The sequence below is a fragment of the Burkholderia sp. HI2714 genome (assembly GCF_002223085.1).
Taxonomy (GTDB): Bacteria; Pseudomonadota; Gammaproteobacteria; order Burkholderiales; family Burkholderiaceae; genus Burkholderia; species Burkholderia lata_D.
In genome coordinates this window covers 1-186,495 of sequence record NZ_NKFM01000027.1, presented here as the reverse complement: position 1 = coordinate 186,495, position 186,495 = coordinate 1, and the positions used below count along the sequence as shown (strand labels likewise).

Below are 186,495 nucleotides of genomic sequence, written 5' to 3'. Positions count from 1 at the left end.
CGCTGGAGCGCGCGGGCTGGACGCCGGGCGACCTGGACCTGATGGAGATCAACGAGGCGTTCGCGGCGCAGGCGCTGGCGGTGCACAAGCAGATGGGCTGGGACACGTCGAAGGTGAACGTGAACGGCGGGGCGATCGCGATCGGCCACCCGATCGGCGCGTCGGGCTGCCGGATCCTGGTGACGCTGCTGCACGAAATGGCCAAGCGCGATGCGAAGCGCGGGCTGGCGTCGCTGTGTATCGGCGGCGGGATGGGTGTCGCGCTCGCGGTCGAGCGCGCCTGAGCAGGGTCTGACGAATCGTTCCGTGTGCGGCGCCAGCCAGCGCCGCACACGGGCGAAGCGGTTTTCGCGCACGACAAGCAGTCAACAACAAGCGCGAGGTGCCGGTGCGCGCCGTGCCCGCGATGCGGGCGGCTGCGCATCGAAGCGGTGGGGCGGCAGCCTGAGCGACGCCGCCGCTCCGCCTTGATCGATTACTTTTTTGTCGGTAATTAATAGGATGACTAAGCGAATTGCAGTTGTGACTGGTGGAATGGGCGGCCTCGGCGAAGCGATCAGCATCAGGTTGAACGACGCGGGCCACCGGGTAGTCGTCACGTATTCGCCGAACAATACCGGCGCGGACCGCTGGCTGACCGAGATGCACGCGGCCGGCCGCGAGTTTCACGCGTACCCGGTGGACGTGGCCGATCACGATTCGTGCCAGCAATGCATCGAGAAGATCACGCGGGACGTCGGCCCGGTCGACATTCTCGTGAACAATGCGGGCATCACGCGCGACATGACGCTGCGCAAGCTCGACAAGGTCAACTGGGATGCGGTGATCCGCACCAACCTCGATTCCGTGTTCAACATGACGAAGCCGGTCTGTGAAAGCATGGTCGAGCGCGGTTGGGGTCGCATCGTCAACATCTCGTCGGTGAACGGCTCGAAGGGTTCGGTCGGCCAGACCAACTACGCGGCCGCGAAGGCCGGCATGCACGGTTTCACGAAATCGCTCGCGCTCGAGATCGCGCGCAAGGGCGTGACGGTGAACACGGTGTCGCCGGGCTACCTCGCGACGAAGATGGTCACGGCGATCCCGCAGGACATTCTCGATTCGAAGATCCTCCCGCAGATTCCGGCGGGCCGGCTCGGCAAGCCCGAGGAAGTCGCCGCGCTGGTGGCTTACCTGTGCTCGGAGGAGGCCGGTTTCGTGACGGGCTCCAACATCGCGATCAACGGCGGCCAGCACATGCATTGACGTGTGGCGGCCCGCACGGCGTTCGCGCGCGAGCGGGTCGCGTTCCCCACTATCCCGTGCCGGAGCGGCGGCAGGCGCGCCGTTTCGGCCTCGCATTCCGGAGAACGCATGGGCGACACCTGGATGGGACTCGTGATCGGCGGCTCGGCGCTGGCCGTCGCGCTGACGATGGCGATCTCGCTCTACTGGCTCGAGCGGCGCCGCGCGCGGCTGCTGCGGAACTTCGATCATCGCGATTGCTCGCTCGTCGCGTACGGCAGGTGCTTCGCACGCGTGCGGACCCGGCCGGCACGCCGCCTGCGCGGCGCGCGTTGACAGCGGCGGCATTGCGGCAGTGACGCGTCAGGATTGACGAGCGGTCACGCATCGCGCGCACGCCTCCGGCGATGCGCGCGATGCCCGTGATCAATCGCTCTTTTCGCTCTTTCCACCCGACTCGCCCGAGTCGTTCTTGTGGAAGATCCGCTTCGTCGTGCGCTTGGTGGCATCCCAACCTTCGCGCGATGCGTGTGCGACCCCGTGCCCGACCGCCTTCGCGGCGCTCGCGGTCGCGTGGCCGAAGCTGCGGGCCGCCTCGCCGGTCTTGTGCGCGGCTTCCTTCGAATCGCGCTTGATGTCCTGCTTCACTTCCGACATGTCCGCGTGCGCGATCGGGCTGATCAGCGCCAGAACGAGCGCGGTGCCAATGAACTGACGAACTTTCACGACCTGGTTTCCTTCTCTTGAGTAAGCGGCTTCATCGAGGATTCGCATCGCCGGCCGGTGCCGGGCCTGGGCGAAACGCGCCGGCCGCCGACGCGTCGAGCATCACCGCGGCGCGGCCGGACAGCAGCACGCGATCGCCGCAGCGCAGCGCGAAGCCGTACAGCACCGAGCGGGCGTCGCCGCTCACGCGTTCCGCTTCGACGACGAGCGGCTGCGCAAACGTGTCGAGCCGGTCGACGAACGCGTCGACGTTGCGCACGCTCGCCAGATAGCCGACGCGTGGGCGCGCTTCGTGCGCACCGAGCAGCGCGCCGTGCACGGCCATCGCCTGCGCCGCGTATTCGATGCCGCAGACGGACGCGAGCCGGCCGTATGCGCGCAGCGGGTTGTGCGGATCGCGGTGGCTCGTCGCGGTACAGCGGATGCAGGCGGCATCCCACGCATCGACCGTATCCAGCAGGCACATCGCGCCGTCGTGCGGAATGTGCGCGGCGATCCACGCGTGATCGAGCGGCGGCGCGAGCGGGATCGTCGCAGTCATCACGCGCGCACCGTGAACGTGTCCGGCATCGCGACGTCGACCTGCACGCGTGTATCGGCCAGGTAGTCGAGCACGACGCGCGTCGAACGCCGCGCGGCGATGGCGTCGAGCAGCGGCAGTACGCGCGCGGCCGGATTGCCGGCGCGCAGTGCGTCGAGTTCGGTGTGCGCGAGTGGCGTGGCGGGTGCGTCGGCCAGCTGCACGTCGATGCGGGCGAGCGCGCGTTCGCTTGCTTCGGGCGCGAGCACGAGTGCCACGCCGAATGCGTCGCCGATCGGTCGCACCGTACGCAGCGGTTCCGGATAGTCGGTGTCGTACGCGATCAGCAGCGTCGGCACGCGATCGACGACGACCTGGCACAGGCTCTCGAGCAGGCCCGCGGCGAAGCTGCCGTCGTGCGCGCACAGCACGTTCGACGTCGCCATCGCGCGGGTCGCGATGCTCCAGTAGCCGGCCGGCGCGTTGTGCACGGAGTTGTGGAAGCGCGTCGGCGACAGCTGGCGATCATCGCCGGCCAGCGTCTCGCAGATCGCGTGGCAATTCTGCCCGTCGCCGCCCGAGGCGCTGAACACGGTCGCGAGCGTCGCGGCGTCGCGTCCGCTCGCGGCCACCGCTTCGTGGCCGGCCGCGAGCGCCGCGCGCACGACGGGGCCGGTGCGGCGCAGCTCGGCCGACGGCAGGCCGGCCGGGGGAGGCAGCTCGGTGCGGGCAGGCGCATACGGTACGCGGCCCGAGAGCACGTCGGCCGCGTGCGGCCAGTCGTTCAATCCGGGCCCGATGAGGCCGATGCTTTCGATGAAGGCGGTGAGTGTCATGGCGGGCCTCAACGGCGGGCGTGGTCGGCGCGGCCGAGGATCAGGCTGCAATTCGTGCCGCCAAAGCCGAACGAATTGGACAGGACGGCGCGCACGCGTGTATCGCGGCTCGCGAGCACGTAGTCGGCGGCGAGTGCCGGGTCGGGCTGCGTCGTGTTGACGCCGGCCGGCACGAACTGCTCGCGCAGCGCGAGCGCGGCGACGACAGCCTCGAGCGCACCCGCCGCGCCGAGCGTATGGCCGGTCGCGCCCTTCGTCGAGCTGCAAGGCGTACTGGCGAACAGCGCGCCGATCGCACGGCTTTCGGCCGCGTCGTTGCTCGGCGTCGCGGTGCCGTGCAGGTTCACGTAGTCGATATCGTTCGCACCGAGGCCGGCGGCGGTGAGCGCCTGCTCGATCGCGACGCGTGCGCCGAGCCCGTCCGGATGGGGCGACGACATGTGATGCGCGTCGCTCGATTCGCCGATGCCGAGCAGCAGGATCGCGTGGGCGTCGAGTGCGGCGGGCGGGTCGGGCATGCGTTCGACGAGCGCGAACGCGGCGGCCTCGCCGATCGAGATGCCGTCGCGCGCGACGTCGAACGGCCGGCACGGCTGGCGCGACAGCAGTTCGAGCGAATTGAAGCCGTACAGCGTCGTCAGGCACAGCGAATCGACGCCGCCGACGACGGCCGCGTCGATCAGGCCCGCCTCGATCATGCGGCGCGCGGAGCCGAACACTTTCGCGCCGGACGAGCAGGCGGACGAGATCGCCATCGCCGGCCCGCGCAGCGCGAAAAACGCGCGCACGAACGCGGCCGGCGAATACGGGTTGTGCGTCTGCGCGTAGCGGAAGTCGGCGGGCAGCGCGCCGCTCGCCGGATCGCGGCGCTGGTATGCGTGTTCGGTTTCGAGGATGCCGGCCGTGCTCGTGCCGATGAACACGCCGACGCGTGCCGCTCCATAGCGCGCGACGGCCGCCGCGACGCGTGCGTCGAAGCCGTCCTGCGTCAGGCCGAGCTGCGCGAGGCGGTTGTTGCGGCATTCGAAGTCGGCGAGATCAGCCCGCACGGGCTGCGCATCGACGCCGTCCACCGCGCCGATCCACGTGTCGAGATCCGCACGTTCGAAGTCGCAGGGCTGGAGCCCGCCGCGCGCGTCGCGCAGCGCATCGAGGGTCGCATCGAGGCCGCGGCCGATGCAACTGGTGGCGGTGAAGTGCGAGAGCAGGAGAGGTTTCACGAGGGTCGCATCCGGTGGCCGGAACGGGCGCCGCAGCAGGGCTGGCAGGCGCGCCGTTCGAGGTCAGATTTTATCAAACGGGGGTGCCGAACCGGCCGGCTCGCCCGGCCCGCCGGGCGGTTCCGGCGCGAGCGCCGCGCGCAGCGTGGTCCAGTGCAATTGCGCGTCGGCGGCCGCGCGCAGTACCGCGTGCAGCACGTCGAGCACGACCGGTTCGCCGCGCGCATCGCGCGCCGCGTGGCCGTCGTGCACGAGCAGGATGTCGCGCGCCGCGAGGCCGTGCAGCAGGCGGCGCGTGACGGTTGCTGCATCGTGTGCGCGCGTGTCGAAGCCGCGCCGCGTCCAGCTCGCGAGCTGCAGGCCGAGTTCGCACAGCACCGGCTCGAGAAACGGGTTGCGCAGGCCGGCAGGCGCACGGAAGAACAGCGGGCGCGTGCCGGCGATCTCGGTCAGTGTCTGCTGCGCGGCCGCGATCTCGCGCCGCAGCGCGGCGGGCCCCGACAGCGAGAACGTGTGGCGGTGCCGATGGCTGTGGTTCTCGATCGCATGACCGCGCGCGACGATCGCCTCGATCCAGCGCGGATGACGGCGCGCGAGATCGCCGATGCAGAAGAACGTCGCGCGCGCGTCGTAACGGTCGAGCAGGTCGAGCACGCGCGGCGTGACGTCCGGGTCCGGGCCGTCGTCGATCGTCAGTGCGATGCGGCGGCCCGCGTTGGCCGGCAGGCGCGTCCAGTTCGGGCCGAGCAATGTGCTGCGCGGCCACAGGCCGGCGGCGGTCAGCGCGAGATGCGACGCGACCACGCCACCGACCGCCCACGGCCACGCGGCCGGCTGCGCGACGACGGCGGCCGCCGCGCCCGCATGCAATGCGGCCGTGCCCGCGATCAGCGGCGTCGGCTTCCAGCGGCGCGTATCGCCGGGCTGCCGCGACGGAACGGACGACGGCGCGTTCATGCGCGGCTTCCTCGATGACGGTTGATGGCCGCAGCCTCGGCCGGACGCGGCGCGAGAATCGCGGCGAATGCGAGCGTGAGCATCGCGCCCGGGCCGACGGTCAGCCCGAAGGTTTCGAGCAACGGCACGCGTGACAGCGCCAGCAGCCCGAAGCCGGCGACCGTCGCGAGGTTCGCGATCAGCAGCGACACGAGCGTGTACGGCGTGACGGGCTGCGCGTCGTCGCGCTTGCAGAAGAACAGCGCGTAGTTCGAGCCGACCGCGACGATCAGCAGCATCCCGACGAGATGCAGGATCGTCAGCTGCACGCCGGCGAGCGCGAAGCCGGCCGTCACGACCAGCACGGCCGCAACGAGCGGCGCGAGCGTGCGCATGACACGGCGCGGCGAGCGCAGCGCGATCAGCAGCAGCACGGCGATCGCGGCGAAGCCCGCGAGCGACAGCCGGATGTCCTCGTGCACATAGCTCACGTACAGGCGATCGGCTTCGGCCTTCATGTCGACGAACAGCGCATCGGGCACGCCCGCGCGGGCGACGGCTTCGCGAATCGGCGTGGCATCGAGGCTCGATGCCGGTTGCGCGGCGCGGGCGGCGTCCGGCGCGCGCAGCGGCAGCATCGCGCTCCAGCGGCCGTCGCGTTCGGTCAGCAGCGCGTCGACGGCGAGCGCCATCGACGTGCCGCGCAAGTCCGCGCGCGTCAGCAGCGGGGCGTGGCGCGCGGCCTCGACGTCGGCGATGAACGGCGTGAACAGGTCGGGTTTGACCGCGATCGGCTGGTTCGCGACCGCATCGTGCATCCGCGCGGCGAGCACACCGCCATCCGGCAGGCTCGCCTGGCGTGCGCGCTGTGCGGCATCGCTCGGCAGGTAGCGCGCGGGGTTTTCGAAACCGGCGAGCGCGCCACGGTCGACCAGCGGCTGCAATTGCGCGGCCGCCTTCTCGGCGCCTTCGAGCGCGGCCTGTTCGGTCGATGCGGAAATCACGACGAGATAGCGCACATCGGGTGCGCCGACATCGGCGCGCAGCCGCGCATCGAGCGCCTGCGCGTGCGCCGGCACCGGGCTGAGCGCGGCGAGCTCGCGGCTCCACAGGCCGTCGCGATGCAGCACGAGCGTCGCGCCCGCGGCGATCACCAGCACGGCGAGCGGACAGCGCAGCCGCGGCGCGGCGTCGGCCGCACGCGCGAGCACGGCGCCGACACGCGACACGTCGCGGATCGCGACATGCTCGCCGCGCAGGTGCGGCAGCACGAAGCGCGTGACGAGCGCGGCGGCCGTCAGCCCGACGATCGAATACAGCCCGAGCTGCACGAGGCCGGGGAATCCGGAGAACAGCATCGACGCGAACCCGCACACGGACGTCAGCACGCCGAGCCGGATCGTCGGCCAGTACGCGGCGACCCATGCGCGCGTCGCGTCGGCCGGGCGTGCCGTGCCGCGCGTGCCGGCCTGCGCCGACTGCACGAACAGGTAGATCGAATAGTCGACGGCTTCGCCGATCAATGTCGTGCCGAAGCCGAGCGTCAGCCCATGGACCGTGCCGAACGCGAGGCTGACCGCCGCGATTCCTGCAGCGACGCCCGTCAGCACCGGCAGCAAGCCGAGCGCGAGCGTGCGCGGCGAACGGTACAGCGTCAGCAGCAGCGCGACGATCAGCACGACGCTCGCCGTCGACAGCCGTTCGACGTCGTGCCGGATCGTGTCGCGCGTGTCGACCGAGAACACGCCGGGGCCCGTCATCGCGAGCGTGGCCGCGGCGGCGTTCGGCACGGCCTGCTGCGCGGCGGCGAACGCGCGGCGCACGGAGTCGATCGCGCGGGCCTGCGCGTCGGTATCGGAACCGGCGGCGGCCGTCTGCACGACGAGCACCGCGCGGGTGCCGTCGCGCGACGCCCACACGCCGTCACGGCTCGCCGGTTCGGCCGCGCTGTCGAGCGGGTCGATGAGCGTGGCGACTTCGCCGGTCGGATCGCGCGGCAGCATCGCCTTGGCCACGAGGCCGGCCGACGAGCTCAGCAGGTCGAGGCTGTCGCCGAGCGCCTGATGCAGGCCGGCGGCGCTGAAGCGCTGCGGCGTGACGGCCGGGCTCAACAGGTAGCGATGATCGAAGATGAGCTGGCGGTCGCGCGCGTCGTTCGCGGCTTCGCCGTTGTGAACGGCCGCGAATTGCGGATCGGTGCGCAGCGCACCGGCGACGCGTCGCGACAGCGCGGCGCGCGTCGTGGCATCGCCGCCGTCGATCGCGACGAGGATCAGACGCGACACGACGCCGTCGCGCAACTGGTCGACGAGCACGCGCTGCCCGGCGCTCGGCGCGCTGGGCAGGAACGCGGACAGGTCGGCCGTGAAGTGCGCGCGCCCGATCGCGACGCCGCACGCGATGAGCGCGAGCAGCCACACGAGCACCGCGCGCTGCCGCAGCGCGTGCAGGCGGCGCGCGACCGGTGACGCGAGGGGGCGGGTGCGTTCGTCCATCAGTTCGGGTTCGCCGGAACGGGCTGCAGCCGCATCACCGAACGGTCGCCGTCGGCCTGCCGGATCGCGACGCTGCGCAACACGTCGCGCGTGCCGTCGAGCGTGATCGTGCTGACGACCTTCAGCATCCGCGAGTCGAGCGGCGTGAGCGTCAGCGTCCAGTCGTCGCCGCGCCCGGCGAGCGCGACCTTGTACACCTGTTCGAGCGCGAAGCGGTTGCCGGCGAGCGTCGCGCGGATGCTGTCGATGAACGCGCCGAGTTCCGGATAGCGTGCGAGCGCGAGCGTGAACTTGCGGTTGTTGCGCTCGACGGTGAGCATGTCGCCGTCGACGACGAGGTGTTCGGGCTTCGGGCTCAGCGTGTGCTTCTCGAGATGGTCAGGCGCGACGAACACGAGTTCGCCCGACGATTCGACCGGCTGCGTCGCGATCGACAGGGTCTTCGTCTCGGTGAACGTCGCGCGCCCCGACTTGTGTTGCGCAAGCGTCGACATCAGCCGGTCGAGGTTCCACGCCGGTGCCGTGTCGGCTGCCTGCGCGGGCCCGGCCGTCAGCGCGAACGCGGTGGTGGTCGCCGCGACGGCGACGGTCAGCGCGCGGACGGCGCGACGCAGCGCGGACGGAAGCGTGGGCAGGCAGCGGCGAACGGCGGTCATGCGTCGGAATCCCTCGTGGCGGACAGGCCGGCACCGGCGCGCGCCGCGTCGCTGCGTGCGGTCACGGTCACGGTCGCGGCATCGCTGCCTTGCCAGAAATCGAAATAGTTGAACCAGTTGTACGGTGCCGCGCGGCAGTATTGGTCGAGCAGCGCGACGTAGCGCGCGAGTGCCGCGTCGACGGCCGCCGCGCGTGCGTCGCGCCGCACGTCGGAGAAATCGGCGAGCGTCTCGAAGTGCACATCGTAGCGGTTGCCGTCGCGATAGAGGCCCGTCATGAAGATCACCGGCCGCTTCAACATCGCGGCCATGTAGAGCGGCCCGAGCGGGAACGCGGCCGGCGCGCCGAGCAACGGCAGCCGGCGCAGCGACGCGGCCGCGTCGTCGAGCAGCGTGCGGTCGGCGAGCATGCCGACCATGCAGTTCGCGTCGAGGCGCTCGCGCACCTTCAGCATCGAGTCGACCTGCCCGAGCGGAATCACTTCCGGCTGCGCGGCGGGATTCACCGCGGCGAGCGTCGCGTTGATCTTGCGCGCGTTCTTCTCGTACATCGTCACGACGACGCGCAGGTCCGGGTGCGTGCGGCCGATCGCGCGCACGACCTCGAAGCTGCCGAGGTGCGCGCCCATCAGGAACGCGCCGCGTCCGCCCGCGAGCGCGTCGTCGACGAGCGTTTCACCGTGCAGCCGGATGTCGAACAGGTCGAAGCGTCCGTTCATCAGGTAGATGCGGTCGTGGATCGTTGCCGCGAACGTGAACACGTGCCGGTACACGTCGCGCCAGCGCGCGGGGCGGCCGAGCACGCGGCGCAGGTAGTCGCGCGACGCTGCGCACGCGACCGGCGAGAACAGCACGAAATACGTCGCGATCAGGTGCAGCACGACGCGCGCGCGCTGCCGGCCGAAGCGCAGCGAGATCCACGTCATCACGCGCAGCAAGCCCGCGTTGCTGCGCTCCTGGCGTTCGGCCCACGCGGTGCGCTTCATGGTTGCGCGCCATCCTGCGCGGCCGGCGGTGCGGACAGCACGCCGCTCGCGACCTCGCGCGCCCCGGCGCGCAGCGTGAAGCGGATCGCACCGCTCGCTGCGGCGTCGTAAGCGAGATCGAGCGGTTCGCCGGGTGCGACCGGGCTCAGGAATTTCGCGGGCCCGAGCCGCCACGTGTGCAGCGGGCGGTCCAGCGCCGCACCGATCGCGTGGATCGCGTGATCGAGCAGCACGACGCCCGGCACGACCGGATGGCCGGGGAAGTGGCCGGGCAGCGCCGGGTGATCGGCGGGGATCGTGAACCCGAGCGCGGGCGCAGGCGCGCCGGCCGGGTCGCGCACGGGCGTCGGCGCGGCCGAAGCACGCGCATGTTGCGCAACGAGCGCGGCGAGCACGTCGCGCGGCAGCTTGCCCGTTTCGTTGCGCGGCAGCGCGTCGACGAACACGAGCGGGCGCGGCATGAACGCGGGATCGATCCGCTCGCGCAGCGCGCGCTGCAGATCGGTGGCCGCGAGCGTCGGCGCGACGACCAGCGCGACGAGGCGCGTGACCGGTTCGAGGCCCGCGCCGGCGTGGGCGGGCGCGGCTTCGTCGGGCATGAAGAACACGCCGTCGATCACCTGCGGAATCGCATTGAGCTGATGGTTCAGGTACGCGAGCGACGTGCGCTTGCCGGCGATGTTGACGAGGTCGGCCTTGCGGCCGTGCAGCAGGAACCGGCCGTCGCCGAGCAGTTCGAGCGCATCGCCCATCGGCACGGGCGCTTCGACGTGCCCGCCCGACACCCAGATCGTCGGCTCGCCGTCGTCGCTTTCCGGTTCGTCGCGCGCGTCGAGCCGGATGCCCGGGAACAACGTCCAGGTCGCGCCTTGCGACGTGCGGCGGGTCGCGATCTGGCCGGTCTCGGTGCTGCCGTAGATCTCGACGAGCGGCGCGTCGAGCGCGGCCTCGGCTTCGCACGCGAGCTTTTCCGACAGCGGCGCGGTGGCCGACAGCACGAGCGCGGCAGGCGGCAGCGCATGGCCGGCCGCCAGCAGCGCACGCAGGTGGATCGGCGACGTGACGAGCACGCGCGGCTGCGGGATCGCGTCGAGTTCGTCACGAATGTCGACCGGGTAGAACGGCTGGCGGTTGCTGAACGCGAGGCCGGCGATCAGCGCGAGCAGCACCGTCGACTCGAAGCCGTACATGTGCTGCGCGGGCACCGTGCCGATCAGCGTGGCCGCACGGCCGTCGAGCAGCCCGAGGCGGTCGGCCGCCGCGCGCACGCAGCCGACCAGGAAGCCCCAGGTCTTGCGGTGCGGCACCGGCGCGCCGGTCGAGCCGGACGTGAACACGTAGGCCATGATTCGCGCCGCGTCGATCTGCGGCACGACGAACGGCGCATCGCTCGCGGGCTCGCCGGGGGCGGCATCGGGGTACGCGAAGCGCGGCAGGTCGATCGTGCAGTCGGGCGCGTCGTGCAGGCAGAACGCGTCGGGCGCGAACGATGCGAGCTGGCGGACCATTTCGGGCGTGTGCGTCGACGGCAGCAGGCTGATCTTGCCGGCAACGAGCGCCGCGCACAGGCTGACCGCGAAGCGGTAACGGTCGCGGCACACGTTGAACACGTGGCCGCCGGGTGGCAGTGTGGCGGCCACGCGCGCGACGTCGGCGACGAACGCGCGCACGGTGACGGGCGCGCCGTCGCGCCAGGCGATCGTCTGGTCCGGCGACGAATGGAAAACCAGCGGGTGAGTCGGCATAAATCGGTCAAAACGGGAGCGAAGGCCGGCGCGTCGCGCCGGCCGTGAATTCATCGTGACGGCTGCGATGCGTGCGTCGTCGCGCGATACGCGCGCACCGCATCGACCATGCGCGGCCGCGGTTCGTGCGGTAGTGCGAAACGCCGGCACGCATGCTCGGCGGCGAACATCACGGCGACGAGCGGCAGCGACAGGTAGTTCGCGAACGTCGACCACGTGACGATCGGCGCGGTCGCGAACAGCAGCGTCGACACGGCGGCGATCGCGACGAAGAACAGCGTCCACGCGAGCGTGATCTGCCGTGTGTAGCGCGCGACGGCCGGCGTGATCGCGCCGTGGATCATCGTCGCGAAGCGCGTGCACAGCGGCACCTGGCCGGCCGCGAGCGTGCGGCCGAACAGCAGCGCCATCGCGAGGTTGAAACTCGCGTGTTCCAGATACAGGCCCCATTCGAAATGCCGGGCGAGCGGCACGCGCGCGACCCATAGCGCGGCGGCGGCAAGCAGCCACGCCGGCACGAGCCACGCCCGATGCGGCGAGCGCAGCGCCGCGCCGAATGCGAGCAGCAGCGGCGGCACGAGCGCCATCGCGAGGCCGAAGCCGTGCGCGCCGGGCGTCGCGGCCGCGTAGTGCGCGCCGGCCTGGTACGCCGCGACGGCGCCGACCGCGGCGATGCCGCGCGCGACGGGCAGCAGCCGGCTCATCGGCGGCCTCCGCACACGCGGCGCGCGAACGCGTGCCCGGCGGCCGGGCGGCAGCGGACGGACGGGCGAACCGGAACGGAGCGGAAGGAAGGGCGCGGCATGACTGGCGACATCGGGCGGATCGTGGCCGGACGCGGTGGTCGGGCCGTCAAACATCATATGAATGGCAGCCGGGACGCGGGTCCGGGCCGGTGGTCGGGCACGCTCATTTTAGGGCCGCGGCACCGCTGTTCGGGGCGGGCGCGAACGGGTTTTGTAACCGATTGTATGGCGCCGGACGAACGGTTTCGCGGGGTCGGTCCATTTCCATCCGAAGCGGCTCAAGCGTCTCGTGCATTCGGGTCCCGAAACGGGCCGCGGAGCCGGCTCGCCAGTCTGTAACCATTGGCGGTATACGGCCCGATACCCGTTCGTCTAGAATCCGCGTAACTTTTACAAACGATCCCCAAATAAAGCAGGCGGGGAAGCCGGCAGACGCCGGAGGGACGGAGATTCGCACGCGCCGGGCGTGCATGGCGATTGCCGTTTCCGGGCACCTTCCGCTGCCACGGGCCGCCTGCCCGCACGCATGATGAACGCACTGGAACAAGAGCTCGCCACGCTGATCATCGGCGAATTGAATCTCGAAGACGTCACGCTCGACACCGTGACGGCCGAGACCCCGCTGTATGGAGAGGGTTTCGGGCTCGACTCCATCGACATCCTGGAAATCGCCCTGCTGATCTCGAAGAAATACGGTTTCGAGCTGCGTTCGGACAATCCGGACAACCAGAAGATCTTTGCGACGCTCGGTGCACTGGCTGCGTACGTCGCCGCGCACCGCGCGAAGTGACGGCGTCCGCGCACGGGCGCGACGCGCAGATGAGGACGGCAGGCGGCCGCGATCGGCAGACGATACGCGGCCGCGTCGATCGAGGTGGAACGCGATGAACGGAGCAATTCGATGCGCTCGCTCGTGACGGGCGGCAGCGGCGCACTCGGGCAGGCGATCTGCACGGCGCTCGCGCAGGCCGGCCATGAAGTGTGGGTCCATGCGAACCGCCATCTCGCGCAGGCGGAGGCCGTCGCGCAGCAGATCGTCGCGGCCGGCGGCACCGCGCACGCGATCGCGTTCGACGTGACCGACGCCGATGCGACGCTCGCCGCGCTGAAGCCGTTCATCGACGATGCGCCGGTGCAGATCCTCGTCAACAACGCAGGCATTCACGACGATGCGCCGATGGCCGGCATGTCGCGACAACAGTGGCACAGCGTGCTCGACGTGACGCTCAACGGCTTCTTCAACGTCACGCAGCCGCTGCTGTTGCCGATGATCCGCACGCGGCGCGGCCGGATCGTCAACATCGCGTCGGTGGCCGGCGTGACCGGCAATCGCGGGCAGGTCAACTACGCGGCCGCGAAGGCGGGGCTGATCGGTGCGACGAAGTCGCTGTCGCTGGAGCTCGCGTCGCGCGGCATCACCGTGAACGCGGTCGCGCCCGGCATCATCGAATCGCCGATGGCCGAGCACGCGTTTCCCGCCGAACGCATCAAGCAGCTCGTGCCCGCGCAGCGCGCGGGCCGGCCCGACGAAGTCGCGGCGATGGTCGCGTACCTGGTGTCCGACGCCGCGGCCTATGTGACGGGACAGGTGCTGTCCGTCAACGGCGGGCTCGCCTGACGAAGCGCGCAGCGTCGGCGTGACGTAACGCAACGCGGCGCAGGCCGCGATGTTGCGCGGCCTGCGCCGCATAGTGAGGAAATCGAAGTGTCCGTGCATCCAGTCGACGCCGAACGGCGCCCGTGTTCCCTGTCGTCCTCTGCCGCGCCCGTCGTGCGCGGACAGACGGCGGCCGGGCCGGCCGCATCGCGATCGTGCGAAGAAGCGCTCGCGCAAGGCGGCGGCCGCGCACTGCGGCTCGTCCGGATGAGCCATGCGCGGCTCGCCGCGTTGCTGCACGATGCGCGTGGTCGTGGCGATGGATTCGAGCGCGCGTTTCCCGGCGCGTTGGGTGCGGTGTGCATTGGCGCGGGCACGGCATCGCACGCCGAATCACGAGCGGACGCGGCCGCACGGATGCTGGCCGATGTCGTGCCCGACCTGCCGGTCGCACCGGTGCCGATGACGCTGCTCGGCGCCGGCATCGCGCCGGACGACGCCGTCTGCGAAATCTGGCAATGCCATGCGCGCGACCTGCGCAGCGAACGGCGCGGCGCGCTGCACTATCGGTACAGCGAAACGGCGGGCCTCGTGTTCGGTAGCATCCTCGTGCACGAAGAAGCACATGAGGCGAACGAGTCGCACGACAGCGGCACCCCGCTCGAACGCGCGACCCACGACGCGTACCGCACGCTGTTCGACGTGCTCGATTCGATCGGCATGCCGCATCCGCTGCGCATCTGGAATACCGTGCCGGCGATCAATGCCGTGCAGTTCGGGATCGAGCGCTATCGTCAGTTCAATATCGGCCGCCAGCACGCGTTCGATGCGTGCCGCCGCGCACTGACGGGCGGCGTGCCGGCCGCATGCGCGCTCGGCTCGGTCGTGCCGTTCGCGGGCGATGCATCGCCGGGCGCGCCGCTCGCGATTCATTTCCTCGCGAGCCGCACGCCGGCCGATCCGGTCGAGAACCCGCGCCAGGTCAGCGCGTATCACTATCCGGCGGAGTACGGCCCGCGGGCGCCGACGTTCGCGCGCGCCGCCGCCTGGTCGGACGGCGATGCCGCGCCGGTGCTGTTCGTGTCGGGCACCGCGAGCATCGTCGGCCACCGCACCGTGCATCACGGCGACGTCGTCGCGCAAACGCGCGAGACGGTCGCGAACCTCGCGGCCGTGCTCGAGCAGGCCGCGCGCCAGGGGCACGGCCCGTTCTCGCTCGCCGACCTGAGCTATCGCGTCTACGTGCGCGACGCTGGCGACGCCGCGGCGCTGGCCGCGATCGAGCACGTGCTGCGCGAGGCGGCCGGCCCCGGCGTGCGGCCGCTCGTCGTTCATGCGGACGTGTGCCGCGACGACCTGCTGGTCGAGATCGAGGCCAGCGCGGGTCACGAGGAGGCATGGTTGTCATGAAGCGGGAAAACCTCACGATCGAGCAACCGGCCCCGCACGCGGGAGACGTCGACGAAGCCTGCCGACGGTCGCCGGCAAGTCATAAACTTTTGTCAGGATCCCCGTCTTCGCAATCGGCCGTTTCCATGTCCAAGCTGCACGCCTCGTCCACCCATCTCGTCCTGATTCCGAGCTACAACCCGGGCGCCAAGGTCGACACGACCGTGCGCAATGCCCGCGCGCAGTGGAATCCGGTGTGGGTCGTCGTCGACGGCAGCACCGACGGCAGCGCCGAACGGCTGCAGGCGATGGCCGAGCGCGACCCGGGGTTGCGCGTGATCGTGCTGCCGGAGAACCGCGGCAAGGGCGCCGCGGTGCTCGCCGGGCTCGACGCGGCGGCCGCGAGCGGCTTCACGCATGTGTTGACGATGGATTCCGACGGCCAGCATCCGGCCGACCTGATTCCCGCGTTCATGGCCGCGTCGCAGGCCGCGCCCGATACGATGGTGCTGGGCGTGCCGAAGTTCGACGCGAGTGCGCCGCAGTTGCGCGTGCAGGGCCGCCGTCTGTCGAACGCGTGGGCCGACCTCGAGACGCTGTGGGCCGGGATCGGCGATTCGCTGTACGGGTTTCGCGTGTATCCGGTCGCGCCGCTGGCCGCGATCATGCGCCGCCAGCCGTGGATGCGCGGCTTCGACTTCGATCCCGAGGCGGCCGTGCGGCTGTGCTGGGCCGGCGTGCGGCCGATCCGCATCGACGCGCCGGTGCGCTATTTCGGCCGGCACGAGGGCGGCGTCTCGCACTTCCATTACGGGCGCGACAACGCGCTGCTCGCGTGGATGCACCTGCGCCTGTTCACCGGTTTCGCGTTGCGGCTGCCGATGCTGGTCGCGCGGCGGCTGACGCGACGCCGCGACCAGACGGCCTGAGCCCGCCCGTTTCCCCTTCCGGTCGTCGCCCGGCTGCGGCGATTGCTCCGTTTTCCGTCGTCAATTCCGTGCCGACGCGCCGATTCGTTCCCGTTCGTTGAGTAATCAACGTGTCATATGATGTAAACATCTGGTAATTTTCTGCCGGATTATGCAAAATCGCCGCTCCCAAATACAACTATCGAGGGATTCCGGGATGCAACTCAAGAAAGCGGTGGCAGCGTGTGGCGTGGCGTTTCTGTTGAGCGCGTGCGGCGGGGTACAGAGCCTTGACGCGAACAGCCTGACGTCGGCGGGGACCAGCCTGTACAAGGCAGCGACGCTGTCGGACAGCGACATCGCCGCACTGTCGAACGACTCGTGCAAGGCGAGCGATGCCGAATCGAAGATCGCGCCGGCGAACAGCGCGTACGCGAAGCGCCTGACGAAAGTGATGAAGGGCTTCGGCGACATGACGCTGAATGGCCAGAAGATCAACTACAAGGTCTACATGACCAAGGACGTCAACGCGTGGGCGATGGGCAACGGCTGCGTGCGCGTGTACAGCGGCCTGATGGACCAGATGAACGACGACGAGCTGCGCGGCGTGATCGGCCATGAAATGGGCCACGTTGCACTGGGTCACTCGAAGAAGGCGATGCAGACGGCCTACGCGGTCAGCGCGGCGCGCACCGCGGCCGGCGCGGCATCGCCGGGCGTGGCGGCACTGACGAGCTCGCAGCTCGGCGACATCACCGAGAAGTTCATCAACGCGCAGTTCTCGCAGACGCAGGAAAGCGCGGCCGACGACTACTCGTTCGACCTGATGAAGCAGAAGGGCATGAACCAGAAGGGCCTCGTCACCGCATTCCAGAAGCTCGCAAAGCTGGACGGAGGCAAGAGCTCGATGATGGATTCGCACCCGTCGTCGGCGAGCCGCGCGCAGCACATCGAGGATCGCATCGCGAAGGGCAGCTGATCGCGCAACGGGGCGCCTGCCGAAGCGGGCGATCCAGCGGCGACATGAAAAACCCCACGCTCTTCCGGGCGTGGGGTTTTGTTTTTGGGGCGGGCGCCGCTTACGGCACCATCCCCGGCAGCACGTACGCCTGCGCGAGCGTGATCAGCCCGACGATCACCGCGAACAGCAGGCTGTGCCGCACCGTGAAGCGGAACAGCTCCGATTCCTTGCCGACGAGGCCCGTCGCCGCGCAGGCGACCGCGATCGACTGCGGCGAGATCATCTTCGCGGTCACGCCGCCCGTCGTGTTCGCGGCCACCGCGAGCGTCTCGGGCACGCCGAGCTGATGGGCCGTGGCCTGCTGCAGCGAGCAGAACAGCGCATTCGACGACGTGTCCGAGCCCGTCAGGAACACGCCGAGCCAGCCGAGGAACGGCGAGAAGAACGGGAACGCGGCGCCGGTCGCGGCCAGCATCAGCGCGAGCGTCGACGACATCCCCGAATAGTTCGCGACGAACGCGAACGCGAGCACGAGGCCGATCGACAGGATCGGGCGCGTCAGCTCCTTCAGCGTCTCGCCGAACGTGACGAGTGCGTCGCGCGGCTTCATCCGCAGCAGCGCCATCGAGATCAGCGCGGTCACGAGGATCGCGCTGCCCACCGCCGACACGAGATCGATCTTCAGCACCGCGTCGAGCGCCTTCGGCGTCGCGGCGATCGGCGCGGTTTTCACGACGAGCTGGTCGAGTCCCGCCACATGGAACTTCAGCACGGTCGACGCGAGTGCGCCGTGCGCGGCAAACAGCGCCTTGAACGGCGCGATGCTCCATACGGTGACGACGGCCGTCAGGATCAGGAACGGCGACCACGCGCGCACGGTCTGCGCGAGCGTGTACGGCGACGCCTGCCGGCTCGTGCCGGTGCCGAAGCCGCTGCGTGAGCCGGCACCGCCGAAGCCCGCGAGCGCGGCGCCGCCGCCCGACGCGACGAGGCCGCCGGCCGTCTGCTTCGCGGTGCGCGGCTGCCAGACCTTTAGGAACGCGGCGAGCGCGACGAGGCTCACGAGCGACGACGTGATGTCCGGCAGCTCGGGCCCGATGTGGTTCGACGTGAAGTATTGCGTCACCGCGAAGCTGCCGCCCGCGACGAGCGCGGCCGGCCACGTCTGCCGCACGCCGCGCAGCCCGTCCATCATGAACACGAGCCAGAACGGCACCGCGAGCGACAGCAGCGGCAGCTGGCGGCCGGCCATCGCGCCGATATGGAACGGGTCGATGCCCGTCACCTGCCCGGCGACGATGATCGGAATGCCCATCGCACCGAACGCGACCGGCGCGGTGTTTGCAATCAGGCACAGTCCTGCCGCGTGCAGCGGCTTGAAGCCGAGGCCGACGAGCAGCGCGGCGGTGATCGCGACGGGCGCGCCGAAGCCGGCCGCGCCTTCGAGGAATGCGCCGAACGAAAAGCCGATCAGCAGCATCTGCAGGCGCTGGTCGTCGGTGATCGACAGCACGGACGCGCGAATGATGTCGAACTGACCGGTCTTCACGACGATCTTGTACAGGAACACGGCCGCGACGATGATCCACGCGATCGGCCAGATGCCGTACGCGAAGCCGAAGCCGGCCGCCGCGAGCGCCTGCGGCACGGGCATTCCGTACGCGAGGATCGCGACGCCGAGCGACAGCAGCAGCGTGATCGCGGCGGCGACGTGGCCCTTGAGCCGCAGCGCGGCCAGCGCGACGAAAAAGAAGATGATCGGGATTGCGGCGACGAACGCCGACAGCCCGAGGCTGCCGAGCGGGGTGTAGATCTGATGCCAGGCCTGCATGGATGTCTCCTCCATAGGTTTTTGTCGATACGGCTTGAGAAACGAAACGGCTATTCGGGCTGGCCGCGTGCGCGCAGCAAGTCGGACAGGCTGCGCGGCGCCGGTTCGAGCGGCGTGCGGTGCTGCGTCCAGCCCATCTGTTTTGCCGGCGTCAGCGCACGCAGCCGCGTCGCGGTCCAGCGGAACGCGCGGTACGCACGTGGATGCGCAAACGCACCCGACCAGAAGCGCCACACGAGGTCTTCCGCGCGGTTGTAGTTCGCGCCCTGGCCGCGCAGCGGATGCGCGACGGGTTCGTCGGGCTTGCGGTTCGCCTCGGTGCGCAGCCGCACGAGCAGCTGGGGGATCGGAATCCGCACCGGGCACACCTCGCCGCAGGCGCCGCACAGCGTCGATGCGGTCGGCAGGTCGGCCGTCGCGTCGAGGCCGAGCAGGTGCGGCGAGATGATCTTGCCGATCGGGCCCGGGTAGGTCGTGCCGTATGCGTGGCCGCCGATGCGCGTATAGACGGGGCAGTGGTTCATGCACGCGCCGCAGCGGATGCACTGCAGCGTCGCGCGCAGCTGCTCGTCCGCGTAGGCCTGCGTGCGCCCGTTGTCGAGCAGCACGAGATGCAGCTCGCGCGGACCGTCGCGTTCGCCGTCGCGGCGCGGGCCCGAGATCAGGTTGAAGTAGGTCGTGATCGCCTGGCCGGTGGCCGAGCGCGTGAGCAGGCTCGACAGCGGCACGATGTGCTCGAGTTTCTCGACGACCTTCTCGATCCCCATGATCGCGACGTGCGTGTCGGGTACCGTCGTCGACAGGCGGCCGTTGCCTTCGTTCTCGACCAGCCACAGCGTGCCCGTGTCGGCCGCCGCGAAGTTCACGCCGGACAGGCCGATGTCCGCCTCGGCGAACGCGCGGCGCAGCGCGCGCCGGCCGGTCTGGATCAGCTCGTCGACGTCCTCGGTGTAGCGCGTGCCGGGGATGTGCTCTTCGAACAGCTCGGCGATGTCGCCGCGCGTCTTGTGGATCGCGGGCATCACGATATGCGACGGCTTCTCGCCCGCGAGCTGCACGATGAATTCGCCCATGTCGGATTCGATGCAGTCGACGCCGTGCTCCGCGAGGGAGTGGTTCAGCTCGATTTCCTCGCTCGCCATCGACTTGCCCTTGATCACGCGGCGCGCCTTCTTCGCCTGCGCGATGCCGAGCACGATCGCGTTCGCATCGGCGGCCGTCTCGGCCCAGTGCACGTGCACGCCGGCTTCGGTGAGCTTCGTCTCCAGCCGTTCGAGCAACACGGGCAACTGCGCGAGCGCGTGTTGCCGCACCGCTTCGCCGAGGTCGCGCAGCTGCTGCAGCTCGGTGTCGTCGGGGAACTGCGTGGCGCGCTTGCCCTGCAGGAAGTCCATCGCGCCACGAAAGCTCTTGCGCAGCGCGGGATCGTCGAGCGCGGCATGCGCGCGGGTCTTGAAGTCGCCGGGGGCGACGAATTGCAGTGTGTGGTCGCTCATTGCGGGAAGTCCTCGCGGGCGGTGGCGGCCGGGCCGGCGGCTGCCGTATCGGTGACGATCACGACCCACAGGCGGCGCGGGCCGTGCGCACCATAGGCGAGCGTCTGCTGGATGTCGGAGGTCTTCGACGGGCCCGATACCAGCACGAGGTTGGTCGGCATGCCGGCCTGCCAGCGCTCCGCGTGTACTGCCGCGTGCAGGTCGGGATGCAGCGTGCTCGCGTGGACGAGCGCGACGTGCAGCGGCGGCACCAGCGACACCATGCGCGGTGTGCCGGCATCGGGTGCGAGCACGACGGTGCCGGTGGCCGCGATGCCCGAGCGCGCAACGGTGAAGCCCGCGTCGATCGTGTCGAACAGTTCGGTCTTCCACGCGTCGATCGGCCGGTCGAACGGCACCGGCGCGACCGTGTCGGGCAAAGCGCGGGCGAGCGCCGCGGATTCGGCGCGGGCCGGGTCGAGCAGCAGGCGGCGCACGCCGGCCTCGGCGAGCCGCGCGGCGAGCTGCGCGGGCCATTCGTCGCCGGTCGCGCACCAGACGTCTGCGTGCGACGCGGTGAGCGCGGCCTGCATCGTGAGGGCAAGCGTGTGCGGATCGTGTCCGGTTCCGGTCAGCGCGCGGCGCGTGTCGTAATGCGTATCGATGCGCGCGTCGAGCGCGGGGGCGGCCTCGGCGGCGACACCCGGAGCGGCGGCGCGCAGCCGCTGGAGGATTGCGTCGCGCGCGCTCATCGCTTGTCTCCGCGCAGCGATGCGGCGCCGGACGTGCGCCGCCACAGGAAGCTGGCGAGGTGTTCGACGGGCAGCGGCGCGCCGGATTGGTTGGCCGCGTGGCCGATGTTCAGCAGGCAGCCGCAGTCGGCGGACACGAGCCGGTCGCAGCCCGTCGCGCAGGCCGACGCGACCTTGTCGCGTACCATCGCGCCGGAGATGTCGGGATGCTTTAGCGAGAACGTGCCGCCGAAGCCGCAGCATTCGGATTCGCGTTCGTGTTCGATGCGCGTCACGCCCGGCAGCGCGTCGACGAGCGCGACGCCGTGCACGCGTGTGCCCATCTCGCGCCGCGCCGCGCACGACGTGTGCAGCACCACGCGCTCGTCGGCGCCGGCCGGCGCGGCGAGCGCATCGAGCCGCACGTCGAGCACGTGTACGAGGAATTCGGTGAGTTCGTAGGTCCGTTCCGCGATCGCGCGGGCCTTGGGGCCGTGGACGAGATCGTCGGCGAACAGCGCCGGCCAATGGTGCCGGATCATCCCGCCGCACGAGCCGGACGGCACGATCACGGGCCACGGTTCGGCGAACAGGTCGAGCTGCGCGGCCGCGACGCGGCGCGCCTCGTCGGGGTTGCCGCTGCTATAGGCCGGCTGCCCGCAGCAGCTCTGGCCGCGCGGATAGTGGACGGTCAGGCCTTCGCGTTCCAGCAGGCGGACCGCGTCGAGCCCGGCTTCGGGGACGAACAGGTCGACCAGGCAGGTCGCGAACAGATAGACGTGCACGGGGACGGCGGCGGGGTACTGCCTTGGATTCATGTCTCGCTCCAGAAGCGACGGCCCGGCATGCGGATGCGGGACGACGATTTCGCTGCATAATTCCCGCGACGGCGCCGCAGCTCAAATTGGTTGGGCCAATCGGCGCGGCGGGCATTTCGCAGGGAGACGCGACGATGGCAGCGATGACGGCACGGGGCCGGACCGAAGTGGTGATGCGCAAGATCGAGACGGCGCTGCTCGACGGCACCTGGCCGGCCGGCGCGCGCCTGCCGGCCGAGCGCGTGCTCGCGCAGGAATACGGCGTCGCACGCAATACGGTGCGCGAGGCGACCCAGCGGCTCGTCGCGCGCGGGCTGCTGCAGAGCCGGCGCGGCGCGGGCGTCTACGTGACGGACCAGTTGCGTGCCGGTATCGCGTCGCCGTGGGGCCAGCTGGTCGCCGATCACCCGGCGCTGCGCGACGACATCCTCGAGTTCCGCCGCGTGCTCGAAGGCGCCACCGCGTATTTCGCCGCGCTGCGCGCCGATGCGAACGACCGGCGCCGGATCCGTGCGCTGCTGCGCGAGCTCGAAACCGCGCACGCGAACGGCGCAGCGGCAGTCGAAGCCGCGACCGACGCGAAGCTGCACGAGGCGATTGCGCTCGCGTCGCACAACACGATGTTCCTGCACCTGCATACGAGCGTGATCGGGATGCTGCGCGAGCACATCTCGATCAACGTGGCGGGCATGACGACGCACGACGAGCAGGCGTCCGAGCTGCTGTTGCTGCAGCACCGCGTCGTGTGCGACGCGATCTGCGCGCAACGGCCCGAGGAGGCGCGCACCGCGATGCAGACGCATATCGACTATGTGCGCAGCCATTTCGAGCGCAGTGGCGATGGCGCCTGAGATTGGTTGGACCACCTTGGCGCGTGGCCCATCCCGCGGCCGCTTCCGGCGCGGCGGGGCATCGATGCCCGGCAGTCGGCGGCACGCCGGCGGTTCGAAGCGGCCGGCGCCGCCCCGCGCGATTGACCGGTTCATCGGGCGCCCACTAGAATCGGCCGGAACCGCGCGCCAGCCGCGCGCCGCGGCGCATGCGGGCCTTTTGTTCCGCCAGTCGAGGAAGTTTCCGTGTTCACCTCTTTGATCCGGCGCGCACCGGCCGCGCTGTCGTGGCGCGCCGCATGCCGCCAGGCCCGCGCGCTGGTCGTCTGCGCGCTGCTGCCGCTCGCCGCGTGCGCGACGCATCCGCCCGCCACCTCGCTCGATCGCCCCGTCTCCCACGCGTTGTCGGCCGATACCGCGACACCGTTGCGCGATGCGCTAGCCGCGCCGGAAGCCGCGCATCCGGGGCAGTCGGGCTTCCGGCTGCTGGCCGATGGCGCCACCGCGCTGCAGATGCGCATCGCGCTCGCGCGGGCGGCGACGAAGACGCTCGACATGCAGTACTACATCGCGACCGAGGACACGACCGGCAAGCTGCTGCTCGCCGCGGCGCTGTACGCGGCCGATCGCGGCGTGCGCGTGCGGATGCTGGTCGACGACCTGAACTTCCACGATATCGACCGCGTGATGGCCGCGCTCAACACGCACCAGAACATCGAGATCCGCGTGTTCAACCCGTTCGGCGCATCGCAGCGCGGCATGGTCGAGCGCACGGCCAACTTCTTCACGCGGATCGACAGCTTCACGCGCCGGATGCACAACAAGGCGATGATCGCGGACAACCAGCTCGCGATCGTCGGCGGCCGCAATCTCGGCGACGAATACTTCAGTGCGAGCCCGACACTGCAGTTCCGCGATCTCGACGTGCTGGCGGCCGGCCCCGTGACGAGCGACATCTCGAAGAGCTTCGACGAATACTGGGCGAGCGCGAGCAGCTACCCGCTGCGCGTGCTGAATCAGCAGACGTTCGATCCGAAGGATCTCGACACGATGCGCGACGAGCTGCGCGATCACTGGCGCAAGAACGCCGATCCGTACAACGCGAAGCCGCTGAACGCGACGCCGCTTGCCCGGCAGATCGCGCGCGACGAACTCGAACTCGTATGGGCGCCGGCCGAATTCAAGGTCGATGCGCCGACCAAGATCGCGCGGCCGACCGACACGTACGTGAGCCCGCCGATGCAGCGCCTGGCCGAGCTGATGCGCGGCGCACAGAAGGAATTCCTCGCGTTTTCGCCGTACTTCGTGCCGCACGACGCCGGCGTGAAGATCCTAGGGGATACGGCCGCGCGCGGCGTGCGCGTCGCGATCGTGACGAACTCGCTCGCGGCGACCGACGCGGTCGCGGTGCAGGCCGGCTATGCGCCGTATCGCGTGCCGTTGCTGCAGCGCGGCGTCGAGCTGTACGAATTCAAGTCGCAGCCGGACCAGCAGCCCGCGCGACTGTTCGGTTCGCGCTCGCGCGCGAGCCTGCATGCGAAGGCGTACGTGATCGACCGGCAAATCCTCGTGATCGGCTCGCTGAACCTCGACCCGCGCTCCGCGCACCTGAACACCGAGCTCGCGCTCGTGATCCACAGCCCGGTGCTCGCGCAGCAGGCCGCGGCGATCTTCGCGCGTGTGACGCAGCCGGACGAAAGCTACCGCGTCACGCTCGCGAAGCGGACCGACGGCAGCCCGCCCGCGCTCGAATGGACGGGCACCGAAGGCGGTCAGGCCGCCACCTATCACGTCGACCCGCATGCGGGGCTGCTGCGCAACGTGATGACGGGCATCTTCACGCTGCTGCCGGTCGACGACCAGTTGTAAGGGCGGCAACGGCCCCGGCAAAACCCGCGATACCGGTGCGCAGGGAAAGATGATAAGGTTGTGCGCGCAACGATATATGAATCGTGAAGGGCGCCGCCGGGCCGCTCGCACAATGCGGGTCGGAACGGCGCCGGCAGACGATGGACGATGCGCACCGCCGCTCGCCGTGGCCGCGCGCCGTCGCAACCGGAGTTCCCCCATGCAACGTGTCCCGAACCAGCCGTTCACGCGCCCCGCGCGCTTCTCCGAAGCCGAATGGCAGGCGCGCGTGCAGCTCGCGGCCGCTTACCGCATCTTCGATCATCTCGGCTGGACCGAGCTGATCTACAACCATATCTCGCTGCGCGTGCCAGGCGAGGACGGTCATTTCCTGATCAATCCGTTCGGGCTCCATTACCGCGAGGTGTGCGCGTCGAACCTCGTGAAGATCGACATCGACGGCAACGTGATCGGTCATTCCGACTGGCCGATCAACCCGGCCGGCTTCACGTTCCACAGCGCGATCCATGCGGCGCTGCCCGATGCGCACTGCGTGATGCACGTGCATACGACGCCGACGATGGCCGTGTGCTGTTCGCGCGACGGGCTGTCGTTCTCCAATTTCTATTCGGCGCAGCTGTACGGGAAGATCGCGTATCACGACTTCGAGGGCATCACCGTGCATCTCGAAGAGGGGCGGCGCATCGTCGAAAGTGCAGGCGGGCGGCCGGTGCTGCTGTTGCGCAACCATGGGCCCGTGACGATCGGCGCAACGCTTGCGCAGACGTTCTCGCTGATGTGGCTGCTCAATCGTGCATGTGAGGTGCAGGTCGCCACGCATGCGATCGGCGACGCGCTGCCGATCGCGCCGCCGGTGCTCGAAGGGTGCGTGCGCGATTCGCTGAATTTCGATCCGAAGCATGGCGCGGGGCAGGACGCGTTCGACGCGCTGCAGCGGATCGTCGATCGCATCGATCCGGGCTATCGCGCGTGACGTGAAGCGGGGCTGTCGCTTCGTCATGCCTGATACGGCATGAACTGGATCCGACGGCGGCGTGCGCAAAAAAAACGCGGCCGGGCGGCCGCGTGAATACTCGCAGACTCCTTCGGACGAAGGAAACAAGCAACTGTGAGACGAAGTGTAGCGAAAGGCCGCGCGCCGATTCAGTCATCCGGCTGCAAAGGTCCATTCCAGGTTGATGCAGACTGATGCGTCGTGCGCCGCGCGAGCGGGCCGGCCGGGCGCGGTGCGGCGATTCGCTGCATGGCCGTTCGGTGGACTCCCGGACCGGCGGCGATCGACTACCATCCTATCTGGCGCCCCCGCTCGGGCGGCGTACAACGTCGTACAAGGAGAGTCCATGCTCAAGCTGCGTTTGCTCCAGGTCGCGTTACTCGCGGGCGTGCTGGCCGCCGGCAGCGCCGCCGCCGAAACGGTGCGCCTGTCCGCCAATCTCCAGCCGTCGAGTGAAGTGCCGCCCACGGCGACCAAGGGCTCGGGCGACGTCGAGGCCACCTACGACACGGCCACGCATATGCTGCAGTGGAAGGTCTCTTACGAACACCTCACGGGGCCGGCCACCGCCGCGCACTTCCACGGGCCGGCGCCGGTCGGCCAGAACGCGGGCGTGCAGGTGCCGATTCCGAAGGAGGAACTGGCGAGCCCGATCAAGGGCTCGAAGGAACTCACCGACGCGCAGGTCACCGACCTGATGGGCGGCAAGTGGTACTTCAACGTCCACACGAAGGAACACCCGGCCGGCGAGATCCGCGGCCAGGTGATGCCGGCGAACTGAGCGCCGGCGTTTGATGTAGAGGCACCTGTCGAGCGGTGCGGGAGCGATCGCACGTACCATCGTCACACTGTGATTACGGAGTGCGTCCGATGAGTTGGCAAAGCAAGTTCGCCTGCTGGCTGCTGCGCTGGCAGTTCCGGCCCGAGACCACGCGCGAGGTGCTCGATCCCGCCCGCGCACGGCGCTTTACCGACTTGCGGATGGTCGTGCCGCGCCGTGCGCCGTCGGGCTACCGGCTGCGCCAGTGCTATGGCCCGGGCGACGCGCCGCTGCGCGGCGAGTGGCTCGAACGCACCGACTCGGTTGCGGGCCGCGGGCCTGGCCGCACGCTGCTGTACTTCCACGGCGGCGGCTACTACTTCTGTTCGACGAAGACCCACCGTCCGCTCGTGTTCGGCCTGACGAAGCGCGCGGGCGTGCGCGCGTTCTCGCTCGACTACCGGCTGGCGCCCGAGAACCGCTTCCCGGCCGCGCTCGACGATGCGCTGGCCGCGTACCGGCAACTGCTGGCGCTCGGCACACCGCCCGAGTCGATCGTGCTCGGCGGCGATTCGGCGGGCGGCGGCGTCGCGCTCGCGACGCTCGTCGCGCTGCGCGACCGCGGCGAGCCGCTGCCGGCCGGCGCGATCCTGTTCTCGCCGTGGACCGACCTGGCCGCCACCGGCGCGACGCTGCGCACGAACGACGGCGCCGATCCGATGTTCGCGGGCGCGGCGCTGCCGAAGGCCGCGAAGCTGTACCTCGGTGACGAGCCGGGCACGAATCCGTACGCATCGCCGCTCTATGCGGATTTCGCGGGCTTGCCGCCGCTGTATATCCAGGTCGGCAGCACCGAGGTGCTGCTCGACGATTCGCGCCGCGTCGCCGAGAAGGCAAAGGCGGCCGGGGTCGCGGTGGAGATCGAGGTGTGGCCGGACATGCCGCACGTGTGGCAGCTGTACGCGCCGATGGTGCCGGAAGCGCGTGACGCGCTCGACCGCGCGGCCGCGTTCCTGCGCCGCGTCGCGGTCGAACGCGCGGTTCAGCGCGCCGGCGAGGCGTCGATCGCCTGATAGGCGGCCTTGACGGCCACCGAGCCGTACTTGCGCTCGAGCCGGCGCACGGTGAAGTGGCCGTGCGCCATCTGCTGGAAGTGGTCGATGAACAGCGTATTGACGGTCGCGCCGAGCACGGCGCCGATCGCCGGAATCGACTTCGCGGCCATCTGCTCGGTCACCTGCACCGAGAAGCGCGACGCCACCGTCTGCACGAGCTTGAACACGGCCGCCGAGCTGTGCGCGGCGATACCCTTCGTCGTGATGTCCGACGAGGCCTTCGAGATCGCCTGCGCGAGCGCGCCGCGCAGCACGAAATAGCCGAGATCGGCGTCCTCTTCCTGCTTGTCCGGGTTGCCGCCCATGCCGAGCACGGCCAGGCATTGCAGCTGCGTATCGACCGAGCCCAGGTCTTCACCCTCGCTGCGCGCGATGTCGCACACCGAGCGGAAGATCAGCGTCGTCGTCACCGGCAGCTCGACCGGCAGCGCGAGAAAGCCGAACGCGCCGCCCGCCGCGCCGGTCGTCGCAACCGCGAGCTTGTGCAGCAGGTTGCTCGGCTTGTCGGGTTCGGCGTCCGGCCCGGGCGGCTTGCCGAGCGTGCGCAGCGCGATGTTCAGGCACTTGCGCAGCGCGAGCTGCGTCGCGTCGTTGATCTTGCCGGTCGCGAAATCCGGCAGCCGGGCGATCATTTTCTCGACCGGCGCGCCGAGCATGCCCGTCAGCTTCATCGTCAGCGACGGGCTTTCCAGCACCTGCTTCGCGCGCCACAGCGCGTCCCGATCCTCCTGAGACAGCGGGGTCGCGGGGGTGATTGAAATCGGTTCCATCTTTCTCCTTGGCGGTCTGGTTCGGTTTGACCGTCGCCGGCCTAGATTACTCCGGCATGCTAGAATTTTGAGATTGTTTGACTCGTCAAAAGTTGCGCCAACAAAAAAATGGCCGTCCATACTGCCGCCCACCATTCGAGCGGGCAAGTCCTGCCGTTCCGTGAATCGCTGCTGGCGATGATCGGGATCTCATTTGTCACCATGCTGGTCGCGCTCGACCAGACCGTCGTCGGCACCGCGTTGCCGACCATCGTCGCCGAGCTTCGCGGTTTCGACCTGTACGCGTGGGTTGCGACCTCGTACCTGCTCAGTTCCGTGATCACGGTGCCGATCTTCGGCCGGCTCGGCGACTATTACGGCCGCAAGCCGTTCGTCATCGCGTCGATCGTCGTGTTCACCGGCGCGTCCGTGCTGTGCGGGATGGCGAACGACATGCTGATGCTCGTGCTCGCGCGCGGGCTGCAGGGGATCGGCGGCGGGATGCTGGTCGGCACCGCGTTCGCGTGCATTCCCGACCTGTTTCCCGATTCCGTCGTGCGGCTGCGCTGGCAGGTGCTGATGAGCTCCGCGTTCGGCATCGCGAACGCGGTCGGCCCGTCGCTCGGCGGCGTGCTGACCCAGTCGTTCGGCTGGCGTTCGGTGTTCTACGTGAACCTGCCGGTCGGCCTGCTGTCGCTGCTGTTCGTGTGGCGCTACCTGCCGCACCTGCGCCACGTCGAGCACGATCGCAAGATGCGGCTCGACTGGCCGGGCGCGCTGCTGATCGCGCTGTCGCTCGGCGCGCTGCAGCTGTTCGTCGAATGGCTGCCGAAGTACGGCGTCGCGAGCTGGGCGTCGCTGCTGCTCGTCGTCGCGGTCGCGGCCGGTTTCGGCCTGTGGCGCTGGGAGAAGGGTTGCGCGCAGCCGATCTTGCCGTTCGACATGTTCGGCAACCGCGCGCTGTCGGCGCTCTTCGTGCTGGCGATCCTCGCCGGCTTCTCGATGTTCTCGCTGCTGTTCTACGCGCCGCTGCTGTTCCAGGGCGGGTTCGGGATGTCGCCGAAGGAGGCGGGGCTCGTGATCACGCCGCTCGTCGTGTTCATCACGATCGGCAGCATCATGAACGGCCGGGTCGTCACGCGTATCCGCAACCCGAACGCGATGCTGCACGTCGGCTTCGTGCTGTTCGCGATCACCTGCGCGGGCATCGTCGTGTCGACGCATACGACGCCGAAGTGGGTGCTGATGGCGCTGATGGTCGCGGGCGGCATCGGGCTCGGCTTCGTGCTGCCGAACCTCACCGTGTTCGCGCAGCAGACGGCCGGCCGCGAGCACCTCGGCATCGCGACCGCGCTGCTGCAGTCGCTGCGGATGGTCGGCGGGATGATCGGCACCGCGCTGACCGGCACGCTCGTCAACCAGATGTATTCGGGCGGCGTGCGCGAGGCGCTGTCGGCCGACCACGCGATGCAGTGGCATGCGCAGCTCGCCGATCCGCAGATCCTGATCGATCGCGCCGCGCAGGGCGGCCTGGTCGCGGAGCTGACGCGTGCCGGGCATAATGGCGCGCTGCTGCTCGAAGCGGCCCGCGAATCGCTCGTCAGCGCGATTCACCTGGGCGTCGCGATGGCAGCCGTCATCGCCGTGGTGTCGGTGTGGCAGTGCCGCCGCGTGCCGCCGATCGCGCTGCGGCGCAAGATCGAACCGCATGTCGCGGCCGACTGAACGATTGAACGAGTAGAACTGAGCGCATGGAAGAACAGGACCGCGTCGCGATCTTGCAGCAATTCGGACGCACGTATCGCGCGTTCATGACCGCGTTCGAGGCGCAGGTCGGGCAGCCGATGCCGCGCTGGCGCATCATGGTCGCGTTGCACACGATGGGCGGGCATGCGTCGCAGAAGAAGCTCGTCGAAGTGCTGCGCGTCGATCCGGGCGCGCTCACGCGCCAGTTGAAGTCGCTCGACGCGCTCGGCTGGATCCAGCGTGAATCCGACGCACGCGACAATCGCGTGACCAACGTGACGCTGACGGACGACGGCCGCGCCGCATTCGACGCATGCCTGCCGCGCCGCAAGGCGTTTCTGGATCAGACGATGGCGCAACTGCCGGACGACGTGCTGAATGCACTGTCGGCCGCGCTGGCGATGCTGGAGTCGCGGATCGCGGACGTCGGCTCGACGCCGGCCGCGCGCTGAAGCGCAGGGCAGGGCGGCGCGAACTCGCCGCCGGCCCGGCCCTTCATCTCATCTCAATTCACTTCAGGTTCAAAGCTCGATGCGCGTGCCCAGCAGCGCGAGGAACTGCGCGAGCCAGGCCGGATGCGCGGGCCACGCGGGCGCGGTGACGAACGGCGCGTCGGTCACGGCCGCGTCGACCGGGATGTCCGCGTATTCGCCGCCCGCGAGCTTCACTTCGGGCGCGCACGCCGGGTAGGCCGAGATGCGCTTGCCGCGGATCACGTCGGCCGCCGCGAGCAGTTGCGCCGCGTGGCAGATCGCGGCGATCGGCTTGCCGGCTTCGGCAAACTCGCGCACGAGCGAGATCACCTTCGGATCGAGTCGCAGGTATTCGGGCGCGCGGCCGCCCGCGATCGCGAGCGCGTCGTAGCGCGATGCGTCGACGTCGTCGAACGCCGCGTTCAGCGTGAACTGGTGGCCGGGCTTCTCGGTGTAGGTCTGGTCGCCCTCGAAATCATGGATCGCAGTCTTGATCTTGTCGCCCGCGCGCTTGCCCGGGCAGACTGCATCGACGTGGTGGCCGACGGCCTGCAGCGCCTGGAACGGCACCATCGTTTCGTAGTCTTCGGCGAAATCGCCGGTCAGGAACAGGATCTTCTTCGCGGCCATGGCTTTCTCCAGTGGAGCTGCGTTGAGGGCCCGCGCGACAGGCAAGTGCAACGCCCGCCTGGGGCCCCGAGGACGAAAGCGCAGTGTACTCCGGCCGCTTGAAGCGCGCGTGACGGCCGCCCCGCGCGAGCGGCGGGGCGGTTGTGCACGATGTGCGCGACGGGCGTCAGAAGAAGGTTTCGACGACTTCCGTCACATTGAACTGCGGATCGAGCACGAGCACCTGGCGCCACTTGTCGAACGTCAGGCACGGGTGCGAGATGTCGAACGCGACCATGTCACCCACTTTCACGTCCGCGCCCGGCGGGATCTGCAGGTACGCGTGCTGGTCCATCATCCCGGTGACGGCCCAGCCTTCGGCGGCGGCGACGTCGCGCGGCGCGGTGTCGCGGCCCGGGCGGAAGTGGCGCGCCGGCTCGGGCAGCCCCGCGTCGAACGCCGCGTCGCGCTTGCCGAGCGCGACGATCGCGCGATCCGCCTCCGGCACCGACTGCACGTAGGCCCACAGCTGCAGCGCGGGCAGCAGCCCTTCGCCCATCGTGCGTGCGATCGGGTTGCGCGCGAACACGTCGGTCTGCGCCTTCTTGTAGATGCCGACATCGTGCGTCAGGTAGCAGCCCGGACGCAGCACGACTTCCGCGAAGCCGGCGTTCGACGCCTTCGCGAATTCCTCCGCGACCACGTCGTACCACGCCGAACCGGCGCCGGACAGGATCGCCGGCGTACGCGCGAAGCGGCCTGCTTCGGCCAGCTCGCGCGTGAGCGCGACCGCTTCCTGCAGGAACGTGCGGATCTCGCCTTCCTCCTTCAGCACGCCTTCGTAGAGTTCGATACCGGCCAGCTTCAGCGTGTCCGGATAGCGCGCGATCGCGGCGAGCACGGCCTCGCGTTGCGCGGCATCGCGCACGCCCGCGCGGCCGCCCGGCACGCCGAGTTCGAGCAGCACGTTCAGCGGCTTCTTCAGCGCACCGAAGAAGCGGCCGAGCTGGTCGACGCTTTCCGCCGAATCGACGAGACAGAAGAATTCGAAGTCGGGATCGGACAGCAGCCCGGCGATGATCGTCATGTTCTGGCGGCCGACCAGCTGGTTCGCGAGCAGCACGCGCCGCACGCCGCCGTGATACGCGGCCTGCGTCTGGTGCGCGGTCGCGAGCGTGATGCCCCACGCGCCGGCGTCGAGCTGGCGGCGGAACAGTTGCGGCGCCATCGTCGTCTTGCCGTGCGGCGCAAACTTGACGCCGTACTTCTGGACGAAGGCCTGCATCCAGTTCAGGTTGTGTTCGATGCGGTCCTCGTAAAGCACGGCGGCCGGCAGGCTGACGTCTTCCGCAAGCAGGTTCCACTCGAGGCGGCCTGCGTCGCCGAGCGGCACGCTCGCGCTCGGCAGATTGCCGAGGCCCTTGCCGAACGGATCAATCGTCGCTTCCTGATAGTTTGTAACTTTCATGTCATCCCGCTCCATCATCACTATGCATTGCATTGAAGTTGACACGCCGATGGTACAGAAAGTAGCATCGGCGCGGTGATGTTATTTAGTAACATCGAGCTTCGCACCCTCGAGCTTCGCCCCCTTTTTGCAGATGAATACGCCCGCCACCCCGTCCGCCCCGCTCGCAGCCGAGCTTCATCCGGCGCAGGCCGTTCAGCCGGTGCTCGACATCGTCGCGCGGATCGCCGAATGTGCGCCCGAGCTGCGCGAAGCCGAGCGCAAGGTCGCGGCCTTCATCCTCGCCGACCTGGCGCGCGCCGCGCATGCCAGCATCGGCGCGCTTGCACGCGACGCGGAGGTCAGCGTCGCGACGGTCACGCGTTTCGCGAAAGCGGTCGGCTGCCGCGACGTGCGCGAACTGAAGGTGCTCGTCGCGCAGGCGGCGGCCGTCGGCCAGCGCTTTCTGGTGCCGTCCGACGACGCGCCGGCCGATGACACGAGCCCCGCGTCGATGGTCTACGACGAGATCCGCGTCGCGCTCGCGCACAACCATCAGTTGCTGCGCAATACGTCGTTCGAGGCAGCCGCCGACCTGCTCGCCGCCGCGAAGATGACCTACGTGTACGGGCAGGGTGGCGGCTCGACCGCGCTCGCCGACGAGCTGCGCTTCCGGCTGGTGCGCTTCGGCCGGCCGGTCGCGAGCTACCAGGACAGCGTGCTGCAGCGGATGGTGGCCGCGACGCTGTCGCGCGACACCGTCGTCGTCGCGCTGTCGGTGAGCGGCCGCGTGCCCGAGCTGCTCGAGAGCTGCCGGCTCGCGAAGCGCTACGGCGCGAAGCTGATCGCGATCACCGCGCCGGCGTCGCCGCTCGCGAAGCTGGCCGACCACCTGATCCCGGTCGTCGCGTTCGAAACCGATTTCATTTACAAGCCGTCGACATCGCGCTACGCGATGATGATGGCGATCGACGTGCTCGTCACCGGAGTCGCATTGCGGCTCGGCGATGCGGGCCGAGAATCGCTGCGTCGCATCAAGCACGCGCTCGATGCGCATCGCGGCGGCGGAGACCGTCAACCGGTAGGAGACTGACCATGCATTCGCATCCCGAAGCCGCCGATACGCTGATCGTCGGCGCGCAGCTTTACGACGGTACCGGCGCGCCGCCCGTCACGCGCGACGTCGCGATCCGCAACGGCCTGATCGCGGCGATCGGCAACCTGTCGAACTGGCTTGCCGAGAACGTCATCGATGCGAACGGCCGCGCGCTCGCGCCGGGCTTCGTCGACGTGCACACGCACGACGACACGCACGTGATCCGCGCACCGGAGATGATCCCGAAGATCTCGCAGGGCGTGACGACCGTGATCGTCGGCAACTGCGGGATCAGCGCGTCGCCGGTGACGCTCGCGGGCGATCCGCCCGATCCGATGAACCTGCTCGGCGAGCGCGGTGCGTTCCAGTACCCGACCTTCGCCGACTACGTCGCGGCCGTGAACGGCGCGCGTCCGGCCGTGAACGTCGCGGCGCTCGTCGGCCACACGGCGCTGCGCAACAACCAGATGGACCGCCTCGACCGCGCGGCGACCGACGGCGAGATCGCCGGCATGCGCGCGCAACTCGAGGAGGCGCTCGCGAACGGCGCGCTCGGCCTGTCGTCGGGTCTCGCATACGGCTCCGCGTTCGCGGCGCCGGCCGAGGAAGTGATGGCGCTCGCCGAGCCGCTCGCACATGCGGGCGCGCTGTACACCACGCACATGCGCACCGAGTTCGACGCGATCCTCGATGCGATGGAAGAGGCGTACCAGGTGGGCCGCCATGCACGCGTGCCGGTCGTGATTTCGCACCTGAAGTGCGCGGGCCCGTCGAACTGGGGGCGCAGCACCGAAGTGCTCGCGTCGCTCGAGGGCGCGCGCCGCTACCAGCCGGTCGGCTGCGACTGCTATCCGTACAGCCGCAGCTCGTCGACGCTCGACCTGAAGCAGGTGACGGGCGACATCGACATCACGATCACGTGGTCCGAGCCGCACCCGGAAGTGGCGGGCAAGCTGCTGAAGGCGATCGCGGCCGAGTGGGGCGTGACCGAGCAGGAGGCCGCGCAGCGCATCCGCCCGGCGGGCGCCGTGTACCACAACATGTCCGAGGACGACGTGCGCCGGATCCTGTCGCATCCCGCGACGATGGTCGGCTCCGACGGCCTGCCGAACGATCCGCTGCCGCACCCGCGGCTGTGGGGCGCGTTCCCGCGCGTGCTCGGCCACTACGTGCGCGACACGAACCTGCTGCCGCTCGAAGAGGCGATCCGCAAGATGACGTCGCTGTCCGCGCGCCGCTACGGGATCGCACGGCGCGGCGAGGTGCACGTGGGCTACCACGCGGATCTCGTGTTGTTCGATCCGGCGAGCGTGATCGATGCCGCGACGTTCGAGAAGCCGCAGCAGCCCGCGCACGGGATCGATGCCGTGTGGGTGAACGGCGTGCTCACTTATGAAAACGGCCAGCCGACCGGCGAGCGCGCCGGCGGCTTCGTCGCCCGCGGCGAGCGCATGCCGGCGAGTGCCGACGCCGCGTTCTGAACGCGGTGGTTGTCCGATCTGCCGCGCGCGCCGTCGTCGGTGCGCGCATCCGTAACCGAAACAAGGAGTGAAACGATGAAGCGATATGGCGTAGGCGAAGCGAAGGGCGCGGGCGGCCAGGTGATGCCGTTCGCACGCGCGGTCGAAGCCGACGGCTGGCTGTACGTGTCGGGCCAGACGCCGATGGTGAACGGCGAGGTCGTCGAAGGCGGCATCGTCACGCAGTCGAAGCAGACGATCGAGAACGTGATCGCGATCCTGAAGGAAGCCGGCTACGGCCTCGAGCACGTCGTGCGCTGCGGCGTGTGGCTCGACGACGCGCGCGATTTCGCGTCGTTCAACAAGGTGTTCATTTCGTACTTCGGTGAGCATCCGCCGGCACGCGCGTGCGTGCAGTCGAGCATGGTCATCGACTGCAAGGTCGAGGTCGACTGCATCGCGTACAAGGCGCCGGCGAAGTAACGCCGCCACGGCGAGCCGCTACGCAACGGGCCCGGTGCATTCACGTGCGCCGGGCCCGTTTTTTCATGTGCGGGGTACGGGTCGACCGGTGGGGCTGTGTTCCCGAGGCCGCAACCGTCGCAACGCATCCCGTCCGTTCATGTAAGGTGCCGCATGACCATACGGGGAGGATGTGCATGGAATGGGCCGCGCTGGTGCCGGAGCTGATTTGCTCGGACCTTGCCGGAAGCATTCGCTTCTATCGCGACGTGCTCGGATTCCGGATTCGCTTCGAGCGTCCGGAAGACGGGTTCGCCTATCTCGAGATCGGGGGCGCTCAGCTGATGCTCGAGCAGCACAGCCCGGAGGGCTGGTTGACCGGCCCGCTGGAACCGCCGTTCGGGCGCGGGATCAATTTTCAGATCGAGGTCGAGGCGCTCGATCCGATCCTCGACAGGATTCGCGCCGCGGGCGTGACGCTGTTCGTCGAGCCGCGCACGTCCTGGTATCGGGAGGGCGAGATCGAGCATGGCCAGGTCGAGATGCTGGTGCAGGATCCCGACGGCTATCTGTTGCGTTTGGTGGAGCTTCTTCCGGAGCGGCCGGTGAAAGGTTGACCGTGGGCCGGCCGCGTTTCTCCGCGCAATGAAAAACGGCCCGGTCGGGCCGTTTTATCAGGGGGTACCGCCGCGCGTTGCCAACTGCGAACCGCGGCCCCCCGCCGCCGTCACTGCCGCGCGTTGCGCGCGTTGTCCGGCATCGGCTGGTTGTAGTTGGTGCGGAACGGGTTGATGTCGAGCCCGCCACGACGCGTATAGCGTGCGTACACCGCGAGCTTCACCGGTTTGCACGCGTGCAGGATGTCGAGGAAGATCCGCTCGACGCACTGCTCGTGAAAGCCCGTGTGATTGCGGAACGAGATGATGTAGCGCAGCAGGCCCGCGTGATCGATCTGCGGCCCGACGTAGTGGATCTGCACGCTGCCCCAGTCGGGCTGGCCGGTGACCGGGCAGTTCGAGCGCAGCAGGTCGGACACGAGCGTCTCCTCGACCGGCGCTTCGTCTTCAGCGGCCGACAGCAGCGACGGATCGGGTTCGTACACGTCGGTGTCGAGGTCGAGCCGGTCGAGCGACAGCCCGTCGAGCTCGTCCATCTCGAGCTTGCCGAAATCGTGCGGCGACACGAGCTGCACGGACACGGTCGCGCCGCACGCGGCCGACACGTCGCGCTTCAGCGCGTCGCGCACCGCGTCGACCGAATCGAACTTCGTCTGCGCGAACGAGCCGAGATACAGCTTGAACGACTTCGATTCGACGATGTTCGGCGATTCGGCCGGCACGTAGAACGTCGCGACCGCGATCTGCGGCTTGCCGCGCGCGTTGAGCCACGACAGTTCGTACGCGTTCCAGATGTCGGTGCCGAAGAACGGCAGCGCCGACGTGATGCCGAGCTGCTCGCGCGCGCCGGCGCGCGGGATCGGGAACAGCAGCGACGCGTCGTACTGGGCGGCGTAGACGGTGGCCTTGCCGAGCGGGGAATGTTCGGGATTCATGCGTGACGCCTTTACGACAGGAAGAGGCGGTAAGCCGGGTTGGCGCTCTCCTCGACATACGGATAGCCGAGTGCCGCGAGGAAGCGTTCGAATTCGGCGTGATCGGCCTGCGGCACCTGCAGCCCCACGAGGATCGAGCTGTAGTCCGCGCCCTGGTTACGATAGTGGAACAGGCTGATGTTCCAGTCCGGCGCCATCGACGACAGGAACTTCATCAGCGCGCCCGGCCGCTCCGGGAATTCGAAGCGGAACAGGCGCTCGTCGAGCGCGAGCGGCGAACGGCCGCCCACCATGTAGCGGATGTGTTCCTTCGACAGCTCGTCATGCGTCAGGTCGACGCTCTTGAAGCCGTGCGATTCGAAGTTCGCGGCGATCTCGGCCGATTCGCCGCGGCGCTTGATCTGCACGCCGACGAAGATGTGTGCGGCCTGCGCATCGGCGATCCGGTAGTTGAACTCGGTGACGTTGCGGTCGCCGACGAGCGAGCAGAAGCGCTTGAAGCTGCCGCGCTCCTCGGGGATCGTGACCGCGAACACGGCTTCGCGCGCTTCACCCACTTCCGCGCGCTCGGCGACGAAGCGCATCCGGTCGAAGTTCATGTTCGCGCCGGACGTGACCGCGACGAGCGTCTGGTTCTCGATGCCTTCGCGTTCCGCATAGAGCTTCGCGCCCGCGACCGCGAGCGCGCCGGACGGTTCGAGCACGCTGCGCGTATCTTGAAAGACGTCCTTGATCGCTGCGCACAGTGCGTCGGTGTTCACCGTCACGACGCCGTCGAGGTATTCGCTGCAGAGCCGGAAGGTTTCCTCGCCGACCAGCTTCACGGCGGTGCCGTCCGCGAACAGGCCGACCTCGCTCAGCTCGACGCGCTTGCCGGCTTCCAGCGACTGCGCCATCGCGCACGAATCCTCGGCCTGCACGCCGATCACCTTGATCTCCGGGCGCACCGCCTTCACGTAGGCCGCGACGCCGGACGCGAGCCCGCCGCCGCCGATCGGCACGAAGATCGCGTGGATCGGGCCCTGGTGCTGGCGCAAGATTTCCATCGCGATCGTGCCCTGGCCGGCGATCACGTACGGATCGTCGAACGGGTGGACGAACGTGAGGCCGCGCTCTTCCTGCACCTTGACCGCGTGTGCATACGCGTCGCTGTACGACTCCCCGGCCTGGATCACCTCGACGCTCGGGCCGCCGTGCGCGCGCACCGCATCGACCTTCACCTGCGGCGTCGTGACCGGCACGACGATCACGGCCTTGACGCCCATCCGCGCCGCCGAGAACGCGACACCCTGCGCGTGGTTGCCGGCCGACGCCGTAATCACGCCGCGCGCGAGTGCTTCCGACGGAATGTGCGCCATCTTGTTGTACGCGCCGCGCAGCTTGAACGAGAACACCGGCTGGTTGTCCTCGCGCTTCAGGTAGACCGCATTGCGCAGCCGGGCCGACAGGTTGCGGGCGGATTCGAGTTCCGTCTCGATCGCGACGTCGTAGACGCGCGCGGTGAGGATTTTCTTCAGGTAATCGTGGGATGCCATGGGCGCTCGCGTGCAGTGCGGAAGCAGACGGTAAAGGATCAATGATAGCGCCAAGGGTCTGCCTGCACGCAAGCGGCATGCCGAGCGGGTGCTCGCGGGGCCGTGCGGGCGGGGCGTCGGCGAGCGCGCGCTGCCTTTTTTACCGGCTTAACCGCGCGGTTACCGACCGGACGGACGGCGAATGATCGCATGAAATCGCGCCGAGCCAGGCCTGGCGCGGCTCGCGGGGATAGCCCCACGACCTGTCCGACGTGTCACGCATGGCCCGATCATGGGTTAGAATTCCGTTTTGAATCAAGGATCGGAAGATGCAGAGGCACCCTCGGATCGCACCGTTGAAGCCGACGCCGCGCGCAGCCTGCCCCGCGGCCGAACGGCATGCGCGCCGCGCGCGATCGTGCTGATCGTTCCGAGTGCCGCCAGGCCCTGTCGCCGGCCAGGAGGGGCGAGTCGCCCGCTCCGGCCCCATGAAGGACAGCCGCGCGCCTGGTAACAGAACAGATTTCCCCAAGATTGCGCCCACGCGCTTGCCGACGCCCGTGCACGGTGTATCGGCCCTCCGAGTCGTCCGAACATGAACGCACCACAAGTTTTCGATCCGCATGGCGCGGCCGCTGCCGTCGCCTCCGACCCCGCGCCCCGCTTGCGCGAGATTCCCTACAACTACACGTCCTTCTCGGATCGCGAGATCGTGATCCGCCTGCTCGGCGAAGAGGCGTGGTCGGTGCTCGACGAACTGCGCGCCGAGCGCCGTACGGGCCGCTCGGCACGGATGCTGTATGAAGTGCTCGGCGACATCTGGGTCGTGCGCCGCAACCCGTACCTGCAGGACGACCTGCTCGACAACCCGAAGCGCCGCGCGCTGCTGATCGAGGCGCTGAACCACCGCCTCACCGAAATCGGCAAGCGCCGCAGCGCGGACCTCACCGAGCACCGCGACGACGCGGGCCGTGAGCGTGCCTCGCGCGTCGAGATGCTCGAAACCGCCGCACAGCGCGCGGTCAACGAGTTCGCCGACGAATTCGAGAAGATGGCCGACCTGCGCCGCCGCGCGACCAAGGCACTCGGCCGCTGCACGCAGAAGGACAACATCCGTTTCGACGGGCTGTCGCGCGTGTCGCACGTGACCGACGCGACCGACTGGCGTGTCGAATACCCGTTCGTCGTGCTGACCCCCGATAGCGAAGCCGAGATCGCCGGCCTCATCAAGGCCTGCTTCGAGCTCGGCCTGACCGTGATCCCGCGCGGCGGCGGCACCGGCTACACGGGCGGCGCGGTGCCGCTCACGCCGTTCTCCGCCGTCATCAACACCGAAAAGCTCGAGCAACTCGGCGCGGTCGAGCTGACCGAGCTGCCGGGCGTCGCGCACAAGGTGCCGACGATCTTCTCCGGCGCGGGTGTCGTCACGCGCCGCGTGACCGAGGCGGCGGAAGCGGCCGGCTACGTGTTCGCGGTCGATCCGACCTCGCTCGACGCATCGTGCATCGGCGGCAACGTCGCGATGAACGCGGGCGGCAAGAAGGCCGTGCTGTGGGGCACCGCGCTCGACAACCTGGCCTGGTGGCGGATGGTCGACCCGGACGGCAACTGGCTCGAAGTCACGCGCCACGAGCACAACCAGGGCAAGATCCACGACATCGCGGTCGCGCGCTTCGAGCTGAAGTGGTTCGACGGCGCCTACGCGCCGGGCGAGAAGCTGCTGAAGAGCGAGATGCTCGAGATCGAAGGCCGCCGGTTCCGCAAGGAAGGGCTCGGCAAGGACGTGACCGACAAGTTCCTCGCCGGCCTGCCGGGCGTGCAGAAGGAAGGCTGCGACGGGCTCATCACGTCCGCGCGCTGGGTGCTGCACAAGATGCCCGCGCACACGCGCACCGTCTGCCTCGAATTCTTCGGCCAGGCGCGCGAGGCGATCCCGAGCATCGTCGAGATCAAGGATTACCTGTTCGAAACGTCGAAGCAGGGCGGCGCGATCCTCGCGGGCCTCGAGCACCTCGACGAGCGCTACCTGCGCGCGGTCGGCTACGCGACCAAGAGCAAGCGCAATTCATTCCCCAAGATGGTGCTGATCGGCGACATCGTCGGTGACGATGCCGATGCGGTCGCGCACGCCACGTCCGAAGTGATCCGGATGGCGAACGGCAAGAGCGGCGAAGGCTTCGTCGCGGTCAGCGCGGAGGCGCGCAAGCGCTTCTGGCTCGACCGCAGCCGCACGGCCGCGATCGCGAAGCACACGAACGCGTTCAAGATCAACGAAGACGTCGTGATCCCGCTGAACCGGATGGGTGAGTACACCGACGGCATCGAGCGGATCAACATCGAGCTGTCGCTGAAGAACAAGCTGCAACTCGTCGACGCGCTGGAAGCGTTTTTCCGTGCCGGCAACCTGCCGCTCGGCAAGACCGACGACGCGAACGAGATCCCGAGCGCCGAACTGCTCGAAGACCGGGTCCAGCAGGCGCTGGAGCTGCTCAAGCGCGTGCGTGCCCGCTGGGAATTCGTGCGCGACCGGCTCGACCAGCCGCTGCGCGAGGCGCAGCACTACCTCGTGCAGCTCGGCTACGAGGCGCTTGCCGAGAAGTTCGCCGATCGCGCGGACGATCAGCCGGGCGCGACCGTGTTCCACGTCACGCAGGACCGCACGGTCCGCATCTCGTGGAAGCAGGAAATCCGCGCCGAGCTGCGCGCGATCTTCAACGGCGGCGCGTTCAAGCAGATCCTCGACGAGGCGCAGGCGATCCACAAGCAGGTGCTGCGCGGCCGCGTGTTCGTCGCGCTGCACATGCACGCGGGCGACGGCAACGTCCACACCAACCTGCCGGTCAACTCCGACAACTACGAGATGCTGCAGGACGCCCACGCGGCGGTCGCACGCATCATGACGCTCGCGCGTTCGCTCGACGGCGTGATTTCCGGCGAGCACGGCATCGGCATCACGAAGCTCGAGTTCCTGACCGACGACGAGATCGCCGAATTCCGCGCGTACAAGCAGCGCGTCGACCCGAACGGCCGCTTCAACAAGGGCAAGCTGCTCGAAGGCGCCGATCTGCGCAACGCCTATACGCCGAGCTTCGGGCTGATGGGGTACGAGTCGCTGATCATGAAGCAGTCCGACATCGGCGCGATTGCCGATTCGGTGAAGGACTGCCTGCGCTGCGGCAAGTGCAAGCCGGTGTGCGCGACCCACGTGCCGCGCGCGAACCTGCTGTACAGCCCGCGCAACAAGATCCTTGCAACCTCGCTGCTGGTCGAGGCGTTCCTGTACGAGGAACAGACGCGCCGCGGCGTGTCGATCAAGCACTGGGACGAGTTCAACGACGTGGCCGACCACTGCACCGTGTGCCACAAGTGCGCGACGCCGTGCCCGGTGAAGATCGACTTCGGCGACGTCACGATGAACATGCGCAACCTGTTGCGCAAGATGGGCAAGAAGAAGTTCAACGCAGGCAATGCGGCGGGCATGTTCTTCCTGAACGCGACCAACCCGCAGACGATCAACGTTGCGCGCAGCGTGATGATGGGCGCCGGCTACAAGGTGCAGCGCTTCGCGAACGACATGCTGAAGAAGGTCGTGACGAAGCAGACGCAGCACCCGCCCGCGACGGTCGGCAAGCCGCCCGTGGTCGAGCAGGTGATCCACTTCGTCAACAAGAAGATGCCGGGCAACCTGCCGAAGAAGACGGCGCGCGCGCTGCTCGACATCGAGGACAACAAGATCGTGCCGATCATCCGCAATCCGAAGTCGACCACCGTCGATTCGGAAGCGGTGTTCTACTTCCCGGGCTGCGGCTCCGAGCGCCTGTTCTCGCAGGTCGGCCTCGCGACGCAGGCGATGCTGTGGGAAGCCGGCGTGCAGACGGTGTTGCCGCCGGGCTACCTGTGCTGCGGCTATCCGCAGCGCGGCTCGGGCCAGTACGACAAGGCGGAGAAGATCGTCACCGACAACCGCGTGCTGTTCCACCGGGTCGCGAACACGCTGAACTACCTCGACATCAAGACGGTGGTCGTGTCGTGCGGCACCTGCTACGACCAGCTCGCCGGCTACGAATTCGACAAGATCTTCCCGGGCTGCCGGATCATCGACATCCACGAGTTCCTGCTCGAGAAGGGGATGAAGCTCGATGGCGTGACGGGCACGCGCTACATGTATCACGACCCGTGCCACACGCCGATCAAGACGATGGACCCGGTGAAGCTCGTCAACGAGCTGATGGGCGCCGAGAAGGACGGCTACAAGATCGAGAAGAACGATCGCTGCTGCGGCGAATCGGGCACGCTCGCGGTCACGCGCCCGGACATTTCGACGCAGGTCCGCTTCCGCAAGGAAGAGGAGATCCGCAAGGGGGCCGCGAAGCTGCGCAGCATCCCGGTCGTGGCCGGCAACGCGTCCGGGTCGGCTGCAGCGGCCGCCGCGGCCGCGAACGGCCCGGACGTGAAGATCCTGACGAGCTGCCCGTCGTGCCTGCAGGGCCTGTCGCGCTACAGCGAGGACGCGAACCTCGAAGCCGACTACATCGTGGTCGAAATCGCGCGCCAGGTGCTCGGCGAGAACTGGATGGCCGATTATGTCGCACGTGCGAACAATGGCGGGATCGAGCGCGTGCTGGTCTAATGCGGGCATGACGACCGCCCGACCGGGCCAGGAATGAGCGGGCGCCGGCGCAGCAATGCCGGCGCCCGTCCACATGGGAGCGACGATGGAATGCGTGTTTTGCCGTGAAGACGGCGGCGAAGTGCTCTGGCAGGACGATGCGGTGCGTGTCGTCCTCGCGACGGGCGAGCACGAGTACCCGGGCTTCTGCCGGGTGATCTGGGGCGCGCACGTGGCCGAATTCTCCGATCTCGGCGAACCCGAGCGGGCACACCTGATGCGCGTGGTCTATGCGGTCGAGCGGGCCGTGCGCCGCGTGATGCAGCCGAACAAGGTGAATCTCGCGAGCCTCGGCAACATGGTGCCGCACGTGCACTGGCACGTGATCCCGCGCTTTTCCAACGACGCACACTTCCCGCAGCCCGTCTGGGCGCCGCGCCAGCGCAGCATGTCCGAGGCGCTGTTGCGCTCGCGCGCAGCGCAGGCCTCGCTGCTGCACAATGCGGTGCGCGAGGAAATTCAACGCATGACCGATTCGAGGCAGCCATGAGCGGTTTGACTTCCACGACGCCGATTCCGTCCGGCGTCGTCGTGCACGCGGTATCGCGCGTGCTCGAATTGCAGTACCCGAACGGCGAGAATTACCGGATTCCGTTCGAGCTGATGCGCGTCTATTCGCCGTCGGCCGAGGTGCGCGGCCACGGGCCCGGCCAGGAGACGCTGCAGACGGGCAAGCGCGAAGTGACGATCACCGCGCTCGAGGGTGTCGGCAACTACGCGCTGCAGCCGACGTTCTCCGACGGCCATTCGACCGGCATCTACTCGTGGGACCTGCTGTACGAGCTGGCCACGCAGCAGGATGCGCTGTGGCGCGATTATTTCGACAAACTGCAGGCGGCGGGCGTCGAGCGCGACGCCCCGATGCCGGCGGCGAACGCGTCGCACGGCCACTGCCACTGAAATTCGACGGCGCCCGCTCGGCGCCGTCTTGCCATTTACTGAGGATCAACGCGATGAGCAAAACCCACTTCGGCTTCGAAAGCGTCGAGGAAAACGAAAAAGCGAAGAAAGTGGCGGGTGTGTTCCATTCGGTTGCGAGCAACTACGATCTGATGAACGACCTGATGTCGGCGGGCATGCACCGCGCGTGGAAGGCGTTCACGATCGCGCAGGCGAACGTGCGCCCCGGCTTCAAGGTGCTCGACCTTGCGGCCGGCACCGGCGACCTGACCCGGTCGTTCGCGAAGGCGGCCGGGCCGACCGGCGAGGTCTGGCATACGGACATCAACGAATCGATGCTGCGCGTCGGCCGCGACCGGCTGCTCGACAAGGGCATCGTGACGCCGTCGCTGCTGTGCGACGCCGAGAAAATTCCCTTTCCGGACAACTACTTCGATGTGGTGACGGTCGCGTTCGGGCTGCGCAACATGACGCACAAGGATGCCGCGCTGGCCGAGATGCGCCGCGTGACGAAGCCCGGCGGCCGCGTGATGGTGCTGGAATTCTCGAAAGTCTGGGATCCGCTGAAAAAAGCGTACGATCTGTATTCTTTCAAAGTATTACCGTGGCTTGGCGACAAGTTCGCGAAAGATGCTGAAAGTTACCGGTATCTTGCCGAATCTATTCGGATGCACCCCGACCAGGACACGCTGAAGACGATGATGGAACAAGCGGGCCTCGATGCCGTCAAATATTACAATTTGTCAGGTGGCGTGGTAGCTTTACACATGGGAGCCAAGTATTAAGGGGCTCTTTCCATACATTTGTCTTACATCCGGAGAAACTGATGTTCGAATCGCGTTCGTTGTTCAACCGTAGCAAGCCGTCGAAGCCGTGGGCTCGACGGGTCGGCACGCTGCTGATGGTCGGCCTGCTCACGGCCGGCACGTTCGCATCGCTCGACGCCGAAGCCAAGCGCATGGGCGGTGGGCGCAGCATCGGCCGCCAGAACTCCTCCGTCACGCAGCGCCAGGCCACGCCGCCCGCACAGCAGCCGATGCAGCAGGCCGCGCCGTCGCAGGCGCAGCGTGCGAATCCGGCCGCACCCGCGCCGGCCGCACAGCCCAACCGCTCGCGCTGGCTCGGGCCGATCGCCGGCCTCGCGGCCGGTCTCGGTATCGCGGCGCTGCTGTCGCACTTCGGCCTGGGCGGCGCATTCGCGAGCATGATGGCGAACGTCATCGTGATCGCGCTGCTCGCGGCGATCGGCATCTGGCTGATCCGCAAGTTCATGAACCGCCGTCGTCCGCAGGAGCCGGCTTACTCGGTCGGCGGCTCGGCGTCGTCGTCGGGCGGCTACTCGCAAAGCCCGTCGTTCCAGCAGGGCGGCACCGGCAGCAACTACTCGGGTAGCGGCAGCAGCTACGCGAACGAAGCGCAAGGCGTGTTCGGCGGCGGTGCCGCGGCCACCGGCGCGGCAGCCGCTGCTGCGGCAGCACCGCTCCAGGTGCCGGCCGGCTTCGACACCGAAGCGTTCCTGCGCAGCTCGAAGGTTTACTTCGTGCGCCTGCAGGCCGCGTGGGACCAGGGCAACCTCGCCGACATCCGCGAGTTCACGACGCCGGAAATGTTCGCCGAGATCAAGATCGACCTCGATTCGCGCGGCAACGAGTCGAACCAGACCGACGTCGTGCAGCTCGACGCGGAACTGGTCGCGATCGAGGATCGCGGCATCGAGCAGTCGGCGAGCGTGCGCTTCCACGGCCTGATCCGCGAATCGGCGAACGCGTCGGCCGCGCCGTTCGACGAGGTGTGGAACCTGTCGAAGTCGGGCAGTCAGGGCTGGCTGCTCGCGGGCATCCAGCAGATCAACACGCACTGAGCGTGACCGGCGGCCCGCGCCGCCGGCACCCGGGCAACGGCCGCCGCACTGCGACCGCTTGCCGCCCGGGTGTGCGGTCAGGCACGGTCTGCCGACGATCCGACGTTACAATAGAAACCCGCGTGGGCGCCCGGCCTGCGCGGGTTTTTTCTTTCCCAGCCCGATGACCTTTGCCGCCAAGCCTTTTGCTGCTGCTGTCAATCACCTGCTCGCCCGCGAATCGTGGGCGCGCGACCGCCTGATTCCCTATTCGGGCAAGACTGCCCGGATCGACGTGCCCCCGGTTACGCTGACGCTGCTGGTGCAGCCCGACGGCTATCTGTCGGCCGTCGACGCGCACGATGCGCAACAGGTCGACGTGTCGATCGCGCTTGCCGGCGACACGGTCGCCGCGTTCCTGCAGGGCGGCCAGGCGGCCGTGATGAAGCACGTGAAGATCGAGGGCGACGCGGAGTTCGCCACGCAGATCGCGAAGCTGGCCGAGCACCTGCGCTGGGAACCTGAGGAAGATCTCGCGAAGCTGGTCGGCGACGCGGCGGCATACCGGATCGCGACGGTCGTGCGCGACGCCGGCGCGCGCGCGCGACGCACCGGCCGCAACGTGCTCGATTCCGTCGCCGAATACTGGCTCGACGAGAACCCGCAAGTCGTCCGGCGCGCGTCGCTCGGCGGCTTCGATGCCGAACTGGCGCGCGCACGCGATGCGCTCGCACGGGTCGAAAAGCGGGTCGAGCGACTCGAACAAAAAATCGGCGCGCGCACGGGTTCCGGCCCGCGCGGCGCGCACTGAGGGGCCGCAGGGCATGCGCATTTTCCGTTTCATCAAGATTGTCTACACCGTCATCCGCTTTGGCCTCGACGAAGTGATGCTGTCCCGGATCGACGACCGGCGCGTGAAGCTGCTGTTGCGGATCACGACGATCGGCCGCCGCTATTCGGATCCGCCCGCCGTGCGGCTGCGTCACGCGCTCGAAAGCCTTGGCCCGATCTTCGTGAAGTTCGGCCAGGTGCTGTCGACGCGCCGCGACCTGCTGTCGGTCGATTTCGCGAACGAACTCGCGAAGCTGCAGGACCAGGTACCGCCGTTCGACTCGGCGGTCGCGATCGGGATCATCGAGAAGTCGCTCGGTGCGCCGGTCGACGAGCTGTTCGACGAATTCGAGCGCGAGCCGGTCGCGAGCGCGTCGATCGCGCAGGTGCATTTCGCGAAGCTCAAGCAGGGCGTGCACGCGGGCAAGGCCGTCGCCGTCAAGGTGCTGCGCCCGAACATGCTGTCCGTGATCGATTCCGACCTCGCGCTGATGCGCGACATCGCGATCTGGACCGAGCGCATGTGGGCCGACGGCCGGCGCCTGAAGCCGCGCGAGGTCGTCGCCGAATTCGACAAGTACCTGCACGACGAGCTCGACCTGATGCGCGAGGCCGCCAACGGCAGCCAGCTGCGCCGCAACTTCGCGGGCCTCGACCTGCTGCTCGTGCCCGAAATGTTCTGGGATTTCTCGACGTCGCAGGTGCTCGTGATGGAGCGCATGACCGGCGTGCCGATCAGCCAGGTCGAGACGCTGCGTTCGGCCGGCGTCGACATCAAGAAGCTCGCGCGCGAAGGCGTCGAGATCTTCTTCACGCAGGTGTTCCGCGACGGCTTCTTCCACGCGGACATGCACCCGGGCAACATCCAGGTGAGTCTCGATCCGAATACGTTCGGCCGCTACGTCGCGCTCGATTTCGGGATCGTCGGCGCGCTGTCCGATTTCGACAAGAACTACCTCGCGCAGAACTTCCTCGCGTTCTTCAAGCGCGACTACCACCGCGTCGCGACGCTCCACCTCGAATCGGGCTGGGTGCCGCCCGAAACGCGCGTCGAGGAACTCGAAAGCGCGATCCGCGCGGTGTGCGAGCCGTATTTCGACCGCGCGCTGAAGGACATCTCGCTCGGCCAGGTGCTGATGCGCCTGTTCTCGACGTCGCGCCGCTTCAACGTCGAGATCCAGCCGCAGCTCGTGCTGCTGCAGAAGACGATGCTGAACGTCGAGGGCCTCGGCCGCTCGCTCGACCCCGAGCTCGACCTGTGGAAGACCGCGAAGCCGTATCTCGAGCGCTGGATGACCGAGCAGATCGGCCTGCGCGGCTGGTACGAGCGCTTCAAGGTCGAGGCGCCGCAGTGGAGCAAGACGCTGCCGCAACTGCCGCGCCTGATCCATCACGCGATGGCCGCACGCCATGACGCGCCGCGTGCCGCGAGCGAAGAGCTGATGCGTCAGATCCTCGTCGAGCAGAAGCGGACGAACCGGCTGATGCAGGCGTTGCTGATCTTCGGCCTCGCCGTCGGCGTCGGGGCGCTCGTCGCGCGTGTGCTGCTGGCGCTCGCGTACGGCACATGACCGAAAGGAGCAGCGCGATGTCCGACCCGAAGCAACCCGCTACACCGTCAGCCGCCGATTTCACGACGCGCGATCCCGGCAACGCATCGTTCTGGGACGAGCGTTTCGAGCGTGGCGTGACGCCGTGGGAATTCGGCGGTGTGCCCGAGGGCTTCAGTGTGTTCGCGCATCGGCTCGAGCCGTGCGCGGTGCTGATTCCCGGCTGCGGCAGTGCGCAGGAAGCCGGGTGGCTGGCCGAAGCCGGCTGGCCCGTGCGTGCGATCGATTTCGCCGCGCAGGCGGTGGCTGCCGCGAAGGCGCAGCTCGGTGCGCACGCGGGTGTCGTCGAGCAGGCCGATTTCTTTGCGTACCGGCCGCCGTTCGACGTGCAGTGGGTGTACGAGCGCGCGTTCCTGTGCGCGCTGCCGCCGGCCATGCGTGCCGGCTATGCGACGCGCATGGCCGAGTTGCTGCCTGCTGACGGATTGCTGGCCGGCTATTTCTTCCTGACGGCGAAACCGAAGGGGCCGCCGTTCGGAATCGAGTGTGCCGAACTCGATGCGCTGCTCACGCCGCACTTCGAACTGGTCGAGGATTTGCCCGTGACCGATTCGCTCGCGGTGTTCGAAGGACACGAGCGCTGGCTCACGTGGCGTCGCCGCTGATGCGCGAGTGTCGCGGCCATTGCCGGAGCGCGGCAGGGTTTCGGCTATAATTCAAGGTTTTGCAAGCTGTTTCCAGTTTCCGCGGGAAAAATATCATGCCGATCTACGCCTATCGATGCGAAGCGTGTGGTTTCGCGAAGGACGTGCTCCAGAAGATGAGCGACGCGCCGCTGTCGCAGTGCCCGGAATGCGGGAAGGATGCATTTCGCAAGCAGGTCACTGCCGCGGGCTTCCAGCTGAAGGGTTCGGGTTGGTATGTCACCGATTTCCGTGGCGGTTCGGGCGGCACCAGCGCGCCGGCGACGGCGTCGGGCGACGCGGCCCCGGCTGCGGCAACGGAAGCCGCGCCCGCCGCGGCTGCGCCGGCTGCTTCGAGCAGTTCCGAAAGCACGACGACGAGCGCAGCGCCCGCCCCGGCTGCAGCGCCCGCCGCCAGCAGTTGACCGTCGCGGCCCGGCCGGGCTGCGACCAACCCGCGCCGCCGGCGCGGTTCATTGACGGCAGATGATGAAAAAGACGACCCTGAAATCGGTGTTTCTGACCGGCCTGCTGGTTCTCGTCCCGCTCGCGATCACGCTGTGGGTGCTTGGTCTCATCATCGGCACGATGGACCAGACACTGCTCCTGTTGCCCGAATCGTGGCAGCCCGAGCGGATGCTCGGCTTCCATCTGCCGGGGATCGGCGCGGTGCTGACGCTCGCGTTCATCTTCGTCGTCGGGCTGGCCACGCAGAACTTCATCGGCCAGAAGCTCGTCACGTGGTGGAACGCCGTGGTGCGTCACATCCCGGTCGTCGGGCCGATCTACACGAGCGTCAAGCAGGTGTCGGACACGCTGCTGTCGAGCAGCGGCAACGCGTTCCGCAAGGCGCTGCTGATCGAATACCCGCGTCGCGGCTCGTATACGATCGCGTTTCTGACCGGCACGCCGGGCGGCGACGTGCTCAATCATCTGACGGAAGAATACGTGAGCGTCTATATCCCGACGACGCCGAACCCGACGTCGGGTTTCTTCCTGATGCTGCCGAAGAGCGAAGTCATCGAACTCGACATGTCGGTCGATGCCGCGCTCAAGTACATCGTCTCGATGGGCGTGGTGGCGCCCCCGGCGCCGGCTCCGGCGCCTGCACGCCGCCCCGTCGAGCCGCCGCTGTAAGTAAAGAATCATCGCCCGGGCCGCGCGTTGCGGCGCCCGTTGATCAAACCGAACGAAAGCAAACATCATGTCGATGCGTACTGAATACTGCGGTCTCGTGACCGAACACCTGCTGGGCCAAACCGTGTCGCTGTGCGGCTGGGTGCAGCGCCGCCGCGATCACGGCGGTGTGATCTTCATCGACCTGCGCGATCGTGAAGGCCTCGTGCAGGTGGTGTGCGACCCGGATCGCGCGGAAATGTTCGCGACCGCCGAAGGCGTGCGCAACGAGTTCTGCGTGCAGATCAAGGGCCTCGTGCGCAACCGTCCGGAAGGCACGGTCAACGCCGGCCTGAAGAGCGGCAAGATCGAAGTGCTGTGCCACGAACTGAACGTGCTGAACGCGTCGGTCACGCCGCCGTTCCAGCTCGACGACGACAACCTGTCGGAAACGACGCGTCTGACGCACCGCGTGCTCGACCTGCGTCGCCCGCAGATGCAGCACAACCTGCGCCTGCGCTACCGCGTGGCGATCGAAGCGCGCAAGTACCTCGACGAGCAGGGCTTCATCGACATCGAAACGCCGATGCTGACGAAGAGCACGCCGGAAGGCGCGCGCGACTACCTCGTGCCGTCGCGCGTGAACGCGGGCCAGTTCTTCGCACTGCCGCAGTCGCCGCAGCTGTTCAAGCAGCTGCTGATGGTCGCGAACTTCGACCGTTACTACCAGATCACCAAGTGCTTCCGCGACGAAGACCTCCGTGCCGACCGTCAGCCGGAATTCACGCAGATCGACTGCGAAACGTCGTTCCTCGGCGAGCAGGAAATCCGTGACCTGTTCGAAGACATGATCCGTCACATCTTCAAGACGACGATCGACGTCGAGCTCGACGCGAAATTCCCGGTGATGCCGTACTCGGAAGCGATGGCGCGTTTCGGTTCGGACAAGCCGGACCTGCGCGTGCAGCTCGAATTCACCGAGCTCACCGACGCGATGAAGGACGTCGACTTCAAGGTGTTCAGCACGCCGGCCAACGCGAAGGGCCGTGTCGCGGCACTGCGCGTGCCGAAGGGCGGCGAGCTGTCGCGTGGCGACATCGACGGCTACACTGAATTCGTGCGCATCTACGGCGCGAAGGGCCTCGCATGGATCAAGGTCAACGAGAAGGCGAAGGGCCGTGACGGCCTGCAGAGCCCGATCGTCAAGAACCTGCACGACGCATCGATCGCGGCGATCCTCGAGCGCACCGGCGCGGAAGACGGCGACATCATCTTCTTCGCGGCCGACCGCGCGAAGGTCGTCAACGACAGCCTCGGCGCGCTGCGCCTGAAGATCGGCCATTCGGAATTCGGCAAGGCGAGCGGCCTCGTCCAGGCGGGCTGGAAGCCGCTGTGGGTCGTCGACTTCCCGATGTTCGAATACGACGACGAAGATGCACGCTACGTCGCGGCTCACCACCCGTTCACGAGCCCGAAGGACGAGCACCTCGAGTACCTCGAGACGGATCCGGGCCGTTGCCTCGCGAAGGCCTACGACATGGTGCTGAACGGCTGGGAAATCGGCGGCGGCTCGGTGCGTATCCACCGCGAGGAAGTGCAGAGCAAGGTGTTCCGCGCGCTGAAGATCGGTGCTGAAGAAGCACAGCTCAAGTTCGGCTTCCTGCTGGACGCGCTGCAGTACGGCGCGCCGCCGCACGGCGGTATCGCATTCGGTCTCGACCGCATCGTCACGATGATGGCCGGCGCCGATTCGATCCGCGACGTGATCGCGTTCCCGAAGACGCAGCGTGCGCAGGATCTGCTCACGCAAGCGCCGAGCCCGGTCGACGAGCGTCAGCTGCGCGAACTGCATATCCGTCTGCGTCAGCCGGAACAGCCGAAGGCGTAACGCGCTTCGTACCCGGTCGTGTGTGCGTTCGCGCGCACACGACGCCCATGAAAAAGGCGCAGCGATGCGCCTTTTTCGTTTTTTGCGGTACAGTCGCAGCACTTGCCGCCCGTTCGGAGCATTTGCCCGGCGCGCGGCCCTGTGCTGCATGAAACAAAGATGACGAAGCCGCCGAAAATCCCCGAATCCGTTCTTGTCGTGATCTACACGCCCGACCTCGATGTGCTCGTGATCAAGCGTGCCGACCAGCCCGATTTCTGGCAATCGGTGACCGGCTCGAAGGACGCGCTCGACGAGCCGCTCGCGGTCACCGCCGCGCGCGAAGTGATCGAAGAGACCGGCATCGCAGTCGGCACGCCGGGCGTGCCGGCCAGTGCGCTCGTCGACTGGCGCCACAAGATCGAATACACGATCTATCCGCAATACCTGCACCGCTATGCGCCGGGTGTCACGCGCAACGTCGAGCACTGGTTCGGCCTGTGCGTGCCGCATCGCGTCGACGTGACGCTGTCGCCGCGCGAGCATGTCGACCATGCGTGGCTGCCGTTCCGCGAGGCGGCCGCGCGCTGTTTCTCGCCGTCGAACGCCGAGGCGATCCTGCAACTGCCCGCGCGCGTGGCACTGTCGCGCGCGCCGCACGGCTCGTCCGCATGACGGCGGAAGCCCGCAAGCGCTTCGCGCAATTGCGGCAGATGTTCCTGCAGGAACGCGGTTCCGCGTCGCGGCTCGCGTTTACGGCCGGCAACACGGTGCGGCTGTGCGAAACCGGCGGCGAATTCTTCCACGCGCTGATCGAACGGATCGACGCCGCCCGCGAGCAGGTGATGCTCGAAACCTACATCTTCTGCGACGACGCGGCCGGCCGGCCGGTGTCGGACGCGCTGATCCGCGCGGCGCAGCGCGGCGTGCGCGTGCGGGTGATCACCGACGGCATCGGCACCGCGCGCCTGCCGCTGTTCGATACATGGGCCGAAGCCGGCGTCGAGCATTGCATCTACAACCGCTTCCTGTTCGGTCGCTTCGGCTTCTCGCGTACGCACCGCAAGCTCGCGGTGATCGATCACGCGGTCGCGTTCTGCGGCGGCATCAACATCGTCGACGACTACACGCAGGGCAGCGCGACGCTGCCGTTCCCGCGCTGGGACTTCGCAGTCGAGATGGCCGGGCCCGCGGTGTCCGACGTGCGTGCCGCGTTCGAGTTGCAGTGGCACCGGATCCAGTTCGGTCACAAGCCGTATGCGCAGTACGCGGCCGGGCTGCACGGCGGCGAAGCGTTCCCCGACATGTTCCGGCGCTGGATGCGCAGCCATCGATGGATCAAGGCCGGCGCACTGCGGGTCGTGACCGAGCCGAGCGTCGCGTTCGTCGCGCGCGACAACGTCGTGAACCGCCGCGCGATCGAGAAGGCGTATCTCGCGGCGATCGGCCAGGCGCGCCAGCGGATCCTGCTTGCGAATCCGTATTTCATGCCGGGCCGCAAGCTGCGCCGCGCGCTGACGGGCGCGGCCCGCCGCGGCGTCGACGTGCAGGTGCTGATCGGTCGCAAGGAATTCACGGCGCTCGATACGGCCGTGCCGTTCCTGTATCACTCGCTGTTGCGGGCGGGCGTGCGCGTGGCCGAATACGACAAGACGATCCTGCACGGCAAGGTCGCCGTGATCGACGACAACTGGGCGACGGTCGGCTCGTCGAATCTGGACGCGCTGAGCCTGATGCTGAACAATGAAGCGAACGTCGTGCTGGTGCGCTACGATGCAGTGACGAACCAGTTGCGAGACGCGATCGCGACCGCGTTCGCCGAAGGCCGGGAGATCGATGCCGCGCGCTACGCCGCGCGCCCGCGCATCGAGCGGCTGCTGAACTGGCTTGCGTACAACACGTACCGCCTCGTGATGAAGGCGCTGACGGTCGGCGGTTACGACTGAACGCAGACTAAGTATTCGCTTCATAAAATCTGTCCGCACGTTCGTGCGGAAAAGCCGCTCCGGTCCCGCCGGAATCGCGCAAAATAGCGGCTCGGTTAGACACCGGTTTCTAATAATTTCCTTGTTTCGCGAGCGGCCGCACTCAATAATAGTACGGCCGTTCGATTTTATTCGAACCCCCGAACGGTTACAGAAATAGCTATGCGAAAAGGCGAACAGACGCGTGCCGCGATACTTGAAGCTGCTTTGGACCTCGCCAGCCGTGACGGGCTGGAGGGGCTGACGATCGGCCTGCTGGCCGAGCGCATGCAGATGAGCAAGAGCGGTGTGTTCGCGCACTTCGGATCGCGTGAAGACCTGCAGGTCGAGGTCGTCCGCGAGTATCACCATCGTTTCGAAAACGAGGTGTTCTTTCCGAGCCTGCGCGAGCCGCGAGGCTTGCCGCGCCTTCGGGCGATGCTGGCCCGCTGGACGGAGAAGCGCATCCAGGAGGTGACGACCGGATGCATCTACATCAGCGGTGCGGTGGAGTACGACGACCGGCCTGACAGCCCCGTGCGCGAACAGTTGATCGCAAGCGTGACGGCCTGGCGTGCCGCGATGCTGCGTGCCATTTCGCAGGCGAAGGAGGAAGGCCATCTGCGTGCGGATACGGATCCGGACCTGATGCTCTTCGAGTTGTACAGCTTCACGCTCGGTCTGCATCACGACGCACGCTTCCTGCATTCGCCGGACGCCGTGCGCCTCACGTGGGCCGCGCTGGAAAAGACGATTGTTTCGTATCAGAGCGAGAGCCGTTAGCGGCGCGTGATCCGCCCGCCAGGAGCTCGAGCCGTTTTGCCCACCTTTGGAGAGAGTCATGGGACAGTACGCCGCGCCGCTGCGCGACATGCAATTCGTGTTGCACGAGCTTCTGAACGTCGAAGCCGAAGTCAAGCAAATGCCCAAGCATGCGGACCTCGACGCCGACACGATCAACCAGGTCCTCGAGGAAGCGGGCAAGTTCTGCTCCGAGGTGCTGTTCCCGCTGAACCAGGTCGGCGACCGCGAAGGCTGCACGTATGAAGGCGACGGCGTCGTGAAGACCCCGACCGGCTTCAAGGAAGCCTACCAGCAGTACGTCGAGGCCGGCTGGCCGGCGCTCGGCTGCGATCCGGACTACGGCGGCCAGGGCCTGCCCGCGTTCGTGAACAACGCGCTCTACGAAATGCTGAACTCGGCGAACCAGGCCTGGACGATGTATCCGGGCCTGTCGCACGGCGCGTACGAGTGCCTGCACGCGCACGGCGCGCCGGAACTGCAGCAGCGCTACCTGCCGAAGCTCGTGACGGGCGAATGGACCGGCACGATGTGCCTGACCGAGCCGCACTGCGGCACCGACCTCGGCATCCTGCGCACCAAGGCGGAACCCAACGGCGACGGCTCGTACTCGATCAGCGGCACGAAGATCTTCATCTCGAGCGGCGAGCACGACATGTCGAAGAACATCATCCACCTCGTGCTCGCGCGCCTGCCGGACGCGCCGCAGGGCACCAAGGGGATCTCGCTGTTCATCGTGCCGAAGTTCATCCCCGACGCGGCGGGCGAGCCGGGCGAGCGCAACGGCATCAAGTGCGGCTCGATCGAGCACAAGATGGGCATCCACGGCAACTCGACGTGCGTGATGAACCTCGACGGCGCGAAGGGCTGGATGGTCGGCGAGCCGAACAAGGGCTTGAACGCGATGTTCGTGATGATGAATGCCGCGCGCCTCGGCGTCGGCATGCAGGGCCTCGGCCTCACGGAAGTCGCGTACCAGAACTCGCTCACGTATGCGAAGGAGCGCCTGCAGATGCGCTCGCTGACGGGCCCGAAGGCACCGGACAAGCCGGCCGACCCGATCATCGTGCACCCGGACGTGCGCCGCATGCTGCTCACGCAGAAGGCCTACGCCGAAGGCGCGCGCGCATTCACGTACTGGTCCGCGCTGCAGATCGACAAGGAGCTGTCGCACGCCGACGAAGCGGTGCGCAAGGAAGCGGCCGACCTCGTCGCGCTGCTCACGCCGATCATCAAGGCGTTCCTGACCGACAACGCATTCGAGTCGACCAACCACGCGATGCAGATCTACGGCGGCCACGGCTTCATCTCCGAGTGGGGCATGGAGCAGTACGTGCGCGACGCGCGGATCAACATGATCTACGAAGGCACGAACTCGATCCAGTCGCTCGACCTGCTGGGCCGCAAGGTGCTCGGCGACATGGGCGCGAAGCTGAAGAAGTTCGGCAAGCTCGTCACGGAATTCGCGGAAGCCGAAGGCGTGAAGCCGGAAATGGCCGAGTTCATCAACCCGCTCGCCGACATCGGCGACAAGGTGCAGAAGCTGACGATGGAAATCGGCATGAAGGCGATGCAGAACCCGGACGAAGTCGGCGCTGCCGCCGTACCGTACCTGCGCACCGTCGGCCACCTGGTGTTCTCGTACTTCTGGGCGCGCATGGCGCGCCTCGCACTCGACAAGGAAGCGTCGGGCGATCCGTTCTACAAGTCGAAGCTCGCCACCGCCCGCTTCTACTTCGCGCGCCTGCTGCCCGAGACGGCGTCGACGATCCGCGCCGCACGCGCCGGTTCGAAGACGCTGATGGAAGTCGACGAATCGCTGTTCTGACGCGAGTCCGGGCGGGGCGCGATGCGCACCGCCCGAACGCAACGGTTCCTGGTACTCACTTCGCTGTGCAGCCCTCACATTCCGCGCTGCACGACACTATCCGGAGACATCCCGTGAGCAATTTCCTGATTCGCAAGGTCGCCGTGCTGGGCGCCGGCGTGATGGGCGCGCAGATCGCCGCGCACCTCATCAACGCGCGCGTGCCGGTGCTGCTGTTCGACCTGCCGGCCAAGGAAGGCCCGAAAAACGCGATCGCGCTGAAGGCGATCGAGAACCTGAAGAAGCTGTCGCCCGCGCCGTTCGGCGTGAAGGACGATGCAAAGTACCTCGAGGCAGCGAACTACGAAGACGACATCGCGAAACTCGCCGAGTGCGACGTCGTGATCGAGGCGATCGCCGAGCGGATGGACTGGAAGCACGACCTGTACAAGAAGGTCGCGCCGCACATCGCACCGAACGCGATCTTTGCGACCAACACGTCGGGCCTGTCGATCACGAAGCTGTCCGAAGGTTTCTCGGACGAGCTGAAGGCGCGCTTCTGCGGCGTGCACTTCTTCAACCCGCCGCGCTACATGCACCTCGTCGAGCTGATCCCGACCGCGCATACGCGCCCGGAGATCCTCGACCAGCTCGAAACCTTCCTGACGAGCATCGTCGGCAAGGGCGTCGTGCGCGCGAAGGACACGCCGAACTTCATCGCGAACCGCGTCGGCATCTTCTCGATCCTGGCCGTGATCACCGAGGCCGCGAAGTTCGGCCTGCGTTTCGACGAAGTCGACGACCTGACGGGCAGCCGCCTCGGCCGCGCGAAGTCGGCGACGTTCCGCACCGCGGACGTGGTCGGCCTCGACACGATGGCGCACGTGATCAAGACGATGCAGGACAACCTCGCCGACGATCCGTTCTTCCCGGTCTACCAGACGCCTGCCGTGCTCGCCGAACTGGTGAAGCAGGGCGCGCTCGGCCAGAAGACGGGCGGCGGCTTCTACAAGAAGGAAGGCAAGGCGATCAAGGTGCTCGACGCGAAGACGGGCACCTACGTGGATTCGGGCGCGAAGGCGGACGAAACCGTCGGCCGCATCCTGAAGCGTCCGCCGGCGGAACGCCTGAAGCTGCTGCGTGAAACGGACCATCCGCACGCGCAGTTCCTGTGGTCGATCTTCCGCGACGTGTTCCACTACATCGGCGTGCATCTCGAATCGATCGCCGACAACGCGCGTGACGTCGACCTCGCGATCCGCTGGGGCTTCGGCTGGAACGAAGGCCCGTTCGAAGGCTGGCAGGCTGCCGGCTGGAAGCAGGTCGCCGAGTGGGTGCAGGAAGACATCGCGGCCGGCAAGGCGCTCGCGAACGTGCCGCTGCCGTCGTGGGTGCTCGAAGGCGCGGTTGCGGAAAAGGGTGGCGTGCACACGGCCGAAGGCTCGTGGGCGCCGGCAGCGAAGCGCTTCGTGCCGCGTTCGGACCTCGCGGTCTACGACAAGCAGGTATTCCGCGCGCCGCTGCTCGGCGAAGCCGGTGCCGATCCGAAGACGTACGGCAAGACGCTGTTCGAGACCGATGCCGTGCGTGCCTGGGTCGACGACCGTGCGGGTGAAGACGACGTCGTGATCGTTTCGTTCAAGTCGAAGATGAACACGATCGGACCGAGCGTGATCGACGGCCTCGTGCAGGCGATCGAACTCGCGGAGAAGGACTACAAGGGCGTGGTGATCTGGCAGCCGACGTCGCTGAAGCTCGGCACGCCGGGCGGCCCGTTCTCGGCCGGCGCGAACCTCGAAGAGGCGATGCCCGCGTTCATGATGGGCGGCGCGAAGGGCATCGAGCCGTTCGTGAAGAAGTTCCAGGAAGGCATGCTGCGCGTGAAGTACGCGAACGTGCCGGTCGTCGCAGCCGTGTCGGGCATCGCGCTCGGCGGCGGGTGCGAGCTGATGCTGCACAGCGCGAAGCGCGTCGTGCACGTCGAGAGCTACATCGGTCTCGTCGAAGTGGGCGTCGGCCTCGTGCCGGCGGGCGGCGGCCTGAAGGAAGCCGCGCTGCGCGCAGCGGATGCCGCAACGGCCGCGAATGCGACCACCGACATCCTGAAGTTCGTCACGAAGTCGTTCGAGAACGCGGCGATGGCGAAGGTGTCGGCGTCCGCGCACGATGCCCGTGCGATGGGCTACGTGAAGCCGTCCGACACGATCATCTTCAACGTGTTCGAACTGCTCGACACCGCGAAGAAGGAAGCGCGCGCGCTGGCCGCAACCGGCTACCGCGCACCGCTGCGCGCGAAGGACGTGCCGGTCGCCGGCCGTTCGGCGATCGCGACGATCAAGGCATCGCTCGTCAACATGCGTGACGGCCGCTTCATCAGCGACCACGACTACCTGATTGCGAGCCGCATCGCCGAAGCCGTGTGCGGCGGCGACGTCGAAGCCGGCAGCCTGGTCGACGAGCAGTGGCTGCTCGCGCTGGAGCGCCGTGCGTTCGTCGAGCTGCTCGGCACGCAGAAGACGCAGGAACGGATCATGGGCATGTTGCAGACCGGCAAGCCGGTGCGTAACTGAGCGAGCGGATAAGGCAAGGAGTCTCAAATGAGCAAACAATTGCAAGACGCATACATCGTCGCCGCCAGCCGCACGCCGATCGGCAAGGCCCCGCGCGGTGTCTTCAAGAACACGCGCCCGGACGAGCTGCTGGTCCACGCGCTCAAGTCGGCGGTGGCGCAGGTGCCCGGCTTCGACACGAAGCTGATCGAAGACGCGATCATCGGTTGCGCGATTCCGGAAGCCGAGCAGGGCCTGAACGTCGCGCGCATGGGCGCGCTGCTCGCGGGCCTGCCGCAGACGGTCGGCGGCGTGACGGTCAACCGCTTCTGCGCGTCGGGCATCACGGCGCTGGCCATGGCGGCCGACCGCATCCGCGTCGGCGAATCGGACGCGATCTTCGCGGGTGGCTGCGAATCGATGAGCATGGTGCCGATGATGGGCAACAAGCCGTCGATGTCGCCGCACATCTTCGATCGCAACGAAGACTTCGGCATCGCGTACGGGATGGGCCTGACGGCCGAGCGTGTCGCGGAGCAGTGGAAGGTGAGCCGCGAAGACCAGGACGCATTCTCGGTCGAATCGCACCGCAAGGCGCTTGCCGCCCAGCAGGCCGGCGAGTTCAACGACGAGATCGCCGCGTACACGATCACCGAGCGTTTCCCGAACCTCGCGACGGGTGAAGTCGACGTGAAGACGCGCGAGATCAAGCTCGACGAAGGTCCGCGTGCGGATACGTCGATCGAAGGCCTCGCGAAGCTGCGCACGGTGTTCGCGAACAAGGGCTCGGTCACGGCCGGCAACAGCTCGCAGACGTCGGACGGCGCGGGCGCGCTGCTCGTCGTGTCGGAGAAGGTGCTCAAGGAATTCAACCTGACGCCGCTCGCACGCTTCGTGAGCTTCGCGGTGCGTGGCGTGCCGCCGGAAATCATGGGCATCGGTCCGAAGGAAGCGATTCCGGCCGCACTGAAGGCCGCCGGCCTGAAGCAGGACGATCTCGACTGGATCGAGCTGAACGAAGCGTTCGCTGCGCAATCGCTGGCGGTGATGCGCGATCTCGGCCTCGACCCGTCGAAGGTCAACCCGATGGGCGGCGCGATCGCACTCGGCCACCCGCTCGGCGCGACCGGCGCGATCCGCGCGGCGACCGTCGTGCACGGCCTGCGTCGCCGCAACCTGAAGTACGGGATGGTCACGATGTGCGTCGGCACCGGCATGGGTGCGGCGGGCATCATCGAACGCCTGTAAGCGGAGCGCGACGACAAGCTACGACGGTGCGCGGGCCACGAGCTCGCGCACCGTTTTTTCATTCCGATAGAGGAAAGTCAAAGGAGACGGTTGTGGCCGAAATTCAAGTGGAACGCGCCGATGGCGTGATGACGATCACGATCGCGCGCCCGGCGAAGAAGAACGCGCTGACGGCGGCGATGTACCAGACGATGGCCGACGCACTCGCCGAAGCGCAGGAAGACAAGGCGGTTCGCGTGATCCTGCTGCGCGGCGGCGACGGCAACTTCACCGCGGGGAACGATCTCGAGGATTTCCTGAAGTCGCCGCCGAAGGACGACACCGCGCCGGTGTTCCAGTTTCTCGCGCGGATCAGCAGCGCGAGCAAGCCGATCGTGGCCGCGGTGCCGGGCCTGGCGATCGGCGTCGGCGTGACGATGCTGCTGCACTGCGATCTGGTCTACGCGGCCGACACCGCGACGTTCTCGCTGCCGTTCACGCAGCTCGGGCTGTGCCCGGAAGCCGCGTCGAGCGTGCTGCTGCCGCGTCTGGCCGGCCATCAGGTCGCGGCCGAGAAGCTGCTGCTCGGCGAAGCATTCGACGCGCTGGAAGCGCACCGGATCGGCATCGTCAACCGCGTGCTGCCGGCGGCCGAGCTCGACGCGTTCGCGGCGAAGCAGGCGGCAAAGCTCGCGGCGCTGCCGGCCGCGTCATTGCGCGTGACGAAGGCGCTGCTGAAGGATACGGGCGGCGTGGCGACGCAGGCGCGGATGGCCGAGGAAGCGGGCCACTTCGCCGAGATGCTGCGCGCGCCGGAAGCGCGCGAGGCGATGACGGCGTTCTTCGAGAAGCGCAAGCCGGACTTCCGTCAGTTCGACTGACCGACTGACGGAGCAGGGCGCGCCGGCGGCGGACTGCCGGCGCGCTCCCGGGATCGCGATCAGGCCGTGCCGTAGTCGACGTGGCCGGTTTCGCGGCAGAAGCTGACGAGCCGCAAGCCGGCCGCTTTCGCGATCTCGATCGCGAGCGACGACGGCGCGGAGATCGTCGCCACCAGCGGGATGCCGACCCGTGCGGCCTTGCGCACGAGCTCGTAGCTCGCGCGGCTCGACAGGAATACGAAGCCGTCGGTCGCGTCGGCGCGCGACAGCACGAGCGAGCCGATCAGCTTGTCGAGTGCGTTGTGGCGGCCGACATCCTCGAACGCCATCCGGATCGCGCCTGTTGCGTCGCACCACGCGGCCGCATGCAGGCCGCCCGTGAGCCGCGTGAGCGCCTGGTGAACCGGCAGCGCCTGCGCCGCGCGCGTCAGCGCGTCGGGGGCGAGGCGTGCCAGAAAGCCCGTATCGGGCACGCGTTCGGGCGCGAGGTCGAGCAGGTCGATGCTTTCGATTCCGCAGACGCCGCAGCCGGTACGCCCCGCGAGCGCGCGGCGCCGGTCCTTCAGCGCGGCGAACGCCTGCTGGACGACCTCCAGGTGGACTTCCGCATGCGGCAGCGGCGCGTCGGCGTGCAGGATCACCTCGATGTCCTTGATGTCGCTGCCGCGCGCGACGATCCCTTCCGAGATCGCGAAACCGACCGCGAACGCTTCGAGGTCGCACGGCGTACACATCATCACCGCATGCGAGATGCCGTTGAAGACGAGCGCGACGGGCCATTCCTGGCCCACGTAGTCGTGTGCGGTTTCGACGGCGCCGCCGCGCGTGCGACGCACGGACAGTTCGATCGCGCCGCGCGGTTCGTCGCGCAAGTTGCCGGATTCGGTCGGATTCACGAGCACTCCCGTTGATTCAGCGCGCGGCCGGCGGCAATCGTATCCGCCGCCCGCGCGCAGAGGTTCTAAAATACCCCAGGCAAGCCGGCCGCGCCGGTATCCGCCACATCAGGTAACGATCATGGGACTCAGCGACGCTCCACTGCTATTCGCCTTCGAACACGATTCGTCGGAAAACTTCACGTACATCCCGATGATCGTGCGTTTCAATCTCGACCGTTTCGGTCTGCGGATTTCACTGGAGCAGTGGCAGTTGCTGCCGCTCGAGGACCGCAAGCTGCTCGCGCGCTTTCCGGCCGACGAGGACACCGCGATCGAGCCCAACTTCGATCACGCGCTGTTCGAAATGCTGCGCACGCACGCGGACCTGGAACCCTCGTGGTTCCAGCCGGACGAGCAGCCGACCTGGCGCGCCACCGACATCGTGCCGGAGGCGCTCGTGCAGCAGAGCGCGCTGGCTGGGCTGACGGCGCCCGAGCTCGCGCAGTGGCAGCGGCTCGCGCCGTTCCAGCGCTACGTGCTGGTGAAGTTGTCGCGCAAGCCGAAGCTGAATCACGATTTCGTGCCCGCGATGCGGGAGTTCGGGCTGACGGCCACGCACTGAGGTGGCCGAAGGCGGGTGGAAGCGCCGCCGCGCGGCGCTCGTCCGTCAGAGCGGCGGCAGTTGCCGCGGCTTGCGGTCGGTGCCGGTCGCGACGTAGGTGAGCGTCGCTTCGGTAACTTTCACGACTTCGCCCATCAGGCGCATGCGCTGTGCGTACACCTCGACGTCGACCGTGATCGACGTGTTGCCGGTACGCGTGATGGTCGCGTAGAAGCTCAGCAGATCGCCGACGAACACCGGCTGCTTGAACACGAACGAATTGACCGCGACCGTCGCGACGCGACCGTTCGCACGCTGGCTCGCGGGGATCGAGCCGGCGATGTCGACCTGCGACATGATCCAGCCGCCGAACACGTCGCCGTGGACGTTCGCGTCGTGCGGTTGCGGGACGACGCGCAGCGCGGGCTGCTTTTGCGGGAGTTCGAGGGTCGAATCGGTCATGGCGGGGGCTTTCATCCTGTAATAAATAGGCCGCCGCGCGCAGGCCGGCCGGCGAGGGCGCCGGCAGCGGCGCGAAGCGGCTTCTGCGACAATACAACGTTCGCAAATTGTACGAGAAAGTGAGCGAGCCGGCCGCCGCTGCACGCGTCCGGCACTGCCGCCGATCCTTCCCCCCATGCGCCGATTTCCTGCTTCCGGCGAGCCCGCGCCGGCTTCGACCGGGCCCCGCAACGACTGGCAGACCATCCGGTCGCTGCTGCCGTACCTGACCACCTACAAATGGCGCGTCGCGCTCGCGCTCGGCTGCCTGATCGGCGCGAAGGTCGCGAACCTCGGCGTGCCGGTCGTGATGAAGCGCATCGTCGACCACCTGTCCTACGTCCAGCAGATCACCGCGATCGGCCGCGCCGAACAGTCGGCCGGTATCGTGCTCGCGGGCGGCGTGGGGCTGCTGGTCGTCGCGTATGCGCTCGTGCGGCTGTCCACGTCGCTGTTTACCGAGCTGCGCGAGATCCTGTTCTCGAAGGTCACCGAGAGCGCGGTGCGCCAGCTCGCGCTGCAGGTGTTCCGTCACCTGCACGGGCTGTCGCTGCGGTTTCACCTCGAGCGCCAGACCGGCGGCATGTCGCGCGACATCGAGCGCGGCACGCGCGGCATCCAGCAGCTGATTTCATATTCGCTGTACAGCATCCTGCCGACGCTCGTCGAGGTCGGGCTCGTGCTCGGGTTCTTCGTGGTCAAGTACGAGGCCTATTACGCGTACGTGACGTTCGCGGCGCTGGTCACGTACATCGTGTTCACGGTGAAGGTCACCAACTGGCGCACGCATTTCCGCCGCACGATGAACGAACTCGATTCGCGCGCGAATTCGCGGGCGATCGATTCGCTGATCAACTACGAGACGGTGAAGTATTTCGGCAACGAGGAGTGGGAAGCGCAGCGCTACGACGAGAACCTGAAGCGCTACCGGAAAGCCGCGATCCGTTCGCAGAACTCGCTGTCGGTGCTGAACTTCGGCCAGCAGGCGATCATCGGCACGGGGCTCGTGTTCATCCTGTGGCGCGCGACGCAGGGCGTGCTCGCGGGCAAGCTGACGCTCGGCGATCTGGTCCTGATCAACACGTTCATGCTGCAGCTGTACATTCCGCTGAATTTTCTCGGCGTCGTCTATCGCGAGCTGAAGCAGAGCCTCACCGACATGGATCGCATGTTCGGGCTGCTGTCGGCCGCGAAGGAAGTGGCCGATTTGCCCGATGCGCGGCCGCTTGCGGTCGCCGGCGCACAGGTGCGCTTCGAGCACGTGAATTTCGCGTACGAGCCGGCGCGGCAGATCCTGCACGACGTGTCGTTCACGATCGACGCGGGCACGACGACCGCGGTGGTCGGCCACAGCGGCTCAGGGAAGTCGACGCTGTCGCGGCTGCTGTTCCGCTTCTACGATCTCGACCGGCAGACGGGCGGCGCGATCCGGATCGACGGCCAGGACATCCGCGACGTCACGCAGGATTCGCTGCGCGCGTCGATCGGGATCGTGCCGCAGGACACCGTGCTGTTCAACGACTCGATCTACTACAACATCGCGTACGGCCGGCCGACCGCGACCCGCGACGAGGTGATCGCAGCCGCGCGCGCCGCGCACATCCACGATTTCATCGAAAGTTTGCCGAAGGGGTATGACACGCCGGTCGGCGAGCGCGGGCTGAAGCTGTCGGGCGGCGAGAAACAGCGCGTCGCGATCGCGCGCACGCTGTTGAAGAACCCGCCGGTGCTGCTGTTCGATGAAGCGACGTCGGCGCTCGATTCGCGCTCGGAGCGCGCGATCCAGCACGAACTCGACCAGATCGCGCGGCATCGCACGACGCTCGTGATCGCGCACCGGCTGTCGACGGTCGTTCATGCGCAGCAGATCCTCGTGATGGACCACGGGCGGATCGTCGAGCGCGGCACGCACGACGAACTCGTGCGCGCCGACGGGCTGTATGCGCAGATGTGGGCGCTGCAGCAGCAGCGCGCGGCGGCGGGCGGGGAAGAGGCGGAAGCCGCTTGAGCGGCGGTGCTGCGCGCGGGGGGCGTAGCGGAAGGGGGCTCGCTCGATGGGCGGAGTCGGGCCGGCATGACGGTCCGGCTGGCGCTGGACCTGTTGATCGGTCAAGCCAAACCGGCCAGTTTGCCGGTTAGCCAACCAGCCAGTCAGCCAGTCAGCCAGTCAGCCAGTCAGCCAGTCAGCCAGTCAGCCAGCCAGTCAGCCAGCCAGTCAGCCAGCCAGCCAGCCAGCCAGCCAGCCAGCCAGCCAGCCAGCCAGCTAGCCAGCTAGCCAGCCAGCCAGCCAGCCAGCTAAACAGCCGGCCAACTGACCAGCCGCTCAACCAACCAGCGGATCGATCAACCAGCGGATCGATCAACCAGCGGATCAATCAGCCCGACGACCCGTCAGCCGGTCACTCCGCGGCGCGCAGCCGCGCATCCAGCTCGCCGAGTTGCGCGGGCGTGCCGACGTTCTCCCAGATACCTTCGTACAGTTCGCCGCTCGCGCGGCCGGCCTCGATCGCCGCGCGATAGTACGGCGTCAGCGCACGCCGTGTGCCGGGCGCGAGATCGCGGAACATCCGCGTGTCGTACAGGCCGATGTTGCCGAACGTGAAGCGCGCGGCGCCGTCGAGCGCAAGGCGGCCGTCGTCGCCGAGCGAGAAGTCGCCGGTCGGGTGGAACGGCGGGTTCGGCACCATCACGAGGTGCATCGCCGGCGCGTCGAGCGCGGCCATCCGGGCGGCGCGCGGCGCGAGCGATCGGTAATCGAACGCGCAGTAGACGTCGCCGCTGACCGCCGCGAACACGGCCGGCTGCCCGTCGCGCTCGAGCAACGGCAACGCCTGCGCAATGCCGCCGGCCGTTTCCAGCGCTTCGCCCTCGGCCGAATACACGAGGCGCACGCCCCAGCGCGAACCGTCGCCGAGCGCAGCCTCGATCTGCTCGCCGAGCCACGCGTGGTTGATCACGATCGTCTCGATGCCCGCACGCGCGAGCGCTTCGATCTGCCACACGATCAGCGGCTTGCCGCCCGCTTCGAGCAGCGGCTTCGGGCGGGTGTCGGTGAGCGGGCGCATCCGTTCGCCGCGCCCGGCGGCGAAGATCATCGCCGTGGTCAGGGTGTTGCTCATGTTCGGCCGGGTGTCAGGAGAGTCGGAACGATCAGAACGTATAGCCTACGTCGGCCGGCGCGTTGCCCTCGAGCTCGTCGAGCAGCTTCGCGAACGGCACGAGCGGGCGATAGCGCAGCGCGACCTTGCGCGCATACGCGATGAAGCGCGGCAGGTCGTTCAGGTAGTGCGGCTTGCCGTCACGGTAATTGATACGCGCGAACAGGCCGAGCACCTTGATGTGGCGCTGCAGCCCCATCCATTCGAGCTGGCGGTAGAACTCGCCGAAGTCGGGGTCGACCGGCAGGCCGGCCTTTTTCGCCTTTTCCCAGTAGTACGCGAAGCAGTCGAGCTCGAATTCCTCGTCCCAGCTGATGAAGGCGTCGCGCAGCAGCGACACGACGTCGTACGTCAGCGGCCCGTAGACGGCGTCCTGGAAGTCGAGGATGCCCGGGTTCGGTTCGCACACCATCAGGTTGCGCGGCATGAAGTCGCGCAGCATGAAACCCTGTGGCTGCGCGTGCGCGCTGGCGACCAGCAGCGCGAAGGTGCGGTCGAGCGTGCCGCGCATCGCGTCGGTGACCGGCTTGCCGAGGTGGCGGCCGACGAACCATTCGGGCATCAGCTCCATCTCGCGGCGCAGGAATGCTTCGTCGAACGGCGGCAGCACGTCAGGCTTCGACGTGAGCTGGAAGCGGATCAGCGCGTCGAGCGCCGCGCGCATCAGCGGTTTTGCGGCGGCCGGGTCGGCCGGATCGAGCACCGAGATGTACGACGTGCGGCCGAGATCGGTCACGAGCATGAAGCCCGCGTCGAAATCGTGGGCCAGCACGTCCGGCACGTGGTCGCCGGCCGCGGCGAGCAGGTGCGCGACCTGGACGAACTCGCGGCACTTTTCGGGCGGCGGCGCGTCGACGGCGATCAGCGTGCCGCCGGCGTTCGTGGCCGACGCGACACGGAAATAGCGGCGGAAACTGGCGTCCGACGAGGCGGGCGCGAGGGTCGACAGGTCGAGCGCATGGCGTTCGGCGAACGGGTGCAGCCACGCGGTGAGCGCTTCGAGGCGGGCGTCGGGCTGGGATGCGGCGGATGGGGGCGTCATGAAACTCGGAGGAGGGGGGAACGTCTTGCCATATAATACCCCACGACTTTTTTGACGCGCCCCGCGTCAGCTTTCCGCCGTGCAGGCCCGCCTGCCTGTCGCGCGGTCGCCTCCCCGGTTTGCGCTCAGCCGCAGTCGCGGTGCGACGGTGCGGCCCGCCGCGCGCGAATGTGCCGCGACGGCGCGGTTGACAAGGGGCGATTCGCCAAACGATAGATGCCGCCCAAACCGCTATTCCCGAATGTTTTCCCCGGTGACGGGGCGCCGCGCAAACGGCGGCTCGCGCTCGCACTCCTGGCCGTGCCCGGCCTCGTGCCGGCCGTGTCGTACGCGCAGCTGTCGGGCGCGGCCGCGCAGCCGCAGCCGCTCGACTCGCCGTGGGATCTGCGTCTCGCGCCCCAGCTCGAGGATCATCCGCTGAAGGACGGCGCGAAGCCGGCCGCCTTCGTGATCGCCGACCACACGAGCGGCACGGCCGAGCAGGATCTCGCCGCGAAGGGTTCGGCCGAGCTGCGGCGCGGTGACGCCGTCGTGAAGGCCGACGCGATCCACTACGATCAGGATACCGACATGGCCGATGCGTACGGCCAGGTCAAGGTGATCAATGGCGGCACGTCGTTCGCCGGCCCCGAGGCGCACCTGAAGATCGAGGCGAACCAGGGCTTCATGACCGCGCCGAAGTACCACTTCAACGTGACGGGCGGGTCGGGCAGCGCGGAACGCGTCGACATGGTCGACAACGAGCGCTCGGTGTTCGTCAACGGCACCTACACCGCGTGCCAGTGTTCGACGAACCCCGCGTGGTACATCAAGGGCAGCCGCTTCGACTTCGATACCGGCGCCGACGAAGGCACCGCGCGCAACGGCGTGCTGTTCTTCCAGGGCGTGCCGATCTTCGCGAGCCCGTGGATGACGTTCCCGCTGTCGGGCGAGCGGCGCAGCGGCCTGCTGCCGCCGACGTTCGCGATGAACTCGAGCAACGGGTTCGAACTGTCGCTGCCGTACTACTTCAACATCGCGCCGAACCGCGACCTGACGCTCACGCCGCGCATCATCTCGCGGCGCGGCGTGATGACCGAGGCGACGTTCCGCTACCTGTCGCCGTCGTATTCGGGCACGTTTACGGCCAATTACCTGCCGGATGACCGGCTCGCGCACCGCAACCGTTACGCGATCTACTGGCAGCACCAGCAGAACTTCGGCGGCGGCTTCGGCGGCTATGTCTACTACAACAAGGTCTCGGACAATACGTATCCCGAAGACCTCGGGTCGGCGAACCAGTTCATCAACGGGACGCAGACGCTGTACCAGCAGGAAGCAGGCGTCACGTACAACAACGGCCCGTGGTCGGTGCTCGCGCGCTACCAGCACTGGCAGACGTTGCCGCCGTCGATCGCGCCGTACAGCCGCGAGCCGCAGTTGAACGTGAAGTACACGAAGTACAACGTCGGCGGTTTCGACTTCGGCGCGGAAGCCGACTATTCGCGGTTCCGCATCACGACGGCCGATGCGACCCAGGGTGACCGGATCGTCTTCAACCCGTACATCGCGTACGGCGTATACGGCCCCGGCTACTTCGTGGTGCCGAAGGTCCAGTACCACTTCGCGTCGTACGACCTGAACTACCTGTCGTCGAGCACGCCGAACAATCCGAAGCGCTTCACCGAGTCGATCCCGACCGTGAGCTTCGATTCGGGCCTGATCTTCGACCGCTCGGTACGCCTGTTCGGCCAGGACTTCATCCAGACCCTCGAGCCGCGCCTGTACTACGTGTACACGCCGTATCGCGACCAGTCGAACGCGCCGCTGTTCGACACCGCGGAGTCGGACTTCGGCCTCGCGGAGATCTACCAGCCGAACACGTTCGTCGGCAACGACCGGATCGCCGACGCGAACCGGATCACGGCCGGCCTCACGTCGCGCTTCATCGACCCGCGCACCGGCGACGAGCGCGCGCGTTTCGTGATCGCGCAGCAGTACTACTTCGCCGATCAGCGCGTCACGCTGACTCCCGGGCAGAGCGCCGTGCTGGCGCGCCACTCGGACCTGATCGTCGGCGCCGCGCTGAAGCTCGGCTCGGGCTTCATGTCGGAGACGGCGTTCCAGTACAACCAGAACAACAACCAGCTCGTGAAGTCGAGCGTCGGTTTCGGCTACAGCCCGGGCGAGCGCCGCGTGATCAACGTCGGCTACCGCTACACGCGATCGAACACCACGCTCGACAACCAGCCGATCAACCAGTTCCTGGTGTCCGCGCAATGGCCGCTCACGCGCCGCCTGTATGCGATCGGCCGCTTCAACTACGACCTCGCCGGTGATCGCGTGGTCGACGGTCTGGTCGGCTTACAATACGACGCGGACTGCTGGGCGCTCGGGGTCGGGGTGCAACGGGCGGCGAACGGCATCAATTCGTCGGGACAGCAGAACTCGTCGACGCGAGTCATGATGCAGCTGACGCTCAAGGGCCTGTCGACCGTCGACAACGGCCTCGTGTCCGCATTCCGCGCCGGGGTGCCGGGCTACACGCCGCTGCCGCCGCCGCCGCCGCCGATGTCCCGCTTCAGCAACTACGAGTAACGCCGGCTTGTCTGCACCGGTCAGCACGATTTCAATGGAGTTCCAGTGGCAATGAAGAAAACCCTTCGTTTCGCGGCAGTCGTGTCCAGCCTCGCTGCGGCCTCCGCGCTGCTCGCCGCCGCGCCGGTCGCGGCGCAGGCGCTCGGTTCGCAAGGTGCGCAGCTCGCCGACGAAGTCGTCGCGGTCGTCAACAACGACGTGATCACGGGCCGCGAACTCGACCAGCGTGCCGGCCTGATCGCGCGCCGGCTGCAGCAGCAGAACGCACCCGTGCCGCCGACCGACCAGCTGCGCGCGCAGGTGCTGAACCAGATGGTGCTCGAGCGTATCCAGGTGCAGAAGGCCAAGGACGACGGGATCCGCATCGACGACGCGACCGTGCAGGCCACGCTGCAGCGTCTCGCGCAGGCGAACGGCATGACGCTCGAGCAGTACCGTGCGCGCCTCGAGGCGCAAGGCGTGCCCTGGAGCATCTTCACGAGCGACGCGCGTACCGAACTGATGCTGTCGAAGCTGCGCGAGCGCGAGGTCGACGGCAAGATCACCGTGTCGGACGCCGAGGTCGCGAACTACATCGCGAGCCAGCGCGGGCCGAATGCGTCGCAACAGCAGGACCTGCGCTTCCAGCACATCTTCATCAAGGCGCCGACCAACGCGCCGCAGGCCGACATCGAAGCCGCGCAGAAGAAGGCTGACGCGCTGCTGCAGCAGGCGAAGTCGGGCGCCGATTTCGAGAAGCTCGCGAAGAACAATTCGGAAGCGAACGACGCGAAGAAGGGCGGCGACCTCGGCTTCAAGGCACCGAGCGCGCTGCCGGCCGACGTCGTCGACGCCGCATCGAAGCTGCGCCCGGGCCAGGTCAACCCGACGCTGATCCGCGTGCCGGACGGCTTCGAGATCGTGCGTCTCGTCGATCGCCGCCAGAGCCAGGGCGCGACCGCCGCCGCACCGAAGATCGTCCAGACGCACGTGCGCCACATCCTGCTGCGCGTGGGCGAAGGCAAGTCGGAAGGCCAGGCGCGCCAGCAGTTGCAGGACATCCGCAAGCAGGTCGAGGCCGGCGGCGATTTCGAGAAGTTCGCACGCACCTACTCGCAGGACGGTTCGGCATCGCAGGGCGGCGATCTCGGCTGGATCAGCCCGGGCGAGACCGTGCCGGAATTCGAGCGCGCGATGAACAACCTGCAGGCCGGCCAGATCAGCCAGCCGATTCGTACCGAATACGGCTATCACCTGATCCAGGTGGTCGAGCGCCGCGAGGCGGAAGGTTCGGTGCAGCAGCAGATGGATATCGCGCGTCAGGCGATCGGCCAGCGCAAGGCCGAGCAGGCGTATGCCGACTGGCTGCGCGAGCTGCGCGATTCGTCGTACGTGCAGTACAAGATCGGCGGCGTCGGCCCGGCGAACTGAGCGAGCTTCAGATGACCACGCCCGCGCTGCAGATCGCGATCACGACTGGCGAACCCGCGGGGGTCGGCCCGGAGCTGACCGTGCAGGCGCTGCGTGATGCCGCGCAGCGCTGGCCCGACGCGCATTTCACCGTGCTCGGCGATGCGGCGCTGCTCGACGCGCGTGCGGCGGCCGTCGGCGCCGACCGGGCCACACTGACTGGCAGCGGGCCGGTGTCGGTCGCGCATCACGCGCTCGCCGTGCCCGTGCAGGCGGGCAAGCTGGACGCCGCGAACGGCCCGTACGTGCTCGGGTTGCTCGACGCGGCGATCGACGGTGCGCTGGCGGGCCGGTACGATGCGATCGTCACCGCGCCGCTGCAGAAGAGCACCATCAACGATGCGGGCGTGCCGTTCACCGGCCATACCGAATACCTGGCGGAGCGCACGCATACGCCGCGGGTCGTGATGATGCTGGCCGGTACCGGACACAAGCCGCTGCGTGTCGCGCTCGCGACCACGCACCTGCCGCTGAAGGACGTGTCGGCCGCACTCACGATCGACGGGCTCGTCGAGACACTCGCGATCATCGATCGCGACCTGCGGCGCGACTTCGGTCTCGCCGCACCGCGCATCCTCGTGACGGGCCTGAACCCGCACGCGGGCGAGAACGGTTATCTCGGCCGCGAGGAGATCGACGTGATCTCGCCGGCGCTGGCCCGCGCGAACGCGCAGGGCATCGACGCGCGCGGCCCGTATCCGGCCGACACGCTGTTCCAGCCGCGCCATCTCGCGGACGCCGATTGCGTGCTCGCGATGTTCCATGACCAGGGTCTGCCCGTGCTGAAGTATGCGACGTTCGGCGAGGGCATCAATGTGACGCTCGGGCTGCCGATCATCCGGACGTCGGTCGATCACGGCACGGCACTCGATCTGGCCGGCACCGGCCGCGCGGATCCGGGCAGCATGATCGCCGCGCTCGACACGGCCGTCACGATGGCGCGCCATCGCCGCACGGCCTGACGCGGGCCCGGCTTCACCTCTTTCGTCGTATTTTTCGTTTTACTCAGTCGATGTCGAACAGCAGACAGCACCAAGGCCATTTCGCGCGCAAGCGCTTCGGGCAGAACTTCCTCGTCGATCACGGCGTGATCGACTCGATCGTCTCGACGATCGGCCCCGCGCGCGGCCAGCGCATGGTCGAGATCGGCCCCGGGCTCGGCGCGCTGACCGAGCCGCTGATCGAGCGCCTCGCGACACCCGAGTCGCCGCTGCATGCGGTCGAGCTCGACCGTGACCTGATCGGGCGCCTGCAGCAACGCTTCGGCGCGCTGCTCGAGCTGCACGCGGGCGACGCGCTCGCGTTCGACTTCCGGTCGCTCGCGGCGCCCGGCGACAAGCCGTCGCTGCGGATCGTCGGCAACCTGCCGTACAACATTTCCAGCCCGCTGCTGTTTCACCTGATGACGTTCGCCGATGCGGTCATCGACCAGCATTTCATGCTGCAGAACGAAGTCGTCGAGCGGATGGTCGCGGAGCCCGGCACGAAGGCGTTTTCGCGTCTGTCGGTGATGCTGCAGTACCGCTACGTGATGGAGAAGATGCTCGACGTGCCGCCGGAATCGTTCCAGCCGCCGCCGAAGGTCGATTCGGCGATCGTCCGGATGATTCCGTACGAACCGCATGAACTGCCGGACGTCGATCCCGTGCTGCTCGGCGAAATCGTCACCGCCGCGTTCTCGCAACGCCGCAAGATGCTGCGCAATACGCTCGGCGACTATCGCGAGACGATCGATTTCGACGCGCTCGGCTTCGATCTCGCACGCCGTGCGGAGGATGTGAGCGTGGCTGAGTACGTCGGCGTCGCGCAGGCGCTCGCGGCGGTGCGCAAGGCCGGTTGAGGCCGGTCACGCGAGCCGGACCGGATGGGAAGAAGAGGCTGCCCTGCGAGGCAGCCTTTTTTATTGCGTGGGCCCGCGCGTGTTGCGCCGGGTCGTCACGCCCGCCGGCGCGGTGGCGCGTTGACGAGCGCGATGCCGGTCAGCACGAGCGCGGCCGCGGACATGAAGCGCCAGCCGACCGATTCGCCGAGCAGCAGCACGCCGAACGCGACGCCGAACAGCGGCGACAGGAACGTGAAGACCGACAGCCGTGACGCGCTGTAGCGTGTCAGCAGCCAGAACCACGACAGGTAGCTGACGAACGCGACGATCACCGACTGGTACGCGAGGCTTGCCACCGCGACCGGCGTGACGTGCGCGAACGACACCTGGCCGAACAGTGCGGCAAGCGCGACCAGCACGACCGCCGATACCGCGAGCTGGTAGAACAACGTCTTGCTCGCGCTCGCCCGGGCGAGTGCAGTCGAGCGCACGACGACCGTCGTCGCGGCCCACATCGCGCCGCCGAGGATGCCGAGCGCGTCGCCGGCGAGCCCGGCCAGTACCGATGCGCCGGGTGCGCGCGGTTTCAGGAAGCCGTCCGCGAATGCGAGCGCGATGCCGGCGAATGCCAGGCCGACGCCGGCCCACTGCGTGCGCTGCAGTCGTTCGCCCGGTGCAAACAGATGCAGGCCGAGCGCGGTGAAGCAGGGCGCCGTGTACAGGAAGATCGCCATGTGCGACGCACTCGTCAGCGTCAGCCCGAAGAACACGCAGATGAATTCGCCGGCGAACAGCGCCCCGGCCGCGAGGCCCGCGCCGAACGTGCCGTCCGCCTGGAACAGCGGCGTACCGCGCGAGCGGGCCCAGCCCCACAGCAGCACCGCCGCGATCACCGAGCGCAGCCCGGCCTGGAACATCGGTGCAATCGCGGCGTTCGTGCTCTTGATCGCGACTTGCTGGAAGCCCCAGATCGCGCATAGCAGCAGCATCAGGCCGACGGCGCGCGTGTCGAGCGCGCGGCGCATTGGGACGGCGGCGAGCGTGGTCATCGGCGAGCCTCGCCGGTTCGGCGCGGCGGCTGCAAGGTCGGGAGGGCGGCGCATCCGGCGCGCTCGAATCGGCGGTTTCGCACGGCAGTGTGGCTGTCTCGGGGAAGGAGTGGTCGCGTTCGGGCAGTGGGTCGCATGCCCGTTTTTGGTGCGAGGTGGAAGGATGTTACCCGATCGGCGCAGTAGCCGGGCGAGCCGGATCGTGCCGTTTTACGCCGTTGTGCTCGCGTCGGTTGGCGACGATGGACCATATCGGCCGCGTTCGGGCGAGGCGCCTCCTGCTGGTCGCTCCTGGATGGCCGCGGCCAGGCGCCCCCGGCTGGGCGCCCCCGGCTAGGCGCCCCCGGCCAGGCGCCCCCGGCGAAATTCACCCGACTCTGGTAGAGTTCCCGGTTCTGGAAAGTCCCCACAGGAGTACAACACATGCGATTGCTGCATACGATGCTGCGAGTCGGCGATCTCGACCGCTCGATCAAGTTCTACACCGAATTGCTCGGCATGAAGGTGCTGCGCCGCGACGACTATCCGGAAGGCAAGTTCACGCTCGCATTCGTCGGCTACGGCGATGAAAGCGACAACACGGTGATCGAGCTGACCCATAACTGGGATACGCCGGCCTACGATCTCGGCAACGGCTTCGGCCACCTCGCGCTCGAAGTCGACGATGCGTACAAGGCCTGCGAGCAGATCAAGGCGCAAGGCGGCAAGGTCACGCGCGAAGCGGGCCCGATGAAGCATGGCACGACCGTGATCGCGTTCGTCGAGGATCCGGACGGCTACAAGATCGAGTTCATCCAGAAGAAGGCGCACTGAGCGCCGGATGAACCGGGCTGCGGCGTGCGATGTGCGCCGCGGCAGCAAAAAAGGGCGATGCGGGGTGATCCGCATCGCCCTTTTTCGTTGGCGGCGACGCCGCGCGCATCACAGCGACGGCAGCAACTCGGGCGGGTGATGCTTGAGCGTATGCCGCGCTTCGCGGAACTCGGGAAAGATCGATTCGACGGTCTGCCAGAAGGCCGGGCTGTGGTTCATCTCGCGCAGGTGCGACAGCTCGTGCGCGACGACGTAGTCGATGATCGACATCGGGAAATGGATCAGCCGCCAGTTCAGCCGGATCTTGCCGTCGCTCGAGCAACTGCCCCAGCGCGTCGCGGCCGACGATAGCGCGTACATCGAATACGTGACGCCGAGTTTCTCCGCATAGACGGCGAGGCGTTCACCGAAGATCCGCTTCGCTTCGCCCTGCAGCCAGCCCTGCACGCGATCCTTGATCTGCTGCATGTCGGCCTGCACGGGCAGCGGCAGCGAGAGCCGCAGCGCATCGGTATCGAACGCGACGGCGCCCGCGCCGAGCGCGATCGTCACCGTCTTGCCGAGATAGGGAAGCGCCGCGCCGTCGCGCCAGTCGATCTGGGGCAGCGCGCGCTGTTCGGTGCGCGTCTTCCACTCCGCGAGCTTCGCGAAGATCCAGCGCTGTTTCTCGGAGATCGCGGCTTCGATGTCGGCGAGCGTGACCCAGCGCGGCGCGGTGATCGACAGCCCGCTGCCGTCGATCGTGAAGCCGATCGTGCGGCGCGCGGAGCGCTTCAGGCGGTATTCGAGCACGCGGCTGTCGAGTGCGAACGTGCGCACGCGCGAGCGGTCGGGCGCCGGGCCCGGATCGAGGGGCGCGGCAGGTGCTGCTTCGGGCGGCGCCGGCGGCGTGGCGGGCGCCGACGGTGCGGCGGCCGGCCCGTCGAAGAGCGGCAGGTCCATCTGGCGATGATCGAGGGCCACGACGGCAGGCCGTGGCCGCGGACGCTGTTTCATCAGTTCGCTTCTTTTTGTCGTACGCAACGGCTGCAACCTGGGGGCGTCAGACACGCGCGGCATCGCGCGTGCCCGCATTGCCTGCCTGGCGATACGAATCGGGATCGATCCGGCGCATTTCCGCTTCGATCCATGCTTCGACCTGCGAGTTCAATGCATCGGGCGTCAGCCCCTCGCTGGGGATCGGCTTGCCGATCGACACGGTGACGACGCCGGGGAATTTCGTGAACGAGTTGCGCGGCCACACCCGCCCTGCATTGTGCGCGATCGGCACGACGGGTGCGCCGGTTTCGATCGCGAAGCGCGCGCCGCCCGTCTTGTACTTGCCCTGCTTGCCGACCGGCGTGCGCGTGCCTTCCGGGAACATGATCATCCATGCGCCTTCCGACAGGCGCTTCTTGCCCTGGCGGATCACCGACGTGAACGCGTTCTTGCCTTCCTTGCGGTTGATGTTGACCATGTGCAGCATCCCGAGTGCCCAGCCGAAGAACGGCACGTACAGCAGCTCGCGCTTGAACACGTAGCAAAGCGGCCTCGGCATCAGCGCCGGAAATGCGAGCGTCTCCCACGCGGACTGGTGCTTCGACAGCAGCACCGCCGGGCCGTCGGGCAGGTTCTCGTACCCTTCGATCCGGTAGCGGATGCCGTTCAGCCAGCGCACGACCCACAGTGTCGACTTGCACCAGCCGGCGGCCATCCAGTAGCGCGCGTCGGAGCGCATGAACGGAAAGGCGATGAAGCACGCGGTGGCGTACGGCACCGTGTACAGGATGAAATAGATCAGCAGCAGCAGGGAGCGGACGAAGCGCATCGGCGTAAGTCGGGCGTTAGGGAGGATGCGCGCGGCGGCTGCATCACTCGTGTTCGTGTGAAAGGAAATCGAGCGCGAACGCGCGCAGGTCGTCGTGGACCTTCGTGCCGGGCGGCAGGTTGCCGGCGGCGAGCGTCTTCTTGCCCTTGCCGGTGAGCACGAGGTGCGGCTGGAAGCCGACCGCGATGCCGGCCTGCAGGTCGCGCAGCGAATCGCCGACGACCGGCGTGTGATCGGGATCGATCTCGAAGCGCTCGGCGATCATCTGCATCATGCCGGGTTTCGGCTTGCGGCAGTCGCAGTGATCCTCGGCCGTGTGCGGGCAGAAGAACACCGCGTCGATACGTGCGCCGACCGAGGCCGCCGCGCGATGCATCTTCAGATGCATCTCGTTGAGCGCGGCCATGTCGAACAGCCCGCGACCGATGCCGGACTGGTTGGTCGCGACGACCACGCGATACCCCGCGTGGTTGAGCCGGGCGATCGCCTCGAGGGCGCCGGGCAGCGCGATCCATTCGTCGGGCGTCTTGATGAACGCATCCGAATCGACGTTGATCACGCCGTCCCGGTCGAGGACGACGAGCTTTCGGTTGGGGCTGGTCGGCATCGTGCGGCCCTTATGCAGCGAGCTTCGAGATGTCGGCGACGCAGTTCATCTGCTGGTGCAGCGCGGACAGCAGCGCGAGACGGTTCGCGCGCAGTGCCGGATCTTCCGCGTTGACCATCACGTCGTTGAAGAACGTGTCGACCGGTGCGCGCAGCGCGGCGAGCGCCGACAGCGCGCCCGTGTACGCACCCGCCTCGAGCTGCGACTGCACGTGCGGCGTCACGGCCGCGAGCTGTTCGTGCAGCGCCTTCTCGGCGGCCTCGACGAGCAGCGTCGGCTGCACCGTGCCGTTCGCGCCGCCTTCCGACTTCTTCAGGATGTTCGAGATCCGCTTGTTCGCGGCCGCGAGCGCTTCGGCTTCCGCGAGGCGCGTGAACTCGCGCACCGCGTCGAGGCGCGCGACGAGATCGTCGACGCGCGTCGGGTTCAGGCTCAGCACCGCGTCGATTTCACCGGCCGAATAGCCGCGCTCGCGCAGCAGGCCGCGCAGGCGATCCATGAAGAACGCGAGGATCGCATCGGTCGATTCGGCCACGCCCGGCACGCCTTCGAAGCGTGCATGGGCCGTGCGCAGCAGCGACACGAGATCGAGCGGCAGCTGCTTCTCGAGCAGCAGGCGCAGCACGCCGAGCGCGTGGCGGCGCAGCGCGAACGGATCCTTCTCGCCGGTCGGCGCGAGGCCGATGCCCCAGATGCCGACGATCGTCTCGAGCTTGTCGGCCAGCGCGACGGCGGTCGACACCGGCGTGGTCGGCAGTGCGTCGCCGGAGAAGCGCGGCTGGTAGTGCTCGGCGCAGGCGAGCGCGACGTCGTCGGCTTCGCCGTCGTGGCGCGCGTAGTACGTGCCCATCGTGCCCTGCAGTTCCGGGAACTCGCCGACCATGTCGGTCAGCAGGTCGGCCTTCGCGAGACGCGCGGCGCGCTTCGCGTGCGTGGCGTCGGCGCCGATCGCGGGGGCGATCTCGCCGGCCAGCGCCTCGAGGCGCTCGACGCGTGCGAGCGCCGAACCGAGCTTGTTGTGATACACGACGTTCGCGAGTTGCGGCACGCGGTCGGCGAGCGGCTTCTTCTTGTCCTGCTCGAAGAAGAACTTCGCATCGGCCAGGCGCGGGCGCACGACGCGCTCGTTGCCTTCGATGATCTCGCCCGGCGTCTTCGTCTCGATGTTCGACACGATCAGGAAGCGCGAGCGCAGCTTGCCGGCGACGTCGGTCAGCGCGAAATACTTCTGGTTGGTTTGCATCGTGAGGATCAGGCATTCCTGCGGGACCTGCAGGAATTCGTCCTCGAAGCGGCACGGGTAGACGACCGGCCATTCGACCAGCGACGTCACTTCGTCGAGCAGCGACTCGGGCATCACGACGGTATCGCCATTCGCGTGCTCGTTCAGTTGCGTGCGGATCGTTTCGCGGCGATCGGCGAAGTGCGCGATCACACGGCCCTTGTCGCGCAGCGTGTCGGCGTAGGAGCGCGCATGCTGGATCGCGACGAGGCCGTCGGACAGGAAGCGGTGGCCGAGCGTGGTGTCGCCGGCGTCGACGCCGAATGCGGTGACGGGCACAATGCGATCGTCGTGCAGCACCGTCAGGCGATGCACCGGGCGCACGAACTTCACGTCGGAGCCGTCCGGGCGCTGGTAGGTCATCACCTTCGGGATCGGCAGCTTCTCGAGCGTTTCGTCGAGCGCGGCCTGCAGGCCGTCGGCGAGCGTTGCGCCGGCTGCCGAATAGTTGATGAAGAACGCTTCGGCCTTGCCGTCCTGCGCGCGCTCGAGATCGGCGATCGACAGGTTCGGGTGGCCGAGCGCCGCGAGCTTCTTCGCGAGCGGCGCGGTCGGTTTGCCTTCGGCGTCGAGCGCGACCGACACGGGCAGGACCTTTTCGCGGACCTGCTTTTCAGGGGCGACGGCGCGCACGTTCTGTACGACGACGGCGAGGCGGCGCGGCGTGGCGTAGCGTTCGAACACGAGTTCGCCTTCGATGAGGTCGCGCGCCGCGAGGCGTTGCGCGAGACCTTCGGCGAATGCGTCGCCGAGGCGCGCGAGGACCTTCGGCGGCAGCTCTTCGGTCAGCAGTTCGACGAGCAGGGGGGCGGGATGATTGTGCGTCATGATTGGAATGAATCTCGTCTCGTCAGTCCTGATCGATCTTGCGTTCGACCTTGAGCGGCGGCGCCCACGCCGGCTGTGCGGCGTCCTGGGCGTCGGTGGTGAGGCCCGGCACGCCCGGCGGGTTGCCGAGCATCGGGAAGCCGAGCTTCTCGCGCGAGTCGTAGTAAGCCTGCGCGACGAGACGCGACAGCGCGCGGATGCGGCCGATGTACGCCGCGCGCTCGGTGACCGAGATCGCGCCGCGCGCATCGAGCAGGTTGAACGTGTGACCGGCCTTCAGCACGAGCTCGTACGCGGGCAGCGCGAGCTGCGCGTCGATCATCTTCTTCGCTTCCGCTTCGTAGCTGTTGAAGAACGTGAACAGCAGGTCGACGTTCGCGTGCTCGAAGTTGTAGGTCGATTGCTCGACCTCGTTCTGGTGGTAGACGTCGCCGTACGACAGGCGGCGCAGCTCGGGGCCGTTCGGGCCTTGCTCTTCCCATTCGGTCCACACGAGGTCGTACACGTTCTCGACCTTCTGCAGGTACATCGCGAGGCGCTCGAGGCCGTACGTGATCTCGCCGAGCACCGGCTTGCAGTCGAGGCCGCCGACCTGCTGGAAATACGTGAACTGCGTGACTTCCATCCCGTTCAGCCACACTTCCCAGCCGAGGCCCCACGCGCCGAGCGTCGGGTTTTCCCAGTCGTCCTCGACGAAACGCACGTCGTTCTGCTGCAGGTCGAAGCCGAGCGCCTCGAGCGAGCCGAGGTACAGGTCGAGGATGTTTTCCGGCGCCGGCTTGAGCACGACCTGGTACTGGTAGTAGTGCTGCAGGCGGTTCGGGTTCTCGCCGTAACGGCCGTCCTTCGGGCGGCGCGACGGCTGCACGTACGCGGCGCGCCACGGCTCGGGGCCGACCGCGCGCAGGAACGTGTGGACGTGCGAGGTGCCCGCGCCGACTTCCATGTCGATGGGCTGGAGCAGGGCGCAACCCTGCTTGTCCCAGTAGGACTGCAGCGTCAGGATGATTTGCTGAAACGTAAGCATGAAGAGCCTTCGTGGCGCTGGCGCTCCGTTGCGGGCGGCGCTCCGGGCGGGGCCCGGAGGGTCGGCTCGCGCGGCGGCGCGGCTTGTTAGTGTGCTGAAACGCGTAATTTTACCGGATCGGCGAGCGGATGCGGCCGGAACGCGGGCGGGCACACCGTCGGCCCCGTTCGGGCGGCCTGCGCGGGCGTGACCGGCGCCCGCCGGGCGGCCGCGTGCGGCCCGTCGCGACGCGCGTGCCGCGCGGCTTCGCGCGGGCGTTAAGATGCGCGTATTGCGGTGCGCGCGACGCGTGCCGCGCCACCGCTAGCCGACTCCGACTGCATGGACGATCCGACCGATATCCTCATTCCGCTGCTTCCGCCCTTCCTCGCGCTGCTCGGGCAGGCCGCCGATGCGCAGGCGCGCGGCGAGCATGCCGCGCACGATCTGTGGCTCGCCGCCGCCGCGCATCTGCATGCGGTCGACGCCGATGCGCTCGCGCAACTCACCGGCGCGCTCGTCTCGCGGCAGCGTACGGCCGATGCGGTCGCGCTCGCCGAATGCGCGGCGCGCGTGCAGCCGGGCGCGACCGCGCACTTCAATCACGGCTACGCGCTGCAGATGGCGGGCCGGCACGCGGACGCCGTGGCGCCGTATCGCGCGGCGCTGGCGCTCGATGCCGACCGGCCATCGCTGCGCAACAACCTCGCGATCGCGCTGCGGCTGTCGGGTAGCGGCCGCGCGGAGGAGATCGCGCTGCTCGAAGCGGCGGTGCGCTTCGATCCACGCGACGTGCAGGCGTGGATCAATCTCGTCGTCGCGCGGCTCGCGACGCACGACCTGGACGCCGCGCTCGCGTGCGCGGCGCGGCTCGTCGAGCTCGCGCCCGACAACGCGCTCGCGATGAACAACGTCGCGCTGGCGATGAAGGAGGCGCAGCGCTGGGACGACGCCGAGGGCTACGCGGCGCGCGCGTGCGAGCTGGCGCCCCACGACGCGTCGTACCGTTTCAACCTGGCGATCATCCAGCTCGTGCGCGGCAATTACGCGGCCGGCTGGCGCGGCCACGAGGCGCGCTGGGACGGCGCGGGCGAGTTGCGCGGCCGCCGGCCGGTGTTGCCGGGCCCGCGCTGGCAGGGCGAGCCGCTCGCCGGCAAGACGCTGCTCGTGTGGGGCGAGCAGGGGCTCGGCGACGTGCTGCAGTTCTGCCGCTTCGTCGCGCCGCTCGCCGAGCGCGTGCATCGCGAGGGCGGCCGGCTCATCTGGAATACGTTCCCGCTGGTGGGCACGCTGATGCAGCGCAGCCTCGGCGCGCATGCGGACGCATTCAGCGCGGGCGGCGGCGTCGAATTGCTGCCGGCCTTCGATTACGAAGTGCCGCTGATCGGCCTGCCGCTGATGCTCGGCATGGAAGCGTCGACGCTTGCGTCGTCGGTGCCGTATCTGCGGGCCGATCCGCATGCGCGCGATGCGTGGCGCGCGCGGCTCGCGGGCGACTGCCGGCTGAAGGTCGGGCTCGTGTGGACGGGCAGCGCGGGGCACCAGCGCAATCCGTTCCGGCGGGTCGGGCTCGAGCGCTATGCCGACGCGTTCCGCGGGATCGACGGCGTCGCGTTTTATTCGCTGCAGCCGGGCGCGAACGCGGAGATCGAGGCGGCGCGCGCGGCCGGCTTCGCGATCGAGGACGTCACGGCGGAACTGACGAGCTTCGACGATACGGCCGCGTTCATCGGCGCGCTGGATCTCGTGATCACCGTGTGCACGTCGGTCGCGCACCTGGCGGGTGCGCTCGGTGCGCGCACCTGGGTGCTGCTCGACGTGAATCCGCACTGGCCGTGGCTGCTCGAACGCAAGGACAGCCCGTGGTACCCGACCGCGACGCTGTACCGGCAACCGGTGTTCGGCGCGTGGGAACCGGTGATGGAGGAGGTGAGCCGCGACCTGCGGCGCCTCGCCGCGCAGCCGGTTCAAGCGGAGGAGCCGACCCGGCAGGCCTGAGCGGCCGCCCGTTGCGTCATTCCGGCTGGTCGTCGCCGCTCTTCTTGCCGTTGCGCCGGCGCAGCCCGGGGCCGAACGTGAAGCCGAACGCGAGCAGCACGAGCGACGCCGCGAGCACGATGTTGTTGCCGCTCGTCACGTAGGGCGTGAAGCCGCTGGTGCCTTCGATCCGCACGTCGAGCGAGCCGATCGTGAACGGCTTCAGCTGCCCGAGCACGCGGCCTTGCGCATCGATCGCGGCCGTCATCCCCGTGTTGGTCGAGCGCAGCATCGGCCGGCCCGTCTCGAGCGAGCGCATCCGCGCGATCTGCAGGTGCTGGTCGAGCGCGATCGTGTCGCCGAACCACGCGAGGTTCGTCACGTTGACGAGCACGCCCGGCGGCTGCGGATTGTCGCGGATCGACGCGGCGATTTCCTCGCCGAACAAGTCCTCGTAGCAGATGTCGGCCATCACGGGCTGGTTGTGCACGAGGAACGGCTTCTGCACGAGTGCGCCGCGCGCGAAGTCGCCGAGCGGCATCTTCATCAGGTCGACGAACCACCGGAAGCCCCACGGGATGAATTCGCCGAAGGGCACGAGGTGGTGCTTGTCGTAGTGATAGATGTCACGCGAATTCGGCGTCACGCCATACAGGCTGTTCGTATAGTCGACGTAGTGGCCGTCCTCGGTCACCGATGCGCCGACCGCGCCGAACAGCACGGCCGAGCCCGTCGTGTCGCTGAACTTGCGGATCGCGACGGCGAACGGCTCGGGCAGCTCCTGGATCATCACCGCGATCGCGGTTTCGGGCGTGACGATCAGGTCGGCCGGCTTCTCGATGATCATCTGCGTGTACATCTTGATCGCCGCGTCGATGCCCGCTTCCTCGAACTTGATGTCCTGCTTCACGTTCCCTTGCAGCAGCCGCACCGTGAGCGGCTTGTTCGCGGGCACGGTCCACGTGACCTGCGACAGGCCGAGACCGACCGCGATCAGCGCGACCGCGATGCCGGCCGGCGCGGCGATGCGCACGCGTGCATTGCCGGCGCGGGGTTCGGCGAGCGGCGACGGCCGGGCGGCGGCGAGCGCCTGCACGACCAGCGCGGCGAACAGCGCGAGCACCCACGCGATTCCGTACACGCCGGCGACCGGCGCGAAGCCCGCGAACGGGCCGTCGACCTGCGGATAGCCGCTGGCGAGCCACGGGAAGCCGGTGAAGACGGTGCCCCGCAGCCATTCACCGAGTGCCCAGGCGCTCGCGAACGCGAATGCGCCGTGCCAGGTCGGCGAGAACGGCCGCGGGTCGGGCGTGCGGCGATGCCACGCATGGCCCGCGCAGAACGACCACAGCCCGGCGGAGAACGCCGGATACAGCGACAGGTACAGCGAGAACAGCACGAGCGCGCCGCCCGCGAGCGGCGCGGCCATCTCGCCGTACACGTGCATGCTGATGTAGAGCCACCAGACGCCGGTGATGAAGTTGCCGAAGCCGAACGCGCCGCCGGTGAGCGCGGCGCTGCGCCAGCTTGCGGTACGTGTGAGCTGCGCGAAAAACCAGACGAATACGACGAGTTGCAGCCAGCCGCCATGCGGCGTCGGTGCGAAGCTGAGCGTATTGGCTGCGCCGGCGAGCAGCGCGGCCGGGTAGTGCCAGCGCGGCAGCGCGCGGCCGGGTGTCGGCGCGAGAAGGCCGCCAGCCGGGCGGGACAGGATCGGATCGTCCATGTGAAGCGGAAGAGGGCGAGCGGTTGTGGAACGCGCGGCTGGCGCGCGACGGTCAGTCCTCGTGCGAGGCTTCGGCGCGACGGCTGGCGAGCGGGTTGCGGCGCACCAGCAGTACGTGGACCTGGCGTGCATCGCCGCGCTGGATCTCGAACACGAGGTTGCCGAGCTGCAGCTTCTCGCCGCGATGCGGGACGCGGCCGAAATGATGCGTGATCAGCCCGCCGATCGTGTCGACTTCGTCGTCGGGGAAATCGGTGCCGAACGTCTCGTTGAACTGCTCGATCTCGGTGAGCGCGCGTACGCGGTAGCGGCCGTCGGGCCCCGAGATGATGTTGCCGGCTTCCTCGTCGAAGTCGTATTCGTCCTCGATGTCGCCGACGATCTGCTCGAGCACGTCCTCGATCGTGATCAGGCCGGCGACGCCGCCGTATTCGTCGACGACGATCGCGAGGTGGTTGCGGTTCACGCGGAAGTCGTGCAGCAGCACGTTCAGGCGCTTCGATTCGGGAATGAACACGGCCGGGCGCAGCATCCCGCGCACGTCGAATTCCTCTTCGGCATAGAAGCGCAGCAGATCCTTCGCGAGCAGCACGCCGATGACGTTGTCGCGGTTCTCCTCGTACACGGGGTAGCGCGAGTGCGCCTTCTCGAGGACGAACGGGATGAAATCTTCGGGCTTGTCGGCGATGTTGATCGCGTCCATCTGGGCGCGCGGCACCATGATGTCGCGTGCGCACAGGTCGGATACCTGGAAAACGCCTTCGATCATCGACAGCGAATCGGCGTCGATCAGGTTGCGCTCGTGGGCATCCTGGAGGATTTCCAGCAGCTCGCCGCGGGATTCGGGCTCGGGCGAGATGAAGTCGGTCAGGCGCTCGAGCAGCGAGCGCTTTTCTTGCGGTTTGTCGGTTAGCTTACGACTGGGATACGAATCGTTCATGGTGGTGCGCCCGGGTCATGCCGGAGCGCGCTGTCACGGAGTAGGCAAGGATACACCAAGGGCACGACGCGACCGTGTCACACCGGCCGCACGGCCAGGGTGGGCGGCTCGCGCGGGCCCGCTCGCGGACGGCCGCGCCGGGCGCGGCATCATCCTCGGTTCCATCCTATCGCAGAAAAGCGCGGCGGGGCAGCGGCGGCAAAAAACGGGTGCGGAAGGGGCGGGGCGCCGTGACGCGGGAAAACGTCCGGCGGAGGCCGCCCGGGGCGGCATTCTGTCGCACGCGGGTTGTGTCGCCGCGCCGCGGTTCAGAACCGCATGCCGGCCGAGCAGCCGCCGGCGGCCGCGCCGTTGGTCGCGGCGCCGCCGCAGCCCAGGATTCCGCAGCCGGACAGCGCGACGCTTGCGGCGACGATCAGCGCGGCCATCTTGCAATGCGACCAGCGTGACGGTTTCATCATCGGGAGTGCCCTCGTTCCAATGCGCACGCGGCGCGGCAGCGCGTGGCGGCAAGCCGGGCGCCGTGCCGCATCACCGGCATCGCGCGAGCAGCCCTTCCAGTGCGCGATCGGGGATGCCGCTCGCGCGCAGCGCGTCGACCGTGCGGCTCACGTAGTCGAGCGTCGTGCCGTAGCGGCCGGCCGCGCAGCCGAACACTTCCTTCACGACGGGATCGGGCAGCTTGCCCGTGTAGGTGGGCGCATCGCGGCGCATCACGAACGCGAGCGCGTTCACGCGTTCGCCGTTTTCCAGCGAGCACGGCAACCAGGCGGGCCGGTACGAGCCCATCGGCATTTCGCGCTTCCACAACGTTTCGAGGTGCGGTTGCGCGGTCGGGCCGGCGAGCCGGAATGCGATGCCCGAGCAGGAGCCGCCGCGATCGAGCGCGAGCACGAGGCCCGGGCGTTCGGGGGTGCCGCGGTTCACGCGCGACCACAGGTAGAGCCCGCGGTGATAGCCGTGCACTTTGCCGCGCACGGCGGCGACGGTCGGCAACCCCGGGTTCCAGATCAGCGAGCCATAGCCGAACAGCCAGATATCCTGCTGGCCGTCCCAGTCGCGCATCGTGTGCGCGAGCGACGCCGCGAGCTCGTCTTCCGTCAGCAGACGGCCTTCGCCGATCGACGGCGGGTAGGCGGGCGGCAGCATCGCGGCGTTACGCATCGGGCGGAGGGCTTACTGGTACGGGTTCGGGAAACCCAGCTTCGCGAGGATGTCGACTTCGAGCGCTTCCATTTCGGCTGCGTCCTCGTCGCTCGTCTCGTGGTCGTAGCCCTGCGCGTGCAGCGCGCCGTGCACCAGCAGGTGCGCGTAGTGGGCCGTGAGCGGCTTGCCCTGGTCGTGCGCTTCCTTCTCGACGACCGGGCAGCACAGCACGAGGTCGCCGATCACGGTGCCGTCGGGTGCCGCGTCGTACGCGAAGGTCAGCACGTTGGTCGGGTAGTCCTTGTGGCGGTAGCCGGCGTTCAGCGTGCGGCCTTCTTCTTCGCCGACGAAGCGCACGGTGAGCTGTGCGCTGGCGAACAGCGCGGGCTCGATCCACTCGGCGATCAGCTTGCGCTTGGGTAGCGTCTTGCGCACGTCGCTCGTGATTTCATCACCGTATTGCACGGACAGGTCGAGCTCCGGCTCGCGCAGCGCGTCTTCGGTGTCGTCTTCGCGCGGGGCGGGCTCGGCGCCCACGTGCAGCGTCACGCTGTCGTAGTGCTCGGGCTGCAGCGCGAGCTTCGCGCGCATGGCCGGATCGTTGTGCTGCGCGACGATCGCGACGGCGGCTTCTCCCGAACTGCCCGACAGGTCGAACATCAGGCTGCGGCCATCCGGGAAGTCGATTCGCAGCCCTTGCGCGTTGACGGTCCGGGCCTTGCCCTTCGCATCGAACAGCGACAGGCGGGGGGAGGCGGGCGCGGCGGACTTGGCGCGCTCGGACTTGCGGGAACGGGAGGATTTCATGACGCGTGCGGCGATTAGGACGCGTTGAGGATACACCAAACGGCCGATCGCACCCGAATTCGCCCAGGCGAAAAAAAGCCCGGCGCGCCGTCTGGCGGGCCGGGCCGTCATGCCGGGGCGGAGTAAAGGTGCCGCCTGCCGGTCAGCCGTCCTGGTGCTGCGCGTGGAATTCGTCGTACGCCTCGACGATGCGCGCGACGAGCGGATGGCGCACGACGTCCGCGCTCGTGAAGCGCGTGAGCGCGATGCCGCGTACGCCGCCGAGCACCTGCTGCGCCTCGACGAGGCCGCTCTTGTGGCCGCGCGGCAGGTCGACCTGGCTCGTGTCGCCGGTCACCACCGCCTTCGAGCCGAAGCCGATCCGCGTGAGGAACATCTTCATCTGCTCGGGCGTCGTGTTCTGCGCCTCGTCGAGGATGATGAACGCGTGGTTCAGCGTGCGGCCGCGCATGTACGCGAGCGGCGCGATCTCGATCATCTGGCGCTCGAACATCTTCGCCGTCTTGTCGAAGCCGAGCAGGTCGTACAGCGCGTCGTACAGCGGACGCAGGTACGGGTCGACCTTCTGCGCGAGATCGCCCGGCAGGAAGCCGAGCCGCTCGCCGGCCTCGACGGCCGGGCGCGTCAGCACGATCCGCTTGACCTGGTCGCGCTCGAGCGCGTCGACCGCGCACGCGACCGCGAGGTAGGTCTTGCCGGTGCCGGCCGGCCCGATGCCGAACGTCACGTCGTGCGACAGGATCTGCTTCAGGTACTCGCGCTGCGCCGGCGTGCGGCCGCGCAGGTCGGCGCGCCGCGTGTAGAGCTTCGGCGCGGGCTCCTCGTCCGGCTCGCTGGCGTCGAGCTGCACGACGGGCTCGTCGAACGGATGGTCGGGGTCGCCGCGAAAGCGCACGTCGAGCGTGTCCTGGCGGCCGTTGCCGGACGTGTGGCGCACTTCGACCAGCGCGAGCTGGATGTCGTCGACCGACAGCGCATCGCGCGCGCGGTTGTAGAAGTTCTCGAGTGCGGTGAGCGCGAGCTTGGCGCCGCGCCCGCGGATCGCGATCCGGTGGCCGCGCCGCGACAGCGTGACGTCGAGCGCCTGTTCGATCTGCCGCAGGTTCTCGTCGAGCGGGCCGCAGAGGTTGGCGAGGCGCGCGTTGTCGTCGCGCGGCGCGACGAATTCCAGTGCTTGGGTCGGCTTCAAAGTGGCGTCGGGCTCCTGTTGAGCGTCAGTGCGTGGCCGCGCTCGCGTCGTCGCTGACGAGCACGAGCTCGCCGCGCAGCGAATGCGGGTAGGCGTGGTTGATCTTCACGTCGATCATCTGGCCGATCAGTCGCGGGTGCGACGCGAGCGGCGCCGGGAAATTCACGACCCGGTTGTTCTCGGTACGGCCCGCGAGTTCGTTCGGGTCCTTGCGCGACGGGCCCTCGACGAGGATCCGCTCGACCTTCCCGACCATCGACTGGCTGATGCGCGCGACGTTTTCCTCGATGGTCGCCTGCAGATGTTGCAGGCGTTTGAGCTTCACTTCGCGCGGCGTGTCGTCGTGCAGGTTCGCGGCCGGCGTGCCGGGGCGCGGGCTGTAGATGAACGAGAAGCTGGTGTCGTAGCGCATCTCGTGCACGAGCGCCATCATCTTGTCGAAATCGTCCTCGGTCTCGCCGGGGAAGCCGACGATCATGTCGGTCGACAGCGACAGGTCCGGGCGGATCGCGCGGAGCTTGCGGATCACCGACTTGTATTCGAGCACCGTATAGCCGCGCTTCATCGCCATCAGGATGCGGTCGGAGCCGTGCTGGACGGGCAGGTGCAGGTGGCTCACGAGCTTCGGCACCTTTGCGTAGGTGTCGATCAGGCGCTGCGTGAATTCCTTCGGGTGCGACGTCGTGTAGCGGATCCGCTCGATGCCGGGGATGTCGGCGACGTATTCGATCAGCGTCGCGAAATCGGCGATTTCCGACGAGCCGGCCGCCAGCGCGCCGCGATACGCGTTCACGTTCTGGCCGAGCAGCGTGACTTCGCGCACGCCCTGGTCGGCGAGGCCGGCCACTTCGGTCAGCACGTCGTCGAGCGGGCGCGACACTTCATCGCCGCGCGTGTACGGCACCACGCAGTAGCTGCAGTACTTCGAGCAGCCTTCCATGATCGATACGAACGCGCTTGGCCCCTCGACGCGCGCGGGCGGCAGGTGATCGAACTTCTCGATTTCGGGGAACGAGATGTCGACCTGCGCACGGCCGCTCTCGCGGCGCGCGTCGATCATCTGCGGCAGGCGGTGCAGGGTTTGCGGGCCGAACACGAGGTCGACGTACGGCGCGCGCGACACGATCGATGCGCCTTCCTGGCTTGCCACGCAGCCGCCGACGCCGATCAGCAGGCCGGGCTTCGCTTCCTTCAACTCGCGCACGCGGCCGAGATCGGAGAACACCTTCTCCTGCGCCTTTTCACGCACCGAGCACGTGTTGAACAGGATGATGTCCGCGTCTTCCGGCGTATCGGTCTTTTCGAGGCCTTCGGCCGCATTCAGCACGTCCACCATCTTGTCCGAGTCGTACTCGTTCATCTGGCAGCCGAAGGTCTTTACGTAAACTTTTTTGGTCATGGGGGTTCGCCGTTCGCAGTGGTTGACCTGGGGGCGTCGTCTGTAAGGTGAATCGGGACGGCCGTGCGCTGCACGCGAAGGGCGCGCAGCCAGCACGAAAAGCCGTCGGGAAAGCCTTTCATTATAGCTTTTCATGCCGACCGGGACCGGCGGCGGGTTGCGGCCGCGCGACGCCGTCCACCACGTTCCGACCCCTTGGCGTCGGGCCGCCGGCCGTCAGCGGCACGCGTTCAGCAGGTCTTCGTGCGCGGTTTCCTCGCGCGCGAAGCGTTCGGCGAGAAAGTCGAGGAGCACGCGCACGCGCGGCGCCATGTAGCGCTTGCCCGGATAGATCGCGTGCAGCGGCGCGCTCTGGTGCCGCCAGTCCGGGAGCAGGACCTTGAGCCGCCCGGCGCGGATGTCGTCGGCGACATCCCAGATCGAATTCAGCACGATCCCGCGGCCGCGCAGCGCCCACTCGCGGGCAAGGCCGCCGTCGTTGGTCTCGAACGCGGTGGCGAGCGGCACCGTGCAGGTCTGCATTTCGTCGCCTCCGTCGCCGCGCGTGAAGCGCCACGTGTTCATCGGGCCGGACGCCACCGTGATCACGTTGCACGGAAAGCGGGCCAGATCGTGCGGGTCACTCGGCATGCCGTGGCGTTCGATGAAAGACGGCGCCGCGCACGGCACGCGCCGGTCCGCGGCGAGCCGGCGGGCGATCAGCGCGCCGTCGGGCGGCGCCGCGAAGCGGATCGCGAGATCGATCTCGTCCTGCCACAGGTTCACCGTCGAGTCGGACGCCGTCAGCGAGAACGTCACGTCCGGGTAGCGCGCGGTGAATTCGTCGAGCCAGTCGAGCAGCCGGCGGCGGCCGAAATCGGACGTCGCCGACAGCCGCACCCGGCCGCCGACGACGTTGCGGCCGGCCTGCAGCAGCGCGTTGGCGTCGTCGAGCGCCTGCAATGCCTGCCGGCAGCCTGTCAGGTACAGGCGGCCCTCGTCGGTGAGCCGCAACTGCCGGGTCGAACGGTCGAACAGCCGGGTGGCGACCGCCGCCTCGAGCTTCGCGAGCCGCGCGCTCGCGGCGGCCGGCGTGAGGTTCAGCTTGCGCCCGGCGGCGGACAGGCTGCCGAGTTCGGCCGCCTCGACGAACAGCCGGATATCGCCCAGTCGATCCATACGATTTTCCAGAAATATTTGAAAATGGTTCAAATGCCACGCCAATTATCAAATATCGCCATCTTCGGGACAATGCGCACATCCTGCCTTTTGTGCGGTGCGGCACCGACCGGGCGCCGCAGCCGCCGCCTTCCGGAGAACGTCATGCCCATTCCGCTCCTGGCGCTCGCGATCAGCGCCTTCGCCATCGGCACCACCGAATTCATCATCATGGGCCTGCTGCCCGAAGTCGCGCGCGACCTCGCCGTGTCGCTGCCGTCGGCCGGCCTGCTCGTCACCGGCTACGCGCTCGGCGTCGCGGCCGGCGCGCCGCTGCTCGCGGTGCTGACGAGCCGCATGCCGCGCAAGGCCGCGCTGCAGTGGCTGATGGCGATCTTCATCGTCGGCAACGTGCTGTGCGCGACCGCGTCCGGCTACGCGATGCTGATGGTCGCGCGCGTCGTCACGTCGTTCGCGCACGGGTCGTTTTTCGGGATCGGCGCGGTGGTCGCCGCGTCGCTCGTGCCGGCCGACAAGCGCGCGAGCGCGATCGCGCTGATGTTCACGGGGCTCACGCTGTCGAACGTGCTCGGCGTGCCGTTCGGCACCTTCGTCGGCCAGTTGCTCGGCTGGCGCGCGTCGTTCTGGATCGTCGCCGCGCTCGGCGTGCTGTCGCTCGGCGGCATCGCCGCGCTGGTGCCGAACCGCCACGACAGCGGGCCGGTCGGACTCGGCCACGAAGTGCGCGTGCTGAAGGAGCCGCAGGTGTGGCTCGCACTGCTGATGACCGTGCTCGGCTTCGGCGGCGTGTTCGTCGTGTTCACGTACATCGCGCCGATTCTCCAGACCGTGTCGGGCTATTCGCCGCGCGCGGTCGCGCTGATCCTCGTCCTGTTCGGCGCGGGGCTGACGATCGGCAACACGCTCGGCGGCAAGCTCGCCGACCGCGCGCTGATGCCGTCGCTGATCGCGATCCTCGTTGCGCTGATGGCCGTGATGGTCGTGTTCGCCAGGACGAGCCACCATCCGGTCGCCGCGGCCGTCACCGTGTTCGTATGGGGGATCGCCGCATTCGCGACGGTGCCGCCGCTCCAGGCGCACGTTGTCGAGAAGGCTGCGAGCGCGCCGCATCTCGCATCGACGCTGAACATCGGCGCGTTCAACGTCGGCAATGCGCTCGGCGCGTGGCTCGGCGGCCTTGCGCTGGAACGCGGCCTGGCGCTCGATGCGCTGCCCTGGGTGGCCGTCGCGGTGACGTTCGCGGCGCTCGTCGTCACGTGGTTCGCGATGCGGCTCGACGCGCGCGGGCCGGCGCGCGGCACGGCGCCGGCGGCGCAATGAACGGTGCAGCCTGCGGCGCCGGCACGACGCGATAGCGGCAGGAAAAGGTTCGCGAGGAACGCATTCCTCCGCGATGCTGATAACGGTGTGAAGATAACTTCGTTTGCCGGTGCAAGGCCGGGTGATAGCGTCTCGATACGCGCCGTTGCTGGCGCAACCCGATTCCGATCCCGGCTTACCCCATACGCAGGGCTGCACCGCGGCCCGGAGGCAATGCTATGTCTTCATCCCTGGCGCTCGTGCGCGACGTGTCTTCCTTCGAATCCGGCAACGCCGCCGATGCGCGGGCGTCCGCGTCGCTCGACGTTCTCGAACAGGTCGTCGGTGTGAACCTCGCGCGGTTGCGCGCCGAGCGGCAGCTGTCGCTCGATGCGCTCGCGCGGCTGTCCGGCGTGTCGCGCGCGATGCTCGCGCAGATCGAGTCGGCGCGCAGCGTGCCGTCGATCAAGGTGCTCTGCAAGATCGCCGCGGCGCTGAAGGTATCGGTCGCCGCCTTCCTGCGCCGCCATGCGGTGAACGGCTTCGAGCACCTGGCGGCCGAGCGTGCGTCGCGGGTCGTCAGCTCGAACGGCCGCTTCTCGGCGCGGGCGCTGTACCCGGAAGGCGAGCCGGCCGCGGCCGAGTTCCACGAGCTGCGGATCGCGCCGCTGCATACGGAGCCGGGCGCCCGCCGCGCGCCCGGCACGACGGTCAACCTCGTCGTCAGCGAGGGCACGCTCGAAGTCAGCGTGCACGACCGCCGCCAGTTGCTCGCGACCGGCGACGCGATCGTGTTCGATGCCGACCAGCCGTACAGCCTGCGCAACCCGGGTGACAGCGAGGCGCGCGCATTCCGTGTGACGGTGAGCCCCGAGGTGCCGCCGCGCTGGCTCGTGCCCGATGCGGCGCACGCGGCACATGCCGCGCACGCGGCCGGCTGACCGCGCAACGCAGGCCGCACGGAAGCGGCCCGCGTGCTCGCCGTTCGGACGAGCACGCGGGTCGTCCGTCGGCCGGTTGGACGATGCCGTTAGACGGAGTCGTCAGTAAGGTTTTACGCAGTGTTCGCTGCGCAGCTGTTGTATGCTTGGCCCGCCGTCGATGGGGTTGGCCCATCCGGCAATCAGTGCGTCTTCAGGGCGGGGTGAAATTCCCCACCGGCGGTAGGCTGGCGTAAGCCGGCGAGCCCGCGAGCGCCCGTGCATCCGCGCGGGGTCAGCAGATCTGGTCGAATGCCAGAGCCGACGGTCATAGTCCGGATGAGAGAAGATGTGCAGATAGTCATGTCCGTCAGGGCCGCTTCGCGATGTGTGCGAAGCGGGTTGTCGTTCTGTCTGTTTGCAATGCCCTGAAACGTTTTTCGCCCAAATCGTATTTGCGAGGAGCGTTTCACATGTCCTTGATGTCCGTTTCGTCGGCACCCGCCGACGCCTTTGCCGATCTCCCGTTGCTGGATTCCGAACCGGTGCCGCCGCGCATCGCCGCCGCGCTCGAAGCGATGCGCGCCGGCCGTGCCGTGGTGCTGCAGGACGACCACGATCGCGAGAACGAAGCCGACCTGATCGTTGCCGCCGAGCGCATCACGCCCGAGACGATGGCACTGCTGATCCGCGAATGCAGCGGCATCGTGTGCCTGTGCCTGACCGACGATACCGTGCGTGCGCTCGAGCTGCCGCCGATGGTGCAGACCAACGAGAGCCGCAACGGCACTGCGTTCACCGTGTCGATCGAGGCGCGCGAAGGCGTGCATACGGGCGTATCGGCGGCCGATCGCGTCACCACGATCCGCGCGGCGATCGCAGAAGGGGCGAAGCCGCACGACATCGTGCGCCCGGGCCACGTGTTTCCGTTGCGTGCGCAACCGGGCGGCGTGCTGGCGCGCCGCGGTCACACCGAAGGCACGGTCGACCTGTCGATCCTCGCGGGCCTGAAGCCGGCCGGCGTGCTGTGCGAACTGATGAATCCGGATGGCACGATGACGCGCGGCGACGATGTCGAGCGTTTCGCGCAACAGCACGGGCTGCCGATGCTGACGATCGCGGAGCTCGTCGAGTTCCGCGAGGCGCTGGCCGCCGCGCGCGAGCGCTGCTGCGAACCGGCCTGAGGGAAAGGAAGGGCGGGCGCGTTCGCGCCCATGACACGGCGTGCGTGAACCGGCGCACGCCGGATCGGCCCGATCAGCTTGATCGGGCCGGCACGACCATCAGGACTGTACGTCCCCGAATTCGCCGCGCATGCCGGCTTCGACGAACGCCGGCAGTTCGTCCATCCTGCGCATGATCCGCGTGATGCCCATCGCGCGCAGTGCATCCGCGTAATTGTCGGGGATGTGGCTCGCGCCGACGAACGCGATCGTCTTCATGCCTGCCGCCCGCGCGGCATTCAGCCCCGACACGCTGTCCTCGACGACGATGCAGCGCTCCGGCGCGACGCCGAGCGTGTGCGCCGCATGCAGGTAGACGTCGGGGTAGGGCTTCGGCCGCGCCACCTGTTCGGAGCTGAACACGCGATCGCCGAAGATCTCGGTGAGCGCCGCGCGCTTCAGCGAGCTGCGCACGCGTGCGAGCCGGCTGTTCGACACGACGGCCGCCGGCAGGCTCACCTTCAGCAGCGCGTCGCGCACGCCGGAGATCGGCGCGAGCGATTGCGCGAGTGCGCTCTCGATGTTGTGCTCGATGGTCTCGATGAAGTTGGCCGGCATTTCGATCCCGAAGCGGGATTCGATTCCCGCCAGGAAGCGCGACGTCTGCTGGCCGAACGCCGACTTGGCGGCGGCTTCGAAGTCGAGATTCGGGAACGTGGCGGACAGCGTGTCGAGCAGGACGCGGTCGGCAATGATTTCGCTGTCGACGAGCACGCCGTCGCAGTCGCAGATGAGGTGATCGAGCATGGTGGTGAAAAAGCGGGATGTCGGCGACGCAGATCAATTCGCCATCATACGTGCTTTCACGCGCACGCCGCGCGACGCTTCGGCAAATTTTCCCGACGCGATCGCGCGCTGACCGTGTCTCGTCCGGGTGGGTTGCCGATCGTCCGGCGGCGGCCCGCTTGTGCGGTTCGCCGCCGCCTGTCGCCGCTTGTCACCGCCTGTCACCGCCTGTCACCGCCTGTCGCCGCCTGTCACCGCCTGTCGCCGGTGACGTCACAGCTCCATTACGCGCCCCGTTTTCCACGACGTCATCGCGGCCTCGGCCAGTTCGAGTGCGGCGAGCCCGTCGTCGATCGTCGTGCGGACCGGCGTGCCGTCGCGCAGCGCATCGACGAAGTGCGCGATCTCGGCTGCGTACGCATGCCGGTAGCGTTCGAGGAAGAACGGCTCCGGCACATCCGTCGCGATGCCGGCCGCGAGCCACGCGCTCACCTCGGTCGGCCGCACGTTGCCGGCCTGCAGCATCCCGCTGCTGCCGAGCAGCTCGAAACGCTGGTCGTAGCCGTACGCGGCGCGCCGCGACGTGTTGATTTGGCACAGCAGCCCGCGCCGCGTGCGGATCGTCACGGCCGTCGAATCGATGTCGCCCGCGTCGTGCACGGCCGGATCGGTCAGGCAGCTGCCGGTCGCGTGCAGCGTCTGCGCTTCGTCGCCGAGGATCCAGCGGAATACGTCGAAGTCGTGGATCAGCATGTCCTTGAAGATGCCGCCCGAGCTGCGGATGTAGTCGACGGGCGGCGCGCCCGGATCGCGGCTCGTGACGACCAGCATTTCCGGTGCGCCGATCTCGCCGCGCTCGACGCGCGCCTTCAGCGCGGCGAACGTCGGGTCGAAGCGGCGCTGGAAGCCGATCATGCAGGTCACGCCGCTGCGCCGGACGGCGTCCGCGCACGCACGCGAGCGCTCGACGGTCAGGTCGACGGGCTTCTCGCAGAATATGGCCTTGCCCGCATTCGCGGCCGCGACGATCAGGTCCGCATGCGTGTCGGTGCTCGATGCGATCACGACCGCCCGGACGTCCGGATCGCCGAGTGCGCGCTCGACGTCGGCCACCTGCGCGCCGTGCGCGTGAGCCAGCGCTTCAGCCGACGGCGCATGCCGGTCGACGACGTACTTCAGCTTCGCGCCCGGATGGCGCGCGAGATTCGCCGCGTGGATCTTGCCGATCCGTCCCGCGCCGAACAACGCGAATTCGATCATTCCGTTCTCCTGTTGATTTCGTGGATTTACGCCGGTACGCAGTTGCAGTTGGCTGTGTACCGTGGTGGCGGTCATTGATTCGCCAGTGCGCCGCACACGTAGTCGATGCTCGTCCGCAGCCGGTTCTCGATGTCGTCGGCTTCGGCGATTTCTTGCGCGAACGGCTCGAACGAGAACGCGCCGCGGTAGCCGCGCGCAAGCAGTTCGCGCAGTTGCCGGATATTGCCGAGCCGGTCGGCGCCGCCGACCAGCACGCGATGGCCGTCGCGCATCCGGTCGACCGGCAGGTCGTCCTCCTCGACGCCCGAGATGTGCACGAGGCCCGTCAGGTTCGGGAAGAAGATGTCCTCGCCCGACAGGTGATGATGAAACGTGTCGTGCACGAGGCGGAACACCTGTTCGCCCGCCGCATCGTAGATGCCTTTTACCGCATCCGACTTGCGGCGCAGCGCGCATTCCTCGAAGCCGAGCGGCTCGATGAAGCCGAGCAGGCCGCGCGCGTCGAGGATCGGCTTGAGCGCCTTCAGCGCCTTCACGAGATCCGCATGGCGCACGTCCGCGCTGCGCGTGTCGCTCCGGCTGTTGGTCGGGCACAGCACCAGCGCACGCGCGCTGCATTGCGCCGCGTAGTCGGCCAGCACGGTCGCCTCGTCCGCGCGCTCGGCGTTCCATTGCTCGAAGCGCTGCAGCGCGTTGATCGTCAGGATCGTCACGCCGCCGGCCTCGGCCGTTGCGCGCACGGCGGCGGCCGGCGTGCCATCGTTGATCTCGACGCCGTCGAGATCGTTGCGGATCTCGATCGTGTCGATGCCGAGGCGCTGGCACAGCGCGACGTAACGGTCGAACGGCAAGCGCGGTGCGCTCATCCGGTTCAGCGAAAAATGGAGGGCTTGCGTCATCGTTCTGTCCTTGGGTCTCGAGTGGGGGCGGGGGCGAATCAGGTGCCGGTGTGCGCGACGTCGGCGGCCGGCGGCGCGGCGAGGGCACGCCACGTGTCGCGCAGCCAGTGCGCACATGCGACGTTGTTGTCGAAGATCGAATAGCGCGCGCCGCCGCCGTAGTCGGGAAACGGGATGAATTCGCAACTGATCTGCTCGACGCGCGCCGGCTGTACGTGGGCCAGCGCGTGCAGCAACTGCCGAAGCGCGGCCTTCCACGTGTCGAGTTCATCCGCGCGCCATGCGCCGTGATAGGTGCCTGGAGCCGGCGCGACGAACGGGTACTGGATGCCGCGCCCGGGCCTGCCGTCGGCGCGGCGCATCCACGGATTGTCCGGATTGTTCGGCATCACGCTGCGCGCATGTGCATGCCGGACCCAGCCGCACGCGATCCAGTCGGCGTAGAGGGCGTCGGGCGATGCGGGGTCGAGCAACCGCCGGCCGCCGTCGGCCGCGTCGCGGATGCCCGACGCATCGAGTTCGGTGTGGTTGCCGATCTTGAACAGCAGGTGCGAATGATCGAGCGTGATCCGGAACGGCACGCCGGCCTGCTCGACAAGCCGTGCGACGCGTGCGATGCGCGTGAAATCCTCGCTCCACATGTCGACGTGCACTTCGAGGCTCGGCAGGCAGCCAGCCGGCTCGCCGCGCTCGTAGGTCCGCAGGTAGAAATCGGCGATCTCGCGGTCGGACAGCGGATGGCCGTCCGCGTGATGCGCATGCAGCTGGCAGTTGAGCACCGTGCTGCCGAAGCGCGCGCCCGCGTCGACGATCTCGGCGACGTGTGTTTCGTCACGGCCCGCGCACCAGATGCCGCCGATCACGCGAATCGGCAGCGCATGGCGTTCGACCAGCGCGAAATACGGCGACAGGTCCTCGCCGCGCGTCGGGTTCTTCTCGACGTAGTCGAACACACCGGCGCCGGCGACCCTCCGGAAGCGTTCGGCGGGTGTGGGCAACGGCAGGCCGTCGTGTTCGAGCACGCCGTCGAGGTTCACGCCGATGAGGATCGGTTCAGCCATCGTCTCCTGTCCGCCGTTGTCATGGGATTGGCTGCCCAATGTACGGAGGCGCGGCGCGGGCTGCATGACAAACGTTGACGAAAAATCGCCAATGCGGCGGTCGATTTTTTCGCAATGCGCATGCGGCGCGACAGACGGTGTGCCGGGCGTTCGAATTCAGGCCGGCAGGTACGCGCTCGTCCTCACGTTAGCCGGACAGAACACGCGGAATTCGACCGGATCGGCCGGTGGCGGCTGTTCGACGATCCCGCACGCATGCAGCACGTGCTGCAGCGCGGAAATCACCTGGCCGTCCGGATCCTGGTCGATCGCGAGATCCATCGCGCCGGATTCGATGAAGCTGCGGTGCAGGTCGATCATCTCGTGGCCGATCCACACGACGCGGCCGGCCGCGCCGGCCTTGCGCAGCGCCGCTTCGATGCCGGCCGAGCCGGCGCCGCTGTTGTAGATCGCGACCACGTCGTCGTGCGCCTGCAGCGCCTTCGTCACCGCGCGGTAGCAGCGATCGTCCTGGTCGAGCGTCTCGACCGGCTCGTCGTCGCAGCGGACGGCCGCGAACGCTTCGGCGAGCTGGTCGCGGCAGCCGGCCATCCGGTCGGCGTGCGCGCGGTAGCCCATGCGCCCGCCGAGCAGCAGCACGCGGCCGGGGCATGCCGCCAGGCGGCCGATGTAATAGCCGGCCGTGCGCCCGGCCCGGTAGTTGTCGATGCCGGCGAAGTGCGTGCGGTCGATGCCGCCGATGTCGGTGACCATTGTCACGACGGTCTCGCCGCGCGCGATCGCGCCGGCCAGCGCGTCGCGCACGCGTGCCGTGTCGCGTGCCGTGACGATCAGCGCCGCGCGCCGGTAGGCGGGCCGTTCGATCAGCGCGGCGGCCCGCTCGTCGTCGGCGGCAGGCAGGATCGTCCGGTGCACGACCACGCGCCGGTCGAGCATCTGCAGCGAGCGCTGCAGCGCCAGCTGCAGCCGCCGGAAGAACGCCGCGTCGGTATCCGGCAGCAGCACGTCGACGTGGAGCAGCCCGTGCCGCGTGTCGGGCAGCTGGCGCGGCACGCCGAGCTGTCGCGCGGCCGCCACCACGCGTTCGCGGGCCTGCGCCGAGACGCTGCCGCGCTCGTTCAGCACGCGGTCGACGGTGGTCGTGCTGACGCCGGCGAGCGCCGCGATCTCGTCGAAGCGTGCGGTGCGCTTGCGCCAGCGCGGCCCGGATTCGCCTGCCATGGTTGTCTCCATCGTGGTGTCGCCATCGAGACGTGGCGATGCGGGGAACGCTAAAGCGATGGCGAAATTTCGTCAACGTTTCGATTGAGCGGGGGAGGCCGCGGGCCTAATTTTGATTCCGTGCCGAAGCGCTTGCCGCGCTTCCTACGAACAAGGAATCCAGGAGACGCACGTGGCTCATATCGACGACCAGGCGCACGACCGCGCGGCGGCGCGCCGTCAGGCATACCGGATGATCGGCGGCGCCGGCGAGCGCGCGCAGGCGGCCGGGCTCGCCAACGCCGAGTGGTATCGATGCCCGGTGCCGCGGCCGCTGATGAAGCAGCTGATGCAGCGTGGCGACGCGCGCGCGATCCGCGACACGCTGATCTGGTACGCGGCGATCGCGATCAGCGGCGTGCTCGCATGGCTGGCGTGGCGCGCACATTCGGCGTGGGCGATTCCCGCGTTCTTCGTGTACGGCACGCTCTACTGCAGCCCGGCCGACTCGCGCTGGCACGAATGCGGGCACGGCACCGCGTTCCGCACGCGCTGGATGAACGACGTGCTGTACCAGGTCGCGTCGTTCCAGGTGTTCCGCCGCGCGACGGCGTGGCGCTGGAGCCATGCACGCCATCATACCGATACGCTGGTCGTCGGGCGCGATCCGGAAATCGCCGCGCCGAAGCCGACCGACTGGCTCTCGCTCGCGCTGAACGTCGTCGCGCTGAAGCATGTGGCCGGCGAGCTGCGCAAGATGATCGCGACTGCCTTCACCGGCCGGCTCGACGACGAGGAATGCACCTACGTGCCCGAATCGGAGCGGCCGAAGGTGGTGCGCGAGTCTCGCATCCATCTCGCGGTGTACGCGCTCGTGACCAGTGCGTCGCTCTACTGGCACACGATCCTGCCGCTGCTCTACATCGGGCTGCCGAGCCTCTACGGCGCGTGGCTGTACCTGTATTTCGGCCTCACGCAGCACGCGGGCATGCCCGAGAACGTGCTCGATCACCGGCGCAACTGCCGGACCGTGATGATGAATCCGGTGTTCCGCTTCCTGTACTGGAACATGAACTACCACGTCGAGCACCACATGTTCCCGATGGTGCCGTTCCACGCGCTGCCGAAGCTGCACGAGGCCGTGAAGGCCGACATGCCGCCGCCGTACCGCAGCACGCTGGCCGCGTATGCGGAGATCGTGCCGGCGCTGGTCCGGCAGACGCGCGACCCGACCGATTACGTCGTGCGGCCCGTGCCGGATGCCGCGCGCGCCTGACCGACATCGACTCTTCCAACCCAGGAGACATGCAACATGACGCAATGGATCGACACCGGCGCGCTCGACGATATCGACGACGAAGATGTCGCGCGCTTCGACCATGCCGGCCATACGTACGCGATCTACCGCATCGACGGCGAAGTCTATGCGAGCGACGGCCTGTGCACGCACGAGCAAGTACATCTCGCGGACGGGCTCGTGATCGACCACGTGATCGAATGCCCGAAGCACAACGGGCGCTTCGACGTGCGCGACGGACGGCCGCTGTCCGCGCCCGCCTGCGAGAAGCTGCGCACGTATCGCGCGAAGATCGAAGGCGGCCGCATCCTGATCGAGGTGTGACGCGATGACGAACGACCGGGTGATGGCGATCGTCGGTGCGGGCCACGCGGGCGGCCGCGCGGCGCAGGTGTTGCGCGAATCCGGCTGGGGCGGGCGGATCGTGCTGATCGGCGCGGAGGCGCACCTGCCGTACGAGCGGCCGCCGTTGTCGAAGGGCGTGCTGACCGGCGAACGCAGCGCGGCGCAGTGCCGGTTGCGCGATCCGGAAGCATGGGCGGCCGATCGTATCGAGCCGGTCGTCGCGACGGTCGAGCGCATCGATCCGGGCGCACGCGAAGTGCGCGTGTCGGGTGGGCGCGTGTTCGGCTACGACGCGCTGCTGCTCGCGACCGGCGCCCGCGCGCGTCGCCTCACGATTCCGGGCGCGACGCTGGACGGCGTGTTTGCGTTGCGCACGCTCGACGACGCGGCGGCGCTCGGCACGCGGCTCGTGCCCGAGGCGCGGGTCGTGCTGATCGGCGGCGGCTTCGTCGGCCTCGAAGTCGCGGCGTCGGCGCGACTGCGCGGGTGCCGCGTGACGGTGCTCGATGCGGCGTCGCGCCTGCTCGGGCGCGCGGTGCCGGAGGCGATCGCGGCGCGCGTGCACGCGCTTCACGAACGGCAGGGCGTGGCCGTTCGCATGAACCGGAAGCCGGTTGCGATCGAGCGAATGGCGGGCGGCGCGCTGGCCGTCGTGCTCGACGACGGCGACACGCTGATCGCCGACACAGTCGTCACCGGCATCGGCATCGAGCCGGCCGACGAGCTGGCGCGTGAGGCGGGCCTCACCGTCGAGCGCGGCATCGTCGTGAACGATCGGCTCGAGACGTCGGCGCGCGGCATCTACGCAGCCGGCGACGTCGCGGTGTTTCCGAGTGTGCTGTCAGGGCGACTCGTCCGGCAGGAGACGTGGCACGGCGCCGAGACCCAGGCGCGCGTCGCCGCGCGCAACATGCTCGGCGCCGACGAGCCGTATCGCGAGACGCCATGGTTCTGGTCGGATCAATACGACGCGCAGTTGCAGGTGGCGGGAGAGCCGGCGCTTGGCGAGCGATCGGTCGCGCGCGTGCTCGGCGACGACGCGGAAATCCATTTCCATTTCGACGCCGGTGCGCGGCTCGTCGCCGCGAGCGGTTTCGGCCGCGTGTCCGGGTTCGTCAAGGACATGCGGGTGGCGAGAATGCTGGTCGAGCGCGGGATCGACGTGAGCCCGTCGGCTGTTGCGGATACGGGGGTGAAGCTGAAGTCGCTGGTCTCGGCCGAAGATGACCGGTAGCGAAAAACGAAGCGGCGAAGCGCGAGGGAAGGGGAACGAAGGAAGGAAAGCAAAACGCGCGGCGATGATTGCCGCGCGTTTCGGTCAAGCGACGATCAGATCGTCGTGTGCAGGTGCAGGTACAGGCCGGCCGCCGCGGCGCCGCCAAGCAGCGGGCCGACGACGGGCACCCATGCATAGCGCCAGTCGCTGTCGCGCTTGCCGGGGATCGGCAGCAGCGCGTGCATGATGCGCGGCGACAAGTCGCGCGCGGGGCTCATTGCATAGCCGGTCGGGCCGCCGAGCGAGATGCCGATGCCGAGCACGAGCAGGCCGACGGGCAGTGCGTCGAGCGCGCCAAGGCCGACTTGCGGCGACGCGAGGTACAGCACGCCGAGGATCAGCACGAACGTGCAGATCGCTTCGGTCAGCACGTTGTGCGTGACGCTGCGGATCGCGGGCGCCGTGCAGAACACCGCGAGCTTCAGGTCTGCATCGGCTTCCTTTGCGAAGTGCTGGCGATAGGCGAGCCACACGAGCAGCGCGCCGGCCATCCCGCCGAGCATCTGCGCGAGGACGTAGCCGCCGACTTTCGACCACGCGAACTTGCCCGCGAGCGCGAGACTGATGGTGACGATCGGGTTCAGGTGTGCGCCGCTGAACGACGCGGTCACATAGACGGCGACGAATACGGCCATCGCCCAGCCCATCACGATCACGATCAGGTCCGCGCCTTTGCCCTTGGTCTTTGCAAGCAGCACGTTTGCGACCGCGCCGTTGCCGAGCAGCACGAGGATCGCTGTGCCGATGAACTCTGCAATATAAGGTGACATTGATTGTCTCTCTTGAGTCACGGCGGACTCGCGCATCGCGCGGTCCGCCGGTGTTGTTGTATTTCGTCTGGATTGCTTGGGATTACTGGGTGTCGTCGGCCCATGCCTTCGCGGCACGCACCGCACGCTGCCAGCCCGACATGCAGCGTTCGACGTGCTCCTTCGGCATCGACGGCGAGAAGCGGCGATCGAGCTGCCACTGGTCGCGCACTTCGTCGAGGTTCTTCCAGTAGCCGATCGCGAGGCCCGCGAGGTAGGCCGCGCCGAGCGCGGTCGTCTCGGTGATCTGCGGACGCACCGCGTCGACGCCGAGCAGGTCCGCCTGGAACTGCATCAGCAGGTCGTTCGCGCTCGCGCCGCCGTCCACGCGCAGCTCGCCGATGCTGATGCCCGAATCGGCTTCCATCGCGGCCAGCACGTCGAGCGACTGGTACGCGATCGAATCGAGCGCCGCGCGTGCGAGGTGCGCGGAGGTCGTGCCGCGCGTGACGCCGAACACCGAGCCGCGCGCCCGCGCGTTCCAGTGCGGTGCGCCGAGGCCGGCAAACGCGGGCACCAGGTAGACGCCGTCGGTGTGCGGCACGCTCGCGGCGAGCGCTTCGATTTCAGCGGCGGACTTGATGATGCCGACGCCGTCGCGCAGCCACTGCACGACCGCGCCCGCGATGAAGATGCTGCCTTCGAGCGCGTACTGCACGTCGTCGCCGATCTGCCACGCGATCGTCGTGACGAGGTTGTTCTTCGACTCGATCGGCTTGTCACCGGTGTTCATCATCAGGAAGCAGCCGGTGCCGTAGGTGTTCTTCACCATGCCCGACGTCGTGCACATCTGGCCGAACAGCGCCGCGTGCTGGTCGCCTGCGATGCCCGCGAGCGGGATCTTCGACGCGAACACGGTGGTCTTCGTGTGGCCGTAGATTTCCGACGATGCCTTCACTTCCGGCAGCATGCTGCGCGGGATGTCGAGCATGTCGAGCAGTTCGTTGTCCCACTCGCGCGTGTGGATGTTGAACAGCATCGTGCGCGACGCGTTCGTCACGTCGGTCACGTGCAGTTCGTGCTTCGTGAAGTTCCATACGAGCCAGCTGTCGACGGTGCCGAACGCGAGCTTGCCCTGCTTGGCCTTCTCGCGTGCGCCCGGCACGTTGTCGAGAATCCAGCGGATCTTGGTCCCCGAGAAGTACGAATCGATCGGCAGGCCGGTCTTCGCACGCACCTTCGCCTCGAAACCCTGTGCCTTCAGCGCATCGCAGAAGTCGGCCGTGCGGCGATCCTGCCAGACGATCGCGTTGTACACGGGCTGGCCCGTCTCGCGATCCCAGACGATCGTGGTTTCACGCTGGTTGGTGATGCCGATCGCGGCGATCGACGTGCCGTTCAGGCCCGTGCGCGTGACGGCTTCGGCGGCGACGCCGGCTTGCGTCGACCAGATTTCCTGCGGGTCGTGCTCGACCCAGCCGGGTTGCGGGTAGATCTGCTCGAATTCCTTCTGGGCGATCGATACGATATTGCCTTGGCGATCGAACAGCATCGCGCGGGAACTCGTGGTGCCCTGGTCAAGCGCGAGGATGTACTGATCCTGCATGTCTCTCATCTCCATCCGTGGATTTGGCTTAGTTGTGATGCGCGCCGCATGTGGGGCGGCGCGTCGGTGAGTCAACGTCGGTACGGCAACTGCAACTGCATTCCGGTCAGGCTTGCGGCGCGTGCGCGGTGGCGAACCACGCGTCGACCGCGGCGGTCACCGCGTCGAGCGTGCCGGGCGCGACGTGCAGGCCGAGCTTCGAGCGGCGCCACAGCACGTCCTGCGCGCAGGTCGCCCATTCGGCGTCGCGCAGGTAGCGCAGTTCGGCGTCGTAGAGGCCCGGTGCGATTTCGGTGCCGAGATCGGCGAGCGACTTCGCGCCGTCGATCACGCGCTCCGCGCGCGTGCCGTATGCACGGGCATAGCGGCGGGCGAGCGCGGCGGGCAGCCACGCATGGCGTTTGGCGAACGTATCGGCGAATGCGTCGAACTTCGCGTTCGCGATGTCGCCGCCCGGCAGCGCGACGCCGGCCGTCCAGGTCTTCGCGTCGCGGCCGAGCACGCTGCACAGCATGTCGCCGGCTTCTTCCGCGAGCTTGCGGAACGTCGTGATCTTGCCGCCGAACACCGACAGCAGCGGGGCGCCCGCGCCGTCGTCCAGCTCGAGGCGGTAGTCGCGCGTGACAGCCGATGCGTTCGCGGCGTTCTCGTCTTCCAGCAGCGGGCGCACGCCCGAGTAGGTCCAGTGCACGTCGGCCGGCGAGATCTTGCGCTTGAAATAGCGGTTGATCGAATCGCACAGGTACTGCGTCTCGTCGCGATCGATCGCGACCTTCGCGGGATCGTTCGTGTATTCGACGTCGGTCGTGCCGATCAGCGTGAAATCGTGCTCGTACGGAATCGCGAAGATGATCCGCTTGTCCGGGTTCTGGAAGATGTACGCGTGGTCGTGATCGAACAGGCGGCGGGTGATGATGTGGCTGCCCTTCACGAGCCGCACGCTGTGGTGCGCGCCGCGGCCGAGCGCGCCTTTCAGCACCTCGCCGACCCACGGGCCGGCCGCGTTCGCGATCGCGCGCGCATGCACGATGCGGATCGAGCCGTCGGCGTGCTGCAGTCGCGCTTCCCATTCGTCGCCGCGGCGTTCGGCGGACACCAGCTTCGTGCGCGTCAGGATCTGGGCGCCGCGCTCCTTCGCATCCATCGCGTTCAGCACGACGAGGCGCGCGTCGTCGACCCAGCCGTCCGAATAGACGAAGCCGCGCTTGATCGAATCGATCAGCGGCGCGCCGGCCGCATGGCGGCGCATGTCGATGCCGCGCGAGCCGGGCAGCAGCTCGCGTTTCGCGAGGTGATCGTAGAGGAACAGGCCGATGCGGATCAGCCAGGCCGGACGCAGGTTCGGCATGTGCGGCATCACGAAGCGCAGCGGCCACATGATGTGCGGCGCCGCGCGCAGCAGCGTCTCGCGCTCCTGCAGCGCCTTGCGCACGAGCCCGAACTCGTTGTACTCGAGGTAGCGCAGGCCGCCGTGAATCAGCTTCGTGCTGGACGACGACGTGTGCGACGCGAGATCGTCCTGCTCGCAGAGCATGACCGACAGGCCGCGGCCGGCCGCATCGCGCGCGATGCCCGCGCCGTTGATGCCGCCGCCGACGACGAGCAGATCGTAGCGATTCGGTTGGGTCACCTGCTGTCCTTATCGTCTGAGGGAAATGGTTGAACAGAAAATGTTCGAATTCGAAATTTAACGAACGAAATCGAAAAAGTAAAGTTCGAAAAAGCGGGGCCAGTAGCGTGCGGCGCGATCCCGGACGATACTGGCGGAATCGACCGTTTCGCGAGGTGAATCATGCGTATTGGGATGTGGGCCGGCGTGTGCGCCGTCCTTCTGGCGGGGTGCACTGCCGGGATGCCGCCGCTCGCCGGCAACTGGCGCACGCCGTCGTTCGTCGACCTGCAGACGTCATGCGGCGGCACGGCACGGGACTGGGGCGCGGACGCGCAGCCGGTCTACTCGACGCTGTATGACGCGTACGTGGCGAAACGGTATCGCGGGCTGACCGATGCGAACTATTGTGCGTTCGTAAACGAACTTTCGACGCACTATGCGGCGCCCGATGCGGCGGCGCGTGCCGGCTGGATCGCGTATTTCAACGGTGCGCGCGCGCAGGCCATCAGCTGGCGGGCGGCGGTCGATCCGACGCTGCGCGGCGGCTGAAGCAGGCTGCGGCGGGGCGGCGAGAGGGAAGCGGGAAGGGCCGCGCGGCCCGGCATCCGGGCGGCGCGGTCAGGTCAGGAACGGTGTGGTTTTACGAATAGCGGTACTTGATGGATCGCAGCGCGGCGTCGCCGGTTTCGGTCACGCAGTATTTGCGCCCCGAACCGAGTCCTTCCAGACGGACGAGCTGCTGTTCGAGCAGTGCGTCGATTTCGTCCCGATCCATGTGGGTTTGATCGGGAGCGTCCTTCACAAGCAATAGCGTGGCGAATTCATGCGGACTCAGCATCGTTCTCTCCATGGCGACCAGTCAGCCCGCGCGGTCGGCGCGGGCCGACGCGCGATACCCATCGGGGTATGGCTTGGGGGGAAAGCTGTATTCGCCGGCCATGCCATTCGTCCGCGCCCTGGCACAGGCGGAACGGTCGAAATGGGCCGGGGAACTGGAGTCTAGTCGAGCGCGCAGGCAACGACAAATCGGGCCCCGTTAATTTTTCCTTTGACAGCCGTGCCACGCGCAAGCGGTTTGCTCGCGACGCCAACTTCTTGATTTCACTTGAAGTTTCGGGTGCGGTGCAGCATCGAAACCGTCACTCGGCGACGTACACCTGGGTGCCGGCGGCCGCCACGGTGTCGGCCATCTCGGGCGGCAGCGGCTTGTCGGTGAAGAGCGCATGCACCTGGCTCAGATGGCCCTGGCGCACCAGCGCGGGACGGCCGACCTTCGAATGGTCGGTGACGAGATAGACGGTGCGCGCATGCTGCATGATCGCCTCGGCCACGCGCACCTCGCGTGTGTCGAAGTCGCGCAGCGTGCCGTCGGCCTCGATCGCCGACGTGCCGATGATCGCGTAGTCGACCTTGAACTGGCGGATGAAGTCGATCGCGAGTTCGCCGACGATCCCCTTGTCCCACGGCCGCACGATGCCGCCCGTGATCAGCACCTCGCAGTCGGGGTAGCCGCTCATCATCGACGCGACGTTCAGGTTGTTCGTGATCACGTGCAGCCCGTGGTGGCGGTTCAGCGCGCGTGCGACTTCCTCGGTGGTCGTGCCGAGGTTGATGAACAGCGATGCCTGGTCGGGAATGTGCGACGCCGCGAGCGCCGCGATGCGCCGCTTCTCGTCGTGGAACATCCGCTGGCGCGCGGTGTACGACACGTTCTCCGAGCTGGTCGGCAGGCTCGCGCCGCCGTGGTAGCGGCGCAGCAGGTTCAGGTCGGCGAGCCAGTTCACGTCGCGGCGGATCGTCTGCGGCGTCACCGAGAAGTGCGCGGCGAGATCGTCGACGGTCACGAAGCCGTCGCGCTGCACCCATTCGAGCAATTCCTGCTGGCGCGCGTTGAGGGTGAGGCGGGGATCTCGGGTCATGGCTCGATGGTCGTGTCGTGAGACGGAGCGGGTATTGTAAGGGCGGCAACGGCGTTAGGCCGGCCCGGCCCGCAGGGTTGCCGGATATTCATGCGGAAATTGCATGGATTCATTTCACAAATGAATTTGTGCGATTGCGCTGATCGCGCTGCAATGGCGGATTGCCCGCGTACGCGGGGGCGCGTCCGGCGCGATCATTCAGCTTTCGACGAGGTGGAACCGATGACTGGCTTCAACTGGCACAACCCGTATCCGACGACCCGCATTCCGGTGTTCGCGCGCAACGTCGTGTCGACGTCGCACCCGCTCGCCGCGCAGGCGGGGCTGCGGATGCTGTGGAAGGGGGGCAACGCGGTCGACGCGGCGCTGGCCGCCGCGGCCGCGCTCACGGTCGTCGAGCCCGTATCGTGCGGGCTCGGCGGCGACGCGTTCGCGCTCGTGTGGGACGGCGAGCGGCTGTCCGGGCTGAACGCGTCGGGTGTCGCGCCGGCCGCATGGAACGTCGACTATTTCCGCAAGCGCCACGGCGAGGCGGGCAACGGCATCGCGAACAAGCCGACGCGCGGCTGGGATACCGTGACCGTGCCGGGCGTGATCGCGGGCTGGGAAGCGCTGCATGCGAAGTTCGGTTCGCTGCCGTTCGCGGACCTGCTCGAACCGGCGATCGAGATCGCGGAGCGCGGCTATGCGGTGCCGCCGATCGTCGCGCACAAGTGGGCGGCCGCGGTGCCGGAACTCAAGGGGCTGCCGGGTTTCGCGGACACCTTCATGCCGCACGGCCGCGCACCGCAGGTGGGCGAGCGCGTGTGCCTGCCGGGCCATGCGCGGACGTTGCGCACGCTGCAGAAGGACGGTGCGCGCGCGTTCTACGAGGGGGCGCTCGCCGAGCGCATCACCGCGTTCTCCCGCGAAGGCGGGGGCGCGCTGACCGCAGCCGACCTGCAGGCTTACCGGCCCGAATGGGTCGAGCCGATCAGCAAGCGCTTCGGCCGTCACACGATCCACGAGATTCCGCCGAACGGGCAGGGCATCGCCGCGCTGATCGCGCTCGGGATCGCCGAGCACGCGGGCGTGACCGAGTGGCCGGTCGATTCGGTCGACTCGCAGCATCTGCAGATCGAGGCGATGAAGCTCGCGTTTGCGGATGTCTATTGCTACGTCGCCGATCCGCGCGCGATGGCGGTTACGCCTGAACAGATGCTCGACGATGCGTATCTCGCCGAGCGCGCGAAGCTGATCGATCCCGCGCGCGCGACGCACTTCGCCGCCGGCCGGCCGCATTCGGGCGGCACGGTCTACCTGTCGGCCGCCGACGAACGCGGGATGATGGTGAGCTTCATTCAGTCGAACTACATGGGCTTCGGCTCGGGCGTCGTCGTGCCCGGCACCGGCATCGCGTTGCAGAATCGCGGGCACGGCTTCTCGATGGACCCGGCTTCGCCGAACGTCGTCGCGGGCGGCAAGCGGCCGTTCCACACGATCATCCCGGCGTTCGTCACCGAGGAGGTCGACGGTCGCACCGAGGCCGTGATGAGCTTCGGCGTGATGGGCGGCGACATGCAGCCGCAAGGACACCTGCAGACCGTCGTGCGGATGCTCGGCTATGGGCAGCAACCGCAGGCGGCCTGTGATGCGCCGCGCTGGAAAGTCAACCGCGACTTCACGCTCGACGTCGAGGCAACGATGAACCGCGCGACCGTCGATGCGCTGGCCGCGCGCGGCCATACGATCAAGTCGATCGACGATCCTTACATGGATTTCGGTTCGGGGCAGTTCATCTGGCGTCTCGACCGCGACGATCGCGAGCGCGGCTACGTGGCCGCGAGCGACAGCCGGCGCGACGGTCTGGCGGCCGGTTTCTGACGCATTGCCGCCGGCTTTCGCCGGTATGTCGTGCGCTTCGCGGGCGGCCGAATGGCCGCCCGTTTCGTTTGCGGCAAGCCCTTATCGCCGCGCGGGTGCAAGCGCTTTGAAGGACTCGTCTAACGAACGGCAACAGACGCCGTGGAACTGCGGCTGTCAGGTATGGTCAGTGCTCTGGAGCACGAACATCAAAGTCCGGCTAAGATGCCAGCATGGTTCGGCCGGACCAATCCACTATAAACGCAAGTAAAACGCCGCCTGCGGGAGGGTCGGCGCCTGTGCCGAAGGCATGGGCCGGCCCCCGCGCGACGACTGGGAGCGCACCACCATGGACACCAAAACGACGCATGTGATGCCGTGGCGAATCGAGGACATCGACCTGAACCGGATCGATCGTCAACGTGCCGCCGCGAACGAGGATCTGTTGCTGCTGCTGTGCGCGTCGTCGTTCATCGAAAGCGGCTCGGATCTCTACACGAGCAATCTGAGCCAGTTCTTCAACGACGATCCGGAAGTCTCCGCATGGCTGAACAATGCATGGGAGCACGAAGAATTGCAGCACGGGCGCGCGCTGAAGGCGTACATCGCGCACGTGTGGCCGGAATTCGACTGGGATACCGCGTTCGCGAACTTCTTCGCCGAGTATTCGCAGACCTGCAAGGTCGAGGCGTTCGAGAAGACCCGCGCGCTCGAGATGGTCGCGCGCTGCGTCGTCGAGACGGGCACGGCCACGCTCTATCGTGCGATCAACGAATGCTCGGACGAGCCCGTGCTGAAGGAAATCACCGACAACATCCGCACCGACGAAGTGCGCCACTACAAGCACTTCTTCAAGTTCTTCAAGAAGTACAACCAGGTCGAAGGCAATGGCCGCCTTGCGGTGCTCGGCGCGCTGGCGCGCCGCGTGATGGAAATCAAGAACGAGGATTCGGAGATCGCGCTGCGCCACGTGTTCGCGGTCCGCTATCCGGACCGTGTCGGCGACAGCCAGTACAACCGCGAACGCGCCGCGCGCATCAGCACGCTCGTGCGGCGCAACCTGTCGGCCGACATGTGCGTGAAGATGCTGCTCAAGCCGCTCGACCTGCCCGCGAAGATCCAGCCGGGCGTTCACTATCCGCTCACGAAGATCACCCGGCACGTGTTCCTGCGCTGATCGCCGCAGCGTGGCCCGACGCGCGTATGCTCGGGCTTCTTCATCCGCTTGTCCACCGGGGCCACGCCATCATGACCGATACCCATCGCCACGCGCTCGAACAATGGACGTTCGATGCGTGGCCGCCGGCCGTCGTTTCGCTGTTCGACGGTACCGCGCTCGAGCGTCATGCCGACTTCGCCGCCTCGCTGATCGTCGCGACCGACGATGGCCAGTTGCGCACGACGCTGCTCGGCGTCGGCGAAATCTATGCACACGATGCGCGCACGCTGCTGCTGGCGCTCTGGCCGCATTCGCGTGCGGCGCGCGCGATCACGCAGCGGCGCACGGCCGCGTTGACGCTCGTCGCGGACGGCGCGTTCTTTCAGGCGCAATTGAGGATGGCGCCGCTCGAAGGAGACTTCAACGGACTGGCCGGATTCGCTGCGACGATCGCGCACGGCGATGCGCAGCGGGTCGGCTATGCGCGTCTCGCGACAGGTGTCACGTTCACGCTGGAAGGGGAGCGCACCGAGGTGCTCGCGCGTTGGCAACGCCAGGTCGAGCACCTGCGGCGCGCAGCCGCACGGCTTCAGTGACCGCGCTGGCCGCTGCGCGACGAACGGTTGCGGTTCGCGTGCGCGGCATTGCCGTTCGCCGGGCGTGCGCTGTTGCCGCCGCCGGCCGGACGTCCGCCGTTGCCGCCGGCGCCGCCTTGCCCTTGCGTGCGCGGCTTCGCGGCTTTCTGCTGCGCCGCCTTCGGTTGCGATGCCTTCGGTTGCGCGTTGCCGTCGCGCTTCGCGGCCGGCTGGCCTGAGCCGCCCGCGCGCGGCTGGCGATTGCCGCCACCACCGCCGCCGCCGCGCGGCTGTTGCTGTCCGCGGCGCTGCTGGATCGGCTCCGGCTTCGCATTCGGATCGGGTTCGAAGCCCGCGATCACTTCCTGCGGAATCTCGCGCTTGATCAGCCGCTCGATGTCGCGCAGCAACTGCTTCTCGTCGACGCACACGAGCGACACGGCTTCGCCGGTCGCACCCGCGCGGCCCGTGCGGCCGATCCGGTGCACGTAGTCTTCCGGCACGTTCGGCAGGTCGAAGTTGACGACGTGCGGCAGCTGGTCGATGTCGATCCCGCGCGCGGCGATATCGGTCGCGACGAGCACCTGCAGCGTGCTGTTCTTGAACTCCGCCAGCGCGCGCGTGCGGGCCGACTGGCTCTTGTTGCCGTGGATCGCCATCGCGCTGATGCCGTCCTTCGTCAGCTGCTCGGCAAGCCGGTTCGCGCCGTGCTTCGTGCGCGTGAACACGAGCACCTGGAACCAGTTGTGTTCGCGGATCAGGTGCGTGAGCAGTTCGCGCTTGCGGTCGCGGTCGACCGGGTGGATCTTCTGCGCGACGCTTTCGGCGGTCGTGTTGCGGCGTGCGACTTCGATCAGTGCGGGCGAGTCGAGCAGGCTGTCGGCGAGCGCCTTGATCTCGTCGGAGAAGGTGGCCGAGAACAGCAGGTTCTGGCGCTGCGGCGGCAGCTTCGCGAGCACGCGCTTGATGTCGTGGATGAAGCCCATGTCGAGCATCCGGTCGGCTTCGTCGAGCACGAGGATGTCGAGGTCCGACAGGTCGATCGTCTTCTGCTGCATGTGATCGAGCAGGCGGCCCGGCGTCGCGACGACGATGTCGACGCCGCGCTTGAGCGCATCGATCTGCGGATTGATGCTGACGCCGCCGAACATCACGGTCGAGCGCAGCTTCAGGTACTTGCTATAGGCACGCACGCTTTCCTCGACCTGGGCGGCGAGTTCGCGCGTCGGCGTGAGGATCAGCGCGCGCACTGCGCGCTTCGCGCCGCGATGCTCGGCGTAGAACGTATGCAGGCGTTGCAGGATCGGCAGCGTGAAGCCGGCGGTCTTGCCGGTGCCCGTCTGCGCGCCGGCGAGCAGGTCGCCGCCGCCGAGGACGGCGGGGATCGCCTGTTGCTGGATCGGGGTCGGCGACGTGTAGCCGAGCTCGTTGACCGCCTTGACCAGCGGTTCGGCCAAGCCGAGAGATTCGAAAGACATAGATACCACTCTTCAGTTTTATGATCGGCGACGTCTCGCGCGGCCCGCACGGGAGGTGACATCGCAAAAAGCAAAATGCAAAAGGGCGCGGCCGCGGTTTCCCGCAGCCGCGCCCCGTGTGTGTCCGCCGCTTCTTAGTCGAGCGGCGCGGAACGCAGGTCGCTCACCTGTTGCGGCGAGATCGGCGTACCGTTGTTGCCCCACGACATCCGGATATACGTGACGACCGCCGCCACTTCCTGGTTCGACAGCGACTGTGCGAACGGCGGCATCCCGTACGGACGCGGATTCTTGAACGTGCTCGGCGGATAGCCACCGTTCAGCACCATGCGGATCGGGTTGACGGCCGATTCCATCATGATCGAGTGGTTGCCCGCGAGCGGCGGATAGGCCGGCGGCTTGCCTGCGCCGGTTTCGGCGTGGCAGGTCGCGCAGTTGTCCGCGTAAATCTTCTTGCCCTGGTCGAACAGCGCGTTGCCGAACTGCTTCGACGGCTCGTACTGCATGTTCTTCGGCGCTTCAGCCTTCTGCGGGATCGACTTCAGGTACGTCGACATCGCGCGCGTATCTTCGTCGGTCATGTACTGCAGGCTGTTGTGAACCACGTCCGCCATCGGGCCGAATACCGCGCCCTTCTGCGACACGCCGGCCTGCAGCAGGTCGGACAGCTCCTGCACGTGCCAGTCGCCGAGGCCGAGTTCCTTGTCGTTCGTCAGCGACGGCGCATACCAGTTCTGCAGCGGGATCAGGCCGCCGGCAAACGCCGACCCCGTCACCGGGCCGCCCATCATGTTGATCGACGTGTGGCACATCGAGCAGTGGCCGAGGCCTTCGACGAGGTACGCGCCGCGGTTCCATTCGACCGACTTGGTCGGATCCGGCTTGTATTCGCCTTCCTTGAAGAACAGCGTACGCCAGCCGATCAGCAGGTTGCGGTTGTTGAACGGGAACTTCAGTTCATGCGGACGGCTCGGCACCGACACCGGCGGGACCGAACGCAGGTACGCGTAGATCGCGTCCGAATCCGCACGCGTGACCTTCGTGTAGCTCGCGAACGGGAAGCCCGGGTAGAGCAGGCTGCCGTCCTTCGAACGACCGGTGTGCATCGCGCGGTAGAAGTCGTCCGACGTCCACTTGCCGATGCCATCCTTGTCGTCCGGCGTGATGTTCGGCGTGTACATCGTGCCGAACGGCGTCGCCATCGGCAGGCCGCCCGCGAACGACTTGCCGCCGCGCACGGTGTGGCACGCGATACAGTCGCCGACGCGCGCGAGGTATTCGCCCTTCTTGATCAGCGCGGCCTGATCGGCCGGCGTGGCCGCGACGGCGGAAGCGCCGTGCAGCGTGTCGTTGCCCGGCCACAGGACCGGCACGAGGGCGGCAGCCGCGACGATCGCGACGGCCGAGAGTGCAAACAGGGACTTGCGTTTCATTGTGTCTGTCTCCCTTGCCTTATTGCGGTTCGCTGCCGCAGGCGAGCGGAGTCTTCATCGAACGCGCCGGAGCCGGCACGGGGTTGGCGGGCGCCGGTTGCGCGGCGAGCCATGCGGTCACGGCCGTCACGTCTTCGTCGGAAAGCTTCGAAGCGACTTCATGCATGCAGTCGGGCGCCTTCGCGTGGCGGTTGCCCGAACGCCATGCACCGATCTGCGCGCTCAGGTAGTCGGCGTGCAGGCCGACCAGGCCCGGGATCGCCGGCTGCATGCCGGTCAGCGTCGCGCCGTGGCAGGCCACGCAGGCCGGCAGCTTGCGGGACGGGTCGCCTTGCGTGACGAGCTGCTTGCCGCGCGCGAGCGTCGCGGCCGGCAGCGTCGGCTTCGCCGGCGCCGGATACGGCGGGCGCTCGGCCGAGAAGTGCTCGGCCATTTCACGCAGGTAGTCGTCGTTCAGGTACGTCAGCAGGTAGTTCATCGGCGGGTACTTGCGCCGGCCGTCACGGAAGTTGACGAGCTGGTTGTACAGGTACTCGGCCGGCTTGCCGGCAAGACGCGGGAAGTAGTCGTTGTCCGTGCCCTGGCCGTGGACGCCGTGGCAGGCCGTACAGCCGCGCACGCGCTCGGCCATGGTATCGGGCGCCTTGAGCGGCGCCTGCTGGGCGTGCGCTTGCTCCGTGGGCTTGGTCTGCGCTTGGGCAGCGCTCATAAGGCCCGCGCTGCCGAACATCAGAACGGCGAGCAGCGGACGGAAGAGGCGTCTTGAAGACACACGAGACTCCATGTTTATTCGACGGGGACCTGTTGTCCGGGCTACGATCGGCTCGGCGCATGACGGCAAGGCAGCCGGGCTGCTGCGACGCGGCATTCTATCATCGATGGGTAATGACGGCTATTTGGCAAAAGGACATCGGTTCCTGTCCGTTTGCGACTTGCGACAATTTGACGCGCATTGCGATGTGTCGGTGTGAACCGGCGTGCGTTTTCACCATCGAAGACCGTACACTCGCGGGTCGCGCGGCGCCGCCTCCGCCGCAGGTCCAGTCATTTCTCCCGTTTCCGGATTCATCGATGACGTTTTCTACCGTGCCGTTGCCTTCCTCACGCTGTCCGTCCCGTTGCCGTCGCTCCGTCGGCCTGCCGCTTTCGGGAGGGTGTGCGCGATGAAGTTCGACAGCTTGTGGATCGGTCAGGTCGCGCTCGCGGCGCTGATGGACGCGGCGTTCGCGATGGCGGTCGGCTCGGCGCTGCTCAAGGCATGGCTCGGCAAGGACGGTGCCCGTCCGGTCGTCGCGCCGTCGCATCCCGCATGGCTGCGCGCGCAACATTCGCTGGTCGCGGCGGCGCTGGCGCTGGTGCTCGCGGATCTCGGCTGGCTCGTCTACGAGGCGGCGACGATGAGCGGCGCGGGGCTCGGCGGCGCGTTCGCCGCGATTCCCGTGATGCTGATGCAGACGCATACGGGCTTCGCGTGGAGCGTCGCGTTCGCCGGCGCCGTCGTGCTCGCGATCGTCGCGCTGGCGAAGCCGGAGGGCCCGGCCGCGCACGCGGTGCTGTGGCTCGCGGTGATCGTGGTCGCGGCCGGCAAGGCGTCGCTCGGCCATGCGGCCGATACGGGCGCGCTGTCCGCGGCGGTCGGCGTGCAGACGCTGCACCTGCTCGCAACGGCCGTGTGGGGTGGCCTCGTGCTCGCGGGCGGGCTCGCGGTGCTGCCGGCGCTCGGTTCGTCGGTTGCGCGCGGCGCGTTGATTCGCATCGGCCAGCACCTGTCGCGCACGTCGATCGTCGCGGTCGTCTTCTTGCTCGGCACCGGCGCGCTCAATGCGATCCGCGGGCTCGGCGGTTCGCTCGCGCCGCTCGACGGCAGCACGTGGGGGCGCGTGTTGCTGCTGAAGCTGCTGCTCGTCGCGCTCGCGCTCGTGCTCGGCGGCCTGAACCGCTTCGCGGCGCTGCCGCGCCTGCGCCGCACCGCGTCGACCGAGGATGCGCACACGTTCCGCAACATCCTGCATCTCGAAGCGCTGACGATGATCGGCGTGTTCGTCGCGGCCGCCGTGCTGTCGTTCAGCGTGCCGGGGTTCGCGGCACTCGGCTGACGGCAGGGCGCGCGCGGCGCGGCGCGGCGCAAGGCCGCCGTCGCGCACCCGGCACGTGCCGGACACCGCACTGCGCATGCAAAAACGGCTGCCCGTCGGGCAGCCGTTCTCGAATCGATACTTGCCGCGCGGGTCGCAGCCGCGCATCGCGCTCACCACTCGGCGACGCTGCCGTCCTCGTGACGCCACACCGGGTTGCGCCAGCGATGCCCCGTCTCCGCCATCTCGCGCACCTTCTCCTCGTTCACGTCGATGCCGAGCCCCGGGCCCTGCGGGATCGCGACGAAGCCGTCCTCGTAGCGGAACACCTCGGGGTTGCGCAGGTAGTCGAGCAGGTCGTTGCCCTGGTTGTAGTGGATGCCGAGGCTCTGCTCCTGGATGAACGCGTTGTAGCTGACCGCGTCGAGCTGCAGGCACGCGGCGAGCGCGATGGGCCCAAGCGGGCAGTGCAGCGCGAGTGCGACGTCGTAGCTCTCCGCGAGCGTCGCGATCTTGCGGCACTCGGTGATGCCGCCCGCGTGCGATGCGTCGGGCTGGATGATGTCGACGTAGCCGCCTGCGAGGATGTGCTTGAAATCCCAGCGCGAGTACAGCCGCTCGCCGAGCGCGATCGGCGTGTTGGTCTGGTTGACGATGTCGCGCAGCGCCTCGGCGTTCTCCGACAGCACCGGCTCCTCGATGAACATCAGCTTGTACGGGTCGAGCTCCTTCGCGAGCACCTTCGCCATCGGCTTGTGCACGCGGCCGTGGAAGTCGACGCCGATCCCGACATGCGGGCCGACCGCGTCGCGCACCGCCGCGACGTTCGCGATCACCTGCTCGACCTTGTCGTAGGTGTCGACGATCTGCAGCTCCTCGGAGCCGTTCATCTTCACGGCCTTGAAGCCGCGCTCGACCACCGCGCGCGCATTGTTCGCGACGTCGCTCGGCCGGTCGCCGCCGATCCACGAATACACCTTGATGCGATCGCGCACCTGGCCGCCGAGCAGCGCGTGCACGGGCACGCCGTGATGCTTGCCCTTGATGTCCCACAGCGCCTGGTCGACGCCCGCGATCGCGCTCATCATGATCGGGCCGCCGCGGTAGAAGCCCGCGCGGTACATCACCTGCCAGTGATCCTCGATCAGCAGCGGATCGCGGCCGACGAGGTAGTCGGCCAGTTCCTGCACGGCGGCCTCGACCGTGTGTGCGCGGCCTTCGACGATCGGCTCGCCCCAGCCGACGATGCCCTCGTCGGTTTCGATCTTGAGGAACAGCCAGCGCGGCGGGACGACGAAGGTTTCGAGGCGGGTGATTTTCACGGTGCGAGTCTCCAGGGTTGACCGGCGCGGGCAGTCGGGCGCGGCGCACGGTCGCGTGCTTTCATGGTTATCCTAGCGCAGCCCGTTAAAAAATAGTATTAATAGCACTATTGTGCAGATAGTGGACAGCCGGCACGCCCGGGTACCGGCATAACGGAGAACGATCATTCGACGCGACCTGCATGGACAAACGGCCTTCCGGCTCGCCACGGCGATCCTGCGCGGCGACTACCCGCCCGAGTCGCTGCTGCCGAGGGAACCCGACCTGATGGTGATGTACGGCGTGAGCCGGACGGTGATGCGCGAGGCGCTGCGTACGCTCACGTCGAAAGGGCTCGTCGAGTCGCGGCCGAAGATCGGCACGCGCGTGCGGCCGCGCGGCGTATGGAACCTGCTCGACGCCGACCTGCTCGACTGGTACGCGCGTGTCGCGCCGCCGATCGCGTTCGCGCTGAAGCTGCAGGAAATGCGCGAGATGGTCGAGCCGTACGCGGCCGCGCTTGCCGCGCGCATGCATACGCCGGAGACGTTCGACGCGATCGACGGCGCGGCGCGTGCGATGGCCGCCGCGCGCAACGTCGACGAATGGGTGCGCGCCGACCTGCGCTTTCACCTGAGCGTGCTCGAGGCCGGCGGCAACGAACTGCTGGTGCCGCTCGGCACGCTGATCGATCGCACGCTCGAGGCGCAACTGCATCTGAATGCGCGCCGCGCGATGGCGGCGCTACTCGCGGTGACGCGCGCACGGATCGAGATGTCGTGACGGGGAGGGGCCGGCCGTGCGGTGCCGTCAGGCGTTCGCGCAGCCGCCCGGCTTGTGGATGCGTTCGGTGGACGCCGGGTATTTCGCGAGCAAGCTTGCGGGCCGTCGCGGGCGCACGACCAGGTCGCCGCCGCAGTTCGGGCAGCGGCCCTTCAGCACGTCGTCGGCGCAGGTCGCGCAGAACGTGCATTCGAACGTACAGATGCGTGCATCGGCCGAATCGGGCGGCAGGTCCTTGTCGCAGCATTCGCAGCCGGGGCGCAGTTCGAGCATGACGGTTTTCCTTGGTTTGGACAGGGTCGGGACGGGCGCCGCACGGACATTGCGTGCGGCGCATGTGCGCGCTACTGTACCCGCTTGGATCGGCCCGGCCAACGGTGTTCCGCCGGGGCGCCGTCGATGCGCACGGGCCGCACCGGGAGACGACCATGCTTTATCGCGGAAGCTGTCACTGCGGCGACGTGAAGTTCGAGGCGGAAGGCGACCTGCAGGGCGTGATGGCGTGCAACTGCTCGATCTGCCAGCGCAAGGGCGCGCTGATGTGGTTCGTGCCGCGCGACCACATGACGCTCCTCACGCCCGACGACCATCTCGCCACCTACATGTTCAACAAGCACGTGATCCAGCACCGCTTCTGCAAGCGCTGCGGGATTCACACGTTCGGCGAGGGCGTCCACCCGAACGGCACCGCGATGGCCGCGATCAACGTGCGCTGTCTCGAGGATGTCGATATCGACGCGCTGCCGGTCACGCACTACGACGGCCGCTCGCACTGAGCGGCGCGCCGGCGCATGAACGGACGCGCGGCCGTCAGGACGGTTGCGCGGTAGCGGCGCCCGGCGCGGGCGTCTCCGCCTGCGGGGCGGGGCCCGCGGTGCGCGTGCCGGCCGGGCGTTCGATCAGCGGCGCGAGCGCCGGCGCCATCGATTTCAGCAGCTGCACGGCCATCGCGCTCGTGAAGTCGTAGCGCGCCGCATACGGCTCGTGCGCCGTTGCGGTCAGGACCCCGAAGAACCGGTCGCCGAGCACGAACACGAAGGTGCCGCTGCGGTTCACCTTGCGCGACTCGATCAGCCGCGCGCCGCGCGCATAGACGTTGAAGCGCTGGTCGCCCGTCCCCGTCTTGCCGTACACGTCGAGCGTCTTGCCGTCGGGCAGCGTGAAGCCGCCCGCGAGGCGGCGCGCGGTGCCGTTGAGCACGACGTCGCGCAGCAGCGTGTGCGCCACGTTGACGATCTCCGGCGACAGCGTCGGCTGCGGCTGCGCGGTCGCGCGCACGAAGCGCGTTTCGTACGGCGTGCCCTTCGCGAAGTCGAGCCGCGTGATCGTCTCGGTCGGTACTTTCTGGCCGCCGTTCGCGATCAGGCCGATCAGTTTCGCGAGTGCGTCAGGCTGGTCGCCCGATGCGCCGATCGCGGCCGCGTACGACGGCGTGACTTCCGCGAACGGGTAGCCGAGCGCGCGCCACGACTTCGTGATCTCCGCGTACGCGCGCAGCTCGACCATGCGGCGGATGCGGCGGTCCTGGGTCGCGTGGTAGCGCGTCTTGTACAGCCACGAATACGTGTAGAAGCGTGCATCGCGGCTGTCGCGCTGGACGTCGGCGAGCGACGCTGCCGGGTGCGCGCGCAGATAGTTGAGCGTCCACAGCGCGAGCGGATGCACGCTCGCGATGTAGCCGCGATCGTTGAGGTTGAAGCGGTCGATCGCGTACTTCGCGTAGAGCCTGGCGAGATCGTCGTCGGACAGCGTCGCGGCCGGCGTGCCCTTCAGTTGCACGCGCATCTGCGCGTCGAACCACGCGAGCGATTCGTTCGGCGCGACGCTGCGCAACACCGTCGCGATCTTCGGCGGCGATTTGCGCACGTCCTTGAGCATCAGCGCGAGCGCGTCGTCGGGGGCCTTGCCCGCATAGCGCGTGTAGTAGCGCTTCACGTAGACCTGGCTTTCGCCGTCGACGAACTGCTGCAGGTAATGCCGGCGCTGGTCGGGATCGCCGAGCCACGACGACGACGGGCCGGCCGCCTGCAGTGTCTCGTAGTGGACGATGTCGCGCATCAGCCGCACGAACACCAGGTTGACCGAATGCTCGAACGCCGTGTGCAGCGTCAGGATGCGGCCGTTGTCCGATTTCTCGAAGTTCGAGAACACCTGCGCGCCGCCGCCCGTGTAGAACACGTCCGGGCTCGCCGAATACTTGCGTTCGACGGCCGCGTCGAGCATCGCCTGCAGCGAGCGGTCGCGCGTATGCGACAGGTAGTCGAGCGCCCAGCGCGACAGCCCGTCGATCGGGTCGGGCTTCACGCGCGCCAGCTCCGCGTTCGACAGGTTCGCGTAGCGCGCGTGCAGGTCGGACACGATCTGCAGGTAGGTGATCAGCGTACGCAGTTTCGCGGTCGAGCCGAGGTTGATGCGGCCGCCGCGATTGACGTCGAACGGCTCGTTCACGCTGTCGGTCTGCACGCGCAGCAGGTTCGCGCCGTTGCGGCGTTCGTACAGCGTGAAGCTGTACGTGAGGTGCGACGGGTCGTCCTTCGGCGCGAGCATCTCGTAACCGTACAGGCCGGCCTTCTGCGCCCCGTCGCGCGTCGACGCCTGGGCGAGCCGTTCGGCGACCGCCTGCTGCACGCCGTTGTCGAGCGTGCTGGTCGCCTGCAGGTCGAACTGGTCGAGCTGGTACAGGTCGCTGATGCCGAGCGCCGACAGCAGCGACGCGCGCGCGGACGTCACGGCCTTGCGCGACACGAACGACTGCACGTGCGCGGCGGCCGGCGGCGCGCTGCGTTCGATCTGCGCGTCAAGCGCGGCGTCGCGCAGCGCGGGCGAGATCACGCCGCCGTTCGACAGCAGCCGCAGGTAGCTGTCGGTCAGCTTCTGCAGCGCCGGGTAGCCGCTGTTGAGGAAGTACGACGGCGCGCGCTGCGCGATGATCAGCGACAGCACCTCGCGGAACGCCTTGCCCTGTTCGTCGACGTTGTCGCCGGTCGTCGGCGCGGACAGGATCCGGTTCACGTCGTTGAAGTCACGGCCGTACCACGCGGCGAGGCCGTCGCCGAGGCCGGTGATTTCGCCGATATGCGGCCGCGCGGCGAGCGGTACCGAGTTCAGGTAGCGCACGACGATGGTGCGGCGCGCGAGCATCGTCTGCGGGCCGTTCAGGTACGCGCGCACCGACGCGGACGCGATCTGCCGCAGCTTCTCGGGCGGCGTTGCGGTGCGGCCCTCGGGCGAATGGCGGAACTTCTCGATCTGCGTCGCGAGCGTGCTGCCGCCCGGGCGCGCCTGATGGCGGTTGACGACGTGCAGCGCCTGGTCGGCGACCGCGCGGCCAAAGCGCCCCCAGTCGATGGCCGGGTTGCGGTTCGGTTCGTTCGCGTCGAGCAGGTAGCGATCCTCGATGAACAGCAGCGAATCGGCCACCACGCGCGGCACCAGGTCGAAGTCGGCGTAGACGCGCTGAGGGAACACGGTCGCGAACAGCGGCGCGCCGGTCGAGTCGAACAGCATCAGACCCGCCTGATCCTTTTCTTCAAACGGGAGGAACAATCCGCGCTCGCCGAGCGACAGCATCCGCTGCGAATCGCGCGCCTGCTTGCCGACGACGAAGCCGCGCGCGAGCAGCCGCTCCTGGAACGCCGGAATCATCGCGTAACCGAGGCGCTGGTCGTACGGGCCGTTCGCGGGGAAGCGGATGTGATCGCTCGGCCCCGTCTCGACCGTGTAGCCGACGTCGCGGGTGAGCTCGGACAGGTAGCGCGCCTGCAGCCGGGACGTTTCGATCTCGCTCTGCACGAGTCGCGCAACGATCGCCACGGCGATCAGCAGCGCGGCCAGCAAAGACCACTTAACCCACGTCCAGACCGATGCGAGACCGGTCACGCGCGGCAGGATACGATTCAGCGGCCGATTCATGGCGGCGTCTCCCTGAAGGTGCGGGCTCCGGCCGCACCCCATTAAGGATTAGTGTAGTCCTCCGCAGCGGGCTGCCAAGGACGTTCACTACCGAGATGCGTGGGCGCAACGCACGTGCCCGAGACGCGCTGTCACCCGCGTCGCGCTGCGGTGGTGCATGCCGTCGCAGCGTAACGTTTGCGCGTTTCGTGGCCGGGGGCACCCGTGTGGCGGGATGCGTCGGCGGGCCGGCCCGGAAGGCCGGGCAGGCGGGCAATGCACCGGTTTCGTGCGGTGCGGCGGAGCGACAATTGGGATCGGAACCCGACCGTAAAACTGTGTCCGGTGCACGGCGATGCTGCGGGTTTCCGTGATGGTCGCGCGGGTCGGTCACGGGTACGATCGCGGGATATGCGGCGCATTTCCGCTTTTGCGGGGAGTCCCATGCCGATCCACCCCGTCGCGCTCGTTTGCACGGCCATCCTCGGGCTGCTGCTGTTCGGGCTCGGGCTCGTCGTGTCCGTGACGCGCTTCCGGTGCACCACCGGTTCCGGGTGTGCGGCCGATCCGGCGAACGGGTTGCACAAGATCGTGCGCGCGCACGGCAACACGGCCGAATACGCGCCGTTCCTCGCGGTGCTGTTTCTCTACTTCGGCGCACACGATCCATCGCGCACGATCCTGGCGCTGATCGTCGCGGCGACCGCATGCCGTTGCCTGCTCGTGATCGGTTTGCTCGCGTGGCCGACGATGGCCAACCCGAATCCCATGCGTTTCGTCGGCGCGCTCGGTACATATCTGTGCGGCGCCGCACTGTGTCTCGCGCTGTTCGTCTGAATGGCGGTGGGCGGCGGCTGCGACGAGCGGTGATATGCTCGCGGGACGCCCGCGATCGACGGGCAGATTCCGACTGCCTGCGCGCTGCCGCGTTGCACGGCATTTCCGAGGGAAGAACCGACAACATGAGCCGCAAATTCATTCTGAAGGGCGACACGACTGACCACGGCGGCGTCGTGCTCGAAGGGATCGCCAACTCGTCGTTCGACGGACGCGAACTCGCCTATCTCGGCGCACCGGTGTTCTGCGCTGCCTGCAAGTCGCCGGGCGTGATCGTGTCCGACGGCGGCGAGCGGACGATGACCGTGATGGGCAAGGTCGTCGCGCTCGAACACGACCTGTGCCAGTGCCTGTGCACGCCGCAGCCGAAGCTGATCGCGTCGCAGGCCACCGGGACGATCACCGGATGAAACGCGCCGCGCGGAGGCGGTTGCCATCCGCGCGGCATCGACGCACGGCCGCCGGCCACCAGACGCTGCCTTCGGTTTCGATCACGAAGATGCGTGCTTCGCCGAGCGGATGCGCGACGTGCTCGGTGCCGGCCGCCGCGTGGAATACGTCGCCCGTTTCGAGCACCGCGAACACTTCCTCGCCGTCGTTCACATGCCATCGATACGGCTGGTCGGTCCAGTGCAGGCGGACCGTGATGCCGTTCAGGTTCGCAATGTCGAGCGCGCCCCACGCGCGGTCCGCCGTGAACGCGGCGCTGCGGATGATGTTCATCGATGGGTTCTCCGGCGCGGATGCGCGTCGTCTTCCAGTCTTCGCGTCAATTTTCCGGTGTCCGCATTCAGCGCGACATCGTGTGCAGCGCCAGTGGGGGCGGGCGCGTATTCGAGTTGGAGCTGGATCGCCTGTGCTGCTTCGTCGCCGGCCAGTTCCGCGGCGATCGTCAGTGCGAAGTCGGTTCCGGCCGTGACGCCGCCGCCCGTGATCAGGTTGCCGTCGCGCACCACGCGCTCGGTGCACGCCAGCAATGCAGCCATGCGGCGCAGGCGGCGGCCGAACCGGGTTCAGGCCGGCGGTTCCTGGGCGCCCGACGGGCTGCCGGAACGGCAGGCCGGATAAGTGAGCTCGGGTTTTGGGTGCGTGCACGTGAAATATTCGATCACGTGATCGACGAAAAGGCGCGTCTTGCGCGGGAAGTGCCGGCGGCTCGGATACGCGATGTTCATCTCGAGATCGTCGACGCAATAACCGTCGAGCAGCGGCAGCAGCCGGCCGTCGCGGAGGTCGTCCTCGACGAGGAAGCGCGGGAGGATCGCGACGCCCATGCCGTTCAAGGCGAGTTGCCGGATCAAGCCCAGGTTGTTCGATGCTGCCGACTTGTTCGGGCGCACGGCGAAGCGCATATTGCCGAGGTCGAACGTCACCGATTCGCCCGCGTAGTCCGACTGGAACAGCAGGCACGCATGATGCTCGAGATCGCGCGGATGCACGGGCTGGCCATGCCGGTCGATGTATTCGCGCGACGCGCAGATGACGAGGCCGAATCGCGTGAGGACTCGCCGCACGGTGCTGGCGCCGGTGATGCGCTGCGTGATCAGCAGCCCGACGTCGAATCCTTCCGACACGAGGTCGACATGCCGGTCGACGACCGTCACTTCCGGCACGACTTTGGGATGCTGGCGCTTGAATGTGTCGAGCGCCGGGGCGAGCATCTGGATGCCGAACATCACGGGCGCAACGATCTTGAGCGAGCCGATCGGCTCATGGTTCAGCGATGCGATCCTCTCTTCGACGCAATCGATCTCGTCGATCAAGCGGCGCACCTGCTCGAAATACAGGCGTCCGGCGTCGGTGAGCGACAGGCTGCGCGTCGTGCGGTTCAGCAGGCGCGCGCCGAGCCGGTTTTCCAGGCTCAGGAGCAGGCGGGTGGCGGACGAGTTGGAAATGTGCAGGTCGGCGGCGGCTTTTGCGAAGCTCTACATTTCGGCGACCTTGACGAACAAGCGCATCGACTGGAGTTCATCCATGTTTTTTGATGTTGATCAGTGAATTTATCTTTATTGAATTGTATTCCTCTGTTTTTTAATTAACGAAACGCCATGAGGCAATTGTGTTTTATCGAACCGGGTAAGAATTAAAGGTGGGGGCGGCGAGATTCTGAAAGGTTTTGTGGCGTGCTGACGCCTTGTGGGCGTTGCTTGGCGGACGCGCTCGTATGAATTTATCGCGCCGGATTTTTGGGATAATTGGCCGGGAATTTATTGAGATAATCGGGCCGGCTGGATTATTCGGGCTGATTTTCGTACTTGTACTAAATCAATTTTAGGCATTGTACGAGCGTTGTTCTGGCGATATCGGGTTGTATTGCGCAATGCGATTGCCCTTCGCGCCCGCACGTGCCGCCATTGCCATAGCCGCTTCGCGTGATCGTGTCGGACGGCGCCGAGCGCACGTGACCGTGATGGGCAAGGCCGTCGCGCTCGAACACGACCCGTGGCCGTGTCGGTGCGCGCCGCAGCCCAACCTCGTCGCGTCGCAGCGGGACGATCTCTGGATAGAACCGCCGTGCAGGCGGGCGTTCCGCGTGTGCAACGCATGCGGAATGCCCGCCCGATCTCAGACGCTGCCTGCGGTTTCGACCACGAGGATGCGTGCTTCGCCGAGCGGATGCGCGACGTGCTCGGTGCCGGCCGCGGCGTGGAACACGTCACCCGTTTCGAGCACCGTCGCGTGCTCGACGCCTGCTTCGCGATAGCGCATCTCGATGCGACCGTCGAGCACCGCGAACACTTCCTCGCCGTCGTTCACATGCCATCGATACGGCTGGTCGGTCCAGTGCAGGCGGACCGTGATGCCGTTCAGGTTTGCTACGTCGAGCGCACCCCACGCACGGTCTGCGGTGAACGCGGCGCTGCGGATGATGTTCATCGATGGGTTCTCCGGCGCGGATGCGCGTCGTCTTCCAGTCTTCGCGTCAATTTTCCTGTGTTCGCATTCAGCGCGACATCGCGCGCAGTGCCTGTTCGATCGTCGCCTTGCGCGTCGCGAAACCGGCGGCCGAACGTTCGGTGACGCGCTTCACGACCGTTGCCGGCGCGGTGTCGGGCGAACCGGCGTCGAACGGCGGGGCGGGCGCGTATTCGAGTTGCAGCTGGATCGCCTGCGCTTCTTCTTCGCCGGCCAGCTCCGCGGCGATCGTCAGTGCGAAGTCGATGCCGGCCGTGACACCGCCGCCCGTGATCAGGTTGCCGTCGCGCACCACGCGCTCGCGCACCGGCACCGCGCCGAGCGGTTCGAGCAGCGAGTGGAACGCCCAGTGCGTCGTCGCGCGCCGCCCGCGCAGCAGGCCGGCCACGCCCAGCAGTAGCGCACCCGTGCAGACCGACGTCACGTAGCGCGCAGCGGCCGCGCGCCGCTGCACGAATGCGATCGTTTCGGCATCGAGCAGCAGCGCGTTGATCCCGATCCCGCCCGGAATGCAGATCACGTCGAGCGGCGGGCAGTCGTCGAACGTGCAGGTCGGCGCGAGCGCGAGCCCGCTGCTCGACGCGACGGTGTCGCGCGACTTCCAGACCAGGTGGACGGTGGCGTCGGGCAGCGACGCGAGCACGTCGTGCGGGCCGGTGAGATCGAGTTGCTGGACGCCCGGAAACACGAGAAAGCCGATATGCAGGGTCATGCGAAGACTCCGAGAGGAAGGGGAGCGAACCGTTGCGGACACGGGATGGACAGATCGATTCTAGGCGCGTAGTGTTTGGCGAAATTGCCATATCTCCCACGTTTTCAGCCAATCGCCATGCCTGCCGCCCCGCGTTCGATCCTGGTCCTCGCGTTCCCTCGTGCGCAACTGCTCGACGTGTCGGGGCCGCTGCAGGTGTTCGCGTCCGTCAACGAGCTCGCGCTGGAGCGCGGCCAGCCGGCGCCGTATGCGCCACGCGTCATCGCGGCCGAGGCGGGGCCCGTCGAGACGTCGTCGGGCTTGGTCGTGATGGCGGAATCGTTGCGTTCGGCGGCGCGCCACCCCGATACGCTGATCGTCGCCGGCGGCAAGGGCGTGCATGCGGCATCGAAGGATGCGCGGCTCGTGCGCTGGGTACGGCAGCAGGCGGCGCGCACACGGCGCGTGGCATCGGTCTGCACCGGCGCGTTCCTGCTCGCCGAGGCCGGCCTGCTCGACGGGCGGCGCGCGGTCACGCACTGGGCGCGCTGCGACGAATTCGCGGCGCGCTATCCGAACGTGCGCGTCGAGTCCGATCCGATCTTCATCCGCGAAGGTGCGCTGTGGACTTCGGCCGGCGTGACGGCCGGCATCGATCTCGCGCTCGCGCTGGTCGAGGAGGACCTCGGGCGGGCAACCGCGCTCGACGTCGCGCGCGAACTCGTCGTGTTCCTGAAGCGTCCGGGCGGGCAGGCCCAGTTCAGCACGATGCTGTCGATGCAGCGCACCGACGACCGGTTCGGCGAACTGCACGCATGGATGGCCGAGCACCTGACTGCCGACCTGTCGGTGCCGGCGCTGGCCGAGCGCGTGCGCATGAGCGAGCGCAGCTTCGTGCGCCACTACCGCGCCGGCACCGGCCGCACGCCCGCGCGCGCGGTCGAGCAGATCCGCGTCGAGGCGGCGCAACGCCTGCTCGGCGAAACGGCATGGCCCGTCAAGCGGATCGCCGCGCGTTGCGGCTTCGGCTCGGAGGAGACGCTGCGCCGCTGTTTCGTGCGCGTGCTGGGCGTATCGCCGCAGGGGTATCGCGAGCGATTCGTGCGGTAACGCCCCGCGTGCGGCAGCGACCGAGCGGGGCCGGAGCGATCGCCGCGCGGGACTGAGCGGAAATCGATCGCTTTCCAGTCCGAAACTCAGAAACTATTCAGGATCGGAGAACAATAGGTGGGGGCTTGTGCCGCGCCCGTCGCGCGCTCTATTCTGTTTCGTTGGCGATTCGAAGGGGGAGCAGCATGGACCGAATCCAGGCAATGGAAGTTTTTACCCGCGTGGTCGACGCGAACAGCTTCACGCGCGCGGCCGACACGCTCGCGATGCCGCGTGCGTCGGTGACGACCATCATCCAGAATCTCGAGGCGTTGCTCGGCGTGCGCCTGATGCACCGGACGACGCGCCGGCTGTCGCTGACGCCGGAAGGGGCGGCGTACTACGAGCATTGCATGAAGATCATCTCGGAGATCGCGGAGGCCGACGCGAGTTTCCAGACCGGCAACCGCAAGCCGAGCGGCGTGTTGCGTGTCCACATGCCGAGTTCGCTCGGGCGGCGCATCGTGTTGCCGTCGCTGTCGATTTTCCGGCAGCGCTACCCGGACATCACGCTCGAACTGGGGCTCTCCGACCGCTACGTGGATCCGGTCGAGGAGGGTATCGACTGCATGATCCGGGTCGGGCCGCTGGAGGATTCGTCGATGGTCGCGCGGCGGATCGGGATGCTGAAGCGCGTGACCTGCGCGTCGCCCGATTACCTCGCGCGTCACGGCGAGCCGCACGAGATTGCCGATCTCGCCGAGCATCATGCGGTGAACTTTCGATCTAGCCACGGCGCGCGGGCGATTCCGTGGGTGTTCATGATCGACGGCAAGCCGTTCGAGGTGCGGATGAACGGGACCGTCACGGTCAACGATTCGGATGCCTATGTGACGTGCGGGCTCGAAGGGTTCGGGATGATCCAGCCGACGCTGTTCATGGTGCTGCCGAACCTGCTCGACGGCTCGCTGGTCGAGGTGCTGCCGGACTGCAATCCGAAGCCGAAGCCGATCTCGATCGTCTATCCGCACAACCGGCATCTGTCTCAGAAGGTGCGCGTGTTCGCCGACTGGATCGCCGAGGTGTTCGAGTCGACGCCGTCGCTGGAGGGCGGGGAGAACTGGCGCGGGCGCGTGGGGGGGCAGGCGGCGAAGGTGCAGAGAGGGGCGGTGGCGGCGTAAGACGTCGGCGCGCGGCCGGGGCGGCCGTGTTGCCGGCCACCGTGGAATCCGGTACGCGCAGCCGGTACGCGCCGGGATGCCGCCGCTACCAGCGGATGGTGTACGGATTGTCGCCCAGCGCCCAGTGCGCGTTGTCGTCCCGCTCGAGCAGGATCCCCTTGTGGGCCCAGCCATCGTCTTCGGGAAAGAACGACAGCGCGCTCAGCAGGTCCGGGTCTGCCAGCCACGGCGTCGCTTGCTTGTCCGGTTTCCACAGGAAATTGACCCACGTCACCAGATGCGGATTGTCGTCGAACGGATTCTTGGAGGGCGTCATGAATTTTTCGACGCCGCCATATGAAACGTGCGCGCAGAACAGATTCATCATGTACAGGACGCTGCCGCCGGGTGACGAAGGATCAGTCGACTCGAGTTCGTGATATCGGTAATAGGGCTTCCCGAGCGCGGTGAGCTCGATGTGGCTCAAGCGCACATGCTTGTCACTCGCCTCGTAATCCGGATTCCTGATGGTGGGCTTCCCTTTGCCCGCGTCGAATTTGACGGTAATCAGGCCGCGGTTGATGAGCGCCTGCACGTCTTTCCTGACCGTCCCGTCCACTCTCAGCAAGCTCGCCGCCGTGACGTCGGCGGGCAGCTCGGCGCCGCTCAAGCTGACGCAGGCGTCGGTCGGCGCCGTGTTCTTGTCCGCGAGCGCGGCTTTCAGAATCTCGTCGATCTCGCGCTTGTCCAGGCCGCCCGGCGGTGACATGTATCGCACGCCTGCCACCACGGCGGCGGCGATCGCGGCGACCGCGACACCTGCCACCAGCCGACGTCGTCTCGTGCGTCCGCGCGGCTTGTCGCTGTTCGATTCGTTACGGTCCATCATCTGATCCTCGGAATTTTTCGTTGTCGATCGGGCAACTGCGGAGTCCGGTCATGGAGAAGCTGGCAGAGGCCCGACCGGTCGAACGCGTGTCAGATTTTCGCCGATCGTGGAAGTCGGCGGCCAGTCGATGCCATGGCTTCAGTTGCGGGATTGATCCGGAGCAGCGCCACGTGTCGCATGATCGCGCAGCGCGGCGGGCAATTGCCACAGCATCAGTTCGCGCGTGCCGAGTGCCCACAGCGCCGAACCGCTCCACGAAAAGGCCAGCGCCTGGATCTCGCTGTCTCTGGGTATCGACGATGTGTCGAGCTGCACGGGTGTGCGGCCCTGTGCGACGTCCCAGAGTGTGACGCGATGCTTCCAGCCGCCTGTGGTGTAGGTCGTGCCCATCGCAAGGAAGCGTCCGTTCGCGGAACGAGCGGCGGCCTTCAAGTTGTCGGCGCTGCCCAGCAGGGCCGACAGCACGTGCCCGCTCTTGAGATCCACCACGTGCATGCCGACAAAGCGCGCCCGTTTCGGGCCGGGATATTTCATGGGAGGCGGCATGCTGCCGTCGTCGTCGAGCAGGAGCACGAAGCCTGTCGCGATCCATTGACCCTGCGGCGAACCGAGCGGCTTGGGCACCCATTGCGCGACACCGGCGGCGCTGAAGGAATCCGGCGTGCCGAAGCGCTGCGGTAAGGCGATCGTACGCAGCGTGCGGCCGGTGTGGGCGTCCAGCTCGGCGAGCCCTTGCGAATCCTCCGTCCAGTAGCTCCCGGAAGGCCGCCAGCGTACCGGCCAGATCAGGGCATTGCTGCCGTTGCTGATCTCGTCCATCAGCGACTGGCGTACCGATGACAGCGTGGTGACGAACGGCCATGGATCGTCGGCGCCCGACGGTGGTGACGCCGGGCGCTGCACGGTCAGGAACGCGGAACCGACCGGGTTCTCGTCCTTCTCGTCATGCCGGATGTCATGCCAGAAATTGGCCGGCAGATCGTCGTCGAGAATCCAGTGCAAATCGCTCATCTGATGGTCTCGCCAATCGGTCTCGCTCGGCCAGACGACTTCATGACGATCGACCTTGCGGCTCGCGAGGTCATATCGGTACAGGCATGGCTTGCTCTTGGCGTCCGGCTGGCCGTCGAACCAGACGGCGCTGCCGTCGCCATTGATCATCATCCGTCGCGGGCCGTCCTTGCCGTGCCAGACTTCGTCCGCCTGCAACCCATCATTGCCCGCGTGCAGTCGCCACACATACTCGTTCCAGCCGCGGTTGTCGGCCACCTGGGCGCTGAACAGCAGGCTGCCATCCGGCAGGCCGAGGATGTCGTGCGGGTACAGCAACGTGCGTTGCGACGGGTCGGTCACGAACTTGTCCCAGCGGATGATCGACGGCTTGATGACCGGGGCGCTCTGGTCCGGCGCGACCAGCTTGATTGCGGGGGGCGGCGTCGACGGTGTCGACGGCAATTGCCATGCAGTGGGCGACGTGGCGATTTCCAGCCTGGCCGGCAGTGCGGACAGCGCGTCGGACAATGCCGTGAACACGTCGCCCGGTACGACGGATATGCCTGTCCTGCTGGATTGGGTCCGGTTGCCGCTGAATATGTCCAGGTCCTGAAGTGTCAGTGCTTTCCACAGGCTGTAGTCGGGGTTGGGCCGGGAGTCGATGCGACCGAACTGAACGACCGTCGCCGGATGCCCGAATATCGCGCTGACGTCCTGCACCCGGACGAACAGCGCGCTTCGGTACTGACCGGTGATGCCATCGCTGTGGTCCTGGCGGGCTTCCCAGAAGGCGTAGGTGGACTGCAGCGCAGGCACGCCCGAGCCCTGGAACAGCCGGTCGACGCGTGCCCGAGCCTGATCCATGCGCCAGTCCAGTTCCTGCCGGGTGATCGCGCCTTGTTGCAGCGCCCGCTGCAGTTTCGGCAGGGTCGCGTGGTCGGCGATGGCTGCGCGCAGGTCCGGCCGGCGCGACAACAGCACACGGCTCCAGGGGTCCGGCAAATTCTGCAGCTGCCAGCTATTGGCACTGGCTGTGACCGGGCTCGTCCGTTGCAGTACGCGCTGCACCAGCGGCTGCACCTGATCGTAGGGAGCGGAGACCAGCAGGAAAACGGCTTCCGCATAAGCTTGCCGGTTCTTGCCGTTGTCCCAGATCAGGACCTGTTCGCCTCGACGGGCGGCCACTTCGTAATCGTCGTCGTGTCCGGTGTCGCGCAGCTGCTCGAATCGCCAGTGCAGGCCGTCGACGGTGGTGTCTGGCAGAGGGTCGGCATGGCAGGCGAGCGGGATGGCGATGCCGATCAGAACCGACAGGAAGCATGCGAGGCGTTTTTTCATTGACGTTATGCCCGGATGCAGCAGAAATTTGGACATACCGATTCTAAGTGCGGTGTAGTGCTCGCGCCGCGGTGGTCCGGGTGCCATTGCGCCGGGTATCGACTTTTGCACCGTTCGGTATCGCCGCATACAGGCATCGGCGAGTGGATCGTCTTTTTACGGAGAGCGGTGCCGGCATCGGTTGCGTATCCACTTCGGTCTCGAGCGCAATGGCACGATCATCGTGGCCACGAAAGCATGAGCCGGTACTGGAGCATTGGCGTGTGTTTTTGGCGGAACAAATGAAAAAGCCGCTGTTTCTTTCGAAACAGCGGCTTTCGCATTTGGTGGCGAATCAGGGATTCGAACCCCGGACCTGCGGATTATGATTCCGTCGCTCTAACCGACTGAGCTAATTCGCCGAAGACTTGAATTATGTCGATCGGACGGTCGGCTGTCAATACCTTTTTCCATCTTTCCCGAAAAAAGTTGCCGGCGGCCCGTGCCGGCCTTCATTGCGGGCGGGAGCCGGTCCCCGGAAGGCGACTTTCCGCCGACCGTCCCCGCTGCGCACCCGCGATCAATCCTGCGCGTAGATGTTCGAGTCCTTCGTCTCCTTGACGAACAGCAGGCCGATCACGAACGTGGCCAGCGCGATCACGATCGGATACCAGAGGCCCGAGTAGATGTTGCCCTTCGCCGCGACGATCGCGAACGCGGTGGCCGGCAGGAAGCCGCCGAACCAGCCATTGCCGATGTGATAGGGCAGCGACATCGACGTGTAGCGGATCCGCGTCGGGAACATCTCGACCAGCATCGCGGCGATCGGGCCGTAGACCATCGTCACGTAGATCACGAGGATCGTCAGGATCACGATCGTCATCGGCCAGTTGAGCTGCGCCGGGTCGGCCTTCGCCGGGTAGCCGGCCGATTTCAGCGTCGACGCGAGCGTCTTGTCGAACGCCGCGCCCTGCGCCTTCGCGTCGGCCGCCTTGCCTTCATAGGCGGGGATCACCGTGTCGCCGACCTTGATCTGGGCCGTCGCGCCAGCCGGTGCCGCGACGTTCTCGTAGTTCAGGCCGGCCTTCGCGAGCGCGCTCTTTGCGACGTCGCACGAGTTCGTGAACTTCGACGTGCCCACCGGGTTGAACTGGAACGAGCAGGCGGCCGGATCGGCGATGACCGTGATCGGCGCCTTCTGCGTCGCGACCTCGAGCTGCGGGTTCGCGTAGTGCGTGAGCGCCTTGAACAGCGGGAAGTAGGTCAGTGCCGCGATCAGGCAGCCCGCGAGGATGATCGGCTTGCGGCCGATCTTGTCCGACAGCGAACCGAAGAACAGGAAGAACGGCGTGCCGATCAGGAGCGCGATCGCGATCAGGATGTTCGCGCTCGCACCGTCCACCTTCAGCGTCTGCGTGAGGAAGAACAGTGCGTAGAACTGGCCCGTGTACCACACGACGGCCTGGCCGGCGGTCAGGCCGACGAGCGCGAGGATCACGATCTTCAGGTTCTTCCACTGGCCGAACGCTTCGGTCAGCGGCGCCTTCGACGTCTTGCCTTCCGCCTTGATGCGCAGGAACACCGGCGATTCGTTCAGCTGCAACCGGATCCACACCGACACCGCGAGCAGCAGGATCGACGCGACGAACGGCACGCGCCAGCCCCAGCTGCCGAACGCTTCCTCGCCGATGAACGTGCGCACGCCGAGGATCACGAGCAGCGACAGGAACAGGCCGAGCGTGGCGGTCGTCTGGATCCACGCGGTGTAGAAGCCGCGACGGTTGGCCGGCGCATGCTCGGCGACGTAGGTCGCCGCGCCGCCGTACTCGCCGCCGAGCGCGAGGCCCTGCAACAGCCGCATCGCGATGAAGATCACGGGCGCGGCGATGCCGATCGACGCGTAGCCGGGCAGGAAGCCGACCACGAACGTCGAGACGCCCATGATCACGATCGTCACGAGGAACGTGTGCTTGCGGCCGACGAGGTCGCCGAGGCGGCCGAACACGATCGCGCCGAACGGTCGCACCGCGAAGCCGGCCGCGAAGCCGAGCAGCGTGAAGATGAAGGCGGCGGTCGGATTGACGCCGGAGAAGAAGCTCTTGCTGATGTAGGCCGCGAGCGAGCCGGCCAGGTAAAAGTCGTACCACTCGAACACGGTGCCGAGCGACGACGCGAAGATCACTTTCTTCTCTTCGCCCGTCATCGGCGAGTGGGAAATTTGCCCGCCTAACGTTGCCATGAGTCGTCTCCAAGTCCCTTGATATAGATGTGCGGCCGCCTTGGGTGGACGGGCCTGTCGAGGATTATTGGTACGGAAACTTACGGCCGACTGACTCGCGCGTACAAAACGACTGCAGGTTAACCCGCGCCGAATCGGTTGTTTCGTGCGCCCATCGTGCTGCGAAGTGCTTTGAACTTCTGGTAAATCTCAGATTTTGACTCGATCGGGGCGTGTTGCGGCGGCGCACGTCAGGGTTAATCCGGGGCGGTGTCGGCCAGCGGCAGGCTGACGCGCACGAGCGTGCCGGCGAGGCGCGGTGCGTGCTGGTACACATGATCGTCGAGCGTCAGCGTGCCGCCGTGCTGCGTGGCGATCTCGCGCACGATCGCGAGCCCGAGGCCGCTGCCGTCGCCTTCCCGCCCGAGGATCCGGTAGAAGCGCTCGACGACGCGCTCGCGTTCGGGGGCCGGGATACCCGGCCCGGTGTCCTCGACTTCGAGATGCACGAGCCGCGCCGCGGGCTCGGCGCGCACGCGCACCGTGATGCGGCCGCCGTCCGGCGTGTAGCGGATCGCGTTGTCGATCAGGTTGCCGAGCATCTCCCGCAGCATCACCGGATTGCCGTCGACGTCGAGCGGCCTGTCGTCCGGCGGGTCCGGCGAGTCCGGCGGGCCTTCGTAGCCGAGATCCATCCGTTTCGCGAGCGCGGCCTGTACCCAGTCGCGCACCGCGCGCCGCGCGAGCGTGGCGATCTCGACCGGCTCGAACGTCAGCCCGCTCGCGCGGTTCTCGGCGCGCGCCAGCGCAAGCAACTGCGTGACGAGCCGCGCGGCCTGCTCGGAGCTCGTCGCGATCTGCTCGAGCGAGCGCTGCACGTCGGGCGGGACGGGGTGGCGCAGCGCGAACTCGGCCTGCGTGCGCAGGCCCGCGAGCGGCGTCTTCATCTGATGGGCGGCGTCGGCGATGAAGCGCTTCTGCAGCGCCATGTTCTGTTCGAGGCGGGCGAGCAGGTCGTTGAACGACGTGACGAGCGGCTCGATCTCGGGCGGCGCGCGCTGCGCCTCGACCGGCGACAGGTCGTCGGGCCGCCGCGCGCGGATGTGCGCCTGCAGCGCGTTGAGCGGCGCGAGCCCGCGCGACAGCCCGAACCAGACCAGCAGGATCGCGAGCGGCAGGATCACGAACTGCGGCAGGATCACGCCCTTGATGATGTCGTTCGCGAGCGCGTTGCGCTTGTCCAGCGTTTCGCCGACCTGCACGAGCACGGGCTGCGGGCTGCCCGATAGCGGCAGCGCGACCGTCGTATACGCGACGCGCACGTCGTTGCCGCGCAGCAGGTCGTCGCGGAACATGACGACGCCTGGCGGCGGGCGGTCCTCGTCGCGCGGCAGCGGCATGTCGGCTTCGCCCGCGACCAGCTCGCCGCGCGTGCCGAGCACCTGGAAGTACACGCTGTCGACGTTGTCCGCGCGCAGGAAGTCGCGGGTCTGCTCCGGCAGCGTCAGCTCGGCGACACCGTTCACCGGATGGATCTGCCGCGCGAGCACATAGGCGTTGGTCTCGAGCGCGCGGTCGAACGGGCCGTTCGCGATCGTCTTCGCGACCAGATAGGTGACGGCGATGCTCATCGGCCACAGCAGCAGCAGCGGCGCGAGCATCCAGTCGAGGATCTCGCCGAACAGCGAGCGCGGGCGCGGCGCCTCGGGCGCATCGGTTTCGTCGGGCGGCGCAAACGGGTTCTCGTAGCGAGCGTCGCGCGCTTCGTCGGCGGCCGACGACGGCGCGCCGGTCGGGGGGCGGGTATGGGCCGGCGTGGCCATCGCGGCGACGCCCGGGTTCAGCGCAGCGGCGTGCCGGCCACCGCGGGCTGGGGCGCTGCCGTGTCGGCCGGCGCGGCGGGCGCGACCTTTTCGAGGCAATAGCCGAGGCCGCGCACGGTCGAGATCCGTACGCCGCTGGGTTCGATCTTCTTGCGCAGCCGGTGCACGTAGACTTCGATCGCGTTGTTGCTGACTTCCTCGCCCCACTCACAGAGATGGTCGACGAGCTGCTCCTTCGACACGAGCCGGCCGATCCGCTGCAGCAGCACCTCGAGCAGGCCGAGCTCGCGGGCGGAGAGGTCGAGCACGTGATCGTTCGCATACGCGATCCGGCCGACCTGGTCGAACGCGAGCGAGCCGTGGCGCACGACGGTCGGGCCGCCGCCCGCGCCGCGTCGGGTCAGCGCGCGCACGCGCGCCTCGAGCTCGTTGAGCGCGAACGGCTTGGCCATGTAGTCGTCGGCGCCGAGGTCGAGCCCCTTCACGCGCTCGTCGACGCTGTCGGCGGCCGTCAGGATCAGCACGGGGAGATTGGAATTGCGGGCGCGCAGGCGCTTGAGCACGTCGAGCCCGGGCATTTTCGGGAGCCCGAGATCGAGGATCAGCAGGTCGAATGTCTGCATCGACAGCGCGGTATCGGCGTCGACACCGGTCTTCACGTGGTCGACCGCATAGCCCGATTGGCGGAGTGACCGGGTGAGGCCGTCCGCGAGTATGCTGTCGTCTTCCGCGATGAGAATTCGCATGGTGCTGACCGATGGCCGGCGGGGCGTTCGCGCCGGCCGGCTGTCTCCGAAGTTATTCGTGTACAACGCTCTGCATTGCGGGCTTGCACAAAACACTGTTTTTTTATACAGTGTCTGCATTCGTGGGCAGCGCTTGAAAGTGGCGCGCCTCTAACAGACGCTGCTCATCATAGCAAAGGACGATTCATGGAAGATAGCAAGAAGGGCTCCGGGATGACCGCCGAGAAGAGCAAGGCGCTGGCCGCCGCGCTTGCCCAGATCGAAAAGCAGTTCGGCAAGGGCTCGATCATGCGCATGGGCGACGGCGAGGCGGCCGAGAACATCCAGGTCGTGTCCACGGGCTCGCTCGGTCTCGATATCGCGCTCGGCGTCGGCGGCCTGCCGCGCGGCCGGGTGGTCGAAATCTACGGCCCGGAATCGTCCGGTAAAACCACGCTCACGCTGCAGGTCATCGCCGAACTGCAGAAGATCGGCGGCACCGCAGCCTTCATCGACGCCGAGCACGCGCTCGACGTCCAGTACGCGTCGAAGCTCGGCGTGAACGTGCCGGAGCTGCTGATCTCGCAGCCGGACACCGGCGAGCAGGCGCTTGAAATCACCGACGCGCTGGTGCGCTCGGGCTCGATCGACATGATCGTCATCGACTCGGTCGCGGCGCTCGTGCCGAAGGCCGAAATCGAAGGCGAGATGGGCGATTCGCTGCCGGGTCTGCAGGCCCGCCTGATGTCGCAGGCGCTGCGCAAGCTGACCGGCACGATCAAGCGCACGAACTGCCTGGTGATCTTCATCAACCAGATCCGGATGAAGATCGGCGTGATGTTCGGCAACCCGGAAACCACGACGGGCGGCAACGCGCTGAAGTTCTACTCGTCGGTGCGTCTCGACATCCGCCGGATCGGCTCGATCAAGAAGAACGACGAGGTGATCGGCAACGAAACCCGCGTGAAGGTCGTCAAGAACAAGGTGTCGCCGCCGTTCCGCGAAGCGATCTTCGACATCCTGTATGGCGAAGGCATTTCGCGTCAGGGCGAGATCATCGATCTCGGCGTGCAGGCGAAGATCGTCGACAAAGCCGGCGCCTGGTACAGCTACAACGGCGAGAAGATCGGTCAGGGCAAGGACAACGCGCGTGAATTCCTGCGCGAGAATCCGGAAATCGCACGCGAGATCGAGAACCGCATTCGCGAATCGCTTGGCGTGGTCGCCATGCCCGATGGTGCAGGCCAGGACGAAGCCGAGGCGATGGACGAAGAAGAGTGATGGTCGGGCGCCGAGGTCAGGCTGGCGAGCCGGAGGAGAGCGACGCGCCCGAAACGGCGGGTCGCTCCGGCCGGCGAGCCGGATCCTCGGGCGCCGATCGGCGGGGCGCAGGCAGCGATGCCGCGAACCGCACCGCGACGAGGGCATCCGACGATGCCCTCGTTTCGTTTGAGATTGCCGCACCGGACGATCCGTTCGACGACGATGAATCGTTCGACGCGCACGACCGCTCCCGCCGTCGTGTTTCCGGTGTCAGCTTCCCGGGCGATCGCGCAGCCGATGCATCGGCGCCGGCCAGGGAGGATGTTTATACGCGCAGCAGTCAGCATCCGCGCCGCACACGTCGCGCGCCGGGTGCTTCTTCCGGCACGTCATCAGGTGACGCTCCGGGCGCTACCGAGCGCAAGTCATCGAAGCCTCAGCGATCGCTGAAGGGCCGCGCGCTCGGCTATCTCTCCCGCCGTGAATACAGTCGCACGGAACTCGCGCGCAAGCTCGCGCCCTACGTCGGCGAAGACGAATCCGTCGAGCCGGTGCTCGATGCGCTGGAACAGGAAGGCTGGCTGTCCGATGCCCGCTTTGCCGAGAGTCTCGTGCATCGTCGCGCGTCGCGTGTCGGCGTCGCACGCATCGTCAGCGAGCTGAAGCGCCATGCGGTGGGCGACACGCTCGTCGAGGAGGTGAATGCCCAACTCCGCGAGACCGAATGGGCGCGTGCGCAGGCGGTCTGGCGCAAGAAATTCGGTGCACTGCCGCAAACGCCGGCCGAGCGTGCGAAGCAGGCGCGCTTTCTCGCCGCGCGCGGCTTCTCGAGTGCGACCATCGTGAAGTTGCTGAAGGTCGGCGACGATTTCCTGATCGACGACTGACCGCGCCGATCGCGCGCGTGGCGCGCGATTTTGCTGCAACGCAACCGATTCCGGACAGGCGGGAATACCCGCCGTCGCGTCCACCTGTCTCAAATACCCAATATGCTAAAATCCACGGGTTTTCCTCTTCGGCCTCAACCTCCAGCATGCCGCTATCCGAGCCCGTGCCCCGTCAGTTGCGACATCAACGCGCAATCCGAGCGGAAGCTTACGAGCGCGGCGACGGCTTGTGGGACATCGAAGCCTGCCTGACCGACCACAAGCCGCGCGATGTCGCGCTTGCGTCGGGCATCCGGCCCCAGGGCCTGCCGATCCACGAACTCTGGCTGCGCGTGACTATCGATCGTGACCTCAATGTCGTCGACGCCGAAGCGTCTTCGGAATGGGTTCCCTATCCCGGTCACTGTCAATCCGCCTCTCCCGCCTATCGGGCCCTCATCGGGCTCAATCTCTTCCGCAATTTCCGCCGCAACGCGAACCGGCTGCTCGCCGGCGTCGCAGGCTGCTCCCACCTCACCGAACTGTGCGCCGTGCTGCCGACGGCAGCGATCCAGGCATTCGCCGGTGACGTGTGGAACGTGCGCGAGGAGGGGGGCGAAGGGCCGGACCATGACGGCGTGCACGACGAAGCGCCTTTCCAGCTCGGCCGCTGCCGGGCGTTGCGGTTCGACGGCGAGGTCGTGCGGCAGTACTACCCGCGCTGGTATGGCGCGAGCCGGCCGGACGTGCCCGGTGAAGGCAGCACGAAGGAATGAACGGAAATCATTCGAAGAAGCGTCTAAAGCGACTTTTCATCCAACTCTCAGACTGAAGGGAATCACGCATGAAGATTCACGAGTACCAGGGTAAGGAAATCCTGCGGAAATTCGGAGTCGCGGTACCGCGCGGCAAGCCGGCGTTCTCGGTTGACGAGGCCGTCAAGGTGGCAGAAGAGCTCGGCGGCCCGGTATGGGTCGTGAAGGCTCAGATTCACGCAGGCGGCCGTGGCAAGGGCGGCGGCGTGAAGGTGGCGAAGTCGATCGAGCAGGTTCGCGAATACGCGAACCAGATTCTCGGCATGCAGCTCGTCACGCACCAGACCGGTCCGGAAGGCCAGAAGGTCAACCGTCTGATGATCGAAGAAGGCGCCGACATCAAGCAGGAACTGTATGTCAGCCTCGTCGTCGATCGCATCTCGCAAAAGATCGTGCTGATGGGTTCGAGCGAAGGCGGGATGGACATCGAAGAAGTCGCCGAAAAGCACCCGGAACTGATCCACAAGGTCATCGTCGAGCCGTCGACGGGCCTGCTCGACGCGCAAGCCGACGACCTCGCCGCGAAGATCGGCGTGCCGGCTGCTTCGATTCCGCAAGCACGCGCGATCCTGCAAGGCCTGTACAAGGCATTCTGGGAAACCGACGCATCGCTGGCTGAAATCAACCCGCTGAACGTCTCCGGCGACGGCAAGGTCATCGCACTCGACGCGAAGTTCAACTTCGACTCGAACGCGCTGTTCCGCCACCCGGAAATCGTCGCGTACCGCGACCTGGACGAAGAAGATCCGGCTGAAATCGAAGCGTCGAAGTTCGACCTCGCGTACATCTCGCTCGACGGCAACATCGGCTGTCTCGTGAACGGCGCGGGCCTGGCAATGGCGACGATGGACACCATCAAGCTGTTCGGCGGCGAACCGGCGAACTTCCTGGACGTCGGCGGTGGCGCGACGACCGAGAAGGTCACCGAAGCGTTCAAGCTGATGCTGAAGAACCCGGATCTGAAGGCGATCCTCGTGAACATCTTCGGCGGCATCATGCGCTGCGACGTGATCGCGGAAGGCGTGATTGCCGGTTCGAAGGCCGTGAACCTGAACGTGCCGCTCGTCGTGCGCATGAAGGGCACGAACGAGGACCTCGGCAAGAAGATGCTGGCCGATTCGGGCCTGCCGATCATCTCGGCGGACAGCATGGAAGAAGCTGCGCAGAAGGTCGTCGCGGCAGCCGCAGGCAAGTAAGCGCGCGCTAATGAACACGCATGGCGGCGCGGTTCATACGCGACGCCAATCGAACAGAGGTCAAAATACATGTCGATTCTGATCAACAAGGACACGAAGGTCATCACGCAGGGCATTACCGGCAAAACCGGTCAGTTCCATACGCGCGCCTGCCGTGAATACGCAAACGGCCGCGAAGCATTCGTCGCGGGCGTGAACCCGAAGAAGGCCGGCGAAGATTTCGAAGGCATTCCGATCTACGCGAGCGTCAAGGAAGCGAAGGCAGAAACCGGCGCGACCGTGTCGGTCATCTACGTTCCGCCGGCAGGCGCAGCCGCTGCGATCTGGGAAGCGGTCGAAGCCGACCTGGATCTCGCGATCTGCATCACGGAAGGCATCCCCGTCCGTGACATGATCGAAGTGAAGGACCGCATGCGTCGCGAAGGTCGCAAGACGCTGCTGCTCGGGCCGAACTGCCCGGGCACGATCACGCCGGACGAACTGAAGATCGGCATCATGCCGGGTCACATCCACCGCAAGGGCCGCATCGGCGTCGTGTCGCGTTCGGGCACGCTGACGTATGAAGCGGTTGCCCAGCTGACGGCACTCGGCCTCGGCCAGTCGTCGGCAGTCGGTATCGGCGGCGACCCGATCAACGGTCTGAAGCACATCGACGTGATGAAGATGTTCAACGACGATCCGGATACGGACGCGGTCGTGATGATCGGCGAAATCGGTGGTCCGGACGAAGCCAATGCGGCAGAGTGGATCAAGGACAACATGAAGAAGCCGGTCGTCGGCTTCATCGCGGGCGTCACGGCGCCTCCGGGCAAGCGCATGGGCCACGCCGGCGCGCTGATCTCGGGCGGTGCGGATACGGCCGAAGCGAAGCTGGAAATCATGGAAGCGTGCGGCATCACCGTCACGCGCAACCCGTCGGAAATGGGCCGTCTGCTGAAGAAGGCGCTGTAATATTTCCACGTGGGTTCGTCCTGCAGAAAACGCCGGCTTTGCCGGCGTTTTTTGTTATGCTCGCGCAATGAATTCGTAAGCACCGGGCATGCATCGCGCATGTGCCGGCAATGAACCGGGTCGCCCGCGGGCGGCCGCCGTCCTGCCCGTCACGCCATGCTCGAATTCCTCACGTCGCTCCACTGGGGCGCCGTTCTCCAGATCGTCATCATCGATATCCTGCTCGGCGGCGACAACGCCGTCGTGATCGCGCTCGCATGCCGCAACCTGCCCGCGAACCAGCGGCTGCGCGGCGTCATCTGGGGCACCGCGGGGGCGATCCTGCTGCGTGTCGCGCTGATCACGTTTGCGGTCGCGCTGCTCGACGTGCCGTTCCTGAAGCTCGGTGGCGGGTTGTTGCTGCTGTGGATCGGCATCAAGCTGATGGCGCCGGTCGAGGGCGCGCACGACGACATCAAGCCGGCCAGCCGGCTGTGGGACGCCGTGAAGACGATCGTGATCGCCGATGCGGTGATGAGCCTCGACAACGTGATCGCGATCGCGGGCGCGGCCGAACAGGCCGACCCGTCGCACCGGATCGCGCTCGTGATCTTCGGGCTCGTCGTCAGCGTGCCGATCATCGTGTGGGGCAGCACGCTGGTGCTGAAGCTGCTCGACCGTTTCCCGATCTTCGTGGCATTCGGCGCGGGCCTGCTCGGCTGGATCGCGGGCGGGCTGATCGTGAATGACCCGGTCGGCGACCGCTGGCCGGTGCTCGATACGCCGGAGGTCCTCTACGGCGCGAGCATCGCGGGCGCGCTGTTCGTCGTGGCGATCGGTTACACGCTCAGGAAGCGCCGCGACGTACCACACGCGCACTGACATTGGCCGTCCGGCCGACTGCCGGATTCACGGTCCGCTGGCTACGATCGAGACGCCTGCCTTTATCGGCAGGCGTTTTTCGTTTCCGGAGCCTGCCATGTTCGAAGCCTTTTCCGTTTCCCTGTTCCGTCGCGTCGCCGCCGATCTGCGGCGCGCGAACCGGCCGTCGCCGCGCTGGCGGCCGGCCGGCTTCACGCTGATCGAACTGATGATCGTGCTGGCGATCGTCGGCGTGATCGCGGCCTATGCGATTCCCGCGTACCAGGATTACCTTGCGCGCTCGCGCGTCGGCGAAGGGCTCGCGCTTGCGTCGTCCGCGCGCCTCGCCGTTGCCGACAACGCCGCAAGCGGCGCGAGCCTCGACGGCGGCTACAGCCCGCCGGCCGCGACCCGCAACGTCGAATCGGTTGTGATCGACGGCGAGACCGGCCAGATCACGGTCGCGTTCACCACGCGCGTCGCCGCGGCCGGCACCAATACGCTGGTGCTCGTGCCGTCCGCGCCCGACAAGGCCGACGCGCCCACCGCACGCGTGCCGCTCAAAAAGGGCGCGATGCAGGCCGGCGCGATCGCGTGGGAGTGCTTCGCCGCCGGCAAAGGGGCGTCATCGCTGCCCGCGCCGGGGGCCGGGCCACTGCCGGGCGAAGCGGCGACGCTGCCCGCGAAATATGCGCCGGCGGAGTGCCGCGCGTAGCGCCGATGGCGGAGCAGGGCGGCGCGGGCGGCATGCCGGCCGCCGCTTTAGCCGGCCGGGGCGGCCGTGCCGTGTCGGGTCGCGGCGCGAAGGCTCCGCACAGAGGGGGGAAAGTTTTGTATAGTGCGCCGGTTGCTGACATCCGGTTCGCTCATGCCTTCTACTTTTTCCCGTTCGTTGCCGCTCGTTGCGCTGGCTGTCGCCCTGATCGTGCCGTACGCGATCACGAATCACACGTATCCGATCCCGACCTTCTATTCCGAGTTTTCCGCGCTGGTGCTGTATCTGCTGGTGGGGGTGTCCGTCGTGCTGCTCGCGCGCACGGGCCGCCCGGCCGAGCCGTTTGCGGCGCCGGCCGCGTTCGTCGCGCCGCTCGGGTTCGCCGTGGTGCTCATCGCGCAGGTGGCGCTGATCCCGCTCAAGGTGCCGTCGATGAACTGGCTGGCGGTCGGCTATCTCGCCGCCGCGCTGGTCGCGATGCAGGCCGGCTATGCGCTCGCACGCGACGGGCTGGCCGAGGCCGTGTCGCGGATGATGGCCGGCGCGCTGCTCATCGGCGGCGTGTTCGCGGTCGGAACGCAGATCGTGCAGTTGTTCCACCTCGAGTCGGCGCTGTCGCCGTTCGTCGTGGTGTACAACATCGCGGTCGATCGCCGTCCGTACGGCAACATGGCGCAGGCGAACCATCTGGCCAGCTACATCGCGTTCGCGCTCGCGGGCGCGCTGTATCTCGTGCAGACGCGCCGGCTCGCGGTATGGGCGTGGCTCGCGCTGTCGATCGTGCTGTCCGTCGGCCTGGCGCTGACGGTGTCGCGCGGGCCGTGGCTGCAGGTCGCGGTGATGGTCGTCGCGGGCTTCTGGATGGCGTGGCTCGAATCGCGCCGCGCGCCGGGCAATGCGCGTGCGTGGGCGATCCCGGTCGTGCTCGCGGTGGTGTTCATCGCGGTGAACGTCGCGGTGCGCTGGGCGAACGTCCACTATCACCTGGGTCTCGCGGAATCCGCGGCCGACCGGATGCGTGACGCGGGGCAGATCGCGCCGCGCCTCGCGCTGTGGAAGTACGGACTCGCGATGTTCCGCGAACATCCGCTGCTCGGTGTCGGCTGGGGCGAATTCCCGTCGCACCAGTTCGCGCTCGTGCGCTCGCTCGGCGGCGTCGAGATCGCGAACAACTCGCACGACATCTTCATCGACCTGCTCGCGAAGTCCGGCCTCGTCGGCCTGGGCGTGCTCGTCGTCGCGCTCGTGACGTGGTTCGTGCGTGCGGTGCGCGCGCCGCAGTCGAGCATGCGCGTGTTCGGCTTCGCGCTGATCGGCATCCTGCTGATGCACGCGCTGGTCGAGTATCCGCAGCAGTACATGTTCTTCCTGTTGCCGGCCATGTTCGTGATCGGGCTGCTCGAGGTGAAGTCGCTGCGCATCCTGCCAGGGCGTGCGGCGTTCGGGCTGTTCGCGGTGCTGTCGGTCGGCGGCGTGCTGGCGGCGGTGCCGGTGTTGCGCGACTACCAGCGCGCGGAAGTGCTGTATTACGGCAGCGATCCGGCTGCGCAGTACCGCGATGCGCCGTCGCTGCTGTTCGGCGCGTGGGGCGAATACGGTGCGGCCACGCTGCTCCCGATTTCGGCGGACGACCTGCCGGCCAAGCTCGCCGCGCATGAGCGCGCGATCGCGCTGTTGCCCGGCGAGACGGTGCTGCGCCGCTATGTGGTGCTGCAGGCGTTGGCCGGCCGCGAGGCCGACGCGCTCGACACCGTCGCGCGCCTGCACGTGTTTGCGAAGGAGTTGAAGGACTGGCCGCAACAACTGGCTGCGCTGTACAAGCTGTGCGATCAGCAGCCGGCGCTGAAGCCGTTCAAGGCGGCGGTCGTCGCGAAATACGGCGAAGTGCCGGCCGATGCGGCCGACGACGAGGACGACGACGATTCGGATTGATGCGCGCAGCGCCTGCCGGAACGGGGAATTCCGGCATGTGCCGCGCCGTGACGGAGCAGCGGTGCGCGTCCGGCGTCAGCGCCCGGCGCAACCCGGCGAATCCGGCCGCGCATCGATTACCTCGCGGATTGCATGGATTCCGGCTGAAGACCCGGCGATTCGCGTCAACCATTGTCAAATTGCCGCCGCTCGCCGGGCTGGGCGTGCACAATGCGCGAAAGCGCTAGCGTGCCGACCCGTGTGAGGCGAGGGCAGCGCGAACACAGGCAACACCCCGGCCACCCGGGAAGTCCGCCACGCAGGATCGCGGCCGAGCATCGATCGGCCGTGCGGCCGTAACGGGGCGCCGGTCCGATGGCCGCGGCGCAGTGTGACGCATGCAATGCGGCCGGGCGACGTGTTCCGGTGCGCGGCGCGTGTGTCCGGAACAGTGCTCAAGAACGATATTCGACCATGGCTATTCGCTCGACCTACCTGATCCTGCCCGCCGTCGCGATGCTGTTTTCCGGCTGCGCGATGCTGTCGTCGTCGCAGGAAAGCAAGCTGACCTGTCACATTCCACGCGCCGTCTATCCGGATACCGCGAAGCCGCTCACGCGTCCGGCGACCGTGCTCGTGCGCGCGCTGATGACGACGTCCGGCGAAGCGCAGAACGTCACCGTGACGACGAGCAGCCGCAATGCGGCGGCCGACCGCGCGGCCGTCGACGCGATGACGCACGCGAGCTGCGTGCAGACGGGCGCGACCGCGAACCCGTTCCTGCTGACCCAACCGTTCGTGTTCGAGCCGCAGCGCGGCCAGTGATGCGTGAGCACCGTGGCCGGCGGTGTGCGTGCGGCCAAGGCCATCGTGCGCGAGACAGGTCGCTGCGGTTCGCGATCATGACGATCGCGCAGCCGCGGTGAGGGCCGGCCGCCGAGGCGGCCGGCGCGCGATCAGAAGGTCCGTTTCTTCAGCGTATAGGCGTGCAGCCAGTACAGCGTGTTGGTCTGCGCGTCGAAGTAGCCGCCCTGTGCGGTCTTGTCTGACGTTTTATTCCACGACTTGCCGGCGTCGGTGCTGCTGAACGTCAGGTCGATCGGTGCGCCGCCGCCGGTACCGCCGCTTCCGGAGTTCGGATCGGTTGCATAGACGAGCAGGAGGCCGTTTCGACCGATGCTCATGCTGTCGAGCGTGAGCTTCTCGTCGAAGGTGCGCAGTTGCTGCACGGACTCGGGATGGTCGTTCGTCCACGTGGAAATGGCGCCCGTCCGGCGGATGTTGTCATGATCCTCGCCGTTTTGAGGCTCGTCGAGACGCGACAGCGTGTACAGCGAGTAACGTGATCCCGATTCCGGCGTAGTGTCGAGCGCAGTGATGACCTGGCCCGGCAGCACGGTATCCGTCACGAATACGTGCTGCCCCCAATCGAGCCGGTCGACTACGCTGTGAGCCGGTGCTTCGGCAGTCTGTGCGACATGGTAGGCGATTCGCAGAACACCGTCCGGGCCGAGGCTGATTGCATTGAAATCCTGGCGCGTCTCGCTGCCGACGTGTGCATCGGCCGGCACATCGATCGCCTGCCACGTGTTTCCGCCGTCCGAAGTCCGCCATATGCGTGGCCCCCAGCCGGCCGCGTAGCCGCGCTGCGGATCGAGAAAGAGCAGGCGGCCGATGTTCTGGCTTGCAGGCCATGGCAGTTGCGACCAGGTCAGGCCGCCATTGGTCGATTTCCACAGCCGGGTGGTTTGCGGCGCGTCGCCGCCTTGTGCCTCGGGAGCCTTGTAGTTCATCCATGACGTACTGATGAACTGAACGGTCCAGTCGGGCGAGTACCACCAGGCGGCATCCTGGCCGACCTGCTGGAATTGGCGCTTCATCCCGCCGTCGATGGTGCCGCGGAAGAAGCTGATCGTCATGCGGTTCAGCAACTCGCCGGTGTCGTTCATCCACGCTTCGGTCGGCTCGGGCCGCTGCGGCTCGTTCGATTCGGCCTGGGGCTTGAACGTCACTTCGGGATTGGCGAGCTTGACACTCATCACCTCATTGCCCTTGATGCGGAAGTTGCCGCCACCATATGGCGCGTCGTCCCGCATGAAGCTTGTCGATATCGTCTCCCAGCCCGTCGTCATGTTTAAGTACCCGTATGTTGCAATGGCCACGGCAACGAGGCCACCGGCGATCCATTTCCAGCGCTTGTGTTTTCGCATGTCACTTTTTCAGCAAACGTTCGAGCGCGCGGTTGACTTCATCGGCCGCATCCGAGCCCCACTCGCGTGCCTTGTCGGCGGCGTCCGAGCCCCACTCGCGTGCCTTGTCGACCGCATCCTGGCTCCATTCGCGCGCTTTTGCCTTGGCGACGGGGATGCCCGCGTCGATTGCCTGTTGGCGCGTGCGCGCGTCGCCCCATTCCTCGATGTTTGGCCGCTTGCCGATCTTGACGAGATCCGAGACCGGCAGGCCGGCTAGCCCTCCATCCAGATACGCCAATGGGTGAGTGACAAAGGCGAAGGTCTTGAACGTTTCTCCGTCCTTGTCCAGCTCCAGTTCGTATCGCTTCACCTGCATCGAGAGCTTGCCGTTTCCCGGTTTCGCGCTTTTGATTGCGATCTGGTTTCCCTGCATGTTCTGGTACAGCCCGATCTCGATGTATTTCTGAAGCCACCACCGCGCGCTATCCAGCCATTTCTTTCCTTTTGCCGTGAGGGTGGGGTAGAGATTGGTGCCGTAATCCGAGCAATAGTAGTAGCCGTAGCTCACATAGTAAGCAGGCGGCTTATGCCCGCACCCGATATGACGCATCATGAAATTGCCGTGGCGGGACCAGTCCGAATCGATGCTTTTCGGCTTGAGCAGGTCCTCCCGCCGGTGCAGCAGTTCATGGACGACTTTCTTGTCTTTCCACGGATCCCATGACGTGGCAAATTTCTTGACGGTCTCCCATGCGCTCGACATGCTGACCTTCTCGACCGTTTCCCAGTACTCGCCGTGAAGCGGCAGGTAGTAGAACGGGCAAGTGCCAATGATGGAATCGGCGGCCGGCGTGACATGCTTGTCGCAGATGCTGATCTGCACCTTCGGCCGATCCTTGTACCCCGTCGGCGTCAGCATTCCCGCGCCGGTACCCAGGACGTTGTCCTTCTGTTGCACGTCAGCCATTCGATTTCCCTAAAAACTTGACGACGACGTCATGCGGCACGTGGCTCTGCGTGAGCCCCGTCTCGCCTGCCGCGTTGGTGACGCCTTCCGAGATCAGCGTGCCGTTCGAGAACATCTGGTATCGCGTGTTCGCGACCGGAATGTCGGTGCCGGCCCAGTGCGCGATGAACGCCTGGTCGTAGTTGCCGCTCGAGTTCGGCAGCGTCGGCATGGTTTGCGACAGGTGCGTGGGGCCGCTGAACGCATGCTGCGCGCCCTTGATGTCGATCTTGCCGGGCGCGTGCACCTCGATGTTGCCGTTCGCGATGCGGATATAGGCGCCGCCGGACGTCAGCAGGATTTCCTTCGCCGCGGCACCTTCGATCGATTGCGTGACGGCGATCAGCTTCAGCGCCTTCTGCGCGGTCAGCTCGATGTTGTCTGCCTGCGCCTGCACTTCGACCTTGCCCTTGCCGGCGAACAGCTTGATCCCCGCGTTCTGCGCGAACAGGCTGATACGGTCGAGGACACTCGCGATCAGCGATTTCCCGGCCGCGACGTGCGTGCTCTGTCCGCTGACGAGGTTGACGTGCTGGTCCGCGGCGAACTGCACCGATTGCTGTGTCGACAGTGCGATGCCGGCCGGGCTGCCGAAGAGCATCACGGGTTCCTTGAATGCATTGGCGCTGCCGGTTCCGCCGCCGCCGGTTCGCCCGCCCGACGCGCTGCCGCTCATGCTGTTCTGCGTCGCATCGGTGAACTGCTTCAGCGCCGCGTGGCCGGGGTCGAGCGAATCGCCCTGATGCTGCACGCTGACCCCCGACATCGCTTCCATCAGGCCTTCCGCCGTGACGAGCTGCTGTTGCGTCTCCTGGACGTCGAGCGGCTGGCTTGCCGGTTGTTTCGGATGCGTGGTGACGTACAGGCCGCGGTTCGCCCGAACCGCGCCGAAGGCGTCGGAACGTAGGTCGAACCCGCTGCCGAGGTAGCTGCCGCGGTTGTTGCCCGTGTGGTCGATCAGGTAGCCGAGGTGCAGGTGCGTGTTGGCCTGGCTGCTGTACAGGTGCACGCGGTTCTGCGCGGTCGCGTCGTCGAGCACCAGCTGGTTGTAACCGGCGCCCGCGTATTCCTTCGATCGGTACCCGGACAGAATGCCGTTGCTGTGCCATTGCGGGCGCGTTGCCCCGTTGTACAGCTTCCCGACGACGATCGGACGGTCGCAGTCGCCGCCGAGGAAATCGACCAGCACTTCCTCGCCGCTGCGATGGGGGTGCACGGCGCCATAGCCGTTGCCCGAATCCGATGCGGCAGCGCGCAACCAGCACGAGGCCTTCTCGTCGCCGTCGTTGAGGCGATCCCAGTGGAAGCGGACCTTGATTCGATTGAGTTCGTCGGTGTGGACTTCCTCGCCTTGCGGTGCAACGACGCTCGCCGACTGCAGATGCATCGGCGGCTTGGGGTGTTCGAACGGGCTGCGGAACGGCACCGTGGTGCGCTGCGCTTCGATGCTGACCTGGAAAATGCCCGCGCTGCCGTCCGGATGCCGGACATGCTTCAGGTCGGCGCCGCCGGCCTGCACGAGGTCGTCGATTTCGGCCTGCAGGCTGTGCGGGAACCCGGCCTGTCGATCGGAGACGGGCAGGTTGTTGGCGATCAGCCACGCCGTTTCGATCACGGCGAAGCGGCGCTGGCCAGCATCGTCCTTGTCGTGTTCGGGGTGATCCGCCAGCTCGAACGTGCGTCCCGCGTCCATGCGCCGGACGCCACCGATACCGTGAAAGCGCTTCGCGAGCGACTCCTGTTCCTCCATCCAGATCTTCGACAGATGGTCGCCGCGAGACTGTTCGGGATACGTGTAGGCCCCGGTGTATTCGTAGACTTCGAGTTGCTGTGGCAGGTCGCCCTGGTTCGCGATCGTCGGCAGGTGAGTCGCCTTCGGATTCGATGCGGTGGGCGGCTGCTTGTAGTCGAACGTGCGCGTCGTGCGCGCGACGCTGCGCAGTGTGCGCGTGCCGGAGAACTGGACGAGCGTGTCGGCCTCGTCGTGTGCGCCGGCGTGATGAAAGCGCAGGGTCTGTGGCGCCAGGGCGGGCAGTGCGTCGATCCGGTCGACGATGACGAGCTTGTGCGACTTGCCGTCCTGCGCCTGCTCCCAGAAGCCGTACAGGCCTTCCGATTCCATCAGGCGGTGCACGAAGTTCCAGTCGTCCTCGTATTGCATGCAGAACGAACGGGGCGGCAGCGGCTGGTAGAGCCTGAAGTCGAAACAGCCCCTGGCCTGCTGATGCTGGTTCAGGACGTCGGTGATGATCTCGTCGGCGGACTTGTCCTGCCAGATGCGCTGGTCGCGGCGGAACTTCAGGAAGTGCAGGAACGAGGCGAAGATGATCTGGTAGTGCGTGAGGCCACTGTCCGACCCGAGCCGGCGGGCAGCGTGCACGTACCCGTGGTGCGGCACGTACGATTTGTCGGCCTGCTGGATGCGCAGCGTCACAGGCTGCGCGATCAGCTTCTTGAGTTCGATGTCATCGGACACCGACACGGCGTCGACCGTGAACTCGAAATGACGCCCGAGCCGGGATCGCCCCTTGACGCGGTGGGGCAGCAGGACGTCAGGGCCGAGCGGCGTCTCCAGTTTGACGAGTCGTTCGTCCTGGATCGGCCCGGCCAGCAGTGCGCTTCTCAATGCTTGCGAATTCATCACCCGTGCTCGCTTTTTTTGTGCTGGGTCGCACGCTCTCTCGTGCGGAATCTCGCAATTGTATGAGATAACCAACGGATATCTCGAATTTACCCTTCGGCGGTATTTCAAATTCGGTCAGATCGTCGGCCTGACGGGCAAGGCGCGCACGCTATCCGGCCGGGCAATGGCAGGCCGTTAGCGTTCTGGCCGGATCGACCGCCGCAGGGCCACTCAGGCCGCCGGATCCTCCGCCTTCCAGTCCCCCGACTTCCCGCCGCGCTTCTCGCGCACGCTCACGTCGGTGATCACCATCCCGCGATCGACCGCCTTGCACATGTCGTAGACGGTCAGCAGCCCCACCTGCACGGCGGTCAGCGCTTCCATCTCGACGCCGGTGCGCCCGAACGTCTCGACCTGCACGACGCAGTGGACGCCCGGCAGCGCGTCGTCGAGTTCGAACTCGACGGCCACGCGCGTGAGCGCGAGCGGATGGCACAGCGGGATCAGGTCGGCCGTGCGCTTGGCGCCCTGGATGGCCGCGATGCGCGCGACGCCGAGCACGTCGCCTTTCTTGGCCTTGCCGTCGCGGATCAGCGCGAACGTAGCCGGCAGCATCCGGATCGTGCCGCGCGCGATCGCGATGCGTTGGGTTTCCTGCTTGCCGCCGACGTCGACCATGTGCGCATGGCCGGCGGCGTCGAAATGGGTGAGTCCTGACATGTCTTCCTCTAGTGGAACGGCGTGCGCGAGCACGTCCCGCGATCGCGCATCGCGATTGGCCGGGGCATCGAATCCCGTCTCTGCGCCCCGATCCGATCCAACGGTTCAACGGGCGCCTATCATAGCAGTGGCATTCGCGGCGCCGGGTATGCAGATGGCGCCGATGCCGCACGGGACAGTCACGTTGCCGCCGGTACAATGACCCGAATATTCAGACCAAACGCCGCGATGCGCGCCCGGCGCGCGGGACGGCGTCGTTTTCATCCTGCCATGCGTGTCAAACAGTTGCTTGCCGTGTCGCTGTCGGTGGCGCTCGCATTGCCGCCGAGCGGCCATGCGCAGAGCGCGTCCGCGCCGCCGCTCGAATCGGCGGCCGGCGGCGCGCGGTCGATTTCCACCGTGCCGTCCGGCATCGCGGCCGGCGTGTTCGGCACGTACGGCGGCGCGGAGAGCCGGTTTTCGGATACGGGTGGCGCGTCCGCGCCCGCCGCGAGCCTGCGTGCGCCGCTGCGCTCGCTGGAACTGCCCGACCTGGGCGACGGTTCCGGCGGGTCGCTGACGCCGCAGGCCGAGCGCCGGCTCGGCGAGCGCGTGATGCGCGAAGTGCGGCGCGATCCCGACTATCTCGACGACTGGCTCGTGCGCGACTACCTGAACGCGATGGCGGCGCGGCTCGCGGCCGCGGCGGCCGCGCGCTTCATCGGCGGCTACACGCCGGACTTCGACCTGTTCCCCGTGCGCGATCCGCAGATCAACGCGTTCTCGATGCCGGGCGGCTTCATCGGGATCAACAGCGGGCTCGTCGTCACGACACAGACGGAGTCGGAACTCGCATCGGTGGTCGGCCACGAGATGGGGCACGTGCTGCAGCGGCACATCGCGCGGATGATCGGTGCGAATGAGAAGACCGGCTATACGGCGCTCGCGACGATGCTGCTCGGCGTGCTGGCCGGCGTGCTCGCGAGAAGCGGCGACCTCGGCAGCGCGATCGCGGTCGGCGGGCAGGCGTATGCGGTGGACAACCAGCTGCGCTTCTCGCGTTCGGCCGAGCGCGAGGCCGATCGCGTCGGCTTCCAGCTGCTCGCGGGCGCGGGCTATGACCCGTACGGGATGCCGGGCTTCTTCGAGCGGCTCGACCGCGCGTCGATGGGCGATGCGGGCGTGCCGGCGTACGCGCGCACGCACCCGCTGACCGGCGAGCGGATCGCCGACATGGAGGATCGCGCGCGCCGCGCGCCGTACCGGCAGCCGCGCCAGTCGCCCGAATACGGGTTCGTGCGTGCGCGGCTGCGCGTCCTGCAGAACCGCGCGCCGACCGACATCGCGGCCGAGGCGCGACGGATGCAGTTCGAGATCGACGATCGCACCGCGCCGAACGTCGCGGCGAACTGGTACGGCATCGCGCTCGCGGATGCGCTGCTCGGCGAATACGACGCGGCCGGCAAGGCGCTCGCGTCGGCACGCAGCGCGTTCGACGCGCGCGAGCGGCGCGAGGACGATCCGGCGACGAGCTCGCCGAGCCTCGACGTCCTGGCCGCCGACATCGCGCGCCGCGCGGGGCGGGCCGACGACGCGGTGCGGCTCGCGGCGCTCGCGCAGCGGCGCTGGCCGGCGTCGCACGCGGCGATCGTCGCGCATCTTCAGGCGCTGATCGCGGCGCGCCGTTTCGCGGAAGCGCAGGTGCAGGCACGCGCGCAGGCGAAGGCCGATCCCGAGCAGCCGGACTGGTGGGACTATCTCGCGAAGGCGAGCGACGGCAAGGGTGACCTGCTGGCGCGGCGCCGCGCGCTCGCGGAGAAGCTCGCGCTCGACGGCGCGTGGCCGTCTGCGATTCGCCAGTTGAAGGAAGCGCGCGACGCGAAGGACGTGTCGTTCTACGAGCAGTCGATGATCGGCGCGCGGCTGCTGGAATTCGAGGCGCGCTACAAGGAAGAGCGCGAAGACGAGAAGAACGGCCGCGGGTAGCGGCCGATACACGGGAAGCGCGCGTGAGGCCGCTGCGGGTCAGTTGCCGCTGTCAGCTGTATTGCGGGCCTGTTGCGCCGGGCTTGCGACGTAGCCGAACCGCGTGGGCACGTCCGCACCGACGATGCTGCCGAGCGGCAGCGTGCGGCCGTCGCGCCAGCGCAGCACGGGCGGCGCGGCATCGAAATCCGCATGATCGGCGAACAGCCCGAGGTCGTGATCGTGCAGCGCCGCGATGCGCGGCGGCGTGCCGGTCGCGCGAAACAGTACGCCACCCGCGTCGTCGAGCCAGGCTTCGTCCGGTTCGAACGGCGCGCCGGTCTGGTCGGTGAGCGTGAGCTGCCCGTCGCGCTCGGCGAGCCGGACGACCCACGGCGTATAGGCAAGCTCGACGTACACGCGCTGCGGCCCGTTCTGGAAGAACCACTGGCCCTGCGCGTCGCATTCGTAGTTGCGGCCGATGAACGCGTTCAGCGCCGCATGCCGGATCGGCGAGCCGAGCTCGCCGGCCGCCTGGGCCGCGTCGTCGCGCAGCCGCCATTCGCCGCGCCGGTCGAGCAGCAGCCAGCCGGTACAGTGCGGCACGTTCGGCCATTTGGCGAGAGCCTGCCTGACGATGTCATCCATGGTCGACGAATTGGGAGCAATAGCCGAACACCCGCGCCGACAGCCAGTCGAGGCGGCCGGGGAACGGCCCGGTCATGAATCCCGCGTGCCCGCCCGCCGCGGGCTGGTCGAGCTCGACGGCCGGCGATACGTCGGCCGGGCCCGGCAATGCCGATTCGGGCAGGAACGGGTCGTTGCGGGCGTTGAGGATCAGCGTCGGCACGTCGATCGCGGGCAGCAGCGGTCGTGTCGTCGCCTGGGTCCAGTAGTCGTCCGCGTTCGCGAAACCGTGCAGCGGCGCGGTCACGACCTCGTCGAAGTCGCGCATCGTCACGGCCTGCAGCATTGCTTCGCGGTCGAACAGCCCCGGGTACTGGTCGAGCTTCGCGAGTGCCTTGCGCTTGAGCGTCTTCAGGAAGCTGCGCGTGTAGACCATCGCAAAGCCTTGCGACAGCGCGCGCCCGCCGGCGTGCACGTCGATCGGCGTCGAGATCGCGGCGGCCGCCCGCAGGATCGACGTGTCGCTGCGATGCTCGCCGAGCCAGCGCAGCAGCACGTTGCCGCCGAGTGACACACCGGCCGCGACGAGCGGCCCGCGATGCTGCGCGGCAAGCCGGCGCAGGATCCAGTCGACCTCGGCGCTGTCGGCGAGATGGTAGAAGCGCGGCTGGCGGTTGATCTCGCCGCTGCAACTGCGGAAGTGCGGCACGACGGCGTGCCAGCCCTTCGCGCGCGCGGCGGCCATCATCGCGAGCGCATAGTGCGAGCCGGAGCTGCCCTCGAGGCCGTGGAACAGCACGAACAGCGGCGCGTCTGGCGCCGGCGCGGCGCTGTCGAGATGCGCGACCCAGTCGAGATCGATGAAGTCGTGGTCGGGAGTTTCCCATCGCTCTCGTCGGTAAGCGACGACGGGGCGTCGCGCGAACAGCGCGGGCACGATGGTTTGCGCATGGCTGTTGGGCAGCCAGCGTGGTGCGCGATAGCGCAGTATGTCGTCGTCGGGGGCCGGGGCCCCGGTCAGCGGCGAGGTGGGCGGAGAAGCCGTACTCATGATCGCCCCGCGTATGCGTTGCTTCGTCTTTTCGTCAGTGCAGCGGACCCTGCCCATGACGGATCTTCGCGGCGAATTGTCCGGCCGCTTGTTCGGGAATCGGGCTCGCGTGAATATGCGCGATGCGCCACTCGCCACGTTCGTGAATCATCACGTACGTGGCGAAAACCATGTCGGGTTCGGCCGTCAGGTCGGCCTGCTGATGCGCTTCGGCGATCGTATAGACGACCGTGCCGAGGCTGTCGTACACGCGGATGTCGAGCGGCTCGATCGTCACGGGGCGCGTGGCGAGCCGGTTGGCGAGCCCGCTGCGGATCTGGTCGAGGCCATGCAGATGCTCGCCGTCCGCCCATACGCAGCTGGCGAAATCCTCGTCGATCCACAGTCCCAGCAGCGCGTCGAGATTGGCATCGGCGACGGCCTGGTAGTAGGCGTTCAGCGTATCGGCGGCGGCTTCGAAGAGGCGGGCAAAACGTGGCATCGGGGTTATCTCTCGCGCGCGTCGCGCGCCGTATTCAGCACGGCGGCCCGGATGGGGCCGCCGTACACCGGTGAATCGGATTGCCCGGCGCGCCGTGCGACGCTGCCGGCCAGGGTCAGCGCTGCCCGACGAGCATGCCGCGCAAATCGCCGAATACCTGCTCGGGACCGAGTTCGCGCAGGCACTTCAGGTGGCCGAGCGGGCACTCGCGTTCGAAGCAGGGACTGCATTCGAGATGAAGCCATTGTACCTTCGCCAGGTCCGACAGCGGAGGGGTGTGGCGCGGATCGGTCGATCCGTACAGTGCGACGAGCGGCCGGCGTAGCGCGGCGGCAACGTGCATCAGCCCCGAATCGTTGGTGACCACCGCGTTCGCGCGCGCGATCAGCGCGCACGCCTCCGACAGCGACGTCTGCCCGCACAGGTTGCGCACGTTCGGTGCGTGGTCGGCGATCGCCTGCGCGGCCGCGGCGTCCTTCTGCGAGCCGAGCGCGACGATCTGCGTGTACGGGAACGACTGATGGACGATGGTGGCGAGCGATGCGAAGTGCTCGGGCGGCCAGCGCTTGGCCGGGCCGTATTCCGCGCCCGGGCAGAACACGACGAGCGGCTTGCGCGTATCGAGATTGAAACGTGCGGACACGCGCGCCGTCTCGTTGAGATCGGCGTCGAGGCGCGGCGGGGGCAGCGTCTTCATCGACTCGGGCAGCTTCGCGCCCGGCGCATACGCGAGCGCCGCGTAGTGGGCCGTCATCGGCGGCCGCTCGCCCGATTTGTCCGGGTTCGCGTGCCGCACGTTCAGCAGCCCGTAGCGGTGCTCGCCCGTGTAGCCGACCCGCAGCGGGATGTTCGCGAGCCACGGGATCACCGCGGATTTCAGCGAATTCGGCAGCACGTACGCCGCGTCGTAGCCGACGTCGCGCAGGTCGCTCGCGAGCTGCCAGCGGCGCAGCAACTGCAGCTTGCCGTGCGCGAGATCGGTCGCGTAGACATCGTGGATCTCGGGCATCCGCTCGAGCACGGGCGCGACCCACGAGGGCGCGACGGCATCGATCGCGATGCGGGGATGGTTTTTCTTCAGCAGCGCAAAAAGCGGCTGCGCCATCAATGCGTCACCGATCCAGTTCGGTGCGATAACCAGCGCTCGACGCATCAGGTCGACTTCCGATGTCGTAATGAAGCACGGCGCTCAGGCGCCGCGTTCGGGTTGCCAGAATGGAGAACGGCGGCGCGCCGGCAATCCGGCGGCGCCGCCTGGGTGGGCGGCGGCCTGCATCCGCCCGCAGGCCCGGCCGCCGGGGCTCAGTGGCCCTTGACGACCTCGCCGTCACGCAGCTTGTAGCGCGTGCCGCAGTACGGGCAGCGTGCTTCGCCGTGCGAGACGTCGATGAAGACGCGCGGGTGGGCGCTCCAGCGCGCCATGGCCGGGTTCGGGCAGTACGCGGGAAGATCCTTGGCCGTCAGCTCGACCAGCGGCATTTCCTTGATTTCACTCATGAGACTTTCTCTTATCACTCTTTTGTGGGGCGGTCGGTGGCGCGGCGCGCTCAGACCTTCGTCAGCCAGTTCGCGTACTTCGCGTTCTTGCCCGACACGATATCGAAAAACGCCGACTGGAGCTTTTCCGTGACGGGGCCGCGCGCGCCGCTGCCGATCGTGCGGTTGTCGAGCTCGCGGATCGGCGTGACTTCAGCGGCCGTGCCGGTGAAGAACGCCTCGTCGGCCGTGTAGACCTCGTCGCGCGTGATGCGCTTCTCGATCACCTCGATGCCGGCGTCCTTCGCGAGCGTGATGACGGTATCGCGCGTGATGCCGTCGAGGCACGACGACAGGTCGGGCGTGTACAGCTTGCCGTTGTTCACGAGGAAGAAGTTCTCGCCGGAGCCTTCCGACACGTAGCCGTCGACGTCGAGCAGCAGCGCTTCGTCGTAGCCGTCGGCGGTGGCTTCCTGGTTCGCCAGGATCGAGTTCACGTACCAGCCCGACGCCTTCGCGCGCACCATCGACACGTTCACGTGGTGGCGCGTGAACGACGACGTCTTCACGCGGATGCCCTTCGCGAGGCCTTCCTCGCCGAGGTACGCGCCCCACGGCCATGCGGCGATCGCGACGTGGATCGTGTTGCCCTTCGCGGCCACGCCGAGCTTTTCCGAGCCGACCCAGATGATCGGGCGCAGGTAGCACGACTCGAGCTTGTTCTCGCGCACGACTTCGAGTTGCGCGGCTTCGAGCGTTTCCCGGTCGAACGGCACGTCCATCTGGAAGATCTTCGCCGAATTCAGCAGACGTTTCGTGTGCTCGTACAGGCGGAAGATCGCGGTGCTGCCGTCGGCCGACTTGTACGCGCGCACGCCCTCGAAGACGCCCATGCCGTAGTGCAGCGTGTGGGTCAGGACGTGGATCTTGGCGTCGCGCCAGTCGATCAGCTTGCCGTCCATCCAGATCTTGCCGTCGCGGTCGGCCATTGACATAGATTTCTCCTGGGATGCGGTTGTATGCAGCGTTGAGCCGGAAAGACGCGTATTTTAGCGTCATTTGAAGGCGATCCGGTCGGTCGGCGCGGGGCCGGCGCTATAATCGCCCGGTACCGATTCCAATAACGACGGGTCGTACCGGCAGGAGGCGCCGGCGCCCCGACGAACCGCCCGCTGCGGCCCGCTTCCCATGCTTGCTCGATTGTCCGCCACCGACCGCTTCGCGCTGATCCAGGGCGCGCGCGACTATTCCCCGACGCTGATGGCGATTTTCTCGTGGGGGCTCGTCACCGGCGTCGCGATGAGCAAGTCGGTCATGACCCTCGGGCAGGCGAGCGCGATGTCGCTGCTGGTCTACGCGGGCTCGTCGCAGCTCGCGGTGTTGCCGCTCCTCGCGGCGAAGCTGCCGATCTGGACCATCCTGCTCACGGCCGCGATGGTCAACACGCGCTTCGTGATCTTCAGCGCCGGTCTTGCTCCCCATTTTTCCTACCTGCCGCTGTGGCGGCGCCTCGCGATCGGCTATTTCAACGGCGACGTGATCTACCTGCTGTTCCAGAAACAGGGCTTCGCTTACGGCCACGTGCCCGGCAAGGAAGCGTATTTCTGGGGGATGGCGCTCGCGAGCTGGCTGTCGTGGCAGGTGTCGTCGCTCGCCGGCATCCTGCTCGCGAGTGTCTTTCCCGCGAGCTGGGGGCTGGAACTGGCCGGCACGCTTGCGCTGATCCCGATCATGGTGTCGGCGGTCGCGAACCGCTCGACGCTCGCGGCCGTCGCGGTCGCCGGTATCGTGTCGCTCATCGCGTTCGACCTGCCGTACCGGCTCGCGCTGCCCGTTGCGGTGCTCGCCGCGCTCGCGGCGGGCTGCACGGCCGATTTCTTCGTCGAGCGGGCCGACTGGCGGCGCATTCGCACCGAAACCGTGCACGAAAAGGAAATCGAATGAGCGCGACGGAAATCTGGATCGTCATCATCGGGATGACGATCGTCACGGCCGTCACGCGCGCGCTGTTCCTGATCGGCGGCGAACGCACCGTGCTGCCCGAGCGCGCGCAGCGCGCCATGCGCTACGCGCCGGCGGCGGCACTGGTCGCCGTCGTGCTGCCCGACGTGCTCGAAACGCCGGCCGGGCTGTCGTTCGCGCTGTCCAACCATCCGTTCTACGCGGCGCTCGCCGGCCTCGGCTGGTTTTTGTGGCGGCGCAGCATGCTCGGCACGATCGTCGTCGGGATGCTCGTCTTCACCGCGCTGCGCCTGGTCTTCTAATGGGGCGCCGTTCGGGCCCGCCGGGTACCGGCCGCCCGCGCGGGCGCATTGCTGCGTTGCGGCAATGTGTCCGTTCCCGCGCGCGATCCCAAATAGGCGGAATTCGCCGCCCGCGGGTCAGTCTGCCGGATGGATCGGCTAGAATGCCCGTTCGAGATTTTTTACCCGTGCGCGTCATGCGAACCGCCAGCCACGGCCGCATCCGGCGCCCTTTCGCGGCAGCCCGCGCACGTCCAGCGTGAACCCCCTTTCCCCATCCACTACTTCAATTTGTTCAACATGAGCCAAGTCAAGCGTCTTACCGACCTGATCGCCGCCGGCCAGCTCGCCGGCAAGCGGGTATTCATCCGTGCCGACCTGAACGTCCCGCAGGACGACCAGGGCAACATCACCGAAGACACGCGCGTGCGCGCGTCCGTGCCGGCCATCCAGGCCGCGCTCGACGCCGGCGCGGCCGTGATGGTCACGTCGCACCTCGGCCGCCCGACCGAAGGCGAATTCAAGCCGGAAGATTCGCTCGCGCCGGTCGCGAAGCGCCTCGCCGAGCTGCTCGGCCGTGACGTGCCGCTCGTCTCGAACTGGGTCGAGAACGGCGTGAACGTCGCACCGGGCCAGGTCGTGCTGCTCGAGAACTGCCGCGTGAACAAGGGCGAGAAGAAGAATTCGGACGAGCTCGCGCAGAAGATGGCGAAGCTCTGCGACGTGTACGTGAACGACGCGTTCGGCACCGCGCACCGCGCGGAAGCGACCACGCACGGGATCGCGAAGTACGCGCCGGTCGCGTGCGCGGGCCCGCTGCTGGCCGCCGAACTCGACGCGCTCGGCAAGGCGCTCGGCAACCCGGCCCGCCCGCTGGTGGCGATCGTCGCCGGCTCGAAGGTGTCGACCAAGCTCACGATCCTGAAATCGCTGGCCGGCAAGGTCGACCAGCTGATCGTCGGCGGCGGCATCGCGAACACGTTCATGCTCGCGGCCGGCCTGTCGATCGGCAAGTCGCTCGCGGAAGCCGACCTCGTCAACGAGGCGAAGGCGATCATCGACGAAGCGCGCGAGCGCGGCGCATCGGTGCCGATCCCGACCGACGTCGTCACCGCCAAGGAATTTTCGCCGACGGCCGTCGCCACGGTGAAGCAGGTCGCCGACATCGAAGCGGACGACATGATCCTCGACATCGGCCCGGATACGGCCAAGGCGCTCGCGAGCCAGCTCGAGAAGGCCGGCACGATCGTGTGGAACGGCCCGGTCGGCGTGTTCGAGTTCGACCAGTTCGGCAACGGCACCAAGACGCTCGCAGAAGCCATCGCCAAATCGTCCGCGTTCTCGATCGCGGGCGGCGGCGACACGCTCGCGGCCATCGCGAAGTACGGCATCCATGACCAGGTCAGCTACATCTCGACGGGCGGCGGCGCCTTCCTCGAGTTCCTCGAGGGGAAAAAGCTGCCGGCGGTGGAAGTGCTGGAAACGCGGGCGGCCTGAGCGTGGCGGCGCGCGCAGGGGTGACGAAGGCCGCGCGCTCCGCGAAAGCGGAGCCGACGGCCGGCGCGGGCAAGCGCAAACGCGTGCCCGCGCGGGCGAACACCGCCCCGCGCGCACCGGCGGCCGCCGGCGACGCGGCCGAGCAGCACCACGAGATTCAGAACAAAGCGATGCCGGGCGCAAGCACCGGCACGCCCCCCGGAGCGGCGGCCGCTGGGCCTGCCGCTTCCGGCTCTCGCAGCGTTTCACCCAGCGCATCCACCTTGATCCAGATGAGGAGTTTCATGCAGCGCGCCACCAAGATAGTCGCCACGATCGGCCCGGCTTCCAGTTCGCCGGAGATTCTGCTGCAGATGATGCAGGCGGGCCTCGACGTCGTGCGGCTCAATTTTTCGCACGGCACGGCCGACGATCACCGCCAGCGCGCCGAGATGGTGCGCGAGGCCGCCCGCAAGGTCGGCCGCGAGATCGCGATCATGGCCGACCTCCAGGGCCCGAAGATCCGCGTAGGCAAGTTCGAGAACGGCAAGACGACGCTCGAGCCGGGCCAGGCCTTCATCCTCGACGCGGGCTGCGAGCTGGGCAACGACGAGCGCGTCGGCCTCGACTACAAGGAGCTGCCGCGTGACCTGCGCACGGGCGACCTGCTGCTGCTGAACGACGGCCTGATCGTGCTGACCGTCGAGCGCGTGCTCGGCGACGAGATCCACACGATCGTCAAGGTGGGCGGCGAGCTGTCGAACAACAAGGGCATCAACCGCCAGGGCGGCGGGCTGTCGGCGCCCGCGCTGACCGCGAAGGACATGGAAGACATCCGCACCGCGATGTCGCTCGGCGCGGACCTCGTGGCGGTGTCGTTCCCGAAGAACGCGACCGACATGGAAATGGCGCGCCAGCTCGCGAACATCGCGGGCGCGCCGTACGGCATCAAGCCGAAGATGATCGCGAAGATCGAGCGCGCGGAAGCGATTCCGGCGCTGCAAAGCATTCTCGACGCGTCCGACGGCATCATGGTCGCGCGCGGCGACCTCGCGGTGGAAGTGGGCAACGCGGCCGTGCCGGCGCTGCAGAAGCGGATGATCCGGATGGCGCGCGAGTCGAACAAGCTCGTGATCACCGCGACGCAGATGATGGAATCGATGATCTACGCGCCGGTGCCGACCCGCGCGGAAGTGTCGGACGTCGCGAACGCGGTGCTCGACGGCACCGACGCGGTGATGCTGTCGGCCGAGACGGCCGCCGGCAAGTATCCGGTCGTCACGATCGAGACGATGGCGGCCGTGTGCGTCGAAGCGGAAAAGTCGGAAGAAGTCGAGCTGGACAAGGATTTCCTCGACCGCACGTTCACGCGGATCGACCAGTCGATCGCGATGGGCGCGCTGTTCACCGCCTACCACCTGGGCGCGAAGGCGATCATCGCGTTGACCGAATCGGGCGCGACCGCGCTGTGGATGTCGCGTCACTACACGCACGTGCCGATCTTCGCGCTGACGCCGCGCGTCGGCAGCGAGCGCACGATGGCGCTGTACCGCAACGTGACGCCGCTGCACGTCGACTTCAACAGCGACCGCGACTCGGCGCTGCAGGCGGCGCTCGAGATCGTCGTCAAGCAGGGCTACGTGCAGCACGGCGACATGGTCGTGCTGACCGTCGGCGAGCCGATGGGGCAGGCGGGCGGCACCAATACGCTGAAGATCGTGCGGGTCGGCGAGCATTATTGAGCGCCGACCGGGCATCGGGCCGGCCTGCGGGCCGGCCGCCCGGATCGGCTGAAGAATCGATCCGGCACCGTTTTTGATACGAAAGCCGCGTGGGGTCCGAAGCCCCGCGCGGCTTTTTTTCTCATTTTTGCCCGCATTGTGCCGTGCGAACGTAACAAATTGCGAGTCGGCGCCACCGGGCGGTCGGAATCGGAGGCGCTTCGCGATAAAATGCGGCTATTCGACGCTCAGCCGCGCCGCGCCACCCCGGGTTCGACCGGGAGCGAGCGCCGCGCCGGCGTCAGGGCGCACCGGTTTTCATTCCATGGAGTTCCACAATGCCTCTCGTATCAATGCGTCAATTGCTGGACCACGCGGCAGAGCACGGTTACGGCCTGCCGGCCTTCAACGTGAACAACCTGGAGCAGGTCCAGGCGATCATGGCGGCGGCGGACCAGGTCGGCGCGCCCGTGATCATGCAGGCATCGGCCGGCGCGCGTAAGTACGCGGGCGAGCCGTTCCTGCGCCACCTGATCGAAGCGGCAGTCGAGTCGTATCCGCACATCCCGGTCGTGATGCACCAGGATCACGGCCAGTCGCCGGCAGTCTGCATGGCCGCGATCCGCAGCGGTTTCACCAGCGTGATGATGGACGGTTCGCTGGAAGCCGACGGCAAGACGGTCGCGTCGTACGAGTACAACGTCGACGTGTCGCGCAAGGTCGTCGAGATGGCGCACTCGATCGGCGTGACGGTCGAAGCCGAACTCGGCGTGCTCGGCTCGCTCGAGACGATGAAGGGCGACAAGGAAGACGGCCACGGCGCGGAAGGCACGATGACCCGCGAGCAGCTGCTGACCGATCCGGAGCAGGCTGCCGACTTCGTGAAGCTCACGCAGTGCGATGCACTCGCGATCGCGATCGGCACGTCGCACGGCGCGTACAAGTTCTCGAAGAAGCCGACGGGCGACATCCTGTCGATCCAGCGCATCAAGGAAATCCACGCGCGCATCCCGAACACCCACCTGGTGATGCACGGTTCGTCGTCGGTGCCGCAGGAACTGCTGGCCGAGATCCGCGAATTCGGCGGCGACATGAAGGAAACCTACGGCGTGCCGGTCGAGGAAATCCAGGAAGGCATCAAGCACGGCGTGCGCAAGATCAACATCGACACCGACCTGCGTCTGGCGATCACCGGTGCGATCCGCCGCTACCTGTTCGAGAACCCGGGCAAGTTTGATCCGCGCGACTACCTGAAGCCCGCGCGCGAAGCGGCGAAGCAGGTTTGCGTCGATCGCTACCTCGCGTTCGGCTGCGAAGGCCAGGCCGGCAAGATCAAGCCGGTGGCACTCGACAAGATCGCCGAGCAGTACAAGTCCGGCGCGCTCGCACAGGTCGTGCGCTGAGACTGTAGTACGATTGCCGCGCCCCGATGTGGGCAAAGGCAAGGCTGTCCGGCTGGATCTGATCCGGCCCCGCAGCCGCTCCGTCCGGCCGAACGAGGGCCGGCCGGCAACCGCCCGGGCGCCGTCGCCCGGGCGGTTCGCCGACGTATTGCAAGGCCGCCGTTCCCGCCTGCCGCGGGGAACGGCGTTTCCCTTTTTGTTTGGCTCCTTATCTGCGAAAAGACGATGTCTACCCTCTACGAATCCACGCTCCGCTCGCTGCCGCTCCTCGGTCGCGGCAAGGTCCGCGATAACTACGCGGTCGGCAACGACAAGCTCCTGATCGTCACGACCGATCGCCTGTCGGCATTCGACGTGGTGATGGGCGAGCCGATTCCGAACAAGGGCCGCGTGCTGAACCAGATGGCGAACTTCTGGTTCGACAAGCTCGCGCACATCGTGCCGAACCACCTGACGGGCGACGCGCCGGAAGCGGTTGTCGCGGCCGACGAGGTCGAGCAGGTGAAGGGCCGCGGCGTGGTCGTCAAGCGCCTCGAGCCGATCATGATCGAAGCGGTCGTGCGCGGCTACCTGGCCGGCAGCGGCTGGAAGGAATACCAGGCGTCGGGCGCCGTGTGCGGCGTGCAGCTGCCGGAAGGCCTGCAGAACGCGCAGAAGCTGCCGGAGCCGATCTTCACGCCGGCCGCGAAGGCCGAGATGGGCGAGCACGACGAGAACATCACGTTCGAGGAAACCGAGCGCCGCATCGGCACCGAGCTGGCCGCGACGATTCGCGACATCTCGATCAAGCTGTACAAGGAAGCGGCCGACTACGCGGCCACGCGCGGCATCATCATCGCCGACACGAAGTTCGAATTCGGCCTCGACAACCACGGCCAGCTGTACCTGATGGACGAAGTGCTGACCGCCGATTCGTCGCGCTTCTGGCCGGCCGACCAGTACGAAGTCGGCACGAACCCGCCGTCGTTCGACAAGCAGTTCGTGCGCGACTGGCTCGAGGCGCAGCCGTGGGGCAAGACGGCACCGGCGCCGGCGCTGCCGGCCGACGTGATCGAGAAGACGGCCGCGAAGTACCAGGAAGCGCTCGAGCGCATCACGGGCCAGTCGCTGGCCTGATCGGGGAACGGAACACATGAGCGAAGTTCAGACTGCCCACACGCACAGCGCGCCGCTCGTCGGCGTGCTGATGGGTTCGAGTTCCGACTGGGACGTGATGAAGCACGCGGTTGCCATCCTGCAGGAATTCGGCGTGCCGTACGAAGCGAAGGTCGTGTCCGCGCACCGGATGCCCGACGAAATGTTCGACTATGCGGAGAAGGCGCGCGAGCGCGGGCTGCGCGCGATCATCGCGGGCGCCGGCGGCGCGGCGCACCTGCCCGGCATGCTGGCCGCGAAAACCACGGTGCCGGTGCTCGGCGTGCCGGTCGCGAGCAAGTACCTGAAGGGTGTCGATTCGCTGCACTCGATCGTGCAGATGCCGAAGGGCGTGCCCGTCGCGACGTTCGCGATCGGCGAGGCCGGTGCCGCGAATGCCGCGCTGTTCGCGGTGTCGATCCTGTCCGGCAACTCGGTCGACTATGCGAACCGGCTCGCCGCGTTCCGCGTGCGCCAGAACGAAGCCGCGCACGCGATGGTGCTGCCGCCGCTGGAATGACGGCGCACCGGCGGCCGCGCGTCGCGGCTGCCTGACCTCCCCACTGCGGCGGGCAGCGCCCGCCGCGACCGACCACTGACATGACCGCAACTCCTGATTCCGTTTCCCCGATCCTGCCCGGCGCGTGGCTTGGCATGGTCGGTGGTGGCCAGCTCGGCCGCATGTTCTGCTTTGCCGCCCAGTCGATGGGCTATCGCGTCGCCGTGCTCGATCCCGATCCGACGAGCCCCGCCGGCGCGGTCGCCGACCGCCACCTGCGCGCGGCCTACGACGACGAAGCCGCGCTCGCCGAACTGGCCGACCTGTGCGAGGCGGTGTCGACGGAGTTCGAGAACGTGCCGGCCGCGAGCCTTGATTTCCTCGCGCGCACGACGTTCGTCGCGCCGGCCGGCCGCTGCGTCGCGGTCGCGCAGGACCGGATCGCGGAGAAGCGCTTCATCGAAGCGTCGGGCGTGCCCGTCGCGCCGCACGTCGTGATCGAATCGTCGGCGGCGCTTGCCGCGCTCGACGACGCCGCACTCGACGCGGTGCTGCCGGGCATCCTGAAGACGGCGCGGCTCGGCTACGACGGCAAGGGCCAGGTGCGTGTGAGCACCGCGCAGGAAGCGCGCGACGCGCATGCGGCGCTGAACGGCGTGCCGTGCGTGCTCGAGAAGCGCCTGCCGCTGAAATACGAAGTGTCGGCGCTGATCGCGCGCGGCGCGGACGGCCGCTCGGCCGCGTTCCCGCTTGCGCAGAACGCGCACCACAACGGCATCCTCGCGCTGACGGTCGTGCCCGCGCCGGCCGCCGATGCCGCGCGTGTCGAAGAGGCGCAGCAGGCCGCCGTGCGGATCGCCGATACGCTCGGCTACGTCGGCGTGCTGTGCGTCGAATTCTTCGTGCTGGAAGACGGTTCGTTCGTCGCGAACGAGATGGCGCCGCGCCCGCACAACTCCGGCCACTACACGGTCGATGCGTGCGCAACGAGCCAGTTCGAGCAGCAGGTGCGCGCGATGACGCGCATGCCGCTCGGTAACCCGCGCCAGCATTCGCCGGCCGCGATGCTGAACATCCTCGGCGACGTGTGGTTCCCGAACGGTGCGGCGGCTGATGCCGTCACGCCGCCGTGGGATACGGTCGCGGCGATGCCGGCCGCGCATCTGCACCTGTACGGCAAGGAAGACGCGCGCGTCGGCCGCAAGATGGGCCACGTGAACTTCACGGCCGAAACGCGCGACGAAGCCGTTGCCGCGGCCACCGCGTGCGCGCAGCTGCTGCGCGTGCCGCTCGACTGAGACGCCAGCCGATGTCCATCGACCTCCCGAACACCGTGACGGCCGCGCAGATCGACGCGGCCGCCGCGTTGCTCGACGCGGGCCAGCTCGTCGCCTTTCCGACCGAAACCGTCTACGGGCTTGGCGGCGATGCGGCGAATCCCGAGGCCGTCGCGCGCATCTACGCGGCGAAGGGGCGGCCCGCGAATCATCCGGTGATCGTGCACCTGCCGCCCGGCGGTGATCCCGGCTACTGGGCCGACGATCTGCCGGCCGACGCGCAGGCGTTGATCGATGCGTTCTGGCCGGGCCCGCTGACGCTGATCCTGAAGCGCCACGCGCGCATTCCGGACGCCGTGAGCGGCGGCCAGGATTCGGTCGGGCTGCGCTGTCCGTCGCATCCGGTTGCGCAAGCACTGCTGGCCGCGTTCAGCGCGCGGCGTGGCGGGCATGGCGGCGTGGCTGCGCCGTCCGCGAACCGGTTCGGCCATGTGAGCCCGACCACCGCACAGCACGTACGCGACGAATTCGGCGACACCGTGCACGTGCTCGACGGCGGCGCATCGGAAGTCGGGATCGAATCGACGATTCTCGACCTGTCGCGCGGCTTCCCGGCGCTGCTGCGCCCGGGCCACGTGACGCCGCAGCAGATCGCCGACGTGCTCGGCCGCGCACCGCAACTGCCGGACGGCAGCGACGCGACCGCGCCGCGCGCGTCGGGCACGCTGAAAGCGCATTACGCGCCTCGCACGCCGCTCGCGCTGCTGCCGTTCGATGCGCTCGAGCCGCTGCTCTCGGCCGCGCAGACCGACGGCGAGCGCGTCGCGCTCGTCGCACGCGCATCGCGCGCGGGACGCTGGGCGCAGGCCGACGGCGTGCATTTCGTCGCGGCGCCGGAAGATCCGCAGGCGTATGCGCGCGACCTGTACGGGATGCTGCGTGCGCTCGACCGCGCGCAGGTGGCGCGGATTCTGGTCGAGAAGCTGCCCGAGACCGTCGAATGGATCGCGGTCAACGATCGCCTCGGCCGCGCGGCGGCTGCGTTCGAAGCGCGCGACTGATAGCCGTCGCGGTTCACGAATGAAAAAACGCCCGACCGGCAAACCGGTCGGGCGTTTTCGTTTGGGCGCGTGGCCGGCGGCTTACTTGCCGACGCCGGATTTCGCGATCTGCTGTTCGGCGAACTGTGCGAACAGCGCATGCAGGCGCGTCGTCGGGTGGACCGTGTCGGCGAACATGTAGGTCTGGTCCGCGTTCGCGACCGTGTAGGTTTGCGGCGAGCAGAACAGCGACGAGCCGAATGCGGTTGCGTTCGCGACGCCGTACTGCGTGGCGGCCTGCACCATCGCCTTCAGGTTACAGGCGGTATCGGTGTTCGATACGTCGAAGCCGTTCGCCTTGTAGTTCGCGAGGATGCCGTCCTGCCACATGAACGTGTCGAGCAGCACGTACTTGGTCGTGTCGACCTTGAGCGCCTGCAGCGTCGCGGCGAGCGTGCCGTTGAACAGCATCGACAGCTGCGTGAGGGTCGTCTGCGAGCCGCCCTGGAGCGCGAGCGGCGTGCCGCCGATATCCGGCACGTTCGACACGAACACGTGCGTCGCGCCGGCGGCGACGATCTGCTGCACGATGCCCGCGAGCTGTTGCGCGGCGGCGCCGATGTTCTGCTGCAGCTGCGTCGGCGTGATCGCGCCGGCCTGCAGCGCCGCGACCTGGTAGAAGATGTCGTTCGCGCCGCCGTTCAGCAGCACGATCTGGCCGGCATTGAAGCTGCCGTGCTGCGACACGTATTGCTTGACCTGGTCGGCGATCGGCGTCGTGGTCGCTTGCGCGTAATCGGCGTTCGGCACGCTGGCGTCCGCATGGCCGATGCCCGGCTGCTGCGTCACGCGCGAGCCGCCCTGTGCGTAGCCGAGACCGCCGGTGGCCTGCAGCGGAATGCCGAAGCCGCCCTGGTTCGCCGGCTGCAGCGTGTCGCCGTAGTACTGCGCGACGTTCTGCGTCCACACCTGGCCCGGGTTGGTCGTGAAGCGGCCGCCGCCGAAGCCGAGCTTGATCTGCGAGTAGGTGCCCGCGTCGGACAGGCTGTCGCCGAACGACACGACCTGCATTTTCACGCCCGACGGCGGCGTGTTCGATGCGCTGTTGCTGTTGTTGTCGTCACCGCCGCCGCATGCGGCGAGCAGCGCGAGCGCGGCGCCGGCAATGGCGACCTGCGCGGTGCGCAGCATGCGCTGACGGGTGCGGGCGGGTGCGTGTCGTTGTGTCTGCATCGTTCGATCTCCTCGTAGATATGGCCTGATGTGTTTCTCATCTGCCGCGTGCCTGCCCGGTTCGGGGCTGCGCGGCGGCCGTTGGCTGAAACGGTTTATTGGTCTCGCGCAGCCGCAAGCGGCACGGTGCGCGGATCCGGGTTCGCGGCCTCGGCAATCTGCGCATGATAAGCGCTCGCCCATTCGGGCGGGCCGAAAATCGCTCGCAGCTTGTTGCGCCAGCCGTCGACGCGCAACGCGTCGCCGGCCATCGATACCCACTCGTGGAACGTCGCGACGAGCGGGTTGTTCGAGCCGAGCCGCTCGACGATCCCGTATTGCGGCGGATCGTCGGGCGTTTCCTCGACATAGCTGCCGAACAGGCGATCCCAGATCACAAGGACGCCTGCGTAATTGCGGTCGATGTAGCGCGCGTTGCGCGCATGGTGCGCACGGTGGATCGACGGCGTGTTCAGCACGTACTCGAGCCAGCCGAGCTTGCCGATCGCCTGCGTGTGCACGAAGAACTGGAACGCGAGGTTGATCAGCACGATGCCGACGACCTGTTGCGGCGGAAAGCCGGCGAACGCGAGCGGCAGCCAGAACACCCACATCCCCGCGACCGGGTACATCAGGCTCTGGCGGAACGCGGTCGAGAAATTCATCCGCTCGGACGAGTGGTGCACGACGTGCGCGGCCCACAGCCAGCGCACGCGATGGCTCGCGCGATGAAAGACGTAGTAGAGGAAATCCTGCGCGACGAACAGCACCGCGAACGACAGCCAGCCGTCGTGCCACGTGAACAGGCGATAGTGCTGGTAGCAGCACGCATAGACGGGGATCACGAACAGCCACGCGATCTTGTCGGCGCCCTGGTGCATCAGCGCGAGCGCCGCGTTGCACAGCGTGTCGCGCCACGCATAGACAGGGTCCTGCGCACGGGTGCGGGCGAGGTGCCAGGCCTCCCACGCGATGCAGAGCAGGAAGACGGGTGCCAGCGCGAGCAGAAGCAATTCGACGTCGAATCGCATGGGCGTGTCTCCTTCTTTCCCCTGCAAGCCTTGAGGCCGGGCGTGTGGCCCGTTGTAGATATCGGTCAGGCCAACAGCCTACGCAATCGCCACGCGCAAGGCGAGGGGGCAGCGTAGAGGGTTCCCTCTGAGGACAGGGTTTTTACGGAAGCCGCGCCGCACGGGGGCGGGCGGTATGGCCCTGTTTTGTGGGCGTGGATGGCGCGCGGGGTGTCGTGCGCCGATGGCGGCTGGCGTTTCAAACCGGGGAGGGCGGGATTCGGTGTGCGGAGGCGCTGGCAGGCCGCCCCGGCGGCGCGTCAGGGTGACCCGCTGCGCGGTGCGGCCGCGATGCCGAGACGGGCCGACGCGCGCCGGCAACATCGTGGGCGCGCCGTGTGTATCGCGGCACGCTGCAACGTCAGTGCGCGCCGGCGTAGATCCACTCGAGCAGCGAGTCGTGCGCGGCGCGTGCGGCTTCCGCGTGATCGTTGTTGATGAAGCTGACGACGATGTAGCTCTGGCCGTCCGCACCGGCGACGTAGCCGGCGATCGCGCGCACGTCGCGCAGCGTGCCGGTCTTGATGTGCGCGTTGCCGAGCACGCCGGCGTTGGTGAGGCGGTTCTTCATCGTGCCGTCGATGCCGGCGATCGGCAGCGAATCGACGAACGCCTGCGCGACGGGGCTCGCGTTCGCGGCCTGCAGCAGCGCGGCGAGCGACAGCGCGCTCACGTGCTCTTCGCGCGACAGGCCCGAACCGTTCTCGAGCACGAGGTCGGGCATCGCGATGCCGTTCTTCTGCAGGAACGCCTGGATCACGCGGCTCGACTGCTCGGGCGTCGCGGGCGGCTTGCCGCTGACCGCGCCGATCGTCAGGAACAGGTTGCGCGCCATCACGTTGTTGCTGAACTTGTTGATGTCGTAGACGATGCTGCCGAGCACCGGGCTGTGATGCACGGCGAGGGGCCGCGCGGTGGTCGGCACCTTGCCTTCGCTCACCGGCCCCGCGATCGTGCCGCCGTCCTGCTGCCACAGAGCGAGGAAGCCGCGCGCGAAGAACGTGGTGTGATCGAGGATCGCGAGGTTGGTCGTGTGCGCGCCGCAGCGCAGCGGGTAGTCGCCCGCGAACGAGGCGGTCATGATCCCGCCGCCGGCCGTCAGCGTCGGGCGCGCGGCCGCGGCGGCCGCGCTGCACGAGCCCGTGCCTTCGACCAGCTGGTTGTCGATCGACAGGTCGGCGAGCGGCGGCAGCACGTCGACGGCCACCTTGCCGTCGTCGCCCGGCGTGACGGTGAACGACACGGCCTTGAATGCGTACAGCAGCGGGTCGGGGCCGACGTTGTACGGCGCGCTCGCGTCGTCGTCGAACGAAGGGAGGTCGCGCGTCGAGGTCGCGAAGTAGCTCTTGTCGAGCACGAGGCCGCCGGCCACGCGCTTGACGCCGGCCTTGCGGAGCTTGTCGACGAGATCGATCAGCTCTTCGGGCACGAGCTTCGGATCGCCGGTGCCCTTGATGTACAGGTTGCCCTGCAGCGTGCCGTCCGGGTCGACCGTGCCGTCCGTGTAGGCGGTCGTGCGCCAGCGGTAGTCGGGGCCGAGGATCGACAGGCCCGAGAAGGTCGTCACGAGCTTCATCGTCGAGGCGGGCATCATCGGCCGGCTCGCATTCCACGCGATCAGCGGTTCCGGATCGCCGACGCGCTCGACGACGACGCTCATCGCCGACGCCGGTACCTTCGCGCGCTGCAGCGCGACGAGCACGGACGCCGGCAGGCCGGCCGCGCGCGCGGCGGGCGACACGACGGTCGTCTTGCGCGCTTCCTTGTGGGATTTCTTGCGGGCCTGCGCGGACGGCGCGAAGGCGAGGGCCGTGCAGGTGGCGACGATGGCGGCCGCCTTCAGGCAGACGCGGGCGCGGGGGGCGAACCGGGTGGAAAGATCGGAAATCGGCATGAGCGAATACGGGAGAAGCACGACGTTCGGGCAGGGCGCGCGCGGCGCCAAAGCGCACATTGTAGAGACAAGTCCGGACAGCCCCCTTGCAATCCGCCTTTCTGTTGCATTGCACGGTGCCGCGCGCCCGGTTCGCGGCGCTACAATGGTCGCCGTGTTTGACTCGCCCCATGGATGCCTGTCCCGATGCGGATTCTGCTTGTCGAAGATGATCGAATGATTGCCGAAGGCGTGCGCAAGGCGCTGCGCTCGGACGGCTTTGCGGTTGATTGGGTGCAGGACGGCGACGCCGCGCTGACGGCGCTCGGCGGCGAGGCGTACGACCTGCTGCTGCTCGATCTCGGCCTGCCGAAGCGCGACGGCATCGACGTGCTGCGCACGCTGCGCGCACGCGGGCTGGCGCTGCCGGTGCTGATCGTCACCGCGCGCGACGCGGTGGCCGATCGCGTGAAGGGGCTCGACGCGGGCGCCGACGACTACCTCGTCAAACCGTTCGACCTCGACGAACTGGGCGCGCGGATGCGCGCGCTGATCCGCCGCCAGGCCGGGCGCAGCGAATCGCTGATCCGCCACGGTGCGCTGACGCTCGATCCCGCTTCGCACCAGGTGACGCTCGATGGCGCGCCCGTCGCGCTGTCCGCGCGCGAGTTCGCGCTGCTCGAGGCGCTGCTCGCGCGGCCCGGCGCGGTGCTGTCGAAGAGCCAGCTCGAGGAGAAGATGTACGGCTGGGGCGAGGAGATCGGCAGCAACACGGTCGAGGTCTACATCCACGCGCTGCGCAAGAAGCTCGGCTCGGACCTGATCCGCAACGTGCGCGGGCTCGGCTACATGGTCGTCAAGGAAAGCTGACGCGTGAGGTCGATTCGTCATCAATTGCTGATCTGGCTGCTCGCGATCGTCGTCGCGGGCGTGGGCATCGCGGGCTGGCTCATCTACCGGCAGGCGCTCGCCGAAGCGAACGAACTGTTCGACTACCAGTTGCAGGAAATCGCCGCGGCCTTGCCGTCCGAGCCGTTCTCGCAGGTGTTCGGCTCGCGCACCAACGGCGACGAAGGCATCGTGATCCAGATCTGGAACCGCAACGGCGTGCTGATGTACTTCTCGCATCCGCGTGCGCCGATCGCGCCGCGCGCGGAGCTCGGCTTCTCGACCGAACGCACCGATCGCGGCGAATGGCGCGTGTACGGCGCGATCGTCGGCGACAACGTCGTGCAGCTCGCGCAGCCGCTGTCGGTGCGCAACCGGCTCGCGGCGAACGTCGCGCTGCGCACGCTGTGGCCGCTGATCGTGCTGCTGCCGTTCCTCGGCGCGGCCGTGTGGGTGATCGTCGGGCGCGGGCTCGCGCCGCTCGCCCGCGTGACGCGCGCGGTCGAGGCGCGCCGGCCGGAAGCGCTCGATCCGTTGCCCGATGCGCGCCTGCCGCTCGAGGTGCAGCCGCTCGTCCGGGCGCTGAACGGGCTGCTCGCGCGGCTGGCGGCCGCGCTCGATACGCAGAAGGCCTTCGTGGCCGACGCCGCGCACGAACTGCGCACGCCGCTCGCGGCCGTGCAGATCCAGGCACAGCTCGTCGCCCGCGCGAAGGATGACGCGTCGCGCCGCGAGGCGGTCGCCGATCTCCAGGATGGCGTGTCGCGTGCGACGCGTCTCACGGAGCAGCTGCTTGCGCTCGCCCGCGCCGAACCGGATGGCGCGACGATGCGCGAGCCGGTCGACCTGCAGGCACTCCTCACCGAATGCGTGGCCGCGCTTGCGCCGCTCGCGCAACGGCGCGACATCGATCTCGGCTTCGAGGAGACGCGCGCGGCGAGCGTCGTCGCGGACGTCGGTGCGCTGCGCGTGATGTTCGGCAACCTGCTCGACAACGCGGTGAAGTACACGCCGGACGGCGGCCGCATCGACGTGTCGCTGACCCGCGACGCGGCCGGCCGCGCGTGCGTGCAGATCGGCGACAGCGGGCCCGGCATTCCGGCCGACGAGCGCGAACGCGTGTTCGACCGCTTCTACCGCGACAGCTCCGCGCGGGCGCGCACCGACGTGTCGGGCAGCGGGCTCGGGCTCGCGATCGTCAAGCGCGTGGCCGCGCAGCAGGGCGCGACGGTGTCGCTCGGCGACGCGGCTGCGGGCGGCCTGCTCGTCAGCGTCGTGTTCCGCGATGCCGAGATGCCGGCCGAGGCGCCGCAGCCGTCCGAATCCGTGTGAAGAACGCCGCCGGGCGGGCGCCGGCGGCCGCTTAAGCCCCGCTTAAGGCGGATTAAGCCTCCTTTAAGTCAGGGTCGTTACGCTGCGTCCTAACAAAGAGGAGGTCCTACGATGAACACCCGATTCCTTGCGCGCGGCGCCGTCGCGGTCGCCGTGGCGGCCGCCCTGTCCGCCGGTTATGTCGCCGGCACCCGCCGCGCCGATCCGCAGATCATCACGCCCGCGCAGGCCGCCGCACTGATGCCGGCCGAAGCGGCCGCGAAGACCGGCATCCCCGATTTCTCCGGGCTCGTCGAGACCTACGGTCCCGCGGTCGTGAACATCAGCGCGAAGCACGTCGTGAAGCAGGTGTCGCGGCGCGTGCCGCAGCCGCAGCTGCCGATCGATCCGAGCGATCCGTTCTACCAGTTCTTCAAGCACTTCTACGGCCAGGTGCCGGGCATGGGCGGTGACGCGCAGCCGGACGACCAGCCGAGCGCGAGCCTCGGTTCCGGGTTCGTCATCAGCTCCGACGGGTACATCCTCACCAATGCGCACGTGATCGACGGCGCGAACGTCGTCACGGTCAAGCTGACCGACAAGCGCGAATACAAGGCGAAGGTCGTCGGTTCCGACAAGCAGTCCGACGTCGCGGTGCTGAAGATCGACGCGAGCGGCCTGCCGACCGTGAAGATCGGCGACCCGGCGCAGAGCAAGGTCGGCCAGTGGGTCGTCGCGATCGGTTCGCCTTACGGCTTCGACAACACGGTCACGTCGGGCATCATCAGCGCGAAGTCGCGCGCGCTGCCGGACGAGAACTACACGCCGTTCATCCAGACCGACGTGCCGGTGAACCCCGGCAACTCGGGCGGCCCGCTGTTCAACCTGCAGGGCGAGGTGATCGGCATCAACTCGATGATCTACTCGCAGACGGGCGGCTTCCAGGGCCTGTCGTTCGCGATCCCGATCAACGAGGCGATCAAGGTGAAGGACGAGCTCGTGAAGACGGGCCACGTGAGCCGCGGCCGCCTCGGCGTCGCCGTGCAGGGGCTGAACCAGACGCTCGCGAGCTCGTTCGGACTGCAGAAGCCGGACGGCGCGCTCGTCAGCTCGGTCGACGCCAACGGTCCGGCCGCGAAGGCCGGCCTGCAGCCGGGCGACGTGATCCTGTCGGTCAACGGCTCGCCGGTCGCCGATTCGACGTCGCTGCCCGCGCAGATCGCGAACCTGAAGCCGGGTTCGAAGGCCGACCTGCAGATCTGGCGCGACAAGTCGAAGAAGTCGATCAGCGTGACGCTCGGCGCGATGGCCGACGCGAAGCTCGCATCGAACGACGGCGGGCCGGTCGAGCAGGGGCGCCTGGGCGTCGCGGTGCGTCCGCTGTCGCCGCAGGAGCGCAGTGCCAACAACCTGTCGCATGGTTTGATCGTGCAGCAGGCCGGCGGGCCGGCCGCCAACGCGGGCATCCAGCCCGGCGACGTGATCCTCGCGGTCAACGGCCGCCCGGTCACGAGCCCCGAGCAGTTGCGCGACGCGGTCAAGGGGGCAGGCAACAGTCTTGCTCTGCTGATCCAGCGCGATAATGCACAGATCTTCGTGCCGGTCGACCTGAGCTGACCGGCCACGGCCGACGGCCGGCCAGGCCGGCCGCGGCGGGCGCCCCCGCCGTTCCGGATGTGTGACGCGGCGCCCTGTATGTGTTCCGACCCCAAGGAGAGAGCCATGCAATATCTACGCAACGTGTCCCGATTTGCCGTCGCCGCGGCGCTGGCCGCCGGCCTCGCAGCCGGAGCGACCGGCGCGTACGCGCAGTCGGACGGCTTGCCCGCCGCGCGCCAGCAGGGCGACGTCACCTTCGTGTCCGGCGGCGTCGGGCTGGACGAATCGACGGCGTTCCAGCGCAACGAGCCGAGTTGGCCGCTGGCGCTGCGGTTCACCGGCAAGGGCGGTGAGTTCCTGGCCGACGTCCATGTGCGGATCGTCGACGGCAAGGGTGCCGAAGTGCTGAAGACCGACGCGCGCGGGCCGTACATGCTCGTGAAGGTGCCGCCGGGCCGCTATACGGTGCAGGCGTCGTACCAGGGCAACGAGGAATCCCGCGCCGTCACGGTCGGCGAGAAGGGCGGCGCGAAAGCCGCCTTCCAGTGGAGCGCGCAGTAGCCCGCCGCGCGCGGCCCCGGCCGGGGTTGCGCATTCGGCTGCGGTTTCGCCCATAATGAAAGCCACGGCACCCGTGCCGTGGCTTTTTCGTTTCCTGAGCCCGGCTTGGCCTGGGCGCCCCAAGGAGAAACGATGTCCGACGCAGCCGACCCTCGTCTCGAAATCGTGCCGAACCGCCATCGCGTGCGGGTGATCCATCGCGGCATCACGTACGCCGATTCGCACGGTGCGCTGACCGTGCGCGAAACGGGTCTGCCGGACACCCACTACCTGCCGCGCCGCGACGTCAACATGCGCCGGCTCGTGAAGTCGGGCGTCACGTCGGCCTGCCCGTTCAGGGGCGAGGCCGTGCACTTCGACTTGCAGACCGAAGACGGCGTGATCGAGAACGCCGCATGGAGTTATGAGGAACCGAAGGCGGCTGCGCTGGCGCTCGCGCACTACGTTGCCTTCGACACTGCACGGATCGACAGTCTCGTCGAGACGTCCTGATGCGGCGCGTGTTCATCGGGGAGGCGCCATGGAACTGAACGACTCGTTACGCATACCGCTCGCCCCGCCCGTCGTGCGGGAGGCGTTCGAGGATCTCGCGTTGTTGCGCGCGAGCTTCGACCATTGCGAATCCTTCGTGAAGCTTGCGCACGGCGAGTTTGCGCTGACGATCACGGTGCCGCTCGGCCCGCTGCGCGCCCGCTACGACGTGCGTGCGCATGCGGCCGCCGAGCAGGGCGACGCGGAAGGGCAGCCGCGCCGCGTGCTCAACTTCAAGGCGCGGGCCGACGGGCTCGGCGCGCTGTGCGGCCAGGTCGAACTCGTGCTGATGCCGGATGACGACGCGAACGCCACGCGCATCGAGTATGTGGTCTGGGCGACGGCGAGCGGCCCGCTCACCGAGCTGCCGGGGCGGCAGATCGAAAATGCGCTGCGCGAATGGACCGACGATTTCTTCCGTGAATTTTGCGCGGTCGTGCAGGCGAAGCACGGTCTCGCGCCGAACCGCGCGCGCTCGGCCGCGCCACGGCGCCAGCACGTGTTCCTGCGGCCGGCGTCGCTGGTGGCCGCGACGAAGCGTGCGTTGCCGCCGCACCTCGGCGGCGCGCTGACCGGGCGTGCCGCCGGCGCGCTCCCGCATCGCGGCGCCGGCACGGTGCCCGTGTGGGCGTGGGCCGCGATGATCGTGTTCGTCGCGCTGCTGCTTTACGCGGCGCGCTGGATCAACGGCGGCTGAGCGGCCGGCCGGTTCCGCTGCAAGGCCTGCTCGCCGCGCGCGTTACCGCACGACATCGGCGCCGGCTCCGGCGCCGCGAAATTCCCTTCGATATGCCGACGGCGACGTGCCGAGCGCGCCCGCGAAATGCTGGCGCAGCGACACGCTCGACCCGTAGCCGGCCGCCTGCGCGATCGCATCGATCGATTGCCCGGTGGTTTCCAGCAGATGCTGCGCGCGCGCGAGCCGCTCGGCCTGCAGCCACGCGGTGACGGTCGTGCCGGTCGCCTGGCGGAAGTGGCGCGTGAACGTGCGCCGGCTCATCAGCACGCGTTCGGCGAGCGAATCGACGCTGTGTGCGGCGTCGAGGTGGGCGCGCACCCAGTCGAGCAGGCCCGCGAGCCGTGCATCGCGCGGGTGCGCGGCCACCGGCTGCGGCACGTATTGCGCCTGCCCGCCCTGCCGGTGCGGCGGGATCACGAGGCGGCGCGCGATCTGGTTCGCGGCGTCCGAGCCGAAGCGCAGCCGGACGACGTGCAGGCAGCAGTCGAGCCCGGCGGCCGTGCCGGCCGACGTCATCAGGTTGCCGTCGTCCACGTACAGCACGTCCGGATCGAGCTTCACGCGCGGAAAGCGTTGCGCGAAGTCGTCGGCCCACGCCCAGTGCGTGGTGGCCGGGCGGCCGTCGAGCAGGCCGGCCGCGGCGAGCACGTAGGCGCCGAGGCACAGCCCGACGAGCTGCGTGCCTCGTGCGGCGGCCGCGCGGACGGCGTCGAGCAGCACGTCGGGCGGCGCTTCGTCCGGATCGCGCCAGGCCGGCACGATGACGATGTCCGCGTCGTCGAGCCCGTCGAGCCCGTACGGCGCGGTGATCGTGAAGCCGCCCGTCGTCGACAGCGGGCCACGTTCGGCCGAGCAGACGCGGAACTCGAACGCGGGCGAGGCGGCCGCGTCGCGTTCCTTGCCGAACACGACCGACGGCACCGACAGGTGGAACGGGCTGATGCCGTCGTAGGCGATCACGGCAACGACGGTCGGAGCAGGCTGGGCGGTCCGGGTGGACGAGGCGGCGGCGGTCATGGCGGGCTCCGGAATGGCGATGGCCCGATTCTATCGAAGAATGGCTATTGGGCCACTGTCCCCGCGGACGATGCGCGCCGACAATGCATCGCATCGCGCCGCTCGCCGTCCCGTTCCGGGGCGGGGCCGCGCGCCCGGACCAGGAGCCCGCCATGTCGAACACCGTCCCGCATTCCGCTTCCCAAGCTGTTTCCCGTCCGGCTGCCCGTCGCGCGCTGATCGTGATCGACGTCCAGAACGAATACGTGACGGGCAACCTGCCGATCGAATATCCGCCGCTCGACGTGTCGCTCGCGAACGTCGGCCGCGCGATCGATGCCGCGCATGCGGCCGGCGTGCCGGTGATCGTCGTCCAGCACGTCGCACCGGCCGGCGCGCCGATCTTCGCGCCCGGCTCCGACGGCGTCGCACTGCACGCGGTCGTTGCCGGCCGGCCATACGCGCACCTGATCGAGAAGAAGCTGGCAAGCTCGTTTGCCGGAACCGACCTTGCCGCGTGGCTCGAGGCACACGGGATCGACACGCTCGCGGTGGCCGGCTACATGACGCACAACTGCAACGCGTCGACGGTTTATCACGCGGCGCACGCGGGGTTGAATGTCGAGTACCTCAATGACGCGACGGGTGCGCTGCCGTACGAGAACGAAGCAGGCGCGGTAAGCGCCGAGGAGATTCACCGCACGTACGCGGTCGTGTTCCAGTCGAATTTCGCGGCCGTGATGTCGACCGACGCGTGGATCGCGGGACTGGCCGGTGCGCCGATGCCGAAGCGCGATTCGGTCGCCGCGTCGAACCGGCGGGCCCGCGCGCAGCGCGCGAAGGCGGCCTGAAACTGGAGGGAGATGGGAGAGGGCGCGGGCAGCGCGTTGGCGCGGCCCGGCGCGCCGCCCGATGAAACAAACACCACAAGCGAGCGCTCGTCGCGCGGTCAGTCGCCGTTCTTCAGCATCGCCGGGCTGAAGCGCAGCATGTCGAAACAGCCGTCGACGAGCTTTTCCGCATGCTGCTCGGCGTCGATCTCGTCGGGCAGCATCAGCATGTCGCGCACGAAACCGCTGACGAGCGTGTGCAGCATCAGCGTCGCGCGCCAGGTATCGAGCCGCTCGGGCAGCAGCTTGAGCCGCACGGCCCCCGCGAGATCGGCATCGATCGCGTGCAGCGCCTCGCTCATGCCCGCACGGTTGCGCTGGAGCAGCGGCTCGAGATCCGCGACGTACTCGCACTTCATGAACAGGATGCTGAACACGCGGCGCAACTGCGCGTCGCGTTGCACGCCGAGCAGGCACCAGATCAGGATCTGCCGGATCTTCTCGAGCGGATTGCCGCCCGGCGCGTCGAGCGGCATCCGCTTCAGCTCGTCGATCGGCAGAAACACGCGGTCGAACATCGCGTCGAACAGTTCGCTCTTGTTCGCGAAATGCCAGTAGATCGCACCGCGCGTCACGCCGGCATGCTGGGCGATGTCCGCGAGCGACGTGTGCGACACGCCCTTCTCGAAGAACACGTGTTCGGCGGCGTCGAGAATGCGGTTACGCGTCTCGAGCGCCTCCTCCTTGGTACGTCTGACCATGTGCAGGCCTGATTGGAATGATCGTAGGTGAATATAGGGTCTGCAACCCTCTGCGCAGTCATATAGACTGGCTATGCTTGCGGCTGGTAACAATCTGTAAGACTGGACAGCGGGCGGGCACAAACGGGCTTTTTACATACATTCATGAATGTATATACAATACCACCCTACGATCGAATGACCCAAGTGGCAATCAGTTAATATCCCACTCTGCTGATTCCCGCCAAAGTACCAGTCCGCAGTGCGGGGCAACCTGTCGGCACGGAGGTTTCGTGCCGCTTGCTGTATCTAGCAGTCCAGTATTTCAGGTGTTCGATCTGCGCCGTGAGGCGCATCCGTGTTGCGCTCGCTCCGGTCGGGTGCGGCACTTATTCCATTGGTTATACACAGAGGTCGCTCCATGCGCGTCGAACGGGTTCCATACCGCTTAATCACTGTCGCGACGGCCGCCGTTTTCCTGGCCGCGTGCGGGAAAAAAGAATCGGCACCGCCGCCGCAAACGCCGGAAGTCGGCGTCGTCACCGTCCGACCGCAAGCCGTACCGGTCTTCAGCGAACTGCCGGGCCGCACCAGCGCATTCCTCGTCGCGCAGGTGCGCGCACGAGTCGACGGCATCGTGCTGCGTCGTGAATTCACCGAAGGCACCGACGTCAAGGCCGGCCAGCGTCTGTACAAGATCGATCCGGCGCCGTACGTCGCCGCACTGAACAGCGCGAAGGCAACGCTCGCGAAGGCGCAGGCGAACCTCGTCACGCAGAACGCACTGGTCGCGCGCTACAAGGTGCTGGTGGCCGCGAACGCGGTCAGCAAGCAGGACTACGACAACGCGGTGGCCACGCAGGGCCAGGCTGCGGCGGACGTCGCGGCCGGCAAGGCGGCGGTCGATACCGCGCAGATCAACCTCGGCTATACCGACGTCGTGTCGCCGATCACCGGCCGCGTCGGCATTTCGCAAGTGACGCCGGGTGCATACGTGCAGGCGAGCCAGGCCACGCTGATGTCGACGGTGCAGCAGCTCGATCCGGTGTACGTCGACCTTACGCAGTCGAGCCTCGAAGGCCTGAAGCTGCGCCAGGACGTGCAGAGCGGCCGCCTGAAGACGAGCGGCCCGGGCGCCGCGAAGGTGTCGCTGATCCTGGAAGACGGCAAGACCTACTCGGAAGCCGGCAAGCTGCAGTTCTCGGACGTGACGGTCGACCAGGCCACCGGTTCGGTGACGATTCGCGCGGTGTTCCCGAACCCGGGCCGCGTGCTGCTGCCGGGCATGTTCGTGCGCGCACGGATCGAGGAAGGCGTGAACGAGAACGCGTTCCTGGTGCCGCAGATCGGCGTCACGCATGACCAGAAGGGCCAGGCGATCGCGATGGTGGTGAACGCCAGCAACAAGGTCGAGCCGCGTCCGCTGAAGACCACCGGTATGCAGGGCCCGAACTGGATCGTCGAAGGCGGTCTGCAGGCGGGCGACCACGTGATCGTGCAGGGCGGCGAGAAGGTGCGCCCGGGTGCGACCGTGAAGTCGGTACCGGCACAGCTCGCACCGGCGGCCGGAGCCGCATCGGGCGCCGCCGCCACCGCCGCGCCGGCTGCCGCCGGTTCCGGCGCCGCTGCTGCTTCCGGTGCCGCCGCATCGGGCGCCGCGCCGGCGAGTGCTGCCGCTGCTTCGAGCGCGCAATAACAGGGAGCCTGTTTCATGGCAAAGTTTTTTATCGATCGCCCGATCTTCGCGTGGGTGATCGCCATCATCCTGATGCTGGCCGGGGTTGCGGCGATCTTCACGCTGCCGATCTCGCAGTATCCGACGATCGCGCCGCCCTCGATCCAGATCACCGCGAACTATCCGGGCGCTTCCGCGAAGACGGTGGAAGACACGGTGACGCAGGTGATCGAGCAGCAGATGAGCGGTCTCGACAACTTCCTGTACATGTCGTCGACCAGTGACGACTCGGGCAACGCGACGATCACGCTGACCTTCGCGCCGGGTACCAACGCCGACATCGCACAGGTCCAGGTGCAGAACAAGCTGTCGCTCGCGACGCCGATTCTGCCGCAGGTCGTGCAGCAGCTCGGCCTCTCGGTGACGAAGTCGAGCAGCAGCTTCCTGCTGGTGCTCGCCTTCAACTCCGAAGACGGCAGCATGAACAAGTACGACCTCGCGAACTTCGTGGCGTCGCACGTGAAGGACCCGATCAGCCGGTTGAACGGCGTCGGTACCGTCACGCTGTTCGGCTCGCAGTACGCGATGCGGGTCTGGCTCGATGCGACCCGGCTGACGAACTACGGCCTCACGCCGGTCGACGTGTCGACCGCGATCTCCGCGCAGAACGTGCAGATCGCAGGCGGCCAGATCGGCGGCACGCCGTCCACGCCGGGCACGATGCTGCAGGCGACGATCACCGAATCGACGCTGCTGCAGACGCCCGAGCAGTTCGGCAACATCCTGCTGAAGGTCAACCAGGACGGCTCGCAGGTTCGCCTGAAGGATGTCGCGAAGCTCGAACTCGGCGGCGAAAACTACAACTTCGACACGAAGTACAACGGTCAGCCGACCGCGGCACTCGGTATCCAGCTCGCGACCAACGCGAACGCGCTGGCGACCGCGAAGGCCGTGCGCGCGAAGATCGACGAACTGGCGCCGTTCTTCCCGCACGGCCTCGTCGTGAAGTACCCGTACGACACGACACCGTTCGTGAAGCTGTCGATCGAGGAAGTGGTCAAGACGCTGCTCGAAGGTATCGTGCTGGTGTTCCTCGTGATGTATCTGTTCCTGCAGAACCTGCGGGCGACGATCATCCCGACGATCGCGGTGCCGGTCGTGTTGCTGGGCACGTTCGCGATCATGTCGATGGTGGGCTTCTCGATCAACACGCTGTCGATGTTCGGCCTCGTGCTCGCCATCGGCCTGCTGGTGGACGATGCGATCGTGGTGGTGGAGAACGTCGAGCGGGTGATGGCGGAAGAGGGCCTGTCACCGAAGGAGGCGACCCGCAAGGCAATGGGCCAGATCACCGGCGCACTCGTCGGCGTGGCGCTCGTGCTGTCGGCGGTGTTCGTGCCGGTGGCGTTCTCGGGCGGCTCGGTCGGCGCGATCTATCGTCAGTTCTCGCTGACGATCGTGTCGGCGATGGTGCTGTCGGTGCTCGTCGCGTTGATTCTGACGCCGGCACTGTGCGCGACGATCCTCAAGCCGATCCCGCAAGGGCATCACGAAGAGAAGAAGGGCTTCTTCGGCTGGTTCAACCGCACGTTCAACAACAGCCGCGACAAGTACCACGTCGGCGTGCACCACGTGATCAAGCGCTCGGGCCGCTGGCTCATCATCTACCTGGTCGTGATCGTCGCGGTCGGCCTGCTGTTCGTGCGTCTGCCGAAGTCGTTCCTGCCGGATGAAGACCAGGGCCTGATGTTCGTGATCGTGCAGACGCCGTCGGGCTCGACGCAGGAAACGACCGCGAAGACGCTCGCGAACATTTCCGACTACCTGCTGAAGGACGAGAAGGAAATCGTCGAATCGGCGTTCACGGTCAACGGCTTCAGCTTCGCCGGCCGTGGCCAGAACTCCGGTCTCGTGTTCGTTCGCCTGAAGGACTACGCGCAGCGTCAGCATGCGAACCAGAAGGTGCAGGCGCTGATCGGCCGGATGTTCGGGCGCTACGCGGGCTACAAGGACGCGATCGTGATCCCGTTCAACCCGCCGTCGATTCCCGAACTCGGCACCGCCGCCGGCTTCGACTTCGAGCTGACGGACAACGCGGGTCTCGGCCACGATGCGCTGATGGCCGCACGTAACCAGCTGCTCGGGATGGCCTCGAAGGATCCGACGCTGCAGGGTGTGCGTCCGAACGGCCTGAACGATACGCCGCAGTACAAGGTCGACATCGACCGCGAGAAGGCGAACGCGCTCGGCGTGACGGCGGATGCGATCGACCAGACGTTCTCGATCGCCTGGGCGTCGAAGTACGTGAACAACTTCCTGGATACCGACGGCCGGATCAAGAAGGTCTACGTGCAGGCAGACGCACCGTTCCGGATGACGCCGGAAGACCTGAACATCTGGTACGTGCGCAACGGGTCGGGCGGGATGGTGCCGTTCAGTTCGTTCGCGACCGGTCACTGGACGTACGGTTCGCCGAAGCTCGAGCGCTACAACGGTGTGTCGGCGATGGAAATCCAGGGTCAGGCCGCACCGGGCAAGTCGACCGGTCAGGCGATGGCTGCGATGGAACAGATCGCGAAGAAGCTGCCGGTCGGTATCGGCTATTCGTGGACCGGCCTGTCGTTCCAGGAAATCCAGTCCGGCTCGCAGGCGCCGATCCTGTACGCGATCTCGATCCTCGTCGTGTTCCTGTGTCTCGCGGCGCTGTATGAAAGCTGGTCGATCCCGTTCTCGGTGATCATGGTGGTGCCGCTCGGCGTGATCGGCGCACTGCTTGCGGCAACGATGCGCGGCCTCGAGAACGACGTGTTCTTCCAGGTCGGCCTGCTGACCACGGTGGGCTTGTCCGCGAAGAACGCGATTCTGATCGTGGAGTTCGCGCGCGAACTGCAGATGACGGAGAAGATGGGGCCGATCGAGGCCGCGCTGGAAGCGGCGCGCCTGCGGCTGCGTCCGATCCTGATGACGTCGCTCGCGTTCATTCTCGGCGTGATGCCGCTCGCGATCAGCAACGGCGCGGGTTCGGCCAGCCAGCACGCAATCGGTACGGGCGTGATCGGCGGGATGATCACGGCGACGTTCCTCGCGATCTTCATGATCCCGATGTTCTTCGTGAAGATCCGCGCGATCTTCAGCGGCGAGAAGGAAGACGTCGACGAGGCGCTGCGCCTGGCTCAGGAGCACTCGCACCACGAAGAGAAGCCGGGCAACGGCGACGAAGGCAACAAGGGACAGTGATGATGCAAAAACACGCTTTGACTGCAATCGCGGTCGCGCTCTTTGCCACGGGCTGCACGATGGCGCCGCATTACAAGCGGCCCGATGCGCCCGTCGCGCAGGCGTACCCGGCCGGCGGCGTCTACGCGACGCAGCCGGGTGCGGCCGGCGCGCGCAGCGCGAACGGGCAAGCTGCGACCGCCATCGGCTGGCGCGAGTTCTTCGTCGATCCGCGCCTGCAGCGGCTGATCGAGATCGCGCTGAAGAACAACC

166 protein-coding genes, 1 tRNA gene, 5 pseudogenes and 1 riboswitch are annotated in these 186,495 nt (G+C 67.7%); of the genes and pseudogenes, 92 read left to right on the top strand and 80 right to left on the bottom strand.

The window, feature by feature from the left end; all coding sequences use genetic code 11:
- From CFB82_RS15515 to CFB82_RS15505, 3 genes and pseudogenes are all read left to right on the top strand, one after another.
- A pseudogene (locus tag CFB82_RS15515) lies at window positions 1–284 on the top strand (acetyl-CoA C-acetyltransferase); the annotation flags it as partial.
- 217 nt (window positions 285–501) lie between these two features.
- Window positions 502–1,245: an acetoacetyl-CoA reductase gene (gene phbB / locus CFB82_RS15510; protein WP_089484590.1), complete on the top strand. Its 744-nt coding sequence runs from the start codon at window positions 502–504 to the stop codon at window positions 1,243–1,245.
- Window positions 1,246–1,353: 108 nt separating this feature from the next.
- On the top strand, window positions 1,354–1,560 hold the full coding sequence (locus CFB82_RS15505; protein ID WP_089484589.1) for a hypothetical protein: 207 nt from the start codon (window positions 1,354–1,356) through the stop codon (window positions 1,558–1,560).
- Between the two features lie 90 nt (window positions 1,561–1,650).
- On the opposite strand, the gene CFB82_RS15500 is transcribed toward CFB82_RS15505, so the two are convergent.
- The 10 genes from CFB82_RS15500 to CFB82_RS15455 form a co-directional block, all read right to left on the bottom strand.
- Window positions 1,651–1,998, bottom strand: coding sequence for a hypothetical protein (locus CFB82_RS15500; protein WP_011353203.1), 348 nt, complete (start codon window positions 1,996–1,998; stop codon window positions 1,651–1,653).
- Window positions 1,982–2,491 carry a hotdog family protein gene (locus CFB82_RS15495; RefSeq protein ID WP_089484588.1) on the bottom strand — a complete coding sequence of 170 codons (510 nt, stop codon included), beginning with the start codon at window positions 2,489–2,491 and terminating at the stop codon, window positions 1,982–1,984. The genes CFB82_RS15500 and CFB82_RS15495 overlap by 17 nt, the downstream gene beginning before the upstream one ends.
- Complete coding sequence (locus CFB82_RS15490) at window positions 2,491–3,306, bottom strand: beta-ketoacyl synthase chain length factor (protein ID WP_089484587.1); 816 nt, start codon at window positions 3,304–3,306, stop codon at window positions 2,491–2,493. The genes CFB82_RS15495 and CFB82_RS15490 overlap by 1 nt, the downstream gene beginning before the upstream one ends.
- 8 nt (window positions 3,307–3,314) lie before the next feature.
- Window positions 3,315–4,526 (bottom strand): beta-ketoacyl-[acyl-carrier-protein] synthase family protein, encoded by a 1,212-nt coding sequence (locus tag CFB82_RS15485; protein WP_069248861.1) that lies wholly within the window; start codon window positions 4,524–4,526, stop codon window positions 3,315–3,317.
- Between the two features lie 63 nt (window positions 4,527–4,589).
- Window positions 4,590–5,483 (bottom strand): polysaccharide deacetylase family protein, encoded by an 894-nt coding sequence (locus CFB82_RS15480; RefSeq protein WP_089484586.1) that lies wholly within the window; start codon window positions 5,481–5,483, stop codon window positions 4,590–4,592.
- Window positions 5,480–7,957 carry an MMPL family transporter gene (locus CFB82_RS15475; protein ID WP_089484585.1) on the bottom strand — a complete coding sequence of 826 codons (2,478 nt, stop codon included), beginning with the start codon at window positions 7,955–7,957 and terminating at the stop codon, window positions 5,480–5,482. Before CFB82_RS15475 ends, CFB82_RS15480 begins: the two co-directional genes overlap by 4 nt.
- Complete coding sequence (locus CFB82_RS15470; protein WP_069248858.1) at window positions 7,957–8,613, bottom strand: outer membrane lipoprotein carrier protein LolA; 657 nt, start codon at window positions 8,611–8,613, stop codon at window positions 7,957–7,959. The genes CFB82_RS15475 and CFB82_RS15470 overlap by 1 nt, the downstream gene beginning before the upstream one ends.
- Window positions 8,610–9,599 (bottom strand): LpxL/LpxP family acyltransferase, encoded by a 990-nt coding sequence (locus tag CFB82_RS15465; RefSeq protein ID WP_089484584.1) that lies wholly within the window; start codon window positions 9,597–9,599, stop codon window positions 8,610–8,612. The genes CFB82_RS15470 and CFB82_RS15465 overlap by 4 nt, the downstream gene beginning before the upstream one ends.
- Window positions 9,596–11,344, bottom strand: coding sequence for an AMP-binding protein (locus tag CFB82_RS15460; RefSeq protein WP_089484583.1), 1,749 nt, complete (start codon window positions 11,342–11,344; stop codon window positions 9,596–9,598). The genes CFB82_RS15465 and CFB82_RS15460 overlap by 4 nt, the downstream gene beginning before the upstream one ends.
- 50 nt (window positions 11,345–11,394) lie before the next feature.
- Window positions 11,395–12,048: a hypothetical protein gene (locus CFB82_RS15455; RefSeq protein WP_089484582.1), complete on the bottom strand. Its 654-nt coding sequence runs from the start codon at window positions 12,046–12,048 to the stop codon at window positions 11,395–11,397.
- 571 nt (window positions 12,049–12,619) lie between these two features.
- Here CFB82_RS15455 and CFB82_RS15450 point away from each other — a divergent pair.
- The 5 genes from CFB82_RS15450 to CFB82_RS15430 all read left to right on the top strand — a co-directional run bounded on the left by CFB82_RS15450 (window position 12,620) and on the right by CFB82_RS15430 (window position 16,963).
- Window positions 12,620–12,880, top strand: coding sequence for a phosphopantetheine-binding protein (locus tag CFB82_RS15450; protein WP_089484581.1), 261 nt, complete (start codon window positions 12,620–12,622; stop codon window positions 12,878–12,880).
- Window positions 12,881–12,991: 111 nt separating this feature from the next.
- The gene (gene fabG / locus CFB82_RS15445; protein ID WP_069249365.1) at window positions 12,992–13,708 is read left to right on the top strand and encodes a 3-oxoacyl-ACP reductase FabG; all 717 of its coding nucleotides are present in this window, start codon (window positions 12,992–12,994) and stop codon (window positions 13,706–13,708) included.
- 87 nt (window positions 13,709–13,795) lie between these two features.
- A complete protein-coding gene (locus tag CFB82_RS15440; protein ID WP_089484580.1) occupies window positions 13,796–15,097 on the top strand; it encodes a chorismate transformation enzyme, FkbO/Hyg5 family in 1,302 nt (433 codons plus the stop codon).
- Between the two features lie 125 nt (window positions 15,098–15,222).
- Window positions 15,223–16,005: a glycosyltransferase family 2 protein gene (locus tag CFB82_RS15435; RefSeq protein WP_089484579.1), complete on the top strand. Its 783-nt coding sequence runs from the start codon at window positions 15,223–15,225 to the stop codon at window positions 16,003–16,005.
- Between the two features lie 196 nt (window positions 16,006–16,201).
- Complete coding sequence (locus CFB82_RS15430) at window positions 16,202–16,963, top strand: M48 family metallopeptidase (protein ID WP_089446404.1); 762 nt, start codon at window positions 16,202–16,204, stop codon at window positions 16,961–16,963.
- Between the two features lie 100 nt (window positions 16,964–17,063).
- Here CFB82_RS15430 and CFB82_RS15425 read toward each other — a convergent pair whose 3' ends face one another.
- From CFB82_RS15425 to CFB82_RS15410, 4 genes are read right to left on the bottom strand one after another with little or no spacing between them, the layout of a single operon-like run.
- Window positions 17,064–18,776, bottom strand: coding sequence for a lactate permease LctP family transporter (locus CFB82_RS15425; RefSeq protein WP_089484578.1), 1,713 nt, complete (start codon window positions 18,774–18,776; stop codon window positions 17,064–17,066).
- Between the two features lie 50 nt (window positions 18,777–18,826).
- Window positions 18,827–20,272 (bottom strand): LutB/LldF family L-lactate oxidation iron-sulfur protein, encoded by a 1,446-nt coding sequence (locus CFB82_RS15420; RefSeq protein ID WP_089484577.1) that lies wholly within the window; start codon window positions 20,270–20,272, stop codon window positions 18,827–18,829.
- Window positions 20,269–21,003: a LutC/YkgG family protein gene (locus CFB82_RS15415; RefSeq protein ID WP_089484576.1), complete on the bottom strand. Its 735-nt coding sequence runs from the start codon at window positions 21,001–21,003 to the stop codon at window positions 20,269–20,271. The genes CFB82_RS15420 and CFB82_RS15415 overlap by 4 nt, the downstream gene beginning before the upstream one ends.
- Window positions 21,000–21,800, bottom strand: coding sequence for a (Fe-S)-binding protein (locus CFB82_RS15410; RefSeq protein ID WP_089484575.1), 801 nt, complete (start codon window positions 21,798–21,800; stop codon window positions 21,000–21,002). Before CFB82_RS15410 ends, CFB82_RS15415 begins: the two co-directional genes overlap by 4 nt.
- Before the next feature lie 134 nt (window positions 21,801–21,934).
- Between CFB82_RS15410 and CFB82_RS15405 the strand changes: the two genes are divergently transcribed.
- From CFB82_RS15405 to CFB82_RS15385, 5 genes are all read left to right on the top strand, one after another.
- On the top strand, window positions 21,935–22,651 hold the full coding sequence (locus tag CFB82_RS15405) for a FadR/GntR family transcriptional regulator (protein WP_069248848.1): 717 nt from the start codon (window positions 21,935–21,937) through the stop codon (window positions 22,649–22,651).
- A gap of 225 nt (window positions 22,652–22,876) precedes the next feature.
- Window positions 22,877–24,499 (top strand): phospholipase D family protein, encoded by a 1,623-nt coding sequence (locus CFB82_RS15400; RefSeq protein ID WP_089484574.1) that lies wholly within the window; start codon window positions 22,877–22,879, stop codon window positions 24,497–24,499.
- A gap of 199 nt (window positions 24,500–24,698) precedes the next feature.
- The gene (locus CFB82_RS15395; protein ID WP_006497398.1) at window positions 24,699–25,472 is read left to right on the top strand and encodes a class II aldolase/adducin family protein; all 774 of its coding nucleotides are present in this window, start codon (window positions 24,699–24,701) and stop codon (window positions 25,470–25,472) included.
- A gap of 367 nt (window positions 25,473–25,839) precedes the next feature.
- Window positions 25,840–26,274, top strand: a complete 435-nt coding sequence (locus CFB82_RS15390; RefSeq protein ID WP_069248846.1) for a CHRD domain-containing protein — start codon at window positions 25,840–25,842, stop codon at window positions 26,272–26,274.
- Between the two features lie 89 nt (window positions 26,275–26,363).
- Window positions 26,364–27,326, top strand: coding sequence for an alpha/beta hydrolase (locus CFB82_RS15385; protein WP_089484573.1), 963 nt, complete (start codon window positions 26,364–26,366; stop codon window positions 27,324–27,326).
- Here CFB82_RS15385 and CFB82_RS15380 read toward each other — a convergent pair.
- Window positions 27,296–28,138, bottom strand: a complete 843-nt coding sequence (locus tag CFB82_RS15380) for an EcsC family protein (RefSeq protein ID WP_089446396.1) — start codon at window positions 28,136–28,138, stop codon at window positions 27,296–27,298. The two genes, CFB82_RS15385 and CFB82_RS15380, sit on opposite strands and share 31 nt — an antisense overlap.
- Before the next feature lie 108 nt (window positions 28,139–28,246).
- On the opposite strand from CFB82_RS15380, the gene CFB82_RS15375 reads away from it, so the two are divergent.
- On the top strand, window positions 28,247–29,842 hold the full coding sequence (locus tag CFB82_RS15375) for an MDR family MFS transporter (protein WP_089484572.1): 1,596 nt from the start codon (window positions 28,247–28,249) through the stop codon (window positions 29,840–29,842).
- A 26-nt stretch (window positions 29,843–29,868) separates the two neighbouring features.
- On the top strand, window positions 29,869–30,315 hold the full coding sequence (locus CFB82_RS15370) for a MarR family winged helix-turn-helix transcriptional regulator (protein ID WP_069248842.1): 447 nt from the start codon (window positions 29,869–29,871) through the stop codon (window positions 30,313–30,315).
- A gap of 69 nt (window positions 30,316–30,384) precedes the next feature.
- On the opposite strand, the gene CFB82_RS15365 is transcribed toward CFB82_RS15370, so the two are convergent.
- Window positions 30,385–30,966 (bottom strand): DJ-1/PfpI family protein, encoded by a 582-nt coding sequence (locus CFB82_RS15365; RefSeq protein ID WP_021161332.1) that lies wholly within the window; start codon window positions 30,964–30,966, stop codon window positions 30,385–30,387.
- Between the two features lie 166 nt (window positions 30,967–31,132).
- The gene (locus tag CFB82_RS15360; RefSeq protein ID WP_089446393.1) at window positions 31,133–32,413 is read right to left on the bottom strand and encodes an amino acid deaminase; all 1,281 of its coding nucleotides are present in this window, start codon (window positions 32,411–32,413) and stop codon (window positions 31,133–31,135) included.
- Between the two features lie 133 nt (window positions 32,414–32,546).
- On the opposite strand from CFB82_RS15360, the gene CFB82_RS15355 reads away from it, so the two are divergent.
- The 4 genes from CFB82_RS15355 to CFB82_RS15340 all read left to right on the top strand — a co-directional run bounded on the left by CFB82_RS15355 (window position 32,547) and on the right by CFB82_RS15340 (window position 36,027).
- The gene (locus tag CFB82_RS15355) at window positions 32,547–33,485 is read left to right on the top strand and encodes a MurR/RpiR family transcriptional regulator (RefSeq protein WP_089484571.1); all 939 of its coding nucleotides are present in this window, start codon (window positions 32,547–32,549) and stop codon (window positions 33,483–33,485) included.
- A 2-nt stretch (window positions 33,486–33,487) separates the two neighbouring features.
- Window positions 33,488–34,969 carry an N-acyl-D-amino-acid deacylase family protein gene (locus CFB82_RS15350; protein ID WP_089484570.1) on the top strand — a complete coding sequence of 494 codons (1,482 nt, stop codon included), beginning with the start codon at window positions 33,488–33,490 and terminating at the stop codon, window positions 34,967–34,969.
- A 75-nt stretch (window positions 34,970–35,044) separates the two neighbouring features.
- Entirely contained in the window at window positions 35,045–35,431 is a 387-nt protein-coding gene (locus tag CFB82_RS15345; RefSeq protein WP_089484569.1) for a RidA family protein, read from the top strand.
- 176 nt (window positions 35,432–35,607) lie between these two features.
- Window positions 35,608–36,027 carry a bleomycin resistance protein gene (locus CFB82_RS15340; RefSeq protein ID WP_089484568.1) on the top strand — a complete coding sequence of 140 codons (420 nt, stop codon included), beginning with the start codon at window positions 35,608–35,610 and terminating at the stop codon, window positions 36,025–36,027.
- A gap of 110 nt (window positions 36,028–36,137) precedes the next feature.
- Here the strand turns inward: CFB82_RS15340 and queF are convergent, their stop codons facing one another.
- Window positions 36,138–36,962 (bottom strand): NADPH-dependent 7-cyano-7-deazaguanine reductase QueF, encoded by an 825-nt coding sequence (gene queF, locus CFB82_RS15335; protein WP_089484567.1) that lies wholly within the window; start codon window positions 36,960–36,962, stop codon window positions 36,138–36,140.
- Window positions 36,963–36,973: 11 nt separating this feature from the next.
- Window positions 36,974–38,497 carry a threonine ammonia-lyase, biosynthetic gene (ilvA, locus tag CFB82_RS15330; RefSeq protein ID WP_089484566.1) on the bottom strand — a complete coding sequence of 508 codons (1,524 nt, stop codon included), beginning with the start codon at window positions 38,495–38,497 and terminating at the stop codon, window positions 36,974–36,976.
- A 574-nt stretch (window positions 38,498–39,071) separates the two neighbouring features.
- On the opposite strand from ilvA, the gene CFB82_RS15320 reads away from it, so the two are divergent.
- From CFB82_RS15320 to CFB82_RS15235, 18 genes are all read left to right on the top strand, one after another.
- A complete protein-coding gene (locus CFB82_RS15320) occupies window positions 39,072–43,106 on the top strand; it encodes a DUF3683 domain-containing protein (protein ID WP_089484564.1) in 4,035 nt (1,344 codons plus the stop codon).
- Window positions 43,107–43,191: 85 nt separating this feature from the next.
- Complete coding sequence (locus tag CFB82_RS15315) at window positions 43,192–43,635, top strand: HIT family protein (protein ID WP_089484592.1); 444 nt, start codon at window positions 43,192–43,194, stop codon at window positions 43,633–43,635.
- Complete coding sequence (locus CFB82_RS15310) at window positions 43,632–44,045, top strand: gamma-butyrobetaine hydroxylase-like domain-containing protein (protein ID WP_069248833.1); 414 nt, start codon at window positions 43,632–43,634, stop codon at window positions 44,043–44,045. The genes CFB82_RS15315 and CFB82_RS15310 overlap by 4 nt, the downstream gene beginning before the upstream one ends.
- Before the next feature lie 53 nt (window positions 44,046–44,098).
- Window positions 44,099–44,830 (top strand): bifunctional demethylmenaquinone methyltransferase/2-methoxy-6-polyprenyl-1,4-benzoquinol methylase UbiE, encoded by a 732-nt coding sequence (gene ubiE, locus CFB82_RS15305; protein ID WP_039360112.1) that lies wholly within the window; start codon window positions 44,099–44,101, stop codon window positions 44,828–44,830.
- 41 nt (window positions 44,831–44,871) lie between these two features.
- The gene (locus tag CFB82_RS15300; protein WP_089484563.1) at window positions 44,872–45,906 is read left to right on the top strand and encodes a Tim44 domain-containing protein; all 1,035 of its coding nucleotides are present in this window, start codon (window positions 44,872–44,874) and stop codon (window positions 45,904–45,906) included.
- 163 nt (window positions 45,907–46,069) lie between these two features.
- On the top strand, window positions 46,070–46,696 hold the full coding sequence (locus tag CFB82_RS15295; protein WP_069248831.1) for a ubiquinone biosynthesis accessory factor UbiJ: 627 nt from the start codon (window positions 46,070–46,072) through the stop codon (window positions 46,694–46,696).
- A 13-nt stretch (window positions 46,697–46,709) separates the two neighbouring features.
- Window positions 46,710–48,287, top strand: a complete 1,578-nt coding sequence (gene ubiB / locus CFB82_RS15290) for a ubiquinone biosynthesis regulatory protein kinase UbiB (protein ID WP_069248830.1) — start codon at window positions 46,710–46,712, stop codon at window positions 48,285–48,287.
- A gap of 17 nt (window positions 48,288–48,304) precedes the next feature.
- Window positions 48,305–48,931, top strand: coding sequence for an SAM-dependent methyltransferase (locus tag CFB82_RS15285; protein ID WP_089484562.1), 627 nt, complete (start codon window positions 48,305–48,307; stop codon window positions 48,929–48,931).
- 95 nt (window positions 48,932–49,026) lie between these two features.
- On the top strand, window positions 49,027–49,374 hold the full coding sequence (locus CFB82_RS15280) for an FmdB family zinc ribbon protein (RefSeq protein ID WP_011353158.1): 348 nt from the start codon (window positions 49,027–49,029) through the stop codon (window positions 49,372–49,374).
- Window positions 49,375–49,435: 61 nt separating this feature from the next.
- On the top strand, window positions 49,436–50,086 hold the full coding sequence (locus tag CFB82_RS15275) for a DUF502 domain-containing protein (protein WP_069248829.1): 651 nt from the start codon (window positions 49,436–49,438) through the stop codon (window positions 50,084–50,086).
- A gap of 67 nt (window positions 50,087–50,153) precedes the next feature.
- Window positions 50,154–51,953, top strand: a complete 1,800-nt coding sequence (gene aspS / locus CFB82_RS15270; protein ID WP_089484561.1) for an aspartate--tRNA ligase — start codon at window positions 50,154–50,156, stop codon at window positions 51,951–51,953.
- Window positions 51,954–52,112: 159 nt separating this feature from the next.
- Window positions 52,113–52,607: a dihydroneopterin triphosphate diphosphatase gene (gene nudB, locus CFB82_RS15265; protein ID WP_089484560.1), complete on the top strand. Its 495-nt coding sequence runs from the start codon at window positions 52,113–52,115 to the stop codon at window positions 52,605–52,607.
- Window positions 52,604–53,878, top strand: a complete 1,275-nt coding sequence (clsB, locus tag CFB82_RS15260) for a cardiolipin synthase ClsB (RefSeq protein ID WP_089484559.1) — start codon at window positions 52,604–52,606, stop codon at window positions 53,876–53,878. Before nudB ends, clsB begins: the two co-directional genes overlap by 4 nt.
- Before the next feature lie 201 nt (window positions 53,879–54,079).
- A complete protein-coding gene (locus tag CFB82_RS15255) occupies window positions 54,080–54,679 on the top strand; it encodes a TetR/AcrR family transcriptional regulator (RefSeq protein ID WP_006751498.1) in 600 nt (199 codons plus the stop codon).
- Between the two features lie 58 nt (window positions 54,680–54,737).
- On the top strand, window positions 54,738–56,525 hold the full coding sequence (locus CFB82_RS15250; RefSeq protein WP_069248825.1) for an acyl-CoA dehydrogenase C-terminal domain-containing protein: 1,788 nt from the start codon (window positions 54,738–54,740) through the stop codon (window positions 56,523–56,525).
- 113 nt (window positions 56,526–56,638) lie between these two features.
- Entirely contained in the window at window positions 56,639–59,074 is a 2,436-nt protein-coding gene (locus CFB82_RS15245; protein WP_089484558.1) for a 3-hydroxyacyl-CoA dehydrogenase/enoyl-CoA hydratase family protein, read from the top strand.
- A gap of 27 nt (window positions 59,075–59,101) precedes the next feature.
- Window positions 59,102–60,301, top strand: coding sequence for an acetyl-CoA C-acyltransferase (locus CFB82_RS15240; RefSeq protein ID WP_039360089.1), 1,200 nt, complete (start codon window positions 59,102–59,104; stop codon window positions 60,299–60,301).
- Window positions 60,302–60,393: 92 nt separating this feature from the next.
- On the top strand, window positions 60,394–61,161 hold the full coding sequence (locus CFB82_RS15235; RefSeq protein ID WP_089446378.1) for an enoyl-CoA hydratase: 768 nt from the start codon (window positions 60,394–60,396) through the stop codon (window positions 61,159–61,161).
- A 59-nt stretch (window positions 61,162–61,220) separates the two neighbouring features.
- Here the strand turns inward: CFB82_RS15235 and fdhD are convergent, their stop codons facing one another.
- Entirely contained in the window at window positions 61,221–62,063 is an 843-nt protein-coding gene (gene fdhD / locus CFB82_RS15230) for a formate dehydrogenase accessory sulfurtransferase FdhD (RefSeq protein ID WP_373452960.1), read from the bottom strand.
- A gap of 115 nt (window positions 62,064–62,178) precedes the next feature.
- Between fdhD and CFB82_RS15225 the strand changes: the two genes are divergently transcribed.
- Window positions 62,179–62,661, top strand: a complete 483-nt coding sequence (locus tag CFB82_RS15225; RefSeq protein WP_089446377.1) for a nitrate reductase associated protein — start codon at window positions 62,179–62,181, stop codon at window positions 62,659–62,661.
- Between the two features lie 45 nt (window positions 62,662–62,706).
- On the opposite strand, the gene CFB82_RS15220 is transcribed toward CFB82_RS15225, so the two are convergent.
- Complete coding sequence (locus CFB82_RS15220; protein ID WP_041492954.1) at window positions 62,707–63,102, bottom strand: acyl-CoA thioesterase; 396 nt, start codon at window positions 63,100–63,102, stop codon at window positions 62,707–62,709.
- Between the two features lie 175 nt (window positions 63,103–63,277).
- Here CFB82_RS15220 and CFB82_RS15210 point away from each other — a divergent pair, with 175 nt between their 5' ends.
- On the top strand, window positions 63,278–65,149 hold the full coding sequence (locus tag CFB82_RS15210) for an ABCB family ABC transporter ATP-binding protein/permease (RefSeq protein WP_089484557.1): 1,872 nt from the start codon (window positions 63,278–63,280) through the stop codon (window positions 65,147–65,149).
- A gap of 391 nt (window positions 65,150–65,540) precedes the next feature.
- On the opposite strand, the gene murU is transcribed toward CFB82_RS15210, so the two are convergent.
- Entirely contained in the window at window positions 65,541–66,260 is a 720-nt protein-coding gene (gene murU, locus CFB82_RS15205) for an N-acetylmuramate alpha-1-phosphate uridylyltransferase MurU (protein ID WP_089484556.1), read from the bottom strand.
- Between the two features lie 31 nt (window positions 66,261–66,291).
- Window positions 66,292–67,341: an aminoglycoside phosphotransferase family protein gene (locus tag CFB82_RS15200; RefSeq protein ID WP_089484555.1), complete on the bottom strand. Its 1,050-nt coding sequence runs from the start codon at window positions 67,339–67,341 to the stop codon at window positions 66,292–66,294.
- A 216-nt stretch (window positions 67,342–67,557) separates the two neighbouring features.
- Between CFB82_RS15200 and CFB82_RS15195 the strand changes: the two genes are divergently transcribed.
- From CFB82_RS15195 to rsmA, 4 genes are read left to right on the top strand one after another with little or no spacing between them, the layout of a single operon-like run.
- Complete coding sequence (locus CFB82_RS15195; RefSeq protein ID WP_089484554.1) at window positions 67,558–69,918, top strand: LPS-assembly protein LptD; 2,361 nt, start codon at window positions 67,558–67,560, stop codon at window positions 69,916–69,918.
- Window positions 69,919–69,969: 51 nt separating this feature from the next.
- Window positions 69,970–71,328: a peptidylprolyl isomerase gene (locus CFB82_RS15190; RefSeq protein WP_069248817.1), complete on the top strand. Its 1,359-nt coding sequence runs from the start codon at window positions 69,970–69,972 to the stop codon at window positions 71,326–71,328.
- Between the two features lie 11 nt (window positions 71,329–71,339).
- Entirely contained in the window at window positions 71,340–72,329 is a 990-nt protein-coding gene (pdxA, locus tag CFB82_RS15185) for a 4-hydroxythreonine-4-phosphate dehydrogenase PdxA (RefSeq protein ID WP_089484553.1), read from the top strand.
- A 50-nt stretch (window positions 72,330–72,379) separates the two neighbouring features.
- The gene (gene rsmA, locus CFB82_RS15180) at window positions 72,380–73,207 is read left to right on the top strand and encodes a 16S rRNA (adenine(1518)-N(6)/adenine(1519)-N(6))-dimethyltransferase RsmA (RefSeq protein ID WP_047852199.1); all 828 of its coding nucleotides are present in this window, start codon (window positions 72,380–72,382) and stop codon (window positions 73,205–73,207) included.
- A 95-nt stretch (window positions 73,208–73,302) separates the two neighbouring features.
- Here rsmA and CFB82_RS15175 read toward each other — a convergent pair whose 3' ends face one another.
- Window positions 73,303–74,238: a DMT family transporter gene (locus CFB82_RS15175; protein WP_069249362.1), complete on the bottom strand. Its 936-nt coding sequence runs from the start codon at window positions 74,236–74,238 to the stop codon at window positions 73,303–73,305.
- A gap of 423 nt (window positions 74,239–74,661) precedes the next feature.
- Here CFB82_RS15175 and gloA point away from each other — a divergent pair, with 423 nt between their 5' ends.
- Window positions 74,662–75,051 (top strand): lactoylglutathione lyase, encoded by a 390-nt coding sequence (gene gloA / locus CFB82_RS15170; protein WP_069248815.1) that lies wholly within the window; start codon window positions 74,662–74,664, stop codon window positions 75,049–75,051.
- A gap of 108 nt (window positions 75,052–75,159) precedes the next feature.
- On the opposite strand, the gene CFB82_RS15165 is transcribed toward gloA, so the two are convergent.
- From CFB82_RS15165 to glyQ, 5 genes are read right to left on the bottom strand one after another with little or no spacing between them, the layout of a single operon-like run.
- On the bottom strand, window positions 75,160–76,047 hold the full coding sequence (locus tag CFB82_RS15165; RefSeq protein WP_069248814.1) for a M48 family metallopeptidase: 888 nt from the start codon (window positions 76,045–76,047) through the stop codon (window positions 75,160–75,162).
- A 46-nt stretch (window positions 76,048–76,093) separates the two neighbouring features.
- Window positions 76,094–76,858: a lysophospholipid acyltransferase family protein gene (locus CFB82_RS15160; protein ID WP_011353136.1), complete on the bottom strand. Its 765-nt coding sequence runs from the start codon at window positions 76,856–76,858 to the stop codon at window positions 76,094–76,096.
- Window positions 76,859–76,901: 43 nt separating this feature from the next.
- Window positions 76,902–77,465, bottom strand: a complete 564-nt coding sequence (gmhB, locus tag CFB82_RS15155) for a D-glycero-beta-D-manno-heptose 1,7-bisphosphate 7-phosphatase (RefSeq protein ID WP_089484552.1) — start codon at window positions 77,463–77,465, stop codon at window positions 76,902–76,904.
- Window positions 77,466–77,475: 10 nt separating this feature from the next.
- Window positions 77,476–79,575, bottom strand: a complete 2,100-nt coding sequence (glyS, locus tag CFB82_RS15150) for a glycine--tRNA ligase subunit beta (RefSeq protein WP_089484551.1) — start codon at window positions 79,573–79,575, stop codon at window positions 77,476–77,478.
- A 22-nt stretch (window positions 79,576–79,597) separates the two neighbouring features.
- Entirely contained in the window at window positions 79,598–80,602 is a 1,005-nt protein-coding gene (glyQ, locus tag CFB82_RS15145) for a glycine--tRNA ligase subunit alpha (protein ID WP_011885965.1), read from the bottom strand.
- Window positions 80,603–80,923: 321 nt separating this feature from the next.
- Here glyQ and CFB82_RS15140 point away from each other — a divergent pair, with 321 nt between their 5' ends.
- On the top strand, window positions 80,924–82,579 hold the full coding sequence (locus tag CFB82_RS15140) for a hypothetical protein (RefSeq protein ID WP_089484550.1): 1,656 nt from the start codon (window positions 80,924–80,926) through the stop codon (window positions 82,577–82,579).
- Between the two features lie 16 nt (window positions 82,580–82,595).
- Here the strand turns inward: CFB82_RS15140 and lnt are convergent, their stop codons facing one another.
- From lnt to CFB82_RS15105, 8 genes are all read right to left on the bottom strand, one after another.
- A complete protein-coding gene (gene lnt / locus CFB82_RS15135; RefSeq protein ID WP_089484549.1) occupies window positions 82,596–84,284 on the bottom strand; it encodes an apolipoprotein N-acyltransferase in 1,689 nt (562 codons plus the stop codon).
- 52 nt (window positions 84,285–84,336) lie between these two features.
- Window positions 84,337–85,224, bottom strand: a complete 888-nt coding sequence (locus CFB82_RS15130; protein WP_039360042.1) for an HlyC/CorC family transporter — start codon at window positions 85,222–85,224, stop codon at window positions 84,337–84,339.
- A gap of 308 nt (window positions 85,225–85,532) precedes the next feature.
- Window positions 85,533–85,685, bottom strand: coding sequence for a hypothetical protein (locus tag CFB82_RS43230; RefSeq protein WP_174943434.1), 153 nt, complete (start codon window positions 85,683–85,685; stop codon window positions 85,533–85,535).
- A gap of 70 nt (window positions 85,686–85,755) precedes the next feature.
- A complete protein-coding gene (locus CFB82_RS15125) occupies window positions 85,756–86,388 on the bottom strand; it encodes a gamma-glutamylcyclotransferase (protein ID WP_089484548.1) in 633 nt (210 codons plus the stop codon).
- Window positions 86,389–86,400: 12 nt separating this feature from the next.
- Window positions 86,401–87,177, bottom strand: a complete 777-nt coding sequence (ybeY, locus tag CFB82_RS15120) for an rRNA maturation RNase YbeY (RefSeq protein ID WP_069248807.1) — start codon at window positions 87,175–87,177, stop codon at window positions 86,401–86,403.
- A gap of 142 nt (window positions 87,178–87,319) precedes the next feature.
- A complete protein-coding gene (locus CFB82_RS15115) occupies window positions 87,320–88,366 on the bottom strand; it encodes a PhoH family protein (RefSeq protein ID WP_069248806.1) in 1,047 nt (348 codons plus the stop codon).
- A gap of 25 nt (window positions 88,367–88,391) precedes the next feature.
- Complete coding sequence (miaB, locus tag CFB82_RS15110) at window positions 88,392–89,765, bottom strand: tRNA (N6-isopentenyl adenosine(37)-C2)-methylthiotransferase MiaB (protein WP_069248805.1); 1,374 nt, start codon at window positions 89,763–89,765, stop codon at window positions 88,392–88,394.
- 216 nt (window positions 89,766–89,981) lie between these two features.
- Window positions 89,982–90,923 carry a LysR family transcriptional regulator gene (locus CFB82_RS15105; RefSeq protein WP_089484547.1) on the bottom strand — a complete coding sequence of 314 codons (942 nt, stop codon included), beginning with the start codon at window positions 90,921–90,923 and terminating at the stop codon, window positions 89,982–89,984.
- Between the two features lie 144 nt (window positions 90,924–91,067).
- Between CFB82_RS15105 and CFB82_RS15100 the strand changes: the two genes are divergently transcribed.
- The 3 genes from CFB82_RS15100 (at window position 91,068) to ribB (ending at window position 94,326) form a co-directional block, all read left to right on the top strand.
- On the top strand, window positions 91,068–92,243 hold the full coding sequence (locus CFB82_RS15100) for an MFS transporter (RefSeq protein ID WP_089484546.1): 1,176 nt from the start codon (window positions 91,068–91,070) through the stop codon (window positions 92,241–92,243).
- 218 nt (window positions 92,244–92,461) lie between these two features.
- Window positions 92,462–93,163: a helix-turn-helix domain-containing protein gene (locus CFB82_RS15095; protein WP_069248802.1), complete on the top strand. Its 702-nt coding sequence runs from the start codon at window positions 92,462–92,464 to the stop codon at window positions 93,161–93,163.
- Window positions 93,164–93,348: 185 nt separating this feature from the next.
- Window positions 93,349–93,497, top strand: a riboswitch (FMN riboswitch).
- A 118-nt stretch (window positions 93,498–93,615) separates the two neighbouring features.
- Complete coding sequence (gene ribB / locus CFB82_RS15090) at window positions 93,616–94,326, top strand: 3,4-dihydroxy-2-butanone-4-phosphate synthase (RefSeq protein ID WP_039360016.1); 711 nt, start codon at window positions 93,616–93,618, stop codon at window positions 94,324–94,326.
- Between the two features lie 99 nt (window positions 94,327–94,425).
- On the opposite strand, the gene CFB82_RS15085 is transcribed toward ribB, so the two are convergent.
- From CFB82_RS15085 to CFB82_RS15065, 5 genes are all read right to left on the bottom strand, one after another.
- Window positions 94,426–95,112 carry an HAD family hydrolase gene (locus tag CFB82_RS15085; protein ID WP_069248801.1) on the bottom strand — a complete coding sequence of 229 codons (687 nt, stop codon included), beginning with the start codon at window positions 95,110–95,112 and terminating at the stop codon, window positions 94,426–94,428.
- Between the two features lie 252 nt (window positions 95,113–95,364).
- Window positions 95,365–96,351, bottom strand: coding sequence for an inositol 2-dehydrogenase (gene iolG, locus CFB82_RS15080; RefSeq protein WP_089484545.1), 987 nt, complete (start codon window positions 96,349–96,351; stop codon window positions 95,365–95,367).
- A 71-nt stretch (window positions 96,352–96,422) separates the two neighbouring features.
- Window positions 96,423–97,250, bottom strand: coding sequence for a TIM barrel protein (locus tag CFB82_RS15075; protein WP_089484544.1), 828 nt, complete (start codon window positions 97,248–97,250; stop codon window positions 96,423–96,425).
- Between the two features lie 38 nt (window positions 97,251–97,288).
- The gene (locus CFB82_RS15070) at window positions 97,289–98,311 is read right to left on the bottom strand and encodes a xylose isomerase (protein WP_089484543.1); all 1,023 of its coding nucleotides are present in this window, start codon (window positions 98,309–98,311) and stop codon (window positions 97,289–97,291) included.
- Between the two features lie 156 nt (window positions 98,312–98,467).
- The gene (locus CFB82_RS15065) at window positions 98,468–99,532 is read right to left on the bottom strand and encodes a LacI family DNA-binding transcriptional regulator (RefSeq protein WP_089484542.1); all 1,065 of its coding nucleotides are present in this window, start codon (window positions 99,530–99,532) and stop codon (window positions 98,468–98,470) included.
- 172 nt (window positions 99,533–99,704) lie between these two features.
- Here CFB82_RS15065 and CFB82_RS15060 point away from each other — a divergent pair, with 172 nt between their 5' ends.
- The 3 genes from CFB82_RS15060 to CFB82_RS15050 are packed head-to-tail and all read left to right on the top strand — an operon-like array spanning window position 99,705 to window position 102,387.
- Complete coding sequence (locus CFB82_RS15060; RefSeq protein WP_089484541.1) at window positions 99,705–100,787, top strand: fatty acid desaturase family protein; 1,083 nt, start codon at window positions 99,705–99,707, stop codon at window positions 100,785–100,787.
- Window positions 100,788–100,823: 36 nt separating this feature from the next.
- Window positions 100,824–101,132 carry a non-heme iron oxygenase ferredoxin subunit gene (locus tag CFB82_RS15055; protein ID WP_089446355.1) on the top strand — a complete coding sequence of 103 codons (309 nt, stop codon included), beginning with the start codon at window positions 100,824–100,826 and terminating at the stop codon, window positions 101,130–101,132.
- Window positions 101,133–101,136: 4 nt separating this feature from the next.
- Window positions 101,137–102,387: an NAD(P)/FAD-dependent oxidoreductase gene (locus CFB82_RS15050; protein WP_089484540.1), complete on the top strand. Its 1,251-nt coding sequence runs from the start codon at window positions 101,137–101,139 to the stop codon at window positions 102,385–102,387.
- 95 nt (window positions 102,388–102,482) lie between these two features.
- On the opposite strand, the gene CFB82_RS15045 is transcribed toward CFB82_RS15050, so the two are convergent.
- The 3 genes from CFB82_RS15045 to glpD form a co-directional block, all read right to left on the bottom strand.
- Window positions 102,483–103,199: an MIP/aquaporin family protein gene (locus CFB82_RS15045; protein WP_006484467.1), complete on the bottom strand. Its 717-nt coding sequence runs from the start codon at window positions 103,197–103,199 to the stop codon at window positions 102,483–102,485.
- 82 nt (window positions 103,200–103,281) lie between these two features.
- Window positions 103,282–104,784, bottom strand: a complete 1,503-nt coding sequence (glpK, locus tag CFB82_RS15040) for a glycerol kinase GlpK (RefSeq protein WP_089446353.1) — start codon at window positions 104,782–104,784, stop codon at window positions 103,282–103,284.
- A gap of 106 nt (window positions 104,785–104,890) precedes the next feature.
- The gene (gene glpD / locus CFB82_RS15035; RefSeq protein WP_089484539.1) at window positions 104,891–106,414 is read right to left on the bottom strand and encodes a glycerol-3-phosphate dehydrogenase; all 1,524 of its coding nucleotides are present in this window, start codon (window positions 106,412–106,414) and stop codon (window positions 104,891–104,893) included.
- A 162-nt stretch (window positions 106,415–106,576) separates the two neighbouring features.
- Between glpD and CFB82_RS15030 the strand changes: the two genes are divergently transcribed.
- Window positions 106,577–106,945, top strand: coding sequence for a hypothetical protein (locus CFB82_RS15030; protein ID WP_069248791.1), 369 nt, complete (start codon window positions 106,577–106,579; stop codon window positions 106,943–106,945).
- Between the two features lie 91 nt (window positions 106,946–107,036).
- On the opposite strand, the gene CFB82_RS15025 is transcribed toward CFB82_RS15030, so the two are convergent.
- Both CFB82_RS15025 and CFB82_RS15020 read right to left on the bottom strand, forming a co-directional pair.
- The gene (locus CFB82_RS15025) at window positions 107,037–107,234 is read right to left on the bottom strand and encodes a hypothetical protein (RefSeq protein ID WP_011353109.1); all 198 of its coding nucleotides are present in this window, start codon (window positions 107,232–107,234) and stop codon (window positions 107,037–107,039) included.
- Window positions 107,235–107,535: 301 nt separating this feature from the next.
- On the bottom strand, window positions 107,536–108,315 hold the full coding sequence (locus tag CFB82_RS15020; RefSeq protein ID WP_089446351.1) for a DeoR/GlpR family DNA-binding transcription regulator: 780 nt from the start codon (window positions 108,313–108,315) through the stop codon (window positions 107,536–107,538).
- 222 nt (window positions 108,316–108,537) lie between these two features.
- On the opposite strand from CFB82_RS15020, the gene CFB82_RS15015 reads away from it, so the two are divergent.
- The 3 genes from CFB82_RS15015 to CFB82_RS15005 all read left to right on the top strand — a co-directional run bounded on the left by CFB82_RS15015 (window position 108,538) and on the right by CFB82_RS15005 (window position 111,912).
- Window positions 108,538–110,178, top strand: coding sequence for a gamma-glutamyltransferase family protein (locus CFB82_RS15015; protein WP_089484538.1), 1,641 nt, complete (start codon window positions 108,538–108,540; stop codon window positions 110,176–110,178).
- 328 nt (window positions 110,179–110,506) lie between these two features.
- Complete coding sequence (locus CFB82_RS15010; RefSeq protein ID WP_039360322.1) at window positions 110,507–111,334, top strand: ferritin-like domain-containing protein; 828 nt, start codon at window positions 110,507–110,509, stop codon at window positions 111,332–111,334.
- Between the two features lie 71 nt (window positions 111,335–111,405).
- Window positions 111,406–111,912 (top strand): hypothetical protein, encoded by a 507-nt coding sequence (locus tag CFB82_RS15005; RefSeq protein ID WP_089484537.1) that lies wholly within the window; start codon window positions 111,406–111,408, stop codon window positions 111,910–111,912.
- On the opposite strand, the gene CFB82_RS15000 is transcribed toward CFB82_RS15005, so the two are convergent.
- The 3 genes from CFB82_RS15000 to CFB82_RS14990 form a co-directional block, all read right to left on the bottom strand.
- Window positions 111,906–113,369, bottom strand: a complete 1,464-nt coding sequence (locus CFB82_RS15000) for a DEAD/DEAH box helicase (protein ID WP_069248788.1) — start codon at window positions 113,367–113,369, stop codon at window positions 111,906–111,908. The two genes, CFB82_RS15005 and CFB82_RS15000, sit on opposite strands and share 7 nt — an antisense overlap.
- 134 nt (window positions 113,370–113,503) lie before the next feature.
- Entirely contained in the window at window positions 113,504–114,802 is a 1,299-nt protein-coding gene (locus tag CFB82_RS14995) for a c-type cytochrome (protein WP_069248787.1), read from the bottom strand.
- A 19-nt stretch (window positions 114,803–114,821) separates the two neighbouring features.
- On the bottom strand, window positions 114,822–115,586 hold the full coding sequence (locus CFB82_RS14990) for a c-type cytochrome (protein ID WP_046544481.1): 765 nt from the start codon (window positions 115,584–115,586) through the stop codon (window positions 114,822–114,824).
- A gap of 379 nt (window positions 115,587–115,965) precedes the next feature.
- Here CFB82_RS14990 and CFB82_RS14985 point away from each other — a divergent pair, with 379 nt between their 5' ends.
- Entirely contained in the window at window positions 115,966–116,898 is a 933-nt protein-coding gene (locus CFB82_RS14985; protein WP_069248786.1) for a CopD family protein, read from the top strand.
- 152 nt (window positions 116,899–117,050) lie between these two features.
- On the opposite strand, the gene dgoD is transcribed toward CFB82_RS14985, so the two are convergent.
- On the bottom strand, window positions 117,051–118,199 hold the full coding sequence (gene dgoD, locus CFB82_RS14980) for a galactonate dehydratase (RefSeq protein WP_089484536.1): 1,149 nt from the start codon (window positions 118,197–118,199) through the stop codon (window positions 117,051–117,053).
- 163 nt (window positions 118,200–118,362) lie between these two features.
- On the opposite strand from dgoD, the gene CFB82_RS14975 reads away from it, so the two are divergent.
- Entirely contained in the window at window positions 118,363–118,962 is a 600-nt protein-coding gene (locus tag CFB82_RS14975) for a FadR/GntR family transcriptional regulator (protein ID WP_089484535.1), read from the top strand.
- Between the two features lie 27 nt (window positions 118,963–118,989).
- On the opposite strand, the gene CFB82_RS14970 is transcribed toward CFB82_RS14975, so the two are convergent.
- Window positions 118,990–119,235: a DUF1272 domain-containing protein gene (locus tag CFB82_RS14970; protein ID WP_069248784.1), complete on the bottom strand. Its 246-nt coding sequence runs from the start codon at window positions 119,233–119,235 to the stop codon at window positions 118,990–118,992.
- Between the two features lie 155 nt (window positions 119,236–119,390).
- Between CFB82_RS14970 and CFB82_RS14965 the strand changes: the two genes are divergently transcribed.
- Window positions 119,391–119,738, top strand: a complete 348-nt coding sequence (locus CFB82_RS14965) for a GFA family protein (protein ID WP_089484534.1) — start codon at window positions 119,391–119,393, stop codon at window positions 119,736–119,738.
- 34 nt (window positions 119,739–119,772) lie between these two features.
- On the opposite strand, the gene CFB82_RS14960 is transcribed toward CFB82_RS14965, so the two are convergent.
- Window positions 119,773–122,874: a transglycosylase domain-containing protein gene (locus CFB82_RS14960; protein WP_089484533.1), complete on the bottom strand. Its 3,102-nt coding sequence runs from the start codon at window positions 122,872–122,874 to the stop codon at window positions 119,773–119,775.
- Window positions 122,875–123,297: 423 nt separating this feature from the next.
- On the opposite strand from CFB82_RS14960, the gene CFB82_RS14955 reads away from it, so the two are divergent.
- Both CFB82_RS14955 and CFB82_RS14950 read left to right on the top strand, forming a co-directional pair.
- Window positions 123,298–123,690, top strand: coding sequence for an MAPEG family protein (locus CFB82_RS14955; protein ID WP_089446346.1), 393 nt, complete (start codon window positions 123,298–123,300; stop codon window positions 123,688–123,690).
- A 125-nt stretch (window positions 123,691–123,815) separates the two neighbouring features.
- Window positions 123,816–124,100 (top strand): PAAR domain-containing protein, encoded by a 285-nt coding sequence (locus CFB82_RS14950; RefSeq protein WP_048242675.1) that lies wholly within the window; start codon window positions 123,816–123,818, stop codon window positions 124,098–124,100.
- A gap of 61 nt (window positions 124,101–124,161) precedes the next feature.
- On the opposite strand, the pseudogene CFB82_RS14945 reads toward CFB82_RS14950, so the two are convergent.
- From CFB82_RS14945 to CFB82_RS14935, 3 genes and pseudogenes are all read right to left on the bottom strand, one after another.
- A pseudogene (locus CFB82_RS14945) lies at window positions 124,162–124,413 on the bottom strand (cupin); the annotation flags it as partial.
- Window positions 124,410–124,655, bottom strand: a pseudogene (locus CFB82_RS44000) (hypothetical protein); the annotation flags it as partial. The pseudogenes CFB82_RS14945 and CFB82_RS44000, both read right to left, overlap by 4 nt.
- Window positions 124,656–124,703: 48 nt before the next feature.
- On the bottom strand, window positions 124,704–125,555 hold the full coding sequence (locus CFB82_RS14935) for a LysR substrate-binding domain-containing protein (protein ID WP_256990367.1): 852 nt from the start codon (window positions 125,553–125,555) through the stop codon (window positions 124,704–124,706).
- A gap of 507 nt (window positions 125,556–126,062) precedes the next feature.
- Here CFB82_RS14935 and CFB82_RS43995 point away from each other — a divergent pair.
- Window positions 126,063–126,178 (top strand): annotated as a pseudogene (locus tag CFB82_RS43995) (PAAR domain-containing protein); the annotation flags it as partial.
- Between the two features lie 77 nt (window positions 126,179–126,255).
- On the opposite strand, the gene CFB82_RS14930 reads toward CFB82_RS43995, so the two are convergent.
- Both CFB82_RS14930 and CFB82_RS14925 read right to left on the bottom strand, forming a co-directional pair.
- Window positions 126,256–126,567 carry a cupin domain-containing protein gene (locus tag CFB82_RS14930; RefSeq protein WP_089484532.1) on the bottom strand — a complete coding sequence of 104 codons (312 nt, stop codon included), beginning with the start codon at window positions 126,565–126,567 and terminating at the stop codon, window positions 126,256–126,258.
- 67 nt (window positions 126,568–126,634) lie between these two features.
- Window positions 126,635–127,318, bottom strand: a complete 684-nt coding sequence (locus CFB82_RS14925; protein WP_089484531.1) for a DJ-1/PfpI family protein — start codon at window positions 127,316–127,318, stop codon at window positions 126,635–126,637.
- A gap of 117 nt (window positions 127,319–127,435) precedes the next feature.
- Between CFB82_RS14925 and CFB82_RS14920 the strand changes: the two genes are divergently transcribed.
- Together CFB82_RS14920 and CFB82_RS14915 are read left to right on the top strand one after the other, a co-directional pair.
- Entirely contained in the window at window positions 127,436–128,407 is a 972-nt protein-coding gene (locus tag CFB82_RS14920; protein ID WP_069248777.1) for a GlxA family transcriptional regulator, read from the top strand.
- Between the two features lie 185 nt (window positions 128,408–128,592).
- Window positions 128,593–129,567 carry a LysR family transcriptional regulator gene (locus tag CFB82_RS14915; RefSeq protein WP_089484530.1) on the top strand — a complete coding sequence of 325 codons (975 nt, stop codon included), beginning with the start codon at window positions 128,593–128,595 and terminating at the stop codon, window positions 129,565–129,567.
- 85 nt (window positions 129,568–129,652) lie between these two features.
- On the opposite strand, the gene CFB82_RS14910 is transcribed toward CFB82_RS14915, so the two are convergent.
- The 6 genes from CFB82_RS14910 to CFB82_RS14880 form a co-directional block, all read right to left on the bottom strand.
- Window positions 129,653–130,435 (bottom strand): hypothetical protein, encoded by a 783-nt coding sequence (locus CFB82_RS14910; RefSeq protein ID WP_069248775.1) that lies wholly within the window; start codon window positions 130,433–130,435, stop codon window positions 129,653–129,655.
- 138 nt (window positions 130,436–130,573) lie between these two features.
- Window positions 130,574–132,802, bottom strand: a complete 2,229-nt coding sequence (locus tag CFB82_RS14905; RefSeq protein ID WP_143750911.1) for a hypothetical protein — start codon at window positions 132,800–132,802, stop codon at window positions 130,574–130,576.
- 288 nt (window positions 132,803–133,090) lie between these two features.
- Window positions 133,091–133,167, bottom strand: a tRNA-Met gene (locus CFB82_RS14900).
- 158 nt (window positions 133,168–133,325) lie between these two features.
- On the bottom strand, window positions 133,326–134,984 hold the full coding sequence (locus tag CFB82_RS14890; protein WP_089484527.1) for an MFS transporter: 1,659 nt from the start codon (window positions 134,982–134,984) through the stop codon (window positions 133,326–133,328).
- A 236-nt stretch (window positions 134,985–135,220) separates the two neighbouring features.
- Window positions 135,221–136,786, bottom strand: a complete 1,566-nt coding sequence (locus CFB82_RS14885) for a sensor histidine kinase (protein ID WP_089484526.1) — start codon at window positions 136,784–136,786, stop codon at window positions 135,221–135,223.
- 17 nt (window positions 136,787–136,803) lie between these two features.
- Window positions 136,804–137,532, bottom strand: a complete 729-nt coding sequence (locus CFB82_RS14880) for a response regulator transcription factor (RefSeq protein WP_041492943.1) — start codon at window positions 137,530–137,532, stop codon at window positions 136,804–136,806.
- A 186-nt stretch (window positions 137,533–137,718) separates the two neighbouring features.
- On the opposite strand from CFB82_RS14880, the gene recA reads away from it, so the two are divergent.
- From recA to CFB82_RS14835, 9 genes are all read left to right on the top strand, one after another.
- Window positions 137,719–138,792: a recombinase RecA gene (gene recA / locus CFB82_RS14875; protein ID WP_089446337.1), complete on the top strand. Its 1,074-nt coding sequence runs from the start codon at window positions 137,719–137,721 to the stop codon at window positions 138,790–138,792.
- On the top strand, window positions 138,792–139,661 hold the full coding sequence (recX, locus tag CFB82_RS14870) for a recombination regulator RecX (RefSeq protein WP_089484525.1): 870 nt from the start codon (window positions 138,792–138,794) through the stop codon (window positions 139,659–139,661). Before recA ends, recX begins: the two co-directional genes overlap by 1 nt.
- A 146-nt stretch (window positions 139,662–139,807) precedes the next feature.
- Window positions 139,808–140,416, top strand: coding sequence for a DUF2889 domain-containing protein (locus tag CFB82_RS14865; protein WP_089484524.1), 609 nt, complete (start codon window positions 139,808–139,810; stop codon window positions 140,414–140,416).
- 68 nt (window positions 140,417–140,484) lie between these two features.
- Window positions 140,485–141,651, top strand: coding sequence for an ADP-forming succinate--CoA ligase subunit beta (gene sucC, locus CFB82_RS14860; protein WP_006755512.1), 1,167 nt, complete (start codon window positions 140,485–140,487; stop codon window positions 141,649–141,651).
- A gap of 69 nt (window positions 141,652–141,720) precedes the next feature.
- On the top strand, window positions 141,721–142,602 hold the full coding sequence (gene sucD / locus CFB82_RS14855) for a succinate--CoA ligase subunit alpha (RefSeq protein ID WP_006477916.1): 882 nt from the start codon (window positions 141,721–141,723) through the stop codon (window positions 142,600–142,602).
- Window positions 142,603–142,758: 156 nt separating this feature from the next.
- Complete coding sequence (locus tag CFB82_RS14850) at window positions 142,759–143,463, top strand: TerC family protein (RefSeq protein ID WP_089484523.1); 705 nt, start codon at window positions 142,759–142,761, stop codon at window positions 143,461–143,463.
- Window positions 143,464–143,560: 97 nt separating this feature from the next.
- Window positions 143,561–144,157: a pilin gene (locus CFB82_RS14845; RefSeq protein ID WP_069248768.1), complete on the top strand. Its 597-nt coding sequence runs from the start codon at window positions 143,561–143,563 to the stop codon at window positions 144,155–144,157.
- Window positions 144,158–144,310: 153 nt separating this feature from the next.
- Window positions 144,311–146,089, top strand: a complete 1,779-nt coding sequence (locus CFB82_RS14840) for a PglL family O-oligosaccharyltransferase (RefSeq protein ID WP_089484522.1) — start codon at window positions 144,311–144,313, stop codon at window positions 146,087–146,089.
- A gap of 453 nt (window positions 146,090–146,542) precedes the next feature.
- Window positions 146,543–146,893 carry a TonB family protein gene (locus tag CFB82_RS14835; RefSeq protein WP_089446333.1) on the top strand — a complete coding sequence of 117 codons (351 nt, stop codon included), beginning with the start codon at window positions 146,543–146,545 and terminating at the stop codon, window positions 146,891–146,893.
- Window positions 146,894–147,024: 131 nt separating this feature from the next.
- Here CFB82_RS14835 and CFB82_RS14830 read toward each other — a convergent pair whose 3' ends face one another.
- The 4 genes from CFB82_RS14830 to moaC all read right to left on the bottom strand — a co-directional run bounded on the left by CFB82_RS14830 (window position 147,025) and on the right by moaC (window position 152,609).
- A complete protein-coding gene (locus CFB82_RS14830; protein ID WP_089484521.1) occupies window positions 147,025–148,200 on the bottom strand; it encodes a WD40/YVTN/BNR-like repeat-containing protein in 1,176 nt (391 codons plus the stop codon).
- Between the two features lie 79 nt (window positions 148,201–148,279).
- Window positions 148,280–149,227: a hypothetical protein gene (locus CFB82_RS14825; protein WP_089484520.1), complete on the bottom strand. Its 948-nt coding sequence runs from the start codon at window positions 149,225–149,227 to the stop codon at window positions 148,280–148,282.
- Window positions 149,220–151,907 carry a type VI secretion system Vgr family protein gene (locus CFB82_RS14820; RefSeq protein ID WP_089484519.1) on the bottom strand — a complete coding sequence of 896 codons (2,688 nt, stop codon included), beginning with the start codon at window positions 151,905–151,907 and terminating at the stop codon, window positions 149,220–149,222. Before CFB82_RS14820 ends, CFB82_RS14825 begins: the two co-directional genes overlap by 8 nt.
- A gap of 213 nt (window positions 151,908–152,120) precedes the next feature.
- Window positions 152,121–152,609 (bottom strand): cyclic pyranopterin monophosphate synthase MoaC, encoded by a 489-nt coding sequence (moaC, locus tag CFB82_RS14815; RefSeq protein ID WP_089484518.1) that lies wholly within the window; start codon window positions 152,607–152,609, stop codon window positions 152,121–152,123.
- A 270-nt stretch (window positions 152,610–152,879) separates the two neighbouring features.
- Here moaC and CFB82_RS14810 point away from each other — a divergent pair, with 270 nt between their 5' ends.
- Window positions 152,880–154,574: a M48 family metalloprotease gene (locus CFB82_RS14810; protein ID WP_089484517.1), complete on the top strand. Its 1,695-nt coding sequence runs from the start codon at window positions 152,880–152,882 to the stop codon at window positions 154,572–154,574.
- A gap of 39 nt (window positions 154,575–154,613) precedes the next feature.
- Here the strand turns inward: CFB82_RS14810 and CFB82_RS14805 are convergent, their stop codons facing one another.
- The 6 genes from CFB82_RS14805 to CFB82_RS14780 all read right to left on the bottom strand — a co-directional run bounded on the left by CFB82_RS14805 (window position 154,614) and on the right by CFB82_RS14780 (window position 159,183).
- A complete protein-coding gene (locus tag CFB82_RS14805) occupies window positions 154,614–155,201 on the bottom strand; it encodes a DUF2946 family protein (protein WP_089484516.1) in 588 nt (195 codons plus the stop codon).
- Window positions 155,194–156,231, bottom strand: a complete 1,038-nt coding sequence (locus CFB82_RS14800; RefSeq protein ID WP_069249359.1) for a hydrolase — start codon at window positions 156,229–156,231, stop codon at window positions 155,194–155,196. Before CFB82_RS14800 ends, CFB82_RS14805 begins: the two co-directional genes overlap by 8 nt.
- 34 nt (window positions 156,232–156,265) lie before the next feature.
- Complete coding sequence (locus CFB82_RS14795) at window positions 156,266–156,712, bottom strand: nuclear transport factor 2 family protein (RefSeq protein WP_006749968.1); 447 nt, start codon at window positions 156,710–156,712, stop codon at window positions 156,266–156,268.
- A 115-nt stretch (window positions 156,713–156,827) separates the two neighbouring features.
- A complete protein-coding gene (waaF, locus tag CFB82_RS14790) occupies window positions 156,828–157,865 on the bottom strand; it encodes a lipopolysaccharide heptosyltransferase II (RefSeq protein ID WP_089484515.1) in 1,038 nt (345 codons plus the stop codon).
- Window positions 157,866–158,014: 149 nt separating this feature from the next.
- The gene (locus CFB82_RS14785) at window positions 158,015–158,209 is read right to left on the bottom strand and encodes a zinc-finger domain-containing protein (protein WP_006749970.1); all 195 of its coding nucleotides are present in this window, start codon (window positions 158,207–158,209) and stop codon (window positions 158,015–158,017) included.
- A gap of 50 nt (window positions 158,210–158,259) precedes the next feature.
- Window positions 158,260–159,183, bottom strand: coding sequence for a branched-chain amino acid transaminase (locus tag CFB82_RS14780; protein WP_083265912.1), 924 nt, complete (start codon window positions 159,181–159,183; stop codon window positions 158,260–158,262).
- Window positions 159,184–159,376: 193 nt separating this feature from the next.
- Here CFB82_RS14780 and CFB82_RS14775 point away from each other — a divergent pair, with 193 nt between their 5' ends.
- The 3 genes from CFB82_RS14775 (at window position 159,377) to CFB82_RS14765 (ending at window position 161,928) form a co-directional block, all read left to right on the top strand.
- Entirely contained in the window at window positions 159,377–160,132 is a 756-nt protein-coding gene (locus CFB82_RS14775) for an AzlC family ABC transporter permease (RefSeq protein ID WP_089446328.1), read from the top strand.
- Complete coding sequence (locus tag CFB82_RS14770; protein WP_069248754.1) at window positions 160,129–160,452, top strand: AzlD domain-containing protein; 324 nt, start codon at window positions 160,129–160,131, stop codon at window positions 160,450–160,452. Before CFB82_RS14775 ends, CFB82_RS14770 begins: the two co-directional genes overlap by 4 nt.
- A 279-nt stretch (window positions 160,453–160,731) precedes the next feature.
- A complete protein-coding gene (locus CFB82_RS14765; RefSeq protein ID WP_011353068.1) occupies window positions 160,732–161,928 on the top strand; it encodes a phosphoglycerate kinase in 1,197 nt (398 codons plus the stop codon).
- A gap of 157 nt (window positions 161,929–162,085) precedes the next feature.
- Here CFB82_RS14765 and CFB82_RS43990 read toward each other — a convergent pair whose 3' ends face one another.
- Window positions 162,086–162,214 carry a hypothetical protein gene (locus CFB82_RS43990; protein WP_256093618.1) on the bottom strand — a complete coding sequence of 43 codons (129 nt, stop codon included), beginning with the start codon at window positions 162,212–162,214 and terminating at the stop codon, window positions 162,086–162,088.
- Between CFB82_RS43990 and pyk the strand changes: the two genes are divergently transcribed.
- From pyk to CFB82_RS14735, 6 genes are all read left to right on the top strand, one after another.
- Window positions 162,213–163,649, top strand: coding sequence for a pyruvate kinase (gene pyk, locus CFB82_RS14760; RefSeq protein WP_069248753.1), 1,437 nt, complete (start codon window positions 162,213–162,215; stop codon window positions 163,647–163,649). The two genes, CFB82_RS43990 and pyk, sit on opposite strands and share 2 nt — an antisense overlap.
- Before the next feature lie 317 nt (window positions 163,650–163,966).
- The gene (gene fba / locus CFB82_RS14755) at window positions 163,967–165,031 is read left to right on the top strand and encodes a class II fructose-bisphosphate aldolase (protein WP_034189083.1); all 1,065 of its coding nucleotides are present in this window, start codon (window positions 163,967–163,969) and stop codon (window positions 165,029–165,031) included.
- Between the two features lie 225 nt (window positions 165,032–165,256).
- On the top strand, window positions 165,257–166,147 hold the full coding sequence (locus tag CFB82_RS14750) for a phosphoribosylaminoimidazolesuccinocarboxamide synthase (RefSeq protein ID WP_089484514.1): 891 nt from the start codon (window positions 165,257–165,259) through the stop codon (window positions 166,145–166,147).
- 16 nt (window positions 166,148–166,163) lie between these two features.
- Entirely contained in the window at window positions 166,164–166,685 is a 522-nt protein-coding gene (purE, locus tag CFB82_RS14745; protein ID WP_039360624.1) for a 5-(carboxyamino)imidazole ribonucleotide mutase, read from the top strand.
- Window positions 166,686–166,765: 80 nt separating this feature from the next.
- Window positions 166,766–167,962: a 5-(carboxyamino)imidazole ribonucleotide synthase gene (locus CFB82_RS14740; RefSeq protein ID WP_089484513.1), complete on the top strand. Its 1,197-nt coding sequence runs from the start codon at window positions 166,766–166,768 to the stop codon at window positions 167,960–167,962.
- 11 nt (window positions 167,963–167,973) lie between these two features.
- Window positions 167,974–169,002: an L-threonylcarbamoyladenylate synthase gene (locus CFB82_RS14735; RefSeq protein ID WP_089484512.1), complete on the top strand. Its 1,029-nt coding sequence runs from the start codon at window positions 167,974–167,976 to the stop codon at window positions 169,000–169,002.
- A gap of 81 nt (window positions 169,003–169,083) precedes the next feature.
- On the opposite strand, the gene CFB82_RS14730 is transcribed toward CFB82_RS14735, so the two are convergent.
- The 3 genes from CFB82_RS14730 to dacB form a co-directional block, all read right to left on the bottom strand.
- On the bottom strand, window positions 169,084–170,214 hold the full coding sequence (locus tag CFB82_RS14730) for an SGNH/GDSL hydrolase family protein (RefSeq protein ID WP_089484511.1): 1,131 nt from the start codon (window positions 170,212–170,214) through the stop codon (window positions 169,084–169,086).
- Window positions 170,215–170,309: 95 nt separating this feature from the next.
- Entirely contained in the window at window positions 170,310–171,224 is a 915-nt protein-coding gene (locus CFB82_RS14725) for a sterol desaturase family protein (protein WP_089484510.1), read from the bottom strand.
- 400 nt (window positions 171,225–171,624) lie between these two features.
- Window positions 171,625–173,157 carry a D-alanyl-D-alanine carboxypeptidase/D-alanyl-D-alanine endopeptidase gene (dacB, locus tag CFB82_RS14720; protein ID WP_069248746.1) on the bottom strand — a complete coding sequence of 511 codons (1,533 nt, stop codon included), beginning with the start codon at window positions 173,155–173,157 and terminating at the stop codon, window positions 171,625–171,627.
- Between the two features lie 186 nt (window positions 173,158–173,343).
- Between dacB and CFB82_RS14715 the strand changes: the two genes are divergently transcribed.
- The 6 genes from CFB82_RS14715 to CFB82_RS14690 all read left to right on the top strand — a co-directional run bounded on the left by CFB82_RS14715 (window position 173,344) and on the right by CFB82_RS14690 (window position 178,723).
- A complete protein-coding gene (locus tag CFB82_RS14715; protein ID WP_089484509.1) occupies window positions 173,344–174,006 on the top strand; it encodes a response regulator in 663 nt (220 codons plus the stop codon).
- Window positions 174,007–174,009: 3 nt separating this feature from the next.
- Window positions 174,010–175,356 carry an ATP-binding protein gene (locus tag CFB82_RS14710; protein ID WP_069248745.1) on the top strand — a complete coding sequence of 449 codons (1,347 nt, stop codon included), beginning with the start codon at window positions 174,010–174,012 and terminating at the stop codon, window positions 175,354–175,356.
- A 111-nt stretch (window positions 175,357–175,467) separates the two neighbouring features.
- Entirely contained in the window at window positions 175,468–176,952 is a 1,485-nt protein-coding gene (locus CFB82_RS14705; protein WP_069248744.1) for a DegQ family serine endoprotease, read from the top strand.
- 105 nt (window positions 176,953–177,057) lie between these two features.
- Entirely contained in the window at window positions 177,058–177,495 is a 438-nt protein-coding gene (locus CFB82_RS14700; RefSeq protein WP_069248743.1) for a carboxypeptidase-like regulatory domain-containing protein, read from the top strand.
- A 132-nt stretch (window positions 177,496–177,627) separates the two neighbouring features.
- Entirely contained in the window at window positions 177,628–177,987 is a 360-nt protein-coding gene (locus CFB82_RS14695; RefSeq protein ID WP_069248742.1) for a DUF427 domain-containing protein, read from the top strand.
- Window positions 177,988–178,015: 28 nt separating this feature from the next.
- Window positions 178,016–178,723, top strand: coding sequence for a CoxG family protein (locus CFB82_RS14690; protein ID WP_089484508.1), 708 nt, complete (start codon window positions 178,016–178,018; stop codon window positions 178,721–178,723).
- A 42-nt stretch (window positions 178,724–178,765) separates the two neighbouring features.
- Here CFB82_RS14690 and CFB82_RS14685 read toward each other — a convergent pair whose 3' ends face one another.
- A complete protein-coding gene (locus tag CFB82_RS14685; RefSeq protein ID WP_089484507.1) occupies window positions 178,766–179,782 on the bottom strand; it encodes a helix-turn-helix domain-containing protein in 1,017 nt (338 codons plus the stop codon).
- A 152-nt stretch (window positions 179,783–179,934) separates the two neighbouring features.
- On the opposite strand from CFB82_RS14685, the gene CFB82_RS14680 reads away from it, so the two are divergent.
- Complete coding sequence (locus CFB82_RS14680; RefSeq protein ID WP_089484591.1) at window positions 179,935–180,612, top strand: cysteine hydrolase family protein; 678 nt, start codon at window positions 179,935–179,937, stop codon at window positions 180,610–180,612.
- 98 nt (window positions 180,613–180,710) lie between these two features.
- Here CFB82_RS14680 and CFB82_RS14675 read toward each other — a convergent pair whose 3' ends face one another.
- Window positions 180,711–181,352 (bottom strand): TetR family transcriptional regulator, encoded by a 642-nt coding sequence (locus CFB82_RS14675; protein ID WP_069248739.1) that lies wholly within the window; start codon window positions 181,350–181,352, stop codon window positions 180,711–180,713.
- A 400-nt stretch (window positions 181,353–181,752) separates the two neighbouring features.
- On the opposite strand from CFB82_RS14675, the gene CFB82_RS14670 reads away from it, so the two are divergent.
- From CFB82_RS14670 to CFB82_RS14660, 3 genes and pseudogenes are all read left to right on the top strand, one after another.
- A complete protein-coding gene (locus CFB82_RS14670) occupies window positions 181,753–183,027 on the top strand; it encodes an efflux RND transporter periplasmic adaptor subunit (RefSeq protein ID WP_089484506.1) in 1,275 nt (424 codons plus the stop codon).
- Window positions 183,028–183,042: 15 nt separating this feature from the next.
- Window positions 183,043–186,243, top strand: a complete 3,201-nt coding sequence (locus CFB82_RS14665; RefSeq protein ID WP_069248738.1) for an efflux RND transporter permease subunit — start codon at window positions 183,043–183,045, stop codon at window positions 186,241–186,243.
- A pseudogene (locus tag CFB82_RS14660) lies at window positions 186,243–186,495 on the top strand (multidrug transporter); the annotation flags it as partial. The gene CFB82_RS14665 and the pseudogene CFB82_RS14660, both read left to right, overlap by 1 nt.

What these genes read in the sequence shown, in the direction of transcription:
- phbB (WP_089484590.1), top strand. Translation starts at nt 502, where the DNA reads ATGACTAAGCGAATTGCAGTTGTGACTGGTGGAATGGGCGGCCTCGGC.
- CFB82_RS15505 (WP_089484589.1), top strand. Translation starts at nt 1,354, where the DNA reads ATGGGCGACACCTGGATGGGACTCGTGATCGGCGGCTCGGCGCTGGCC.
- CFB82_RS15500 (WP_011353203.1), bottom strand. Translation starts at nt 1,998, where the DNA reads ATGCGAATCCTCGATGAAGCCGCTTACTCAAGAGAAGGAAACCAGGTC.
- CFB82_RS15495 (WP_089484588.1), bottom strand. Translation starts at nt 2,491, where the DNA reads ATGACTGCGACGATCCCGCTCGCGCCGCCGCTCGATCACGCGTGGATC.
- CFB82_RS15490 (WP_089484587.1), bottom strand. Translation starts at nt 3,306, where the DNA reads ATGACACTCACCGCCTTCATCGAAAGCATCGGCCTCATCGGGCCCGGA.
- CFB82_RS15480 (WP_089484586.1), bottom strand. Translation starts at nt 5,483, where the DNA reads ATGAACGCGCCGTCGTCCGTTCCGTCGCGGCAGCCCGGCGATACGCGC.
- CFB82_RS15475 (WP_089484585.1), bottom strand. Translation starts at nt 7,957, where the DNA reads ATGGACGAACGCACCCGCCCCCTCGCGTCACCGGTCGCGCGCCGCCTG.
- CFB82_RS15470 (WP_069248858.1), bottom strand. Translation starts at nt 8,613, where the DNA reads ATGACCGCCGTTCGCCGCTGCCTGCCCACGCTTCCGTCCGCGCTGCGT.
- CFB82_RS15465 (WP_089484584.1), bottom strand. Translation starts at nt 9,599, where the DNA reads ATGAAGCGCACCGCGTGGGCCGAACGCCAGGAGCGCAGCAACGCGGGC.
- CFB82_RS15460 (WP_089484583.1), bottom strand. Translation starts at nt 11,344, where the DNA reads ATGCCGACTCACCCGCTGGTTTTCCATTCGTCGCCGGACCAGACGATC.
- CFB82_RS15455 (WP_089484582.1), bottom strand. Translation starts at nt 12,048, where the DNA reads ATGAGCCGGCTGCTGCCCGTCGCGCGCGGCATCGCCGCGGTCGGCGCC.
- CFB82_RS15450 (WP_089484581.1), top strand. Translation starts at nt 12,620, where the DNA reads ATGAACGCACTGGAACAAGAGCTCGCCACGCTGATCATCGGCGAATTG.
- fabG (WP_069249365.1), top strand. Translation starts at nt 12,992, where the DNA reads ATGCGCTCGCTCGTGACGGGCGGCAGCGGCGCACTCGGGCAGGCGATC.
- CFB82_RS15435 (WP_089484579.1), top strand. Translation starts at nt 15,223, where the DNA reads ATGTCCAAGCTGCACGCCTCGTCCACCCATCTCGTCCTGATTCCGAGC.
- CFB82_RS15430 (WP_089446404.1), top strand. Translation starts at nt 16,202, where the DNA reads ATGCAACTCAAGAAAGCGGTGGCAGCGTGTGGCGTGGCGTTTCTGTTG.
- CFB82_RS15425 (WP_089484578.1), bottom strand. Translation starts at nt 18,776, where the DNA reads ATGCAGGCCTGGCATCAGATCTACACCCCGCTCGGCAGCCTCGGGCTG.
- CFB82_RS15420 (WP_089484577.1), bottom strand. Translation starts at nt 20,272, where the DNA reads ATGAGCGACCACACACTGCAATTCGTCGCCCCCGGCGACTTCAAGACC.
- CFB82_RS15415 (WP_089484576.1), bottom strand. Translation starts at nt 21,003, where the DNA reads ATGAGCGCGCGCGACGCAATCCTCCAGCGGCTGCGCGCCGCCGCTCCG.
- CFB82_RS15410 (WP_089484575.1), bottom strand. Translation starts at nt 21,800, where the DNA reads ATGAATCCAAGGCAGTACCCCGCCGCCGTCCCCGTGCACGTCTATCTG.
- CFB82_RS15405 (WP_069248848.1), top strand. Translation starts at nt 21,935, where the DNA reads ATGGCAGCGATGACGGCACGGGGCCGGACCGAAGTGGTGATGCGCAAG.
- CFB82_RS15395 (WP_006497398.1), top strand. Translation starts at nt 24,699, where the DNA reads ATGCAACGTGTCCCGAACCAGCCGTTCACGCGCCCCGCGCGCTTCTCC.
- CFB82_RS15390 (WP_069248846.1), top strand. Translation starts at nt 25,840, where the DNA reads ATGCTCAAGCTGCGTTTGCTCCAGGTCGCGTTACTCGCGGGCGTGCTG.
- CFB82_RS15385 (WP_089484573.1), top strand. Translation starts at nt 26,364, where the DNA reads ATGAGTTGGCAAAGCAAGTTCGCCTGCTGGCTGCTGCGCTGGCAGTTC.
- CFB82_RS15380 (WP_089446396.1), bottom strand. Translation starts at nt 28,138, where the DNA reads ATGGAACCGATTTCAATCACCCCCGCGACCCCGCTGTCTCAGGAGGAT.
- CFB82_RS15375 (WP_089484572.1), top strand. Translation starts at nt 28,247, where the DNA reads ATGGCCGTCCATACTGCCGCCCACCATTCGAGCGGGCAAGTCCTGCCG.
- CFB82_RS15370 (WP_069248842.1), top strand. Translation starts at nt 29,869, where the DNA reads ATGGAAGAACAGGACCGCGTCGCGATCTTGCAGCAATTCGGACGCACG.
- CFB82_RS15365 (WP_021161332.1), bottom strand. Translation starts at nt 30,966, where the DNA reads ATGGCCGCGAAGAAGATCCTGTTCCTGACCGGCGATTTCGCCGAAGAC.
- CFB82_RS15360 (WP_089446393.1), bottom strand. Translation starts at nt 32,413, where the DNA reads ATGAAAGTTACAAACTATCAGGAAGCGACGATTGATCCGTTCGGCAAG.
- CFB82_RS15355 (WP_089484571.1), top strand. Translation starts at nt 32,547, where the DNA reads ATGAATACGCCCGCCACCCCGTCCGCCCCGCTCGCAGCCGAGCTTCAT.
- CFB82_RS15350 (WP_089484570.1), top strand. Translation starts at nt 33,488, where the DNA reads ATGCATTCGCATCCCGAAGCCGCCGATACGCTGATCGTCGGCGCGCAG.
- CFB82_RS15345 (WP_089484569.1), top strand. Translation starts at nt 35,045, where the DNA reads ATGAAGCGATATGGCGTAGGCGAAGCGAAGGGCGCGGGCGGCCAGGTG.
- CFB82_RS15340 (WP_089484568.1), top strand. Translation starts at nt 35,608, where the DNA reads ATGGAATGGGCCGCGCTGGTGCCGGAGCTGATTTGCTCGGACCTTGCC.
- queF (WP_089484567.1), bottom strand. Translation starts at nt 36,962, where the DNA reads ATGAATCCCGAACATTCCCCGCTCGGCAAGGCCACCGTCTACGCCGCC.
- ilvA (WP_089484566.1), bottom strand. Translation starts at nt 38,497, where the DNA reads ATGGCATCCCACGATTACCTGAAGAAAATCCTCACCGCGCGCGTCTAC.
- CFB82_RS15320 (WP_089484564.1), top strand. Translation starts at nt 39,072, where the DNA reads ATGAACGCACCACAAGTTTTCGATCCGCATGGCGCGGCCGCTGCCGTC.
- CFB82_RS15315 (WP_089484592.1), top strand. Translation starts at nt 43,192, where the DNA reads ATGGAATGCGTGTTTTGCCGTGAAGACGGCGGCGAAGTGCTCTGGCAG.
- CFB82_RS15310 (WP_069248833.1), top strand. Translation starts at nt 43,632, where the DNA reads ATGAGCGGTTTGACTTCCACGACGCCGATTCCGTCCGGCGTCGTCGTG.
- ubiE (WP_039360112.1), top strand. Translation starts at nt 44,099, where the DNA reads ATGAGCAAAACCCACTTCGGCTTCGAAAGCGTCGAGGAAAACGAAAAA.
- CFB82_RS15300 (WP_089484563.1), top strand. Translation starts at nt 44,872, where the DNA reads ATGTTCGAATCGCGTTCGTTGTTCAACCGTAGCAAGCCGTCGAAGCCG.
- CFB82_RS15295 (WP_069248831.1), top strand. Translation starts at nt 46,070, where the DNA reads ATGACCTTTGCCGCCAAGCCTTTTGCTGCTGCTGTCAATCACCTGCTC.
- ubiB (WP_069248830.1), top strand. Translation starts at nt 46,710, where the DNA reads ATGCGCATTTTCCGTTTCATCAAGATTGTCTACACCGTCATCCGCTTT.
- CFB82_RS15285 (WP_089484562.1), top strand. Translation starts at nt 48,305, where the DNA reads ATGTCCGACCCGAAGCAACCCGCTACACCGTCAGCCGCCGATTTCACG.
- CFB82_RS15280 (WP_011353158.1), top strand. Translation starts at nt 49,027, where the DNA reads ATGCCGATCTACGCCTATCGATGCGAAGCGTGTGGTTTCGCGAAGGAC.
- CFB82_RS15275 (WP_069248829.1), top strand. Translation starts at nt 49,436, where the DNA reads ATGATGAAAAAGACGACCCTGAAATCGGTGTTTCTGACCGGCCTGCTG.
- aspS (WP_089484561.1), top strand. Translation starts at nt 50,154, where the DNA reads ATGTCGATGCGTACTGAATACTGCGGTCTCGTGACCGAACACCTGCTG.
- nudB (WP_089484560.1), top strand. Translation starts at nt 52,113, where the DNA reads ATGACGAAGCCGCCGAAAATCCCCGAATCCGTTCTTGTCGTGATCTAC.
- clsB (WP_089484559.1), top strand. Translation starts at nt 52,604, where the DNA reads ATGACGGCGGAAGCCCGCAAGCGCTTCGCGCAATTGCGGCAGATGTTC.
- CFB82_RS15255 (WP_006751498.1), top strand. Translation starts at nt 54,080, where the DNA reads ATGCGAAAAGGCGAACAGACGCGTGCCGCGATACTTGAAGCTGCTTTG.
- CFB82_RS15250 (WP_069248825.1), top strand. Translation starts at nt 54,738, where the DNA reads ATGGGACAGTACGCCGCGCCGCTGCGCGACATGCAATTCGTGTTGCAC.
- CFB82_RS15240 (WP_039360089.1), top strand. Translation starts at nt 59,102, where the DNA reads ATGAGCAAACAATTGCAAGACGCATACATCGTCGCCGCCAGCCGCACG.
- CFB82_RS15225 (WP_089446377.1), top strand. Translation starts at nt 62,179, where the DNA reads ATGGGACTCAGCGACGCTCCACTGCTATTCGCCTTCGAACACGATTCG.
- CFB82_RS15220 (WP_041492954.1), bottom strand. Translation starts at nt 63,102, where the DNA reads ATGACCGATTCGACCCTCGAACTCCCGCAAAAGCAGCCCGCGCTGCGC.
- CFB82_RS15210 (WP_089484557.1), top strand. Translation starts at nt 63,278, where the DNA reads ATGCGCCGATTTCCTGCTTCCGGCGAGCCCGCGCCGGCTTCGACCGGG.
- murU (WP_089484556.1), bottom strand. Translation starts at nt 66,260, where the DNA reads ATGAGCAACACCCTGACCACGGCGATGATCTTCGCCGCCGGGCGCGGC.
- CFB82_RS15200 (WP_089484555.1), bottom strand. Translation starts at nt 67,341, where the DNA reads ATGACGCCCCCATCCGCCGCATCCCAGCCCGACGCCCGCCTCGAAGCG.
- CFB82_RS15195 (WP_089484554.1), top strand. Translation starts at nt 67,558, where the DNA reads ATGCCGCCCAAACCGCTATTCCCGAATGTTTTCCCCGGTGACGGGGCG.
- CFB82_RS15190 (WP_069248817.1), top strand. Translation starts at nt 69,970, where the DNA reads ATGAAGAAAACCCTTCGTTTCGCGGCAGTCGTGTCCAGCCTCGCTGCG.
- pdxA (WP_089484553.1), top strand. Translation starts at nt 71,340, where the DNA reads ATGACCACGCCCGCGCTGCAGATCGCGATCACGACTGGCGAACCCGCG.
- rsmA (WP_047852199.1), top strand. Translation starts at nt 72,380, where the DNA reads ATGTCGAACAGCAGACAGCACCAAGGCCATTTCGCGCGCAAGCGCTTC.
- CFB82_RS15175 (WP_069249362.1), bottom strand. Translation starts at nt 74,238, where the DNA reads ATGACCACGCTCGCCGCCGTCCCAATGCGCCGCGCGCTCGACACGCGC.
- gloA (WP_069248815.1), top strand. Translation starts at nt 74,662, where the DNA reads ATGCGATTGCTGCATACGATGCTGCGAGTCGGCGATCTCGACCGCTCG.
- CFB82_RS15165 (WP_069248814.1), bottom strand. Translation starts at nt 76,047, where the DNA reads ATGAAACAGCGTCCGCGGCCACGGCCTGCCGTCGTGGCCCTCGATCAT.
- CFB82_RS15160 (WP_011353136.1), bottom strand. Translation starts at nt 76,858, where the DNA reads ATGCGCTTCGTCCGCTCCCTGCTGCTGCTGATCTATTTCATCCTGTAC.
- gmhB (WP_089484552.1), bottom strand. Translation starts at nt 77,465, where the DNA reads ATGCCGACCAGCCCCAACCGAAAGCTCGTCGTCCTCGACCGGGACGGC.
- glyS (WP_089484551.1), bottom strand. Translation starts at nt 79,575, where the DNA reads ATGACGCACAATCATCCCGCCCCCCTGCTCGTCGAACTGCTGACCGAA.
- glyQ (WP_011885965.1), bottom strand. Translation starts at nt 80,602, where the DNA reads ATGCTTACGTTTCAGCAAATCATCCTGACGCTGCAGTCCTACTGGGAC.
- CFB82_RS15140 (WP_089484550.1), top strand. Translation starts at nt 80,924, where the DNA reads ATGGACGATCCGACCGATATCCTCATTCCGCTGCTTCCGCCCTTCCTC.
- lnt (WP_089484549.1), bottom strand. Translation starts at nt 84,284, where the DNA reads ATGGACGATCCGATCCTGTCCCGCCCGGCTGGCGGCCTTCTCGCGCCG.
- CFB82_RS15130 (WP_039360042.1), bottom strand. Translation starts at nt 85,224, where the DNA reads ATGAACGATTCGTATCCCAGTCGTAAGCTAACCGACAAACCGCAAGAA.
- CFB82_RS43230 (WP_174943434.1), bottom strand. Translation starts at nt 85,685, where the DNA reads ATGATGAAACCGTCACGCTGGTCGCATTGCAAGATGGCCGCGCTGATC.
- CFB82_RS15125 (WP_089484548.1), bottom strand. Translation starts at nt 86,388, where the DNA reads ATGCGTAACGCCGCGATGCTGCCGCCCGCCTACCCGCCGTCGATCGGC.
- ybeY (WP_069248807.1), bottom strand. Translation starts at nt 87,177, where the DNA reads ATGAAATCCTCCCGTTCCCGCAAGTCCGAGCGCGCCAAGTCCGCCGCG.
- miaB (WP_069248805.1), bottom strand. Translation starts at nt 89,765, where the DNA reads ATGACCAAAAAAGTTTACGTAAAGACCTTCGGCTGCCAGATGAACGAG.
- CFB82_RS15105 (WP_089484547.1), bottom strand. Translation starts at nt 90,923, where the DNA reads ATGGATCGACTGGGCGATATCCGGCTGTTCGTCGAGGCGGCCGAACTC.
- CFB82_RS15100 (WP_089484546.1), top strand. Translation starts at nt 91,068, where the DNA reads ATGCCCATTCCGCTCCTGGCGCTCGCGATCAGCGCCTTCGCCATCGGC.
- CFB82_RS15095 (WP_069248802.1), top strand. Translation starts at nt 92,462, where the DNA reads ATGTCTTCATCCCTGGCGCTCGTGCGCGACGTGTCTTCCTTCGAATCC.
- ribB (WP_039360016.1), top strand. Translation starts at nt 93,616, where the DNA reads ATGTCCTTGATGTCCGTTTCGTCGGCACCCGCCGACGCCTTTGCCGAT.
- CFB82_RS15085 (WP_069248801.1), bottom strand. Translation starts at nt 95,112, where the DNA reads ATGCTCGATCACCTCATCTGCGACTGCGACGGCGTGCTCGTCGACAGC.
- iolG (WP_089484545.1), bottom strand. Translation starts at nt 96,351, where the DNA reads ATGATCGAATTCGCGTTGTTCGGCGCGGGACGGATCGGCAAGATCCAC.
- CFB82_RS15075 (WP_089484544.1), bottom strand. Translation starts at nt 97,250, where the DNA reads ATGACGCAAGCCCTCCATTTTTCGCTGAACCGGATGAGCGCACCGCGC.
- CFB82_RS15070 (WP_089484543.1), bottom strand. Translation starts at nt 98,311, where the DNA reads ATGGCTGAACCGATCCTCATCGGCGTGAACCTCGACGGCGTGCTCGAA.
- CFB82_RS15065 (WP_089484542.1), bottom strand. Translation starts at nt 99,532, where the DNA reads ATGGCAGGCGAATCCGGGCCGCGCTGGCGCAAGCGCACCGCACGCTTC.
- CFB82_RS15055 (WP_089446355.1), top strand. Translation starts at nt 100,824, where the DNA reads ATGACGCAATGGATCGACACCGGCGCGCTCGACGATATCGACGACGAA.
- CFB82_RS15050 (WP_089484540.1), top strand. Translation starts at nt 101,137, where the DNA reads ATGACGAACGACCGGGTGATGGCGATCGTCGGTGCGGGCCACGCGGGC.
- CFB82_RS15045 (WP_006484467.1), bottom strand. Translation starts at nt 103,199, where the DNA reads ATGTCACCTTATATTGCAGAGTTCATCGGCACAGCGATCCTCGTGCTG.
- glpK (WP_089446353.1), bottom strand. Translation starts at nt 104,784, where the DNA reads ATGCAGGATCAGTACATCCTCGCGCTTGACCAGGGCACCACGAGTTCC.
- CFB82_RS15030 (WP_069248791.1), top strand. Translation starts at nt 106,577, where the DNA reads ATGCGTATTGGGATGTGGGCCGGCGTGTGCGCCGTCCTTCTGGCGGGG.
- CFB82_RS15025 (WP_011353109.1), bottom strand. Translation starts at nt 107,234, where the DNA reads ATGCTGAGTCCGCATGAATTCGCCACGCTATTGCTTGTGAAGGACGCT.
- CFB82_RS15020 (WP_089446351.1), bottom strand. Translation starts at nt 108,315, where the DNA reads ATGACCCGAGATCCCCGCCTCACCCTCAACGCGCGCCAGCAGGAATTG.
- CFB82_RS15015 (WP_089484538.1), top strand. Translation starts at nt 108,538, where the DNA reads ATGACTGGCTTCAACTGGCACAACCCGTATCCGACGACCCGCATTCCG.
- CFB82_RS15010 (WP_039360322.1), top strand. Translation starts at nt 110,507, where the DNA reads ATGGACACCAAAACGACGCATGTGATGCCGTGGCGAATCGAGGACATC.
- CFB82_RS15005 (WP_089484537.1), top strand. Translation starts at nt 111,406, where the DNA reads ATGACCGATACCCATCGCCACGCGCTCGAACAATGGACGTTCGATGCG.
- CFB82_RS15000 (WP_069248788.1), bottom strand. Translation starts at nt 113,369, where the DNA reads ATGTCTTTCGAATCTCTCGGCTTGGCCGAACCGCTGGTCAAGGCGGTC.
- CFB82_RS14995 (WP_069248787.1), bottom strand. Translation starts at nt 114,802, where the DNA reads ATGAAACGCAAGTCCCTGTTTGCACTCTCGGCCGTCGCGATCGTCGCG.
- CFB82_RS14990 (WP_046544481.1), bottom strand. Translation starts at nt 115,586, where the DNA reads ATGGAGTCTCGTGTGTCTTCAAGACGCCTCTTCCGTCCGCTGCTCGCC.
- CFB82_RS14985 (WP_069248786.1), top strand. Translation starts at nt 115,966, where the DNA reads ATGAAGTTCGACAGCTTGTGGATCGGTCAGGTCGCGCTCGCGGCGCTG.
- CFB82_RS14970 (WP_069248784.1), bottom strand. Translation starts at nt 119,235, where the DNA reads ATGCTCGAACTGCGCCCCGGCTGCGAATGCTGCGACAAGGACCTGCCG.
- CFB82_RS14965 (WP_089484534.1), top strand. Translation starts at nt 119,391, where the DNA reads ATGCTTTATCGCGGAAGCTGTCACTGCGGCGACGTGAAGTTCGAGGCG.
- CFB82_RS14960 (WP_089484533.1), bottom strand. Translation starts at nt 122,874, where the DNA reads ATGAATCGGCCGCTGAATCGTATCCTGCCGCGCGTGACCGGTCTCGCA.
- CFB82_RS14955 (WP_089446346.1), top strand. Translation starts at nt 123,298, where the DNA reads ATGCCGATCCACCCCGTCGCGCTCGTTTGCACGGCCATCCTCGGGCTG.
- CFB82_RS14950 (WP_048242675.1), top strand. Translation starts at nt 123,816, where the DNA reads ATGAGCCGCAAATTCATTCTGAAGGGCGACACGACTGACCACGGCGGC.
- CFB82_RS14930 (WP_089484532.1), bottom strand. Translation starts at nt 126,567, where the DNA reads ATGAACATCATCCGCAGCGCCGCGTTCACCGCAGACCGTGCGTGGGGT.
- CFB82_RS14925 (WP_089484531.1), bottom strand. Translation starts at nt 127,318, where the DNA reads ATGACCCTGCATATCGGCTTTCTCGTGTTTCCGGGCGTCCAGCAACTC.
- CFB82_RS14920 (WP_069248777.1), top strand. Translation starts at nt 127,436, where the DNA reads ATGCCTGCCGCCCCGCGTTCGATCCTGGTCCTCGCGTTCCCTCGTGCG.
- CFB82_RS14915 (WP_089484530.1), top strand. Translation starts at nt 128,593, where the DNA reads ATGGACCGAATCCAGGCAATGGAAGTTTTTACCCGCGTGGTCGACGCG.
- CFB82_RS14910 (WP_069248775.1), bottom strand. Translation starts at nt 130,435, where the DNA reads ATGATGGACCGTAACGAATCGAACAGCGACAAGCCGCGCGGACGCACG.
- CFB82_RS14905 (WP_143750911.1), bottom strand. Translation starts at nt 132,802, where the DNA reads ATGTCCAAATTTCTGCTGCATCCGGGCATAACGTCAATGAAAAAACGC.
- CFB82_RS14890 (WP_089484527.1), bottom strand. Translation starts at nt 134,984, where the DNA reads ATGGCAACGTTAGGCGGGCAAATTTCCCACTCGCCGATGACGGGCGAA.
- CFB82_RS14885 (WP_089484526.1), bottom strand. Translation starts at nt 136,786, where the DNA reads ATGGCCACGCCGGCCCATACCCGCCCCCCGACCGGCGCGCCGTCGTCG.
- CFB82_RS14880 (WP_041492943.1), bottom strand. Translation starts at nt 137,532, where the DNA reads ATGCGAATTCTCATCGCGGAAGACGACAGCATACTCGCGGACGGCCTC.
- recA (WP_089446337.1), top strand. Translation starts at nt 137,719, where the DNA reads ATGGAAGATAGCAAGAAGGGCTCCGGGATGACCGCCGAGAAGAGCAAG.
- recX (WP_089484525.1), top strand. Translation starts at nt 138,792, where the DNA reads ATGGTCGGGCGCCGAGGTCAGGCTGGCGAGCCGGAGGAGAGCGACGCG.
- CFB82_RS14865 (WP_089484524.1), top strand. Translation starts at nt 139,808, where the DNA reads ATGCCGCTATCCGAGCCCGTGCCCCGTCAGTTGCGACATCAACGCGCA.
- sucC (WP_006755512.1), top strand. Translation starts at nt 140,485, where the DNA reads ATGAAGATTCACGAGTACCAGGGTAAGGAAATCCTGCGGAAATTCGGA.
- sucD (WP_006477916.1), top strand. Translation starts at nt 141,721, where the DNA reads ATGTCGATTCTGATCAACAAGGACACGAAGGTCATCACGCAGGGCATT.
- CFB82_RS14850 (WP_089484523.1), top strand. Translation starts at nt 142,759, where the DNA reads ATGCTCGAATTCCTCACGTCGCTCCACTGGGGCGCCGTTCTCCAGATC.
- CFB82_RS14845 (WP_069248768.1), top strand. Translation starts at nt 143,561, where the DNA reads ATGTTCGAAGCCTTTTCCGTTTCCCTGTTCCGTCGCGTCGCCGCCGAT.
- CFB82_RS14840 (WP_089484522.1), top strand. Translation starts at nt 144,311, where the DNA reads ATGCCTTCTACTTTTTCCCGTTCGTTGCCGCTCGTTGCGCTGGCTGTC.
- CFB82_RS14835 (WP_089446333.1), top strand. Translation starts at nt 146,543, where the DNA reads ATGGCTATTCGCTCGACCTACCTGATCCTGCCCGCCGTCGCGATGCTG.
- CFB82_RS14830 (WP_089484521.1), bottom strand. Translation starts at nt 148,200, where the DNA reads ATGACGACGGGCTGGGAGACGATATCGACAAGCTTCATGCGGGACGAC.
- CFB82_RS14825 (WP_089484520.1), bottom strand. Translation starts at nt 149,227, where the DNA reads ATGGCTGACGTGCAACAGAAGGACAACGTCCTGGGTACCGGCGCGGGA.
- CFB82_RS14820 (WP_089484519.1), bottom strand. Translation starts at nt 151,907, where the DNA reads ATGAATTCGCAAGCATTGAGAAGCGCACTGCTGGCCGGGCCGATCCAG.
- moaC (WP_089484518.1), bottom strand. Translation starts at nt 152,609, where the DNA reads ATGTCAGGACTCACCCATTTCGACGCCGCCGGCCATGCGCACATGGTC.
- CFB82_RS14810 (WP_089484517.1), top strand. Translation starts at nt 152,880, where the DNA reads ATGCGTGTCAAACAGTTGCTTGCCGTGTCGCTGTCGGTGGCGCTCGCA.
- CFB82_RS14805 (WP_089484516.1), bottom strand. Translation starts at nt 155,201, where the DNA reads ATGGATGACATCGTCAGGCAGGCTCTCGCCAAATGGCCGAACGTGCCG.
- CFB82_RS14800 (WP_069249359.1), bottom strand. Translation starts at nt 156,231, where the DNA reads ATGAGTACGGCTTCTCCGCCCACCTCGCCGCTGACCGGGGCCCCGGCC.
- CFB82_RS14795 (WP_006749968.1), bottom strand. Translation starts at nt 156,712, where the DNA reads ATGCCACGTTTTGCCCGCCTCTTCGAAGCCGCCGCCGATACGCTGAAC.
- waaF (WP_089484515.1), bottom strand. Translation starts at nt 157,865, where the DNA reads ATGCGTCGAGCGCTGGTTATCGCACCGAACTGGATCGGTGACGCATTG.
- CFB82_RS14785 (WP_006749970.1), bottom strand. Translation starts at nt 158,209, where the DNA reads ATGAGTGAAATCAAGGAAATGCCGCTGGTCGAGCTGACGGCCAAGGAT.
- CFB82_RS14780 (WP_083265912.1), bottom strand. Translation starts at nt 159,183, where the DNA reads ATGTCAATGGCCGACCGCGACGGCAAGATCTGGATGGACGGCAAGCTG.
- CFB82_RS14775 (WP_089446328.1), top strand. Translation starts at nt 159,377, where the DNA reads ATGCTTGCTCGATTGTCCGCCACCGACCGCTTCGCGCTGATCCAGGGC.
- CFB82_RS14770 (WP_069248754.1), top strand. Translation starts at nt 160,129, where the DNA reads ATGAGCGCGACGGAAATCTGGATCGTCATCATCGGGATGACGATCGTC.
- CFB82_RS14765 (WP_011353068.1), top strand. Translation starts at nt 160,732, where the DNA reads ATGAGCCAAGTCAAGCGTCTTACCGACCTGATCGCCGCCGGCCAGCTC.
- pyk (WP_069248753.1), top strand. Translation starts at nt 162,213, where the DNA reads ATGCAGCGCGCCACCAAGATAGTCGCCACGATCGGCCCGGCTTCCAGT.
- CFB82_RS43990 (WP_256093618.1), bottom strand. Translation starts at nt 162,214, where the DNA reads ATGAAACTCCTCATCTGGATCAAGGTGGATGCGCTGGGTGAAACGCTG.
- fba (WP_034189083.1), top strand. Translation starts at nt 163,967, where the DNA reads ATGCCTCTCGTATCAATGCGTCAATTGCTGGACCACGCGGCAGAGCAC.
- CFB82_RS14750 (WP_089484514.1), top strand. Translation starts at nt 165,257, where the DNA reads ATGTCTACCCTCTACGAATCCACGCTCCGCTCGCTGCCGCTCCTCGGT.
- purE (WP_039360624.1), top strand. Translation starts at nt 166,164, where the DNA reads ATGAGCGAAGTTCAGACTGCCCACACGCACAGCGCGCCGCTCGTCGGC.
- CFB82_RS14740 (WP_089484513.1), top strand. Translation starts at nt 166,766, where the DNA reads ATGACCGCAACTCCTGATTCCGTTTCCCCGATCCTGCCCGGCGCGTGG.
- CFB82_RS14735 (WP_089484512.1), top strand. Translation starts at nt 167,974, where the DNA reads ATGTCCATCGACCTCCCGAACACCGTGACGGCCGCGCAGATCGACGCG.
- CFB82_RS14730 (WP_089484511.1), bottom strand. Translation starts at nt 170,214, where the DNA reads ATGCAGACACAACGACACGCACCCGCCCGCACCCGTCAGCGCATGCTG.
- CFB82_RS14725 (WP_089484510.1), bottom strand. Translation starts at nt 171,224, where the DNA reads ATGCGATTCGACGTCGAATTGCTTCTGCTCGCGCTGGCACCCGTCTTC.
- dacB (WP_069248746.1), bottom strand. Translation starts at nt 173,157, where the DNA reads ATGCCGATTTCCGATCTTTCCACCCGGTTCGCCCCCCGCGCCCGCGTC.
- CFB82_RS14715 (WP_089484509.1), top strand. Translation starts at nt 173,344, where the DNA reads ATGCGGATTCTGCTTGTCGAAGATGATCGAATGATTGCCGAAGGCGTG.
- CFB82_RS14705 (WP_069248744.1), top strand. Translation starts at nt 175,468, where the DNA reads ATGAACACCCGATTCCTTGCGCGCGGCGCCGTCGCGGTCGCCGTGGCG.
- CFB82_RS14700 (WP_069248743.1), top strand. Translation starts at nt 177,058, where the DNA reads ATGCAATATCTACGCAACGTGTCCCGATTTGCCGTCGCCGCGGCGCTG.
- CFB82_RS14695 (WP_069248742.1), top strand. Translation starts at nt 177,628, where the DNA reads ATGTCCGACGCAGCCGACCCTCGTCTCGAAATCGTGCCGAACCGCCAT.
- CFB82_RS14690 (WP_089484508.1), top strand. Translation starts at nt 178,016, where the DNA reads ATGGAACTGAACGACTCGTTACGCATACCGCTCGCCCCGCCCGTCGTG.
- CFB82_RS14685 (WP_089484507.1), bottom strand. Translation starts at nt 179,782, where the DNA reads ATGACCGCCGCCGCCTCGTCCACCCGGACCGCCCAGCCTGCTCCGACC.
- CFB82_RS14680 (WP_089484591.1), top strand. Translation starts at nt 179,935, where the DNA reads ATGTCGAACACCGTCCCGCATTCCGCTTCCCAAGCTGTTTCCCGTCCG.
- CFB82_RS14675 (WP_069248739.1), bottom strand. Translation starts at nt 181,352, where the DNA reads ATGGTCAGACGTACCAAGGAGGAGGCGCTCGAGACGCGTAACCGCATT.
- CFB82_RS14670 (WP_089484506.1), top strand. Translation starts at nt 181,753, where the DNA reads ATGCGCGTCGAACGGGTTCCATACCGCTTAATCACTGTCGCGACGGCC.
- CFB82_RS14665 (WP_069248738.1), top strand. Translation starts at nt 183,043, where the DNA reads ATGGCAAAGTTTTTTATCGATCGCCCGATCTTCGCGTGGGTGATCGCC.